The sequence below is a fragment of the Paeniglutamicibacter sp. NPDC012692 genome, assembly GCF_042901625.1.
In the GTDB taxonomy this organism is placed as follows: domain Bacteria; phylum Actinomycetota; class Actinomycetes; order Actinomycetales; family Micrococcaceae; genus Paeniglutamicibacter.
On the sequence record NZ_JBIBDE010000001.1, the window covers coordinates 115343 to 343338 of the forward strand.

At 65.5% G+C, this 227996-nt stretch carries 204 protein-coding genes, 4 tRNA genes, 1 other RNA gene, 2 pseudogenes and 1 riboswitch (2 of these 212 running past the window's edge); of the genes and pseudogenes, 108 read left to right on the plus strand and 103 right to left on the minus strand.

The window, feature by feature from the left end; all coding sequences use genetic code 11:
• Window positions 1–103 carry the 3' end of an amidohydrolase family protein gene (locus tag ACFY5D_RS00410; RefSeq protein ID WP_387523481.1) on the plus strand. It extends 1238 nt beyond the left edge of the window, so only the last 103 of its 1341 coding nucleotides appear in the window; its start codon lies off the left edge, out of view; its stop codon occupies window positions 101–103.
• Window positions 104–184: 81 nt separating this feature from the next.
• Here the strand turns inward: ACFY5D_RS00410 and ACFY5D_RS00415 are convergent, their stop codons facing one another.
• Complete coding sequence (locus tag ACFY5D_RS00415) at window positions 185–1624, minus strand: glucose-6-phosphate dehydrogenase (RefSeq protein ID WP_387523484.1); 1440 nt, start codon at window positions 1622–1624, stop codon at window positions 185–187.
• Window positions 1625–1738: 114 nt separating this feature from the next.
• Here ACFY5D_RS00415 and ffh point away from each other — a divergent pair, with 114 nt between their 5' ends.
• Both ffh and ACFY5D_RS00425 read left to right on the plus strand, forming a co-directional pair.
• A complete protein-coding gene (ffh, locus tag ACFY5D_RS00420) occupies window positions 1739–3292 on the plus strand; it encodes a signal recognition particle protein (protein WP_387523486.1) in 1554 nt (517 codons plus the stop codon).
• A gap of 34 nt (window positions 3293–3326) precedes the next feature.
• On the plus strand, window positions 3327–4499 hold the full coding sequence (locus tag ACFY5D_RS00425; protein ID WP_387523488.1) for a hypothetical protein: 1173 nt from the start codon (window positions 3327–3329) through the stop codon (window positions 4497–4499).
• A 500-nt stretch (window positions 4500–4999) separates the two neighbouring features.
• Here the strand turns inward: ACFY5D_RS00425 and ACFY5D_RS00430 are convergent, their stop codons facing one another.
• The 5 genes from ACFY5D_RS00430 to ACFY5D_RS00450 form a co-directional block, all read right to left on the minus strand.
• Window positions 5000–5965, minus strand: coding sequence for a hydroxymethylglutaryl-CoA lyase (locus ACFY5D_RS00430; protein WP_387523491.1), 966 nt, complete (start codon window positions 5963–5965; stop codon window positions 5000–5002).
• Complete coding sequence (locus ACFY5D_RS00435) at window positions 5962–7212, minus strand: CaiB/BaiF CoA transferase family protein (protein WP_387523494.1); 1251 nt, start codon at window positions 7210–7212, stop codon at window positions 5962–5964. Before ACFY5D_RS00435 ends, ACFY5D_RS00430 begins: the two co-directional genes overlap by 4 nt.
• Window positions 7213–7364: 152 nt before the next feature.
• The gene (locus tag ACFY5D_RS00440) at window positions 7365–8282 is read right to left on the minus strand and encodes a ketopantoate reductase family protein (protein ID WP_387523497.1); all 918 of its coding nucleotides are present in this window, start codon (window positions 8280–8282) and stop codon (window positions 7365–7367) included.
• 71 nt (window positions 8283–8353) lie between these two features.
• Window positions 8354–9685 carry a heparan-alpha-glucosaminide N-acetyltransferase domain-containing protein gene (locus ACFY5D_RS00445; protein ID WP_387523500.1) on the minus strand — a complete coding sequence of 444 codons (1332 nt, stop codon included), beginning with the start codon at window positions 9683–9685 and terminating at the stop codon, window positions 8354–8356.
• Between the two features lie 610 nt (window positions 9686–10295).
• Window positions 10296–10718: a YkvA family protein gene (locus ACFY5D_RS00450; protein WP_387523502.1), complete on the minus strand. Its 423-nt coding sequence runs from the start codon at window positions 10716–10718 to the stop codon at window positions 10296–10298.
• Between the two features lie 324 nt (window positions 10719–11042).
• Here ACFY5D_RS00450 and ACFY5D_RS00455 point away from each other — a divergent pair, with 324 nt between their 5' ends.
• Window positions 11043–11363, plus strand: a complete 321-nt coding sequence (locus tag ACFY5D_RS00455; RefSeq protein WP_387523505.1) for a GYD domain-containing protein — start codon at window positions 11043–11045, stop codon at window positions 11361–11363.
• An 84-nt stretch (window positions 11364–11447) separates the two neighbouring features.
• On the opposite strand, the gene speB is transcribed toward ACFY5D_RS00455, so the two are convergent.
• Together speB and ACFY5D_RS00465 are read right to left on the minus strand one after the other, a co-directional pair.
• Entirely contained in the window at window positions 11448–12446 is a 999-nt protein-coding gene (speB, locus tag ACFY5D_RS00460) for an agmatinase (protein ID WP_387523508.1), read from the minus strand.
• Window positions 12443–13846, minus strand: a complete 1404-nt coding sequence (locus ACFY5D_RS00465) for an MFS transporter (RefSeq protein WP_387523510.1) — start codon at window positions 13844–13846, stop codon at window positions 12443–12445. The genes speB and ACFY5D_RS00465 overlap by 4 nt, the downstream gene beginning before the upstream one ends.
• Window positions 13847–14027: 181 nt before the next feature.
• Between ACFY5D_RS00465 and ACFY5D_RS00470 the strand changes: the two genes are divergently transcribed.
• Both ACFY5D_RS00470 and ACFY5D_RS00475 read left to right on the plus strand, forming a co-directional pair.
• Window positions 14028–15542 (plus strand): PucR family transcriptional regulator, encoded by a 1515-nt coding sequence (locus ACFY5D_RS00470; RefSeq protein ID WP_387523513.1) that lies wholly within the window; start codon window positions 14028–14030, stop codon window positions 15540–15542.
• Window positions 15543–15634: 92 nt separating this feature from the next.
• A complete protein-coding gene (locus tag ACFY5D_RS00475; RefSeq protein WP_387523516.1) occupies window positions 15635–16501 on the plus strand; it encodes a VOC family protein in 867 nt (288 codons plus the stop codon).
• A gap of 294 nt (window positions 16502–16795) precedes the next feature.
• Here the strand turns inward: ACFY5D_RS00475 and ACFY5D_RS00480 are convergent, their stop codons facing one another.
• The 4 genes from ACFY5D_RS00480 to ACFY5D_RS00495 form a co-directional block, all read right to left on the minus strand.
• The gene (locus tag ACFY5D_RS00480) at window positions 16796–18301 is read right to left on the minus strand and encodes a DUF4389 domain-containing protein (RefSeq protein WP_387523519.1); all 1506 of its coding nucleotides are present in this window, start codon (window positions 18299–18301) and stop codon (window positions 16796–16798) included.
• Window positions 18302–18598: 297 nt separating this feature from the next.
• Complete coding sequence (locus tag ACFY5D_RS00485) at window positions 18599–19543, minus strand: diacylglycerol/lipid kinase family protein (RefSeq protein ID WP_387523522.1); 945 nt, start codon at window positions 19541–19543, stop codon at window positions 18599–18601.
• A complete protein-coding gene (locus ACFY5D_RS00490; protein WP_387523525.1) occupies window positions 19540–21180 on the minus strand; it encodes an FAD-dependent oxidoreductase in 1641 nt (546 codons plus the stop codon). The genes ACFY5D_RS00485 and ACFY5D_RS00490 overlap by 4 nt, the downstream gene beginning before the upstream one ends.
• Window positions 21177–21767: a TetR/AcrR family transcriptional regulator gene (locus ACFY5D_RS00495; RefSeq protein WP_387523528.1), complete on the minus strand. Its 591-nt coding sequence runs from the start codon at window positions 21765–21767 to the stop codon at window positions 21177–21179. The genes ACFY5D_RS00490 and ACFY5D_RS00495 overlap by 4 nt, the downstream gene beginning before the upstream one ends.
• A gap of 17 nt (window positions 21768–21784) precedes the next feature.
• Here ACFY5D_RS00495 and ACFY5D_RS00500 point away from each other — a divergent pair, with 17 nt between their 5' ends.
• Together ACFY5D_RS00500 and ACFY5D_RS00505 are read left to right on the plus strand one after the other, a co-directional pair.
• On the plus strand, window positions 21785–23461 hold the full coding sequence (locus ACFY5D_RS00500; RefSeq protein WP_387523531.1) for an FAD-binding oxidoreductase: 1677 nt from the start codon (window positions 21785–21787) through the stop codon (window positions 23459–23461).
• Complete coding sequence (locus ACFY5D_RS00505) at window positions 23458–24291, plus strand: SDR family oxidoreductase (RefSeq protein ID WP_387523534.1); 834 nt, start codon at window positions 23458–23460, stop codon at window positions 24289–24291. Before ACFY5D_RS00500 ends, ACFY5D_RS00505 begins: the two co-directional genes overlap by 4 nt.
• 707 nt (window positions 24292–24998) lie before the next feature.
• Here ACFY5D_RS00505 and ACFY5D_RS00510 read toward each other — a convergent pair.
• A complete protein-coding gene (locus ACFY5D_RS00510; RefSeq protein ID WP_387523536.1) occupies window positions 24999–26129 on the minus strand; it encodes an acyltransferase family protein in 1131 nt (376 codons plus the stop codon).
• Window positions 26120–26476 carry a hypothetical protein gene (locus ACFY5D_RS00515; RefSeq protein ID WP_387523539.1) on the minus strand — a complete coding sequence of 119 codons (357 nt, stop codon included), beginning with the start codon at window positions 26474–26476 and terminating at the stop codon, window positions 26120–26122. Before ACFY5D_RS00515 ends, ACFY5D_RS00510 begins: the two co-directional genes overlap by 10 nt.
• Window positions 26477–26563: 87 nt before the next feature.
• Between ACFY5D_RS00515 and ACFY5D_RS00520 the strand changes: the two genes are divergently transcribed.
• The 4 genes from ACFY5D_RS00520 to ACFY5D_RS00535 all read left to right on the plus strand — a co-directional run bounded on the left by ACFY5D_RS00520 (window position 26564) and on the right by ACFY5D_RS00535 (window position 29971).
• Window positions 26564–27361, plus strand: a complete 798-nt coding sequence (locus ACFY5D_RS00520; protein ID WP_387523542.1) for a hypothetical protein — start codon at window positions 26564–26566, stop codon at window positions 27359–27361.
• 122 nt (window positions 27362–27483) lie between these two features.
• On the plus strand, window positions 27484–28068 hold the full coding sequence (locus ACFY5D_RS00525; protein WP_387523545.1) for a hypothetical protein: 585 nt from the start codon (window positions 27484–27486) through the stop codon (window positions 28066–28068).
• Window positions 28069–28263: 195 nt separating this feature from the next.
• The gene (locus tag ACFY5D_RS00530; protein WP_387523548.1) at window positions 28264–29262 is read left to right on the plus strand and encodes a thermonuclease family protein; all 999 of its coding nucleotides are present in this window, start codon (window positions 28264–28266) and stop codon (window positions 29260–29262) included.
• 154 nt (window positions 29263–29416) lie between these two features.
• Window positions 29417–29971 carry an isochorismatase family protein gene (locus tag ACFY5D_RS00535; protein ID WP_387523551.1) on the plus strand — a complete coding sequence of 185 codons (555 nt, stop codon included), beginning with the start codon at window positions 29417–29419 and terminating at the stop codon, window positions 29969–29971.
• A gap of 33 nt (window positions 29972–30004) precedes the next feature.
• On the opposite strand, the gene ACFY5D_RS00540 is transcribed toward ACFY5D_RS00535, so the two are convergent.
• On the minus strand, window positions 30005–30928 hold the full coding sequence (locus tag ACFY5D_RS00540; RefSeq protein WP_387523554.1) for a class I SAM-dependent methyltransferase: 924 nt from the start codon (window positions 30926–30928) through the stop codon (window positions 30005–30007).
• 320 nt (window positions 30929–31248) lie between these two features.
• Here ACFY5D_RS00540 and ACFY5D_RS00545 point away from each other — a divergent pair, with 320 nt between their 5' ends.
• The 3 genes from ACFY5D_RS00545 to ACFY5D_RS00555 all read left to right on the plus strand — a co-directional run bounded on the left by ACFY5D_RS00545 (window position 31249) and on the right by ACFY5D_RS00555 (window position 35627).
• Window positions 31249–33564: an FdhF/YdeP family oxidoreductase gene (locus ACFY5D_RS00545; RefSeq protein WP_387523557.1), complete on the plus strand. Its 2316-nt coding sequence runs from the start codon at window positions 31249–31251 to the stop codon at window positions 33562–33564.
• A gap of 69 nt (window positions 33565–33633) precedes the next feature.
• Window positions 33634–35361: a thiamine pyrophosphate-dependent enzyme gene (locus tag ACFY5D_RS00550; protein WP_387523559.1), complete on the plus strand. Its 1728-nt coding sequence runs from the start codon at window positions 33634–33636 to the stop codon at window positions 35359–35361.
• Between the two features lie 134 nt (window positions 35362–35495).
• Window positions 35496–35627 (plus strand): hypothetical protein, encoded by a 132-nt coding sequence (locus tag ACFY5D_RS00555; protein ID WP_387523562.1) that lies wholly within the window; start codon window positions 35496–35498, stop codon window positions 35625–35627.
• 984 nt (window positions 35628–36611) lie between these two features.
• Here the strand turns inward: ACFY5D_RS00555 and ACFY5D_RS00560 are convergent.
• The 3 genes from ACFY5D_RS00560 to ACFY5D_RS00570 form a co-directional block, all read right to left on the minus strand.
• Entirely contained in the window at window positions 36612–37490 is an 879-nt protein-coding gene (locus ACFY5D_RS00560; protein ID WP_387523564.1) for a hypothetical protein, read from the minus strand.
• 133 nt (window positions 37491–37623) lie between these two features.
• On the minus strand, window positions 37624–38247 hold the full coding sequence (locus tag ACFY5D_RS00565; RefSeq protein ID WP_387523567.1) for a hypothetical protein: 624 nt from the start codon (window positions 38245–38247) through the stop codon (window positions 37624–37626).
• A 65-nt stretch (window positions 38248–38312) separates the two neighbouring features.
• A complete protein-coding gene (locus ACFY5D_RS00570) occupies window positions 38313–38990 on the minus strand; it encodes a TetR/AcrR family transcriptional regulator C-terminal domain-containing protein (RefSeq protein WP_387523569.1) in 678 nt (225 codons plus the stop codon).
• A gap of 111 nt (window positions 38991–39101) precedes the next feature.
• Between ACFY5D_RS00570 and ACFY5D_RS00575 the strand changes: the two genes are divergently transcribed.
• The 5 genes from ACFY5D_RS00575 to trmD all read left to right on the plus strand — a co-directional run bounded on the left by ACFY5D_RS00575 (window position 39102) and on the right by trmD (window position 42695).
• Window positions 39102–40139 carry an NAD(P)-dependent alcohol dehydrogenase gene (locus ACFY5D_RS00575; protein ID WP_387523572.1) on the plus strand — a complete coding sequence of 346 codons (1038 nt, stop codon included), beginning with the start codon at window positions 39102–39104 and terminating at the stop codon, window positions 40137–40139.
• A 300-nt stretch (window positions 40140–40439) separates the two neighbouring features.
• Window positions 40440–40850 carry a 30S ribosomal protein S16 gene (gene rpsP / locus ACFY5D_RS00580; RefSeq protein ID WP_387523575.1) on the plus strand — a complete coding sequence of 137 codons (411 nt, stop codon included), beginning with the start codon at window positions 40440–40442 and terminating at the stop codon, window positions 40848–40850.
• Between the two features lie 3 nt (window positions 40851–40853).
• Window positions 40854–41093 carry an RNA-binding protein gene (locus tag ACFY5D_RS00585; RefSeq protein ID WP_209996586.1) on the plus strand — a complete coding sequence of 80 codons (240 nt, stop codon included), beginning with the start codon at window positions 40854–40856 and terminating at the stop codon, window positions 41091–41093.
• Between the two features lie 238 nt (window positions 41094–41331).
• Window positions 41332–41877, plus strand: a complete 546-nt coding sequence (gene rimM, locus ACFY5D_RS00590) for a ribosome maturation factor RimM (protein ID WP_387523579.1) — start codon at window positions 41332–41334, stop codon at window positions 41875–41877.
• A 5-nt stretch (window positions 41878–41882) separates the two neighbouring features.
• Window positions 41883–42695 carry a tRNA (guanosine(37)-N1)-methyltransferase TrmD gene (gene trmD, locus ACFY5D_RS00595; RefSeq protein ID WP_387523582.1) on the plus strand — a complete coding sequence of 271 codons (813 nt, stop codon included), beginning with the start codon at window positions 41883–41885 and terminating at the stop codon, window positions 42693–42695.
• A gap of 17 nt (window positions 42696–42712) precedes the next feature.
• Here the strand turns inward: trmD and ACFY5D_RS00600 are convergent, their stop codons facing one another.
• The 4 genes from ACFY5D_RS00600 to thiC form a co-directional block, all read right to left on the minus strand.
• Window positions 42713–43465: an ankyrin repeat domain-containing protein gene (locus ACFY5D_RS00600; protein WP_387523585.1), complete on the minus strand. Its 753-nt coding sequence runs from the start codon at window positions 43463–43465 to the stop codon at window positions 42713–42715.
• 83 nt (window positions 43466–43548) lie between these two features.
• A complete protein-coding gene (locus ACFY5D_RS00605; RefSeq protein WP_387523587.1) occupies window positions 43549–43731 on the minus strand; it encodes an ankyrin repeat domain-containing protein in 183 nt (60 codons plus the stop codon).
• Window positions 43671–44282, minus strand: a complete 612-nt coding sequence (locus tag ACFY5D_RS00610) for an ankyrin repeat domain-containing protein (protein WP_387523589.1) — start codon at window positions 44280–44282, stop codon at window positions 43671–43673. Before ACFY5D_RS00610 ends, ACFY5D_RS00605 begins: the two co-directional genes overlap by 61 nt.
• Window positions 44283–44374: 92 nt before the next feature.
• Window positions 44375–46177 (minus strand): phosphomethylpyrimidine synthase ThiC, encoded by a 1803-nt coding sequence (gene thiC / locus ACFY5D_RS00615; protein ID WP_387523592.1) that lies wholly within the window; start codon window positions 46175–46177, stop codon window positions 44375–44377.
• A riboswitch (TPP riboswitch) is annotated at window positions 46172–46279 on the minus strand. (Overlaps the previous gene by 6 nt.)
• Window positions 46280–46641: 362 nt before the next feature.
• On the opposite strand from thiC, the gene rplS reads away from it, so the two are divergent.
• The 9 genes from rplS to ACFY5D_RS00660 all read left to right on the plus strand — a co-directional run bounded on the left by rplS (window position 46642) and on the right by ACFY5D_RS00660 (window position 55781).
• Entirely contained in the window at window positions 46642–47001 is a 360-nt protein-coding gene (gene rplS, locus ACFY5D_RS00620) for a 50S ribosomal protein L19 (RefSeq protein WP_387523594.1), read from the plus strand.
• Window positions 47002–47144: 143 nt separating this feature from the next.
• A complete protein-coding gene (lepB, locus tag ACFY5D_RS00625) occupies window positions 47145–47747 on the plus strand; it encodes a signal peptidase I (protein ID WP_387527507.1) in 603 nt (200 codons plus the stop codon).
• 214 nt (window positions 47748–47961) lie between these two features.
• Window positions 47962–50496: a S1 family peptidase gene (locus tag ACFY5D_RS00630; RefSeq protein ID WP_387523597.1), complete on the plus strand. Its 2535-nt coding sequence runs from the start codon at window positions 47962–47964 to the stop codon at window positions 50494–50496.
• A 225-nt stretch (window positions 50497–50721) separates the two neighbouring features.
• Window positions 50722–51450: a signal peptidase I gene (gene lepB, locus ACFY5D_RS00635; RefSeq protein ID WP_387523600.1), complete on the plus strand. Its 729-nt coding sequence runs from the start codon at window positions 50722–50724 to the stop codon at window positions 51448–51450.
• Window positions 51450–52142, plus strand: coding sequence for a ribonuclease HII (locus tag ACFY5D_RS00640; RefSeq protein ID WP_387523603.1), 693 nt, complete (start codon window positions 51450–51452; stop codon window positions 52140–52142). The genes lepB (ACFY5D_RS00635) and ACFY5D_RS00640 overlap by 1 nt, the downstream gene beginning before the upstream one ends.
• Before the next feature lie 30 nt (window positions 52143–52172).
• Window positions 52173–52499 (plus strand): DUF2469 domain-containing protein, encoded by a 327-nt coding sequence (locus ACFY5D_RS00645; RefSeq protein ID WP_387523605.1) that lies wholly within the window; start codon window positions 52173–52175, stop codon window positions 52497–52499.
• Window positions 52500–52739: 240 nt separating this feature from the next.
• On the plus strand, window positions 52740–53681 hold the full coding sequence (locus ACFY5D_RS00650) for a hypothetical protein (RefSeq protein ID WP_387523607.1): 942 nt from the start codon (window positions 52740–52742) through the stop codon (window positions 53679–53681).
• A gap of 193 nt (window positions 53682–53874) precedes the next feature.
• Window positions 53875–54234: a YraN family protein gene (locus ACFY5D_RS00655; RefSeq protein ID WP_387523609.1), complete on the plus strand. Its 360-nt coding sequence runs from the start codon at window positions 53875–53877 to the stop codon at window positions 54232–54234.
• Window positions 54231–55781, plus strand: a complete 1551-nt coding sequence (locus tag ACFY5D_RS00660) for a YifB family Mg chelatase-like AAA ATPase (RefSeq protein ID WP_387523612.1) — start codon at window positions 54231–54233, stop codon at window positions 55779–55781. The genes ACFY5D_RS00655 and ACFY5D_RS00660 overlap by 4 nt, the downstream gene beginning before the upstream one ends.
• Before the next feature lie 51 nt (window positions 55782–55832).
• Here ACFY5D_RS00660 and ACFY5D_RS00665 read toward each other — a convergent pair whose 3' ends face one another.
• The 5 genes from ACFY5D_RS00665 to ACFY5D_RS00685 all read right to left on the minus strand — a co-directional run bounded on the left by ACFY5D_RS00665 (window position 55833) and on the right by ACFY5D_RS00685 (window position 59685).
• Window positions 55833–56042, minus strand: coding sequence for a hypothetical protein (locus ACFY5D_RS00665; protein ID WP_387523615.1), 210 nt, complete (start codon window positions 56040–56042; stop codon window positions 55833–55835).
• 108 nt (window positions 56043–56150) lie between these two features.
• On the minus strand, window positions 56151–56813 hold the full coding sequence (locus tag ACFY5D_RS00670; RefSeq protein WP_387523618.1) for an ABC transporter permease: 663 nt from the start codon (window positions 56811–56813) through the stop codon (window positions 56151–56153).
• Window positions 56810–57541: an ABC transporter permease gene (locus ACFY5D_RS00675; protein ID WP_387523620.1), complete on the minus strand. Its 732-nt coding sequence runs from the start codon at window positions 57539–57541 to the stop codon at window positions 56810–56812. The genes ACFY5D_RS00670 and ACFY5D_RS00675 overlap by 4 nt, the downstream gene beginning before the upstream one ends.
• The gene (locus ACFY5D_RS00680) at window positions 57538–58623 is read right to left on the minus strand and encodes an ABC transporter ATP-binding protein (protein ID WP_387523623.1); all 1086 of its coding nucleotides are present in this window, start codon (window positions 58621–58623) and stop codon (window positions 57538–57540) included. The genes ACFY5D_RS00675 and ACFY5D_RS00680 overlap by 4 nt, the downstream gene beginning before the upstream one ends.
• 123 nt (window positions 58624–58746) lie before the next feature.
• Window positions 58747–59685 (minus strand): ABC transporter substrate-binding protein, encoded by a 939-nt coding sequence (locus ACFY5D_RS00685; protein WP_387523626.1) that lies wholly within the window; start codon window positions 59683–59685, stop codon window positions 58747–58749.
• 400 nt (window positions 59686–60085) lie between these two features.
• Here ACFY5D_RS00685 and dprA point away from each other — a divergent pair, with 400 nt between their 5' ends.
• From dprA to ACFY5D_RS00705, 4 genes are all read left to right on the plus strand, one after another.
• Window positions 60086–61348, plus strand: coding sequence for a DNA-processing protein DprA (dprA, locus tag ACFY5D_RS00690; protein WP_387523629.1), 1263 nt, complete (start codon window positions 60086–60088; stop codon window positions 61346–61348).
• 144 nt (window positions 61349–61492) lie between these two features.
• Window positions 61493–62476, plus strand: a complete 984-nt coding sequence (locus tag ACFY5D_RS00695) for a tyrosine recombinase XerC (protein ID WP_387523632.1) — start codon at window positions 61493–61495, stop codon at window positions 62474–62476.
• 132 nt (window positions 62477–62608) lie between these two features.
• Complete coding sequence (locus ACFY5D_RS00700; RefSeq protein ID WP_209996617.1) at window positions 62609–63112, plus strand: DUF3145 domain-containing protein; 504 nt, start codon at window positions 62609–62611, stop codon at window positions 63110–63112.
• 268 nt (window positions 63113–63380) lie between these two features.
• Window positions 63381–64019 carry a dihydrofolate reductase family protein gene (locus tag ACFY5D_RS00705; protein ID WP_387523634.1) on the plus strand — a complete coding sequence of 213 codons (639 nt, stop codon included), beginning with the start codon at window positions 63381–63383 and terminating at the stop codon, window positions 64017–64019.
• Between the two features lie 205 nt (window positions 64020–64224).
• Here the strand turns inward: ACFY5D_RS00705 and fabF are convergent, their stop codons facing one another.
• From fabF to aceE, 6 genes are all read right to left on the minus strand, one after another.
• Entirely contained in the window at window positions 64225–65463 is a 1239-nt protein-coding gene (gene fabF / locus ACFY5D_RS00710) for a beta-ketoacyl-ACP synthase II (protein WP_387523636.1), read from the minus strand.
• Between the two features lie 236 nt (window positions 65464–65699).
• On the minus strand, window positions 65700–65945 hold the full coding sequence (locus ACFY5D_RS00715; RefSeq protein ID WP_387523638.1) for an acyl carrier protein: 246 nt from the start codon (window positions 65943–65945) through the stop codon (window positions 65700–65702).
• A gap of 96 nt (window positions 65946–66041) precedes the next feature.
• Window positions 66042–67097, minus strand: coding sequence for a beta-ketoacyl-ACP synthase III (locus ACFY5D_RS00720; protein WP_387523641.1), 1056 nt, complete (start codon window positions 67095–67097; stop codon window positions 66042–66044).
• A gap of 15 nt (window positions 67098–67112) precedes the next feature.
• Entirely contained in the window at window positions 67113–68036 is a 924-nt protein-coding gene (locus tag ACFY5D_RS00725) for an ACP S-malonyltransferase (RefSeq protein ID WP_387523643.1), read from the minus strand.
• A gap of 86 nt (window positions 68037–68122) precedes the next feature.
• Window positions 68123–69379, minus strand: a complete 1257-nt coding sequence (locus tag ACFY5D_RS00730) for a PucR family transcriptional regulator (RefSeq protein ID WP_387523646.1) — start codon at window positions 69377–69379, stop codon at window positions 68123–68125.
• A gap of 189 nt (window positions 69380–69568) precedes the next feature.
• Window positions 69569–72316 (minus strand): pyruvate dehydrogenase (acetyl-transferring), homodimeric type, encoded by a 2748-nt coding sequence (gene aceE, locus ACFY5D_RS00735; protein ID WP_387523648.1) that lies wholly within the window; start codon window positions 72314–72316, stop codon window positions 69569–69571.
• Window positions 72317–72648: 332 nt separating this feature from the next.
• Here aceE and ACFY5D_RS00740 point away from each other — a divergent pair, with 332 nt between their 5' ends.
• The 11 genes from ACFY5D_RS00740 to ACFY5D_RS00790 all read left to right on the plus strand — a co-directional run bounded on the left by ACFY5D_RS00740 (window position 72649) and on the right by ACFY5D_RS00790 (window position 81785).
• Complete coding sequence (locus ACFY5D_RS00740) at window positions 72649–73065, plus strand: DUF3052 domain-containing protein (protein WP_387523650.1); 417 nt, start codon at window positions 72649–72651, stop codon at window positions 73063–73065.
• Window positions 73066–73069: 4 nt separating this feature from the next.
• Entirely contained in the window at window positions 73070–73561 is a 492-nt protein-coding gene (locus ACFY5D_RS00745; protein ID WP_387523653.1) for a redoxin domain-containing protein, read from the plus strand.
• Window positions 73562–73680: 119 nt separating this feature from the next.
• A tRNA-Val gene (locus ACFY5D_RS00750) sits at window positions 73681–73753 on the plus strand.
• Window positions 73754–73851: 98 nt separating this feature from the next.
• Entirely contained in the window at window positions 73852–74205 is a 354-nt protein-coding gene (locus ACFY5D_RS00755; protein ID WP_387523656.1) for a hypothetical protein, read from the plus strand.
• A gap of 367 nt (window positions 74206–74572) precedes the next feature.
• Window positions 74573–75745 (plus strand): acetylornithine deacetylase, encoded by a 1173-nt coding sequence (gene argE, locus ACFY5D_RS00760; protein ID WP_387523658.1) that lies wholly within the window; start codon window positions 74573–74575, stop codon window positions 75743–75745.
• A gap of 47 nt (window positions 75746–75792) precedes the next feature.
• Window positions 75793–77067: an MFS transporter gene (locus ACFY5D_RS00765; protein WP_387523660.1), complete on the plus strand. Its 1275-nt coding sequence runs from the start codon at window positions 75793–75795 to the stop codon at window positions 77065–77067.
• Between the two features lie 205 nt (window positions 77068–77272).
• Window positions 77273–77348 (plus strand) — tRNA-Val (locus tag ACFY5D_RS00770).
• 1081 nt (window positions 77349–78429) lie between these two features.
• The gene (locus ACFY5D_RS00775; protein ID WP_387523663.1) at window positions 78430–79359 is read left to right on the plus strand and encodes a BTAD domain-containing putative transcriptional regulator; all 930 of its coding nucleotides are present in this window, start codon (window positions 78430–78432) and stop codon (window positions 79357–79359) included.
• A 176-nt stretch (window positions 79360–79535) separates the two neighbouring features.
• On the plus strand, window positions 79536–80174 hold the full coding sequence (locus ACFY5D_RS00780; RefSeq protein WP_387523666.1) for a response regulator: 639 nt from the start codon (window positions 79536–79538) through the stop codon (window positions 80172–80174).
• Between the two features lie 59 nt (window positions 80175–80233).
• Complete coding sequence (locus ACFY5D_RS00785; RefSeq protein ID WP_387523669.1) at window positions 80234–81508, plus strand: sensor histidine kinase; 1275 nt, start codon at window positions 80234–80236, stop codon at window positions 81506–81508.
• A 201-nt stretch (window positions 81509–81709) separates the two neighbouring features.
• Window positions 81710–81785, plus strand: a tRNA-Val gene (locus ACFY5D_RS00790).
• 25 nt (window positions 81786–81810) lie between these two features.
• Here the strand turns inward: ACFY5D_RS00790 and ACFY5D_RS00795 are convergent.
• Window positions 81811–82056 (minus strand): hypothetical protein, encoded by a 246-nt coding sequence (locus ACFY5D_RS00795; RefSeq protein ID WP_387523671.1) that lies wholly within the window; start codon window positions 82054–82056, stop codon window positions 81811–81813.
• 302 nt (window positions 82057–82358) lie between these two features.
• On the opposite strand from ACFY5D_RS00795, the gene ACFY5D_RS00800 reads away from it, so the two are divergent.
• The 4 genes from ACFY5D_RS00800 to ACFY5D_RS00815 are packed head-to-tail and all read left to right on the plus strand — an operon-like array spanning window position 82359 to window position 86181.
• Window positions 82359–82931 carry a gluconokinase gene (locus ACFY5D_RS00800; protein ID WP_387523674.1) on the plus strand — a complete coding sequence of 191 codons (573 nt, stop codon included), beginning with the start codon at window positions 82359–82361 and terminating at the stop codon, window positions 82929–82931.
• Window positions 82932–82939: 8 nt separating this feature from the next.
• On the plus strand, window positions 82940–84346 hold the full coding sequence (locus ACFY5D_RS00805; RefSeq protein ID WP_387523677.1) for a GntP family permease: 1407 nt from the start codon (window positions 82940–82942) through the stop codon (window positions 84344–84346).
• A 31-nt stretch (window positions 84347–84377) separates the two neighbouring features.
• Window positions 84378–85151: an SDR family oxidoreductase gene (locus ACFY5D_RS00810; protein WP_387523680.1), complete on the plus strand. Its 774-nt coding sequence runs from the start codon at window positions 84378–84380 to the stop codon at window positions 85149–85151.
• Window positions 85141–86181: an L-idonate 5-dehydrogenase gene (locus ACFY5D_RS00815; protein WP_387523682.1), complete on the plus strand. Its 1041-nt coding sequence runs from the start codon at window positions 85141–85143 to the stop codon at window positions 86179–86181. Before ACFY5D_RS00810 ends, ACFY5D_RS00815 begins: the two co-directional genes overlap by 11 nt.
• A 138-nt stretch (window positions 86182–86319) precedes the next feature.
• Here the strand turns inward: ACFY5D_RS00815 and ACFY5D_RS00820 are convergent, their stop codons facing one another.
• From ACFY5D_RS00820 to ACFY5D_RS00840, 5 genes are all read right to left on the minus strand, one after another.
• Entirely contained in the window at window positions 86320–86883 is a 564-nt protein-coding gene (locus tag ACFY5D_RS00820) for a hypothetical protein (protein WP_387523685.1), read from the minus strand.
• Between the two features lie 136 nt (window positions 86884–87019).
• A complete protein-coding gene (locus ACFY5D_RS00825) occupies window positions 87020–87823 on the minus strand; it encodes a ferritin-like domain-containing protein (protein ID WP_387523688.1) in 804 nt (267 codons plus the stop codon).
• Window positions 87824–87975: 152 nt separating this feature from the next.
• Window positions 87976–88206 carry a helix-turn-helix domain-containing protein gene (locus ACFY5D_RS00830; protein WP_387523691.1) on the minus strand — a complete coding sequence of 77 codons (231 nt, stop codon included), beginning with the start codon at window positions 88204–88206 and terminating at the stop codon, window positions 87976–87978.
• Complete coding sequence (locus ACFY5D_RS00835) at window positions 88206–88685, minus strand: DUF2975 domain-containing protein (protein ID WP_387523693.1); 480 nt, start codon at window positions 88683–88685, stop codon at window positions 88206–88208. Before ACFY5D_RS00835 ends, ACFY5D_RS00830 begins: the two co-directional genes overlap by 1 nt.
• A 73-nt stretch (window positions 88686–88758) precedes the next feature.
• Window positions 88759–89484, minus strand: coding sequence for a FadR/GntR family transcriptional regulator (locus ACFY5D_RS00840; protein ID WP_387523696.1), 726 nt, complete (start codon window positions 89482–89484; stop codon window positions 88759–88761).
• Between the two features lie 212 nt (window positions 89485–89696).
• Here ACFY5D_RS00840 and gndA point away from each other — a divergent pair, with 212 nt between their 5' ends.
• The gene (gene gndA / locus ACFY5D_RS00845; protein ID WP_387523699.1) at window positions 89697–91136 is read left to right on the plus strand and encodes an NADP-dependent phosphogluconate dehydrogenase; all 1440 of its coding nucleotides are present in this window, start codon (window positions 89697–89699) and stop codon (window positions 91134–91136) included.
• A gap of 162 nt (window positions 91137–91298) precedes the next feature.
• Here gndA and ACFY5D_RS00850 read toward each other — a convergent pair whose 3' ends face one another.
• Window positions 91299–95858, minus strand: coding sequence for an ExeM/NucH family extracellular endonuclease (locus ACFY5D_RS00850; protein ID WP_387523702.1), 4560 nt, complete (start codon window positions 95856–95858; stop codon window positions 91299–91301).
• Window positions 95859–96615: 757 nt separating this feature from the next.
• Between ACFY5D_RS00850 and ACFY5D_RS00855 the strand changes: the two genes are divergently transcribed.
• Window positions 96616–97572 (plus strand): proline dehydrogenase family protein, encoded by a 957-nt coding sequence (locus ACFY5D_RS00855; protein WP_387523705.1) that lies wholly within the window; start codon window positions 96616–96618, stop codon window positions 97570–97572.
• Between the two features lie 144 nt (window positions 97573–97716).
• Window positions 97717–98820, plus strand: a complete 1104-nt coding sequence (locus tag ACFY5D_RS00860) for an ATP-binding protein (RefSeq protein WP_387523708.1) — start codon at window positions 97717–97719, stop codon at window positions 98818–98820.
• 91 nt (window positions 98821–98911) lie between these two features.
• Here the strand turns inward: ACFY5D_RS00860 and epsC are convergent, their stop codons facing one another.
• The 3 genes from epsC to msrA all read right to left on the minus strand — a co-directional run bounded on the left by epsC (window position 98912) and on the right by msrA (window position 101223).
• Window positions 98912–99496, minus strand: coding sequence for a serine O-acetyltransferase EpsC (epsC, locus tag ACFY5D_RS00865; protein WP_387523711.1), 585 nt, complete (start codon window positions 99494–99496; stop codon window positions 98912–98914).
• A gap of 155 nt (window positions 99497–99651) precedes the next feature.
• Window positions 99652–100587, minus strand: a complete 936-nt coding sequence (gene cysK, locus ACFY5D_RS00870) for a cysteine synthase A (RefSeq protein WP_387527510.1) — start codon at window positions 100585–100587, stop codon at window positions 99652–99654.
• 93 nt (window positions 100588–100680) lie between these two features.
• A complete protein-coding gene (gene msrA / locus ACFY5D_RS00875; RefSeq protein ID WP_387527512.1) occupies window positions 100681–101223 on the minus strand; it encodes a peptide-methionine (S)-S-oxide reductase MsrA in 543 nt (180 codons plus the stop codon).
• Between the two features lie 432 nt (window positions 101224–101655).
• Between msrA and ACFY5D_RS00880 the strand changes: the two genes are divergently transcribed.
• The 4 genes from ACFY5D_RS00880 to ACFY5D_RS00895 all read left to right on the plus strand — a co-directional run bounded on the left by ACFY5D_RS00880 (window position 101656) and on the right by ACFY5D_RS00895 (window position 105869).
• A complete protein-coding gene (locus ACFY5D_RS00880; RefSeq protein ID WP_387527515.1) occupies window positions 101656–102570 on the plus strand; it encodes a Nif3-like dinuclear metal center hexameric protein in 915 nt (304 codons plus the stop codon).
• A 129-nt stretch (window positions 102571–102699) separates the two neighbouring features.
• Window positions 102700–104445 (plus strand): HNH endonuclease signature motif containing protein, encoded by a 1746-nt coding sequence (locus ACFY5D_RS00885; protein WP_387523714.1) that lies wholly within the window; start codon window positions 102700–102702, stop codon window positions 104443–104445.
• A 168-nt stretch (window positions 104446–104613) separates the two neighbouring features.
• Window positions 104614–105354: a zinc ribbon domain-containing protein gene (locus ACFY5D_RS00890; RefSeq protein ID WP_387523716.1), complete on the plus strand. Its 741-nt coding sequence runs from the start codon at window positions 104614–104616 to the stop codon at window positions 105352–105354.
• Window positions 105351–105869, plus strand: coding sequence for a glyoxalase (locus tag ACFY5D_RS00895; protein WP_387523718.1), 519 nt, complete (start codon window positions 105351–105353; stop codon window positions 105867–105869). Before ACFY5D_RS00890 ends, ACFY5D_RS00895 begins: the two co-directional genes overlap by 4 nt.
• Here the strand turns inward: ACFY5D_RS00895 and ACFY5D_RS00900 are convergent.
• The gene (locus ACFY5D_RS00900) at window positions 105866–106651 is read right to left on the minus strand and encodes a YaaA family protein (RefSeq protein WP_387523721.1); all 786 of its coding nucleotides are present in this window, start codon (window positions 106649–106651) and stop codon (window positions 105866–105868) included. The genes ACFY5D_RS00895 and ACFY5D_RS00900 overlap by 4 nt on opposite strands.
• 148 nt (window positions 106652–106799) lie before the next feature.
• Here ACFY5D_RS00900 and rnpB point away from each other — a divergent pair.
• From rnpB to ACFY5D_RS00930, 6 genes are all read left to right on the plus strand, one after another.
• Window positions 106800–107165: RNase P RNA component class A (rnpB, locus tag ACFY5D_RS00905), an RNA gene on the plus strand.
• Between the two features lie 907 nt (window positions 107166–108072).
• Window positions 108073–108222 carry a hypothetical protein gene (locus ACFY5D_RS00910; RefSeq protein WP_387523724.1) on the plus strand — a complete coding sequence of 50 codons (150 nt, stop codon included), beginning with the start codon at window positions 108073–108075 and terminating at the stop codon, window positions 108220–108222.
• A gap of 494 nt (window positions 108223–108716) precedes the next feature.
• Window positions 108717–109043, plus strand: coding sequence for a hypothetical protein (locus ACFY5D_RS00915; RefSeq protein WP_387523727.1), 327 nt, complete (start codon window positions 108717–108719; stop codon window positions 109041–109043).
• A 55-nt stretch (window positions 109044–109098) separates the two neighbouring features.
• Complete coding sequence (locus ACFY5D_RS00920) at window positions 109099–110019, plus strand: alpha/beta fold hydrolase (RefSeq protein WP_387523730.1); 921 nt, start codon at window positions 109099–109101, stop codon at window positions 110017–110019.
• A 287-nt stretch (window positions 110020–110306) separates the two neighbouring features.
• Window positions 110307–111767, plus strand: a complete 1461-nt coding sequence (locus tag ACFY5D_RS00925) for a glyceraldehyde-3-phosphate dehydrogenase (RefSeq protein ID WP_387523733.1) — start codon at window positions 110307–110309, stop codon at window positions 111765–111767.
• Window positions 111768–111950: 183 nt separating this feature from the next.
• A complete protein-coding gene (locus ACFY5D_RS00930; RefSeq protein ID WP_387523736.1) occupies window positions 111951–112496 on the plus strand; it encodes a hypothetical protein in 546 nt (181 codons plus the stop codon).
• A gap of 24 nt (window positions 112497–112520) precedes the next feature.
• On the opposite strand, the gene ACFY5D_RS00935 is transcribed toward ACFY5D_RS00930, so the two are convergent.
• From ACFY5D_RS00935 to ACFY5D_RS00965, 7 genes are all read right to left on the minus strand, one after another.
• On the minus strand, window positions 112521–113360 hold the full coding sequence (locus ACFY5D_RS00935) for an acyltransferase domain-containing protein (protein ID WP_387523739.1): 840 nt from the start codon (window positions 113358–113360) through the stop codon (window positions 112521–112523).
• A 103-nt stretch (window positions 113361–113463) separates the two neighbouring features.
• Complete coding sequence (def, locus tag ACFY5D_RS00940; RefSeq protein ID WP_387523742.1) at window positions 113464–114036, minus strand: peptide deformylase; 573 nt, start codon at window positions 114034–114036, stop codon at window positions 113464–113466.
• Window positions 114037–114121: 85 nt separating this feature from the next.
• On the minus strand, window positions 114122–115282 hold the full coding sequence (locus tag ACFY5D_RS00945) for an acyl-CoA dehydrogenase family protein (protein ID WP_387523745.1): 1161 nt from the start codon (window positions 115280–115282) through the stop codon (window positions 114122–114124).
• A gap of 146 nt (window positions 115283–115428) precedes the next feature.
• Window positions 115429–115504: transfer RNA gene (locus tag ACFY5D_RS00950), tRNA-His, on the minus strand.
• A 140-nt stretch (window positions 115505–115644) separates the two neighbouring features.
• The gene (orn, locus tag ACFY5D_RS00955) at window positions 115645–116262 is read right to left on the minus strand and encodes an oligoribonuclease (protein ID WP_387523748.1); all 618 of its coding nucleotides are present in this window, start codon (window positions 116260–116262) and stop codon (window positions 115645–115647) included.
• A 10-nt stretch (window positions 116263–116272) separates the two neighbouring features.
• Window positions 116273–116548, minus strand: a complete 276-nt coding sequence (locus tag ACFY5D_RS00960) for a hypothetical protein (RefSeq protein WP_387523751.1) — start codon at window positions 116546–116548, stop codon at window positions 116273–116275.
• 699 nt (window positions 116549–117247) lie between these two features.
• Complete coding sequence (locus ACFY5D_RS00965; RefSeq protein ID WP_387523754.1) at window positions 117248–117472, minus strand: hypothetical protein; 225 nt, start codon at window positions 117470–117472, stop codon at window positions 117248–117250.
• A 371-nt stretch (window positions 117473–117843) separates the two neighbouring features.
• Between ACFY5D_RS00965 and mptB (ACFY5D_RS00970) the strand changes: the two genes are divergently transcribed.
• From mptB (ACFY5D_RS00970) to ACFY5D_RS00990, 5 genes are all read left to right on the plus strand, one after another.
• On the plus strand, window positions 117844–119709 hold the full coding sequence (mptB, locus tag ACFY5D_RS00970) for a polyprenol phosphomannose-dependent alpha 1,6 mannosyltransferase MptB (RefSeq protein WP_387523757.1): 1866 nt from the start codon (window positions 117844–117846) through the stop codon (window positions 119707–119709).
• A 71-nt stretch (window positions 119710–119780) separates the two neighbouring features.
• Window positions 119781–121418 carry a polyprenol phosphomannose-dependent alpha 1,6 mannosyltransferase MptB gene (gene mptB, locus ACFY5D_RS00975; RefSeq protein ID WP_387523759.1) on the plus strand — a complete coding sequence of 546 codons (1638 nt, stop codon included), beginning with the start codon at window positions 119781–119783 and terminating at the stop codon, window positions 121416–121418.
• Window positions 121418–122743, plus strand: coding sequence for a glycosyltransferase family 87 protein (locus ACFY5D_RS00980; protein ID WP_387527517.1), 1326 nt, complete (start codon window positions 121418–121420; stop codon window positions 122741–122743). Before mptB (ACFY5D_RS00975) ends, ACFY5D_RS00980 begins: the two co-directional genes overlap by 1 nt.
• A 752-nt stretch (window positions 122744–123495) precedes the next feature.
• Window positions 123496–124491, plus strand: coding sequence for an NADP-dependent oxidoreductase (locus ACFY5D_RS00985; RefSeq protein WP_387523762.1), 996 nt, complete (start codon window positions 123496–123498; stop codon window positions 124489–124491).
• A gap of 68 nt (window positions 124492–124559) precedes the next feature.
• Window positions 124560–125462: an alpha/beta fold hydrolase gene (locus tag ACFY5D_RS00990; protein WP_387523765.1), complete on the plus strand. Its 903-nt coding sequence runs from the start codon at window positions 124560–124562 to the stop codon at window positions 125460–125462.
• Between the two features lie 320 nt (window positions 125463–125782).
• Here ACFY5D_RS00990 and ACFY5D_RS00995 read toward each other — a convergent pair whose 3' ends face one another.
• Both ACFY5D_RS00995 and ACFY5D_RS01000 read right to left on the minus strand, forming a co-directional pair.
• The gene (locus ACFY5D_RS00995) at window positions 125783–126496 is read right to left on the minus strand and encodes an SDR family oxidoreductase (RefSeq protein ID WP_387523768.1); all 714 of its coding nucleotides are present in this window, start codon (window positions 126494–126496) and stop codon (window positions 125783–125785) included.
• Between the two features lie 39 nt (window positions 126497–126535).
• A complete protein-coding gene (locus tag ACFY5D_RS01000; RefSeq protein WP_387523771.1) occupies window positions 126536–127612 on the minus strand; it encodes an alkene reductase in 1077 nt (358 codons plus the stop codon).
• A 169-nt stretch (window positions 127613–127781) separates the two neighbouring features.
• On the opposite strand from ACFY5D_RS01000, the gene ACFY5D_RS01005 reads away from it, so the two are divergent.
• Entirely contained in the window at window positions 127782–128384 is a 603-nt protein-coding gene (locus tag ACFY5D_RS01005; RefSeq protein ID WP_387523774.1) for a TetR/AcrR family transcriptional regulator, read from the plus strand.
• Between the two features lie 408 nt (window positions 128385–128792).
• On the opposite strand, the gene ACFY5D_RS01010 is transcribed toward ACFY5D_RS01005, so the two are convergent.
• The 5 genes from ACFY5D_RS01010 to ACFY5D_RS01030 form a co-directional block, all read right to left on the minus strand.
• The gene (locus ACFY5D_RS01010; RefSeq protein ID WP_387523777.1) at window positions 128793–129359 is read right to left on the minus strand and encodes a hypothetical protein; all 567 of its coding nucleotides are present in this window, start codon (window positions 129357–129359) and stop codon (window positions 128793–128795) included.
• Entirely contained in the window at window positions 129356–129664 is a 309-nt protein-coding gene (locus ACFY5D_RS01015) for a hypothetical protein (RefSeq protein WP_387523780.1), read from the minus strand. The genes ACFY5D_RS01010 and ACFY5D_RS01015 overlap by 4 nt, the downstream gene beginning before the upstream one ends.
• A 162-nt stretch (window positions 129665–129826) precedes the next feature.
• Window positions 129827–130714, minus strand: a complete 888-nt coding sequence (locus ACFY5D_RS01020) for a hypothetical protein (protein WP_387523783.1) — start codon at window positions 130712–130714, stop codon at window positions 129827–129829.
• Window positions 130711–131235: a hypothetical protein gene (locus ACFY5D_RS01025; RefSeq protein ID WP_387523786.1), complete on the minus strand. Its 525-nt coding sequence runs from the start codon at window positions 131233–131235 to the stop codon at window positions 130711–130713. The genes ACFY5D_RS01020 and ACFY5D_RS01025 overlap by 4 nt, the downstream gene beginning before the upstream one ends.
• Window positions 131236–131322: 87 nt before the next feature.
• Window positions 131323–131940, minus strand: a complete 618-nt coding sequence (locus tag ACFY5D_RS01030; protein ID WP_387523789.1) for a hypothetical protein — start codon at window positions 131938–131940, stop codon at window positions 131323–131325.
• Between the two features lie 399 nt (window positions 131941–132339).
• Between ACFY5D_RS01030 and ACFY5D_RS01035 the strand changes: the two genes are divergently transcribed.
• Window positions 132340–132831, plus strand: coding sequence for a hypothetical protein (locus ACFY5D_RS01035; RefSeq protein WP_387523791.1), 492 nt, complete (start codon window positions 132340–132342; stop codon window positions 132829–132831).
• A gap of 25 nt (window positions 132832–132856) precedes the next feature.
• On the opposite strand, the gene ACFY5D_RS01040 is transcribed toward ACFY5D_RS01035, so the two are convergent.
• From ACFY5D_RS01040 to ACFY5D_RS01050, 3 genes are all read right to left on the minus strand, one after another.
• Window positions 132857–134161, minus strand: coding sequence for an LssY C-terminal domain-containing protein (locus ACFY5D_RS01040; RefSeq protein ID WP_387523794.1), 1305 nt, complete (start codon window positions 134159–134161; stop codon window positions 132857–132859).
• Between the two features lie 164 nt (window positions 134162–134325).
• Window positions 134326–135792 (minus strand): DUF2079 domain-containing protein, encoded by a 1467-nt coding sequence (locus tag ACFY5D_RS01045; protein ID WP_387523797.1) that lies wholly within the window; start codon window positions 135790–135792, stop codon window positions 134326–134328.
• 71 nt (window positions 135793–135863) lie between these two features.
• Window positions 135864–136496 carry a uracil-DNA glycosylase gene (locus ACFY5D_RS01050; protein ID WP_387523800.1) on the minus strand — a complete coding sequence of 211 codons (633 nt, stop codon included), beginning with the start codon at window positions 136494–136496 and terminating at the stop codon, window positions 135864–135866.
• A 283-nt stretch (window positions 136497–136779) separates the two neighbouring features.
• Between ACFY5D_RS01050 and ACFY5D_RS01055 the strand changes: the two genes are divergently transcribed.
• From ACFY5D_RS01055 to ACFY5D_RS01070, 4 genes are all read left to right on the plus strand, one after another.
• On the plus strand, window positions 136780–137934 hold the full coding sequence (locus ACFY5D_RS01055; protein WP_387523803.1) for a VanZ family protein: 1155 nt from the start codon (window positions 136780–136782) through the stop codon (window positions 137932–137934).
• A 159-nt stretch (window positions 137935–138093) separates the two neighbouring features.
• Window positions 138094–138927, plus strand: coding sequence for a DUF2637 domain-containing protein (locus tag ACFY5D_RS01060; RefSeq protein WP_387523806.1), 834 nt, complete (start codon window positions 138094–138096; stop codon window positions 138925–138927).
• Window positions 138928–139170: 243 nt separating this feature from the next.
• Window positions 139171–140325 carry a GTP pyrophosphokinase family protein gene (locus tag ACFY5D_RS01065; protein WP_387523809.1) on the plus strand — a complete coding sequence of 385 codons (1155 nt, stop codon included), beginning with the start codon at window positions 139171–139173 and terminating at the stop codon, window positions 140323–140325.
• Window positions 140326–140437: 112 nt separating this feature from the next.
• A complete protein-coding gene (locus tag ACFY5D_RS01070; RefSeq protein WP_387523812.1) occupies window positions 140438–142039 on the plus strand; it encodes an ABC-F family ATP-binding cassette domain-containing protein in 1602 nt (533 codons plus the stop codon).
• 146 nt (window positions 142040–142185) lie between these two features.
• Here the strand turns inward: ACFY5D_RS01070 and ACFY5D_RS01075 are convergent, their stop codons facing one another.
• The 4 genes from ACFY5D_RS01075 to ACFY5D_RS01090 all read right to left on the minus strand — a co-directional run bounded on the left by ACFY5D_RS01075 (window position 142186) and on the right by ACFY5D_RS01090 (window position 144402).
• The gene (locus tag ACFY5D_RS01075; protein WP_387523814.1) at window positions 142186–142449 is read right to left on the minus strand and encodes a hypothetical protein; all 264 of its coding nucleotides are present in this window, start codon (window positions 142447–142449) and stop codon (window positions 142186–142188) included.
• Between the two features lie 212 nt (window positions 142450–142661).
• Window positions 142662–143591, minus strand: coding sequence for an SURF1 family protein (locus ACFY5D_RS01080; protein ID WP_387523815.1), 930 nt, complete (start codon window positions 143589–143591; stop codon window positions 142662–142664).
• Window positions 143592–143596: 5 nt separating this feature from the next.
• Complete coding sequence (locus tag ACFY5D_RS01085) at window positions 143597–143887, minus strand: acetone carboxylase (protein WP_387523817.1); 291 nt, start codon at window positions 143885–143887, stop codon at window positions 143597–143599.
• Window positions 143884–144402, minus strand: coding sequence for a DUF3099 domain-containing protein (locus ACFY5D_RS01090; protein ID WP_387523819.1), 519 nt, complete (start codon window positions 144400–144402; stop codon window positions 143884–143886). Before ACFY5D_RS01090 ends, ACFY5D_RS01085 begins: the two co-directional genes overlap by 4 nt.
• Window positions 144403–144608: 206 nt before the next feature.
• Between ACFY5D_RS01090 and ACFY5D_RS01095 the strand changes: the two genes are divergently transcribed.
• The 3 genes from ACFY5D_RS01095 to ACFY5D_RS01105 all read left to right on the plus strand — a co-directional run bounded on the left by ACFY5D_RS01095 (window position 144609) and on the right by ACFY5D_RS01105 (window position 147760).
• Window positions 144609–145334 carry a beta-ketoacyl-ACP reductase gene (locus ACFY5D_RS01095; protein ID WP_387523822.1) on the plus strand — a complete coding sequence of 242 codons (726 nt, stop codon included), beginning with the start codon at window positions 144609–144611 and terminating at the stop codon, window positions 145332–145334.
• A 1033-nt stretch (window positions 145335–146367) separates the two neighbouring features.
• A complete protein-coding gene (locus ACFY5D_RS01100) occupies window positions 146368–146832 on the plus strand; it encodes a GatB/YqeY domain-containing protein (protein ID WP_387523825.1) in 465 nt (154 codons plus the stop codon).
• Window positions 146833–147013: 181 nt separating this feature from the next.
• The gene (locus ACFY5D_RS01105) at window positions 147014–147760 is read left to right on the plus strand and encodes an SDR family oxidoreductase (RefSeq protein ID WP_387523828.1); all 747 of its coding nucleotides are present in this window, start codon (window positions 147014–147016) and stop codon (window positions 147758–147760) included.
• A 99-nt stretch (window positions 147761–147859) separates the two neighbouring features.
• Here the strand turns inward: ACFY5D_RS01105 and ACFY5D_RS01110 are convergent, their stop codons facing one another.
• The 4 genes from ACFY5D_RS01110 to serB all read right to left on the minus strand — a co-directional run bounded on the left by ACFY5D_RS01110 (window position 147860) and on the right by serB (window position 152356).
• Entirely contained in the window at window positions 147860–148195 is a 336-nt protein-coding gene (locus tag ACFY5D_RS01110) for a hypothetical protein (protein ID WP_387523831.1), read from the minus strand.
• Between the two features lie 175 nt (window positions 148196–148370).
• Complete coding sequence (locus ACFY5D_RS01115) at window positions 148371–149432, minus strand: FUSC family protein (protein WP_387523833.1); 1062 nt, start codon at window positions 149430–149432, stop codon at window positions 148371–148373.
• 165 nt (window positions 149433–149597) lie between these two features.
• The gene (locus tag ACFY5D_RS01120; protein ID WP_387523836.1) at window positions 149598–151289 is read right to left on the minus strand and encodes a VanW family protein; all 1692 of its coding nucleotides are present in this window, start codon (window positions 151287–151289) and stop codon (window positions 149598–149600) included.
• 158 nt (window positions 151290–151447) lie between these two features.
• Window positions 151448–152356, minus strand: coding sequence for a phosphoserine phosphatase SerB (gene serB, locus ACFY5D_RS01125; RefSeq protein WP_387523839.1), 909 nt, complete (start codon window positions 152354–152356; stop codon window positions 151448–151450).
• A gap of 118 nt (window positions 152357–152474) precedes the next feature.
• On the opposite strand from serB, the gene ACFY5D_RS01130 reads away from it, so the two are divergent.
• The 3 genes from ACFY5D_RS01130 to ACFY5D_RS01140 are packed head-to-tail and all read left to right on the plus strand — an operon-like array spanning window position 152475 to window position 154937.
• Window positions 152475–153260: an ABC transporter ATP-binding protein gene (locus tag ACFY5D_RS01130; protein ID WP_387523841.1), complete on the plus strand. Its 786-nt coding sequence runs from the start codon at window positions 152475–152477 to the stop codon at window positions 153258–153260.
• A 15-nt stretch (window positions 153261–153275) separates the two neighbouring features.
• Complete coding sequence (locus tag ACFY5D_RS01135; protein WP_387523844.1) at window positions 153276–154079, plus strand: sulfite exporter TauE/SafE family protein; 804 nt, start codon at window positions 153276–153278, stop codon at window positions 154077–154079.
• The gene (locus ACFY5D_RS01140; RefSeq protein WP_387523847.1) at window positions 154080–154937 is read left to right on the plus strand and encodes a TrmH family RNA methyltransferase; all 858 of its coding nucleotides are present in this window, start codon (window positions 154080–154082) and stop codon (window positions 154935–154937) included.
• Between the two features lie 22 nt (window positions 154938–154959).
• Here ACFY5D_RS01140 and ACFY5D_RS01145 read toward each other — a convergent pair whose 3' ends face one another.
• Complete coding sequence (locus ACFY5D_RS01145) at window positions 154960–155811, minus strand: DNA/RNA non-specific endonuclease (protein WP_387523850.1); 852 nt, start codon at window positions 155809–155811, stop codon at window positions 154960–154962.
• A gap of 342 nt (window positions 155812–156153) precedes the next feature.
• Between ACFY5D_RS01145 and ACFY5D_RS01150 the strand changes: the two genes are divergently transcribed.
• The 7 genes from ACFY5D_RS01150 to ACFY5D_RS01180 all read left to right on the plus strand — a co-directional run bounded on the left by ACFY5D_RS01150 (window position 156154) and on the right by ACFY5D_RS01180 (window position 167345).
• A complete protein-coding gene (locus ACFY5D_RS01150; RefSeq protein WP_387523853.1) occupies window positions 156154–156411 on the plus strand; it encodes a type B 50S ribosomal protein L31 in 258 nt (85 codons plus the stop codon).
• A gap of 286 nt (window positions 156412–156697) precedes the next feature.
• Window positions 156698–159238, plus strand: a complete 2541-nt coding sequence (locus ACFY5D_RS01155; RefSeq protein ID WP_387523856.1) for a bifunctional lysylphosphatidylglycerol flippase/synthetase MprF — start codon at window positions 156698–156700, stop codon at window positions 159236–159238.
• A 32-nt stretch (window positions 159239–159270) separates the two neighbouring features.
• The gene (locus ACFY5D_RS01160; RefSeq protein WP_387523859.1) at window positions 159271–160578 is read left to right on the plus strand and encodes an alpha/beta hydrolase-fold protein; all 1308 of its coding nucleotides are present in this window, start codon (window positions 159271–159273) and stop codon (window positions 160576–160578) included.
• Between the two features lie 211 nt (window positions 160579–160789).
• Complete coding sequence (locus ACFY5D_RS01165) at window positions 160790–162025, plus strand: heparan-alpha-glucosaminide N-acetyltransferase domain-containing protein (RefSeq protein WP_387523862.1); 1236 nt, start codon at window positions 160790–160792, stop codon at window positions 162023–162025.
• Between the two features lie 58 nt (window positions 162026–162083).
• Entirely contained in the window at window positions 162084–163151 is a 1068-nt protein-coding gene (locus tag ACFY5D_RS01170; protein ID WP_387523865.1) for a lipoate--protein ligase family protein, read from the plus strand.
• 523 nt (window positions 163152–163674) lie between these two features.
• The gene (locus tag ACFY5D_RS01175; protein ID WP_387523868.1) at window positions 163675–164265 is read left to right on the plus strand and encodes a pyridoxal-phosphate dependent enzyme; all 591 of its coding nucleotides are present in this window, start codon (window positions 163675–163677) and stop codon (window positions 164263–164265) included.
• Window positions 164262–167345 carry a Pls/PosA family non-ribosomal peptide synthetase gene (locus ACFY5D_RS01180; RefSeq protein WP_387523870.1) on the plus strand — a complete coding sequence of 1028 codons (3084 nt, stop codon included), beginning with the start codon at window positions 164262–164264 and terminating at the stop codon, window positions 167343–167345. The genes ACFY5D_RS01175 and ACFY5D_RS01180 overlap by 4 nt, the downstream gene beginning before the upstream one ends.
• A gap of 23 nt (window positions 167346–167368) precedes the next feature.
• Here ACFY5D_RS01180 and ACFY5D_RS01185 read toward each other — a convergent pair.
• The 9 genes and pseudogenes from ACFY5D_RS01185 to ACFY5D_RS01225 form a co-directional block, all read right to left on the minus strand.
• Window positions 167369–167834 (minus strand): annotated as a pseudogene (locus ACFY5D_RS01185) (DUF4158 domain-containing protein); the annotation flags it as partial.
• 183 nt (window positions 167835–168017) lie between these two features.
• Complete coding sequence (gene mtnN, locus ACFY5D_RS01190) at window positions 168018–168788, minus strand: 5'-methylthioadenosine/S-adenosylhomocysteine nucleosidase (protein ID WP_387523873.1); 771 nt, start codon at window positions 168786–168788, stop codon at window positions 168018–168020.
• On the minus strand, window positions 168785–169237 hold the full coding sequence (locus ACFY5D_RS01195; protein ID WP_387523876.1) for an S-ribosylhomocysteine lyase: 453 nt from the start codon (window positions 169235–169237) through the stop codon (window positions 168785–168787). The genes mtnN and ACFY5D_RS01195 overlap by 4 nt, the downstream gene beginning before the upstream one ends.
• Window positions 169238–169442: 205 nt before the next feature.
• Complete coding sequence (gene xylB / locus ACFY5D_RS01200) at window positions 169443–170918, minus strand: xylulokinase (RefSeq protein WP_387523879.1); 1476 nt, start codon at window positions 170916–170918, stop codon at window positions 169443–169445.
• A 6-nt stretch (window positions 170919–170924) separates the two neighbouring features.
• The gene (gene xylA / locus ACFY5D_RS01205; protein WP_387523882.1) at window positions 170925–172115 is read right to left on the minus strand and encodes a xylose isomerase; all 1191 of its coding nucleotides are present in this window, start codon (window positions 172113–172115) and stop codon (window positions 170925–170927) included.
• Between the two features lie 412 nt (window positions 172116–172527).
• A complete protein-coding gene (locus tag ACFY5D_RS01210) occupies window positions 172528–173769 on the minus strand; it encodes an ROK family protein (RefSeq protein WP_387523885.1) in 1242 nt (413 codons plus the stop codon).
• A 115-nt stretch (window positions 173770–173884) separates the two neighbouring features.
• Window positions 173885–174886 carry a sugar phosphate isomerase/epimerase family protein gene (locus ACFY5D_RS01215; RefSeq protein ID WP_387523888.1) on the minus strand — a complete coding sequence of 334 codons (1002 nt, stop codon included), beginning with the start codon at window positions 174884–174886 and terminating at the stop codon, window positions 173885–173887.
• 59 nt (window positions 174887–174945) lie between these two features.
• Entirely contained in the window at window positions 174946–176139 is a 1194-nt protein-coding gene (locus ACFY5D_RS01220) for a Gfo/Idh/MocA family protein (RefSeq protein ID WP_387523891.1), read from the minus strand.
• Window positions 176140–176215: 76 nt separating this feature from the next.
• Window positions 176216–177277: a substrate-binding domain-containing protein gene (locus ACFY5D_RS01225; RefSeq protein ID WP_387523894.1), complete on the minus strand. Its 1062-nt coding sequence runs from the start codon at window positions 177275–177277 to the stop codon at window positions 176216–176218.
• A gap of 291 nt (window positions 177278–177568) precedes the next feature.
• On the opposite strand from ACFY5D_RS01225, the gene ACFY5D_RS01230 reads away from it, so the two are divergent.
• Entirely contained in the window at window positions 177569–179089 is a 1521-nt protein-coding gene (locus tag ACFY5D_RS01230) for a sugar ABC transporter ATP-binding protein (protein WP_387523897.1), read from the plus strand.
• Window positions 179086–180186: an ABC transporter permease gene (locus tag ACFY5D_RS01235; protein ID WP_387523900.1), complete on the plus strand. Its 1101-nt coding sequence runs from the start codon at window positions 179086–179088 to the stop codon at window positions 180184–180186. The genes ACFY5D_RS01230 and ACFY5D_RS01235 overlap by 4 nt, the downstream gene beginning before the upstream one ends.
• 97 nt (window positions 180187–180283) lie before the next feature.
• On the opposite strand, the gene ACFY5D_RS01240 is transcribed toward ACFY5D_RS01235, so the two are convergent.
• From ACFY5D_RS01240 to ACFY5D_RS01250, 3 genes are all read right to left on the minus strand, one after another.
• Entirely contained in the window at window positions 180284–180940 is a 657-nt protein-coding gene (locus tag ACFY5D_RS01240) for a dihydrofolate reductase family protein (RefSeq protein WP_387523903.1), read from the minus strand.
• A 230-nt stretch (window positions 180941–181170) separates the two neighbouring features.
• The gene (locus tag ACFY5D_RS01245) at window positions 181171–181386 is read right to left on the minus strand and encodes a ferredoxin (protein WP_387523906.1); all 216 of its coding nucleotides are present in this window, start codon (window positions 181384–181386) and stop codon (window positions 181171–181173) included.
• A gap of 67 nt (window positions 181387–181453) precedes the next feature.
• Window positions 181454–182497 (minus strand): fatty acid desaturase family protein, encoded by a 1044-nt coding sequence (locus ACFY5D_RS01250; protein ID WP_387523909.1) that lies wholly within the window; start codon window positions 182495–182497, stop codon window positions 181454–181456.
• A gap of 354 nt (window positions 182498–182851) precedes the next feature.
• On the opposite strand from ACFY5D_RS01250, the gene ACFY5D_RS01255 reads away from it, so the two are divergent.
• Window positions 182852–183286: a VOC family protein gene (locus tag ACFY5D_RS01255; protein ID WP_387523912.1), complete on the plus strand. Its 435-nt coding sequence runs from the start codon at window positions 182852–182854 to the stop codon at window positions 183284–183286.
• A 114-nt stretch (window positions 183287–183400) separates the two neighbouring features.
• Here the strand turns inward: ACFY5D_RS01255 and pepN are convergent, their stop codons facing one another.
• Window positions 183401–186079, minus strand: coding sequence for an aminopeptidase N (gene pepN, locus ACFY5D_RS01260; RefSeq protein ID WP_387523915.1), 2679 nt, complete (start codon window positions 186077–186079; stop codon window positions 183401–183403).
• A 566-nt stretch (window positions 186080–186645) separates the two neighbouring features.
• Between pepN and ACFY5D_RS01265 the strand changes: the two genes are divergently transcribed.
• Window positions 186646–187680 (plus strand): helix-turn-helix domain-containing protein, encoded by a 1035-nt coding sequence (locus ACFY5D_RS01265; protein WP_387523918.1) that lies wholly within the window; start codon window positions 186646–186648, stop codon window positions 187678–187680.
• A 1120-nt stretch (window positions 187681–188800) separates the two neighbouring features.
• Here the strand turns inward: ACFY5D_RS01265 and ACFY5D_RS01270 are convergent.
• The 3 genes from ACFY5D_RS01270 to ACFY5D_RS01280 form a co-directional block, all read right to left on the minus strand.
• Entirely contained in the window at window positions 188801–188986 is a 186-nt protein-coding gene (locus ACFY5D_RS01270; protein WP_387523921.1) for a CsbD family protein, read from the minus strand.
• 754 nt (window positions 188987–189740) lie between these two features.
• Window positions 189741–190397, minus strand: coding sequence for a DUF4240 domain-containing protein (locus ACFY5D_RS01275; RefSeq protein WP_387523923.1), 657 nt, complete (start codon window positions 190395–190397; stop codon window positions 189741–189743).
• 300 nt (window positions 190398–190697) lie between these two features.
• Window positions 190698–191213 carry a putative immunity protein gene (locus ACFY5D_RS01280; RefSeq protein WP_387523926.1) on the minus strand — a complete coding sequence of 172 codons (516 nt, stop codon included), beginning with the start codon at window positions 191211–191213 and terminating at the stop codon, window positions 190698–190700.
• Window positions 191214–191639: 426 nt separating this feature from the next.
• On the opposite strand from ACFY5D_RS01280, the gene ACFY5D_RS01285 reads away from it, so the two are divergent.
• From ACFY5D_RS01285 to ACFY5D_RS01295, 3 genes are all read left to right on the plus strand, one after another.
• Entirely contained in the window at window positions 191640–191813 is a 174-nt protein-coding gene (locus ACFY5D_RS01285; protein ID WP_387523929.1) for a hypothetical protein, read from the plus strand.
• A 60-nt stretch (window positions 191814–191873) separates the two neighbouring features.
• Window positions 191874–192239, plus strand: coding sequence for a hypothetical protein (locus ACFY5D_RS01290; RefSeq protein WP_387523932.1), 366 nt, complete (start codon window positions 191874–191876; stop codon window positions 192237–192239).
• Window positions 192240–192343: 104 nt separating this feature from the next.
• On the plus strand, window positions 192344–193195 hold the full coding sequence (locus ACFY5D_RS01295; RefSeq protein ID WP_387523935.1) for a class I SAM-dependent methyltransferase: 852 nt from the start codon (window positions 192344–192346) through the stop codon (window positions 193193–193195).
• Window positions 193196–193300: 105 nt separating this feature from the next.
• Here the strand turns inward: ACFY5D_RS01295 and ACFY5D_RS01300 are convergent, their stop codons facing one another.
• Both ACFY5D_RS01300 and ACFY5D_RS01305 read right to left on the minus strand, forming a co-directional pair.
• Entirely contained in the window at window positions 193301–193909 is a 609-nt protein-coding gene (locus tag ACFY5D_RS01300; protein WP_387523938.1) for a maleylpyruvate isomerase N-terminal domain-containing protein, read from the minus strand.
• A gap of 54 nt (window positions 193910–193963) precedes the next feature.
• Window positions 193964–194791, minus strand: coding sequence for a VOC family protein (locus ACFY5D_RS01305; RefSeq protein WP_387523941.1), 828 nt, complete (start codon window positions 194789–194791; stop codon window positions 193964–193966).
• 255 nt (window positions 194792–195046) lie between these two features.
• Here ACFY5D_RS01305 and ACFY5D_RS01310 point away from each other — a divergent pair, with 255 nt between their 5' ends.
• Window positions 195047–195748, plus strand: a complete 702-nt coding sequence (locus ACFY5D_RS01310) for a class I SAM-dependent methyltransferase (protein ID WP_387523944.1) — start codon at window positions 195047–195049, stop codon at window positions 195746–195748.
• A 127-nt stretch (window positions 195749–195875) separates the two neighbouring features.
• Here ACFY5D_RS01310 and ACFY5D_RS01315 read toward each other — a convergent pair whose 3' ends face one another.
• Window positions 195876–196322 carry a GNAT family N-acetyltransferase gene (locus tag ACFY5D_RS01315; protein WP_387523947.1) on the minus strand — a complete coding sequence of 149 codons (447 nt, stop codon included), beginning with the start codon at window positions 196320–196322 and terminating at the stop codon, window positions 195876–195878.
• An 892-nt stretch (window positions 196323–197214) separates the two neighbouring features.
• On the opposite strand from ACFY5D_RS01315, the gene ACFY5D_RS01320 reads away from it, so the two are divergent.
• Window positions 197215–197490 (plus strand): DUF1801 domain-containing protein, encoded by a 276-nt coding sequence (locus tag ACFY5D_RS01320; protein WP_387527520.1) that lies wholly within the window; start codon window positions 197215–197217, stop codon window positions 197488–197490.
• Window positions 197491–197666: 176 nt separating this feature from the next.
• Window positions 197667–198155: a hypothetical protein gene (locus tag ACFY5D_RS01325; protein WP_387527523.1), complete on the plus strand. Its 489-nt coding sequence runs from the start codon at window positions 197667–197669 to the stop codon at window positions 198153–198155.
• Window positions 198156–198421: 266 nt separating this feature from the next.
• On the opposite strand, the gene ACFY5D_RS01330 is transcribed toward ACFY5D_RS01325, so the two are convergent.
• A complete protein-coding gene (locus ACFY5D_RS01330) occupies window positions 198422–198859 on the minus strand; it encodes a VOC family protein (protein WP_387523950.1) in 438 nt (145 codons plus the stop codon).
• 505 nt (window positions 198860–199364) lie between these two features.
• On the opposite strand from ACFY5D_RS01330, the gene ACFY5D_RS01335 reads away from it, so the two are divergent.
• On the plus strand, window positions 199365–200435 hold the full coding sequence (locus ACFY5D_RS01335) for an endonuclease/exonuclease/phosphatase family protein (protein ID WP_387523953.1): 1071 nt from the start codon (window positions 199365–199367) through the stop codon (window positions 200433–200435).
• Window positions 200436–201330: 895 nt separating this feature from the next.
• On the plus strand, window positions 201331–201732 hold the full coding sequence (locus tag ACFY5D_RS01340; protein ID WP_387523956.1) for a VOC family protein: 402 nt from the start codon (window positions 201331–201333) through the stop codon (window positions 201730–201732).
• A 125-nt stretch (window positions 201733–201857) separates the two neighbouring features.
• On the opposite strand, the gene ACFY5D_RS01345 is transcribed toward ACFY5D_RS01340, so the two are convergent.
• The gene (locus ACFY5D_RS01345; protein WP_387523959.1) at window positions 201858–202133 is read right to left on the minus strand and encodes a hypothetical protein; all 276 of its coding nucleotides are present in this window, start codon (window positions 202131–202133) and stop codon (window positions 201858–201860) included.
• 411 nt (window positions 202134–202544) lie between these two features.
• On the opposite strand from ACFY5D_RS01345, the gene ACFY5D_RS01350 reads away from it, so the two are divergent.
• A complete protein-coding gene (locus ACFY5D_RS01350) occupies window positions 202545–203057 on the plus strand; it encodes a hypothetical protein (RefSeq protein ID WP_387523961.1) in 513 nt (170 codons plus the stop codon).
• Between the two features lie 809 nt (window positions 203058–203866).
• A complete protein-coding gene (locus tag ACFY5D_RS01355) occupies window positions 203867–204250 on the plus strand; it encodes a hypothetical protein (protein WP_387523964.1) in 384 nt (127 codons plus the stop codon).
• A gap of 482 nt (window positions 204251–204732) precedes the next feature.
• On the opposite strand, the gene ACFY5D_RS01360 is transcribed toward ACFY5D_RS01355, so the two are convergent.
• The gene (locus ACFY5D_RS01360) at window positions 204733–205683 is read right to left on the minus strand and encodes a DMT family transporter (RefSeq protein ID WP_387523967.1); all 951 of its coding nucleotides are present in this window, start codon (window positions 205681–205683) and stop codon (window positions 204733–204735) included.
• A 72-nt stretch (window positions 205684–205755) separates the two neighbouring features.
• Here ACFY5D_RS01360 and ACFY5D_RS01365 point away from each other — a divergent pair, with 72 nt between their 5' ends.
• On the plus strand, window positions 205756–206682 hold the full coding sequence (locus ACFY5D_RS01365; RefSeq protein WP_387523970.1) for a LysR substrate-binding domain-containing protein: 927 nt from the start codon (window positions 205756–205758) through the stop codon (window positions 206680–206682).
• Window positions 206683–206801: 119 nt separating this feature from the next.
• Here ACFY5D_RS01365 and ACFY5D_RS01370 read toward each other — a convergent pair whose 3' ends face one another.
• A complete protein-coding gene (locus tag ACFY5D_RS01370; protein ID WP_387523973.1) occupies window positions 206802–207233 on the minus strand; it encodes a hypothetical protein in 432 nt (143 codons plus the stop codon).
• 217 nt (window positions 207234–207450) lie between these two features.
• Between ACFY5D_RS01370 and ACFY5D_RS01375 the strand changes: the two are divergent.
• Window positions 207451–208533 (plus strand): annotated as a pseudogene (locus ACFY5D_RS01375) (PLP-dependent aminotransferase family protein); the annotation flags it as partial.
• Between the two features lie 149 nt (window positions 208534–208682).
• Here the strand turns inward: ACFY5D_RS01375 and ACFY5D_RS01380 are convergent.
• The 3 genes from ACFY5D_RS01380 to ACFY5D_RS01390 form a co-directional block, all read right to left on the minus strand.
• Window positions 208683–208907: a hypothetical protein gene (locus ACFY5D_RS01380; RefSeq protein ID WP_387523976.1), complete on the minus strand. Its 225-nt coding sequence runs from the start codon at window positions 208905–208907 to the stop codon at window positions 208683–208685.
• 223 nt (window positions 208908–209130) lie between these two features.
• Window positions 209131–209277 (minus strand): family 1 glycosylhydrolase, encoded by a 147-nt coding sequence (locus ACFY5D_RS01385; RefSeq protein WP_387523979.1) that lies wholly within the window; start codon window positions 209275–209277, stop codon window positions 209131–209133.
• A gap of 49 nt (window positions 209278–209326) precedes the next feature.
• Window positions 209327–210103, minus strand: coding sequence for an SDR family NAD(P)-dependent oxidoreductase (locus tag ACFY5D_RS01390; RefSeq protein ID WP_387523982.1), 777 nt, complete (start codon window positions 210101–210103; stop codon window positions 209327–209329).
• A 217-nt stretch (window positions 210104–210320) separates the two neighbouring features.
• Here ACFY5D_RS01390 and ACFY5D_RS01395 point away from each other — a divergent pair, with 217 nt between their 5' ends.
• A complete protein-coding gene (locus tag ACFY5D_RS01395) occupies window positions 210321–211934 on the plus strand; it encodes an FAD-binding oxidoreductase (protein WP_387523985.1) in 1614 nt (537 codons plus the stop codon).
• A gap of 27 nt (window positions 211935–211961) precedes the next feature.
• Here the strand turns inward: ACFY5D_RS01395 and ACFY5D_RS01400 are convergent, their stop codons facing one another.
• The gene (locus ACFY5D_RS01400; protein WP_387523987.1) at window positions 211962–212936 is read right to left on the minus strand and encodes a helix-turn-helix domain-containing protein; all 975 of its coding nucleotides are present in this window, start codon (window positions 212934–212936) and stop codon (window positions 211962–211964) included.
• Window positions 212937–213465: 529 nt separating this feature from the next.
• Between ACFY5D_RS01400 and ACFY5D_RS01405 the strand changes: the two genes are divergently transcribed.
• The 3 genes from ACFY5D_RS01405 to ACFY5D_RS01415 all read left to right on the plus strand — a co-directional run bounded on the left by ACFY5D_RS01405 (window position 213466) and on the right by ACFY5D_RS01415 (window position 216154).
• Window positions 213466–213996, plus strand: coding sequence for a TetR/AcrR family transcriptional regulator C-terminal ligand-binding domain-containing protein (locus ACFY5D_RS01405; protein ID WP_387523990.1), 531 nt, complete (start codon window positions 213466–213468; stop codon window positions 213994–213996).
• Window positions 213997–214523: 527 nt separating this feature from the next.
• Window positions 214524–215744 carry an acetyl-CoA C-acyltransferase gene (locus ACFY5D_RS01410; protein ID WP_387523993.1) on the plus strand — a complete coding sequence of 407 codons (1221 nt, stop codon included), beginning with the start codon at window positions 214524–214526 and terminating at the stop codon, window positions 215742–215744.
• Entirely contained in the window at window positions 215741–216154 is a 414-nt protein-coding gene (locus ACFY5D_RS01415) for a hotdog fold thioesterase (protein WP_387523996.1), read from the plus strand. The genes ACFY5D_RS01410 and ACFY5D_RS01415 overlap by 4 nt, the downstream gene beginning before the upstream one ends.
• Window positions 216155–216293: 139 nt before the next feature.
• On the opposite strand, the gene ACFY5D_RS01420 is transcribed toward ACFY5D_RS01415, so the two are convergent.
• The 4 genes from ACFY5D_RS01420 to ACFY5D_RS01435 all read right to left on the minus strand — a co-directional run bounded on the left by ACFY5D_RS01420 (window position 216294) and on the right by ACFY5D_RS01435 (window position 221283).
• Window positions 216294–217613, minus strand: coding sequence for an NADH:flavin oxidoreductase (locus ACFY5D_RS01420; protein ID WP_387523999.1), 1320 nt, complete (start codon window positions 217611–217613; stop codon window positions 216294–216296).
• Between the two features lie 180 nt (window positions 217614–217793).
• Complete coding sequence (locus tag ACFY5D_RS01425; protein ID WP_387524001.1) at window positions 217794–218822, minus strand: ABC transporter permease; 1029 nt, start codon at window positions 218820–218822, stop codon at window positions 217794–217796.
• Complete coding sequence (locus ACFY5D_RS01430; RefSeq protein ID WP_387524004.1) at window positions 218819–219778, minus strand: ABC transporter permease; 960 nt, start codon at window positions 219776–219778, stop codon at window positions 218819–218821. Before ACFY5D_RS01430 ends, ACFY5D_RS01425 begins: the two co-directional genes overlap by 4 nt.
• Window positions 219775–221283 carry a sugar ABC transporter ATP-binding protein gene (locus ACFY5D_RS01435; RefSeq protein WP_387524006.1) on the minus strand — a complete coding sequence of 503 codons (1509 nt, stop codon included), beginning with the start codon at window positions 221281–221283 and terminating at the stop codon, window positions 219775–219777. Before ACFY5D_RS01435 ends, ACFY5D_RS01430 begins: the two co-directional genes overlap by 4 nt.
• 123 nt (window positions 221284–221406) lie before the next feature.
• Between ACFY5D_RS01435 and ACFY5D_RS01440 the strand changes: the two genes are divergently transcribed.
• A complete protein-coding gene (locus ACFY5D_RS01440) occupies window positions 221407–222669 on the plus strand; it encodes a substrate-binding domain-containing protein (protein ID WP_387524008.1) in 1263 nt (420 codons plus the stop codon).
• 369 nt (window positions 222670–223038) lie between these two features.
• Here ACFY5D_RS01440 and ACFY5D_RS01445 read toward each other — a convergent pair whose 3' ends face one another.
• Both ACFY5D_RS01445 and ACFY5D_RS01450 read right to left on the minus strand, forming a co-directional pair.
• Window positions 223039–224058 (minus strand): dihydrodipicolinate synthase family protein, encoded by a 1020-nt coding sequence (locus tag ACFY5D_RS01445; RefSeq protein ID WP_387524011.1) that lies wholly within the window; start codon window positions 224056–224058, stop codon window positions 223039–223041.
• A 27-nt stretch (window positions 224059–224085) separates the two neighbouring features.
• Window positions 224086–225099 (minus strand): ornithine cyclodeaminase family protein, encoded by a 1014-nt coding sequence (locus tag ACFY5D_RS01450; protein ID WP_387524014.1) that lies wholly within the window; start codon window positions 225097–225099, stop codon window positions 224086–224088.
• 145 nt (window positions 225100–225244) lie between these two features.
• Here ACFY5D_RS01450 and ACFY5D_RS01455 point away from each other — a divergent pair, with 145 nt between their 5' ends.
• Window positions 225245–226621: an aldehyde dehydrogenase family protein gene (locus ACFY5D_RS01455; RefSeq protein WP_387524017.1), complete on the plus strand. Its 1377-nt coding sequence runs from the start codon at window positions 225245–225247 to the stop codon at window positions 226619–226621.
• A 93-nt stretch (window positions 226622–226714) separates the two neighbouring features.
• Window positions 226715–227996: the 5' portion of a bifunctional 3-(3-hydroxy-phenyl)propionate/3-hydroxycinnamic acid hydroxylase gene (locus ACFY5D_RS01460; RefSeq protein ID WP_387524020.1), read on the plus strand. It continues 224 nt past the right edge of the window; only the first 1282 of its 1506 coding nucleotides appear in the window; its start codon is at window positions 226715–226717; the stop codon falls past the right edge of the window.

The window sequence follows — 227996 nt, forward strand, 5'->3', positions numbered from 1 at the left end:
CGTGGTGGTGCTGGACCGCAACCCGCTGGAAACCTCCAAGGCCCTGAGCGAGGTGCGCGTGGTGGTCGCCCAGGGCGCGATCGTGCGCAACGACCTGGGCTAACCGAACACACGGCCGGCGCCGGCACGGATCTCGCCCTGGAACCTGTGCCCGTGCCCGCGCCGGCGCGGGCACGGGTCGCCGCTAGGCCCGCGCTTGCGCCGGGGGCAGGGTGCAGTTGGTCTCCCAGCCCTGCGGCCCGTTCCCGCCGGCGGCGTACTCCTCGATCGGGACCTCGTTCGCGGCCCACGCGGCCAGGATCGGGTCCACGATGCGCCAGCATTCCTCGGCGGTGTCCCCGCGCACCGACAGCGTCGGATCGCCCGAGAGCACCCCGAGCAGCACTTCGCCGTAGGGGAGCAGGTCGGGGGAGTTCAGCTCCGCGCCGAGAGTCACCCGGTCCAGCGTGTACAGGTCGCCGGGGCCGTTGACGTCCAGGTCCAGTTCCAGGGTGTCGGGCCCGAACCCGATGCGCAGCTTGGTCGGCTCGTCCGTTCCCTTGAAGCCGGTGGGCAGGTGTGACACCGGGCGGAACGTCACGATCGCCTCCTTGCGCACCCGTCCCAGCGCCTTGCCGGCCCTCAGGATGAACGGGACGCCGGCCCAGCGGGAGTTGTTGATGTTCAGCGTGACCTCGGCCAGGGTCTCGGTCCTGGCGTGGGCGTCGACCCCTGACTCGCCGGCGTAGTCGGGAACCGGCCGGCCCTTGGACGTGCCGGCGGTGTAGCGCGCCCGGCGCGTCGAGTCCTGCGGGGTCCCGGCCAGGGCCGTGGCGCGCAGCACCGAGCCCAGGTGGTCGCGCACGTCGCGCTCGTACAGGGTCGCGGGGGCATTCATGGTCAGCAGCCCCAGCACCTGCAGCAGGTGGGACTGGATCATGTCGCGCAGCGCGCCGGCGCGGTCGTAGTAGCCGGCGCGTCCCTCCAGGGCGAGTTCCTCGTCGTAGAAGATCTCGATCTTGGCCACGTGCTCGGCGGTGAACAGCGGCTCCAGCAGGCGGTTGGCAAATCGCAGGCCCAGGATGTTGAACACCGTGCCCTTGCCCAGGAAGTGGTCGACGCGGTGGATGTTCTGTTCGGGCACCAGGCGGATCAGCGTGCGGTTCAGCTCGCGGGCCGATTCCTCGTTGGACCCGAACGGCTTTTCCATGACCAGGAGCGTGGATTCGGGCAGCTCACCGGGCTCCAGCACCTCGCAGGCCTTCTGGCTGACGGCCGGAGGGAGCGCGAAGTACAGGGCCACGGGCCCCTCGAGGGTGCCGACCAGCCCGGCCAGCTCGCCGGGCGCCGTGACGTCCAGTTCGGCATATGAGGTCGTCTCGACGACCTGCCGCAGTTGGGCGGCCCCGGCCTCGGTCGCGTCCTTCATGGCCGCTTCACATACGGTTTTTACGCGCTCGGCCCACAGCTCGGGGGAGTACCCCGGGGCGCCGGCGCCGGCCAGCGTGATTCCGGGCGCCCGGCCGGAGGCGATAAGCCGTGCGAGGCCCGGCAACAGCAGCCTTCCGGTCAGGTCGCCGGAGGCTCCGAGGATCAACAACGTGCGTACATGGACCGCGTAAGAGGCGCCTGAATCAAGTTTCACACCCCTAGACTGCCATGTCCGGCACAATCCGGCTCGTGAACTTGGTAATCTTGGATGTTGAGTCCAGCGGGTTAGACCGCGCCTGAATCCCACAACGAAAGAAGTGCACGGCACGTGTTCAATTCACTCTCCGATCGCCTGACATCCACCTTCAAGAACCTTCGCGGCAAGGGCAGGCTGTCCGAGGCCGACATCGACGGCACAGTTCGCGAGATCCGCCGTGCCCTGCTCGACGCCGACGTGGCCGTTCCCGTGGTGCGCGCCTTCGTGGCCCAGGTCAAGGAACGCGCCCTGGGCGAAGAGGTTTCCGCCTCGCTGAACCCGGGCCAGCAGATCGTCAAGATCGTCAACGAGGAGCTCGTCGGCATCCTGGGCGGGGAGACCCGCCGCCTGAACCTGGCCAAGGTCCCGCCGACGGTCATCATGCTCGCGGGCCTGCAGGGCGCCGGCAAGACCACCCTGGCCGGCAAGCTGGCCAAGCACCTGAAGTCCCAGGGCCACACCCCGCTGCTGGTCGCCTGCGACCTCCAGCGCCCCAACGCCGTCAAGCAGCTCCAGGTCAACGGCGAACGCGCCGGCGTGCCGGTGTACGCACCGCACCCGGGCGTCTCCTCCGAGTTCGAGGCGGCAACCGGCGACCCGGTGGCCGTTGCGCGCGACGGCGTGGCCGAGGCCCGCACCAAGCTGCACGACGTGGTCATCGTCGACACCGCCGGCCGCCTGGGCATCGACGCCGAGATGATGCAGCAGGCGGCGGACATTCGCGCCGCCATCAACCCGGACGAAGTGCTCTTCGTCATCGACGCCATGATCGGCCAGGACGCGGTCAACACCGCCCAGGCCTTCAACGACGCCGTGGACCTCACCGGCGTGGTGCTGACCAAGCTCGACGGCGACGCCCGCGGCGGCGCCGCGCTGTCCGTCGCCTCGGTGACCGGCAAGCCCGTCATGTTCGCCTCCACCGGCGAAAACCTGGACGACTTCGAGATCTTCCACCCGGACCGCATGGCCAGCCGCATCCTCGACATGGGCGACATCCTCACCCTGATCGAGCAGGCCGAGGCCAACTGGGACAAGGGCGAAGCCGAGCGCATGGCGAAGAAGTTCGCCGACCGCGAGGACTTCACCCTCGACGACTTCCTGGCGCAGATGGCCCAGATCCGCAAGATGGGCTCGATGAAGAAGCTGCTGGGCATGATGCCCGGCGCGCAGATCTCCCGCCAGCAGCTCGAGCAGTTCGACGAGTCGCAGATGGACCGCATCGAGGCCATCGTGCGCTCGATGACCCCGCACGAGCGCGTGGCACCGAAGATCATCAACGGCTCGCGCCGCGCGCGCATCGCCAAGGGCTCGGGCGTGCACGTCTCCGAGGTCAACTCGATGCTCGAGCGCTTCGGCGAGGCCCAGAAGATGATGAAGAAGCTGGCCTCCGGCGGAGCCATCCCGGGCATGCCCGGCGGCAAGGGCGGTGCCCGCAAGGCCGCGGCCAAGGGCGCCAACAAGAAGAAGCAGAAGTTCGGCAACCCGGCCAAGGCCGCACAGCTGGAAGCTGCGGCCGCGGCCGCCAAGAAGGCCCCGAGCGGCGCGGCCTTCGGGGCGGGAAACAAGGAATTCAACCCGGCCGACATGAACCTGCCCAAGGGGTTTGAGAAGTTCCTTGGCAAGTAGTCCCGAAGGGAACCAGGGAGGCGATCGGCCCGAAATGCTGATCGCCTCCCTGGCGTTGATCTTCGAGGAGGAGGACGGGGCCGTCCCGCATGCGCGGGTCCGCGACCTGCTGGCGGCCCGCCGCAGCATTTCGCTGCTCGCCGCGCCGGTGGCCTGGGGGGAACTCAGCGTCGTCGAAATGGCGATCGCGGTGAACCCCGACGGGTACATAGTCATGGCCGACGAGGATGGAAACACCAGCCTGGGCCAGCAGATCGAGGGCTTTGCCATCGCGCTCAAGCGCGGCACCGGGGCGGTCCACGCAGACTTCGACGGTGCCGACGCCGAGGGCGGGGAACCCATCGAGGACCCCCGCCTGGAACACGTCCGCGGGGGCCGCTCGGTGCTGCTGGGCTCCTTCAGGGAGTCCGAGGTGGCCGTGTTTGCCGGGGTCACCAGGACCGCCTGGAAGTACTTCTCCACCGGGTCCTCGGACGTTGCGGTCCACGAGGGCTACATGCCCGAAATCATGCTTTCCAGGTCCGCGTTGCCGGCCATCATGCTCAGCCGCATGGGGCCGCGGTTCTCCATGGTCTTCTGGTTCGAGGGCCAGAGCAGGAAGCTGCACGGCTACCCGGGCTTCGGCCACGGGTGGTCGGTTCTCGTGGAACCCGTGATTGCCGCGGCGCCCGGGACCCCGGCGGCCGACGCCACCGCGTTCCTCCAGCGCGAATGGGCGGAACCGGATACCGAGGCCATCGCCGAGCTGCACGAGTTCGGCGTCTCGGAGGACCAAATCCGCCAGCTGGACCAGGCCTTGAGCGGCAGCGGAAGCATCGACGCGATCAAGCGCGTGCTGCAGATCTTCGGCAAGCCGCCCGAGTTGGCCGACTACCTGGAGCAGGCCCCGGTCCCGGACTCGGCCGTGGCCGTGGAACCGCGGGGGTTCACCGGCTCGATTGCGGCCGGCATGGCGGCCGATGCCCGCGAGGCCACGGGCATCAAGAAGTTCTTCAACCCCTTCTCATGGCGCCCGCAGACCCAGTTGGCGTGGGGTGTCGCGGAAGCCGCGTTCTTTGCCATGGTCATCCTGCTCACCGATTGGAACGATACCTGGATCGCACGGTGGCTGCTGGTAGTCATCGTTGCCGGTGGCATCGTGAACTCGGTGGGAAACCTCGCCATTGGCCTGGTGCGCTGGTCGCGCCAGACCCGTCGCTCCAAGTAGCGCCGCAGTACAAGGCAGGACAAGGTTGTGGCCCGGATGCACATGCATCCGGGCCACAACCTTAAGTACAGTGTCCCCGTCTTCGGCTCGGGAACCGGGTCCGAATCCTTCCGGAATCTTGCGGTCAGGCCCAGTCATCGATCGAAACCATATTGCGGGCATTTGGTGTTGCCGTCACATGGATAACCGGATCGACGATATTCCACGACCTTTCAGAGCGCTTCATCACGCGCACGGCTGGCACCGGCTCTGGTGCATTGGGGGACTAGAACAAATAGCCCCGGAGTTGAATCGGACATCCACGGCGTTCATGTGGATGCCAACGACCGATGATCGACCCCTAGGGTAACTAGGCCTACCCGCAAGATTCCTTTTTAGGCTAGACACGTTCGCGGTTCGTTGGCTAGTGGCCAAGAGACCAGAATTTCGGCACGTATCCCGTGGAGTTTCGTCCCGTGGATGCCGCCGGGCCAGCGTCGTTATGCCCGGCGGCCGCTTCCCTACGCCGACTGCCCGGAACCCCCGGGCGCAGGGCCGGAGCCAATGACCCATTCGAAGGCGGCGGCCCTGGAACGGGCTCCCTGGGCCGCCCTGGATCTGTTGGGTTCGCCGAGCTCCTCCAGCAGGTCCTCGGAAAGCCGCACCAGGCCGGCGAAGGTGTCCGGGGTCAGCCACCCGGGTCGGGTGGCGAAGAGGATGTCTTCCGTGGAGGTGTTGCCGCTGGCGCCCGGCGCGAACGGGCAGCCGCCGAGCCCGCCCAGCGCCCCGTCCACCAGGGTGGCTCCGGCGCCGATGGCGGCAAGCGTGTTTGCCACTCCCAGGCCCCAGGTGTCGTGTCCGTGGTAGGCGATCCGCCGCGCGGGCGACTCGTCGCGGACCCGGCCCACCAGGCTGGCCACCTGCGCCGGAACGGCCTGGCCCAGGGTGTCGCAGATGACAATGTCGCAGGTGCCCTCGGCCCGCGGATCGTTCGCGATGGACAGCACGCGTTCCTCGGGCACGGGGCCCTCGAAGGGGCAGGTGAAGGAGGTGGCGATGCACAGCTGGATCCGTCCGTCGACCTTCCGGGCGTGCTCCACGGCCTGTGGCAGCGCCTCGAGGCTGGCGTCCGTGCTGCGGCCGATGTTCGCCTGGTTGTGGGAATCGGACGCGGAGAGGCAGTACTGGAAGTTCCGTGCGCCCGCGGCGGCGGCCTTGGCCACGTGGCCGGGGGTCGCCACCCAGATCCAGCACTTTTCCAGTTCCGCCGCGGTCAGGGCACGGACGACCTCCAGGGTGTTGGCCATGGTCGGCACCAGGTCGGCACGGGCCATCGAGCCGAGCTCGATGGACGGCACGCCCAGGCGCAGCAGTTCCCGGACCGTCTCCGCCTTCCGCTCGGCGGAGAGCACCTTGCCGGTCAGCTGCAGCCCGTCGCGCAGGGTGACGTCGCGCAGTTCCGCGCGGGGTTCCAGGGTGTGGTTCACGCCTTCGTTCCTTCCCCGCGGCCGGTGGCGGCGTCGATCCGGTCCGCATCCATGCCCAGCAGCCCGCCCAGGACTTCCTCCGTGTTCTCGCCGAGGTCCGGCCCGAGGTTCCGGATCGGCAGCGACTGCCCGCCGATCACCGGGACGATGCCCGGGAATCCGATGTCCGTGAGCGTCTCCTCGCCGGTGGAGACATCGAATTTCTGGATCATGTTCCGTGCCGCGTACTGGTCGTCGGCGACGATGTCCGCGGCGGTGTAGATCGGCCCCGCCGGAACCCCGGCCGTGGCCAAGGCGTCAAGGGCCTCGGCCGCGGTGCGCCGCGCGGCCCATTGGCCGATGGCCGCATCCAGTTCCTCCCGCCGGTCCCAGCGGCCGGCGTTGGTCTGCAGCCCCGGGTCCGCGCCCAGCTCCGGCCGGCCGATGGTCTCCATGTAGCGCTGGTAGATGGAGTCGCCGTTGCCGGCCACCACGATGCTGGCGCCGTCGCCGCACAGGTAGGCATTCGAGGGGGCGATGCCCTCCATCCGCCCGCCGGTGCGCTCGCGCAGCACGCCGTACGCCTCGTAGTCCGGGACCAGGGATTCCATCATCGAAAACACCGCCTCGTTCAGCGCCACGTCGATGATCCGCTCCTGCAGCCCGACCGTCGAACCCGCCGTCCGCCGCCTGGCTTCGCGCTGGAAAAGGCCCATCATGGATCCGAAGGCCGCGTACAGGCCCGCGATGGAATCGCCGATCGAGACACCCACCCGCACCGGCGCGCGGTCCGGGTCACCGACCAGGTTGCGCAGGCCGCCGTAGGACTCCGCCACCGCGGCGAATCCGGGCCTCCCGGACATCGGTCCGGTCTGGCCGAACCCGGAGATCCGGGTGATGACCAGCTCCGGGTTCACCCCGTTGAGCACTTCCGGTCCCAGGCCCCACTTCTCCAGCGTGCCGGGGCGGAAGTTCTCCAGCAGGATGTCCGACTTCGCCGCCAATTCCAGCACCGCCTGGCGGCCCGCCTTCGTGCGCAGGTCCAGCACCACGGACTTCTTGTTGCGGTTGATCGTCCGGTACAACATGGACGTATTGCCCTTGTGCAGGCGCCAGTTCCGCAGCTCGTCGCCGGTGCCCGGCCGCTCCACCTTGATCACCTCGGCCCCGAAGTCCGCCAGCAGCCGGGCGGCCGTGGGTGCGGCAATGTAGTTGCCGAGTTCGAGGACGCGCACGCCTTCCAGCGGGGCGATGGGTGTCTGTGTCATGGCTCTTTCCTCAAGATTTCGGTATGTCTCGGGCGGGCAGTTGGCGTGGCGGGCCTCGCGGTTCGGCCGGTGCCCAGCGAAGGGCGCCGGAAAACCGCGGGGGACCGGGGGCCGACCAATGCTCCGGCCCGTGGTCCGGACCAGATTCTAGGCTACCGGCGTCTGGCCTGGTCGTGGACCCGCAGTTGGGTCAAGGCCAGCCGCGCCAGCGGGACCTTCACGCCGACCCTGTCAGCGACGGCCGCGAACTGGCCGAGCAGGTGTTCCCCCTCGTGGGAGGAACCCGCCAACACGTCCCGGTAGAGCGAGGACGTGAAGACCGAGCCCTCCTCGGTGAACATTTCCAGGCTAGCGGCGTGCGCGGCCGGCGTGACGGTGTACCCGGCCGCTTCGGCCACCCGCTCGGTTTCGGCGATGACGTCCATCACGAATTCCTTCCCGCCCGGGGCGGCCATGATATCGCCGATCGTGCCACGCATCAGGCAGGTGATGATCCCGCCCGCGGCGATGAACGACCATTTGTGCCACATGGAGGCCAGGATGTCCTCGGCGATGGACATGCGGAAGCCCGGCGCCGCCAGTTCCCGGCCGATGCGCGCCAGGCGTTCCGTCGGCTTCCCGTCCTGCTCGCCGAAGGTCATGGAGGCGTGTGGTTTCATCTGGAATACCGAGCCGTCCGGGGTCACCGTGCACACCACTCGGACGATTCCTCCCAGGACGGCGTCCCGGCCGTACCGTTCGTTGAGTGTTTCCAGGTGGGCCAGGCCGTTGAGAAGCGGCAGCACGGTGGTGCCCGGCCCGACGGCCGGAGCCATGTCCCGCAACGCCGATTCCAGGGACCATGCCTTGACCATCAGGAGCACCAGGTCGTAGGTGCCGTCCAGCTGCCCGGCGGTAACGGTGCGAACCGGAACCGTCTCGTCATATCCCGGTCCATAGACGTGCAATCCGTTGCGCAGCTGGTCGAACCGATGCTGGTGGACCAGGAAAGTTACGTCGCGGCCGGCCTGGGCCAGGCGTGTCCCGAAGTACCCGCCCGTCGCTCCGGCCCCGACTATCAGTGTTTTCATCGTCTACCCACCTCATATTTGCGGCTGGATCTGCCCGGCATTCCTTGCATCTTCGGCGTTCCGGTCGTTCGTCATGACGTTCCGTCCGGACGCCGTAGCGGTGCCGTCATCCGGATGTCCCCCGACGCGGCCCGATCCGCCGCGGGCTTCCCCCTCCGCGGCCGCTCCCGGGGTGTCCGAACCCGTTGGCGGACCCAGTCGCTGGCTTCGGAGATGATGGATTCAAGCGGGCCCTTGCCGATGGAACTGCGCCACACCATCGCGAACAACATGAAGGAGATGACCTGGACCCACAGCGATACCACCGGCCGTGTTTCGTCCAGGACCTCGAGCATGAATACGATGCAGTGCGCCGAATAGAGGGTCAGTGTCATCATCCCGATCGCCGCAAAGGGGGAGAAGACCTTGCCGCCGGAGTGGGTCAGGAGCAGGACGACGCCTATGGCGGCCACGGCCGTGCCAAGATTGTGCAGGACGTTCAGCGGGGAATCGGAGTATGGCGCAACCGTCGCCAGCCACCACCACGTCGTGTTCGGCATCAAGTTGGATTCCGGGCCGTATATCAGCAGATCGGTGATGTCCGCCGTGCTGAGTGACGGCGTTGCCTCGACCAGGCGCTGCATGCCCCCGGCGGGGCCCAGCAGGACCTTCGAGAGCACCCATGTGGAGATGGCCAGCGCCGCACCCCAACCGACAAACTTGAGCGCGACCTTCCTCGACGTGAGTACCTGGCGGCCGAGGACCATTCCCACACAGAGGTAGGCCATCCACAAGATCGTTGGATAGAAGCCGGTCACCAACATATCGAGGATGAACAGCACCGGCTGCCGCGCTGCGGTGACCAGGGTGTAGTCGGCCTCCGGATCGACTTGTTCGGGGATTTTGCCGTTGAGCAGGTGGCGGAGGACGGATCCGAAGATCGCAAAGATCGGTGCCGCGATCAGCAGGAACAGTGAGGAACGGCCATAGAACGGCACGGCCAGAATGAACAGGATGCCGAAGTAGGGAATGATCGTATCGATATCCGTTTCCAGGTGGCCCAGCAGCAGGCCGATCAACAAAATAAGCAGGCCCCGGACAACCAATGCCGCCCTGTCGGCGGCCAGCGTGCGGCCGTGGAGCTGGCCGCGGGACCTTTTCTCAACGAAGGCAATGGATACCCCGGCGAGTACGGCGAACAAGGCGGCGGCCCTTCCGCCGAAAACGGCAAAGGGCCAGCTCATGGCGCCGTCCACGTGCTGCACAGGGAAGGTATGGACGGCAACCATGCCAATCAACGCCACCGCCCTGGCAACGTCGACGCCCATGGCGCGGCGGGTCGGAGAATACGCCGCAGGCGGCCCCGCCGCTGGGGTTGCAGTGGTTTCAGTCGCCGACTCCGGATTCTGCGGTGCAGCGCTCATGATGGACCTCGTGGTTCAGCTCAGTTGCTATCTGGTCACCCCCCGAGAGCAGCATCGTTGCCATCAATCCGTCGCGGAGTAGCTGTCCCGCCCTTCGGAGACATCGGCGTGCTGGTGGCTGGCGGTTGCCGGTTCGGACGGGGACTCCGCGCCCGAGGTTCCGCTGCCATGCTGTGGGAAAATCGCTGCGTACGTAAACGGGGGGATGCTTGTGCCGAATCCGGACGCCCTGGCTCTGATCGTCCTGTCTGCCCTTCCGCCGCCGAACCATCTTCTTGCTTTCCCAAGCGCCGCTCCAGCGGCCCCGCTTTCCTCACCGGATGCGTTCCGCCGTGCCCCTGCAGTCTTCTTTCATGTTAGGCGGAACCTTGGGTGCAGAGTACCCCCAACAGGGCTGGAGGTCATAGTTTTCGCCGCTCTTCCCGTCGTCTCCGTGTGGCAATCACGGGTCGCGGTCCGGAATGCCGGGGGACCTGGCGTGAGCTCCCGGACGAACAACACGGAACGCTTGAATGCCCGGTGAGCGAGTACGAAATCGAGTGCCGTGGCACCGAGGAGTGGTCGGTTCCCTGACTGGGCGTGCCCGCCGGCCAGTGTGGTCATGTGCCGCTCATGACGGGGGAGGAGCCGTGCCTGCCAGCCGCCGAACGAGGGCCAGGCCGGCCGGGGTTCCGGGCCAATGCCGGCCCAGCGGGGCGTCGCCCGCCCTGCGAATGACGGAGCGCAGGACCAAAGCCACAATGATCGCGTCATCGGCATACCCGATGACCGGAAGGAAATCCGGGACCAGATCAATGGGCGAGGCGAGGTAGACAAGCAGCAGGAGAAGCCTGGCGCGGATCCCGAATGGCAGGCTCCGGTCGGCGGCCAGGCGCCGCAGCAAGACCAGCAGGTCCGGCAACAGGCGCAGGGCGTCCTTGAATCCCACCGTCTCAGGGTGGCGCCAGGCGTAAAGAGCCAGCAAGACCAGCAACGCGGCGTAGACCAGGACCACGCCGCCGACGACGGCAATCAGCACGTCCCACCAGTTCATGCCGCGACTCCTTCGGAGGTGTACCTGGATGCGTGGCGCGCTTCCCCGACGGCGCGGTTGAGGGTTGCCGGTCCCGGCAATGGGTCGGCCCACGACCATGCCATCATGGCCCTGCAAGGCCGCCAGACCAAGGGCTGCCCGGATGCTTGTTCGTCGGCGCGGGCGTAGGGCCCGGAGCCCGGTGAACCGTTGTCTGTGCGAAGCCGAGCGCCTACCATGTGCGTGAAGCCCCATTGCGGGGAACAGCTCCGGGACCTTCCCACCATGAGCGTCGTGCGCACCGTGGGATCCCCGCGTCCCGGACTTCACGGGACAGGAAAGACCATGACCAAGTATCTGTTCGAAGCGAACTACGTGGGCGAAGGCGTCAAGGGGCTCATGCGCGACGGCGGCACCAAGCGCCGCGATGCCGTCGACGCGGCCCTCAAGTCCGTGGGAGGCTCGCTCGAGAGCTTCTACTACGCGTTCGGGGAGACCGACGTCCTGGGGGTCTTTGACATCCCGGACCAGGCCAGCGCCGTGGCGCTGTCGCTGTTGATCAATTCGACGGGCACGGTGAACCTGCACCTGAAGCCGCTCATGACTCCCGAGGATATCGACGAAGCGGCCCAGAAGACGCCGTCATACCGGGCCCCCGGACAGTAGGACGCCGGCCCCGCCACCAGACGCAAAAGGTGTGCCGCCGATCCCGTCGGGGGATCGGCGGCACACCTTGCCGTGCGGGACGGGTTAGACCGCGGCGCCTTCCAGCTCGTCCTCGCCAGCCTCGGCGAAGGACTGCGGTCCGTTGACCATGAGGCCCATCATGTCGAAGACCAGGGTGGCGGCGGCCAGCGAGGTGATGTCCGCGTGGTCGTAGGCCGGTGCGACCTCGACGACGTCGGCACCCACGATGTTGATTCCGTTCAGGCCGCGGATGAGGCGGAGCAGCTCGCGGGAGTGCAGCCCGCCCATTTCCGGGGTTCCGGTTCCCGGGGCGAACGCCGGGTCCAGGACGTCGATGTCGACCGACAGGTAGACCGGGGTGTCGCCCAGACGGTCCCTGACCTTCTGGATCGCCGCGGCGACGCCGATCTCGTCGATGTCGGTGCTGCGGATGATCTGGAAGCCGAACTCGTGGTCGCGCAGGAAGTCGTCCTTGTCGTAGACCGGTCCGCGGATGCCCACGTGCATCGACTTGTCCTCGATCAGCAGGCCCTCCTCGAAGGCCCGGCGGAACATCGTTCCGTGCGTGACGGGCTCGTCGAAGTAGGTGTCCCAGGTGTCCAGGTGGGCGTCGAAGTGGAGCAGCGCCACCGGGCCGTGGACCTTGTTGACGGCCCGCAGCATGGGAAGGGCGATGGTGTGGTCGCCGCCGATGGCGATCACGCGCTTGTCCTTGGCCAGGAGCGGGAGCGCCTGTTCCTCGATCTGCTCGATCGCGCGGGTGATGTTGTACGGGGTGCAGGCCACGTCGCCGGCGTCGACGACCTGTGCCATTTCCACGGGGATGACGTCGAGCTCCACGTGGTAGCCGGGGCGCAGGAGCCGCGAGGCCTCGCGGACCGCGGAGGGGCCGAAGCGTGCGCCGGGCCGGAAGGACGTGCCTCCGTCGAAGGGGACGCCGAGGATGGCGATGTCGTAGTCCGGGACCGCGTCGATCTGGGGAAGGCGGGCGAAGGTTCCCAGGCCGGCGAAGCGGGGTACCTTGGTGGCGTCTACGGGGCCGATCGGCTTGTGGGTGCTCATGACAGTTTTCCTTCTAGTTCGACGTTGAGTGGTTCAAGGTTGGTGTGTTCCGCGTCCTCGGAGCGGCCGTCACGCGAGGTGGTCTCGGAGAGGCTGCGGTTGGCGGTTTCGGGCGCCAGCAGGAAGGTGGCGATCAGTCCGACCAGGGAGATGCCGGCGCCGATCATCAGCGCCCCGGCGGCACCGAAGGAGATGATGGCCACGGGCATGAGGTAGGTGCTGGCGGCGGAACCGACGCGGCTGATGGCCGTGCCGAATCCGACGGCGGTGGCGCGGATTTCCGTGGGGAAGAGCTCGTTGGGGTAGACGACCTCGAGGAAGCTCGAGGCGCCGGAGGCCAGTGCAAAGATGGCCAGGGCGGTGAAGAGCGTCTGGGGTGCGACGTTGGGGATGAACGCCGGTGCCGCGAGGGCCACCACGATGATGCCGAAGGACCAGAGCAGCAGCTTGCGCCGTCCGATGCGCTCGACCAGCCACAGTCCGGGGATGCCGCCGACGACGAAGATCAGCGAAATCAGCAGCGAGCCGCCGTAGAGGTTTGCGTCCCCGTCCATGCCGAAGGACGCCAGCAGGTCCGGTGCGAAGGTGTAGACCGCGAAGAGGGGGATGACCTGGGCGGTCCAGAAGATCGAAACGAACAGCGTCCGCCGCCAGAACTTCCGGTTGAAGATGTCAGTGAACTTGGCCTGCTTGCTGCCGTCTTCGGTGGTTTCGCCGAGGGACTCGATGTCGTACTTCTCGCCGTAGACCTTCTTGATGACGGCGCGGGCCTCGTCGACCCGGCCGCGGGAGAGCAGCCAGCGTGGGGACTCGGGTGTCCCGAGGCGGAAGAGCAGGGTGATGATGGCGAAGATCGCGGGGCTGGCGAGCATGTAGCGCCAGGCGTCGGGGCCCGCGTCGCGCAGGGCGTAGCCGACCGCGAAGGCCGCGGCGGCGCCGATGGCCCAGACCACGAACGTCGCCCCGAGCAGCCGGCCGCGGTGCTTCTTGGGAAGGAACTCGGCAAGCAGCGACGTGGCGATGGGGTAGTCGGCGCCGATGGCAACTCCCAGCAGGAAGCGCCAAAGCACCAGTTGCCAGATATCGGTGGAGAACGCGCTGAGGATGGAGAAGACGGCCAGGGCGATCAGGTCCAGGATGTACATGGTGTGGCGACCGACCTTGTCGGTCACCCAGCCAAAGACGCCGCCTCCGAAGAAGATTCCAACCAGGCTGGCTGCACCGACCATGCCGATTTCCGATGGCCCCAGGTCCAGCGCCGGGGTCATGGTGATGAGGGCGATCCCGATGATGGACAGCGCGTAGCCGTCGATGAACGGACCGCCGGAGGAAAAGGTGGTCAGCTTCTTGTGGAATCGGGTCAGCGGCGCGTCATCAATGAGATGAACGGAGGAGCTCATTGCGACCCTTCTTTCTCTAAGTGCCCAGGGGCTGGGCGGGAAGTTTGTATCTCAATGATTGGTGACGGGCGTCACTCGATCAATCAACGGGTGTCAACAATTGAAACACCGCTCTAGACATTTGTATGAATGCCGGGATTCAATGGGGTGGGCTTTGTATCCGAATGTGAAGGCGTGCCGAATGTCGATGACCGTGAAGGAGCTCCTCGCGGAGCCGCACCTGGGCCTGGGGATCCTGGCGGGCGAGGCAGGGCTGGAAAACTCCATCACCTGGTCGCATACCTCCGACCTTCCCAACCTCTGGGAATGGATCTCCGGCGGGGTGCTCTTGATGACCAACGGGCTTTCGATCCCCGCCGATGCGTCGAGCCAGGTTGAGATGGCACGCGCGCTGGTCGCCTCGGGCGCAAGCGGCCTGGCCGTCGGCGAAAAGATGCACGCCCCGGCCTTCACCGATGACTTCCTTGAGGCTTGCGACTCGCTGCCGCTGCCCCTGCTCAATGTGCCGTACCCCCTGCCGTTCATTGCGATATCCAGGTCCATTGCCGAGGCGGCGCTCCTGGAGGAATCCCGAAGGGTCAAGCAAACCGCGCGGGTCTACGACTTGCTGCGCAAGGCCACGACTCCTGGTGAAACGTGGAGCGAACTGTTGGCCGGCATCGGAGGGGAAATCTCCGCACGGCTGTTTGTGGTGGACCGCAGGTGCCTGCACCCCTGGCAACCCGGGGACCGGGGGCTGCCGAGGGAGGTTTTCCGGCAGGTGGCCGAGGCCAGCGAGAAGTCCGAGGTCGGATCCCGGCATTTTCACTGGAGCCAGGATGGCGGTCGGTCGGTGCTGCTCATGGACATTCCCACACACGGACACGCGATGCTGGTGGTGTTGCCGGATTCCGAGTCGACCCCGGACGGTGTGGTGCTTTTGCACGCTGCCACGGTGCTTGGCCTGGGGTTGTCCCGCTCGGCGCTGGCCATGGAAGGCAGGTATCGCACCGGGGGCGAATTCTTGCTCCAGGCCTTCGGCGGACGCCTGGGGGCCGCCGAGGCTGCCCGGCGACTCGCGGACTTTTCGCTCCCCGAGGAAGGTGTTCGGGTGCTTTCACTGGCTTCGCGACAGGGGTTCGACTTGCCCGAGGTGCATCGCGCGCTGTGGCGCCACGGGGTCAACAGTGTCTGCGTCGACGGCGGGGAGAGGCTCCACCTGGTCATTTCCGCAGACGCTTCGGTCGAAACGCTTCTGCATGTCATTGACGGGAATGATTCGCTGGGGCTGAGCACGCCGGTGGGCGCGGAGGGCCTCCAGCGGGCATTGCGCGAGTCGGTGTGGGCGCTTGGCATGGCCCGGTCCGGCGGGGAAAGGCATGTCCGGTATTCGGCGGAGACCTCCTGGTTCGGGCTCAACGGTTACCGCGACGGCGAGGCGCTGGTTCACCGGCTGTTGGGTCCGTTGCTGGAACACGACCGCGCCCACGGCGCCGAGCTGATGTCGACGCTGCGTGCCTATCTCAAGAACCAGCGGTCGGCGCAAAAGGCTGCGGCCGAACTCTTTACGCATCGACAAACCGTCATCTACAGGATCCGGAAGATCGCCGAACTCACGGGGCTGGACCTGGCTGAAACGTCCACGGTGGCGCAGTTGTGGCTGGCGGTCCAGGCCCGGGATTCCTTGGAAATGGCGGGTCTTGCGGGCGGCGACTGAGCCCGGCATAGCAAAAGGTTGTAGCTTCAACCAAATTGTGCCATACTTGGAGCAAGGACAATCCCACCTCCACGCAGAATGGATCGGCAGCCATGAGCACCACCCAAGACCAACTCTCCGCAGACCTCGCCATGGGCACCGTGATGCTCAAGGTCGGCGACATGAAGAACATGAGCGGCTACTACCAGAAGGCGCTCGGCCTCGAGGTCGTGTCCGAATCCGCGCAGGGAGTGGGACTGGGCCGCCAGGGCCTGGAACTCGTCCACCTCTCAGACGGGACGGGACTGAACCTGCCCGGCCGCGGCGAAGCCGGCCTCTTCCACACCGCGCTGCTCTTCGACACCCAGTCCGACCTGGCCGCAACCGTGCTGTCCGCAGCCCAGTTCGACGGCTCGCTGTTTGTCGGCAGCTCCGATCACCTGGTCTCCGAGGCCTTCTACTTCAACGACCCCGAGGGCAACGGCATCGAGCTGTACTTCGACCGCCCGCGCGACACCTGGAAGTGGGACGGCGACACCATTGCCATGGACACCATTCACCTAGATCCGAACGACTACCTAAACAAGCACCTGAACGAGCAGGCGGTCAGCGAGCTGCGCACGACCCGCGCCGGAATCGGCCACGTGCACCTGCAGGTCGGCGACGTGCCGACCGCCGAGAGGTTCTACGTCGACACCCTCGGCTTTGCCAAGACCACCAGCTTCCACGGCCAGGCGCTGTTCGTCTCTGCCGGCGGCTACCACCACCACATGGCCATGAACGTGTGGAACTCCCGCGGCGCAGGGCCGCGCAAGGACACCCTGGGCCTTGGCGAGGTGCTGATCACCGTTCCGAACGCCGACGAGGTGGGCGCGCTCGCCGACCGCCTGAAGGTCGCCGGCGTCGCCAGCCACCACACCGGTGCCGAGCTGCGCTTCGAGGATCCGTGGCGCAACCAGCTGCGCGTCGCCGTTGGCTGAGGCAACGCTGCGTTGACAAGGGCGCCGGAACACCCGTTTGCGATCAGGCGAATCGGGTAGGGGCGCCATCGATCGAATCTTGCCCCCGTCATGATTGACGGCGAATGCGGCTCCGGAGATCCGGGCCGCATTCGCCGTTTCCGGGTGCCCCGCTGGCAACGTGGACGGAAGCCGCTCCGGGGCGATGCCCGAATGCGCGTGTCGCCTCCACCCGGGCGGTTCGAGCATACGTGCCGGTCTTGGGACCCCGGGGAATCCCGCGCGGCATCTGGAACGGCGGGCTCATCGGAACCGCTACTCCGTAGGCGGCGGCGGGGTGCCGGTCGGCGAGGGAGCTGCCAATCCCGTGGGAAAGTCTGCCCTGGCCGGGTCGTCCGGCCCCTGGTCCAGCCGGAAGGGCGGATACTCGTCCCGCAAGAGGAAGGTGTAGGCAGTCACGCGGTAGATCCACCGGTTGATTCCCATGACCAGGTCAAAGAGCGGGCGCTGGTACCGGCCGGTGAACAGGAGCATGAGGGCCGCGATCAGAACCAGGATGCCCAGCAGGGAGAACCCGGCACCGCGCCCGACGTCGGATGCCCAGTTGCCGTTGGCGTCCCACGAGGCCCCGGCGTCGTTGCCGTTCCATGAAGCCCAGGCGGTTCCCGTGAAAATGGAGACGATGAGCAGGTGGGGGATGGCCAGCAACCACCATTTGACCAGGACGAGCCCGCGGGAGAGACGCTCGGGGTAGTCGACCTCGAAGTCGGCCGGGTAGTCGGTGGAAGCCAGGGTGAACGGAGGGTACTTGTCCGTGGCCAGGGCCGAGTAGGCGTAGAACGAGACACGCCAGCTCCAGCGCAGGACGCCGACGGCGAAGTCGAAGAGCGGGCGCGGGTAACGGCCGGTGAACAGGATGGCGAATCCCGAAATGACAGTGGTGAAGAAGACGGCGATCCACAGGAAGACCAGAATGATGAAGTGGGGAACGGCCAGAAGCCACTTGACCAGCCACAGCCAACGGGACTGCTGAGGATCAAGGCGCCCGGAAAGCCGCGCGGGGTACTCCTTCCCTGTGGCTGGGCCCGAGGCCGAGTGGCCGGGCGTCCCCCTGCCGAGGGCGACGGCGCCGAGCGCTATCAACCCGGCGCCGATGGCCAGGGCGATGATTCCCACGATCCACAGGACGGGGGAGAGCGCCCCGAAAAGCTCGAAACGGACCGCGGCCTGCACGTTGGCCGTGATCCCGGCGGATGCGTCGGCATTCATGATCACGACGACCCAGTCGCCGCTGCGCAGGTCAACGGTCACCTGCTGGGTGCCCGGCCCGGAAGCGGAGGCGACCCAGAAGCCCTGCCCGGCCGGCGGGGAAGGAACGGCGGTTCCCGGCATGTCCCGGTACTGGACCCGGAATGGCGAGGTATCCACGCCGGTGACCTCGGTGGCGTGGACGCCGCCGAGGTACCGGTCGACGTCGCTCTTGGGGCCAACACCGATGAAGACCTGGCCGCCGGGTGCCGTGGACTCGGCCGAGAGCCGCAGGCTGCCCAGGTTGGGGGAAATCGTGTCGGTGCCGATCCGGGCGGGGGGAGAAGTCAGTGCGTAGGACGTGGCGGAGAATCCACGCATCGGGGTGCTGAGATAGCCGTCCGGTCCTTGTTTGGACAGGACCGCGGCGGAGGCGGCGCCGCCGATGATCGCTCCGATGCCGACCAGCGCGAGCAGGAGGCCCAGCGCCAGGGCGATGACTCCGCCCACGGCTGTGTTGCGAGCAGCGCCCGGGCCGGGCGTCCCGCCCTCGGCCGTTGGATTGACCGTCATGTCATCACACCCCATTCGTTGTTTGCCACTCCCGCGGAACCCTCGACCCGCAACCAGATGCAAAGGTCATCGCCCGCCGAGGTGATCGTCCCGGTGCCGGGATGGGTTTCGGAGCGGCTCCGCGGGCCCCTGGCCTCGGGCCGCGGCCCGGGCTTGCCACGTGGCAGGGATTGGGCCGGGAATCGCCTGGCGGCGGAACCGCCGGTGCCGGATGCCGCAATCCTCCTCCCGGCAACGGCCGCTTTCAAGGCCCGCGGCGGCCCGTGCCGCGGCGGCGGCTTGGTTCCGGCCATGGGTCTAGGCCACGGCGGGATCGGCTTCGAAACCTGTTGTGCGGGTTCGGCCGAACGCGGGCGAGTCCGCGGGTGCCAGCACGCCGACCGCCCGGGTCCCGATCCGGATGGTTGCCGGAAGCGGGCCGGCCATCTCGCCGTCGGCGTAGATGTTCAGCGGCTTGTTGGCGCTGATTTCCACGGTGCGCCCCCGCAAGGATCCGATGTTGGCCTGCCGGAGGTGGCTGCCCCGGTAGGAGCGCAGGAACGTCAGCGCGACGCCGAGGGCCGTGGCGCGCCCCAGCGAGACGACGTCCAGCAGGCCGTCGTCCGCCTTCGCCTCGGGGCAGATCCGCAGCCCGCCGCCGTACTGGCCGACGTTTCCCACGGCGATGAACCACCCCGGGAAGGTCGAGGACCGCCCGTCCACGGTGAGTGTGAACCTCACGTTCCTCCAGAGCACCAGGGCCTTGAGCCCTCCGTAGAGGTAGGTGAACGGGCCCAGGTTCATCCGGGCGCTGTTGCCGTACTCGTTGGCCAGCCCGTCGAACCCGACGTTCGCCACGCCGAGGTAGGCCCGCCCGTCGACGAGCCCCAGGTCCAGCTCGCGCACGGCAAGGCCGTTGATCCTGCCGATGGCCTTGGCGGGGTCGAGGTCCAGCCCCAGCCGCCTGATGGTGTCGTTGCCGCGGCCGCCCGCCAGCGGCAGCAGGACCGCGCCGGATTCCGCGGCACCGGCCGCGGCGGCCCCGAGGAAGCCGTCCCCGCCGAGGACCGCCACCAGCGACCCCCTGGCCGCGGCCCGGGTCCGTTCGGTGGCCTGATCGAGGCTGTCGGTGACGGAAACCGTTGCCGTGAACCCGGCGGCTTCCAGAGCCCGGACGGCCCGCGGCAGCAGGCGCAGCCCGCGCCCACGCCCGGCCGTCGGGTTGACCAGGAGCAGCACCGGGCCGCCGGCGAATCCGCTCATTTCGCCGTTTCCTGACTGTGCGTGCCTTCGCTGCCCGCGGCTCCTTCGCTGCGTGCGTCGAAGCCGATCTCCAGGATGAGTCCGGCACGCTCGCGGGCCCGTTCCGCGTCCTGGGGCACCAGGGCCAGACGGGTGCGCCGGTCAAGAAGGTCGTCGATGCTCGAGGCGCCCTCCGCGCGCACCGCGAACAGCAGCTCGGCGCCGGTGATCTCGGTGCCGTCGAAGATCGGCTCCGCCATCAGCGGGTCCTCCAGCGCAATCCGGTGCACGGTCTCCGCCTCCGTCCCGTACTTCCGGACGAGTCGGGCCGGGGCGTTGAGTCCCCTGAGGACCCTCCTGCGGGCCGCACCCACCAGCGGCAGGTTCTTGGTGCGGCTGGGTGCCGTGGATCCGAGCCGCGCGGCCGCCGCGTCGACCGCGTCCTGGGCCATCCTCCGGTAGGTGGTGAGCTTGCCGCCCACCACCGTGAGAGGCTGCCCCGGGATGTCGGTGACTAGATGCCGCCGGGAAATGTCGGCGGTTCCTTCCTTGCTCCCGACGTGTTTGTCCCGCACCAGCGGGCGCAGCCCGGCGAAGGTGCCCACCACGTCCGCGCGGGTCAGCGGCACGGCCAGCGCGGTGTTGACGACCCCGAGCAGGAAGTCGATGTCGTGTTCCGGCACCTCCGGCCGGTGGCCGTCTGCATGGCGGTCCTCTTCGTCGGTCAGGCCGATGTACACGACACCCGTGGGTTGCGGCAGCACGATCACGTACCTGCCGAAGTGCCCGGGGACCTGGACGGTGTGCGCGGCATGGGGGTTGCCCAGCCGCGCGGAACGCACCACCAGGTGGGTCCCGCGGCTGGGGGTCAGCTCGAGGGTCTCGTTGAAGCCCGCGGCCCAGACGCCGGTGGCGTTCACGACCGCCCGCGCCGTGATGTTCACGGGCTCGCCGGTCCGCGTGTCTCTCGCCGTCACGGAGGTGGCGTCCATGGCCGTTGCCTTCACGTCGCGCATCACGTGGGCACCGAGCCCGGCGGCGGTGCGCAGCACGCCGAGCACCAGCCGGGCGTCGTCGAACACCTGTCCGTCCCAGTAGAGCAGCCCCCGGCGCAGGCTCTTGGCCTCCAGCGCCGGGACCATGGCGGAGACCGCCTGGCTGGAGAGCAGCTGCGGGCGGGGAAGCGTGGTGCCGCGCAGTCCCGAGGCCCGGCGCAGCAGGTCGTAGAGCACCACGCCGGCCCCGGCGACCACGGCCTCGTGGGCGGGGGAGCCCTTGGCGTCGGGGATGACGAAGCCCAGCGGGTGCACCAGGTGCGGGGCGATGTTCTGCATGAGCCAGCGGCGCTCCACCGCGGACTCCCACGCGACGGGGAAGTCGGCCTTGGTGAGGTAGCGCAACCCGCCGTGGACCAGCTTGGAGCTGTAGCCGCTGGTGCCGGAACCGAAGTCGTTGCTTTCGATGAGCGCCACGCTCAGCCCCCGGCTCACCGCGTCAAGGGCAACCCCGGCGCCGGTGATGCCGCCGCCCACCACGGCCACGTCGACGGTGTTGGCGGCCACGTGGCCCAGCGCGCGCGCACGAGTGGCGTCGTTGATCCATGTCCCGTCCGTGAACGGGCTGTTGGAGCCGGCCTTGCCGGTGTCCGTCGTTTTCATGATGCGCTCCCGGGGGTGAGGTACCGCTCAAGCATTTTCCGCAGTTCGGCCAGGGACTCCTCGAAGGCCCCGAGCTTCAGCAGGACCTTGGAGGACAGCGCCACGCCCTGCAGCGCCAGCAGCAGCGTGGTCGCGGTGCCGGGGCCGGCCTCGATGCTCCCGTCGGCCTCGCCGAGTTCGATCAGCGAGCGGACCTGGTCAAGGATCAGCTGCTGGCTGGAGCCGAACCTGTCCGTCACGTAGGGGATCAGGAACTCGGGATCGCGCTCGCCGATGGAGGCGAGCAGCGGCGAGGTGGCGAACACCTTCACGCTTTCGACGGCGAAGTGGACCAGCTGCTCGCGCCCGGTTCCCTCGGGGGTCCCGGTCCGCACGGAGGTCGAGTAGGAGCGGAACTCGCGGGTCAGGGTCTGCAGCACCGCGTTCTCCACCGAGCCCATGCGCCGGTAGAACGTCATGCGGGAAACACCCGCACGCTCGGCGATGTCATTGGCGGTGGTCCTCCGCACGCCATGGAGGATCACCGAGTCCCGGGTGGCGGTGAGCAACTTTTCGTCGCTTTGCATGATGGTACGTTGTGACGACATGTGTCACACTGTATCCCATGGTGACGCACATTACAGAGGAAATTCCCCGCTCGGTTTGGTACGGCTGGGGGGACCCCGCCAGGGCAAGGCCGTTGGCGGCCGGCGCCCTCGACTACCTGCGCAACACGCTGAAGCTCCCCGGGGTGGAGCCGGTCCACCCTCCGGTGGACTTCGCCGCCGTCCGCGTGGGCGAAAGCCAACTCGGCGACGAGGCGCTCGCCGAACTCCGGGACATCGCCGGAATCCAGCACGTCTCCACCGAGGCCTCCGAACGCATCCTGCACTCGGGCGGCAAAAGCACGCCGGACCTGATGCGCCTGCGCGCCGGCGACGCCCTGGCCGCCCCGGACGCGGTGGTCTTCCCCGGAAGCGCCGGGGAAATCCGGGAGATCCTGGCGCTGTGCGTCCGCCGCGGGATCGCGGTCGTGACCTTCGGCGGCGGCACCTCGGTGGTCGGCGGCGTCGACCCGGTCCGCGCGGGCTTCGCCGGGGTGATCACCCTTGACATGCGCCGCATGGACAAGCTGCTGCACATCGACCCGGTCTCCCGCACCGCCACCCTCGAGGCCGGGATGCGGGGTCCCGCGATCGAGACCGCGTTGCAGGCCCACGGGTTCACGCTCGGCCACTTCCCGCAGAGCCACCAGGAGGCCACGCTCGGCGGGTACGTGGCCACCCGCTCCGCCGGCCAGGCCTCCACCGGCTACGGCCGGCCGGAAGACCTGGTCAAGTCGGTCCGCCTGGAAACACCCGTCGGGCCCTGCGAGCTCGGCTCCTCCGCCCCGGGCAGCGCCGCCGGCCCCAGGCTGCTCGACGTCGTGGTGGGAAGCGAGGGCACCCTCGGGGTCATCACCTCCGCCACGCTGAAGATCTCCCCGGTGCCCAAGCACAAGTCCTACGGCGCCTGGTCGTTCCCCTCCTTCGAGGCCGGGGCCCGGGCCATGCGCCGGCTGGAGCAGGACGGCGTGCGCGGCGACATGCCCCACGTGTGCAGGCTCAGCGACACCGACGAGACCGCGGCGACCTTCAAGCTCGGCGGCTGGAAGACCGGCCTGCTTGCGCGCTATCTCCGCCTGCGCGGCCAGCGAACCCCCGCGCTTTCCCTCTTCGTCTGGGAGGGCGAGGCCAACGAGACCAGGGCGCGCAAGCGGCGAAGTGCGCGCATCATGCGCCGGGCCGGCGGCATGCCCCTGGGCCCGATGCCCGCCACCGCCTGGGAACACGGCCGCTTCAGCGCCCCGTACCTGCGCGACGAGCTGCTCACCCGCGGCGTCTACGTCGAGACCCTCGAAACCGCGGCAACCTGGAGTCAACTGGAGAAGACCTACGCGGCGGTGCGCTCCGCCATCCTCGAGGCGATCGAGGAAGGCGGCGGCCCCGGGTACGTCCAGACGCACATCTCGCATGTGTACCCGGACGGCGCCTCGCTCTACTACACCTTCCTGGGCGGGCTGGAGCGGGACGGGCTGGCCCAAAACGCCCGGATCAAGGATGCCGCATCCCGGGCCATCGTCGATGCCGGGGCAACCATCACCCACCACCACGCGGTGGGCAGCGAACACTCGCCGTACCTCGGCGCCGAGATCGGCGAACTCGGCATCAAGGTGCTTCGCGGCATCAAGGACACGCTGGATCCCCGCGGCATCATGAACCCCGGCAAACTCATCCCTGCAGCAACGGAGGAACACGCATGAGCAAGACCATCGAATCACTGGCCGGCTCCACCATCCTGATCACCGGCGCCGCCATGGGCATGGGCAAGATGTACGCCCGCCTCGCCGTGGAGGATCGCGCGAGCAGCGTCATCCTCTGGGACGTGAACGCCGAGCTGCTGGAGGAGACCGCCCGCGAGCTGGAGGGCAGGGGGTCAAAGATCCACACCCACGTGGTCGACGTCAGCCGGCTCGAGGACATCGAGCGCGCCGCCGAGGCGACGCGTGAGGAGGCCGGCTCGCCGGACATCCTGATCAACAATGCGGGGATCGTGCGCGGCAAGTACTTCTGGGAGCACGACCAGCGCTCGGACATCGCCGCCACCATGAACATCAACGCGCTGGCCCTGATGCACATCACCCGCGAGTTCCTGCCCGACATGATCGAGGGCGGGCGCCCCAGCCGGATCGTGAATGTCGCCTCCGCCGCCGGGCTGCTGGCCAACCCGCGGATGAGCATCTATTCGTCCTCCAAGTGGGCGGTCGTCGGCTGGAGCGATTCGCTGCGGCTCGAACTCGTCCAGGCCGGCCACAAACACGTCGCCGTGACGACCTTCTGCCCGTCCTACATCAAGACCGGTATGTTCGAGGGCGCCCGCGGGCCGTTGCTGACCCCGCTGCTGGAACCCGAGGCAGTGACCCGGCGGGTGTGGCGGGCCATGAAGGAGGGGACGCCCATGCTCATGATGCCGTGGACGGTGAAGCTGAGCACCGCGTTGCGCGGGGTCCTGCCGCTGGCGGCCTGGGACATGGTTGCCGGGCGCGTGTTCGGCGTCTACAAGTCGATGGAGCATTTCACGGGCCGCAAATAGGAAATGCGGGGTCAGTTCGGGTTTGGGCGTATCCGAGGGTCAATCGCGGGCGGCGGGACAAATGCCGAGGGGTTTTGGTTTTCCTCACAGGAAACGCGAACCTGCCAAACTTGGAGGTGGGGAGATCCCGGGAATCGACTCGGACGTTGGGTCGCTCGTCTGGGCGACCGCGCTAGCGCTTCCAGCGCCGCCTGCGGATACGGTTGATTCACTAGAAGCCCGTCCATGCCGGCTCCCAACTCAACTACGGCGGAGACCGTAGCCAGCAAGGTCGCGCAAGCCCGGGTGCTGGGATCGGTGCCCAGCATCGTGGTCGGTATGGCCGCCCCCGCCCCGGCATAAAGCCTCGCCGCAAGCCTCGGTTTCATCGTGGCTCGCAGCGAGGCTGTTCCGTCCGGAGCGAAGGCGCCGGGCATCGGATGGCACCCGGCGATTGCGGCGGCCGGGTGATCTGGCTGGCTCTGGTGGTGACACTCCTGCCATCGGGTTAGACAGTCCCGATCCTGAGTCAGCCGCTCGGTCTAGGGTCGATTCGTGGCGACCAGCCAGGTCGCAGTCGCTGTGGTGACTGGCAGAATGATCGGCACCGCTACGAGTGCCACCCACGGCGGAAGAGGACCATCGGTCATGGTCGCTTTCCTGGAGGAGTGTTAAGCAGCTCGGCCCCAGTTCCCGAAGAAACTCGGGCCGAGATACGTCTGTGAACCTTAGGCTGCGAGTCCAACCTCTTTGGGTTGGTCTGTCAGATTCTTCTTGAGTGTTCGATTCAATATCGGGTGCAATGGGCGCTCCACGAATCGTTCAATTACGACTGCCAGGGCCAAACTGAAAGCCACGGCCAGCAAGAGTGCCGACCACTGCCCCGCGATCGGGTTGACCCACTGGATAAGCCACCAACCCCAAGCCTCATGGACCAGATACAAAGGGTAGGTGAGCGCGCCGGCATACGTGAGCCAGCTGGGGCCAATGCTCTTTAGCGGAGTCACCGTTGCCAGGGCTACCAGTACGAAGAAGCCAAGAACAATGACGATCGCAACAGTCTGGGAGAGTTCCTGCTTGGTGACGCGTGCTATCGGGCCCGACACATAGGCGGTTGCCTGCTGGGCCGCGATGAGGGCGTTGAAGATAACCACCAGCCAGCGTGCAAGGTTGTGTCCGTACTTGTGGATTAGGTAGAGGCCCATTCCGCCTGCGAACAACGGTGCGTTCTGGGGTGACAAGAACATCTTGAGGAAACCGCTGTCGGCTTGTTGGCTGATCATTGCAACGATCGGCCACAGGATAGCGAACCCCATGATCTTCCGTTCAGTGGGCTTGATGCAGATCAGCCCGCAGACCAGGATGTAGAACAGCAGCTCAACCCAAAGCGTCCAGTACACGCCGTCGATGTGCTTTACCCCGAGCCCTTGCTGAACCATTGTGAGGTTCGCCAAGACTTGCCCGCCCGAAATGGTTGGGAACTTTCCGGGAGCAATTACCAAGTAGAGGAACACAGTTGATAGCACCGCGAACCAATAGGCGGGGAACAAACGCGAGATGCGGGATGCAGCAAATGCGCCCACTGATCGATTCTGCGCTGACATGAGGATGACAAATCCGCTGATGATGAAGAACAGGTCTACGCCAAGCGCGCCGTATGCGGCGATGGGCGAAAGCACTGGAAACAATTCGCTGGGCGGTTCGCCCCAGCGGACGTGAGAGTACCCAATGTAGTGGTATGCGAGGACTGCGAACGCGGCAAAGAATCGCAGCCCGTCCAGTAATTTGAATCGCTCTCGACCAGCGGGGGCGGGGGCCATTGTTCTCGCTTTCGTTGGGCGCGCAAATACTAGTGGCATCGCCTGAATGTTTCCTCCAAGAATATCTGCGCGCCCAGCTGACGCATAATGAAGCGACTGATCCGCAGTGATGTTTCCGACTTTGCAAGATGGGGCCCTGCGCAGAGGTGCGGGTGGGCGGTCAGCGCGCCGTCCGCCCGCGACTTGACCGCCCCCTCGAACGGCAGCGGCGCGATTTCCTGGGGCAGCTCTGGCGGCACATAGGGGACGCATCGGCTGCGCTGGATGTGGAATCGACGAAGTTCACGATCGCCGGGCTCATCGGTGACGTGCTCGTGCCAGATTGCCGAGAGCGCATTGACGCCGATCGACACCGTGCTGTCCGCCTTGCAGAATTCCGCCTCCATGCTTGCCTTGCGGACGGTCTTACCGACAATGGCCCGCCGCGTGCAATACTGGGGACATTCCGGTCCAGACACATCCCAGGTGGCAGCATGTTACCCAAGTCAGCACGCTCTTGGTGGGCGCTCGCCGCTGTCGTCGCAGCGGTGGCCGCCGTCGCGGCAGTGGCCGCCCAACGCGAGTTCCCGGCCGCCGCCGCCGACAGCTGGAACGGCCAGGGCCCCGGGTACTACTCAGCGGAAATGGTGGACACGGCCCCGGAGGATCTCCCGACGCCCGAGGAACTGCAAAAGGCCTGGGCGGAAACGGACAAGCTCCACAAGGAACTGATGGAGCAGATGCCCGATCCCGTCGTGGAGGACCAGCCGGGCTCCGGGGCCAAGAACGGCGGCATCGGCACCTACGAGGCCCGGGTCGAGTTGTCCACCCTGCTGGTTCAGTCCGCCCAAACCGGCGTCGCTGCAAAGGAAACCTCGGTCGGCGGGCTGCTGAATGCATACATTGACGGCGAAATCGTGGTGCAAACCGGGATCGAGGACGGTCCCGTCGACGTCGAGATCAGGGCCCTGGACCGAGCGCCCGCAAGCGTGGAACCCGGCTGGGAGGACGTTTCGGAAATGAGTTTCCGGGCCGGTGCCGACGCGCGCGTATCGATCCGGGGAATTGAGCCCTATGCGGAGAACGACCGGACGGATTGGGTGCAGCGCCTCGATGCACACGGCCAGGGGTGGTACCGGATCCGGGTGTACGCCAAGGGTCGTGACCTGGCAACGGGTGAGTGGGTAGACCGTCCGCTGGAGAAGTACCTCGTGATGGCCTGGCCTGCACCGCGTGCCGACCCCATCGTCCACCGTGCCGAATCCGAACTCTCGCGGTTCCTGGGCGAGTGAGCCCGGGATACGTGCCGTTGGCGCCGGCACAGACTGTACCATTGTCGCCCTAAAGACTACGGTGACCTGAACAAATGGAGTGCGGTAGCGCGCTCCCACCGCCACCTCGAGGGGACACCTAAATGAAGGAGCCGAAACCGGACGCGGCAACCGAGCGACCGCGCAGGCGGTGGCCGCTGGCCGTGGCGATCGGTGCGCTGGTTGCGGTGCTGGGAACGGCCGGCTGGGCTGCCTACCGGATGGTCGACCCGGTGGAGGACTACGCACGTGGCGATGCGATGTGCCACAGCACGGGTTCTCCCGATGCCCCGCCCGGAATCGTCACCGCGCCCCACATCAAGGTGAAACCCGGGCGCTGGCTGGACGTGAGGTCGATGAACCTGGTCGACGGCGAGAATTACCGACTGGCCGGGGCCGGCGTCCAGAACCTGGTTCCGACCATCGGGGCGATCTCCTACCCGGTGGTTGACGACGGGTCGCCTGAGGTGGAGGCCTGGCGCAAGCGCGTCGAACTGCCGACCAGACTTGGCGACGGCCCCAACGAATCACTGATCATGGCACTGGAGCCCGTCGACCCGGGGCAGGAGTCCTCGGTGCGCACGGTCCACGTCGAGTACCGCAACGAGTGGGGGCTTCCCTACGGCCTCGATATCGGCCCGACGTTTGCCGCCCGCCCCGACTGTTCGATAGATTCCGAACAAGGCTGAAGCGCCGTCGTCTGAGCGCGCCGCGGCAAAGTGCCGGATATCGGCGCGGTTAGGCTTGGGTTTTTCACTTCGCACTTTGACAAGGGGGTCCAAATGCCTGGGGGAACCAACAATGCTACGCCGGCCAAGCGCAGGCTTGCCGCGGCGGTCGCCACAATGCTGAGCATCGGAATTGTGGCCACAGGCTGCACATCAGTGCCAACATCTGAAGCAAGTAAGAAGGATTCACACGCAACGGTCGTGCGGATCGTGGACGGCGACACCATCGTCGCCGACGTGTCCGGCGCCGAGACCACCATCCGGTTGCTGAACATCGACACCCCGGAGACCAAGGATCCAAACGAGCCCGTTCAGTGCCTGGGGCCCGAGGCCACCGAGTACATGAAATCGCTGCTCGCGCCGGGGGACAAGATCGACCTTGAGTACGACGTGCAGCGCCTCGACCCGTACGGGCGCACGCTGGCCGGGGTGTACAAGAACGACAGCCTGGTCAATGCCGACATCGCTGCGGCAGGGCTGGGAGTCGCAGTCCTCTACCAGCCAAACGAACGCTTTTACGCCGAGGTGAAGGCAGCCGAGCAGGCTGCCCAAAACGCGGAAGAGGGGCTCTTCAGCCCGTCGATTGACTGCACGGTGCCGGCCTTGGTCGACCAGGCCAGCGCCGCCTTGGAAGCACTCGAGGAAACCGACCCGGAGTCGTCCGCGGAAGCAGGCACTGCGCTCGCCGTGGTCGCGGCCGCCGTGGTCGCTGGCAAGGCGAAGAAGACAGCGTTCAAGGCCTTGGGCGCGGTGGAAGGCGGGGTCGCCAGCGCCGTGTGGGCGGCCCGCAAGGCGAAGTACTTGCCTAGGTTTGACGCGGCGCTCGATCGGGCAGCTGCCATGGAGTCCAAGCTTGCCAAGACCGAGGCAGCCCTGACGAAATCCGAAAGGGAGGCACGGGCCGCCAAAAAGGCAGCGGCAGAGGCCAAGGAGAAGTCAGCGGCGGAACGGAAAGCGACGGCAAAGCGCCAGGCCGCGGCCAAGAAGGCTGCCCAGCACCAGCGCATGGTGAAGAAACCATACGTCGCGCCGAAGAAGACGTACCCGGCTCCGGTTCAAACCCGAAAGCCGAAGAGCAGCGGTGGCTCGTATTCCGGATACACCGGACCTCGCTGCTACGCGCCGGGCGGTAAGACTTGGAAGCCCTGCGGATAAAAAGGCACTGCAGCAAATGTCTGGTGTGTGGGGCCGACTGACGTAACGTTGGCCGGCCCCACATTTGCGCGCCGGAACTGGTTCCAAAAAGTCGGAACCCAGGCATAGGGTTTTGATGGCAACTTGCGGACCCCGACTCAGGAGGAACAGCGGCATGGCAACGTTTGAAGATCGAAGCAACACGGCACTGCTTGTAGTTGACGTGCAGGTCGACGTCATGGGGGAGGCCTATGAGCGCGAAGCGACCTTGGGCAGGATTGCCACGCTGGTTGACTCCGCCCGTGCGGCCGGGACCCCGGTCATCTGGGTGCAGCACTCCGATCAGGAACTCAAGCGGGAAACCCCCGGATGGGAAATCGTGCCGGAGCTCAAGCCCCGCGCGTCGGAGGCGGTGGTCCATAAGAACTACGGCGACTCGTTCGAGGCAACCGACCTCGAGTCAGTGCTGGACGCCGCGGGGGTCGGGCACCTGGTGGTCGCCGGCGCCGAGAGCGACGCCTGCATCAGGTCAACGATCCACGGCGCGTTCACCCGCGGCTACGACGTCACGCTCGTCGGCGACGCCCACACCGCGGGCGACCGCAGCGCATGGGGTGCGCCGCCTCCGGAGGCCGTCATCGCGCACATGAACCTGTATTGGCAATTCCAAGGTGCACCGGAGCGCACGGCCGCCGTCGTCAAGACGGACGACCTCGTTTTCGGCCGGTAGGGGCGGAGGACACCGCCGCCACCGGCGAAATTGCTAGCGGCGGCGGGCAGCCCACACGGTCCGGCTGCCGCGCAGCACCAGGTCCGTGCGGTGTCCGAGGCCCGCTGGGTTTTCCTTGTCCAGCAGCGCGTCCATCGATGCAAGGTCCTCGGGGGACAGCTTGTCTTCCAGCCCGGTGCGGGTCCTTCCCAGCCACAGCTGCGCGTAGTGTGCCATCGCCGACGGTTCCGGGGCCAGCTCGTAGCTGAAGTTCCGCTGCTCGACCTCGAATCCCGCGGCCTCCAGCTGCCCTTGCCAGTCCGGGTGGGCGTTCCAGCCCTGCGCGTCGATCAGCCGGTGGCAGCGATCCTCGAGCCCGGGCTCGCCGAAGCCGATGTCTTCGGGCAGGAAGCGCGGGAAGGAGTCCATCTCGACGACCGCGAACAACCCGCCGGGGTTCAGCGCCGCCAAGACCTCCGAGAACACCTTGTCCGGGTCTGCCACGTGGTGGATCGAGGAAGCAGCCCACACCAGGTCCGCGGTCCCGACCTCCGGCCACTGGACGTCCAGGTCGGCGTGGACCTTGATCACCCGGCCGTCCAGCCCGCGGGCTTCGGCCTTGGCCGCCAGGCGCCCAAGCATCTGCTCCGAGTTGTCCACGGCGAACACCGTGGCCTTCTCGAAGCGCTCGGCCAGCGCCAGAGTGCCGGTTCCCGTGCCCGAGCCGAGGTCAACGATGGCTTCCGGGGCGCCGGCGAGACCCGCAACCCAGTCCGTGATCTCCGCCAGGTGGACGGCCTGCAGGGCGGCGTCCATGTCGAGCATCTCTGCCATGCCCTGGTCGTCGGAATGCTCGTGAGAGCGGGCGTGGCCTTGGGATTCCCCGTGCGAATGGCCGTGTGAGTGCGAGTGCCCGTGCGAGGGTGTTTCGCCGTGTTCGTGAGGGTGCTGTCCGTGCAAGTGCTGGGAATGCGTCATGGACCAAGCGTATGCACACCCAGGGGAAAGCACCCCATGCTTTTGCCAAAACGGCAAAACCTGCCGGTCCCGTATCGGCGAGCGCCGCGGCCTGAGAGCGCATCAGGCGCCCGCCGGGTTCTCCGCGACGCGGGTTGTGCAGCCATGGGGGCGCCGGACCCTTGTTTGCCGCGTCCTGCGGTGCTAAACAGGTGGACATACGGTGCCCGCCAAAGGGTGCTCCGCTTCCCCCATGCTTGCTGCGTGACGGGACCGGAAGCCCCCCGGGCCTTGGATCACTAGCCGGTGCTCGGCGGCCCGGTGAAGGATGTGCGTGAACGATGGCAAGCAAACCACTGAAAGACGATCCATCCGACGAGTTCCTGGAAGTGGGCCCGCCGAAGACGAGCGCCGTGGGGATCCCCAGCCTGCTGGCATCCATTCCCCTTGCCCTCAACGAGATGGGGCCGCGGCGGGCGCTGAAGACCCTGTTGCACATGAACCACAAGGACGGGTTCGACTGCATGAGTTGCGCCTGGCCGGATCCGCCGCACCGCAAGGTGGCCGAGTTCTGCGAAAACGGCGCCAAGGCGGTGAGCTGGGAAGCCGACCCGCTGAAGGTCCCGCGCTCCTTCTGGGAGGAGCACTCGGTGACCGAGCTGCGCGGGCGCAGCGAGTACTGGCTGGGCCAGCAGGGGCGGCTGGTCGAGCCGATGTACAAGCCTGCCGGGCAGGACCACTACCGGCCCGTCTCGTGGGACAACGCGTTCGGCATCATCGCCCGCGAGCTCAACGCCCTGCCGTTCCCGAACGAGGCGACGTTCTACACCAGCGGGCGGGCCAGTAACGAGGCGGCCTTCACCTACCAGCTGTTCGTGCGGGCCTTCGGCACCAACAACCTCCCCGACTGCTCGAACATGTGCCACGAGTCGACCGGCACGGCCATGACGGAGAGCATCGGCGTGGGCAAGAGCGCCATCCACTACGAGGATTTCGAGAAATCGGACCTGATCATCATCATGGGCCAGAACCCCGGGACCAACCACCCGCGCATGCTCGCGGCCCTCGAGGACGCCAAGCGTGCCGGGGCGAGCATCGTTGCGGTGAACCCGCTGCCTGAGGCCGGGCTGTTGAACTTCAAGAACCCGCAACGTCCGCGCGGCATCATCGGCAAGGGGACGGACCTGGCCGACCAGTACCTGCAGATCAGGATCGCCGGCGACATGGCGCTGATGCAGGCGCTGGCCAAGCGCGTGTTCGAGGCCGAGGACGCGGCCCCCGGCTCCGTGCTGGACCACCGCTTCCTCGAGGAGCACTGCATCGGGCTGGACGAGTACCGCGAGCACCTGGAGTCCCTCACCGAGGCCCAGGTGCTTGCGGCCACGGGGCTCTCCAGCGCCGCGATCGACGAGCTGGCGGCCCGCTACCTCGCCGCCGAGAACGTCATCGTCACCTGGGCGATGGGCCTGACCCAGCACAAGAAGGCCGTTCCCACCATCAAGGAAATCATGAACGTGCTGCTGCTGCGCGGGAACATCGGCAAGCCGGGCGCCGGGCCGTGCCCGATCCGCGGGCACAGCAACGTGCAGGGGGACCGGACCATGGGCATCTGGGAGCAGATGCCCGAGGACTTCATGGACAAGCTCGCCGCCGAGTTCGACTTCGCGCCGCCCCGCGAGCACGGCCTCGATGCCGTGCAGAGCATCCAGGCCATGCGCGACGGGAAGATCAAGGTGCTCATCGCCCTCGGCGGGAACCTGGTCCACGCGATCTCCGACACCCGGGTCGCCGAGGAAGCCATCCAGAGGACAAGGCTCTCGGTGCAGATCTCCACCAAGCTCAACAGGTCCCACGCCTACACAGGGGAGCAGGCCCTGATCCTTCCCACGCTGGGCCGCAGCGACATCGACATCCAGGCCTCCGGCCCGCAATTCGTCACGGTGGAGGACACCGTGTGCGCGGTCCACGCATCCCAGGGCAGGGTCATGCCCGTCTCGGAGAAGATGCTGTCCGAGGTATCGATCGTTTCTCGCATGGCCCGCGCCGTGCTGGGGGCCGGGCACCCCTTCACCTGGGAGGCATTCGAGGAAAACTACGACTCGATCCGCGAGCACATTGCCCGCGTGGTCGATGGCTGCGCGGACTACAACAGGCGCGTGCGCGAACCGGGCGGATTCATCCTGGCCCACCCGCCCCGGGACGAACGCCGTTTCCCCACCCCCAGCGGCAAGGCGGTGATCACCGTCAACGAACTGGAGACCATCGACCTGCCGGCAAATAGGCTGATCCTTCAGTCGCTGCGCTCGCACGACCAGTTCAACACCACCACCTACAGCCTCAACGACCGCTACCGCGGGGTGCACAAGGGCCGCAACGTGCTCTTCGTGAATCCCGAGGACCTGCGCGAGCTCGGTTTCCAGGACGGCGGCTACGTGGACGTCCACTCGGAGGCCGGCGACGGGCGGGACCGGGTGCTGCGCCAGCTGCGGGTCATTGCCTATCCCACGGCACGCGGCTGCGCGGCCACCTACTTCCCGGAGGGCAACGTGCTGGTGCCGCTGGAGGCCACGGCCGAGGGCAGCAACACCCCGGTGTCGAAATCCACCATCATCCGGCTGGAACACGCCCCGGCGCCCGACTACGCCGGCTCGAGATAGGGCACGGCCGCTCCCCGTTTCCCGGGACGGCACCTGATTGCGGTATCGAACGAACGGAAGGACGTTGAAATGAGCACTGTTGCAACGATGGTCATCGAGGCCCTGGCAAACCTTGGCGTCAAGACCATCTGGGGCGTCGTGGGCGACGCACTGAATCCGCTGACCGATGCCATCCGCACCAACGACAGGGTGCAATGGGTTGGCGTTCGGCACGAAGAGGTCGCGGCATTCGCCGCCGGCGCACAGTCCCAGCTCACCGGGACCCTGGGCGTCTGCATGGGAACCGTCGGGCCGGGTTCGATCCACCTGCTCAACGGGCTCTACGATGCGAAGAAGTCGGGCACCCCGGTGCTGGCCATCTGCGGCCAGGTTCCCAGCGAGGAGATCGGCAGCGACTACTTCCAGGAGGTCAACAACGACCAGCTCTTCAGCGACGTGGCGGTCTTCGCGCGCACCGTGACGAGCCCCGCCCAGATGCCGTACCTGCTTGAGCAGGCCGTCAACACCGCGATGGCCCGCCGCGGCGTCGCGGTGCTGAGCATCCCCGGCGACATCGGCGGGGCAGAGCTGCCCAAGGGCGCCGTGCCGAACTTCATCGACGTGGAGCAGCCTGTCGCCGCGCACCCGGAGGCGCTGCAGGCTGCGGCCGACGCGCTGAACGCCTCGACCAAGGTGGCCATGCTGGTGGGAATGGGGGCCCGCGGAGCGAAGGACCTGGTCCTGGCCACGGCGGAGCGGCTCGCCGCGCCCATGGTGCTCACGCTCAAGGGCAAGGAAGTGTTGGAGGACGGGAACGATTTCCAGGTGGGCCAGGCCGGGCTGATCGGCAACCCGGGCGCCCAACACGCCCTTGAGGACTGCCAAACGCTCCTGATGGTCGGCGCCGACTTCCCCTACCGGGAGTCCTACCCGCACGGCAAGACAGTCATCCAGATCGACAACCGGGGCGAACACATCGGCCGGCGAACCGCAGTGGCCCACGGTGTGGTCGGGGATGCCGGGCTCTCCATGGAGGCGCTGCTTCCGCTGCTGAAGCACCATACCGATCATTCCTTCATTGTCAGCGCGCGCGACAGGTACCAGCAGTGGACGCAGCGGCATGCACGGCTTGCGGACCCTGGCCACGACGAGCACCTGGTGGGACGCGTGCGCACCGCCGTGGACAACCCCGAGCACGCCATCCGTCCCGAGGCCGTGGCAGCGGCGATCGACAAGTACGCTTCCGACTCCGCCATTTTCACCTCCGACACCGGGATGTCGACCGTGTGGCTGGCCCACTACGTCACGATGCGCGGGCAGCGCAGGCTGATCGGGTCCTACAACCTCGGGTCCATGGCGAACGCCATGCCCCAGGCCCTGGGCGCCTCGGCACTGGACCGCTCGCGACAGGTGGTCGCCTTCTGCGGAGACGGCGGCCTGACCATGTTGATGGGGGACCTGCTGACGGCGGTCGCGTACGACCTGCCGGTCAAGTTGGTGGTGTTCAACAACGGCAGGCTGGGCATGGTCAAGCTGGAGCAGGAACAGGGCGGGCTGCCTGAATTCGGCACCGTCTTGAAGAACCCGAACCTGGCCGAGGTGGGGCGAGCCTGCGGCCTGCACGGAATCAGGGTCGAGGATCCGCACCAGCTGGATGCCGCGGTCCAGGAGGCCTTGGCCCATGACGGTCCCGTGCTCCTGGACGTGGTGACGAACCCCGAGGAGGTGTCGGTGCCCCCGAACGCCAAGGCGGGGCAGGCGCTGGGATTTGGCATCGCCAAGATCAAGGAGACGCTGGCCTCCAGGGGGGATTCCTGACGGGTGTTTGTGGTGCTGTGAGTGGAATCCTGCGTTCCGGGCCGGGCGGCCGGCAATACAGCGTATGGTTCGGGTAGGGGTACTTTCCCCTAATACTTGGGAATATCCAACGTTCCCGGCTAGGACGGCACCACATGTCGAACAAATCACCGCGCAAGAGCGAAGCCAAGAAACCTTCCAAGTCCATCAAGGAAAAGCGCGCCGAGAAGCGCACCAAGGGCGCCGGCGACTCAATCGTCGATCCGGTGCGCAAGGTGTCCAAGTAGCCGCACCGCGGTGTGGCTGGCACTGCAAGCCACTCTGAAAGCACGTAGCGAATGCCGGTTCTCTGAAGGAAATTTCCTCTGGAGAACCGGCATTCCTTTTGGCCGAGGCCGGACTGCCTGCCGATCAAGGGCAAATGCTGAATCACGCGCCTACGTCGACCCATGCGGGCCCTGCCGTTCTTCCGATTGCCCGGTGAGCGAGCCTCCGGGCATCGCGGCGGCTTGAAGCCTCGGAACGGCAAACCTACGCCATGGGTGTCGGCTCATATGGATACTCATCGGGATGGGACAGAATGTGTTCCCACCGCCGTGCAATCTCGGTATCCGAAGGCCTGAGCAAGCGATTCACCACGTGGAATACCGGAATCAGGAGGAACACGAAGGTGAAAAACGAAAAAAGCCCGGCCGCAGCGGATCCCGGCCTCATGAATGCGAACATTTCGGCGGTCACAATGAATACAGCGACGCAGGAAATGACGACGTAGCAAACAACGCGGGCGATCTCCGTGGCGGTGAGAGGCCAAGACCTGCCTTCCAGGCCAAACGGCTGTACGTGGTATCTGCCCGGCGACTGATTTCGAATCCCCATGGCAAGCCTCCGCAGTGAGGACTGTTGGTTCCTTAAGTGTGATTCCAGCCGAAAAATCGGTCAAGGGGCCGAAGGCCGAGGAAAGCCAATTTCAAATCCGATGCTGGATGGCTTCCATCGAAGTCGCTGGAATCGACGATGTGGGACGAGCGCCAGACCGATGTCTTCCATCCAGACGGTCCCGAAGATATCGGAGTCCAGCAACGGCCAGCGTCAGATGCCGTATCTGTAGCCGTTGCACCTTAATCCTTGGCGGACTCTGCCATTCGTTTTCCGGTGTTGAAGTGGCGTGGCCGTCGTGCGGCGCGCCGTACTTGGGAGGGTGCAAACAAGGCCGGTGCCACCGGAGTTTCTACCGGCGGCACCGGCCTTGGGATGTGTTGGGCGGGCGGTGCCTAGCGTGCTCCGGTACCGCGGTAAATGCGAACCCAGGTATCCGGGGTGACGCCCAGCGAGCGGCGCTGGTTGGCTACGCTAACCGTCAGCGTCACGCGCCATTCCGGGCTCGGCTGGAATGCCTTGAGGAGTGGACCGTGCAGGGTCAGGTTGCCGTCGGACACTTCTACAACGCGGCCCAAGTGCTCCGGCCCCAGTTCGTCGGCGCGAACCAAGGTTTCGCGGCGGATGGCTGTGCGGCCGTGGGTCGGGCGAACCAGGGAGCGTGCCTCGCGCATTGCGGCTCCGCGACGTTCGATCCGTGCCTCGCGCTGTGCCTTGGAACCGGCGGCGGAAAGCGGCGCAGGGGAGAAGCTGGAAATGGCCGTGATCCTGGTAACTGCCTCCGGGTACTTCTTGACGAGCTTGGCCCAGAATTCCTCGGGACCCTTGCCCATCAGGACGACGGCGCGAAGGGTGGGGGCCAAACGCAGGAGGCGGCTCATGGGTTCGAGCCCGGCGTTCATCTGGGCGGCGTTGAGCCGGCCCGTCTCATCCTCGCTCCGGTACCAGGGGTATGCATTCCATACGAGGACTTCCTTGGCGTCGATTCCGGCCCAGGCCAGAAGCTCGGAGTAGGCCTCGGCCAGCGGATTGTCGTCTTCGGTGGAGAGCATGTCTACGCCGTCTTCCGGACGGTGGGCAGCTTCCGGGGAGGGCGCCAAGAACAGGATGGTTGCGTCGGTGCCGCCGTGCAGCGGAGCCGTGAACTGGACCGAGGCGCCCGCCTGGGCGGGGTTCTGCGCACGCAGGTCTTCGACCAGGGAATTGATTGGAGCAACATGCTCGGCCCACAACTCCGCTTCTTGGGAGATCTTGAAGTCGGGGTCGTTCATCATGCGCGGCATTTCGGTTCTCTCTTGGAGCGGTTTGGTGGGAACGTAGGTTACAAGCATGGCACGGTCGACATGCCCGACCTACTAAACGTGCTCCCGATCGTGGTGACGATTAGCGCACACTCCACAGCTCGGCTCAGGCCATGCCCTGTTTGATGCGGGTTGCAACGTTCGCCCAAACGGCCTTTTGCTCCAGCCGGTGAACGGTGCTCTTGGCGCCAAGCGGGTGCAGTGAGCGCACGACTTCAAGATGCGGATACGTCGCCGTCAGTTCCGGCAGGACGGCATCCGCGGCATCCCGGGCCTTGCGGCCAAGGAGCAGGAGCAGCCGAAGGTCCGTCATCAGCGACATCACCTCCAGCAGCGCCCGCCCGCCTTCGAAAGCTTCCTCGGGCGTCAGGTCTTTCTTGTTCTCCCGCGGCCAGGGGTAGCCGTTCCACGGGCAGAAGTCCGCCGGGTTGATGCCGAATTCCGTCATCAGGTGCCGTTGCCGGTCCGATGCCCGGTCGGGGTTTCGCAGGCACAGGAAGTCCGGGACGAGCGACTCCTCGCCGGGGTCGTTGAGGACGCTGAGGACCGGAGCGTGGATCCCGCCATGCCAGGGTGCCGCATGGGGGAGCCGGACCGCGCCCTTCGCGTGGCTCAATCGATCCACCAGTTCATTGATGGGCGCGACGTGGGGTTCCGTCAATCCCGCGAACTGCCCGGCCCAGAACGGATCGTCGAGTTGTGCGCGCTTCCAGTTGTCTGCCGGTGCCATTGATTCCTTACTGTTCTGTGTTCAACTCGGATGGATTCGTTCCCTGGGCGTGGGCGCCGGCAATCCTATGAGTCCAGCCAGGATTCGAGTCCGTGAAGGACCAGGTCCAACCCGTCTTCGAACTGGCTGCCAAAATCGTAGCCGGGTTTCATGACGACCCCGGTGGCAACCTCCAAGAGGTAAGGGTACTGGCCCGATTCAAATTGCCTGACCATGGATGCCGCGACCTCACCTACGGTCGCTGCGTCGCCAACGGGAATCGTCGACTCCTGCAACACGAAACCATAGATGTAGCTGTCGAGCAGGGCGTAGGCGCGGGACGCCAGTTCGACGGAGAAACCTGCGCGTCGCAGGATGCCGAGCGTTTCGTTGTGGTGTCGCAGGGTTGCCGGCCCCGGAGAAGTTCGTGATTCGATCAGGCCCAGGGCCCACCGATGTCTGCCCAGGACCGAGCGCATGGTGACGGCGCGGTCCCGCATTGCCCGTTGCCAGGAATCGTCCTGACGGGATCGAGCCGAGTCCGCTTCCGCGAAGACCCTGTCGACCAGCCCATCGAGGATCTCCGACTTGTTGGCAACGTAGTAGTAGACGGACATGGGCTTCACGCCCAACGCAGTGGCCAGGGAGCGCATGGTGAGCGACTCAAGCCCTGCGTGGTCGGCGAGGTCCAATGCGCGTTCGAGCACCAGCTCGCGGCTCAACTGCGGCTTGGGCGGGCCGGGCCCTGAAGTTTCTTTCAGCATGGTGAGTCCACCCTATCGCATTTTCGTACAATGTAAGGTAGCTTTCGTACATAGTACGAAACAAAGGTTCCGTCCCGACTTCACCCGCAGAGAACAGGGCAGGAAAAAGCTATGGAGAATCAACGCAAGATACGGACAACCGGATCCGAACCGGTGGCAAATGATCATGGGCCATCGACCATGCGCGCGGTGATGTACAGGCGCTACGGCGGCCCCGACGTGTTGGAATTTTTGGAGACCGCCAAGCCGGAGCCGGGACCGGGCAAGGTCTTGGTTCGCGTGGGTGCGGCTGGGCTTGATCGCGGCACGTGGCATCTGATGGCCGGTGAACCACGTGCCGTGCGGCTTGCCGTGGGCATGCGAGCCCCTCGCAATCCAGTCCCCGGCATCGATTTTGCCGGCGAAGTGGTGGCGGTCGGTGCCGGGGTCGTGGGATTTGCCGCGGGGGACCGCGTGCTGGGCGTGGCAGCGGGATCCTTTGCCGAGTGTGTCCTGGCGGATGCCCGCAAGGTGGTCCAGCTGCCGGAGGGCATCACGTGGGAGCAGGCTGCCGCATTGCCGACCTCCGGTGCCACCGCGTTGCAGGCCCTGCAGAAGGCCGGCGCATTGGGCACCGGCACCCGGATGCTGGTCACCGGAGCGTCGGGCGGAGTGGGGTCATTCGTCGTGCAACTGGCGAAGCTGCACGGGGCACACGTGAGCGCCGAATGTTCCGCGCACAAGACGGATTTCGTCGCATCGCTCGGGGCCGACGTTGTGTACGACCGCGCGGGTGGCGGTGCTTTTTCGGGAGACGCCGCCTATGACGTGGTCATTGACATTGCAGGCAACCCTTCAATCGCCACCCTTCGCCGGATCTTGGCGACGGATGGGCGCGCGGTGATCGTTGGGGCCGAAGTGCCGGGCCCAAGCCTGACCGGCATGAACCGGCAGATGCGGGCTGTTCTTGTGTCCCCGTTCCTAAGGCAATCCCTTTCCATGCTGGTCTCCGTCAACAAGAAGCAGGATCTGACGGGACTCGTGGAGCTGATGTCCGCGGGCAAGCTGGAGAGCAGGATCGACAAGACCTTCCGGCTGGGCGAGGCCCGTGAGGCGATGGAGTATCTCGTGGCGGGAAGCGTGTGCGGAAAAGTCGTGCTGGTTCCTTGAGCCTGCGGGCGCCCAAGAACCGAGGCCGCACGCGCTGGAAGCCCTGCGCGTGCTGCGGGTTCCGGGCCCTTGGGTCCGGCGGCAGGGCCGTCGGGTGTGGAATTCGACACGCTGCGGCCCGAAAGTGACGCTTGGTCTGTGCCCGGGAAAACTTTCTGGCATAATGGACAGGTACTCGATTTGATGTGGCCCCTCTCTCCGCGTCGAATCCTGTCCTTTTTGAGTCTCTACGGTATGGCCCGCCCCACGGGTGCAGAAATAGGGACTCGCCCATGTTGAGAAACAGGAGTGACCACTAAAGTGGCCGTTAAAATTCGTCTGAAGCGCTTCGGCAAGATGCGCGCACCGTTCTACCGTATCGTCGTCATGGATTCGCGTTCCAAGCGCGATGGCCGTGCGATCGAAGAAATCGGCAAGTACCACCCGACCGAAGAGCCTTCGTTCATCGAGGTCAACTCGGATCGTGCACAGTACTGGCTCTCCGTCGGCGCCCAGCCGACCGAGCAGGTTGCCGCGATCTTGAAGATCACCGGTGACTGGCAGAAGTTCAAGGGCATCGAGGGCCAGGAAGGCACCTTGAAGTTCAAGCAGCCGAAGCCTGCTTTCGTTGTTCCGGAGAAGGGCTCGGTCATCCTGCCCGAGGCCATCACCAAGAAGGCTGAAAAGCCTGCTGCTGAGGCCGTCGAGGCAGAAGCAACCGAGGCTGAGTAGCCAGTGCTCGTAGATGCGCTGGATCACCTGGTACGTGGCATCGTAGACACCCCCGACGACGTGCAGGTCGCGTTGAAGGGGAACCGTCGCGGTGACATCCTTGAGGTGCGCGTGCACCCCGAGGATCTCGGTCGGGTCATTGGACGTCAGGGTCGCACCGCGAAAGCGCTGCGCACCGTGATTGCCGCTCTGGCAGACGAACCAATTCGTGTTGACGTTGTCGACACGGATCGTCGCCGGTAGCCAGCCTCTGACACATTTTTTGTGTAGCTGTGGCCCCACATTCCCGCAAGGGAAGCGTGGGGCCACAGTGCGTTAAAGAACAAAGTGCGATGCAACGCTCGCGGGTGCCGGAGGATGGGCATCCCGCGGCCACGTAAGATTGAAGCAAGACTTAGTGGTTTTCCGGCCTTCCCGCCGCAAAGCCGCACAACCACCAGCACCGGATCCCCGGACCCCCACGTATTCAAGGAGAAAACGCATGCGCCTGCAGGTCGCCCGCATTGGCAAGCCACACGGTATCCGCGGCGAGGTGACGGTGCAGGTGTTGACCGATGCGCCGGAAGACCGTTTTGTCCCGGGAACAGTCTTCGAGGTGGAGCACCCCGGCATCAAGACCCTCACCGTCGAGGGGGCGCGCTGGAACAAGGAAATCCTTTTGCTGGCCTTCGAGGAAGTCCTTGACCGCAACTTTGCGGAGACCATCCGCGGGGCCAAGCTGTTCATCGAAACCGACGACGTCGAGGACGAGGGCGAGGGCTGGTACGAGCACGAGCTCGTTGACCTCGAAGCCCGCGTCGGAGAGAACGTGATCGGCAAGGTCACCGCGCTGCGCACCGGAAACGTCCAGGACCTCTTGGTGGTCAAGTCCAACGACGGCGACGAGGTCTACGTGCCCTTTGTGGAGAGCATCGTTCCCGAGGTCAACATCGAGGGTGGCTACATCCTGATGACCCCGCCGGCGGGACTCTTCGAGATCAACCGCGACGACGCCGAAGCCGACGAGAACCCGGGTCAGGAAGCCTAGTCCCGATGCGCATTGATGTCGTCTCCATTTTCCCCGAGTACCTGGCTGCGCTCGATCTTTCGCTGATCGGCAAGGCCCGCCGCGAAAACCTCCTGGACCTGAACGTCCACGACCTGCGCGACTACACCCACGACCGCCACCGCACGGTCGACGACACCCCGTACGGCGGCGGCGCCGGCATGGTGATGAAGCCCGAGCCGTGGGCCGCAGCGCTGGGCCGCATCGCCACCGAATCACCAGTTGCCAAGGGCTCGGGCAACAAGCCGATCCTGATCGTGCCGTCGCCCGCGGGCGCCGTGTTCAACCAGGAAATGGCCTACGAGCTGGCCGAGGCCGAACACCTGGCCTTCGCCTGCGGCCGCTACGAGGGCATCGACGAGCGAGTCATCGAATCCGCCGCCGAGGCCTTCGACGTCCGCCCGGTTTCCATCGGCGACTATGTGCTCAACGGGGGAGAGGTGGCGGTCCTGGCCATGGTCGAGGCGATCGGCCGGCTGATCCCGGGCGTCATCGGCAACCCGGAGTCCCTGGTAGAGGAGTCCCACTCCGACGGCCTCCTGGAGTACCCGGTGTACACCAAGCCGGCCACCTGGGAGGGCCGCGAGGTCCCCGAGGTGTTGCTCTCGGGCAACCACGGGAAGATCGCCCGCTTCCGCCGCAACAAGCAGCTGGAACGCACCGCGGCACGCCGCCCCGACCTGATCGTCCAGCTGGACGTCTCGACGCTGAACCGCCACGACCGCGACACGCTGTGGCACAGCGGCTTTGCCCTCGTCGACGGGCGCATCGTCGCCAAGGGCGAGGTCGAGCAGGGCTAGGCTCCCGCAACCGTCACCTAGCTCGGTGGTCCGGCGCTTTCGAGCAGCTTGACCACCGCGCTTTGCTTTTTCTCGCGGGCGTGGTCAAGCGCGGTCTTTCCCTTGGGATCCGCGATGGCAGGGTTCGCCCCGACGTCGAGTACCGTCTCCACCACCTCCTGGTACGGCTGCGAGCCGTCGCCCCGGATGACGGCCGCGAGCAGGCAGGTCAGTCCGAGGTCGTTCACGTGGTCCACATCGATGTCGGTGTCCGTAAGGATCTCCACCGTCGCGACGTAGGCATGCTCGCAGGCCGGGATCAGTGCGGTGTCGCCGTGGCGGTTCGTGGCGTGGACGTCGGCCCCGTGCTCGAGCGTCAGGCCCAGGATTTCCGTGAGCCCCTCCGCCCCCGCATAGAGGAATGCCGAGTCCTTCAGCGTATCTTTCGCGTTCACGTTGGCGCCGTGCACCATCAGTTCGCGTGCCGCCTCGATCGAGTTGGCCCTCGTCGCGGCGAGCAGCGCCGTTCGCGCGTCGTCTCCCCGGTATTCCAGGGGCGCGCCGGCCTCGAGCAACCTGCTCACCTCCGCCGTGTCGTTGACCGTTGCCGCATGGATCAGGGCCTCGCCCAGGACGGCGGCCGCGCCGGAATTCAATGCCGGCTTGGGCGGGGTCGCGGGGGCGACGGATCCCGGAACCCCCGAGTGGGGTATGCCGCAGGCGGAAAGGCCCAGGAGCGCGGCAAGGACCGAACACGCGACCAGCTTCCGTACCGCGGGCGACTTGGACATGCCCTCATCTTATTTCGCGGGCGGGAGCTGGTCGAGGCCAGCGGCCGGCCGATTCCGGTGCCTACGGCAACGGGTCCACGGGCCTAAGCATGCGCGCCGGCTTCCCGCAGCAGCCGGGCCACGGCGCCTTGTTGTTTCCGCAGCGCATGCCCGAGCGCCGTGGTGCCCCCGGAATCCCCGATGTCCAGGTCGGCGCCGGCCTCGATCAGCATCCGGACGACCTCCTGGCGGGCCCGTCCGCCGTCGCCCAGGATGACGGCCTCCAACAGGCAGGTCCAGCCCGGGTTGCCAGGAGCATTTCCACGGTTTCAACGTGGGCGCGTTCGCAGGCGGGGATCAGTGCGGTGCCGCCGTAGCGGTTGGTGCTGGCCACGTCGGCACCGTGTTCCAGGGTGAGCGCCAGGATCTCGTTCAGTCCCTCGGCCCCGGCATGGAGGAACGCCGAATCCGAGATCGCGTCCTTGGCGTTCACGTCGGCCCCCGCCAGGATCAGCTCGCTGGCGGCCTCCACCGCGTTGGCGCGGGTCGCTGCCACCAGCACCGGCCGGTCCAGGGCATCCCGGTGGTCGGGGCTCGCCCCGGCCCCGAGCAGCCTGCGCACCTCGGGGCCGTCGTTCGCCACGGCCGCGGCCAGCAGTGCCCGGCCCGGCGCCGCGGCGTCCTGGGGTGATGTTTCGGGTGCGGACCCTCGCGCGGGTGCCGGGTTTTCCGGCGTCCCGGCCCCGTTGGTGCTGCAGGCGCTCACGACCAGCAGAGCTGCAAGCAACGAGCCGGTGGTCAGGACGCGAACCGGGCGTGGTAGGGGCGTGGGCCCCATACTAGTTCCGGACCGCCGGCACGGTCGAGGACCGGCGCATCCGGTGTTCCCGCGCCGGACCCCTGCGCGGGAACACCGGATGACATGCCGCCCTAGGCCTTGGCGGGGACTTCGAGTTCGGGCAGGTAGACCTTGCCGCCGGCGGCAAGGAACTCCCTGCTCTTTTCACGCATCCCGTCGTACGCCTGCGCAATGGCGGCCTGCGAATCGGCCGACCCGTACTCGTCCCTGATGTCCTGGCTGATGCGCATGGAGCAGAACTTCGGGCCGCACATGGAACAGAAGTGCGCGGTCTTGGCAGGCTCGGCGGGCAGCGTCTCGTCGTGGAAGGACTCCGCGGTGACCGGATCCAGCGACAGGGCGAACTGGTCGCGCCAGCGGAACTCGAACCTCGCCTTGGACAGGGCGTCGTCCCGCTCGGAGACGCCCGGGTGCCCCTTGGCCAGGTCGGCGGCGTGGGCGGCGATCTTGTAGGTGATCACCCCGGTCTTCACGTCGTCCTTGTTCGGCAGCCCCAGGTGCTCCTTGGGCGTCACGTAGCAGAGCATCGCCGTGCCGTAGCGGGCGATCTCCGTGGCGCCGATGGCGCTGGTGATGTGGTCGTAGCCGGGCGCGATGTCGGTGACCAGCGGGCCGAGCGTGTAGAAGGGCGCGCCCTGGCACAGCTCCTGCTGGCGCTCGACGTTCTCGCGCACCAGGTGGAACGGGATGTGCCCGGGCCCCTCGACCATGACCTGGACGTCGTATTCCCAGGCCCGGGCCGTCAGCTCGGCCAGCGTGTCCAGCTCCGCGAACTGCGCGGCGTCGTTGGCATCGGCGATGGATCCGGGGCGCAGCCCGTCGCCCAGCGAGAACGCGACGTCGTACTGCGCGAAGATCTCGCACAGCTCGTCGAAGTGCGTGTAGAGGAAGTTCTCCTGGTGGTGGGCCAGGCACCAGCCGGCCATGATGGCCCCGCCGCGCGAGACGATTCCCGTGACCCGCTCGGCCGTCAGCGGCACGTAGCGCAACAGCACGCCCGCGTGGATGGTCATGTAGTCCACGCCCTGCTCGCACTGCTCGATCACCGTGTCGCGGAAGATCTCCCAGGTCAGTGCGTTTGCCTCGCCGTTGACCTTTTCCAGCGCCTGGTAGATCGGGACGGTGCCGATGGGAACCGGCGCGTTGCGGATCAGCCATTCGCGGGTGGTGTGGATGTCGTCGCCTGTGGACAGGTCCATCACGGTGTCGGCGCCCCACCGGGTGGCCCACTGCAGCTTGTCGACCTCCTCGGCAATGGAGCTGGTGACCGCGGAGTTGCCGATGTTGGCGTTGATCTTCACCAGGAACGCCTTGCCGATGATCATCGGCTCGGACTCGGGGTGGTTGATGTTGTTCGGGATGATCGCCCGGCCCGCCGCGACCTCGCTGCGCACCAACTCCACGTCGCAGTTCTCCCGCAGGGCAACGAAGCGCATTTCAGGGGTGACGATGCCCCGGCGTGCGTAGTGCATTTGCGTCACCCGCTTCCCGGGGTCCGCGCGCCGCGGTTGCGGCTTGGCGCCCTTCCACTCGGCCGAGGCGGCCCCCCGGCGCAGCGCCGACTTCCCGTCGTCGAGCAGGTTGCGTTCCCGACCGGCGTAGATCTCGGTGTCCGAGCGGTCCTCGATCCACTGTGCGCGGAACGGCGGCAGGCCCACGACCGGGTCGCTGCCCGGGCCCGCGGTGCGGTACACCCGCAGCGGGGCGTTGGGCCGGCCTCCGGGGGAGGGGTCCAACGCGATCTCGGTCACCGGCACCCGGATGCCGTGTTCGGCATCCTCGAGGTAGGCCAGCGAATGGGACCTCAGGGATTGCGTTTCGGTTGCCTCGGCGGCGTCTTGGGCAGGGGTGATCGTTGTTTCGATGGTGCTCAAGGAGTACTCACTTCCTTCGCCGGCATTACCCGGACAGGTTCGACGGTCGCAAGCTGCGTCAGCTCGATCTCAGCCCCTGCAAGGGCTCCCGTGTGGTCGTAAGTGAAGCTACAGTACATTCCGCCGAAGGGTCAAATGTAACGTCGGCCACGCCGGGGGTCGTGCCGGGCGCCGAAAACCGGACATGTCGGCGGCCCGATCGGCGTCGCGCGCGCCGATCGGGCCGTGCCGGACTTCGCCGCATGGCCGGGAGTGTGGCAAAATGGAATCTTGGGTCTACTGGGTTCTGCTCCTGCCGCAGGGGGAACGAGTCAACAGTTGATCCGCCGAGGATCCGCAAACGGGTCCCGGTACCAAGCTTCGGAACACCAAATCTTTCCGCCATCGCGTTTTGCGCGTCGCGGAAAATTAGTGTCCCGTGTCTAAGGTAGGTGACCTGCGGCGTCTGCCTAGGAGATGCATTCATGCATATTCTCGACTCTGTCGATGCAGCCTCGCTGCGCACCGATGTCCCGGCTTTCCGCCCGGGTGACACCGTCAAGGTTCACGTAAACATCATCGAAGGCAAGAACTCCCGTGTCCAGGTCTTCCAGGGCTTCGTCCTTGGTCGCCAGGGTGACGGCGTTCGCGAAACCTTCACCGTTCGCAAGGTCTCCTTCGGCGTCGGCGTAGAGCGTACCTTCCCGGTACACTCCCCGGTCCTCGAAAAGATCGAACTGGTAACCCGCGGCGACGTTCGCCGCGCGAAGCTGTTCTACATGCGCGATCGCCACGGCAAGGCTGCGAAGATCCGCGAAAAGCGCGACTTCCGCACTGCCAAGTAGTAAGAAAAGCGAGAACCTTCGTTTCCGCCTTTGCGCGGCAACGGGGATCCATCGTGGATCAACCTACAGAATCGGATAGTTTTTCCGCTTCAGCAAAGCGCCGGTCCCGTTCGCGGGGCTGGCGCTTTGCCGTTGGCGCCCTCATGGCGGCGGCGGTGATCACCTTGGTGATCCGCGCCACGGTCATTGATTTCTACTACATCGGCTCCGCCTCCATGGAGTCGACGTTGAACCCCGGCGACGGGCTCCTGGTAAACCGCCTTGCCTACAAGGACGAACCCATCCAGCGCGGCGACATCATCATCTTTGACGGCCGGGGATCCTTCCTGCCCTATCAAAGCCCCAATGCCGTGGATTCCCTTGCCTGGGCACTGCGCCTGGCGGGCAACGACTCGGTGTACGTCAAGCGGGTCATCGGCGTGGCAGGCGACACCGTCAGCTGCTGCGGGCCGGACGGCAAGCTCAGGGTCAACGGCCTTCCGCTGGATGAGCCCTACCTTTTTGCCGGCGACAAGCCCAGCGAGCAGACATTCACCGCCAAGGTTCCGCACGGCCGCCTCTGGGTCATGGGCGACCACCGCTCGGTCTCCGAAGACTCCCGGGCGCTGCTTGGCGCGCCCGGCGGCGGCATGATCCCTGTCGACAGGGTCCTGGGGCGGGTCAACGAGGTCATTTGGCCGCTTGACCGCAAGCGTCCCGTCGGCGACGGAAGCACGGACCCCGGTTCCACATCGGTGGCCGAGTAGCAGCGGTCTCCCTTGGACTCCCCGCCGCACCCGGCAGTGTGGCGGCCTCCATGCGGTCGTAGCAAAGTGGTGCGGGAACCTCGTTCCCGCACGGCCTCGGGTTAGAGTGGCACCCTGCGGTAAATCGTTGCTCGTTTTGTGCCCGGCGCGGATGTTCCCAACACGTCCGAGAATGACTCCTGCCGGTCACCACCTTGATCGGGGAAAACTCCACATGCCGGAATCATCACGGACCCTTCTGAGGCGTGCCGGTGTTGCCGCCGCAACCGCTGCGTTCGTGATGGGCAGCTGCCTCGTGGCTGGACCCTCGCCGGCTGCCGCCGAACAGGCCTCGAATCCCGTTGTCGCTGCGCCATCCGCCGTCGGCTCGACGTCGTCGGAAGCCCGGGATGCGACAGTGCCCCAAGGGCTCGCCGAGGCTGTGGAGCGCGACCTTGGCATGGGCGTCGAAGAGTTCCAGGCCCGAGGCGAACTTGTTGCCACTGCCGATCGGCTCCGGACGGACCTGCGGAAAGCAGGGCTCAGGGCATCTTTCGCCATCGCGGGGAACAAGATCGTGGTCAAGACGGATGTTGCCGACCGTGCCGCGGTCACCCAAAAGCTTGACGCGCTGACCCGGGGCACCGGGATCGAGCTCGCGATTTCCACCGCGGATTCGAACACCGCATCCGCTTCTGCGACAACGTCCGCGGTGACCAAGAAGAGCCCCGCGGACGTCGATGCGTTGTTCAAGGCGTATGCGGCTTCGGTCGATTCCGAGACGCTGCTCCATCTCCAGGCCGTCATGGAGACGGCAGACGGCTTCGTGATCCGCTCCGGCGGCGTTTCCAAAGACGCACCTGCCCGTCCCGCCGCGCTCACCCTGACCCCCGGCGGCAAGCTGACCCCGGAGGAATTCGCGAACCAGTACCCGGATGTCAGCATCCACGAAGCCGAGGGGCCCGCCACCGTAACCGCAACCAACGACGTGCTCGGCGGCATGGGTTACGGAGCAGAAATGGCCCCGGAATCGTACACCTTGTGTTCGGTGGGCTTCAACGGCTTCAATGCAGCCGGCTCCCGCGCCGCACTTTCGGCAGGCCACTGCACGCAGGACGGCAAGATACGCAGCGTCTCAATCGCCGAGCACAGTGCGCCGGATGTATTTGAGGAGCTCAATGTCGACCGATTCGGTTCCTTCGGCTTCTCCCAGTTCGGGGGTCCAGGAAACACCTCGCTGCTAACCGACGGCACGCATGTGCTCGGAAACGTCGGCACCGACGTATCCGTGCTGGACAACATCAACCCCGCACTCAGGCAGCAACCGATGGTCACCGACTGGAGGGGTGCCGATGAGCGCGATTCCGGAACAAGGGTCACGGGTGTGGCCCGCGCCATCGTCGGATCAAGCGTCTGCAAGTCCGGCCGGACCACGGGCTGGACCTGCGGCAGGGTTGATGAGGTCGGGTTCTTCATTGTCGGTGGTTTCAGGAACAACACCACGGATCTCCGCGGCGTCCGCGGTTTCGGAATGCCCAACCCCGGGCTGACCAAGGCCTTCCAAGGCGATTCCGGCGGATCGGTCATTTCAGGCGGAAACGCCGTGGGAATCACCAGCGCCATTTCCGATGAATCGGACGGTCAAGTGGGCCGCGCCTATTTCGCCGACATCAACCAGGCGCTCCAGCAGGCCAAAGGCTACTCCGTCAAGCTCTTTGTCAACGCACCCAAGATCACGGCGCCGGCCAAGGGCACGAGCCTGAAAGCCGGGGCGAAGATTTCGGGGACCGTTGCATCGGCTCCGTCGGGCACCGTGGTCGAGGTATCCTCCTCCGGCAAGAAGATCGCCACGGCCAAGATCTCCAAGGGTTCCTTCAGCTTCAGGACCCCCGAAAAGCTTGGCACGTTCAAGTTCACGGTTCAGGCGGTCAAGGGATTCAGCAAGTCCCGTCCCACCACGGGCTCGGTCAAGCTGGCGATGCCGACCCCGAAATTCACGGCACCCAAAAACGGGGCGACCACCGTGGGGCCCGTGACCAGGATTTCCGGTACGGGTTTTCCCGGCGCAACGGTCAAGCTTTCCGGTGACGTGAAGGGCAAAACGGTGGTCGCCACCAACGGCCGCTGGAGCAAAAAGACAAGCGCGCTGCGCTACGGCGGACACAAGATCACCGCCACCCAGTCCAAGGGATCCCACGTCTCGCGTTCGGCGGTCACGTCCTTCAAGGTTGCCGTTCGCGCACCGGTCATATCCTCACCGGCACGCGACAGGGTGTCGACCAAGGCGCCGCGTGCCATTTCGGGAACCGGCATTCCGGGAGCCACGCTCAAGCTCAGCGGGGCCGTCACCAAGAGCCTCGTCATCGGCGGGAACGGCAAATGGAGCGTCAAGCTGAAGCGCACCTGGACCTATGGCAGCCACGGAATCAAGGCAACGCAGAAGATCGGCAAGTACACCTCTGGTAGCGCCCGCACCAGTTTCAAGCTCATCCCGCGGGCGCCTTCGATCGAGACCCCGACCGCGGGCAGGGAATTCGCGTACGGCAAGGCGCCCGCCACGATCTCCGGCCGCGGCATCAGCGGGGCGACGGTAAGGGTCACGCTGGGCAATGCCAAAGCCAGCACCACGGTTGTCCGTGGAACCTGGAAGGTCCGGATTCCCGGAACCTTGAAGGCCGGTTCCCACACGGCCACGGCCGTGCAGGTTCTCAAGAAGACCTCATCGGCGCCCGAGAAGGTCAAGTTCACGGTGAACGGTCCGTCTTCGTAGCAGGCGTAGTCCCCGACCCGGCTGGGGCGGGGTCGACCGATGCCGAACGCGCGGTCCACGTGGGCGTCCTCTCCAAACCTTCGCGCCACGTAGGCAAATTGCCAGTGTCGCAACGTAGGCTAGGAGGCGGCGGAACGCACCAAACCGGAGGCACCCAACAGCGGTGCCAATTGATGCGTGTCCCGCCAAGACACAGTTAGACACCCCTGAAAGGGCCCCACGCACGTGACCCACGCCAGCGAGCCAGCAGCAGCATCGGAACGACCACGCCGGAAACGGAATCCCTTGTGGGCGGCGGTGCGGGAAATCCTCATCGTTGTCGTCGTCGCCCTGGTGATCTCCCTGGTGGTGAAGACCTTCTTCTTCAGGGCCTTCTACATCCCCTCGGGCTCGATGGAAGAAACCCTGCTGAAGAACGACCGCATCTTCGCGAACCTCATGGTCCCCGGTCCCTTCGAGCTCACCCGCGGCGACGTCGTGGTCTTCCGAGACGACCAGGGGTGGCTTCCGCCCATCGCCTCGACCGTGACAAACCCGATCGACGAGTTCTTCGCCTTTGTCGGCCTGGTTCCGGACGCATCCAACCAGCACCTGATCAAGCGCATCATCGGCATGCCGGGCGACACCGTCAAGTGCTGCGCCCCGGATGGAAGGCTGACCGTCAACGGCGTCGAGATCACCGAACCGTACATCTACCCCGGGGATGCCCCCTCGGAGCAGGAATTCACGAAGGTGGTCCCTGAGGGCAAGCTGTGGGTCATGGGAGACCACCGGGCCGAATCCGCCGATTCGCGCTACCACGAGGACGTGCAGGGCGGCTTCGTCGACATTTCCTCGGTCGAGGGCAAGGCCTCCGTCATCTCCTGGCCGCTCGACCGGATCGGGGGGATCTCCAACCACCCCGAGGTCTTCGCCAACGTGCCGGCCCCCAAGAGCACGGCGCCCAAGAACTAATGGCTTCACAACGACCCACCCTCGAACACGAGCGCGCCCTGGCCGCACGCGGCGGCCACAAGCTCATCGGCGCCGCCGACGAGGTGGGCCGCGGCGCCCTGGCGGGCCCGGTGTCCGTCGGCTACGTCGTCGTCGACCCGAACGGCGTCCCGGACCTGCCGGGCGTGCGCGATTCCAAGCTGCTGACCGCCGAGCAGCGTAACCTCCTGGTTCCGCTGATCAAGCAATGGGCGGCGGGCTGGGGCGTCGGACACGCAAGCGCCGCGGAGATCGACGAACTCGGCCTGGTGCCCGCGCTGCGGCTAGCCGGCCTGCGGGCCGTCACCGCCGCCGGCGTGGAAGCCGACGCGGTGCTGCTGGACGGGAACCTGGACTGGCTCTCGGCCACCAGGCAGCCCACGCTGCTGGATTCGCTGATGCCCGGATTCGGGGAACCCGACGACGTCGACGGCCTGCTCATCCCCGTGCAAACCCTGATCAAGGGCGACTTGCTGGCGCTGTCCATCGCCGCGGCGTCGATTTTGGCCAAAGTCGAGCGCGACGAGCTGCTCGATGGCTACGATAGTGAACACCCGGCGTACGGTTGGATACAGAACAAGGGGTACGGCACCACGGGACACCGGCAGGCAATCGTCGAGCACGGGGCCACCGGGTACCACCGCAAGACCTGGCAGCTCACACCCAAGGGCTAGGGAATCGCACAAGGAAGGCGAGGGAGCAACATGAGTGCCGAAGATCTTGAAAACTATGAAGCGGATTTGGAACTGCAGCTCTACCGCGAATACAAGGACGTTGCGAACCTCTTCAACTTCGTGGTGGAAACCGAACGGCGTTTCTACCTGGCCAACGGGGTGGACCTGAAGACCCGCTCGGCCGACGGTGAGGTCTTCTTCGACCTGACCCTGACCGACGCCTGGGTGTGGGACGTCTACCGCACGGGCCGCTTCGTGAAGTCGGTGCGCATCGTCACCTTCAAGGACGTGAACATCGAGGAACTGAACCGCGACACAGACCTGGCCATGCCCAAGGACGGTCTGGACCTGGACTGACCGGCACACGCCGCCGCACAACACCCTTTCCGCCCCGCATCCCACGGCCCACCGTCGCCGGATGCGGGGCGTTCCTGCTTTGTCCCGGCCGCATGAGGCAGTCCGGCCTGTGCCACGCGTAAAACCCGTACGGTCACCGGGGATTCGTTGGTACGCTCGTCGAAACGCCGCATCGGTGGACAGCGGCCCGTTTCAGTTTCCTGCCGAAGCCACCTGCACAAGCCACGAGGGGTAGCGCACATGGTCAGCAACGAATCGCCAGATAGGATCCAGGATCAGGACGAGGACGGGGACGACGACCTGGGAAGCATGTACTTCGGCTCCTTCGGCGAAGAGCGCCCGGAGGACCGCCTCAACCTGAAAGACCTCGGACTCGTGTTCGAGAACGGGCAACCCGATCGGGTGGTGGGGAAGCGTGCATTCGGCGCAGGTATCGCGGCACTGAACGAGGCGCTCGCCGGGTACTCCCGGGTACTCGAGGAACACGAAGAGAAACTGGCCGAGCTGCTCGTGGACTCCGACACGGATCCCGTGGTGCTTGATGCCTCGGACCGCGTGCACGAGGCGCTCTTCAGGCTCAAGGCGGGGCACCAGGCCTACACCGGGCACCCCTTTCTGGGGGATCCGCTCCTTCGCGCGAGCCGGCAGTACCCGGACCCGGACGAGTTCCCGGAGGACGACTTCGACTACCGCACCCGGGAATACGAGGAAGACGACAGTCACGGGCCGATCGGCCGTGAGCTCGGGGTCGTAGTTCCCTTGAACCTGCTGCTGCAGTCGGGATCGGGAACGATGGTCCAAGTGGCCGCCGCCCGCGTGTACGGCAATGGCGTCATGCTTGGCATCGAATGCGCACAGCTCCGCGGGCAGCACGAGGACCTTGCCGCCTGGCGGCTGCGGAGCGGGACCTTGGCAGAGTGCGAGCTCGAGGCAGACGATCCGGTGACCGGCTCGTTCTATGTCTGCAGCCTGATTCGCATGGACCCGCTCGACTTCAACCAGGTGAATCGTTGTGTCGTGGAACTCTGGATGCCGGGGATCCTGGGGGCGCGGCGGCTTCATTGCGTCCTCACGGTCGGGAACTTCCCCAACATCCACGGCGATGCGGAACCGCTCGGCCTGGAATTCGAACTTGATCCCGAGGCCCTGCGCCAGGCCGCGGCCGGGATCAACCGTCCCTGACAGGTCCGGCGCCCAGCGTGGGACCGCCCACCGACCGAGTTTTCTGGTCGGCGCGCGCCCCGGGCTTATCCACATTCCCCACGCTGCCCGTCCCGTGTTCGGCCTTAAGCGCCCACGCTTGGAGCAATGAAGCATTCAGGCCGGGCGCTCGCCGAGTCCCGGCCCGGGGATTGCCGAAGGGAGCGTGGGACAGGTGAACCACAACCAGGAACTTGGCGCCAAGGGCGAGGAGCTTGCAGCGGCCTACCTGGCAGGTGTCGGGTACACCGTGCTGGAACGGAATTGGCGGTGCAAGATCGGCGAGCTGGACATCATCGCCGACGACGCCGGCCAGGTCGTCGGGGTGGAGGTGAAGACCCGCAGCTCGCTGGGCTTCGGGCACCCCGCCGAGGCGGTGAACCCGGCGAAGCTGCGGCGGCTCTCCAGATTGGCCCGGCGCTGGTGCGTGGAGCACCGCAGGGATGCGCGCACGGTGCGGGTCGACGTGCTGGCGATCGTCATGGCGCCCGGGCGCGAAGCGAGCATCGAGCACCTGGTCGGGGTCGAGTCGTGAGCCTGGCGCGGACGCTGGGCATCGGGTTGACCGGACTGAACGGCCAGCTCATCGAAATCGAGGCCGACGTCGGCAACGGCATCCCCGGCTTCCTGCTGCTCGGGCTGCCCGATGCGTCGCTGAACGAGTCGCGCGAGCGGATCCGCTCCGCGGCACGGAACTCCGGCATCCCGCTGCCCAACCGCCGCATCACCGTGAACCTGACCCCGGCGACCCTGCACAAGCGCGGCTCCGGCTTCGACCTGGCGATCCTGCTGGCAACCCTCGCCGCGGACCGCAACATCACGCCCCGGCCCGAGGTGGTCTACCTCGCCGAGCTCGGACTCGACGGGTCCCTGCGCCCGGTTCCGGGCGTGCTGCCCTCCGTCATGGCCGCGGTCCGTGCGGGGTGCCCGGAGATCGTCGTTGCCGCCGGGAACCTCGCCGAGGCCGAACTGGTTTCCGGTGCCAAGGTGCGCTCCTACGACCACCTATCCCAGCTGCTCGCCGACTGCGGGGCGGACCCGTCCGGGCTGCGCTTCCGGGCGCGGCACCATTCCCCGCAGCGCAAGCCCGGGGCGTGGGCGGGAGCCGATGTGCGGGCGCTGGACCTGGCCGAGGTGGTCGGCCAGGCACAGGGACGCTACGCGTTGGAGGTCGCGGCGGCCGGCGGGCACCACCTGCTGCTCACCGGGCCCCCGGGCGCGGGCAAGACCATGCTGGCGCAGCGCCTGCCGGGCCTGCTCCCGGACCTGGACGACGTCCAGGCCATGGAAACCACGGCCGTGCATTCGCTCGCGGTAGGGGGCGGGCAGATCACCGCGTTGATCCGCCGCCCGCCGTTCGAGGCCCCGCACCACAGCGCCTCGATGGTGGCGCTGATCGGCGGGGGCGGCGGCGTCCCGCGGCCCGGCGCCGCATCCCGGGCCCACCGGGGCGTGCTGTTCCTGGACGAAAGTCCCGAGTTCAGCGCCACGGCGCTCGACGCGTTGCGCCAGCCGCTCGAGTCCGGGGTGCTGACCCTGCACCGGGCTGCGGGCACCGCGACCTACCCGGCGCGGTTCCAGCTGGTGATGGCGGCGAACCCGTGCCCGTGCGGGCGCAACCTCGGCAAGGGGACCGATTGCACGTGCACGCCCATGCAGCGCCGCCGCTACCTGGCCAGGCTCTCGGGCCCGCTGCTGGACCGGATCGACATGCAGCTCTTTGTCCCGCAGCTCTCGGCGCGCGAGATGGCGGCCCGGGGCCCCGTCGAGTCCTCCGCGCTAGTGGCCGCCCGCGTCCGCGAGGCCAGGGTGCAGCAAAGGGAAAGGCTCAAGCGCTGGGGCATCGGAACCAACGCAGAGGTTCCCGGCTCGATCCTGCGCAACGAGCTGCGCCTGGTGTCCGCGACCACCACGGGGTTGAACAATGCGGCCGAATCCCTGCGGCTCAGTGCCCGCGGCTACGACAGGGTGCTGCGCATCGCCTGGAGCATCGCGGACCTGAACTCGCATGCCTGCCCCACGGCGGAAGACGTGGACGTGGCGTTGCAGCTGCGCCAGCACGGCAAGGGGGACATCGGGTAGGAGCGGGCCCGGCACGAAGCGATGCTCGACGCATAGGGGACACTGCGTGGATCATTGACCCATGCGTACCTTCGTTTCCCGCACCGACATGGGCCACCATTCGTCGAACGGCCCGTCAGGCTCCCTGGCCTCCGTCTCCTCCGCCGGGTCGATCGCCTCACTTGCGTCCGCGGGCTGCATCGCCTCGGTCTCATCGGCGGGATCGATAGCCTCGGCCATGTCCGCCGGGTCGATCGCGTCCATCGCCTCGGTGGGATCCATTGGGTCCGTCGCCTCGATCGGTGCGATCGGAAAGGTTGGCTACATCGGTCCCGTACCCATCGCCACCCTGGTCGGGATGGTCCTGGCCGCAGTGCGGGCCAGACGGAGCTAGGCCGCGACGTACCTGCGCGCCGGCGAGAATCGCTTAACCAACAGCGCCATCAGGCCATCGACCAGCAGTGCGAGCCCGGTCACCAGCACCGCACCCACCAGCACCTGGCCGTAGTCGTACAGGGCAAGCCCGTCGAAGATGTAGCGGCCCAGCCCGCCGAGGTTCACGTAGGCGGCGATCGTCGCCGTGGCAATGACCTGCAGGATCGCCCCGCGCAGCCCGCCCAGGATCAGCGGCAGCGCCAGCGGGAGCTCGACCTGCAGGATGATGCGCGAATCCTTCATGCCGATGGCGCGCGCCGAATCCACGACCAGCGGGTCGACGTTTGCCACCCCCGAGTACACCCCGGCCAGGACCGGCGGAATGGCGATGAGGATCAGCGCCACCAGGGGCGGGAAAAGCCCCAGGCCCATCAGCAACACCAACAGCGTCATGATGCCCAGGGACGGCAGCGCCCGCAGGACGTTGGACAGGGACACCAGCACCACCTTGCCGCGCCCCGTGTGGCCGATGAACAAGCCCAGCGGGAAGGCAACCGCCAAGGCCGCCAGCACCGCCAGGAACGAGTACCAAAGGTGCTCTCCCAGCCGGGCGGCGATTCCGCCCTCGCCAGCCCAATTGGCTGCCGTGCCCAGGTAGGTCAGCATGTCGTTGATCATTTCTTGCCTCCAAGCGCCGGACCGCCGGTGGCCTGCGGCATGACAAGAGCCGCAGCAGTGCGCCTCGGCGCGGCGCTCGCCGAACCTCCGGTGTTCCTCGGCGAAAGCCACGGGGTCAACAGCTGGCCGATCACCGCAAGCACCCGGTCAAGGACCAAGGCCAGCAGCAGGATCATGATGATTCCCGCCAGGATCTGGTCGGGGTAGTCGCGCTGGTATCCGGAGGTGAACAACTGCCCCAGCCCGCCGATGCCGATCACCGCACCCACCGAGACCAGCGAAACGTTCGTCACGGCCGCCACGCGGGTTCCCGCTGCCAGCGGGCCCACCGCCAACGGGAGGTCAACCAGGAGGCGACGCCTTGCCGGGGAATACCCCATCGCCTCGGCGGAACTAAGCACCTCGGCGGGAACCGCATCCAGCGCATCAAAGACCGTGCGCACCAGCAGCGACGCGGAATACAGGCTTAGCGCGATCACCACGTTGACCGGATCCAGGATCTGCGTGCCAAGCAGCGTGGGAATCACCACGAACAATGCCAGCGACGGCACCGTAAAGACGGCACTGGCCAGGGTGGTGATCAAGGACCGCGCTCGCCGGCGGTTTCCGAAGACGAGCCCCAGCGCCAGCGCCAGCACCAGGCCGACCACGACGGGGACGACCGAGAGGTACAGGTGTTCGAGTGTCAGTTCCCGAACCTGTTCGAGGTTTTCCAGGAGCCATTTCATGCGCCGGCCACCACCCCGGGGCGCAGGTGCGGCGCCAAGTCGCCGAGCGTGATGTAGGCTGCCGGCTTCCCGTCCCCGTCCATCAGCAGTGCGGCGGCGACCGGCGAAGCCAGCACCGCGTCGAGGCCCGCGCGCAGGGAGTCCCCGGGGCGCAGCGCGCCGGCGACGGCAAAGCGGGCGCCCTCGATGTTGACCCATTGGGCCCCACCGTCCACACCGGCCGTCACATGGTCGCTGCCAGGCTCCAGGGCCCACCCGGGGGCGAACGGGGACAGGTCGATGCTCCCGTCGCCGCGCGGGGCCGGCAGCGGGGTGCTGGAGACGCGATCGAGCGTGTCGAAGGACAGCGCCCGGAAGCCCCTGTCCTTGGACACCAGCGAGGCCACGAACCCGTTGGCCGGGCGCGTGAGGATCTCCGCGGGCGGGGCGTACTGCTGCAGGCGGCCGCCCGGGGCCATGACGGCGATCTTGTCCCCGAGGGTCAGCGCCTCGTCGATGTCGTGGGTGACCATGACGATGGTCTTCTTGATTTCGGCCTGCAGGTGCCGGACCTCCTGCTGCAGCTCCTCGCGCACGATCGGGTCCACCGCGCTGAACGGCTCGTCCATCAACAGGATGGGCGGGTCGGCCGCCAGAGCGCGTGCCACGCCCACGCGCTGTTGCTGCCCGCCGGAGAGCTGCGCCGGATAGCGCTTGGCCACCGAGGCGTCCAGCCCGACTCGTTCCAGCGCCTCGTGGGCCTTGGCCCTGGCCGCCGACTTGGAGAGCCCCAGCAGTCGCTGGACGGTGGCGACGTTGTCGATCACCGTGCGGTGCGGAAACAGGCCGCCGTTCTGCAGGACGTAGCCGATGCCCAGGCGCAGGGACACCGGGCGGATTTCGGCCACGTCCTGCCCGTCGACGAGGACGCGCCCTCCGGTGGGGGTCACCATGCGGTTGATCATGCGCATGGAAGTGGTCTTGCCACAGCCGCTGGGGCCGACGAGGACCGTGAAGGAGCCCGTCTCGATGTGGAGGTCGAGGTTGTCCACCGCTCTGGTGCCTCCGGGGTAGGTCTTGGAGACGGATTCGAAGGTGATCATCGGGAAGGTTCCTTCTGGGAGGCGGTGTTGGCGCGTGATTCCGGGAAAAATATGGGGGTTGGCCACCGGCGGGTAACGGCAGCCAACCCCTGTTCGAACATGTGTTCGATTGCGGTTTCTATACTACTTGGAGAGCAAACCCTGCTCGGTCAGCCAGGCAATCGCCGCGGCCTTCGGCTCGGTCTTCGAGTCCCCGGAGACCTGCTCATTGAGCTTGATCAGCTCTTCGGTGCTCAGCTTCGCCGAAACCGCATCAATGGTCTCGATCGCCTTCATGTCCAGCTTGTCCTTGCCTGCCACGGGGATGACCTGCTGGGCCGGGAAGTTGTTCTTGGGATCCTCCAGGACCACCAAATCGTTGGCCGGTATCGCGGTACTGGTCGTGAAGATGTTCGCCGCGGTCACGGATCCATCCAGCAGGGCCTTCACGGTTGCCGGGCCGCCGCCATCGGCGATCGGGACGAACTTGGCGGGGACCAGCCCGTAGTTCTTCTCCAGCCCCGGCAAGCCGACCGGGCGTTCCTTGAACTCCGGCGGCCCGGCCATCGTCACCTCGGCATTGTGGGCGGCGAGATCGCCGATCGACTTCAGGTTCCACTTGTCGGCGGTCGCCTTGGTGACAACCACCGAGTCCTTGTCTTCCGCGGCGGCGGGGGTCAGCGCGGCAAGATTCTTTGCCAGCAGCGCTGCCGGAAGCCCGTTGAGGATGGCCGCAGGGGTGCTGACATCCGCGTTCTTGTCCAAGAAGAGCAACAGGTTGCCCGTGTAGTCGGGGATCAAGTCGATGGAGCCGTCGGCGAGGGCCGGAATGTAGGCCTCGCGGGAGCCGATGTTGAACTTCGTCGCCACGTCGTAGCCCTTGGCCTTGAGCGCCTCGGCGTAGAGATTGCCTATGATCTCGGACTCGGTGAAGTTGGCCGAGGACACCGTCAACTTCGAGGCTGCGGCCGAACCGCCGGAAGATGCCGGGGCTGCGGTGGGATCCGAGCAGCCGCTAAGGACCAATGATCCGGCGACCACCGAAAGGGCGACAAGGAGGGGAAGTCTTCTTTTGTTCGTCATTATTAGCCTGAATTCGTCTAGGGAGATTCTGCAGGAAGATCAATCTCGCTCCCGCCTCGAGGGCGAGAGCCACTTGTCCATCGTTGCCTACTATGCAGGCCACAAGCAATATTTGATTTTCCGACCGGCCAATTCGGATGCCCACAAGTCACCAAGCGTCATCAACGAACCCGGAACGCCGCGCCAGGCCGGCGATGCCCACCCGTGCCCGACCCGACGGGGAACACTTGCCCGCACAAGAGCCGGGAAACGGCGCCAACCCGCGACCCCGGCACAGTCCGGTAGCGCCCGCGCCAACCTGCCCCGGGCGCTACCCATGATGGATCCACCCCCGAACAAGGCAATGACAGGAACGGGGACAAGCAGGCAAATTGCCAAGGGAGCCAGGGAGCGCCAACGCATGGACCAGACCAACGACGAAACCACCGCCAGGGCAGGGCTCACACGCATCATCGAGCCCAACGACCAAACCGGCGCCGCACTCGTGACGATCCTGGGTGCAATCGAGGCCTACCGGCTGATCCGCGAACACACGGGCCCGGCGCCCGCCCGAGCCCAACAACAGGTAGCCGATCTCCTGGACGCCCACGGTGCCTCCCGCACGAGCCTGCGTCTCGACGCGGGACTCGACAGATGGCGTGCACGCGCAAGCATCGCAAACCCCCAAGCGGACCTGCAGCTGATGAACAACCTGGGAGGGGGAATCCTCCTGCCCGGCGACGAAAACTGGCCACGCGGATTCGACGCACTCGGACTCGCAGCACCCCACGCACTCTGGTACAGGGGCAAGGGAGCCATCGAGACCCTGCGCGAGCCAAACCGCTTGGTCGCAATTGTCGGCTCGCGAGACGCCACCGAGTACGGACGCACCATCACAGCCGAACTCGCCGGCGGACTGGTACGACATGGCATGTGCATCGTCTCCGGGGGAGCCTATGGAATCGACGCCAGGGCGCACGAGTCCGCGCTCGCCGAAGGACCCCCAGAGGAGGAAACCCCATTGCGACCCTCAACCATCGCCGTCATGGCCGGGGGACTAGACCGCTTCTACCCCGCAGGGAACGAAGACCTCCTCTACCGGGTGCACCGCGAGGGGCTGCTCATCTCCGAAGTCGCCCCGGGCGCCACCCCCACGCGCTGGCGGTTCCTGCAACGCAACCGGCTCATCGCCGCACTGTGCGCACTGACGATAGTCAGCGAAGCGCGCTGGCGCTCAGGGGCACTAAGCACCGCACACCACGCCGCCGAGATGGGCCGCGAGGTGGGGGCAGTCCCCGGATCCGTCTACTCGGCAAATTCCGCAGGCTGCCACCGACTCATCAGGGAAGGCGCTGCAACACTCATCACCGACGCCGCCGAAGCCCTCGAGCTACTCGGCACCTCCATTGCCGCCAACACCTCAAATGGCTCACCTCCCATGGGGGAAGCAAGCGCCACCAAAACGGAAGACGCTCGAGATTACGACGGACTGGCAGTGCAAGACCTCCTGCTCCTGGATGCACTGCCCATCCGCTCGCCACGCACCGTCGACGAACTCGCGATCCTCGCAGGCCTCGGAATCGGCTCAATCCTCGGCGGACTCAGCCGCCTCACCGCCAAGGGCCTCGCCCAATCCAAGCCAGAAGGCTGGATACGCAGATACCCCAATGGAAAGCCGCGGTAACGAGGCGTCCAAGACCGGGACACCCTCCCTCGACAGTGAGAGACACGACTCCCATGGGAGTGAGAGCGATACCCGCACCAGATCACCGTTGCCCTGCGGCGTGGCACCGTTGCCCGCACGCCGTCACTGGGAGACAGTAGAGGCGTGCCACAACGACCCGAACAAAAATCCGAACCCATCGCCATCCCCGCCGCGCTCCAAAGTGCCCACGATGGCTTCCTGCGGCACATGCGCCTCGAACGCTCACGCAGCGAACACACGCTACGCGCATACAGCTCGGACATCACCAACCTCCTCACCTACGCGACCCCGCGCGGCGCCCAAACCCTGGAAGGCATAGACCTCCCGCTGCTGCGCACCTGGCTCATGACCCTCCAGGAATCAGGCCTCGCCCGAACCACCCTCTCCCGCCGCTCCGCCTCGATACGAAGCTTCCTCGCCTGGGCGCTACGCGAAAACCTCATCGACACAAATCCGGCAAGCCGCCTCCAATCGCCCAAACGCGAACAACGACTCCCACACGTCCTGCAGAGCAACCAAATCCAACGCATGTTCGACGCCCCGCCACGGACAACAAAGCAAGGAAACACGGAGACGGGCGAACCCACCGCAGAAGAACGCGCGCTCGCCGACCGCAACACACTCATCCTCGAACTGCTATACGCCACGGCAATCCGCGTCGGCGAACTCGTATCCCTGGACGTAGACAGCCTCGACCTCGACCGACGCACCCTTCGCGTCATCGGCAAGGGGGACAAGGAACGCACGATCCCCTTCGGACAACCCGCACTCAACGCCTTGGACAACTGGCTCCGCCGCTCCAGACCCATACTCCGCAACGAACACTCAGGCCCCGCCCTGCTCCTCGGCAAACGAGGCAAACGCCTCGACGCCCGCCAAGCCCGCGAAGTCGTCTCAAAAGCGCTCGCCGACCTCGGGGACACCGCTGCCCGCGGCCCCCACGCCTTGCGCCACAGTGCGGCAACCCATTTGCTCGACCGCGGTGCCGACCTGAGGGCCGTGCAGGAAATTCTGGGTCACTCGTCGCTGGCCACCACCCAGCTTTATACGCACGTTTCGGTCGAACGGCTCAAGGAGAGCTACCAGAGAGCCCATCCGCGCGCATAACTTGAAGTCATGTGCCAAAGTCACTGGCCGAAAGACGTATAATCATGCAGAATACTTAAGTAGGATTTACTGTCCTTCGAACTGGGTTGTTGGCGTTGGGGAAGACGTTCCAACAGCAAATCGGAGGAAGGCATGTCTGAAGCAATGACCAGGGGCGTACTTTTCGTACACTCAGCCCCTTCAGCGTTGTGCCCGCATATTGAATGGGCGATCGGTTCAGTAGTCGAACAGCGTACCGATTTGCACTGGAGCGAGCAGAACGCCGCCCCGGGTATGTCACGTGCCGAGGTGAACTGGACCGGCAAGCCGGGCACCGGCGCGCTACTGGCCTCCGCGCTGCGCGGGTGGGCGCACCTGCGCTACGAGGTCACCGAGGAAGCCAGCCCGGGTGTCGATTCCAGTCGATGGTCTCACACCCCGGAGCTGGGTATCTTCCATGCCACGACGGACGCCGCCGGCAACATCATGGTCAGCGAGGAACGCATCCGTTGGGCCTACGAAAAGGGTGCGGGCGATCCGGCCGTCGTTTACCAGGAGCTCTCGATCGCCCTGGGCGAGGCTTGGGACGAGGAACTTGAGCCGTTCCGCTACGCAGCAGAGGGAGCGCCCGTGCGCTGGCTTCACCAGGTCATCTAACGACGCACCCCCGCCAAACAACGCCTTCCGTCCCCGGCCGCGCATCCACCAGGAAACTTTTCCTATAGGTGGAACCGCGGCCGGGGATTTTGCGTCCGGGTGATTACTCGCCCGAAGCGTCCGCTCCCCGGCCATGACCCGCGCCGGGATGCCGGCCGCCGTGCTGTGTGATCGCGTCCGGTGCTGGTTGTTTTGCCGGGAGCCGTGTGTCAACCTCGTAGTGTTTCCGTCGCCGGCGTGACGATGGGCGAGCAGGACGGAGCACGACATGGGACTCATCTACATCGACCTCTTTACGACGCTCGATGGCGTTGCGCAGGCGCCCGGAGGGCCGGATGAGGACCCCGACAGCGGGTTCAAGTTCGGCGGCTGGCAAGCGCCGCTGTGGGACGAAGTTGTCGATGAGCAGGTCAACTCCGGGATGGCCGGAATGGACGCACTGCTGCTCGGGCGCCGGACCTACGACATCTTCGCCGCGTATTGGCCCCGCCAACAGGAGGAGGGTGCGGACGGGAACATCGCCCGGCTTTTCAACCACCTTCCGAAATACGTCGCCTCCCGGCAACCGCGGACCCTCGAGTGGGCCAATTCCACGCTGCTTGGTCCGGATACCGCCGGCGCCGTCCGCGCCCTGCGCGACCGACACACGAACGTCCACGTCATCGGCAGCCTTGATTTCGTGCAGACCCTGTTGGCAGAACGGCTCTTCGACCGGCTCACGCTCTGGGTGTACCCGATCCTTCTCGGAAGCGGGAAGAAGGTGTTCGCCGGCGGGGTGGTTCCGACGAACCTCAGGCTCATCGAGCCGGTCGTTGCCACACCGAAGGGGGCCGTCATGCAGCGCTACGCCCTGGTCGACGGAACCCCCGGCGTGGGCGACATGTCGGCAGGGGCCCAGGAAGGCTAGGACTTGCCTCGTGGCGGGTCAGCGCGGGTTCGTCCGTACGGATCGCGATGGCCGGCCTTCGCTTGCGGGTGTCGGCCCGCTGTTCGACCGGCGTGAGGCTGCCCTGGCCATTCCGTGGCCGGCTTTAACGGGATCGGGGTCGGGTTCCACCAACACGGTGGAACCCGACCCCGATCTCATGCGGCCCTGTGGGCCAACGAAACGGCTAGACGCTGCGGATAGCGACGACGGCGTTGTGCCCGCCGAAACCGAACGAGTTGTTCAGGACCACGATGGATCCCTCCGGCAATTCGCGCGGGGTGCCGACAACGACGTCCAACGGGATTTCCGGATCCTGGTTCTCCAGGTTGATGGTGACGGGTGCCTTGCGGTGGTAGACGGCCAGCACCGAGAGGACCGACTCGACTGCACCGGAGGCGCCGAGCAGGTGGCCCATCTGCGACTTGGTGGCCGAGACGCAGACCTTGTCCAGGTGGCTGCCCAGTGCGGCGCGCAGCGCGGTGTACTCCGGCTTGTCGCCGACCGGGGTGGAGGTTGCGTGAGCGTTCACGTGCACGACGTCCTCCGGCTGGATGCGGCCGTCGAACATCGCGGCCTTCAGCGCGCGGGTGGCGCCCAGTCCTTCCGGGTCCGGTGCCGTGATGTGGTACGCGTCGGCGGTCACCGAGGTGCCAGCGAGCTCGGCGTAGATCGTGGCGCCGCGGGCAATGGCGTGCTCCTCGGCCTCGAGGACCAACGCGCCTGCTCCTTCGCCCATGACAAAGCCGTCGCGGTCGATGTCGTACGGGCGCGATGCGTGCTCCGGGTCGTCGTTGCGCTTGGACAGCGCCTGCATGGCCGCGAACGAGGCCATCGGCATCGGGTGGATGGCCGCCTCGGCGCCACCGCACACAACGACGTCGGCCTTGCCCGAGCGGATCAGTTCCAGGCCGATGTGCATGGCCTCGGTGCCCGAGGCGCAAGCGGAAACCGGGGTGTGGGCGCCGGCGCGTGCGCCGAGGTCCAACGAGACGGCCGCGGCCGGGCCGTTTGGCATCAGCATGGGGACGGTCATGGGTAGCACGCGGCGCGGACCCTTTTCCTTCAGCGTGTCCCATGCGTCGAGCAGGGTCCACACGCCGCCGATGCCGGTGGCGAAGGCAACTGCCAGGCGATCGTGGTCGATCTCCTCGATGCCGGAGTCCTTCCAGGCCTCGCGCGCCGCAACGACGGCGAACTGGGTGGACGGGTCCATGCGCTTCATCTCGACGCGGGAGAGCACCTCGGAGGCCGGGGTGGAGGCCTTGGCGGCGAACTTCACCGGCAGGTTGTAGGTTTCAACCCACTCATCGGTCAGGGTGTGGGCGCCCGAGACACCCTTGAGCGCGTTGGCCCACAGGGTGGGGACATCGCCGCCGATGGGGGTGGTGGCACCGAGGCCGGTGATTACAACTTTGCGAGCCATGAGGAAACTCTCTACTGGTTGGGGTCGAAACGACTAGCGAGGCTAGTGCGCGATCCAAGCGTCGGAACCTCGCGCGGGGTGGTGCGCAGGGATCCGGATTGGATCGAAAAAGTCTGGGAATCGGTTGCGAAACCGGTAAGCAAGTTGAGGTGGCACAGCAAGTGCCGAAACCCGGTCCCGCCCCCGGTCCCGCTCCGCTGGACGGAACGGGACCGGGGGAAGGGCCGGAAAGCCACTTAGACCTGTGCGCCCGCGATGAAGTTCACTGCGTCGGCAACGGTCTTGAGGTTCTTGACCTCTTCGTCCGGGATCTTCACGTCGAACTTCTCTTCGGCGTTGACCACGATGGTCATCATCGAGATGGAGTCGATGTCCAGGTCCTCGGTGAAGGACTTGTCCAGCTCGACTGCCTCGGTGGCCAGGCCGGTCTCTTCGTTGACGATCTCGGCCAAGCCGGCCAGAATCTCTTCGTTGCTAGCCATGATGGCTCCTTTTCTGTTTTTGCCGGGCAAAGCCCGACGACTGTTCAAACCGCTTGGTGCGGTCCGGATTGTGGGTTGTATCCCTGGGTGTTAACCCTAGGGCAGGACAACTACCTGTGCGCCAAAGACAAGCCCGGCGCCAAACCCGATCTGCAGTGCCAGTCCGCCGGAGAGCTCCGGGTTTTCCTTGAGCATGCGGTCCATGGCCATCGGGATGGAGGCCGCGGAGGTGTTGCCGGCGTCGGCGATGTCGCGGGCGACGACCACCGATTCGGGAAGCTTCAGCTGCTTGACCATCTCGTCGATGATGCGCATGTTCGCCTGGTGGGGGATGAAGGCGGAGAGGTCGGCGGAGGTGATGCCGGCCTTCTCGAGGGCCAGCTTGGCCATCTTTGCCATTTCCCAGACGGCCCAGCGGAAGACGGTCTGGCCGTCCTGGCGCAGCGTCGGCCACAGCTGGGCCTCGGTGCTTGCCACCAGTGCGGTGCCCTCGGGGGAGGACTCGGCGGCCAGGACCGCGTCGCGCAGGTCAAGCTGCGAGTGGGTCATGCCGATGGCCGACCACTTGGATCCGTCCGAGCCCCACACCGACGGGGAGATGCCCGTGGTGTCCGAGGGGCCGATGACAACGGCGCCGGCACCGTCGCCCAGCAGGAAGGAGATGGTGCGCTCGTGGTTGTCGATGTAGTCGGACAGCTTTTCGGCGCCGACGACCAGCACGTACTCGGCCATGCCCGAGCGGACCAGGGCGTCGCCCTGGGCCACGCCGTAGCAGTAGCCGGCGCAGGCGGCGGAGATGTCGAAGGCCGGGGCCGGGGTGGCGCCGATGCGGTCGGCCAGTGCGGCGGCCGCCGATGGGGTGGCGTGCGGGAAGGTCACCGTGGAGACGATGACGGCGCCCAGCTGGCTTGCCTCGATGCCCGCCGAGGCGAGCGCGGCAAGGGCCGCGCCCTCGGCCATGTCCAGCAGCGAGGTGTTTTCGTCGGCGCGGGCGCGCGTCACGATGCCGGTGCGCTGCTGGATCCACTCGTCGGAGGAATCGATCCACTGGCAGACGTCTTCGTTGGAAACGATGACATCCGGGCGGAAGGAGCCTACGCCGTGGATCCGGCTGAACTCGCGCGTGGGCGTCTGGTTCATCACTGCGGTCATGTTTGGTGCTCTTCCTTAGGCTTGGGTGTGTTCGGCGACGAAGGCGCGTGCGGCCTCGAGGTCTTCGGGGGACTTCAGCGCGAGGGTGGGAACGCCCTTCAGGCCGCGGCGGGCCAACCCCACGAGTGTTCCCGCCGGCGGCAGTTCCAGGATGCCGGTGACGCCCATGGCGGCAAGTTGCTCCATGCACAGGTCCCAGCGGACCGGGCGGGACACCTGGGCGACCAGGGATGCCAGGTTGTCCCGGCCGCCGGCCACGGCGTTGCCGTCGAAGTTGGACAGCAGCGTGGTGGCCGGGTCGCTGGCGGTGAGCGATCCGGAAAGTTCCTCGAGGACGGCAACGGCCGGGGCCATGTGGTGCGTGTGGAACGCGCCGGCGACCTTCAGCGGGATGACGCGGGCCTTGGCCGGGGGATTGGCCGCGAAGGCCTCGATCTGTTCGATCGTGCCGGCGGCAACGATCTGGCCGCCGCCGTTGGCGTTGGCCGGGGTGAGTCCGGCGTCGACGATGGCTGCGTTGACTTCCTCGGCGTCGCCGCCGAGGACGGCTGCCATGCCGGTGGGCGTTGCCGCGGCGGCAAGGGCCATGGCGTTGGCGCGTTCGCGCACGAAGACCATCGCGTCGTTTTCGCTCAGTGCGCCGGCAAGCGCCGTTGCCGTGATCTCTCCGACGGAGTGGCCGGCAAGCACGGTGTTGGCCGGAAAGGCCTCGCCGAACAGCGCGCGGGCCGCAATGAGTCCGGCGGCCACGATCAGCGGCTGGGCCACGGCGGTGTCCTTGATGGTTTCCTCGTCGGAGACCGTTCCGTGGGCCGTGAGGTCACGACCGGTGATGGCGGAAAGTCCTGCGAGGTGTTCGGAGACACCCGCAACTTCCAGCCATGGGGAAAGGAATCCGGGGGTCTGAGAGCCCTGTCCTGGGCACACGATTGCTAGCACTACTCCAGCTTTCCAAAGAAGTCATTCACTGCGGCTGTTTTCGCACACCGACTTGGCGGCGTGCTTTTGTAGGAATCCTACAGGATTCAGTGGCCGGTCCGCGGCATGGTTTGCCGCGTTTCGGGCGGGTGTTCGATCGTTTCGGCGTCCAGCCGGCCGACCACCAGCGCGGTCTGGAGCACGAATGCCTCGCGCGGAACCAGCGGATCCCAGCCGGTCACGTCGCACACGCGCTTGAGCCGGTAGCGCACGGTGTTCGCGTGGACGAACAGCTCTCGGGCCGTGCCCTCGAGCGAATGCCCCAGCGAAAGATAGCTCGAAAGGGTCTCGACCAGGCCGTTGCCGGCCTTCAGCAACGGGTCGTAGATCCCCGTGACCAGTGCGTGGCGCGCCTCGGTGTCGTTGTTCATCACGCGCTCGGGCCACAGGTCGTCGGCGGCCACGGGGCGCGGGGCCAGCGGCCAGGCCTTGGCCGCGGCGATCGCCGCGAAGGCGGCCTGGGCGCAGGAGGGGGCTTCCTTGAGGGTGGGCGCCAGCGGGCTGTAGACCACGTGGCCCTCGCCGAAGAAGGAGGCCAGTCGGTCAAGCCCTGCACGGTCGGCGTCGACCCCGCCAAGCATCAGGATTGCCCGTTCGCCGTGCACGCCGACCAGCGAATCACGGGAATAGCGGGCCGCGGCGCGGCGCAGCTCGCTGACAAAGCCCACCTGAGAGGAGGCCGGCGTGGCGCCGATCATGATCATGATGTTCTCGTTGGACTTCCACCCCACCGCGGCAATGCGGGAGCGCAGCGAGTCCTGGCTTTCGCCGCGCATCACCGCATCGACGACCAGGGCCTCGAGCCGTGAGTCCCACGCTCCGCGGGTTTCCGCGGCGCGGGCGTAGACGTCGGCCGCGGCGAAGGCCACCTCGCGCGAGTAGCGCAGGACCGCCTCGCGCAGCTGGGTGTGCTCGGCTTCCGGGGCGATGTCCGGCACCTGGGATTCGACGACCTCGACGATGGTGCGGATCAGCTGCAGCGCCTTTTGCAGGCTGATGGAGCGGGTCAGTTCGGTCGGTGCGGCGCCGAAGACGTCGTTGATGACCCACTGGGGGGACGTGGTGGGGCGCTCGTACCAGGAGACGAACGAGGCGATGCCCTTTTGTGCGACGAGTCCGAGTGCCGCGCGTTCCTCGGGGCGCAGCCCGCGGTACCAGGGCAACGACTGGTCCAGGTGTTTGAGGGCGACCGTGGAAAGCACCCCCAGGTGCTGCTTGAGGCGTTTGAGGGTTTCGGGGCTGGCCTTGGCTTGGCGGAACGGCCTGATCCGCTGGCCCAGATTTGCCGCTTGCTCGTCACTCATGAATACGAGCATACGCACCACATGGCCGCAGGGACTATTTTGTAGTGTTCACACAAAGACCGCGGGACTCCAATGGCGGGCAGGCGGCCGCCGGCAAGAACGCGGGACCAGGAACGAGGGCCAAAAAAGACGGTGGCGCCGATCCCCCCGGGGGGGAATCGGCGCCACCGTCTGACGTGGTGCTATGCCTTAGGCTTCGCCGCCCGCGTTTCCGCTGGTGCCGGCGTTGACGTCGTTGAGCTGGTACTTGGCGAACGCGGCGGCCGGTGCCGAGGCGTCGACCTCCCCGCGCTTGGCCAGCATCTGCAGCGTGCGAACAACCACCGAGTGTGCGTCGATCTTGAAGAAGCGGCGCGCGGCGGCGCGGGTGTCGGAGAAACCGAACCCGTCGGCACCGAGGGTCGCGAACTCGTTCGGGACGAACTGGCGGATCTGGTCCGGCACGGCCTTCATGTAGTCGGTCACGGCAACAACCGGGCCGGTGGCGCCGGCCAGTTGCCGGGCGACGAACGGAACGCGCGGCTCGGCGGTCGGATCGAGGAAGGACGCTTCCTCGCACTCCAGGCCGTCGCGGCGCAGCTCGTTCCACGAGGTCACCGACCAGACATCGGCGGACACGCCCCAGTCCTCGGCCAGCAGGCGCTGGGCCTCGATGGTCCACGGCACAGCCACACCGGAGGCGAGGAGCTGGGCGCGCGGGCCGTCGATCTTGGCCGGGGAGGCCAGGTAGATGCCGCGCTTGATGCCCTCGATGTCCAGGTCCTCGGGTTCCTTGGGCTGCTGGTACGGCTCGTTGTAGAGCGTGATGTAGTACATCACGTTCGGGTCCTCGTGCTTGCCGCCGTACATGCGCTCCAGGCCGGCGCGCATGATGTGGCCGATCTCGTACCCGTAGGCCGGGTCGTAGGTGATCACTGCGGGGTTGGTGGAGGCCAGGATCGGGGAGTGCCCGTCCGCGTGCTGCAGGCCCTCGCCGGTCAGCGTCGTGCGGCCGGCGGTGGCGCCCATGATGAACCCGCGGGTCATCTGGTCGGCGGCGGCCCAGAAGGAGTCGCCGGTGCGCTGGAAGCCGAACATCGAGTAGAACACGTAGATTGGGATCAACGGCTCGTCGTGGGTCGCGTATGCGGTGCCGGCCGCGGTGAACGCCGCGACGGCGCCGGCCTCGTTGATGCCCGGGTGGATCAGCTGCCCGGCCGGGGATTCCTTGTAGGCCAGGACCAGTTCGCGGTCCACGGACAGGTAGTTCTGGCCGGCCGGGTTGTAGATCTTGGCGGTCGGGAAGAACGAGTCCATGCCGAAGGTGCGCGACTCGTCGGGCACGATCGGGACCACGCGCTTGCCGAATTCCTTGTCGCGCATCAGGTCCTTGAGCAGGCGGACGAAGGCCATGGTGGTGGCCGCCTGCTGCTTGCCCGAGCCGCGGGCCGCGACCTCGTAGGCCTTGTCCTCGGGGAGGTGGATCTCCTTGGACTTGGTGCGGCGTTCCGGAACTGCTCCGCCGAGGGCGGCGCGTCGTTCCATCATGTACTTGAACTCGGCCGAGTCGTCCGCCGGGCGGTAGTACGGCGGCAGGTACGGGTCCGCCTCCAGCTGCTCGTCGGTGATCGGGATGCGCAGGTGGTCGCGGAAGCCCTTGAGGTCCTCGAGGGTCATCTTCTTCATCTGGTGCGTCGCGTTGCGCGCCTCGAAGTGCGGACCCAGGCCGTAGCCCTTGACCGTCTTGGTCAGGATGACCGTCGGCTTGCCCTTGAACTCCATGGCTGCCTTGTAGGCGGCGTAGACCTTGTGGTAGTCGTGGCCGCCGCGCTTGAGGTTCCAGATGTCCTCGTCGGTGAGGTCGGCAACCATTTCCTTGGTTTCCGGGGACTTGCCGAAGAAGTGCTCGCGCACGAAGGCGCCGTTTTCGGCCTTGTAGGTCTGGTAGTCGCCGTCCGGGGTCTGGTTCATGATGTCAACCAGGGCGCTGCCGGAGTCCTTTTCGAGCAGGGCATCCCACTCGCGGCCCCAGACGACCTTGATGACGTTCCAGCCCGCACCGCGGAAGAACGCCTCGAGTTCCTGCATGATCTTGCCGTTGCCGCGCACCGGGCCGTCGAGGCGCTGCAGGTTGCAGTTGACCACGAAGGTGAGGTTATCGAGCTTCTCGTTGGCTGCCAGCTGCAGCAGGCCGCGGGATTCCGGCTCGTCCATTTCGCCGTCGCCCAGGAACGCCCAGACGTGCTGGTCGGAGGTGTCCTTGATGCCGCGGTTCTGCAGGTAGCGGTTGGACTGCGCCTGGTAGATCGCATTCATCGGGCCGATGCCCATGGACACGGTCGGGAATTCCCAGAAGTCGGGCAGCGAGCGCGGGTGCGGGTAGGAGGGCAGCGCGTGGCCCTGGCGCGACTTTTCCTGGCGGAAGCCGTCCATGTCCTCCTCGGACAGGCGGCCTTCCATGAAGGCGCGGGCGTACATGCCCGGGGAGGCGTGGCCCTGGAAGAACACCTGGTCGCCGCCGCCGGGGTGGTTCTTGCCGCGGAAGAAGTGGTTGAAGCCCACTTCGTACAGGGTTGCCGCGCCGGCGTAGGTGGAAATGTGTCCGCCGACGCCTACTCCGGGGCGCTGGCCGCGGTGCACCATGACGGCCGCGTTCCAGCGCATGTAGGCGCGGTAGCGGCGTTCGACCTGTTCGTCGCCCGGGAACTCGGGCTCCTGGTCCACGGGAATGGTGTTCACGTAGTCCGTGGTGGTGACCATGGGAACGCCCACGGACTTTGCACCGGCGCGCTGCAGCAGCGAACGAACAATGTACTGGGCACGTTCGGTGCCCTGCGTCTCAACCAGATCGTCGAAGGACTCAAGCCATTCGGCGGTCTCCTCCGGATCCCGATCAGGCAACTGGCTAGTCAAGCCGCTACGGATGTGAGAGATATGTTCCTCTACAGCCACGTCCATCTTCTCCTCGTTATGGGGTACAGCGGGGGCTGTGTGTTGAACGAAAGTTTCGTGTTCAACACACAGTGGCGTTGCAAACGCCAAAGTTTGTGGCCCGTTCCCCAAGGGTGGTTGGTCGCGGACCTTCGATAACACTCTAGTGCTCGACGGTGCTCAACCTGTACCTGCGGCGCTTCCGAGAAGTTCGTTAACGGTGCTCAGATGGGGTCTCGGACCGTGAAAGTGGGTCGAAGTCGTCACTATTTCGGCGTGTTGGAGGCTCTGCGCTTGATGGGAGCGCAAAAAGGGTGTTTGGTTGTACCAGACGCTTGAACACCAGCAGGAGGAGTGACGTGAGCGACGCCGCACCGGCAAAGCACGAAGCCGCACAGAAAATGGGCTTCAAAGATGGGGACCTGATTCAGGAACTCGGATACGACGACGATGTGGACTTTGACCTCCGCGATTCCCTAGAGGAAACGGTGGGCTCCGAGCTACTTACTGAAGATGATCACGAGGTGGTAGACGGAATTGTCTACTGGTGGCGTGCCGACGACGGGGATCTTGTTGATGCCCTGGTCGATTCGCTGGTCAGCCTGGATGAGAAGGGCGTTGTGTGGCTGTTGACCCCAAAGTCGGGGCGCGACGGCTATGTGACACCTGCATCAATCCAAGAGGATGCACCAACCGCGGGACTTCATGTGACAAACACCGAGGGTGTTTCCGAGGACTGGTCGGCAACCCGACTTGTTGCGCGCCGCAAGAACTAGGGCGTTGGAAACATCACAATCGGTTTCCGGGAATGACTTCCCGGTGCCAGGAGCCGGTGATGCGGCTCCGGGCTTTGCCTTGCCCAATCAGCACGGGGAACTCATCGAGTCCCGTGCCTTGGGGGAGCAAGCCTACTTTTTAGTCTTTTACCCGTTCGCGTTTTCCGCGGTATGTGGGTCGGAGCTTGAAGAGCTCGAAAAAGTACGACACGAATTCGGTTCTCGGGATACCCGTATCCTGGGCGTTTCCGTGGATCACAAGTTCGCTTTGCGAACCTACGCAGACCAATCCCGTTTTGGGTTTGACCTGCTGGCCGATTTTTGGCCGCACGGCGCCGTCGCAACAAGCTACGGAGCCTTTAATTTCGAGTCAGGCGCGGCAACGCGCCACACGTTCCTCATCCGTGGGGAACACGTGGTTGATTCCTTTAGTTCACCCATCCATCAGGCGCGCGCCATCGCGCGCTACAGAGAGGCGATGGACCTGCTCACCTAAACGTTGTCGAAGAACTTTCTGCGTCTATTCGACAGCACGGGGCGGTAGATCGCCACATTCAAAATCTTGTCACGAACACTTCCGACGGAATAGCAACCAAACGAATTCAGTAGTGCCAAGGGCCTTTAGCTCAGCTGGTAGAGCGTCACGTTTACACCGTGAATGTCATCGGTTCGATCCCGGTAGGGCCCACCGTCAGGTCGTTGTACAAACCAACGACATCGTCGGTTCAAGTACTGCAATCCGCGGTCCGTCTTCAATGACGGGCCGCGGTTTTTTGCATCTGGACGATGGATGATCTGGCAGTGCGGAACCGGCTGGTCCCGGAAGCGCTGGATCCAACGTGCCATGTCATCGTTGTTGGAATTTCCCGCAACGACCATCAATGCGGCAGTGAAATGCGCGGGCCAGCGGCATTGCCCGTTCCGCACGTGCTCCGGTGTCGGGCTGCAACCGTTCCAATTTCCACGGCCATTGACGGGCATTTCAATGTGAAGCGGCACCGCCAGACCGATCAGCAGGCACATCGCCACTGCGCCAGCGCACCAAGCCTCGGAGCCATCGGCGCTCCGGACGGGCTCGGCGCGCCCGGTGGCTCGACAGATGCTGCTGACGCACTGTTCTCTTGTCGATGCATTCGTTAGCTTCAAGGAATGGAGCTTTTAGCCGCATCCGGCCAACCCGCGGTTGGTTCCTTCCCGGCGCCTGATCGGACCCGGCGCCTGGACTCATGGGTGGGCGACCCTGCTTCGGCACACCAGAGTTCTTCCACAAAGGCTCGGGCCGATGGACCTTCACGAGGCCGCGCAACGCGGCAGCCACCTCACCTCTGGCGCAAAATGGTGATGTTCACTACGTTGAGCAAGGGAAAGTGGGGTAAATCGCTGTGCGTGTTACGTCATGCATTCATCGTTGACAACCCTTTGTCCAAGCAATGAGACACTCTTGGCGGCCCGGAACGGTTTCGACCGACAACAAACGGGCCTGCACCAACGAACACGAGGAGTAGCAATGTCACCCGCACCCAGCGAAGCGACCATGGCTGAAATCACGAAGCTGATCGGCTTCGACACCACGAGCCGGGACAGCAACCTTCCCCTGATCGACTACGTCGTGGAACGGCTTGAGGCCCTGGGCATCGACTCGACCCTGGTGCACAACAATGAAGGCAACAAAGCCAACCTGCTGGCGACCATTCCGGCCGCGGACGGCACCCGAACCGGCGGCATCGTGCTTTCGGGCCATACCGACGTGGTTCCAGTCGACGGACAGGTCTGGAGCAGCGATCCGTTCACCCCCGAGATCCGCGACGGCAAGCTCTACGCCCGCGGCACCAGCGACATGAAGTCCTTTGTGGCCGTCATCATGGCCAAGCTGGAGGCGATCGCGGCGGCGAAACTGAACGAGCCGATCCACCTGGCCTTCTCCTACGACGAGGAAGTCGGCTGCCTCGGTGCAGTCGACCTGGTCGCCGCCATCACCGAAGCCGGGCTGAACCCGCGCGGCTGCATCGTGGGGGAGCCCACCAGCATGCGCGTGGTCCGCGGACACAAGTCGGTCAACGTCATCCGCGTGGACTTCCATGGCGTGGCCGCCCACTCCTCGCTGACCACCCAGGGGGTCAACGCCATCTCGGCGGCGGCGGAATTCACCCGGGTCGTGGATTCGATGGCTCACGGCTTCAAACAGGACGGCCCGTTCGACGGGGCCTTCATCGTCCCCTACACCACCACCACGGTGAACAAGATCGACGGCGGGATCGCCGTCAACACCATCCCGGCCGAATGCACCCTGCACTTCGAGTTCCGCTCGATTGCCGCCGACGACCCGACCGACGTCATCGAACGCTTCCGGGCCGAGGCGCTGCGCATCGAGGAATCCATGCGGGAGCGGAGCCAGGACGTCCGAGTCGAGTTCACCGTGCTGGCCCAGACCCCGGGCCTGGACACCCCCGAGGACGCGGGGGTCGTCGCGCTGGCCGCCGAACTCGGTGGCACCCCCAGCCCCGACAAGGCCACCTACGGGACCGAGGCCGGCCTGTTCTTCAACGCCGGAATCCCGACCGTCGTGTGCGGCCCCGGCGACATCGCCCAGGCCCATGCCCCGGACGAATTCATCGAACTCGAGCAGATCGCCGCATGCGAGGCGTTCATCGAGAACCTGCTGGCCAAGCTGAGCTCCTGAGAAGCAGCACCACATTCATCGCACCTAATACACCCAAGGAGAACAACATGGCTGACGCAATGACCGTCACCCCGCAGCAGCTGGCCGCTGCAAAGAAGGCGGTGATCAGCAGTTCCATTGGTGCCGCCCTGGAATGGTTCGACATCATTGTCTTCGCGACCTTCGCCGTGGTCATCGCCGAGAACTTCTATCCCGAGTCCGACGGCACGTTTGCGCTGATCCTGACCTTTGCGACCTTCGCGATTTCTTACCTGATTCGCCCGCTCGGTGGAGTGGTGCTGGGCAGCTACGCGGACCGCAAGGGCCGGAAGAACGCGCTGACGCTGACCCTCATGCTGATGATGCTCGGCACGTTGATCATGGCCTTGGCGCCAACCTACGCCCAGGTCGGCGTGTGGGGCGCAGTGATCATCCTGATCTCCCGACTGATCCAGGGCTTCTCCGCCGGTGGCGAGTTCGGCACCGCCACCGCGTTCCTGATCGAGACGGCACCGCACCGGAAGGCTTTCTACTCCTCCTGGCAGGTCGCAGCCCAGGGCGCTTCGATGCTGCTGGCCGCGGCCTTCGGCTATGTGCTGACCCAATGGCTCTCGGAGGAGGCGTTGTACAGCTGGGGCTGGCGCGTGCCGTTCTTCGTCGGCCTGTTGATCGGTCCGGTGGGCCTCTACATCCGTGCGAAGCTTGATGAAACCGAGGAATTCACCAAGGGCGAGAAGGAACACGCGCCCTTGAAGGTGCTGCTGGTCCACCACTATGGCCGCCTTCTGGCGGGATCCGCCGTCATCGGCGTGGCCACCATCTCCGTCTACATGATCCTCTACATGCCGACTTTCGCGGTGAAGAACCTTCATATTCCGGCCACCGCCGCATTCCTCGGCGGCGTGGTTGCCGGGTTGATCGCGCTGGTCGGCGTTCCGTTTGTGGGCCACCTGGCCGACCGCGTGGGCCCAGCCAAGGTCATGACCTACGCGGCGATCGCCGCGCTCTTGCTGGCATGGCCGCTGTTCCAGCTCATGATCACCAACCCGACGGTGCCGACGCTGATCATCGTCATTGCCCTGTTGGGTGTGCTCATGGCGTTCTACTTCGGCCCGCTACCGGCCCTACTCTCATCGATGTTCCCGGCGGCCATTCGCGGCACGGGCCTGGCCGTGACCTACAACGTCGGGGTGACCCTGCTCGGCGGCATCGCGCCGCTGGTGCTGACCTGGCTTTTGAGCGTCACCGGATCACTGAATGCCCCGAGCCTCTACTACATGGCGATCGCCGTGATTTCGCTTGTGGGCCTGTACTTCGTTCGCACGCGGTACAACCAGCGCTAGGCGCGGGGAAGTGGGGGCCCGGGCATGGACCTTGGGAAAGTGCCGGCCCCCGCCTTCCGGATCGGCAATGTTGGCCACCACCTGGCGGCGTGAGCTGCATCATCATTCACACCAGGATTTGCCAAGCCCGGCAAACCTGTAATAGATTACCTTCTTGTTGCAACGCAAATGAACGGAAATGAATCCGGTCGCAGCGCATGTTTCGGGGCCTTTAGCTCAGCTGGTAGAGCGTCACGTTTACACCGTGAATGTCATCGGTTCGATCCCGGTAGGGCCCACCAAACAAAACCCGTAGTCCCCATGGAAACCCAATGGGAACTGCGGGTTTTTTGCTTGCCGCGGCAAGGATGGCCGGCCCCGGGTGCCGAAGACGTCGGCCGCGAGCCACATGGAATGGCGTATCCGGTCGCGGGAAGCTGCCCGCGATCGCTTGGCGGGCCCGGCGGAGACTTCCGCGGAGTTCCTTCGACAGGGGAGCGGGACCACTCGGAAAGCCCTGGCATGTGATCGGCAGAACGGCTGTCGCCGACTTGCATGGAACGGAGCGATGCCGAAGCGAGAGGTCGTTGCCCCAAGGCGAGGCTTCGAGAGCCCGATGATGCTGCGCACTCCGGTGCGGATCTGCACGAGCCCGAATTGATGGACCCCACAGCAGGAGAAGCCGTTCAGGTCCGGATCACGCAAGCACCCGGAGGCCTCCGCACGTATGGACCTCGGGAATCGTCGCTGTCACGCTCGTGCCGTTGCCGTCCTTGAGGCGCTCATGGGAATTATCGCCAGGTGGCAAGCCCGCGTGAACATAAGGCACTCCAAAGCTTTTCACAACCTTTGGGCTAGATGATCTATCTACGGTTTAGCCACGGACAAAGGCCTATGCAGACGTCCATCAGGCTTCGAGGTGAACCGTTTGCTCGGAGCACCGGTTGTCCCAATCGGGTCCTCGAGCCTGTACCGCACCAAGAGTTGCGGTGCCGTCGAGGGTCCCGCTTCCCCCAGGCCGGACCCTCGATGCATTTGTGGCGGTGCCTGAATTCCCCGGCACCGCTGCAAACGGTGGTCGTTTGCAGCCCTAGTGCCGTCAAGAGACGGGGTACGAGGGCCGCGGAAATCTCATTCTTGGTGGGCTTGCGCGGCAAGGGGCGAGCAATGACGTGAATCGGGTCCGTGTGAACCAATCGTGACCCCTTTGTTGTTGCTCCCCCTTCCTGAGGGGGTCGTGGAACCCCTTCTTCGCGGCTTATGCCAGCTGGCCAAACACTGAAATATGGGGTTTGTCAGTAGTTTGGGGAAAAGGCATTTGGGGAGCACAAAGTGAATGGCGACACTGATCTAAATGGGGTAGAAGACTGTGCCGATGGGCGTGTGAGCGCCAAGGTACTTGGAACGTTGCAAATCCGCCGCGGTGATGAGGTGATTAGCGCTCAGAATCTGGGTGGGCCGAAGTCGCGGCAGATCCTGGAGATCCTCTTGCTTCATCTCGGCTCGGCGGTATCAAAAGGAACTCTCATCGACATGCTGTGGATGGAATCGGCGCCCACGACCGCCGTTTCAACCCTTGAGTCATACGTTTCGGTCCTGAGGCGTTGTCTGCAACCGGGACAGGGCAAACGCGGGGTGCTGAAAACCACCACCGGAGGGTACCTTCTCGATCCGGATCTCATTGATCTTGACTTGGCTCGCTTTGACTCATTGTTGACCCGGGCAGAACAGTCCACTGGCCTGCAGGCTGCGGCCCTGTTGCGGCAGGCGCTGGCTCTGTCCGATGAACCGTTGTTGGGGAACGAGCTCCTGCCCGAATGGGCCGAAACCGAGCGATCCCTGCATGCTTCCAGGGTCATGGCTGCCAAGGTTCTGGCCGCGGAAACGGCACTGGAGCTGGGGCAATTGAGTGAGGCAATCGGCCTGGCCCAGCAGGTGGTTGACGTTGATCCGCTCAACGAACCCGCGTGGTCGGTGATGATCCTTGGCATGGAGCGGGTCAGGCAACCGCTGCGAGGTTTGCAGGCATTCGAGCAGTGCCGTCGAATCATGGACCGCGAGCTGGGATGCCAGCCGGGGGAGGTCCTGCAGCAGGCGCAGCGTCGAATGTTGCACGAGACATCGTCGTCGAACGACGACTTTTCCCTGGTGGTCCGGGCGCTGCTGGCGCTTGAGGGATCCAGCGGCGGCGCGGCAGGTTCGTCGGCGGCTGAGCGATTCGCCTCACGCGCGGACGGCGAAATCACGCTGTTCGAGGCGGGCACCATCGTGCGTGGTTACGTGGAACGCATGATGGCCGGAGCCGCTGTCTAGACGGCAACCAGCAAGACCGTTGAAGGCAACGAGCCACGTTGCGAACCTTGCCAACGCCCAGGATCATCAGGATACTGGCCCTAGGTGCCGCACCTGGTGCCCATCATTTGGAAACGTTTTCTGGGGAAGCGTCGGTGTAAAACATGAATTCCGTGGTTGGGGACAATGGAATCACGGTGTCTCGGATTGTGGTGATTGACGATCACGCTACTTTTGCGGATCTGCTGTCGGGGGCACTGAATCGAGAGATGGACCTGCAGTGCATAGGCACGGCCAACACCCTTGAGACGGGGATTGCGCTCTGCATCGATACAGAACCGGATCTGGTGGTGATCGACTATCGGCTGCCTGACGGCGACGGGTTGCAGGGATCGGAACGGATCCTCAGGGCGCTACCGTTGTCGCGTATCGTGATGCTCACCGGCGACCCGACATCCCAGGCAATGCAAAGGGCGGCATCTCTCGGGATATGTGGTTTCCTGCCGAAGGATGGTGCCTTGTCCATACTTCTGCAAGTCTTGCGCACGGTGCGCCACGGGGAGTTCATTGTCGGACCGGCACTCATTTCCGAGATGTTGAAGCCCCGACTACCAGAAGTATCCATGAGCCCCGGCTTGACGGCCAGGGAGCTGGAGGTCTTGCAGCTGATGGGCCAGGGCTTCGATGTGGTTACCAACGCGCGCACCCTCGGAATTAGCGCCCATACCTGTCGCGGGTACGTGAAATCCATTTTGAGCAAGCTTGACGCCCATTCTCAGCTTGAAGCCGTCGCGACGGCCAACAAGTTGGGGCTGCTGGGCGGAGGCAGCAATTGAAGGGCCGGTGGCGACGTAGCCGCCCGGGCACTGCCATTTTGGTCGAAGAAGGCTCGGCCGTGCGTTCGGCAATCCTCAAGTTCCTGCTCACTGGCCTCGTTGTGCTCCTGACCGTCTCCATTCCGGCGACCTTTTGGGTCCGCAGCGTTGCGCAGAACGTGGCCATGCAACAGGTCCTGGAACTCACGCAACGATTGGCGGACTATGCGATCGGGGCCGATCTCGGCACGAAACTCGCCGCCGGGGACATGTCTGCCGTGGAACAGATCAACGCCCGGATGACCCCTTGGATGTCCGATGAAATGATCCTGCGGATCAAGGTCTGGGATTCCACGGGAACGATTCTCTACTCGGATGTGGGCGAGCTGATTGGAGCGTCGTTCCCGCTTGAAACGTGGGCCGAGGAACTGTTGGCGGGCGGTCCCGGCGTGATCAGTCTGGGGCCACAGGAAGAAGGGGAGAATATCTACGAGGCGGGTACCGAGGACCTCGTGGAAGTCTACGTATTGTCGGGGGCGGGCACTGACACGCCGCTGCTCTTTGAGATGTACTTTCACGCCGCCGTGGTGCGTGTGCCTGAACATGAGATGCTCCTTGGCATGATCCCGGTGTTCCTGGTGGCGCTGGGCGTCTTGCAGGCCGCGCAGCTGATACCAGGCATCGCTCTGGCAAAGCGTGTGCAGCGGTATCAGCGTGCCCGCCGGGCATTGCTGCAGCAGGCCATCGAGGCCGGCGAACAGGAGCGGGCCAGACTTGCCAGGGATTTGCACGACGACATCATCCAGGATCTGGCCGGGCTGGCCTACATTTTGGATCCGTCGCCATCCACCAACGGATCGGATGCGCCCAGTGCGATCCTGCAGGGGAGTATCAGAAAGCTGCGTGAGGTCACCAGCGAACTGTATTCCACGCCGGTGAGCGCAGCCGAGCTGCCAGCGGCTCTTTCGGTACTGGTGGAACGCACCCGCAGCAAGGGAATCCGGACCCGAGTCGATATTTCCGAGCCGGTCGACTTGGAAAGCCGGCAGGCGACAATGCTCTACAGGGTCGGGCGCGAGGCTTTGGTAAACATCATGAAGCACTCTGAGGCAAAAAATGTGCATCTTAACCTGAAGCCCCATGGAGGGTTGTGGACCCTGCGCATCACCGATGACGGTCAAGGGTTCGACGTGCTGGACGGCAGCCGAGAGTCGCATTTTGGACTGCGCATGATGTCGGACGCCGCTGAATTGGTTGGCGCCCGGCTGGAACTTGTCAGCACCACGGATGGTGGAACCAGTATGGCTGTCACCACCGGTGGACGCCAACAGCAACGGGGGAGTCAGGCAGATTGATCGGTGCGGCAGCAGCTTCCGGCAAAATCTTCACGCCTGACCCGGGCACATTGACCTGAGAAGCATGCCGTAAAAGGTTGGTGGGCAAACGGAACAGCCGACGAATGGGCGCCGATTTGCCAAGTCAGTGTTGTGTGTACTAAATTATCTACTTGTCGCAACGAACCGATTCGAAAGTGTTTCGAAGAAATAGTTGTTTCAGGGCCTTTAGCTCAGCTGGTAGAGCGTCACGTTTACACCGTGAATGTCATCGGTTCGATCCCGGTAGGGCCCACCAAATAGAAAACCCCGCGGTTTGGATTTCATCCGAACCGCGGGGTTTTTGCTTTGTTCGGCCGACGATGCCCGGCCGCGGAAATCCATGTGAATCCAGCGATTGCGATGAGGTACTTCAGCGCATCGTTCGGGTGTTCGTCAGTCCGCTCGGCCCGAGCTGCGGCCTGGTTGCCTGCACCTTTGGCCGCGCGTTTCCGTTCACGGCGGCTACGCCAGTTTCTCCCACCGCTGACCCCGGCTTTTCCATGCTGCCTGCCGTCTTGTTCGCCCATGGGGTCCGGTCTCCGCTGTCCATTGCTCCCTCTGTTGGTCACTCGTGGCATTAAGGTTGTCGGCAACCTCGGGGTTCGCTGGGCGGTGAGGCAGGGCGCCTACACGGAGTGACTTCGATGCACGATCCGGGCAAGGGCGCGGCGGTGTGTTGGTCGGCGTGGAGCACCGGAATCCTGCGATTTGGAAGGTGCAAGGAATCCGGTTGACACCTCACGGATCGAGTTCTAGGCTGTATAAATCTGACTTATAACGACGAATTTCGTCTTATGTCTGATATTTCTTTCAAAGCCACGATGGAGTGATGATGACCAACCCTGCCTACCCACCCATGATCGTTATGGGTGTTTCCGGTTGCGGAAAGTCGACTGTCGGACAGAAGCTTGCGTCCGAACTCGGCTTGGCATTCATCGACGGCGACGACCTGCACCCGAGGTCCAACAAGGACAAGATGGCTGCCGGCCAACCCCTCAACGACGACGATCGCCGCCCCTGGCTCGAGACGATCGGCGCGGCCCTGGCCGCCAGCGTCAGCGCCGGAACCCCGGCCGTCATTGCCTGCTCGGCCCTCAAGCGCAGCTACCGCGACCTTCTTCGTTCCCGCGAACCCGGCACCGTTTTCGTGCACCTGAGTGGATCTCCCGAGCTGATCCAGAACCGTCTTGACGAGCGCAGCCACGAATACATGCCCCCGACGCTCCTTGCCTCGCAGCTCAACACCCTTGAGGCGATCGGACCCGACGAGGCGGCCGTGGAAGTGGATGTCTCGCTCTCGCCGGACGAAATAGTCGCCGTCGTGGCGCTTCGCCTGGGCTCCCTGTATCCCGATTCTTTTGAGGGCATTCCCGCCCGAACATCACCACATCACATCTCATGAGGACGACGATGACCGACGAGTTAGTCATGAACTGGACGCTGGGTGCCCCCGCGCTCCTGACAATCGCCGCGGGTGCAATCCTGCTGCTCCTATTGCTGATCATCAAATGGCGGATCCATGCCTTCGTGGCATTGGTCGTCATTTCGCTGCTCACCGCGGTCGCCACCGGCATCCCGGTCGGCTCTATCGTGCCCACGCTCACCGGAGGCTTCGGCGGCACGTTGGCGTCCGTCGCGTTGCTGGTGGGCCTTGGCGCGATGCTGGGCCGCATGCTTGAAACCAGTGGCGGCGCCGAGATCCTCACCAACGCGCTGATCAGCAGGTTCGGTGAAAAACGTGCGCCGTTGGCGCTCTCCGTCGCCTCGCTGCTCTTCGGCTTCCCGATCTTCTTCGACGCCGGCCTGGTGGTCATGCTGCCGATCATCTTCACCGTGGCACGCCGCCTGGGCGGCTCGTTCCTGGGCTACGCCTTCCCGGCCGCCACAGCATTCTCCGTCATGCACATCTTCGTGCCGCCGCACCCGGGCCCGGTTGCCGCCTCCGGCCTGCTTGAGGCAAACGTCGGTCTGGTGCTGTTGCTCGGCCTGGTCGTGGCGCTCCCGACCTGGTACTTCGTCGGGCACCTCTTCGGCAAGTACGTGGGACGCAAGTACAATATCGCCATCCCGGACATCCTGGACGGCAGCGAGAAGGAACAGCACGACTTCGCCTCCACGCCGTCGCTGCGCACCGTGGTGACCCTGCTGCTGCTGCCGCTGATCCTGATCTTCATGAACACCGGCCTGAATGCGCTGGCCACCGCCGGCATCGTCGACAAGACCGAAACCTGGGTGCAGATCCTGCGCCTGCTGGGCGAAACCCCGATCGCACTGCTGATCACCGTGCTGCTGGCCATGTACCTGCTGGGCTACAAGCAGAACAAGGACAAGACGCTCATCGAGACCGTCACCGATTCCGCACTCGGCCCGGTGTGCTCGATCATCCTGATCACCGGCGCCGGCGGCATGTTCGGTGCCGTGCTGCGCGCCAGCGGCATCGGAGACGCCGTGGCGTCCTCGCTCGAGGCGGTCGGCCTGCCGATCATCATCGCCGGCTTCATCATCGCCGCGGTGGTCCGCGTGGCCCAGGGCTCGGCGACCGTCGCCCTGACCACGGCCGCCGCGATCGTCCAGCCGGTGGTCGTTGGCAACCCGGACTTCAACTCGATCGAGGTCGTCGCCATCGTGCTGGCACTGGCAGCGGGCTCGGTGTTCGCCGGCCACGTCAACGACTCCGGCTTCTGGCTGGTCTCGCGCTTCTTCGGCATGGACGTGAAGACCACCCTGAAGGTGTGGACCGTGGGCCAGGCCCTGGTCGGCATCTGCGGCTTCGCCATCGCCTACGGCATCTTCGCCGTCGCCGGCGCCGTCGCCTAACCACCCAAACCGAGAGCACAGGAGAAAGTCCGTGGGTAGCAACCTCTTTGACCTGACCGGCCGCATCGCGCTGGTCACCGGATCCTCGCGCGGCATCGGCCGCGAACTGGCTGCGGCGTTGGCCGACGCCGGCGCCACCGTGGTGCTGCACGGCCGCGACGAGGCACGCCTCGCCGAAACCGCCGCGGAGTTCACCGCGCGCTACGGGGCGGGGCGAATCTTCTCCTGTGCCTTCGATGTCACCGACGCCGAGGCCGTGGCCCTGAACATCGCCAGGATCGAGGCCGCGGTCGGCCCGCTGCGCATCCTGGTGAACAACGCCGGGATCCAGCACCGCGTGCCGCTGCTGGACCTCGACGTCGCCGACTGGCAGCGGGTGCTGGACACCAACCTGACCAGCGCGTTCCTGGTGGGACGCGAGGCCGCCCGGGGCATGCTGGAACGCGGAGCGGGCAAGATCATCAACATCTGCTCCGTGCAGACCGACCTGGCCCGCCCGACCATCTCCGCGTACACCGCGGCCAAGGGCGGGTTGCGCAACCTGACCCGAGCGATGACCGCCGAATGGGCCGCCTCCGGCCTGCAGATCAACGGGATCGCCCCCGGCTACATCCACACGGAAATGACGCAGAAGCTCGTCGACGATCCGGACTTCAACTCCTGGATCCTGGGCCGCACCCCGGCCGGGCGCTGGGGCACGGTCGCCGACCTCGCCGGACCCGCCGTCTGGCTGGCCTCGGACGGCTCGAACTACGTCAACGGCCAGACCATCTTCATCGACGGGGGAATGACAGTTGTCGTCTAACACCAGCACCGCCACCGCGGTCGTCGCCCACGCGGCGGGCGACCTGCGCGTCGAGGCCATCGAGGTACCGGCACCCGCTGCCCACGAGGCCCGGATCGCCATCGCCTACGGCGGCATCTGCGGATCCGACCTGCACTACTGGAGCCACGGTGCGGCGGGGGAGTCGATCCTCAAGGCGCCGATGATCCTGGGCCACGAGATCGTCGGCACCGTCATCGCCGCCGCGGCCGACGGCACCGGACCCGCCGCCGGTACCCGCGTCGCCGTGCACCCCGCCACCCCGGGCGGCACCGGCGCACGCTATCCGGAGGACCGGCCGAACCTGTCCCCGGGCTGCACCTACCTGGGCTCCGCCGCGCGCTACCCGCACACCGAGGGGGCGTTCGCGACCGTCGTGAACCTTCCCTCGCGCATGCTGCGTGCGCTGCCCGAAGGCCTGTCCCTGCGGGATGCCGCGCTGGCCGAACCGGCCGCCGTCGCCTGGCACGCCGTCTCGCGTGCGGGCGATGTGGCCGGCAAGCGCGTGATGGTGATCGGCGCGGGCCCCATCGGGGCCTTGTCCGTTGCCGTGCTCAAGCGCGCCGGGGCGGCCGCGATCATCGCAGTCGACATGTTCGACAAGCCGCTGGAAATCGCGACGTCCGCCGGGGCGACCGCCACCTTGAAAGCCACGGACGCGGAGGCCATCGCCGCGGTCGAGGCCGACGTGGTCATCGAGGCCAGCGGGAACCCGCGTGGACTCGCGTCCGCCGTGCGTGGTAGCGTTCGAGGCGGCCGGATTGTCATGGTTGGCCTGCTTCCCTCCGGTGAGCAGCCAGCCTTGATTTCCCTGGCGATTACGCGCGAGCTTGAACTGGTTGGCTCCTTCCGGTTCAATGACGAGATTGACGAGGTTCTTGAAGCCTTGGCCGACGGCACGCTGGACGCCTCGGCCATCGTCACTCACGAATTCGACGTCAACGATGCCTTGGGGGCATTCGAGACGGCGAGGAACTCGGCGGAATCCGGAAAGGTCCTGCTGAAGTTCTGACGGCAGGGTTCGCACCGGCCACACTCGCAACACCTAAGACTGTTGCAAAGCAAAGACGAAGCACCCTCCCGGTCTCCCGTTAGAGAACCGGGCGGGTGCTTCGTTGTTTAACCCGATCGTCGATTCCGCGAACCGGTCCTAGGAATCGAATTCCCTGTCGAATCCCCGCAACAGCGGCAGCGTGCGCACGTTGGTGGTGGTGAAATGCTTCCCCTGGAACTGCATCTCCATGGCCACGCCCAGTGCAAGGTCGATGACCGCGTAGCCGCGCGATCCCGGACTAAACGGATCGTCCTTGTGTCCAAACTCGACGCGCATGTACCCGGGTTGCCCGGGCCGGACGGAGGTCACGGTGTTCCCGTCCGCGCTCCCGCCCCAGATGGGCAGGTCCAGCGGGCTGAACATGCCAAGCGCCGGGGCAAACATCGGAAAATGCGGGTGACCGAACAATCTTGAAGGGGGCTCTCCGTCGTACACGACAACGAGCGACGCCTCGGAAGGGTTGTAGACCACCGAGTGCCCCGTGCCCACCTCGTCGTATTCGTAGGTCCCCTCGTTGGTCCTGGCGCGCACGAAAAAGGTTGCGCCGCATGCCGACTCGCTATCCTCCTGGACGACGGTGCCAAAGATGCTGTCCTCGGTCCGCGCCGCACGCAGCGCACCGATCAGGGTGACCAGGTGCGGCAGTTCGTTTTCATCCAAGGTGAACGCTCCGGCATCGCAGGGAAGGCAGTGCATCCTGCCTTGTTGCCAGCATAGCGTTCACGTTCGCCGTACCCGCGGGTTGGCGTTTCGCCATGCTTCCCGTTGCCACACGCAATCCGGAAAGCGCGCGGCGCTAGTGGACGCCCTTCCCCAACGGACCCAACGGTTCCGCGCCGGGGTTCGCCAGCACCGAGTGCGCGGCGCGGCGGAATCCCACCATCGCCTGCCGCCAGTACCGCGCCGGGGAAAGCCCGCACGCGCGCAGTGCCGGACCGTGGTCCACCGCCAGGACTGCCGCCGCGCCGCCGGCGATGACCGTCCAGGCCATCCCGATCAGCACGCGTCCGGCGCGGGGCGTGTTTCGGAACCCCTGGCGCAGGCGGTCGATCTGGAAGCGGATGTGGTCCTGCTCGTCGGTGGCGATCCGGAGCCCGATGCCCCGCAGCACCGGGTCGGGAGCCCGCTCGGCCAGCGCCGTGAAATAGCCCATGGCCACCGATTCGACGATCAGGAACAGGCCCAGTTCCGTGCGCAGGCCGAGCGCCCGGCGCAGCACGGTGAATGCAGCGTCCGACCAGTGCGCCTCGAGGCTGGGTGCCTCCAAGTGGTCCAAGCCGCGGCGGAAGAGCGCCGAGTGCTTCTGCTCCTCGCGGACCAGCAGCTCCAGCGCTGCCAGATAGGTGGGGTCGCCTTCGAGGGCGGCCTTGGAAAGAAGGCGTTTTCCGTCGCCGCTTTCACCGAGCTCGAAGCGCTGGAACGAGTTGATGAACGCCTGCCTCGTCGGCTCGTCCAGCATCGAGCGTCCGTTCCAGTCGATGTCCGCTTCGATGAGCCGGTGGTACGCCGGGTTGCCGCGGAAGTGTTCAAGCCAGCGGTCGAATGCAAGGGGCTTTGTCCCCGTGGCGGCACCTGCGTCCATGTTCGGTTGTTCAGTCATGATGTCTCCGATCCGGGGTACTCCAAAAGGCAGGAGTGTTCCCCTGTGAGTTTTCGTTCTTGAAGTTGGTTGGATTTCCTACGGCATCCAAATCGGGATGAGGACTGCGATCGGCAAACCGGCAACGGCGACCTTTCGCGGCGCGGCGCCCATCAGGAGCCGCCCGGATCCTCCGGTCCGTCGGGAACCCAGCGCAGGATGTCCCCGGGCTGGCATTCCAGGACCTTGCAGATCGCGTCGAGGGTGCTGAACCGCACGGCCTTGGCCCGTCCGTTCTTGAGCACCGCGATGTTTGCGGGGGAGATCCCCACGGCGTCGGCGAACTCATTCACCGACATTTTCCGTTTGGAGAGCTCGACGTCGATGTCCACGATGATGGCCACTAGACGACCTCTGCCAGCTCGTTTTCGAGGGTCGTCGCGCTGCGGAGCAACCCGCGCATGACAAACATGAGCAGCACGATGGATGCTCCCGCGATTCCCGCCGCGCTGACGGCCAGCACCACCCCGGGGCCCCCTACCCGGACAACGGCCAACAGATGAATGCCGGCAAACAAGGTGAGGACGGTCAGGGCAATGGCGGCGCCGATGATGACATTGACCCAGCGGAACGCATGCTCGGTGAAGATGGCATTGCGTTCCACCATGGAAAGCAGCACCCAGGTGGCGAACAGGCCGACCTGGACACAGGCCATTCCCGCGATGGCAATGACCGTGTAGGGTGCGGCAAGGAATGCCACTTCGGGGAACGCAGTTGCGCTTTCCGCGGCAAAGGTCGGAACGACCACTGTCTGGCCCAGGAGCAAGACCAGGAACACCAGGACGAGCAGCACGCGTAGAGCGAGGATCACGGATCGTTTCATGTATCGAGTATCGATAGTTATCTATCGAAAGTCAATCGATCACGAAAATGAACCGGGGCCTTTCCCCGGCCGTCTAGTTCTTGGGACGGGGGAAGATCCTCGGCTTATCGGCCCAGACGCCGCAAATCTCCTGGTTGGTCCGCCGCATGATCTTCTCCATCGATGCCCGTGCGTCCTGCGGCACGTGGGCGGAGATCGCGTCGGCGACGGCCTGGTGCCAGGTGAGCGCCTCCTCGTGCGGGCGTTCGGGCATGAGCCCGAGTTCGGTGCGTCCGCGCAGGGTTTCACCGATCGGGTTGGCGAGGTTTGCGAACATTTCGTTGCCCGAGGCGGCCAGCACCAACGCGTGGAAGCGGATGTCCAGTTCCAGGAACGCGTGGAGGTCGCCGGACCGGCCGGCATGCCGCATCTGCGCCGCCAGGTTCAACAGCTCTCCGCAGAATTCATCGGGGGCGTGTTCGGCAGCGAGCTCCGCAGCCATGGGTTCCACCGCGACGCGAAGCTCGGTGAGCGAGCGCAATTGGGCGCCCAAGCCGCCGCTGGCCAAGCGCCACCTGATGACCAACGGATCGAAGGGGTTCCAGTCCTCGGGTGGCAAGACCCGGATGCCGACACGCTTGGTGGAGACCACCAGGCCGGCCGAGGCAAGCACCCGGACCGCCTCGCGAACCACCGAGCGGGAGACCCCAAGCTCGGTTTCGATCTCCGAAGCCAGGACGACCGCGCCGGTGGGTATGGAACCGTCGACAATGCGGCTTCCGACGTGTTCCACCGCGCGGTGGTGCAAGCTATTGGGCATGACTCAACCTTATAGGTTACTTCGCACACAAACCGACCAGCCAACACCCGGAATTGTGCGAATACTCGGGGCAATTTCTTGCAACGAAGCGTGTTTGTTTGGCCTTGTGCACACCGGACAAACTAAGCTGGTGGGTAGTCACGAAGCCGTGCCCGGCGCATGTCGTGCCGGTATCTTGCCCGGCTTCGATATTCGCAACCGATGGAGACTTCATGCCTGCACAGATTGGCGTCACCGGCCTAGCCGTCATGGGCGCAAACCTTGCCCGTAACTTCGCCCGCAACGGCTACACCGTTGCCCTGCACAACCGCTCGGTCGCCAAGACCGATGCCCTGTTGGCCGCACACGGCGATGAAGGCGACTTCATCCGCACCGAAACCATGGAAGAGCTCGTCGCGAGCCTCGAGACTCCCCGCCGCGTCATGATCATGGTCAAGGCGGGCGGCCCGGTCGACTCCGTCATCGACGCCCTGGTTCCGCTGCTCGAAGAGGGCGACATCATCATCGACGGCGGCAACTCCAACTTCCAGGACACCCGCCGCCGCGAGGCCGACCTGGCAACCAAGGGCCTGCACTTCGTGGGCGTCGGCGTCTCCGGCGGCGAAGAGGGCGCCCTGCTGGGCCCGTCGATCATGCCGGGCGGTTCCAGGGAGTCCTACGACGCCCTGGGCCCGATGCTCGAGAAGATCTCCGCCAAGGCCATCGACGGGGCTCCGTGCTGCGCATGGATCTCCACCGACGGTGCCGGCCACTTCGTGAAGATGGTCCACAACGGCATCGAGTACGCCGACATGCAGGTCATTGGCGAGGCCTACGACCTTCTGCGCACCGGTGCCGGCCTCGAGCCTGCCGCCCAGGCCGCGATCTTCGAGGAATGGAACAAGGGCGAGCTCGCCTCCTTCCTCATCGAGATCACCGCCGAGGTGCTGGCCCACGTCGACGCCAAGACCGGCAAGCCGCTGGTCGACGTCATCGTCGACTCCGCCGGCCAGAAGGGCACCGGCCGCTGGACCGTGCAGTCCGGCCTGGACCTGGGATCCCCGATCTCCGCCATCGCCGAATCCGTCTTCGCCCGAGGCCTGTCCTCGCAGCGCGACCAGCGTGCCATCGGCCAGGAGGTCCTGGCCGGCCACGAGATCGCCGTCGAGCTGGACGAGAACTTCGTCGAGGACGTGCGCCAGGCGCTGTTCGCCTCCAAGCTGGTCTCCTACGCCCAGGGCCTGGACATGCTCACGTCCGCGGGCAAGGAATACAACTGGGACCTGAAGCTCGACGAGATCGCCTCGCTGTGGCGCGAGGGCTGCATCATCCGCGCCGCCCTGCTGGCCGACATCACCAAGGCCTACGCCGCGGACCAGAAGCCGGCAAACCTGCTCTTCGCCCCGGCGTTCGCCGAAGCCATCGCAGCGGCCCTTCCGGCCTGGCGCCGCGTGGTTGCCACCGCCGTCCAGATGGGCGTGCCGGTTCCGGTGTTCTCCTCCTCGCTGGCCTACTACGACGGCCTGCGCCGCAAGCGCCTGCCGGCCGCGCTGACCCAGGGCCTGCGCGACCTCTTCGGTGCGCACACCTACAACCGCATCGACGTCGAGGGCTCGTTCCACACCCAGTGGAGCGGCGACAAGACCGAAATCGAAGCCGAAGACACCCACTAGTCTTCACGTTTCACCCGTGAGGGGCTGTGCGCCGATTGAACCGGAGTGCCGCCCCTCTCGGGCGTCCGGAGCAATCCGGCGGTGCGTTCCGCGCATGCAATGGCGCCCCCGGCTTCCGCTTTCACGGAAGCCGGGGGCGCCATCTTGCCTATGTCAAACGAATCAGGCGCAGGCCTTTGCATCCTGCTTGGGCTTGCACTTTTCGTTCGGGTTGGTGATGAGCAACGGCAGCTTCACCGTGGTGCCGCTCGGGGCGGCCTTGACGGTGATGACGCCACCGGTGCGGGCATCGGCAGGCAGCCGGAAGGAAACCTTTGCCGATCCATCCCTCACGCCCACCGTGTCAACCACGGTGCGCTTGCCCTTGCTGTCGGTGAATTCCACCGTGACGGCGGCGTTCTTCGGGCTGCCCAGCGACGTCAGGTCAAGCTTGTTGAGCTGGAAGCTGACGGCGCCCTTGGCATCCACCCTCGCCGGGTTGCCGATGACCTCCACGCCGCGTCGGGCGAAGTCGGGGGCGATCGGCGCCGTTTCCGACTTTTGGCCGAGGTACTTGATCCAGGCATCCCGGTCGATGAGCCCGGAGTCCTTGGTGTTGGTGCCTTCGGTGAAGACCCGGAAGTTGTCGCCTCCGGTGGCCAGGAAGCTGAACGTGCCCACCCGGTAGGAACGTTTCGGGTCCAACGGTTCGCCGTTGATGGTGACCGAGGTGATGTGGTCTCCCAGTGTACGGGTTGAATCGTAGGTGTATTCCATGTTGGATGACAGCCCCAGGTTCAGGAACGGTCGGCTCGGGATGGAACCGTCGGCGTTTGTCTGCCACTGCTGCTCCAACATCGTCTTGACCTGTGCTCCGGTCAGGGAGGTGGTCCACAGGTTGTTCACGAACGGCAGCACCGCGTTGGCGTTGGCATATGTCACCACGCCGTCCGCGAAGCCGGCATTCTTGTGAAGCAGGTCCGCACGGAGCCCGCCGGGATTGACCACGGCAATTTCGGCTCCGCCGGTCTGCTCCGACTTGAGCGTCTCCAGGAGCGCATCGCCCACAAGGTTGCCCAACGTCGATTCGCTGGAGCGGTCATCACGGGTGTACTTTCCGGTGGCCGGGTCGAAGGTCTGCGCCGTGGTGATGTCGGCGGAGATCTTTCCGACGGGAACGCTGCCCGCCACCTTCGCGTCGGCCAGCGCCTTGTCCGTGATGGCCTTGACCGCAGCAACGCGCGGGAACTTGGCTACGAGCGCCGCGTCGTCGGTCTTCGTGCGCGGCACGTTGCCCTGCGAATAGGAAACAACCTCCTCGGAGGCGGTGTCCACCTTCAGGGTGATTTGGCCGATGAACTCGCCGTAGCTTCCGGTCTGGAGCACCGGGCGGGTCTTCAGCGCCGCATCGGCGGGGACTCCCGGGATCGGTGCATCCCACGCATACTGCTTGTGAGTGTGTCCGGTGAAGATGGCATCGACCGCTGGACTGGTCTTGGTCGCGATGTCCCGGAAGGTGCCCTCGGCAGCGATTTCCTCCTCCATGGTTGCGCCCTCGGGAGTGCCCGCGCCCGCACCGTCGTGGTACTCGGCCACGATCACATCGGCCAGCTTGCCGTCCGTGATCTTCTTGGCGACGCGGTTGACCGCCTCAATCGGGTCACCGAATTCCAGCATGGAAATGCCCGAAGGTGTCACCAGCGTGGGGGTCTCCTGCGTGATGGCGCCGATCACTGCAACATCCACGCCGTTGAGGTTGATGATCTTGTACTCGTCAAGCACGGGGGTAGTGGTGCCCTTCGCGTACACGTTGGCACCGAGGTAGTCCCAGTCGGCTGCATCGGTGATCCGGCCATCGAGGTCGGCGTAGCCCTTGTCGAACTCGTGGTTTCCAACGGCGGAGGCCCGCAGATCCAGTGCATTCAGGACATCGATGGTGGGCTTGTCGTCCTGGGAAGCGGAGGCAAACAAGCTGGCGCCAAGGTTGTCACCCGCGGAGAGGAAAGCCGTACCGGCGTCCCCGGACGCGGCGCGCAGCTGCTCCACGGTGCCGGCAAACTTCACCGTGTTGGCATCAATGCGCCCGTGGAAGTCATTGATGTTCAAGAGGTTGATTTCCTTGGTGGCTGCCGGTGCATTCCCCAAGTCCAGGCCGACGACGACGGGGTCGTGGTCGGATGCGGCAAAGGCCGACGAATCGTAGAAATCGGTGGCGTTGTACCGGTAGCGGCTGTATCCCATGGCGACGGACTCGGCGGAGTTGATGTTCCAGATGTCCGCACCCGTGACCACCGCTTCAGCGGCAGGCGAGGCAAGGACGTGGTCAAGCGAGCCGACCATTCCGCCGAAGCTGTAGGAGTGCTTGCCGGTCTTGGGATCCTGGTCCACGTAACCGGCATCGGTCATGACCTTGATGGGATCCTCGAACCCATAGGCGTTGAAGTCACCCATCAGCAGTACCTTGTCGGTGTCCTGCTCGGCCTGCAGCTTGGTGGAAAACGCCACGAGGGCCTCGGCCTGGGCCGTGCGCGCCAAATTGGAGTTGCCCTGGCCCTGATCGGTGTCATTGCCGATCGCCGAACCCTTGGACTTGAAGTGGTTGACGATCAGCAGCACCTTGGCGGAATCCTCGGTGCCAACGGGCTTGAAGGACTGGGCCAGCGGCTGCCGGGCGATGCCGGTGAATGCCTTGTCGTCCAGGATCAGTGAGTCGCCCACGGGCTCCGCGGTGTTCTTCTTGTAGATGAAGGCAGTGCGAATCACGTCCTCGATCTCGACGGCCGGCCGCTGGTCCGCGGCGGGGGAGCGGACGTAGTCCCAGACTCCCGGTGCGGCAACATTGAGGGCATCGACCAACGCGGCAAGGGCGCTGTCGCGGTCCTTCCCAAACTTCGCGGAATTCTCGACTTCTTCCAGTGAGAGCACATCGGCTCCGGATGCATTGATGCCGGCCACGATCTTGTCCTGCTGGCGCTTCAGATTCGCCGCATCGGCAGCACCCCGCTGGAGGCACCCGCCCTTGACGCTGATCTTGTTGCCGTTGTAGTCGGTGTAGAACTCGCACGAGGCGTTCTTGTCACCGGTCTCGGTGAAGTAGTTCTGCACGTTGAACGAGGCAACCTTGAGGTTGCCGCCCACGGGCTTCGGCGCCTCCGCGCGGTTGTTACCGAAGGTGATGGGCTGCACGGTGCCGGCGTTCGCCGGGGTGAGGGTCTGCAGCGGCTGGAACTTGTAGGAGTTGTTGCGGTTGTCAAAGATGACAGGGGCCATGAACTCGGAGGTCGAACCAACGCGCATCGGCGTTTCCCGGCTCAACCACGGCAGCGGAACCACGGAGCCGCCGGAGCCCAGGAAGTTGGTGCTGGCGCCGTCGTCGAGCTTGATGGCGCGGGCGGCGTTTTCGGCGACCTTGGCCGTGTACGCGGCGGAGCCGTAGGGCGCCACAGCCGTGGGCTGGACCAGGGGAGTCGTCCCCGTGGCCAAGCCGATCTCGCCGTAGTTGTTCAGCGAGTAATTGTCGGTGATGGTGAAGTCGCCCTGCGGGTCCACCAGCATGCCCTCCAGCGATTCGCGCTGCGTCACCGAGGCAGGGACCGTGATGACGGCCGCCTTGACCTCGGTGGCGGGCTCGGCGAGCTGGGTCATTCCGCCGGCGGCGACATCGATCTCCGTGGTGGTGGCGGTGTCCGAGGCGCCGCCGAACTCCTTGACGAGGCCTGTCACCTGGACGTGGTCGCCGATCTTGACGTTGGCGACGGTCGCCGGGGAATACACGAAGACACCATTGGAGGCGTTGTGGGTTCCCAAGTCAAGGTCGCCGCCGGTGCCGGGGGTCTGGACGAAGTAGCCATTGAAACCACCGGTGGGGTAGGCCGCGGTGACCTTGCCCCTGGTCGTCACGGTGGTGCCGACCAGGGGACTCTTGGTGCCCGTTCCCTGGATTTCGGCGATTGTCTTGGCCCCTGAATCAACAGGAGGCGTTGGCGGTTCGTCGCCGCCACCAGTGCCCACAGGCGAGGGAGCAGCCGTGGAGAAGTCCTTGGCGTTGCTGTCCGTGTCGACAGAGAGCGTGCGGTTCAGCGACGTAGAAGCACTCGCCGCCGATGATGCCGCGGTCTCAAAGGTGTTGGACGAGCCGTAGCCGAGGAGATCCACCACTCCGGATGTTCCCACCAGGGAACCGGTGGGAAGGTTGGCCGGCAATTTGGAGTTCGTGTCGGAGAGGATCAGCGTGCCGCCTCCGCCGGCAAAGGAGAATCCACTCGCGTCCGCATCGCTGGCGGGGAGGTCGCTGCCCACTACTCCGTTGGAATTGCCTTTGATCAGGTAGTGGTCATTGGCCTTGATGATGCCGGAAAGCGGGGCAAAACCGGTGGGAGCCACCTGCCCCGTGGCCGAGCGATACTGCAACGACCAGCCAGACAGGTCTACATCGGCATTCGTCGGGTTGAAGAGCTCCACGAATTTGTTTTTGTAGGCGGCGTTCGCGCTGCCGCCGTTGAGGTAGGCCTCGTTGATGATCACATGCGGTGCATCCAGCGAACCGGCCATCGTGACGGCGGCCGAGAGGGACCCGCCTGACGGTGACTCGGCCTCGGGGCTTTCAGGGAGCGCCGTAGCCCTGGCTTCCGGCGGTGGTGTCTCGGTGGTGGCCATTGCCGGCGGGATCGCCAACGGGGCCACGGCCAGGCCGAAAGCCAGAACGGCTCCCAGCCCAGCCCTCATGAACGTATTGCTCGTCATTTTTCCAACTCTCAAGAGTGCGGCACGCGCTGTGCCGTGGGTGATGAACGTCTGCATTTTGGTAGCTGGCTAGTAACGAAGGGAAACGTGCGATTTAGCCAGCAAGGCTTTCACGTTTCAGAGCCAACCACACAGAAGTGAATCATTCATGAACGCATGAGGGTGGTCAAGCAAATAGCTCTTTTTGTCTTCCCAAGTGGCATTTTCTGGACGAAATGGCGAACCTGACATAGCATTACCCGTTTAACTGCGCGAACAAACACTGATTTGAAGGCCTGAAAAGCGCGGTCCAGGTAGGTTGGAATGAGGTCGCTTGTGACCGGACTTGTGACCGGGCTTGTGACCAACGCGTGATTGGCGCAACGCCCGAACGCACCTCGTTGGGTGCCATGACCGTGCATGGATGCGGGACCGTGGACTATCGATTCCTCGGGCCCGAGGGCTCAAGGCCACCGAAATCGCCGGAGGAAACCGGCTGAGCCAAGGCGCCCCGAGGGAAGTTGATGTTGCGGCCGATTGCCTCAGGCCCGCACTGGATGCGGGCACCACGACCTTTGGCGCCGGCGACGCCTGGGCAATCGGCCAGGTGGTGGAGTGCGACGCTGCCTGGCCATGAACCCTGGACGGAGCCCGGCATCGGAAACTCACCGAACTCTCGCGACCGCGCTGCCCCGTTCCTTGGCCGCCTCCGGTTTGCCTCCCGGCAGGTGCGTAACCGACACCCACTTGCGATCCGCGGTGGGCTACGTTTAGGCCTATGACAAGTGCCTATGAGTTGGAACGCGCAGCCGACACGCTGCGAACGTTTGCCCTGGATGAGGGCATGAAAGCGCGAGTCATGTCCTCGCCGGTGCTGGCAGAAATGGCAACGCGGGTTTCGCGGAGGTACACCGCGGGGGACACCGTCGCGGATGCGATCGAAGTCGCACGGAAGGCCGCCGACAAGGGCCACCGAGTCAGCATCGAGTACGCGGGCGAATCGGTACGCACCCGCGAGCTGGCCGTTTCCGAGGCCGGGATTTTCCTGGAGGTGGCCGGCGCGCTGTCCGAATCCGGACTGCCGGGCACCATCTCCTTCGACCTCTCGCACCTTGGCGCGCTCGTTGACCGCGAGCTTGCCCTCGACCATGTCCGGGCGCTTGCCCGAGCAACCGAGACGCAGGGAACCGCCCTCATGATTTCCGCCGAGGGATCGGACCGGACCGATCTGGTCCTGGATCTGTACGATCAGCTGTCTGACGAGATCCCGCGGATCGGCATCACGCTGCAGGCAAGGCTGCACCGCACGCCGACTGACCTCGAGCGCGTCCTGAAACGCCCCGGAACGATCCGGTTGGTCAAGGGGGCCTTCCTCGAACCGGAATCCGTAGCGTACCCGCGCAACAGCGAGGAGCTCCTCGCGGCGTACCGCTCGCTGGCTGCCCGGCTGGTGGAGTCGGGGCACGGCGCGGCTTTTGCCACGCATGATGGGGAACTGGTCGATGCCCTTATCGCCGAGCACGGCGATACCCTGAAGGTCGGCCAGATCGAATTCGAAATGCTGATGGGCCTCGGCACGCAGCTGATGGATCGACTGGGTGCGGAGGGGTATGCCACGCGCGAGTACATCGTCTTTGGCGGGGAATGGTGGCTGTACGTGCTCAACCGCATGGCCGAACATCCCGAGCGCGCCCTGGCGGCCTTGGCCGACATGAACCCGCTTCCCGGGGCGTAGATCCGTCGCCCGGCGGGCATCCTGCTGCGCTGCGGTCTTCGCACGTGCGGGCGCCAACGATCGGGACCTTGCCGCTTGTGAACACTGGATTACACTAATTACACAAGTATTCACAGATGACACAACTATTCACCGGAGTTGCCCGTGATCAACCCATTCCGCCCGACGGCCGGGGCGACCCCGCCGGACATCATCGGCCGCACAGGCGTCCTGGACGAATTCGACTACGGCCTCGACATCCGCTCCGGCGCACCCGGGCTGCTCTCGATCATCACCGGAGCCCGCGGCATCGGAAAAACCGTGATGCTCGGCGTCGCCGAGGACATGGCACGCGCCAAGGGCTGGGTTGTCATCTCCGAAACGGCGACGGCGGGCTTCCTCGGCAGGCTGGGCAAGGCCATGGAACACGCGGCCGACGAACTCGGCGACGGGCCCCCGCGGCGGCGCATCACCGGGATCTCCGCGGGCGGGTTCAGCATTTCCACCAGCCTCCCGCCCGAACAGCAGCTCGACTGGAGGCAGCTCGGCGAAGAGTTGCTGGGCTACCTCGAAGCGCAGAAAACCGGGTTGCTGATCACCGTCGACGAGATCCATGCGGCGGACCGCAGCGAGCTGGCGCAACTGGCCGCCAGCGTCCAGCACTTCATCCGCGACGGCCTGCCCGTGGCGCTGGTGTTTGCCGGGCTGCCCGCCGCCGTCTCCGACCTGCTGAACGAGGGTGTCGCCACCTTCCTGCGCCGGGCGGACAGGATCGACCTGCACGCCGCTGCCGTCGGCGAGGTCAAGGCCTCCTACCTGGAAACCTTCAACGGCGCCGGCTTCAACCTTTCCCCGGCACTGGCCAAGCAGGCCGCCGAGGCCACCGACGGATACCCGTTCCTGATCCAGCTGGTCGGCTACCACCTGTGGCAGCTGGCCGAGGTCGGATCCGGGACGATCGACGCCGGGGACATCGAGAAGGCGACGCGGGTCGCGCGGCGGCGCAACACCCGGGTGGTCATCGAGGCGGCGCTCTCCGAGGCCTCGTCGAAGGACCTGGATTTCCTGCTGGCCATGGCGGTGGACGACGGGCCCTCCTCGATTGCCGAGGTCGGTGCCCGCATGGGGGACAGGCGCAACACCTCGGGCAACTACCGTTCCCGCCTGATCGCGGCGGGGCTGGCCGAGCCGGCAGGCCGGGGCAACATCAGGTTCGCCATCCCGGGGCTGCGGGATTACCTGCTGGCCAAGTACCCGGACGGGGCCTGAGCGCGAGCCTGCACAGAAAAGCGGCGTCGAAACCGCCCCGGAAAGGACGGTTTCGACGCCGCGTTGCTTGGTGCCACAGGTTGCCGACCGGCTAGATCCACATGGCCGGGTCGATGTACTCGGCCGGATCCACCGCCGGCTTGCGCTCCTCCGGGGTGCGCGGGCGGTTCTTCGCCGGGATCCCGGTGATGATGGAGCCCTCCGGGGCGTCCTTGACCACCACGGAGTTGGCGCCGATGGCCGAGTCCGCACCGATCACGATGGGACCCAGGACCTTGGCGCCGGCACCGATGACCACGCGGTCGCCGATGGTCGGGTGGCGCTTGACCTTCGCCAGCGACCGCCCGCCGAGCGTGACCCCGTGGTAGATCATCACGTCGTCGCCGATCTCCGCGGTCTCGCCGATCACCACGCCCATGCCGTGGTCGATGAAGAAGCGACGGCCGATCGTTGCGCCCGGGTGGATTTCGATTCCGGTGATGAACCGTCCGGCCTGGGAGATCAGCCGCGCCGGGAAGCGCGTCCTGGGGTTCTGCCACAGCCGGTGGGTCAGCCTGTAGATCCAGATGGCATGCAGCCCGGAGTACGCCAGGAAGTTCTCGGCATTGCCGCGGGCGGCAGGATCATGGGCGCTCGCGCTGACTAGATCCTCGCGCAATCGGGAAAAGAAACTCACAACGTGACCTTTGTTCCAGGGGTTTGTTCGGGAGGTTCCCCGGCATGCGGCGCGGGAAACCAAAAGCGGCGGACTCGCACCTTCCGCCCGACGAGCTCCGGGAATCGGGGCACGCCGGGCGGAGGGTCGGTCCACCGGAAAGCTGCTGCTGAAGCCTAGCCGCGGATGTCGTCGAAGAGCAGCGTGGAGATGTAGCGCTCACCGAAGTCGGGGATCACGGCCACGATCAGCTTGCCCCTGTTCTCCTCGCGGGCGGCGACCTGCAGGGCGCCCCAGACGGCGGCGCCGCCGGAGATGCCGCCGAGGATGCCTTCCTGGGTGCCGAGCGCGCGGGCCACGGACACGGAGTCGTCGATCGCGGCGTCAAGCACCTCGTCGTACAGCTCGGTGTCCAGCACCTCGGGAATGAAGTTCGCGCCCAGGCCCTGGATCTTGTGCGGGCCCGGCTTGCCGCCGTTGAGGATCGCCGAATCCTTCGGCTCCACGGCGATGACCTGCAGGCCCGGCTTCTGCGACTTCAGGAAGCGGCCGGCGCCGGTGATGGTGCCGCCGGTGCCGATGCCCGCAACAAGGATGTCGATCTCGCCGTCGGTGTCTTCCCAGATCTCCGGGCCGGTGGTGGCCTCGTGGATGTTCGGGTTGGCGACGTTGGCGAACTGCTGGGCCCAGATGGCGTTCTCGGTGGTGGCCACGATCTCCTTGGCCTTCTCCACGGCGCCGCGCATGCCCTCGGAACCCGGGGTCAGCACGATCTCGGCGCCGAAGGCGCGCAGCATGACGCGGCGTTCGGTGCTCATGGTCTCCGGCATGGTCAGGACAACCTTGTAGCCGCGTGCCGCGCCCACCATGGCCAGGGCGATGCCGGTGTTGCCGGAGGTGCCCTCGACGATGGTTCCACCCGGCCTCAGCGCGCCCGATGCCTCGGCGGCGTTCACGATGGCCACGCCAATGCGGTCCTTGACCGAGTTGGCCGGGTTGTAGAACTCCAGCTTCACCGCGATGTTGCCCGGGAGGCCCTCGGCCAGGCGGTTCAGGCGCACCAACGGGGTGCGGCCGACGATTTCGGTGACGTCGTTGTAGATCTTCGACATGGTTGATGTTTCCTTAGCCATGGTGGATGTGTCCTTACATGCAAGCGGTCCCGCAGTGTTGAACCGTGGTCAAGTGGTTGACTACAAGCCTAGTCAGCCTCGCGGTGCGGCGGGTTCATCGAGCCACGCGGCGTAATATTTCCTGGCCTTCGCCAGTTTCGGGTCGATAATGACGCGGCAGTAGCCCTCGGACGGGAACCGGTTGTAGTAGTCCTGGTGGATTCCCTCGGCGACAAAGAAGTCGGCGGGTTCCTCGAAGGCCGTCACGATCGGATCGGGGTACAGCCCCGCGAACTTCCGCGCGGATTCGCGGAAAAGCTCGTCCTGCGCGGCATCCAGCGGGTACATCGCCGAGCGGTATTGCGTGCCCGTGTCGTAGCCCTGCCGGTTCAGCGTGGTGGGATCGTGCATGGTGAAGAACATGTCAAGAATGACTTCCTCGGGCACGACCGCCGGGTCGAATGTTACGGCGACGGCTTCCGCGTGACCCGTGTTTCCCGTGCAGACCGACCTGTAGGTGGGCGCCGGCTCGTGTCCGCCGGTGTAGCCGGAAACCACCGAGGTCACGCCCCGGGTCCGCTGGTACACGGCGTCCAGACACCAAAAACAGCCGCCTGCTAGGACAAAGGTGCGCAGCTGCTGTCCGTCGCGGCCCTCGCTGGTCGGCGAAAAGCGGATCGGGACCGCGGAGATTGAAAAATCGTTCACATGGATATTCAAGCACCGGGCACGCCATTTCATTCCCGGACATGCGGCCAAAGCGCTCCCTGCCATGCGTCCAAAGCGCCCCGATCCGGTTACGGTAGATGCATGCAAAGCAACAAGGGACAGCCACACGGCATGCGTATCGTCTCCGACCTGACGGACTCGGACGGGGTCGACCAGACCTCCGCAACCATGCCCGGATCCGATCACGGGGCCATGGCCGCAGCACCGGGCAACGTTTCTACGCTGCACGGGGTGGCCGGACATGCCCGCGCCGCGACGCCCGCCGCGACGCCCGCCGCGGGGCTGCCAGTTGCCGAATCGCACGACGTCGCCGGCCCCGGATCCTCGCCCGCCGAGGCCGTGTCCGACGATGGAGCGGAAGCCGGATCGGACGATCGGGACCACGACGAGGATTCCGCCCTCGAGCCGGCACCCGTGTTGACCACCCCCACCCTGGGCGAGGTGCTGCTGGCCATCGAGGAACTCTGGCCCTCCTCGCTGGCCGAGAGCTGGGATGCCGTGGGACCCGTCGTGGGGCGCCCCGAACGCCCGGTGCGCCGCATCATGTTTGCCGTGGACCCCACGCTCGAGGTGATTGCCGACGCCGTCTCGCGCGGCACCGACCTGCTGGTCACCCACCACCCGCTGCTGCTCAAGTCCGTGAACTCCGTTGCCGCGACGGGCTTCAAGGGCGAGGCCGTGCACCTCCTGATCGAATCCGGATGCGCCCTTGTCACCGCGCACACCAACGCCGACTCGGCGCTCGGCGGCGTCTCCGACGTGCTGGCCGACATCCTGGGCGTCACGGACACCAAGCCGCTGGCGCCCTCCAGCGCCGGCCTGCCCGAGGAAGGCATCGGCCGCGTCGGCATGCTGCCCGAACCGATGCTGCTGCAGGAATTCGCCAGCCGCGTCTTCTCCGCCCTGCCCTCGGTTGCCGGGGGAGTGCGCGTTGCGGGCGAGCGCGCCGGAATCGTCCAGAAGGTCGCCGTCTGCGGAGGCGCCGGCGATTCGCTCTTCGACGCGGTGCGCGACTCCGAGGCCGACGTCTACGTCACGGCCGACCTGCGCCACCACCCCGCCTCGGAGGCCCGCGAGGCCTCGCTGAACGGCAAGCCGTACCTGATCGACGTCTCACACTTCGCCAGCGAATGGCTGTGGCTGCCCTCGGCGGCCGACGCCCTGGTCAACGTGCTGCACGACCTGGGCCACGAGGTCGAGGCCGAGGTTTCCAAGATCAACTCCGATCCCTGGGACTTCATCCTCACCCCGTAGGACCGCGGCCCCCGCGGGCCAGCCGTCACCCACACCGACGGCACCCCCGTCACCAGGCGGGACGATCGTTGTCCACATTCCTGCGGTCCGCGGCACCGGGTGCGGCCCGCCGCGCCCATAGTGGATCCCATGTCCACAACGACAGCAGGCGACGGCGGCGAAACGCCGGGCAGCGAAGTAACGTCGGCGGTGCTGGCTGCCATCCGCGGGGTCTTGAATGCGGGAAATCCGTCAGGCCCGGTCGACGACCTGCGCATCCTGGCCGTGCTCGGCCCCGTGCTCAACCGGACGGCGGAGCGGGCCATGCACGGCATCGGCCGTTCCCCGGTGCGGGCGGCGGCCTTCGCCCGCCTTGCCGAGCAGACCTACCGCGTCGCCGGCTACGCGCAGATCCTGGCTGCGGGCGCCTGCCGCGAGACCGACGCCCACACCTGCGCCGAGGAACCGCTGGCCGAACTGAACAACCTGCTTGGGAGCGGCGACGAATTCGCCGCGGGCGCCCTACCTCTGCCCCAGGACAAGACCGTGCCGGCGGGCCGGAAGCCGCTGCACCGCGACACGGCCGACCTGCTCAAGAACCTGCTCAGGCTCACGTACTTCCAGGCCAAGCACCGCGTGGACAGCTACGAAAGACTGCTGCCGCACCGCGGGCCCGGCGGCGCCGTCCGGGAACCCGGCTTCCCCAGGCTCGGGGAAATCCTCCGGGACGCGGTGGCCGACCCGCGGCTCATCGCCAACACAGCCGGCAAGCTCGGTGCGATGGCGCCCGCCCTGGAGGCCCAGCCCGACCCCGCCGGGTCCGCCGCTGAACTCGAGGCCGTCGCCGCGCGGGCCGTCACCGACCACGACGCCGGCACCGTGGGCCGGATGCTCAGGGAGGCGACCGTCGTGCTCGACGAGACGGCGATCGAACGCGACGAGGAAGCCATCCGTCCCTACCTCGGCCTGCGTTTCCGCGGCAAGAAGCCCACCGGCTACCAGTGGGAGCTGACCACCGATGCCGAAGGGAACGAGCTGCTCACCACGCTGGCCGACGACCTGAACAATCCGCGCACGTCCTCCGGCGATCGCCCGGTCCCGAAATCCGGCTCGCCGTCAAGCCCATCGTCAGGCCCGTCGTTAAGTCCTGCCACCGGGCGGCCGCCGCGCGCGATCCCCGAATGGGCCGTGGACCCGAACCTCCCGCCCGGGGAACGCCCGCGCGAAGGGTTCACCGACGTCGGCCGGCCGGCCGCCGCGCCGGACCGGGACCAGCTGCCGGGAGAGACGTCCGCGGAGGCCAACGCCAGGGTGCGCGCCCAGCGGCTCCTGCAGGCGGTGCTTGATTCGATCCGGACCGGCTCCACCGCCGGCGGCACGGCGGATCCCGCAATGCCCATGAATTCCCGTGTCGACATGCTGGTCATGATCGACTACGACTCCCTCACCGGCGCCTCGGAGGCGCCGGGGCTCACCGGCCACGGCGACTACCTGGCCGCGGCCACCGCGCGGCGGCTGGCCTGCAACGCCGGCATCCTTCCGCTGGTCATGGGCGGCAACAGCCAGCCGCTGGACCTGGGCCGCAAACGACGATTCTTCACCAAGGGCCAGAAGCGGGCGATCGCGGCGCGGGACCGCGGCTGCATCAACCCCGGCTGCTCCATGGCCGTGAACCGGACCGAGGCCCACCACGTCGACCCGTGGTCGCAGGGCGGCCAAACCCGCGTCGACAAGGGCGTGTTGCTCTGCGTCGGCTGCCATTCCGCCCACCACGCCGGCCACTTCGGGATCGAGTTCATCGACGGCATCCCGTACGTCGTGCCTCCGGCATCGCGGGACCCGCTGCGAAGGCCCGTGCGGAACTGGGTCTTCCATCCGGGATCCGCCGCCGCCTGAAAACCCGCGCGATTGCCCGAACCGCCAGGGCGCAACGCCGCTGTCCGCCACCCCGGCGGGTCGGGCACCGTGCGCCCGCCCCCGGCACACTAATGTTGTGGCTAGGCGATCACCGATCGCCTAGTGCCCGCGGCATAGGCGGGCGCAGAGCGTATTGCGGAGGACACCATGGCAAAGGCAGCACCGGCGGAACAACTTCGACTCCTGGACCTGGCCCGGCTCGATTCGGAGATCACGAAGCTCAAGCGCACCATCGCCGAGGCCTCCAACGATGCCGAGGTCGACGCCGCGCAGGTGCAGCTCGCCGAGTCCGGCGCCGCACTGGCAGGGGTGCTCGCCCGATTGACCGCGCAGCAGGCCGCGCTGAAGGATTCCGAGGCAGCCGTCGAGAAGGTCACCGCGCACATCAACAAGGACCAGAAGCGGATCGACACCAACGCCGGCTCCGCCAGCGACATGATGGCGCTCTCCCACGAGGTCGAGTCGCTGACCAAGCGCCGCAGCGACCTCGAGGATGCCGAACTGGAGATCATGGGCGAACTGGAGGAGATCCAGGCCGAGCACGACGCCGCGGCGGCACTCAACACCCAACGCTCCGCGGAGCTCGACGCCCACACGGCCCGCCGCGATGCTGCCGTTGCCGCGCTGAAGGAAGAGCTGGCGGCCGTCGAGGCCCGGCGCAAGGAATCGGCAGCCAGCTTCGACGAGGGCCTGTTCACCATCTACGAGCGCATCCGCACGCGCTCCGGCATCGGTGCTGCCCGTCTGTTCCATGGAACCTCCGAGGCCAGCGGCATCGCCCTGGCAGCCGGAGACCTCGCGGAAATCAAGGCGGCCCCCGCCGACGAAATCGTCTTCTGCCCCGACTCCGGCGCCATCCTGGTTCGCAGCAGCGAATGGGGCGCGTGAGCCAGCCGGGCACAACCCCCGGCCACGCTGCAACCGAATCCCCGGGATCGACGCCCGTGCCGGAAGCCGCCGTCGTGGCACGCAGCGGCCGCCTGCACCACACGGAAATCTGGGTCCGCGACGTCGAGGCGTCCCGCGCCACCATCGGTTGGCTGCTGGAGCAGGTCGGCTACGTTCCGGGGGAGCCCTGGGCCAACGGCACGAGCTACCAGGGGGCGCACGACTACATCGTGCTCGAATCGGGACCCGACGTTCTGCCCGTTGCACACCGGCGCTGCGCCCCGGGGGTCAACCATCTGGCGTTCGCGGCGGGCAGCCGGAAGCGTGTCGACGGGATCGCGTCCGCTGCCATGGAGCGCGGGTTCCGGCTGCTGTTTGCCGACGCCCATCCGTTCGCCGGCGGGCCGCGGCACTACGCCGCGTACCTTGCCGATCCGGACGGATTCGAGTTCGAGCTGGTCGCCGACGAGTCGAACGGATTGCCGGCAACGGGTCGAGATTCCGTGGGCTGCTAGCCCACGGCCCTGAACGCGTGGTCTTCGGGCAGGATGATGTTCAGCTGGTGCGCCTTGCGTGCGGTCCCGGGCACGAGCTCCGCCTCCCAGCGTTCCCGTGCAGCTGCCAGCAGCTCCTCGGGCGTTGCCACCTCGGTGCCGCGCGTGAGCAGGTGCGCGGCCAGTTCGCCGCGCGTGTGCTTGGCGAAGTGCGAGACGACCTTGCGCACACCGCCGCGCAGCTGGAACACCGAAACGCCGACGGTCTGCCCGGGCGCCGGAACCCATGCCGCGGCATAGGTGCTGGAACGGCAATCGACCACCAGGTCGCCGGCGGCCCGATCGTTGAGCACCGGGGTCAGCTTCGGCTTCCACCAGCTGGCCAGCTTGCCGATCTCCGGCAGCTTCACGGACATGGACAACCTGTACGCCGGGATCCGGTCCGCGAAGCCGACGGCGCCCCACAGCGCGGAGATCACCAGGATGCTCCGGTCGGCCAGTTCCTGTTGTGCGGCTGTGAGCCGTTCGTAGCCGAGCGCCTCGAAGAGCACCCCGGTGTAGACGGCATGGGCCGCCGCGGCTGGCTCCCGGTGCAGCTCGATGTTGCGGGTGACCTCCTCGACCAGCGACTTGCCCACGCCGAGCACCTCAAGGGCATCCTCGCCGCGCGAAACCCCGGCCAGCACGTCCAGGAGTTGGTGGCGGTGCGGGTTCAGTTCGGGGAACTGCAGGGCATCGGCGTCGAACGGTTCGCCGCTTGAAGCGGGTTGTTTGCCCTCGGAGGGCGGAAGCAAAATCAGCACCCATCGATACTAATCGCCCGGCCATTCAAACCCGCTTTCGTGAATACGGCACGGCTTCATTGACAGGTCCCGTCCATTTCAGAAGGTCAGGTTGTCCGCCTCGAATGGCCAAACCTCGATCCAAAAGGGACTAGACTTGAACGCTGGACGGGATGGCCGGACGATCGCGTGCCACGCAAGTGGCCCGAGGAACGTCCGGGCTCCACAGAACAGGGTGGTGGGTAACGCCCACTCGGGGAAACCCGCAGGCCAGTGCCACAGAGAATAGACCGCCCGCATTCGTGCGGGTAAGGGTGAAACGGTGGTGTAAGAGACCACCAGCGCCCCAGGTGACTGGGGCGGCTAGGTAAACCCCACTCGGAGCAAGGTCAGACAGACTACTGGGTTGTTCGCTCAATGTAGTCGGGTGGACTGCTTGAGGGTGTCGGCAACGGCACTCCTAGATAGATGATCGTCACCGCGATTCGGGTAACCGACCGCGGCACAAAACCCGGCGTACAGGCCATCCCGTCCAATCAAAACCCCTTGCATCCCTTTTTATTACTGGGAAGCATGGGGTTTTTGTGTTGCCCTTGATTGTGGTCATCAGGGGTCGAATCAAAGGGCTTGCCGGATCTAAAGTGCGTCCAAAGTGCCAGGCACGTGACTTCCATTCTGGTAGCCCTGGTATTAGGGGCAGCCAATAGCTTCTGAAACATGGAGTCTGTTGCGGTGCGATTCACTGCGTCCGGCCAAGCGCTTTGGGTGCGCAGGCAAGTGCGCGTGTGAAGCGTGGTTGCCGAACCCGTCCGTCGGTTCGAGCGGGTGAAGCGGTGGCGGACGGAGCAGCGGGCGCCGAAGGGCGAGCCGTTCCGGGTCGACGCGCTGGTGTGGCGGTGCAAGTCTGCTTCGGTGCGAATACTTCGGAACCGGTGGCGTGGAAGGTTGGTGCATTACCAACCAGTTGGCGGGTTCGGGAGGCGAATGCTTGACGATGAATGAGTCCCGTCCGATATGAAACGAAATGGGCGGTGTGCCCAAATTTTCAAACCGACCTGTTAGCGTCAAATTCTGATTACAGAAAGGGGTGCGGATGTCACAATATTGGGAACTTCTAGACGGGATAACCGGAGTGATCAAATCCCCGACACTACTCGTCGGAGCATACGCCCAACTGGTCAAAGCCAAACAGCCAGACCGGAAGCGAAAGCAAAAAAGAACATAGAGCCACTTCCCGCCTAATCGAAGTAGGTGGGAACTAGCCCACCCCATAACTATGACACCAACATCATCTTGAAGATCAACAAAACAACAGCCCTCATCGTAGTGCTGGCACTAGTGGTATTTATCCTTCCGCTGCCAACCATTCCCCGATTCATCGTCGCCTGCGTGGCGCTCGGGATTGCCATTCGGTCCGTGACTAAAGCGCGCAAGGAGTCGCAATGACCGTCCGCTATCTGGCCATGGTGGGCATCACCACTCGCCTGGGCATCTCGCCCAACACGATCAAGAAGTATGCCGACGACGGGCCCAAGAGCGTCCTCGGCTGGTTGTCCGAAACTATCGGCACCTGGAACGCCAACCGCCCATGACGAGGGCGGAGGGCGACGAGCATTGGTGGTGATACTCAAAGCGGGTAGTGCTTAGTGCGAAGATGGGCCCCGCTGCTCACGGCGGGGCCCATCCGTTTCGTAGATGCCGCTTGGGGGTTGGCATCTACATTCGCAAACACAGGCACTTGGGGAACGCCTGCTCCGCCGAAACCCTGCCGACATCTTCAGGAACTGATTATTGGGCTCTGAAAATGGGGTTCCACCAGAACGGGGGAATGGCGGCGACCTTTCCTGAGGCCCGTTGGCGGGATTGGGTTTCGCAACTATATCTAGTTGTCAGAGTGACGTTACGCCCGAAACCGAACGTTGTCTATTGTTCGTTTGGCCACTATTTGTGACCAGGAAATCCCCGGATCCATGTTCCCGATTGACGACAGTCTCCTCCTGAAACGCAAAACAGCCTCACCCACTCAAGAGTGCCCCCGTTGGTGTAGATCCACTTTCCGTCGCCCGCGCGCAGCTAGACTCGGGCCATGGAATGGTTGCTCTGGCTCGTTGGCGTCCCGGTGGCGTTGTTGCTGCTGCTGTGGGCCGCATCGAAATTCTCATTCCCCGAAAGGCCCGCCGGCACCAACGGTTCCTCCGGCTTTTTCGACGCCTTGAACGATGTGTACAACCCGTCGTCAACCGCCGCGCGCATCGAACGAGACGAACAAAAGCGCAGGATCGTTGAGTCGGCCCGGGGACAGGACAGGGATCCCCTGACCGGCTTCCACCTGATCGAACCGTCCGATCCCGAGGATGGATCGGACGGCGGATCGGACGACACGCCGTCGGGCGACACCCGGACCCCGCGATGATGTCCGATCAGCACCACGTGCCCGGCACCGGATCGGCACCGGGAAAGGTGAACTGATGAGAGCAATCGACATCGGCTGCAACGACGGATACCGCCTGCACGGGCACCTATTCGAACCGACCGTCTGGGGCATACCAGCCATGGGAGTCGTCGTCATCGCCGGCGCCACCGGGGTGCTGTCCACCTACTACCATCGCTACGCGGCGTTCCTCGCCGAACATGGATTCGCCGCCATCACCTTTGACTACCGCGGCATCGGCGCCTCCGCGCCCGAGACCCTCAGGGGATTCGAGGCCCGCTGGCACGACTGGGGCTACAAAGACATCGATGCACTGCTCCGTTGGGCCCGCACAAACCACCCCGGCCTGCCCCTGCATCTTGTCGGCCACAGCTTCGGCGGCTTCGGCGTGGGCCTCGCCGGGGAATCCAGGCACCTGGCCCGGATCCTCACGGTCGGGGCGCAGCACGCCCATTGGCGCGACTACGCACCCGGCCACCGCACCGGATTCCTGCGCCGCTGGCACGTGGCCATGCCCTTCGCCACCCTGCGCCACGGGTACTTTCCCGGCAGGAAGCGCGGCTGGCTGGAGGACCTGCCCAGGGGCGTGGCCCTGGACTGGGCGCGCAGCCGCAAGGATTTCACCGCGGTGCGCCGGGGACCGGCGGGCGCCGACATGCGCCGGAACCTGCAGGAACTGCGTGCGCCGATCCTCGCCGTGGCCGCCACCGACGATCCCTTCGCCACGCCGCAAGCCATGCGGCGGGCCCTGGCCTATACCCCGAATGCGCGGCACCTGGTGGTCAGGATCTCCCCGCGGGAACTGAACCAGCAGGATCTTGGGCACTTCGCGTTGTTCCACGCGCGCTTTGCCGACACCTTCTGGGCCGACACGCTCACGTGGCTGGGTGACGGCGCGAATCCGTGGGCCATGCCGCGTGAACCGGCGCAGTCGTTGCCGATCCAGGGCCCGCAATAGCTGCAAGCGAACGACCGCCCACCAGCACCGGTGCTTTGGGCCCTGCCTGATCCGCGGGTGCCCTTCGACGGCGCCTGCCGCGCCGCCGGAAACCGGCGGCGCGGCCCTCCTGTGATCGACCTCACCGGCCGGTTACGCCCAGCGCGCCGCGCACCGACTAGAATGGTTAGCGGGCCACGGCCCACGGGGAAAGATCCTGATACCCCACACAACCGTTTCTGCAAAGGTGCTTTTACGGTAGCAACCGGCTCGAGGATCACCAGCCGGCTGAATTGGAAGGATTTTCAGTGACCCAGCAGTCTGTCGCAGCCCTACAGGAATGGAGCGGGCGCGAAGAGCTCGCCGAGGCCATGATCCCGTTGATCGGTCGTCTGTACCGCAACAACAACGTGGTGACCTCGATCTACGGCCGCAAGCTGATCAACCAGTCGGCCATCAACATCCTCAAGGCACACCGCGTGGTCCGCCGCATCGAGGGCGAAGAGCTCTCGATCGAGCAGACGATGCCGTTGCTCCAGGCCATCGACTCCCTGAACGTCGGCGCCGTCTCGATCGACCTGGGCCGCATGAACAAGAAGTTCGTCGAATCCGGCTCCTCGGACCTGGTTGCCTTCCTCACCGAGGAACTCGGCGAGAAGGTCGGCCAGGCTGGCGCCACCGACGCCGAACCGACCGACGTCGTGCTCTACGGCTTCGGCCGCATCGGCCGCCTGCTGGCCCGCATCCTCATCGAACGCGGTGGCTACGGCCTGCGCCTGCGCGCCATCGTCGTGCGCAAGGGCTCGGACGACGACATCGTCAAGCGCGCCTCGCTGCTGCGCCGCGACTCGGTCCACGGCCCGTTCGACGGATCGATCACCGTCGACGAGGAAAACAACACCATCCTCGCCAACGGCACGCTGATCCAGGTCATCTACTCGAACGACCCGGCCACCGTCGACTACACCCAATTCGGCATCAACAACGCCATCGTGGTGGACAACACCGGCCGCTGGCGCGACGAGGCCGGCCTGTCCCAGCACCTGCAGGCCAAGGGCGTTGCCCGCGTCCTGCTCACCGCACCGGGCAAGGGCAACCTCAAGAACATCGTCCACGGCATCAACCACACGGACATCACGGCCGACGACAAGATCGTCACCGCCGCATCCTGCACCACCAACGCCATCACCCCGGTGCTCAAGGCGCTGAACGACCGCTTCGGCGTCGTGCACGGCCACGTCGAGACGGTCCACTCGTTCACCAACGACCAGAACCTGATCGACAACTTCCACAAGGGCGAGCGCCGCGGCCGTTCGGCTGCGCTGAACATGGTCATCACCGAGACCGGTGCCGCCAAGGCAGTTGCCAAGGCCCTGCCGGAGCTCGAAGGCAAGCTCACCGGCAACGCCATCCGCGTCCCAACCCCGGACGTTTCCATGGCGATCCTGAACCTGAACCTGGAAACGGCCACGGACAAGGACGAGCTGAACAACTACCTGCGCGAGACCTCGCTGGGCGCCGAGCTGCACAAGCAGATCGACTACATCGATTCGCCAGAGGTCGTCTCGAGCGACTTCGTCGGCTCGCGCCGCGCCGGCATCGTTGACGGCCTGGCCACCATCGCCAACGGCAAGAACGCCGTCGTCTACGTCTGGTACGACAACGAATTCGGCTACTCCTGCCAGGTGGTCCGCGTCATCGAAACGATGGCCGGCACCCACCCGGTGGCGGTTCCCGCCATCGCCGCGACCCAGGCCCTCGGCGTCTAGGTTTAGGCGCCGCAGCGAGGCGGGCCGCACCCTTCGAGTTTTCGATGGGCGCGGCCCGCTTCCCCATTTAACGGGCGTGGGCCGGCCACGACTGCGCCGGGGACGACTGCGCGGTGGTGAAGGAGTGGCCGTGGTGGCGCGGCCGGGGCTGCGGCCTCGGGTTTTTGCGGCTAGGGTCTTTCCATGGATTCCCAACGACAGGCCGGACTCGCCGGTGCGCGGCGCGCCGGCGTAAGGCACCCCGGCGCACCCCGGATCCGCATGTGGCCGGCATTGGCGGCGGCCGGCGTGTGCCTCGGGTTGCCGTTGCTGGCCTCCTGCAGCACCAATCCCGGCGCGAACCCCTCGGCCGAACCGGGCGGCGGCAGCGTTCGGCCGTTGGAGCTGACGCTCTCCGAGAGCGACCCGCGGCTGATCCGCACCAACGCGGCCATCGGCGGCGCATCGATGCAGGCGCTGTTGACCGGGACGCTGAGCGTGGGGAGAGGCAATTGCCTGGGCGTCGCCACCGACAAGGGGATCGCCATCCCGGCATTCCCGCAAACGGCGGTGCTGCTGGACGGCGGACGCATCGGGATCGACATCCAGGGCCGTCAGTTCCGGGTGGGCGACCAGGTGTCCTTCGGCGGGGGACTGACGGTGCTGGGCGAGGACGAGAAACCCGCACTGGCGCCCTGCCTCGGCGAGGGGGACACGGACGTCTTCCTCATCGAGTCCTTCGGGCCCTGAGCGGGCGCCGGGGGAGGGGAGGCGTCAGGCCCGGGGCTCCGGCCACGCGCAAACGCCCTTGGCGATCTGCCAGGTGCCGCCGGCGTCGATGCGCTCGAGCACCAGGCGCTGCAGCGACGAATCGCGCGGCAACGTCGCCGGGTCGGTGCCCTTCGGCACGCGGAACGTGAAGTACAGCGCGTCGTGGGGCTGGTCGCGCGGCTCCACGTTGGAGAAGCGCGCGGCGAACTTCGCCATGTTCGATGCCGGCAGGCCCGCCGACAGGTAGGGGTCAAGCAACCAGGAGTCGCAGGAAGCGTGGTCGATCCGGGCGTCGGGGAAGTGGCGCGCGACGAACGCCGCGGCCAGTGCCAGGGACTCGTCCACCGCGCCCGGGTCCAGCGGCCCGTCCTCGGGAATGTGCAGGCCGATGATCCACGGGCCCTTCGGCGACTCGCGGTGCAGGTGGTGTTGCAGGCGCCCGAGCCGGAACAGCAGCCCGGAGAGGTGCAGCAGCACCCACGACCAGGCGTCCATGCCGAAGCCGCCGTGGGTCCGCCGGTGCAGCTCCATCTGCTTGCCGATGTCGGCGAACGTCGCCTCGATCACCGCGGGGGAGACGCCGGAGCGTTCCAGCCGTTCGGCCGCCACCGGGGCGAAGCGCAGGATGGCCTCGATCCACTGGTTCTCCCCGACGCCGTCGAGCTGCGTGAGCGCGGGCGCCGCGGCGTCGCGCCAGCGGGCGTCGAGCGTTTCCAGGGCACGCTGCGTCCCGGGGTCGGCCGGGGTGCCCAGCATCCGGGTGCAGGCCTGCCGGTCGACGTCCGGGATCGCGCACAGGTCGAGGATGGCGGCTGCCGTTTCTGGGCCGTGGGTGACGGTCATCGGATCGGGGTTCCTGGTTCTGTGCACAAGCGCGGATGGGTTTTTGCCGGTCCCCGGGGCGGTTCCGGCAATGCTCGGAACCGGCGGAGGGGACCGGAGAGTCCTAGTGGCCGAACGGGTCCTCGTCGGTGCCCGGCAGCCAGGTCAGCCCGGGGACGCCCCATTCGAGGGACTTCTTGGCCTTCTTCCAACGCTTGGCCCACTTCTCGTTGAGCTTGTCCACGTAGAGGTAGCCGTCCAGGTGGTCGTACTCGTGCTGCATGATGCGCGCGAACCAGCCGGTGGCGTCGAAGGAAACCGGGTTGCCGTCGCCGTCGAAACCTTCCACGCGGGCGAACTCGGCGCGCTTGAGCGGGAAGTTCAGCGCCGGGGCCGACAGGCAGCCCTCGACGTCGTCATCCGGGTCCGGGTTGGCCTGCGAGACCTTCGAGAGCGTCAGGCGCGGGTTGACCACGACGCCGCGGGTCGGCGCGTCGTCCTCGTGCTCGTACTCGTAGGTGAAGAGGCGCAGTCCGACGCCGACCTGCGGTGCGGCAAGGCCCACGGCGTTGGCGGCGTCCATCGTCTCGTACATGTCCGCGATCAGCTGGCGCAGTTCGTCGTTGAACTCGGTGACCTCCCGGGCGCGGGTGTGCAGCACGGGTTCGCCGTAGATGGTGACTGGACGGATGCTCAAGACTTGCTCCTTGTGATGACGTGCCGGCCGGGCAGTGGTGCGGCCGAAGGTGTTGATTCCCGATCCCGCGCGGTGCGGGAGCCGGCTAGGACCCGGCGCCCAGCGAACGGCCGATGCTTTCGCGCATGATCTCGCTGGTGCCGCCGAAGATCGTCAGCAGGCGGGCGGCGAGGAACGACTGGGCGATCGGGTACTCGAGGATGTAGCCGTAGCCGCCGTGGATCTGCAGGGCGCGGTCGCTGATCGACTTGGCCCGCTCGGACGCCCACAATTTTACCTGTGCGGCCGCGATCTCATCGAGTTGACCCTCGTTGAACGCGAGGACCGCGCGGTCGACGTATCCCTCGGTGACCTCGACCTCGGTCAACAGGTCGGCCAGGACGAATCGGGTGTTCTGGAACTGCAGCAGGTTGTCGCCGAACGCGTGGCGGTCCGTGGCGTACTGCAGGGCCTGGTTGTAGGAGGCGCGGGCCACGGCGGAGGCCGCGACGGCGATGGCCAGGCGCGCCTGGGGCAGCTGTTCCTTCACGTAGCGCAGGCCCGCCCCGAGCTCGCCGATCAGGTCGGTACCGGGCACGCGCACCTCGTCGAAGAAGAGCTCGGCGGTGTCCGAGGCCCGCACGCCCATCTTGTCCAGCTGGTTGCCCGGGGTGTAGCCCTCGGTCTTGCCCACCATGAAGAGGGAGTAGGAGTCGGCGTTGCCGCGGCCGGTGCCGCCGTCGGTGCGGGCCAGCACCACCGAGGCGTCGCCGGTGACGCCGTTGCCGATGAACGTCTTCTGGCCGGTGACCAGCCAGTCGTCGCCGTCGCGCACCGCCTTGGTGCGCACGCCGCGCAGGTCGGATCCGCAGCCGGGTTCGGTCAGGGCGCAGGAGGTGACGATCGAGCCGTCGGCCATCCCGGGCAGCCACTTGGCCTTCAGCTCGTCCGAGCCGTAGTTCAACAGGTAGGGGAGCACCAGGTCGTCGTGCAGGTGGAAGGCCAGGGCGACACCCAGGTGGCCGGCTGCGACGAATTCCTCGTCCATGACCGTGCGGAAACGGTAGTCGTCGATCCCCATGCCGCCGAATTCCTCGGGAATGGCCAGGCCCAGCAGGCCGGCCTCGCCGGCGGCTGTCCACATGCTGCGCGGCATCTGGTGTGCTTCGTCCCACTGTGCGTAGTGCGGGGAGAGCTCGCGGACGTTGAACTCGGTGGCAAGTTCGCGGAACTGCTCGTGGTCTTCTTCGAAGAGTGAACGCTTCATCTGTGACTACCCTCTCTGCCGTGGGCCGGGGATCGGATTCCCGTCCACATTCAATTGTCCGTTGGTCCCGCCCGCATGCGCGGTGCGATTCGTGCACCGCCCGGGTATGGGAAAAGCCGCTCCGGATAAATCCGGAGCGGCTTCATTGGGGTGAGTAACGGGGATTGAACCCGCGACCTTCTGGACCACAACCAGACGCTCTGCCAACTGAGCTATACCCACCAAGTTCGCCGTGAGGCTAGTTGCTTCGCTCTTCGTTCTTTCGTCCGAACCGCTTGGCAACGAGAACTATCTTACACACACTTTGGGGTGGAGTGCCAACTCGGATTGCCCCCTTTTTGGTGTGTTCTGCGCCACAGTGCCTAATCAGCCTGTTTTTCGGCGACGATGCGCTCCGCGATGGCCTTGGCTTCGGCCGAGTCCGGGCCTGGCGCAGGGACCATGACGGCGGCCCGGTAGTACTTCAGTTCGTCGATGGAATCCTTGATGTCGCCCAGGGCGCGGTGGTTGCCGGTCTTGGCCGGCGCCTGGAAGAAGGCGCGCGGGTACCAGCGGCGGGCGAGTTCCTTGATGGTGGAGACATCGAGGATGCGGTAGTGCAGGTGGTCGATGACCTCTGGCATGTCGCGCACCAGGAAGGTCTTGTCGGTTCCGACCGAGTTGCCGGCCAGCAGGGCCTTGTTGGCCTCGGGGGCGTGGGAGCGGATGTAGTCCATGACGACCTTCGTGGCCTCCTCCATGGAGAGGCCGGCGTCGAGCTCGTCGATCAGGCCGCTGGTGACGTGCATGTTGCGCACGAAGTCGTTCATCTGGTCCATGGCCTCGGCCGAGGGCTTGATCACCACGCTGACACCGTCGCCGAGGACGTTCAGTTCCGCATCGGTCACCAGGACCGCAACTTCGATCAAGGCGTCGTGTTCCAGGCTCAGGCCCGTCATCTCGCAGTCGATCCATACAATTTTTTCAGCTGAAATAGGCACAGGCCCCAATTTACCCGATGGGTGAGGCAATCCCCGGCTGCGGATCGGGGCGGAACACGTAGGTGCGAGTGGGGGCAAGCTGGGCCATTGGGGGTGTGTTTGCCCGCTGGTACCTGTGTGCCGCGTCGGCGCTCCGTGCCCGTTTGATGGTTTCGGCCCGGCGGGTGACCACGCGCTGTCGGGCGTTGGTGGTGTGGTGGTTCCACCAAGCGATGCAGCGGTGGATCGTGCGGGCCCATGCGCGGCGGCCGGGATGGTCGCTGACGTTCGGGGCGAAATGCCGCATGGCGGTGAACCGGGGTTCGATCCGGTTGGGCCGTGGAGAAGGGCGCCTGGCCGGTTCCCGGGAAGGATGCGCCTTCGTTGTGCAACAGTATGCGCAGGGCCTCGTGGGTGGTGCCGCCAGCAACCCCTGCACGACCAGGTGGTTGGCCGGGACCGGCAGAACGCAAGCGGAAAGCGGAAAGCGGGAGGTCATGGTCGGCCGGGTGCCCCAGGGAGATCCTGCGGTTCTAGTCGCGCTGCGCATCGGTGAATTTCACGGGCCGCCCGCCGATGTAATAGTGGTTCAGCGAGTCGAATCCGTCGGTGTCGAAGTTGTGTCGCATGTCGCGGACCTGGCCCGGGCTGGTGAATGCGTCCTGTGCGCTCCCAGCCAGGTCGCCGCGAGGCCCGAACCGCGACGCACGGTCTGCCGCAACCGGCCCTCTCCGTCATGGTCGGTTTCCCGCACCGTCTCACTGTGTGAGTTTGGTGCCCCGGGAAACGCGCATCCAGTTGCGGCCAGTACACCGGGTGCACATCGGGAAACGATTCTGTTTGTCACACCAGGCAAGCAATCCTTGCGCGCCGTGGTGGTCAGTCCTGGTTTGCGAGTTGGACCGTGCCGTCGAAGACGAGAAGAGCGGCCCCCGGGAGGCTTGCTTCCGGAGACCGCTCAATCCTGCATGGCGAGGAACGACCCTATATAGGTGCGTCCGATGTGTCAGGAGCGCTTGGAGCCCGACGAACCCGCGGAACCCGATGCGCCGAGGTACCAAATCAGGAAGAACACCGCCAGGCAGGTGCCGGCCAGTGCGATCGCCGCGTTGGTGGCCATTCCCAATGCGGGGGCGGAGAAACCGAGCAACACCGCCAGGAATGCACCCCACCCCATCAGGCCGTGGTTGCGCGTGGTTGGTGAAGCTGGAGCCTTGGCTCGTCGGCCCATGGAGGGAATCCCCGTTTCTGCTGTGCGTGTTTGGTGTTTGGCGATTGGCGTTTCCGGCGTCGACCGCACGCCGGGATCGACCGAAATCCGCCACCGGCGCACGGATGCGGTGTCCATGCGCGTGGGTCGGGCCGATTCGGTCGAATCCAAGCCTATGCGCCGTGGCTGACGGAAACCCGGGAGCCACGCGAGGCGCACGTGAAGCGCATGTGAGCTGCGGCGCAACCGCCGGGGGCATCCGGGGGTTTGGGGGTTTGCGATGCTAGGATCGGACTTGATTTTTCGCAGGATTGGGCGATCTTGCGCGCCCCGGCGCCGGTTGCGCCGGCGAGCGGATGGCGCACCACGGCGGATGTAAGGAGAGGGGCCAGATGGAGTCGAAGCACCCCGCGGATACAGGCGGCGGCCTTTCCCCACACCCCACGGGCAAGCAGCGGGCCGAGTCCGGTTCCGCCGGCACGACGCACCCGCGAGCCCGGCACGGGATCCACCTTTCTCCGCTGATCCAGGGCGTGGTCGGGTCGTTCATGATCATGCTCGGATCCCTTGGCGTCGGCTGGCTTGCCAGCGTGTCCCCGATGAACCGCAACCCGCTGCTGATCGCGATCCGGACCGAGGAGTCCGGCGTGATCGCCAGCACCGTGGTGATGACCCTGGGCTGCTGGGTGCTTTTCCGCGCCTGGCTGCGCATGGGCCAGCAGCTGACCGGGTGGCCGGAGGGGTCGCTGGCGACCGTGCGGAAGGCAGTCTGGGCCTGGAGCATCCCGATGCTCTTTGCGCTGCCGATCTTCAGCCGCGACGTCTTCGCGTACATCGGCCAGGGCCGCCTGGTGGCAGCCGGGCAGGACCCGTACGTCGAGGGCATCTCCACGCTCAACAACTGGTTCCAGCTGGGCACCGACATCACCTGGGCCGAGGACGGCACCCCCTACGGACCGCTCTACCTGAACGTCGAGTACTGGGTGAACCGCCTGGTGGGGACGAGCCCGGACCTGTCGGTGTTCCTCTTCCGGCTGGTGGCCTTCGCCGGGGTCATCCTGTGCCTCGCCTACGTGCCGAAGCTCGCCGCCCTGCACAAGGTCTCCGGGGCCAAGGCCGCCTGGATCTCGGTGGCGAACCCGCTGTTCCTGATCAGCTTCGTGGCCAGTGCGCACAACGACGCCGTGATGGTGGGCCTGGCGCTGGCCGGCACCTACTACGCGGCGACGCGCCGCGGCGTGCTGGGCGTGGTGCTGGTGGCCGGTTCCATCGGCATCAAGCCGATCACGCTGGTGTTGCTGCCGTTCATCGGCCTGCTGTGGGCCGGGCCGGGCGCCAGCTGGGCCCGGATCATCCGCTACTGGTTCTACACCGCCGGCCTGGTGCTGGGCATCATGGCGTTGATCGGCTGGGCCAATGGCTACGGCTTCGGGTGGCTTTCGGTCATGCTGGGCACCGGCACCGGTGCCGTGATGTTCGCCCCGATGGGCGCGCTGAACGCCTTGCTGTCCGGGGCGCTGTCCACGATCGGCCTGCCCGTCGACTGGATCCTGCCGCTGCTCAAGCTCATCGGCCGGCTGGTCTCCGTGGGACTGGTGTTCCTGCTGATCTTCAAGGGCAAGTCGACGCACCTGATCCAGCGCATGGCCCTGGCCTTCTCCGCGCTGGTGATCCTCTCGCCGATCATCCAGCCCTGGTACATCCTCTGGCTGCTGCCGTTCTTCGCCGTCACCGGCATCCGCGACGACTGGCAGACGCTCTGGGTCTACTTCACCACCGCGTTCTTCATCGCCTTCGGCGCCGCGGACCAGATCTTTATCTGGCAGTTCCTGGGGGACCTGGACCCTTGGGTCAAGCACCTCTCCACCGGCATTTCCTGGGCCGCGATGTTCTACCTGGCGTTCCTTGACCCGCGCACGCGCGTGCTGTTCAGGAGCCTGGTTCCGGTGCGGTTCGGCGGACGGCACCCGGGCAAGGCGTTGGCCGTGCCCGGTGCATCGGCGACCGGCACGGTTGTCCCGGGCGCGCCGAATCCGCTGGCCGCGACTAATCCGGGTGCCGGTGCCCCCGCGGAACCGGAATCCGGCGTCCCGGGGGAGAGCGCGGGATCGGAAGCCGTGGGATCGGACGCCACGGGAAGCAACCCGACGGGAAAGAACCCCGCCGACGCACGCGCGATCGAAACGAAGCCCGCCGGCAAGAACGCCGGCAGGAAGGCCCCGGGGAACGCCGGGGACCGCGAGGTGCCCCGATCGTAGGCCCCGTCGATCCTCCACGCCAGGGGCCGCAACCCGCCGACGCACCGCCGCAAGGCACAGCCCGGCGGTTCGTGGCGACCACCCGTGCCCTGGAGTCCTTGCGCGAACGCAGCGCACGCGTACCCCTGCTGCGCCACCTCACCGGCGGCGGGGAAAACAGCCCCAACGTCGCGATCTGGCAGGGCCTGCTGGCCTCGCTGATGGTGATGGTCGGGTCCTGGGGCGTGGGCTGGATCCCGAGTTCCCAGGAGTCGATCCTGTCGCGCTCCAGGTTCCTGCTGCCGCTGCGTGTGGAAACCCTCGGCGTGGTCATCTGCACGTTGCTGCTCGCGCTGGGCTCGATGCTGCTCTTCCGCGCCTGGTTGCGGCTGCGCCAGCGGCTCCGGGCCGCCGACGCCCAGCCGCTGCGCGTGCTACGCCGGGCCATCTGGACCTGGTCGGCACCGCTCCTCCTGTCCTTCCCGATCCTCTCCCAGGACGTGTACTCCTACCTGGGGCAGGGCCGGCTCATGCACGCGGGCCGCTCCCCGTACGAGAACTGGGTGTCCCAACTCCCGGGCTGGTTCGCGCAGGGGGCCGACTCGCTCTGGGCCGAATCCTCCTCCCCGTACGGCCCGCTCTTCCTGATGTACGCGCGGTTCACCTACTTCGTCTCCGGCGGCGTTCCCGAGTACGGCGTCGCGATGATGCGCCTGGTGGCCGTCGCCGGGGTCGCCCTGTGCCTGTATGCGATCCCGCGGCTGGCCGAACACACCGGCGGCGACGGCGCCTGGGCCCTGTGGATCTCCGTGGCCAACCCGCTGTTCCTGCTGAACATGGTCGGCGGCGTGCACAACGACGGGCTGATGGTCGGCGGGGTACTGCTCGGCTTCCTGCTGGTCTTCCGCAAGAAGCACGTGCTGGGGGTGCTTGTCGCCGCGCTGGCCGTGGCCATCAAGCCGATCGTGGTGCTGGTGCTACCGTTCCTGGGCCTGGCCATGCTGCCGCGCGACGCCGGGCTGGGCGCGAAGGTCCGCGCCTGGGCGCTGACCGGAGCCGTGACCGGGGCCGTGCTGGGGCTGCTGGGCTGGGCCTCGGGTCTCTGGTTCGGCTGGATCGCGGCGATGGCGAACGCCGGGGGAGCGGCGTTCCCCTATGCCCCGGTCGGCCTGCTGGGCATGCTCGTCGGGTGGATCGGCTCGCTCTTCGGTGGGGACCTGCGGGCGATCGCCGGGGTGGTCTTCGCGATCTTCATGCTGCTCTCGCTGGTGCTGGTGTTCTGCCTGGCCATCCGGCGTCCGGCCGGCGAGCCGCTGCTCTACGCCGGTTACGCGCTCGGCGCGGCCGTGGTGCTGGCCCCGATCATCCAGCCCTGGTACCTGCTCTGGCTGATCCCGTTCTTCTCCCTCGGCCGCCGCTACCCGGTGGCCTGGGAACGCGCGCTGTACGTGCTGTGCCTGTTCCTGGTGCTGGCGGGCGTGGTCGACCAGCTGTCGGTCGGGCAGTGGATCTCGCTGATGTGGGTCCGCATCCTCGCCGCCATCGTCGGACTCGCCTACATGGGCTACCTGGTCTTCATCGACCCGAAGACCGCCGGCATGTTCGGCGCCGACCCGCGACGGCCGCGCGGCGCGCCGCCCGCGCTCCCCAAGATTTCCGCACTGCTTAAGTCCAAACGACTTAAATCCAAACGACCAAAACCCAGAAGAAACGAGGCAACCGGATCGTGATGCAACCGGTCAAGAACCTGTTCAACGCCCGGGAGGCCACCCGTCCGGTGATCATCGGGCTGCTGCTGCTCACCGCGCTCGGCGCCGCCATCGCCGTGCTGACCAAGCAGTGGTGCCGGGTCAACGGCTGGCCCGACGCCGAACAGCACCTGCACATGTGCTATTCGGACTTCACCCAGCTCTTCGGCACCCGCGGCATGGCCGACAAGCTCTTCCCGTACTTCACCGGGCTGCCGGCCGAGCAGGCGCTCGAGTACCCCGTGCTGCTGGCGATCATCGCAGGCCTGACGGCCATGGTGATCCCCGGGATCGGCTTCTCGCCCGAGCGCCAGCTCGCGTACTTCGACCTGAACTCGGCACTGTCCTTCATCTGCTGGGGCGTGATCGTGGTCGCCGTCGCGTACGCCGCACGGCACCGCAGCCGCGACGCCATCATGGTGGCGCTGGCCCCCGGCATCATCCTCACCAGCCAGCTGAACTGGGACCTGTGGGCCGTGATGCTCGCGATCCTGGGCCTGCTGGCCTTCTCCCGCAAGCACATCGTGCTGGCCGGCGTGCTGCTGGGCCTGGGCGCGGCAGCCAAGCTGTACCCGTTCTTCCTCTTCGGGGCGATCCTGGTGCTGTGCCTGCGCACCGGGCGCATGCGCCACTTCTGGGTGTCGCTGGCCTCCGGCGCCGGCGCCTGGCTGGTCATCAACGTGCCCTTCATGCTCACCGCGTTCGACGAGTGGAGCCGTTTCTACACCTTCTCCGGCGACCGCCCGGCGGGCAACTCCTCCATGTGGCTGGCCTTCGTCTGGACCGGCATGGACGGATCGACCATGTCCTACCTGTCCAACGGGCTCTTCGGCCTGGCCTGCCTGGGCATCGCGTACCTGGGGCTGACCGCCAAGCGCCGCCCGCGCATGGCACAGCTGGCGTTCCTGATCGTCGCCGCGTTCCTGCTGCTGGGCAAGGTCTACTCGCCGCAGTTTGTCATGTGGCTGATCCCGCTCTACGTGCTGGCGCGGCCCAAGTGGCGCGAATTCATCGTCTGGCAGGCGATCGAGGTGTTCCACTGGGTGTTCGTCTGGCTCTGGAGCGCCAAGTGGGTTTCCGGGCTGAAGTACTTCGGCGACAGCTGGGCGATCGAGATCCTCTACGGGATCGGCATCGTCGCGCACATGGCCATGCTCACCTACATCTGCGTGAAGATCATCGGGGACATCCGGAACCCGGAGCGCGACGTGGTGCGCGCCGACGGCACCGACGACCCGCTGGCCGGGCCGCTGGAGGGCCTCGAGGACAAATTCGTGCTGGGGCGCAAGGCAGGGAACCAGGCCTGACCCCCGCAACGCACGATTAGCGGCCGACCTTGATGAGGGCCGGTCAATGAACACGGGCTGAGCGGCTTCCGGAAGTTTTTCGGGGGCCGCTTTTTCCTTGCCCGCTCGAAGCCGGAGCTTGGCAAGGGCGGCAGCGCCACTACAAGCGACCGAACAACATCCTCCCAACCCTCGGACGCAACCAGGAAAGCACCGTGGAACAGTTGCCGGCAGCAAGGCCGGGACCATTCCCATGCCCTAAAACGAATCCGCCTCCGACTGCCCAAAGTAGACGGCAGTCGGAGGCGGGTTGGCGGCTTCAGGCTTAGCGGCCACGAATTCAACATCACCACAGTTGATTCCCAGCTCGTGAACAGCGTTCCCTTGCGAGTTCCCCACACGGTCAGAACATTCTCGGCTATGTGGACTTCAGCAGAGTCCGGGACTTGGCGGTGCGACATTCTGTGTTGAATGCCACGCCCTATGGCAATCAACACGGGCGCAGGGCCTCCTTTGATCCTATTTATGAGTACAATCAAATATGAGTTCGCTCGGAAATTTGCCAATGTAGGAATCGGAAGGCGGACGTGCCGAAACGAAATTTGGTCACGAGCAACTCGGTAACGCTGGCATGAACGAGCAGGTCCGCGCTCCACTCAAGAGGACGTCCTGCAACGCCATCAGCAACCTGCCGCAACGCCCGAGGCTCACCGCCCATGGTTCGGGCGTCCGCGGCAGTGAATCCATCATCGAACAAACAGAAGGGGCGCACCATGAAGGCGTTCGTTATCAGTCGGCACAAGGGTCCGTTGGAGCCAGCGGAAGTACCCGAGCCCGTGGTCGGGGAGCGCGACGTCCTCATCCAGGTGCGGGCTGCAGGACTCAATCAACTGGATGAGAAGATCCGGATCGGCGAGTTCAAGCAGATACTGCCCTACAAATTCCCGCTGATCCTCGGCCACGACGTTGCCGGTGTCGTACTCAAGGCTGGTGCGAAGGCGCAGGCTTTCAAGGTCGGCGACGAGGTCTACGGGAGGCCGCGTACGGAGAGCATTGGGTCGTTTGCCGAGCGAATTGCCGTGCCCGAGGCGGACCTGGCGCTGAAGCCTGCATCGATCGGCTTCGAGGAGGCAGGCTCGTTGCCGCTGGTGGCCTTGACCGCCTGGCAGGCCCTCGTTGAGCGGGGCAATGTCCAGCCCGGGCAAAAAGTCCTCATCCACGCCGGGGCCGGCGGGGTGGGCTCGATCGCCATCCAGCTGGCCAGGCACCTCGGAGCGAGCGTCGCGACCACGGTTGGCGCATCCAACATGGACTTCGTTCGCGAGCTTGGCGCCGACACCGTCATTGACTACCGAAACGAGGACTTCGAGCAGCGCCTCTCCGGTTATGACTTGGTGCTGGACAGCCTCGGTGGGGAGAACCTCAAGAAGTCCCTGCGTGTCCTGAAGCCGGGTGGCAAGGCCATCGGCATCTCCGGGCCCCCGGACCCCGCCTTTGCCCGCGAGGCGGGCCTGAACCCCGTGATGCGCCTGGCCATCGCCGGACTCAGTGCCGGCATCAGGCGCCAGGCCAGGACGCTTGGAGTGGGCTACGAGTTCTTGTTCATGCGCGCCAGCGGGGAACAGCTGGGCCGGATCGCCTCCCTCATTGATGGGGGAACGGTGCGCCCGATCATCGGCCGGGTTGTCCCCTTCGAGCAGACCGTCCAGGCCATCCAGGACATCGACAAGGGCGGCATCCGCGGCAAAACCGTGATCAGCGTGCCTTGATCGCGCGCACCTGCCGGGCCCCGTCCAGGCTCCTGAAACCACTCAAAGCCACCAAGCAGGAAGGCACCATGAACACGAACGACCATGCCCGGAATGGCACAGGCGCCTCCTACAAGGCCGCGCCCAACCTCACTCGTACCGTCGACGGCGTCACCTACGCCTACCGCGAGTTGGGTCCCAAGGGTGGCATCCCTGTCCTCTTTCTTGTCCACCTGGCCGCAACCCTGGACAACTGGGATCCGCGGGTCATTGACCCCATCGCCCAGAACCACCACGTCATCGCTTTCGACAACCGCGGTGTGGGCGCTTCCACCGGAGAAGTGCCGGGCAGCATCGAGGAAATGGCCGACGACGCGTGCGCCTTCATCAGGGCCCTCGGTTTCGACTTGGTCGACGTCTTCGCGCTATCCCTCGGCGGAATGGTTGCCCAAGGCCTGGCGACCAGGCATCCTGAGCTGGTTCGCAAACTGGTCCTCATTGGGACCGGCCCCCAGGGCGGCAAAAGCACGGACAGGGTTGCCGCAACCACCTACCTCGATATGGTGCGGGCGACTTTGAGCAGGTCGGATCCCAAGGAGTTTCTGTTCTTCAACCGCGACGCCGAGGGCAAGCAGGCCGCGAAGGCGTTTGTGAAACGCCTGGAGGAGCGGACGGTGGACCGGGATGCCCCCATCTCGTTCAGGGCGTTTTGGTCGCAGCTGAAGGCCATTAAGGACTGGGGGCGGGCAGCCCCTATGGACCTGGCCCGCATCACCCAGCCCACCCTGATCGTCAACGGCGACAACGACCGCATGGTGCCGACCAAGTTCTCCAACGACCTGCACTGCCGCATCAACGGCTCCGAGCTGATCATCTACCAGGGCGCAGGACACGGCAGTATTTTCCAGTTCCACGAGCAATTCGCTCTCGCCGCCGTCGAATTTCTCGACCGGCAGGCCGTCGCGCAAAGTCCTGACGGTGGCGCCCGCTGACCAAGTCCGTTTCCCTCGAGGACCCGGTCCGCACTCCAATCCAACACCACGAACCGGTGGCCGGCCCCGCATGTGCGGGGCCGGCCACCAGTTCGTTGACGCCTGCGCCGACTCCGCGGCCTGGGGTTAGCCGACTCCCGGCGGAGCGACCTCGCGGCGGGAGCCGCGACAGATGTGGCTCCCGCCGCGATGACGTCGAAACCAGCAATCCCGCGGGCCCCGAACTGACGGGTCCACCGGGGTGAGCCCGTCATCGGCATTCTCCCCGGGATTGCCGACGTTGGGTGATAATCCGGCCGACGGTGATCCCGGGGTGCCTATTATGCGGTCGTGTGGCCCAGCTGGGGGTAGATTGCTTCGAGCGGGGCGCTGAGCCCGGCCTTCAGCTGTGCCGAGGCTGCATCGGCAAGAACCTCATGGTCTCCGGCGGCGAGGGCGTCGAAAACCATGGCCACCAGGTCCGCCGGGTCGGTCTTCGGATCCGTGGAGTGCGCGGCCATGGGTGTATCGACGTAGGCCACGTGCACCCCGAGGACGTGCACGCCGGAGGGTGCCAGCTCCAGGCGCAGCGAGTTCGTTGCCGACCACAGGGCCGCCTTGGTGGCGCTGTAGATTCCGGCGACGGCATACCAACTCAGTGCCGAGTGCATGTCGATAAGCACCGAATTGTCGTTTGCCGACAACACGGGTGCAAACGCCCTGGCAACAAACAAGGGTCCGAGGAAGTTGGTTTCCACGTTCGCACGGATTTCCTCGTCCGTCTGGGTGAGGATCCCGGCGCTGGCCACCGAGGCGCCGGCATTGTTGATCAACACCGTCACGTCCCCGGCCGCCTCAACCGCAGCCCGGATCGATGCCTGGTCGGTGACGTCGAGGGCCAATGGAACGATCCGCTCGTCATCCCAGGCGCGGGGATTGCGGGCGGTGGCATAGACCTTGCTTGCGCCACGGGCCAGGGCCTCGTGGACGAAGTGGGTTCCGATGCCACCGTTTGCGCCGGTGACAAGGACAACTGCACCGTTAAGTGAGGACATGTTCTTGATTCCTTCTTCTGGTTAACTCGGGCCGCCTGCTTAGGCGTGTGCCATGGTGGGGTAGTCGACGTATCCGGCTTCGCCGCCGCCGTAGAGGGTTGCCGGGTCCAGCTCGTTCAGCGGTACGTCGGTGCGCAGGCGTTCGACGATGTCCGGGTTGGCCAAGGCCATCCGGCCCAGTGGAGCGATGTCGGCAAGGCCCGCGTCGATGTCGTCGGCAATCTGCTCGCGGGTGCGGCCATAGCGGACCACCAGGACCGCGGTGGGCCATGCATCCCGGAGGGAGCGCAGCAGTTCGTCGTCCCCGACGTGGTGCAGGTGCAGGTAGGCAAGGTTCAGGTGGGCCAGTTCGCCGACCAGGTGCCGGTACTGTGCGCGCACGGCCTCGGTGTCGCCCTCGTTGATTCCGCCCAGAGGCATGGCCGGGGAGAGCCGGATGCCGACGCGGTCGGCCCCGATCTCCTCGGAGAGGGCCCGGGCGACCTCGAGGACGAACCTGGACCGGTTCTCCACCGAGCCGCCGTAGGAGTCGGTGCGGTGGTTGGCATTCGGGGAGAGGAACTGGTGCGGCAGGTAGCCGTTGGCGCCGTGGATTTCCACCCCGTCGGCGCCCGCGGCGATCGCGGAGGCTGCCGCATGGCGGAACTCGGCGATCACGGTGACGATGTCCACGGGACTGAGTTCGCGGGGAACCGGCGTCTTCTGCGGCCCGGACGGGGTGCTGATGTCCTGGTCGGCGGAGATCGCCGACGGCGCCACCGGTGGACGGTGGTGCGGCGTGTTGTCCGGGTGCGCTACCCGGCCGGCATGCATCAGCTGGACGAACAGGGAACCTCCGCCGTCATGCACCGCATCGGCGACCTTTCGCCAGCCTTCGATGTGCTCCGGCGTGTAGATTCCGGGGGTGTTCGGATATCCCTGCCCGTCGGCCGAGGGCTGGACGCCCTCGGTGATGACAAGACCGAGGGACGCGCGCTGCCTGTAATACGTCGCCGCAAGGTCGCCGGGGGTGCCGTCCGGGTTGGCGCGGTTGCGGGTCATGGGCGCCAGCGCGAGGCGGTGGGAGAGTTCCAGGCGGCCGAGGGTGAACGGTTGCCAGAGGGAGGTCAAAGCCATGGGGAAAGAAGTCCTTTACGTGGGTCGATCATGGACGTCGGTACCGCAAGCCGCCAGGCTGAATGCCCGGGGCCCCGTGGGAGAATGAGTGGAGACATATCCGAGCCCACATAGTACCGACTGCACTCATAACTGAGTGAAGTCATGTTTTATTCCCGGAAGGACCCTTATGCCAGTCGACTCCCAGCCGATGGGCCGGCGCGAGCGAAACAAGCAGGCCAAGCTCGACCGGATCGTGGCGGCCGCCCGCGAGCTTTTCGCCGAGCATGGCGTGGATGAGGTCACCACCCAGCAAATCGCCGACAAGGCGGACATCGGCACCGGCACCCTCTTCCTGTATGTGAAGTCAAAAGGCGACCTGCTCTTGCTCGTGCAAAACTCCGGCTACGCCGCGGCCCTCACCAAGGGCAGGAACGCCGCCGAGTCGATCACCGACACCTTTGAGTCGGTCATGGCGATCGTCCGTCCCGTGGTGGAATGCAACCGCACTCAGGTCGACAACGGTCGCACCTACCTGCGGGAAATGGTCTTTGGCGACCACGAGGAACCACACCACCGCGACGCCCTCGTCCTTTCGGCCCAGACAGAGGAAGCCATTGCCGACGTGTTGCGGCGGGGCGGACGCGTCCGTCCCGAAAACGCTGTTGCACTCGCGCACATCATCTCCGCGGTGATGTTCCTGGGCATGGCAGCCAGCATCAACGCAACCAAGACCGTGGATGAGCTCGTGCAGGATCTGGGAACCCAAATCCGGGTCCTGCTGCAGGGGTGACGCCACCTGGTGCATGGTGTGAACGAGCGCTCCGGCGCCCAGAAGATGGGCGAAAATGGCACCGAGGCCACTTCGTTCAACCGCATGTTGCAGTCCGACTCATGGGGCAACCGTCGAAGGGCAGACTGATTCCTGTTGCCGGACCGGTCCGACCCGGGCTCGGACCGGTCCGATCCTTCGTCGTGGTTGCCTGCTGATCGAGGTTCGCCCCTCATGGCGAGCGGGTTGGCCTATTCCTGGCCGAGGTGACACCCGATCAAGTTGCTCTTCAGTTCTGGTGGCAACAATCATGCGCGATGATCAATCGTCCATAGAGACGCAGCCGTACCGCCAAACAAACCTGTGAAAATCTCGGCAAGTATTCTACGCAGATCAACTCCACTTACTTCTGTGACTAACAGTCCCTGCTCAGCGGCGTCCGGCGCTGCCGAGCAATTCGAGCACGACAAGTTCCGTCTCTGCTGTGGATTCTTCCTCCGTCCGGTGGGAGGTGTCCACGATGGCGCATCCCATCTGCTGCGCAATCGCCCGGTACCGGTCGATGTAGTGGCGGTGCCAGGCGACCGTTTCCCCGGGCTCGTCGCGCAGCGCCAGTCGTTCGAGCGTGGCGGGAAGGTCCGCCCAGCACAGGACGGTGGGGATCCACAGGGTCCACCGGTCGCGGAAGTCGTCGTCGCCAACCAGCGAGGCGACGGTCATCCACGACCTGTCCAGGATGAGGGGCCGGCCCTCGCCGGAGGTCTCCATGGCCCGGGCCAGGGCGCCGGCGCCGATTTTAATCACCGCCTCCGGGTCGCCGGACACGGCGGCACGCGACAGCGCCAACCCGGTCTCGCCGCCAAAGGGCCGCCGGTAGGAATAGCCCAGCCGCGCCGCGATGTTTTTCGCGATCGTGGTCTTCCCGGTGCCGTCGTGTCCGTCGATGCCGACGACGACCGGCATCGACGACCCGGGCGGCGGCCACTGCGCCCTCATTCCCACGGATGCAGGGCGACGGTCTGCCGCTCGTCGTCCAGTTCAAGGTAGAAGTGCCGCTCCTTGCCACCTTCGAGCACACGCAGGGCATCCCCGCGCACCTCCATCTGCCCCCGGGGAGACACCCGGAAACCGCCGTCGGCGGCCGCGGGCGCGAGCAGCACGGTGTTCCCCTTGACGGCCACCGTGACGCGGGCGCCGGTCTTGGGCTTCATGCCGAGGGCCATGCGTGCGGACACCGGCAGGGTGATGACACCGCCGGGGGATACCTTGGCGCGGGTGTTCTTGACGGTCAGCGTGCTCATGGCTGGATCTCCCTCTGTGCTCGAGTTGGTGGGGTTTGAAGTGTTCGGGTTTGAAGCGGTGCGGATGGATATGGATCGAACAGCGTCGAATAGAGCCGGGCGTAGCGTTCGAGGACCTGCTCCGGGTCGCCGCCGCTGCGCCATTGGTCCTTGTCGAGCGCCTCAGCGTCGTCGGAGGCGTGTGTCCTCACTCGCATGCAGTCCGGGCTGATTTCCCCGTAGATGGTTCCGCCGCTTTGGTCGATGAAGAAGCAGATGTCGATCAGCCTCAGCCCGCCGGCCGTGAAGAATTCCTCCAGCCAGCCGAAGGTCTCGCGCGCCAGGAACTTGGCCCGCTGCACGTCTCCGATCCACAACGCGGCGTAGTCGTCGGGCAGGGGCTCGTCCGCCAGGCGGTTCCCCTCGCGGTCGGTGAGCGGATGCCGCCAGTCGAAACAAACGAGGGGATCCGTGAACCTGTCCCAGCGCCGCAGCGCCGGTCCGGCCGCCGTGGGGTGTTCCTCGGTGAAAAGGTAGCGGTGGATGGGGGGGCCCGATGTGGTAGCGCTTGACCCTGGTTTCCAGGTTGCACACCTCGACGCGGCGCTCGGCCAGCAGCGGCCCTTCGGGCGACTCGACCAGGGCCAGGAACGCCGAGGAGAGCCGGTACGGTCCCGGGGACAGGGCCATCTTGCGGAAGATCTCCGCGGAGAACCGGGCCCGGATGTCCTCCGTCCCGCTGACCTCCCCGTACCTGTTGAAGGTGAAGGAGTACAGGGTGGGAAGCAGCCTGGCCTGGGCGATCTTCGGCGTCAGCAGGCGGATCTCCTTGCTGTCGCCCATGACCAGCAGCGGCAGCTTCTTGAATTCGAACTTGACCTGGCGCAAGACCTGCTCCACGAAGGAATGCCGGTGGTGGTCGAGGTCCACGCCGATCTCCTCCCCGCCGGGACCCGTCAGGACCACGTGCCTTGGGCCGGAGGAAACCAGCCGCACCTCGAGTTCCAGGTCGAGGCACTGGTCGAGAATCATGCTGGCTTCGGCACCGGGCCGGAGCGCTGGCGTGGTCATATCAAACCTCCTGGTTGGACTTCTTGATTCGACTTCCCGGTTGGGTGCCCCTGCGGGCGGACCACCTTGAACTTGTCGTTGAGCGCACGCAGTACGGCACCCGTTGCAACGGCGGATTCGGCCAGGGCGAGTCCGGGATCGCCGTCGGTGGCCAGCTGTTGCATGTGGGCGGTCCGGAATCCGCAGAGGGACTCGATCCATTCGTGGACCTCCTCCTTGGTGAGGCGCTGGTTCATGGCCCCGAACGTCCCCTTGGCGATGTTGGCCGGGATCTTGGTGAAGTACCCGTAGAGGTTTTGGCGGTCGTCGCCGGGGCGTGGTAGGTCCGCCAACGCCGCCCCGATCATCCCCAGTTGCTGCCGCTGGCGCACGATCCCGAAGCTCAGGTTGCGCATGAGCAGATCGGTCGGCGTCTTGGCGGGAACGCGGGTTTCCCCGTAGATGCACAGCCTGTAGTCGGCCAGATTGTCTCCCGACAGGCACTGCATGCGCCACAGTTCGTCGGCTGAATACACGCCCACGTTAAGTTCCTTGCCGGCGAACCGCGGAGAGGTGGCATAGAGTTTCCGCAGAACAATTTCGGGGTCTTGGACCACCAACACCAGGTCCTAGTCGGCGAAGTCCTTGCTGTTCACGCTGGAGCCGTAGACGATGACGCACTCCAGCTGGGCGCCGAGCTCGTGTTGCAGTTCCTCGAGGAAACCGAACCGCGGACGAAGTGCCGCGGAAACTTCACTCCGGAGGAGACTGGCTTCGGTCACGGATTCCGGACCTCGGAGGTGGGAAATGACTTCTTCGAACCGGCTGCGGATGGCCAGCAGCCGATCGAGGTCGGAAACTTCGTTGTCATGGGCCATGGCAACCACGTCGTCCATCAGCGTCTGGCCCCGCAGCCCGGGAACCAGGCCCGTCGACATGAACCTGCCGGCCTGCCAAAGCCTGTCGTACTTGCTGGCGAGGGTTCCGCTGCTGAAGCGGGATTGGACGATCGCAGCGGACAGCGTCACGGATGCAAGGAAGACCACCAACTCGAACCACAAGCGCTGTGGCGAGGAATCGGTGCCATTGGCCTCAACGGGTTCCAGGGAGGGAACGGTTGAGGCGCCGGTGCCTGTGGCGGCGCGGTAAAAGCGCGGATGGAACACCGAGGACCACTCCAAGGTGAAGGGCGAGATCACACGCGGGTTTTCCAGGTGATGCTCCGCCGCCCAGCGATAGATGCCCAAGAGTTCCGCCCCGGAAACTTCCCGGTCGAGGTGGACGTACGAGAGATGGAATGGTGTTCCCCGCCAAGAGGGTGGTCGTTCAACGACGACCACTTCGCGGACCGTATCCGGCTCCGAATCCGCAAGGCGCGGCGACATCGTAGACCCCCCCGTCCCGCCGAGTGGCCCGCCGCGGCGAGGCGCCGCCGGGCAGCTCAGTTCTCCCAAGTTTCCGCCTGCCGCGTATTGGCTGTCAACGATTGGGGTCACCACCTAAGAGCCGAGTGGTCTGGCCTCCTTGGCGGCCTTTTGATTTGGAGCCGGAACCTCGAGGGGCCCTGTGTCCACGCGATCGAGCCAAACTCGCCGGCGTCCATCCTCAGGGCCGGAAACCCGTGCTGAACTGCCAGGATGGGACACATGAAAGATTTGAGAGCCATCCTGCCTTCACGTTCGCGGACGCACACCATCGCGTTGGCTGTCGGTGCCGGCACGTGGGTGGCCGGATTCTTTTCGGTGTATTTGGTTGTACCGCTCAACACCGGGCTGAATCTATGGCAGTCATACGCGGCGTTCCAGACCGGATCCCATGCGGGAAACGTGCTGGCCGTGGTGGTTTACGCTGCATGGGGTGCCGGCGTGCTCTTTGTCGTCCGTGGTTCGATCCTCAGCGCGCCCACCGCGGTGCTGGCGGCCCATGGGCTGATGGGCGTGGGTATTTTCTATCCGGCGGCGGTGATGAGTTTCGCCGTCGCGCATCTGACGGGCTACGGGGATGACAGTGACTACCAAAGTGGCGTCGCAATGCCACTGGTGCTCAGCGGCGGATATGCGCTTGTGGCACTGCTGGCCTGGGTTGTGGTCGGCAACATCGTGCGAGGCCTCATGAAGCGGAGTGGCAAGAGCGCCTAGCAATAGCGTGCACGCCGGTGCCGCATCAGGAAACATGCTGGGTGCGCCGCGGCCTGGTGCGCCGCGGCGCACTTCGGGCGTAGGTCCTGGCGCGGCCGCTCGACAGGGCAAGGAGGATCAGCACATCGCAGGCCAGACCCGCAAGGCCCGCCTCGAGGGTGATCCGCGAGACGCCGGTGGAGACATCGATCGCCTGGGTGACGATTGACACGGTGCTGAGCCACATGGCCGCGACGCGCGCCCAGTTCCTGCCGGCAAGGATGCGCCACGCCAGCACCAGCTCGCCCACGCCGAACAGCAGGACGACGGCGGCGATGACGGCCAAGGCCGTCCTGGCAACGTCCGGATCCGCCGGCGCCCCGTCGATCACCACGTGGGTGAACTGCGCCGAGGAGCCGAGCAGCTTCGGGACCAGAAGCAGCGCAACGGCCGCCCTGGCAACGACCAGCAGGCCGCCGACCACCGTGGGCGCGGAGATCCCGGTGCCGGTGTGCGGGGAAGGGCCCGGAAGGCCGGGTCCGGCCGGGATCCGCCGGACATCGATGATCGGCAGGTCGCCGTCGGTGGAAATGGTGTCCCCACCGCCGTTGCGCGAGTGGTACCCCGTGGAGAAGTCCTTGATCACGCCGACCGAGGCCAGCGGTTCGGCCACGGACACGCAGTGGACGATGTGGTCCCGTTCGACGTCGGTGTTCCGTTCGATCTTGTGGGTGACCTGCAGGGTGAACAGCGAGAAGCCGACGCTGCGGTCGTAGGTCCCGGCGGCAAGCCAGTCGACCGCTCGGCCGCCGGGCAACAACCATCCCTCGGGGCACCGCCAGAAGCGCACATGGTGCCGCTTGCCGGGGCTGTTGTCCACCTCCTGCTGGTAGGCGAAGTCCTGCTGCCGGCCAAAGAGATACAGCGGGCTGACGGGTGCCTGCCGGTAGCTTTGCCGCAGGATCGTCGACCTCGCGATGCGCAGGCCGCTGGAGAACGTCACGGCGTCGGCCATGGTCCAGCCGGCGGAGCGCATGGCCGCATGGACCTGCCCCTCGGTGCCCAGCAGGGCGAGGTTCACGGGGTCGCCCAGCAATCCGTCGCTGGTGCGTGCGCGGCCGATGAAGTAGCCGGGGACGTAGATCTGCGTCAGGATCCGGTGCAGGCGCGGCAGCAGCAGGTAGGCGACGAACGCCCAGTAGGCCAGGGGGAACCAGAGCTGGCCCCAGCCCAGCTGGAAGCTCTCGCCGACCAGGAGGAAGGCAAGCCACACCGTTGCGGTGCCGCCCAGCACAAAGAAGACACGGTCCAGCGCGCCGTCGGTGATCTTCCGCTTTGCCCTTCCGGCCATGTGGTGCCCCGTTCCGCCGCTGCCAACTGGTTAGAGCATACGTTCCGGACCGGCCGCGGGGCACCGGAGGGCCCGGAATGCGCCGAAGGCCCCGCCGCGAACTGGACGTCGGTGGGGCCTTCATGTGGGGTTGCCGCGCGGGATGTTCCCGGTCGACGGTGCGGCTACCGCTTGAGGTAGTCAGAGCAGATCGGGTTCACCGGGATGTCGCGGTGCAGCACCATGATGCCGTGGTCGATCGGGGCGACCTGCGTGAACCCCAGGGCCTCGGCGCGGCGCAGCGCCTGCGGCGGCAGCAGCGGGTCCCAGCCGCCGAGCTCCTGCTCGTTGAAGTCGATGATCATCCAGCTGGACAGGTCGGTGCCGATGTCGCCCATCATGCCCACGTAGGTGCGGTCGGTCAGGTGCGGGACCAGGGTGTCCGCCGATTCGACGCAGACGCCGTCGGGGATCATGTCCACCGCGCGCTCCTTGGCGGCGACCAGCTCGCTGGTGCCCCAGTTGGCGCCGGTGAGCGTGCGGCCCAGCGGGAAGATCGAATGGAAGAAGAGCGTGCCGACCAGCGCGAAGGTGAGCAGGTAGGCCGGGCCGATCACCTTGATCCTCGTCCAGCCGTAGCGGTCGATCAGCTTGCCCAGCACGTGCACGGCGGAGAGGATCAGGATCGGCGCCATGATCGCGTCGTACTGGTAGACCGGGGCCCAGGTGTTCAGCCGGTCATTGAACAGCCGGGACAGCAGCAGCGGGGCGCCGAGGATGACGTACGGGGAGGCCAGTGGAAGCAAGGCCAGCGGCAGGAAGCTCAGCAGCCAGAGCAGCACCTTGAGCTGGTGGTTGAACAGGATGCCGATGGACTGGAAGGGGTGGGTGATCAGGAAGACGATCGCCGCGCCCGCGCTGGCGCCCAGGGCCGTGTACTGCCAGTAGCTGAAGGTGCCGGCGGGGGAGAAGAGCGGGATCAGGTAGCTGGTGACGGCCAGGTAGCCGGCCAGACCGATCGCCATGGTCAGCCCCGCCTTGACCCACTGCCTGTGGAAGAGCAGCACGATGCCCACCGCGACCATGGTGATGCCCATGTCCTCGCGGACCAGCAGCAGGGAGCTGGCGAGGCCGACGACCAGCCAGTAGCGGCCGCGGTCGAACGCCCAGATGATCCACGCCATGATCGGCACGCCGAAGGCGACCTCGTGGAACTCCCAGTTGACGATCGACTGGAAGGGCCACCACAGCAGCATGGCCGCGGCGGTGAGCACGGCGCCGAGGTGCCCGAAGCGCGGCCGGGTGAACAGGTAGACCGGGATCGCGGCGGAGACCAGCAGGGCCGCCAGTGCGATGCCGAGCATGCGCGGGTCCGCCCAGATCCAGTACAGCGGTGCCAGCAGGGCATTGATCGGGTGGAAGTGGTCGCCCAGCAGGTTGAAGTCCACGCCCTTGATCGGGACGATCGGCGCCTTGAACAGCGAGTACTGGCGCACCGCCTGGTCGAAGATGCCCAGGTCGTAGCCGCGGGACTCGTAGTTCTTGAACTTCAGGAACGCGTGGGCAACGTACAAGACCCCCGCGAGGACCATGGCCAGCCCGAGATGGAGTTTCTGCGGGCGGGTCATTTTCGCGGGGGTCTTGGTAGGCATAACCTCGAGTTTATCCAGTCGTCAGGCGTGGATTGCCGCATCGGGGACGCGGCGGGTCACGTAGGGTGCGGCTACTTGGCCGAGGACAGGCCGGTGCGCGCCATGGCGTCGGCGTAGGCCGCGTAGATCTCTTCCAGGTGCGCCTGCTGGCGCTCCGGGGAGCCGGCGAACGCGCGGCCGTCCAGCGACTTGACCTTGTAGGTCTTGAAGCCGCGGCGCCACAGCAGCGGGTTCTGGGTCTTGAGCAGCTGCTCGGAGAGGCGGTGCGCCTCGGTGCCGTGGGCGATCAGGACGGAGGCGCGCGGCACGACCTTGAGCAGGCGCAGCAGCGGCTTCAGGCCCGAGGTGATCTCCGGCGGCTGGAACTTGCCGTTCGGCTCGCCCGGGATGTGCCACGGGGAAACGTTCCACGGCAGGATGTACTCGGGGCGCAGGCCCAGCTGCCACTGCATGCCCAGCATGCGGGTGGCCGCCTCCTGGGAGCCGGCGTCGATGAAGCCGTTCTCGTTGGCGACGCCGATGTTGGAGTACAGCGAAATGATGCGTGCTTCCTCGATGTTGTGCACCGGGTCCACGTAGGAAACCGAGGAGGCGGGTCGCAGCAAGCGAGTCTCGTCCAGAAGGCGGTTGACTGGTTCGATCTGCTCTTCGTAACGGCGTTCCATGAGGGAGTTCTCGACGTGGTCCGGGGCAATTGCTGTCATTGAGGTGCGCTTCTCCTGCTGGGGTCGAACGAGGCGGCATGGGGAGGTTTGGGCGCGCGGGAAGACGGTTCCCGCGCGCCTCGAACACGCCGATGCTACATAAGTGGTGGGGGTGGGACCTTGTGCGGTCCGGTGGCTGGAATGCCACGGGACGAACGGGATGAAGATCCACTTTCAACAATAGCCGCTGCGGCCGGAATTTGGCACACGGGGCGTCGGGCAATGCGTGGTGATGATTCGCACAAAATGTCCGCCGCGGGCCCAAGTTCGGTAGTTTTGTCCGATGAACACGATGCTATGGCCCGGCTGGATCGCCATCCTTTTTGCCACGCTCTTCACGGCCGCCGCCGGGGTGTTTCTCCTAGCCATGCAGTACCACCGGCACGGCCGCCTGTCCTGGCGCCGGACCCTGGCGAGCGTCACGGCGATCCTCTACCTGTTCGGCCTGCTGAGCTACACCATGCTTCCGCTGCCGGCCACGCGCGGCGAGTTTTGTGACGTCCCGGGCATGGGCGGGGTCCAGAAAACGCCGCTGGCCTTCCTGCCGCAGCTCAAGGACGCGCTGCTGGATTCGCCGGGTGCGATCCTGCACGACGCGCTGCTGCTCCAGGTGGCGCTGAACGTGGTGCTCTTCCTGCCGCTGGGCGTGCTGGCCGTGCGCTGGGCCCGCGTCGGATTCATCGGCGCCGTGCTGCTGGGCGGGCTGGCCTCGGTGCTGATCGAGACCACCCAGTACACCGGCGTCTTCGGGATCTACGACTGCGCGTACCGGGTGACGGACATCGACGACGTCATCGCCAACACCTCCGGCGCGGCGATCGGGGCGCTGCTGGCGTACCTGCCGGTGTTCGCCTGGATCTCGGGCCCCGGCGAGCGGGCCGCTGCCCTCGAGTACCGCCGGCCGCGGCCGGTGACCCGCGCGCGGCGCATGCTGGGCATGGTCTTCGACCTGGCGCTGGTGGCCGTGTTCGCGTTCATCCTGGGCACCGGCGGCGCCCTGGTCAACAACGTGGTCGGGGACCCGCTGGACACCAACGTGCTCGACGTCGCGGCGGCGCTGCTGCCTCCGCTGCTGGTGGTCGTCCTTCCGTCGCTGGCGCCGGGGCGCGCCTCGCTGGGCCAGCGCTGCATCTGGGTCTTCGCCGCGGACGCGTCCGGCTACCCGGCCACCGTCGGCAGCCAACTGCTGCGCACGCTGCTAGGCGGCGGCGGGTTCACGCTGCTGCTCGGCGCCGCGGAGCTGGCGGGGGACACCGGTCCGGGGCTCGGGCTGCGTGCGGCCGCGGTCCTGCTGGGCGCCGCCTGCCTGCTGGCCATCGTCTTCGACGCCTCCGGCCGCGGCTTCTCCGCCCGCATCACCGGCCTGCACTTTGCCGACCGCCGCGCCGATCCGGCCGCGGTCCGGGGTGCCGGCCGGGACCGCCAACGGGCCGCCTGACCGCGGCCGGGGAGCCGGCTGCAGATCCAGCGTTTTGCCCTGTGGGCACGCACTCCGCGTAGGATTGAGGCTGGTTTGCCATGGGGGCGTGTCACTTGCACGAAGGTCCAGACCACACGAACACCGCGAAAAACCGACGAAGATTGAGGCAGCAACACGATGATTGAGAAGATCCCGAACGAACCGCACAAGGCGGTCCTGCGGACCGCCGTCGCGGCAACGGTCCTGATCGCGGTGGGCGCCTTCGTGCTGTCCTTCGACGCGCTGACCGACCTGGCCGGGCGCTCGGGCATCAACGCCAACCTCGCTTGGATCTGGCCGATCATCGTCGACGGCATGATCGTCGCCTCCACCGTGGCGATCGTCGCCCTGAACGGCCACAACCGCCGCGCCATGATCTACCCGTGGTCGCTGCTCTTCTTCGGTGCGATCGTCTCCACCGCGGCGAACTCGGTCCACGCGATCCTGACCGTGAGCGCCCAGCACTCGGACATCCCGCCGGTGGTTTCGGCGCTCGTCGCGGCCATGCCGCCGGTGGTCCTGCTGGCCATCACCCACCTGACCGTGCACATGTACCAGAAGAAGGCAGAGGCCGCCGAGATGCGCGCCATCGCCGAGCACGACGAGGAAGCCGTCGAGGCGGAGAAGTACGGGCTCGCGTACGACGACGGATTCCAGGCCGCGATGGCCGACGCCCAGGCCGCGGAGTCCGAGCGCCTGGAGGCCGCCCGCCAGAAGGCCGCCGACGACGTGGCCCGTGCCCGCGTCGAGGGCAAGCTGGAGGGCTCCAAGGTCGCAGCACAGGCATCCGTCCAGGTCCCGGCCACGGCCGGCGCTCCCGCCGCGGATGCGGCCGCGAACGCCAACGGCGCCCCGGCCAAGAATGCCGGCCAGGGCGCGAAGAACGGCAAGGTCCAGGTCCTGACCCCGGCCAAGACCGGCGCATCCCCGCTGTACGACGAGGTCGCCCAGTCGATCGACAGCAAGAACTAGCAACAGCAAGAACCAGGGCCGGTTCCCCGGCCGCGGCGGATCCGCCGCCGCGCCGCGGTTCCGCACCACGATGCCCCGCCGGGCCCCGGAGAGCACTCCCGGGCCAGGCGGGGTTCTTGTTTTCCGGGGGATTCCCTGCGGATTGCCAGCCTTGTGCCGTGCGGCGAAACGCGGCGCGGCAAATCGGCTGTTGATAGGGTGGGAAGCAGATTCCCCAAGAGCAGTTTGATGTAGGAGGCACGTGTGGGCACCCCCTGGGAAACCCTCGATGATTCATTGCGCGCAGAGGTCGCGGCCAGCGTCGAACGCTACGCCAAGGCCCGCCCGATGCTCGAACACGTCGCCGAGGCCATGCGCTCCCGCATCTCCTCGCTCTTCGAGGAGACGGAAACCTCGCCGCTCTTCGTGGTCAGCCGCGTCAAGGCCGTCGACTCCTTCCGCGACAAGGCCTCGCGCATGCTCGCCGCCGAGGAGGATGGCGGCGCCCCGACGCTGGAGTTCCCCAACCCGCTGCGCGAGATCCACGACCTGGTCGGCGTGCGCGTGATCGTGAAGCTGCCCTACGAGATCCGCGACGCCGCGAACCTCATCAAGCGCCGGCGCTCGGATTTCGACTGCCGGTCCGACCGCGAGAAGGACATCGGCTCCGTCGAGTCGGGAACCTACGGCTACTCCAGCCGCCACCTGATCCTCAAGACCCGCGGCGAGGAGGTCGTGCGCGACTTCCAGGCGGTGCTCGGCGGGGACATCAAGATCACCGGCAACTTCATCTTCGAGGTGCAGATCCGCACCATCCTGTCGCACGCGTGGAGCGAGATCGAGCACGACATCCGCTTCAAGAACGCCGAGCCGCGCGCCTGGAGCCCGCACATCGACAGGCAATTCACCGCCACGGCGGCCATGCTGGAGGCGGCCGAGGACCAGTTCTCCGAGCTCCACGAGCGTTTCGAGACGGTGACCGGGTTCTGGGACGCCGAGGGCGAGGGCGCCGTGCCGCTGTCGGCCGAGCGCATCCAGCTGATCTGGCGCACGCTGCTGCCCCACGTGGACAGGAAGTCGGACGACGACTGGGGCTGGGCGGCCGAGCTTGTCGCGGCCCACGGGCTGACCAACACCCGGCAGTTCGCCGAGCTGTTGCAGCCCGGCGTGATCACCTCGGTACGGGCGGCCCTTGACCACCGCTACTCCCCGGGCCCGGACCGCTTGCTCGACGACGTCCTGCTCTGGCATTTCGGCGCCGGGCACATCGAGGCGACCAGCGGGGGAGACGCCCACCGGGCCGACTCGCTGCGCCGCCGACTGGCCCAGATGGACGTTTACCGGCACAAGCGTGCACCCAAGTCGGCGCCCAAAACGGCCCCCGCTGCGGAAGCCTTCGACGAACCGCTCAAGGGCTAGCGCAAGCCGCCGGAGTGAGCTTCGCCGCATCGGAGCCGGAACCCGCCTCCGACCCCGGTAGACTGGATAGGTTGCCCGTCAGGGCTCCTTAAACTCCACCGAAAGGGTCACCGTGATTTCCGTTGCCGATTTGGAGCTGCGCGCCGGCGCACGCCTTCTCATGGAGGGCGTCTCGTTCCGCATCGACAAGGGCGATAAGATCGGCCTCGTCGGGCGAAATGGTGCAGGCAAGACCACCATGACCCGCGTGTTGGCCGGCGAATCGCTGCCCGCCGGTGGCTCCGTCACCACCTCCGGAACCATCGGCTACCTGCCGCAGGATCCGCGCACGCCAAACATGGAGCAGCTGGCCCGCGACCGCATCCTCTCGGCCCGCGGCCTGGACATCATCGTCGGCAAGCTCAAGAAGTGCCAGGACGACATGTCCTCGGAGGACCCCGCGGTGGCGGCCAAGGCGATGCGCCAGTACGACCGCATCGAGGCCGAGTTCATCGCCGGCGGCGGCTACGCCGCCGAGTCCGAGGCCGCGGCGATTTCCAACAACCTGTCGCTGCCCGAACGCCTGCTCAACCAGCCGCTCTCCACCCTTTCCGGTGGCCAGCGCCGCCGCGTCGAGCTCGCCCGCATCCTGTACGCGGACGCCGAGACGCTGCTGCTCGATGAGCCCACCAACCACCTCGACGCCGACTCGATCACCTGGCTGCGCGGCTTCCTGGCCAACCACCAGGGCGGGCTGTTGGTCATCTCGCACGACACCTCGCTGCTTGAGGCCACCGTGAACAAGGTCATCCACCTTGACGCCAACCGCGCCACGATGGACGTCTACAACCTCGGCTGGAAGCGCTACCTGCAGCAGCGCGAGACCGACGAGCGCGCCCGCAAGCGCGAGCGCGCCAACACCGAGAAGAAGGCAACCACCCTGTTGGCCCAGGCCAACAAGATGAAGGCCCGCGCCTCGGGCGCCTCCGCCGCACAGTCGATGCTCAAGCGCGTCGACCGCCTGATGGGCGGCCTGGACGACGTCCGCGTCGCCGACCGCGTGGCGAACCTGCGTTTCCCGGATCCGGCCCCGTGCGGCAAGACCCCGCTGATGGCCGAGGGCCTGTCCAAGTCCTACGGCTCGCTGGAGATCTTCACCGACGTGTCCCTGGCGATCGACCGGGGCTCCAAGGTCGTCATCCTGGGCCTCAACGGCGCGGGCAAGACCACGCTGCTGCGCATGCTCGCGGGCGTGTCCGCCCCGGACACCGGCGACCTGGTCCCGGGCCACGGCCTGAAGATCGGCTACTTCGCCCAGGAGCACGACACCCTGGACGTCGACCGCTCGGTGCTCGAGAACATGCGCTCGGCCGCCCCCAGCCACATGGGCGACAAGGAGGTGCGCGGCATCCTCGGTTCGTTCATGTTCTCCGGCGACGACGTCGACAAGCCCGCCGGCGTGCTCTCCGGCGGCGAGAAGACCCGTCTGGCACTGGCGACCATCGTGGCTTCCAGCGCCAACGTGCTGCTGCTCGATGAGCCCACCAACAACCTGGACCCGGCCTCGCGCGCCGAGATCCTCTCCGCGCTGTCCAACTTCAGCGGCGCCGTGGTCATGGTGTCCCACGATGAGGGCGCGGTCTCCGCGTTGAACCCCGACCGCGTGGTGCTGCTGCCGGACGGCGACGAGGACCTCTGGAACGATTCCTACCTCGAGCTGGTCACCCTGGCCTAGCGCCGCATGGACTCGGAGGGGGCTGCACCAACATGGTGCAGCCCTCCCGTGCTTAACGCCCGGGCGTCCAGTCGGATGGCCGTTTCCCGGCACCGGAGCACCAGGCCCGGGGCAAGGCCCGGTTCGGCCTGCCCGGGGGATGAAATCTACACTTCGACCAGGAGCACCAAGGTCTCGCGCAGCACCCCGTCGTGGGCCATGGCTTCCTCAAACGCCTCGGTTTGCAGCGCGATCAAGAAGGCGTCCATATCGGGAACGTCCATCTCCACCGCGACTTGCGTCGGGTTCAACGGGTCCACGAAGGTGCGGACGTTGGTGATGCCCAGGGGCCCGAAGAGCTCTGCGCGCTTCCGCGAGGCAAGCCAATGTTCCATGTCCTTGACATCGTGGCGGGCGATCACGGTTGGCATGGCGTGTCCTCTCTACGGGGGCCGGCGGTTCGCGGGCCCTCTGTTCATCACGCTACGGGCCGTTCGCCGCCCAAACAAGATTTCAAAGGGTGCTCCGGCCCGGCCCGGCAAGCAAAAGCGGCCCTGTTCATCCGGAAGGCAATTCGGGATGAACAGGGCCGCGTCGTCGTGAGGGTGCCGTCGTGAGGGCGTCGACTTGACCGGGTGCGGGATCAGCCGGCGTCGGGGCGCCCGGAATGCTCGCGCTGCGCCGCCCGGCGCTCGAGCTCGTCGAGGTAGGCGTCTTCTTCGGCCTCGTCGGTGGGGGTTCCGTCGCGGCGAACCAGCTTCTTGGGGCGCTTGCGCATCCGGTGTGCCTGGTGCAGCACGGGCTCCTCGCCGCGCAGGGCCGCCTCGGCGGCTTCCTCCCGGTCCTCGCGGTTGATGCGGGCCTGCTGCTTGGCCGCGTAGCCGAAGCCGATGAAGACCAGCACGCCGAAGGCGAACCACTGGAACGAGTAGGACAGGTGCGGCCCCTCGTCCTCTTCGGGGCGCTGCAGCTGGGTGGGCGCGTTGGCCGGGGCCGGGTCCTCCAGGAACATCAGGCCGTAGCTTCCGGTGGCGATCGGGTAGTCGAGCTTGGCCGCGAAGGCGGGCAGGTCGATCGACGCCAGCTGGCCCTCGGGGGCGCCGCGGTCCAGCTTCGGCTCGCTGGCCTTCAGGCGCACCTGGACCTTCACGGTGCCGGCCGGGGGAGCGGGGATGCTGTCCGGCTGCCCGGCGTTTTCGTTGCCGATCGGCAGGAAGCCGCGGTTGACGACGACGGTGGTGCCGTCGGTGGTCCGGAACGGCACCAGCACTTCGTAGCCGGGGCGGGAACCGGAGATCCGGTTGCGCACGATGGTTTGGTCCTCGGTGAGGTAGCTGCCCTCAAGGGTGACGGGCATCCACTTGGCATCTGCGGGAAAATTCTCGAAGAGCGGCTTGGCCTGCGCGAAGGGGACGGGGGCCGCGTCGAAGTTGCGCTGCACATGGGAGATCTCGGTCAGCGCCTGTTCCCGCCTGTCCATCTGCCAGTTGCCCAGGAAGGCGAAGGCGGCGGCGAAAAGGCAGACCAGCAGGAGCCAGCCGATCCAGCGGGTGCTGGCCAGGAATCGATACACGCTAGTTAGTTCTCCTTGGAAATGGTGCCGTCGGGCTGCGCCGGTGGCTGGCCCGTTTGGGCGGGAAGCGGCAGCCGTTGCTTGAACAGCAGGCGTTCGGAAAGGTAGTTTTCCAGCCAGTCGGCGTGCTCGTCGCAGGCCAGCCAGATCTTGCGGCGTTCCGGGGTGTGGATTTTCGGGTTGTTCCACAGCAACTGGATGCTGGCGTCATTGCGGCAACCCTTGCGGGAGCACTTGGCCGGGCCCGCGGGTTCCGCGGAAGCTCCGGAGCCGGAGAGGCTGTCGAGCAGGTTCACTTGTCGTCCTCGGTTTTCGGTTCGCCGGGCCCTTGGGGGCTTCGTCCGTGCCGCGTGGAATCCGCCGCGCCGGCGTCCGGCTCCTCGACGAACGACCCGTCGATCGTGTCGGGGGCATCCTGCGGGTAGTGGTCGGGTTCGGTTTCGGATGTCCATCGGCCGTGGTTGGCCGGGTCGGACTGCTCCGAGCCGGACTCGGGGGAAGCCGTGATGGAACGGGGTTCGTCGCCGGCGAAGAATTCCGCGGGCGGTTCGCGCTTGGTCAGGTCGGCGCCGCCGTTGGCGATCACCACGGCCACGTAGGGAAGGACGATCGCTCCGGCGAAGCACACCCACTGGATCCAACCGTGGGTGAAAAAGGCCGCAAGGAAGCAGGCCATGCGCACCGACATGGAGATGGTGTATTTGAGCACGCGTGAATTCTGCTCCACGGTGTGGGATTCACGTGCCTCGGTGATTCGATGCACCTGGGGCCCGTGCTCGTGATGATGGTGAGTGGGATGTGGCTCGCTCATAGTTCTTCCGTCGATCCGTCCTTGTCATTGTCTCACCGACCAGTCGCGGGGTACGAATCGGGAACAGCTCCGACCCTACTCCTCTGCCGGAAACGGCGTTCCCGAACCGTGTGACCGAGATCCCGAGGACCCAACCCCGAACCGCTGCGCGCTAGGATTGAATCAGTAGAAACCACAAGCCCCTGATTACGTCTTTTGGAGGATCCATGTCCGAAATCCCATCCGCTCCCGCCCGCAGTGTCCTGGTCACCGGCGGCAACCGCGGCATCGGCCTGGCCATCGCCCGCGCGTTCGAGGCCAACGGCGACAAGGTTGCCATCACCTACCGCAGCGGCGAGGTCCCGGAGGGACTGCTGGGCGTGAAGGCCGACGTCACCGACGCGGCCTCCATCGATGCCGCCTTCACCGAGGTCGAGGCCGCACACGGTCCGGTCGAGGTGCTGATCGCCAACGCCGGAGTCACCCGCGACACCCTGCTGATGCGCATGAGCGAGGACGACTTCACCTCGGTCATCGACACCAACCTCACCGGCGCCTTCCGTGTGATCAAGCGCGCCTCCAAGGGCATGATCAAGATGCGCAAGGGCCGCGTTGTGCTGATTTCCTCCGTGGTCGGCCTCTACGGTTCGCCGGGCCAGATCAACTACGCAGCATCCAAGGCCGGCCTGGTGGGCATTGCCCGCTCGCTGACCCGCGAGCTCGGCTCCCGTGGCATCACCGCCAACGTCGTGGCCCCCGGCTTCATCAACACCGACATGACCGCCGAGCTGCCCGAGGCCACCCAGAAGAGCTACCTGGCCTCGATTCCGGCCAACCGTTTCGCCGAGCCCGAAGAGGTAGCCAACGTCGTGCGCTGGGTAGCCAGCGACGAAGCAGCCTACATCTCCGGCGCCGTGATCCCGGTCGACGGTGGATTGGGCATGGGCCACTAAGGCTTTCCCCTATTGCTGATTGCCGGGCTTCCGCGGCCGCAAAGCGCGGAAGCCCGGCAATCTGGCATTGAACACGCTGGACCCAGCGGGTTTTCCTCGGATACACACCGACCGCCAAAGCACCGGGACGCTTCCCATGAATGCGAACGCGAATCCCGCTACTTGCACGCCGAGCGGCCCCCAAATCGGGCCCCATGGGCAGTTGTTGTCCGCCGTGCTGCCATTGCCGAGATCGCAAAGAGGAAGTGGCCCTGCATGGGCCGACCCCAGCTGGGGTGACGACGATTTCGTGCTTCCGGTCAGATGTCCCTCGGCTCTGCCGGCTAGCTCCACCCCATAATTTCGACGTTTTCCGTGACGTACCTGACAACGTCTCCAGCGATCCTCGCGGCCAACGGGGTTGAATGTCCTTTGGCTGCGGAGCCGTGCTGCCGCCTGAGCGTGCTCGAGGCAGGTCCGTGTCTTGTGCCCTGTTGTGCGGGCGCAAGCGGACTGCAGCGCTGTGCCTAGGTCCACGGCGAATATCCTTCGTGCCAGAACGCGGGGGAGGGCTTATGGCCGTTGGCCTGGTCGACCTTGCTTGTAGGCCACTCCGGGCGACGGGCGCCCGATTCCGGCGATGTAGACCGGGGCCAATTTCGCACGAATCAGTGTCACCTCGGATGAAAAGCCCAAGGCATCGCGTGTCCAAGGGCGAATCAAGACCGGAATTTCATGGTGTGCATATCCATATACTCATATTATATCTAGGTAAATTTTTGACTTAGTTCGAAAAATCCCACACCGCTCAGGCGCAAAGCTCACCACCAAAGATTTCCAGGACCGACCAGCCCGGCATGACCAGCGGGGGAGTCGGGCGTTCTGCGCAGGCCGACGCTTTTCATTTCCGCGTGCCCATGTGAAGTGCCACTATCGGGACCGGTCGGGTGCGGCGGAAATCTGACCGAGGCAATAAACTGGATCGGATACCGGCATGGAATGAGTGCGGCCGCACTGCGTACTTGCCGGATAAGCAGCGAAAGAAGACCACACCATGGAAAACCTGAAAACCCGCCTGCGCGAAGACATGAAGAACCATCTGAAGGCTGGAAACCGTGTTGAGCTGATGACCGTGCGGAACCTGCTTGGTGAAATCAACACACGCGAAAAGGGCGGCAAGACCCCCGTTGAGCTCGACGACGCCGCGGTAACCGCATTGCTCCAGAAGGAAGCAGCGCGTCGACGCGAAACCGCTCAGACCTATACCGAGGCCGGGGCGCTGGACCGCGCCGCGTCCGAGAACGCCGAGGCCGAGATCATCGAGGCCTACCTGCCGGCACCGCTGGATGAGGCTGCCGTGAAGGGCATCATCGATTCGGCCATCGCCTCCTTGCGTGCCGACGGTGTCGAGCTGTCAATGCGCTCGATGGGTTCGGTCATGAAGCTGGTGAGCGCCGAGGTCGCGGGCCGCTTCGACGGCAAGGCCATCAGCGAAATGGTGCGCGCAGCACTCGCCTAGGCGCCAGGACTTCGCCGTACGGCAAATTTGGAGGTTTCCTACAAGCCTCCACGTGGGCGCCTGCTGGCAGGATTGAACCAGCAGAACGCATCTTTGTAAGAATTACCCAAACTTTCGGTGACCGGGTGGTTCCGATTGCGCCAAGCGCAGGAATCCCGACTCACCTCTTTTAGGAGCAGAATTGACCGATCTTTCAGCCAAGGGCGCCATCGTTACTGGTTCCTCGCGCGGCATTGGCGCAGAAGTTGCCAAGATCCTTGCGGCCCAGGGTGCCGGCGTTGTCATCAACTACCGCCAGAAGGCTCCGCGCGCCAACAAGATTGTTGCCGCCATCACGGAGGCAGGCGGCCGCGCAGTCGCTGTTGGTGCCGACCTCACCACTCCTGAAGGACCCGTGGCGCTGGTTGACGCTGCCATCGAGAACTTTGGTTCGCTTGATGTGCTGGTGCTCAACGCTTCCGGCGGCATGGAGTCCGGCCTCGGCGAGGACTACGCCCTTCGCCTGAACCGCGACGCCCAGGTTGCCATGTTGCAGGCGGCCACCGAGAAGATGGCCCCAGGTTCCCGCGTGGTCTTCGTGACCAGCCACCAGGCGCACTTCATCGACCAGGTTGAAACCATGGACGCCTACGAGCCGGTTGCCCGCTCCAAGCGTGCCGGCGAGCTGGCATTGCGCGAATTCATCCCGGCACTCGAGGCCAAGGGCATCACCTTCGTGGTCGTTTCCGGCGACATGATCGAGGGCACCATCACCGCGACGCTTTTGGACCGTGCGGAGCCGGGCGCCATTGAGGCCCGCCGCGCCGCCGCAGGCAAGCTGTACTCCGTTGAGGAGTTCGGCGCCGAGGTTGCAGCCATGGTCACGGCCGATGTTGCGACCGGACACACCGAATACGTCGGCGGCGCAGGCGACTTCCTGAAGAAGTAGCCTTCCCGCCAAAACGCGTGGGTTCCGCTTCCGGACTTGGAAGCGGAACCCACACGTTTTTAAGGCAGCTGTTGAGCACTCTCCTGGAGCCCAAGGCCGCTAGCCGCAGGCTCGGGGGACTTCAGTGCTGGATGCATTGGACGGGTAGCCCCGGCCGCCCGGCTGCGATTCGCACCACTCCTCGACAACGGCCCCGGTGGTAGCCCACACCGCTGGTGTCGATGCGGCGCCGACAACGACGATGAACAGCGTTGCCCACAGCCACGTCTTGCGAAACGTCCTGCACCGCAGCATCTTGTAAAACATCACTGCCGCTGCGGAATAGACGAGGGGGAGCATCAGGAACGGCAGTGCATTGCCCCACTGCTCGTGCGGCCCATTGAACATCGATGCCACGGCGAGCATGACCATCATCAGGGTGGCGATGGTCGGCAATACCGCAAGCGCGCAGACGGTCGAAGCCAGGACAACGGCCGGGTGCGATCGACGGTCGGATCGGCGCCTTGGGGCTGGATACGTTTCATGCTTTGTGGAGGTCATTGGACACCCAAGCTATCAAGGCTGCAGGCCCGTGGCCGGATGAGCCACCGGTGTCGCGGATTCTTGACGTTCAAGCCGTGCCGGTGGCCTTGACCGTCGCCGCGCGGGGCCGCCGCATGAAGGCGAGGAGCACAATCATTCCGATGACTGCGCCGATGGTGGTCTCGGCGGCGCGGTCCAGGACCAGCCCGCGGAGCGACCCCGGGTTCGCCAGGTAGCCCATCGCCAGGATGAGCGGCGTGAAGAACACCAGCGAGAGCCCGTAGTGGCGCACGATGTACAGCTCGGTGGGAAACTGGAACGCTATGACCAGCAGCACCAGGAAGACGGGGTGGGTGAATGCGCCGAGGGCCAGCGCGGCAACCGCCAGGCCTGCATAAGTCCCGATGACCCGGTGGAACCCGCGTGCCATCCCCGCGGAAAGGCCGGCCGCAGACAGCGGAATGGCGGCGGACGCCATGGCCCAGTACGGGTGGCCCCAGCCCATCGCCGTGGCGAGGGCGCCGGCAAACCCGACGGCAACCACGTACATCGCCCCCGTGGCCAAGTGCTCGGGCAGCGGAGGCATGAGGTGCGGTCCGGGTGTGCGGCGTTTGCCCGGGTGCCACGTGCGGATCCGGAACCAGCCGGCAAACCCGACGGCGATCGCGCAGGCGGCGGAGAGGACCGCCACGAGCGCCGGCACCCAGGGGCTCGTGCCCAGCGGAGTGGCGGCACAGGCGCCGAAGGCGAAGATGCCGAAGAACGGCCCCACCGGACGCAGGCGCAGCCGGTCGGTGACCACCGAGCCGATTCCCGCAACCAGCGTCTCCAATGCGACGAACCCCCACGCGCCCACGTTCGAGGCAGAGGTCAGAACGCCTGCAATCACGCAGGCGCACAGGAACGCCGCGGCGGAAACCTGGTGGAACAACCTCAGCTGGTGCGGTTCGCCGCGCCCGTACATGCCGGTGAAGCAGCCGAACACCGCATACATGACCAGGCTGGGGTGCCCGGTCGCCAGCAGGACCAGGGAAGGTATCGCCAAGCCGACGAACATCCGCAACGCGCCGCCGTGCTCGCCGCTGGAAGGCGGGATGTAGAAGAACGCCTTGGCCGCCGTGCCCCACTGCCTTGCATTCTTCCCGATCACGAAAAAACCCTATATCGCCGGCGCCGCTCGCGGGGAATCAGATGACGGCAGTGGTCACGGGGCCCGGATCCGGCCGGTCCGGCCAACGAAAAAGCGCCCCGGGCCGCCCCCGAAGGGGTGGACCGGGACGCTTCGGCGAACCGCTTCGGGCTCGTTGCGTTGCGGCTACTTTTCGCAGACGACCTTGTTCCACGGGGAGTAGGTCCACGACTTCGTCTCGGCCGGCAGTGTCTTCTCCGCGGAGGTGCGCGTGCGCGTCACGTTGATGGAGAAGCCCTGCTTGCCGCCGCTTTCCGGCTTGCAGTTGGAGGCCGAGTTGCGCTCGGTGCCCGGGTTGGTGAAGTTGTACTTCGCCGAAGAGCTGGACGTGACGGTCCAGTACGGGGTGCTCCACAGGCGCGTGTGGACGCGGCCGCCGCCGACCCAGGCCTCGACCAGGACGGCGTAGGGGGTGTTGTTCTTCCACTGCATGTCCACCTGGCCCTCCCAGAGGGTGGCCTCGCGGCCGGCCGGGTAGCGGTCGAACCAGCGGCTGTGCGGCTTGTGGGTGATGTCGTCGTAGCCGGCCAGGAAGCCCACGTTGTACATCTGGGTGGAGATCTGCGACAGGCCGCCGCCGACGGCCTCGGTGGCGAATCCGTTGACCACGACGCCGGAACCGTAGTACCCGTTGGCGGCGGTGATCGGGCCCAGGGCCTTCTCCAGGGAGAAGGTCTCGCCCGGCTTGACGATGACGCCGCTAAGCCGGCGCGTGCCGGCGTACAGGTTCTTGGTACGAACGGTGTCCGCTGCCGGGTAGGGGGTGGAGAAGTGGACGATTTCCTGCTTCACGCCCAGGGCCTTGGCCTTCGCGGTGGTCAGCTCGGGCTCCACGGTGGTGAGTGCGACCTTTGCCGTGCGGTCCGGATCCTGGCTGGCGGCCAGGACCTTCTCCGCGAGGCCCTCGGGGTCGATCGACTTGCCCGTCTGCGACGCGATCACCTTCGGGGCTCCTCCGGACAGCACGATCTGCGCGTCCTTGGCCGTGGACTTGAACCCGTCGGCGCCCGCGGCCGCGGCCTCGATGAGCTTGTCGGTGTCCAGCGACATGGTGACCTTGTCGCCCTCGTTCTTGAAGGACGCGGCGGAGGCCAGCTGGGCGGGGGAGAGGCTTGCCGTCGAGGTGCCGTCGGTCAGCTTGACCGGTCCGGAGACCAGCGGCTCGACCGTGTCGGTGAGCAGCTTTTCGAAGGTCTTCGTCGAGACCTTCGGTTCCTGCTTGGTGACGGGCAGTTCAACGGCGTTCGCCGGGGCGAACCAGCCGGCGCCCACGGTCTTGACGGCTGCGTCGAGGTCGACCTCGATGCCGGTCACTGGCTTGGTCAGCTTGGGCTTGGCGCCGTCGAAGGCGAGCTTGCCCTCGGCCGTCTCGGTGGCGAACTTCGGTGCGAGCTTCGCCAGCGCCTCGCGGAGCTTGGCCTCGTCGACGGTCGACACGGGCTCCACGGACTGGGAGCCGGTGAGTCGTTCGACGATCGTGGCCGGGTTCAGGTTGAACCCCGTCAGGCCGTCGAGCGTGGCGTCGACGTCGATGCCCAGGCCCGCCTTGGAGGGCTTGAGGGTTTCGGTCTTCTCGCCGACGGCCAGTGTGACCGGTTCGCTCGCCATCGGCTTCAGCTTGGTCTCCAGGAGCTGGCGCGCGGCCTCCGGCGACAGCGAACCGACGTTGACGCCGTGGACGGAGGTGTTGACGGGAATCTGCGATCCGGCATACGCCGCGGCGCCGCCGTACAGCCCGCAGGCCAGCAGGACGGAGGCCCCGGCAATGTACCAACCGCGTCGGGACTTGGGCTGGCTACCGCGCTTCACGTTGTCCATATCTTCACTGAGCAAAACGTCTGTTTCTCTTCCATCGATGGCACGGCCTGGCGCCGTATGTCGGGGTGCGGAGGCACAACAAAGTGGTCAACCGCCGAATGAATCCTACCGGTGTACTCCATTCGCCGGAGTAAATATCCGGCGTTCGGGGCAAATCGTTATGCGATTCCCACGAGATTCACAATGACGTCAAGGCGGGGGAGGTCGATCCGGGCGTCGGCGGCATCGCGCAGCGCCGGCTTTGCGTTGAACGCCACACCGAGCCCCGCGGCGGTAACCATGTCCAGGTCGTTGGCACCGTCGCCCACGGCGATGGTGTGCCCGACGTCGATGCCGAGCTCCCCGGCCCAGTCGCGCAACTTGGTCTCCTTGTAGGCGCGGTCGACCACCTGGCCGATGACGGTGCCGGTCAGCTTGCCGTCCTCGACGCCCAGCTCGTTGGCGCAGGCGAAGTCGAGGCCGAGCTCGGCGGCCAGCGGGTCCAGGATCTGGGCGAAGCCGCCGGACACAACCGCAACGTAGTGGCCGGCCGCCTTGAAGGCGGCGATGAGTTCGCTGGCGCCGTCGCTGAGGTGGACCGTCGAATGCACCTGCTCGATCACCGCGACGTCCAGCCCGGCCAGGGTCTTCACGCGGGCGTGCAGGGACTGAGCGAAATCGATTTCGCCGCGCATGGCGGCCTCCGTCACCTCCGTGACCTCGGCCTCGCAGCCCGCGTACGCGGCGAGAAGCTCGATGACCTCCTGCTTGATCAGCGTGGAGTCAACGTCCAAGACCAGCAGTAACTTTGGTGCGCGCACCAGTTCGGACGGCACCACGGCGATGCTCAGGGCGCGCACGGCCGGATCCTCCGAGCGCGCGTTGTTTCCGTCGAGCGGGTTGACCAAGGCGCGCAGCTGGCGAACGCTGCCGGTGACTTCCCAGCGGGCGCCGCTGCGCCCGGGGCCTTCGAACGATTCTTCGCTGATCACGCGGTGGCCCGCGGCGGCCAGGGTGGAGCGGAGCTTGACCGGTTCAATCGGGTGCGGGGCAGCGGAATGGAAGACAATGAAGGCTGTGGGATGCATGTTCTCCATTCTCCCGCGACGGGGCATCCAGCCCAAAACGGGGCGGCAAATGTTGCAGCACGTGTACAACCGTGCGCCGGTTGGGTCAAAACCGGGTCGCTGGCCTAGTGTTTTACCCATGAATGAAGTGCTGGGCCTGGCCGACGTCTGCGTTGTACGCGGACGCAAAGACTTATTGACGGACATCAACTGGCAGGTTAAAGAGGGTGAGCGGTGGGTCGTACTCGGACCCAACGGCGCCGGAAAAACCACGCTGCTGCAGATCGCCGGTGCGCGCATGCACCCCACGCGCGGTGTTGCCGGCGTGCTGGGCGAGGTGTTGGGCGCCGTCGACGTCTTCGAGCTGCGCCCGCGCATCGGCCTGTCCTCCGCTGCCCTTGCCAACCACATCCCGGAGCACGAGACGGTGCTCAATGTGGTGCTGACCGCGTCCTATGGCATGACCGGACGCTGGCGCGAGGCGTACGAGAAGCTCGACGAGCGCCGTGCGTTCCGGTTGCTGCACGACTGGGGCATGTCCACCATGATCAACCGCCCGTTTGTCACACTCTCCGAGGGCGAACGCAAGCGCGTGCAGATCGCCCGCGCCCTGATGACCGACCCGGAACTGCTGCTGCTCGACGAGCCGGGGGCCGGACTGGACCTCGCCGGCCGCGAGGACCTGGTGGCCCGCCTGAGCGAGCTGGCCAACGACGAGGAGGCCCCGGCCATGGTGTTGGTCACCCACCACCTCGAGGAGGTCCCCCCGGGATTCACCCACGCGATGTTGCTGCGCGAGGGCAAGCTGGTTGCCGCCGGCCCGATCACCGAAACCCTCACCGAGGAAAACCTCTCCGAGACCTTTGCCGTGCCGCTGAGCCTGCGCGCCGAAAACGGCCGCTACAGCGCCGTCGCCAAGCACTAGGACACGGGGGCCGCGATGGAGTTCTGGCGTGAGATAGTCATCTTCTTCGCCGGCCTGTGGGCCGGCACCATCAACACCATCGTCGGTTCCGGCACCCTGGTCACCTTCCCGGTGCTGGTGGCCCTCGGGTTCGCCCCGGTGAACGCGGTGGTCTCCAACGCCATGGGCCTGGTGGCCGGCGGCTTCTCCGGGGCCTGGGGCTACCGGCGCGAGGCCGCCAGCGTGGGCGGCACGCTGCTCAAGCTCATGCCGGTCTCGCTGGCCGGCGGGTTGATCGGCGCGTACCTGCTGCTGCACCTGCCGGAGTCGGTCTTCGGCTACGTCGCACCGGTGCTGATCGTGGTGGCGCTGCTGCTTGTCATCTTCCAGCCGCGGCTCTCCGCGTGGGCCAAGAAGCGGCAGGCCGCCAGCGTCGGGGTGAACCCCGCCGAGGCGGACCGCGCGAAGGTGACGCCGCTGCTCTATGTGCTGGTGTTCCTGATCGGCATCTACGGCGGCTACTTCACCGCGGCGCAGGGCATCTTGCTGATGGCCGTGTTCGGCGTCTTCCTGCACGCCTCGCTGCAGCAGTCCAATGCGATCAAGGTCATCCTGACCCTGGTGGTCAACATGGTCGCCGCGGTCTCCTACCTGATCTTCGCGCCCGAACGCATCCACTGGCCGGTGGTCATCCTCATCGCGGTGGGTTCGCTGATCGGCGGATTCATCGGGGCCAAGGTGGGGCGCAGGCTTTCCCCGGGCTGGCTGCGGGCCGTGATCGTCATGCTGGGCCTGGTGGCGCTGGCCAACATGGTCGCCAAACTCTTCTCGGGAGCGTAAATGAGCCAGAAGCCACCCGCCGACATCTCCGCCCTGCGTGCGCAGCTGGGGGACAGGCTTGTCATCGTGGAAGACGCCGCCGATCCGCGCGTGTCGGACTACGTGGCCCTGTCCGACGCGGCGCTGCGCCAGCGCACCGACCCGGAGCACGGGCGCTACATCGCCGAAAGTTCCAAGGTGCTGCGCCGGGCGCTGGCCGCCGGGCACAAGCCGCGCTCGTTCTTCATGGCCACCAAGTGGCTGGAATCGCTTGCCGACGTGTTCGCCGAACACCCCGGGGTGCCGATCTTCGCCGGCGAGGACGCGGTGCTCGAATCCATCACCGGTTTCCACCTGCACCGCGGGGCGCTGGCCGCCATGGACAGGCCAGAGCCGCTGACCCTTGACGACGTGCTGCCGACCGCCAGGCGGGTGGCGATTCTCGAGGACATCGTCGACCACACCAACCTGGGTGCGATCTTCCGCTCCGCCGCGGCGCTGGGCATCGACGCGGTGCTGATCACCCCGCGCTGCGCCGACCCGCTCTACCGCCGCGCCATCCGGGTGAGCATGGGGGCGGTCTTCCAGGTTCCCTGGGTGCGCCTGGAGTCCTGGCCGGACGACGTTGCGGAGCTGCGTGCCGCGGGCTTCGACATCGCCGCCATGGAGCTGACGGCGCATTCGCAGGGCATCGACGAGGTCGCCGAAATGCACAGCGAGAAGCTCGCGCTGATCCTCGGCACCGAGGGCGCCGGGGTGAGTTCCGCGGCGCTGGAGATGGCCGACCGCACGGTGATGATCCCGATGCGCCCGGGCGTCGATTCGCTGAATGTCGCCGCGGCCTCTGCCGTCGCCTTCTGGGAGCTGCGCGCCCGCTAACGGCCGCGGCCGGACCCGGGGCTCACCAGTGGATGTCGGCGGTGCGGGCCAACGGTTTCCGCTGCCCGGGGAGGGCGATCGCGGGAGCCGGCACCGGATCGGCATCGTGCAGGGCCCGGGGGAAGCGGAGCTGCGTGCGGTCCTCGAGCTCCGCCAGGGTGATCTCGTAGACCCTGAACTCGTCCAGGGCCAGGACCGCCCTGAGCTGGTCGAGGTCCTGGGTCAGCAGGAACGCCCTGGCCTTCAACACCCCGTTTTCACGGAACGCCAGGAGCTTCCAGTATTCCGAGGGCAGCGCCGTGCCGCGGTAGATGCGGTCGTCGTCGCGGAAGACCGGCCCGCCAAAGACGCTGACCCTGAGCCCTTCAACCTCGACGTCCGCGTAGAGGGCGTTTTCCAGCCTGCCCCAAACACCCTGCTGGCTGCTCTGGTTGAAGTCGTCCATCTGCGGGGTGATGTTGCTGTAGTAGAACGAGTCCTTGTTGGCCTGGAGCGCCTCCGCGGTGTCTCCCCAGAGCAGGTCGGCGCGGCGGGCGATGTGGCCGCGATCCAGGCGGTTGCCGGCGTAGAGTTCGCTGCCGGTCTGGGTCTCCGCCGGCAACCGGGGATCCTTGGTGAAGTCGAGGTTGCTCCGGCTGAGCAGCTTGATGCCGGCCCCGTCGATGTTCCAGGCGACCCAGCGGGCGAATCGCCGCGTCCTGCTCAGCGCCAGCGAGAAGTGGGTGTAGGGGATGGTTTCCGAGCCCTCCCACCGGACCGCGTCGTCCTCGATGCTGGGGTCCAGGGCAGGAACGTCGATCCGGTTGCCCAGGAAATCTGGTGCGTACCCGGTGCGCGGGATCGTTTCCCCGGATACCTGCGAGTTTGCGGACATGTCGGCCAGAGCCCCTCTCGATGGTGTGCCGTGCTTGGCCGGCATCCGGGCACCTCCTGCGGATTGCGACCAGCATACCCATGGCCGCGGCGCCTTCACGTCGGAAGGGCCGCCGGAGGCACGTGTTTCCCCGGAACGTAGCCGCAACCGGGCAGCGTTCAGGAGGGATTGTCCGGGCACGAAGGTTCAGTGGTTGCCCGTGCGTTTCCAACGCTTGTGGTCGGGTGGAAAATTCGTGTCCCGCTCCGGTATACTGGAATGTCGGCTTCGTGACCTCACGGGCCGGTTTGACGCAAATTTTGGTCGCTGGCAAAATCCAGTGACGTGAACAAAGGTTTTAGCATGAAGGCTGATATTCACCCGCAGTACAACACCATGGTGTTCCACGACCTCGCCTCGGGCGAGAAGTTCCTGACCCGTTCGACGGCCACGAGCAAGAAGACCATCGAGTGGGAAGACGGCAACACCTACCCGGTCATCGACGTCGAAATCTCCGCCGCTTCGCACCCGTTCTACACGGGCAAGCAGCGCATCATGGACTCGGCCGGACGCGTCGAGCGCTTCAACGCTCGCTTCAAGGGCTTCGGCGCCAAGAAGTAATTCTTCGCCTTCACGCCTGCAACGGGATCTTCCTTCGGGAAGGTCCCGTTGCTTTTTAACGATCATTCCCGTCCGGATTGAGCCACGCGTACCCGGGATCCCGGACGATGGAGAAAAATACAAACCGGTGTACACCCGTGAGACACACTAATGGGCAGGGCGCGAGACTTGAAGCGGTCGGCGTCGGCAGCTACGCCAAGAGTCTTTGGGGCTCAGCGGACAAAAAGCGCAAGGTGGTCAACGCGGAGGCGTGGACATGAGCCTGCGGACGTGCATAATGTGCACCATGGAAGGCTTCGAACTTCCGGGCACCCGCCTGCGTATGCTTCGCGGCCTGTGGTTCCGGTTGGTGCGCCGGGCCGCCGGTGCGCCGCTGACGCTTGCCTACCTGTCGGTGCTGTGGGTGGCCGGGATCGCCGACAGCCGGAGGCTGACCGGGGCACCGTTGCGGTTCCGCGAGGTGGCCGCCGCGTCCGTGGACACTTTCCCGGACACCTGGTGGACCATCTTCACCTCCATGCTGTGGGCCCCCAGCCTGGTCTCCTGCATCATTGGCAGCATCCTGTTCCTGGCCGTGGGCCTGGCGTTCGAACAGCGCATGGGCAGCCTGCGCTTCGGTGTCGCGGCCTTGGTGGGTCATTTGTGCGGCACGGCCGCGGTCGTGCTGCTGGCGGTTGCCGTCGAGGATATGCCGCCCAGCTGGACCGAGGCCCTGGCGGAGGGGGACTACCTGGGACCGACGGCGCCGGCATGCGCGGTGCTGGCCGCGGGGTCGGCCTGGATGGGCGTCCTGTGGCGGCGACGGATCCGCACCGGACTGCTGGCAGTGCTGGTCACCTTGGTGCTCTACGTCGGCTTTTTCGCCGACGCGGTGCGCCTCGTGGCGGCCCTGGCCGGGCTGCTGCTCGGGCCGAGGCTGGCCGGCCGGGCCACACGGACCCGAACCGCCGCCTCGGTCCGGGAACTGCGCGTACTGGTCTCGATCATTGTGGCGGCCTCGGCCATCGGCCCGGTGGTGGCGGCACTGAATCCGGCGGCCCTGGGCCCGTTGTCCTACCTGCAGTACGTGTTCACGGGGCTGGAACCGCGGGACCCTGCCGAATTGATCGATCTATGCTCCGGCGACGATCCCGGGGACTGCCTGCTTGCCCGGGCACAACAGCTCACCGGCATCGGGGGCCTGTTCATGGCGGTGGTGCCTTCCTACCTGTTGCTGTTGTGCGCCGCCGGACTGCGCCGAGGCCGGCGCGCCGCCTGGTTGGGCGTCGCAGCCGTATACGCGGCCATGTCCGTGGTAGCCGGCGCCCAATTGGTCTCGCTGGCCGCCGATGAAGAGGAAGCGACCTTCTTCCGGGCCTTGGCCGTCTTGGATCCCGGCGACGCCGTGGACGAAGTGGTCCCGCTGATCGTCCCGATGCTGCTTCTCGCGGCTCTGCTGCCCGCACGCCGGTGGTTCACGGTTCGGGCGCCGGCGGGCACCTACCGGAGGGCCGCCGTCCGGGCGGTGGCCGCCGCCGCCATCCTGGCCGCCGGCTACGTTGCCGCCGCCTGGGCAGTGGCCGGACAGTTCGCGCCGCAGCCGGATCCCGGCCGGATCCTGGCAGATGTTCCGGACCGTTTCCTGCCGCTGGGGTCGGCACTCGGCCTGGTGCCGGCATTCATCCCCACGGGAGTGGTCGCGGCCCTGCTGTACGTGGGTCCGGGCATGGTGTTGTGGCTGCTGGTCGGGGCGTTGCTGCTGCAGTCATTCCGCCGTCCGGCCCTGCCGCAGGACCAGGCGGATGCCCGGCATGCCCGGGCGATCCTTGAAGCCGCCGGCGGCAGCAATCTGGCATGGATGACCACGTGGCCGGACAACGAGTACTGGTTCTCACCCAGCGGCCGCAGCGTCGTGGCCTACCGGGTGCACGCATCGGTGGCGTTGACGCTTGGCGACCCGGTGGGCCCGCAGGACGAACACCGCGAGACCGTGGACGGGTTCGCGGACTTCTGCAACCACGTGGGTTGGACCCCCTGCTTTTACTCGGCCACCGGAATTGTCCGTGCCCACACCGAACGGCGTGGTTGGGGGCACCTGCAGGTGGCCGAGGAGACCGTGGTGTCTCTGAAGACGTTGGCCTTCGAGGGCAAGAAGTTCCAAGACGTGCGCACCGCCCTGAACCGCGCGGGGCGAGAGGGGATCCGGGCCCAGTGGTACCGCTACCGGAGCGCCCCGTTGGCCATCACCGAACAGATCCGGGCGATCGACGCGGATTGGGTGGCGGAGCGGAGCCTGCCCGAGATGGGCTTCACCCTCGGCGGCTTGGCGGAGCTGGCAGACCCGGAGGTGCGAATCCTGGTCGCCGTGGATGACCAGGGAAGGGTTCACGGGGTCGTGTCCTGGCTGCCGGTGCACCGCGGGGGCATGATCGCCGGCTGGACGCTGGACTACATGCGCCGCCCGGACGGAGGTTTTCGACCGGCCATGGAATTCCTCATCGCCTCGGCAGCGCTGTCCCTCAAGGCCGAGGGCTATGGCTTCCTCAGCCTCTCCGGCGCTCCGCTGGCCCGTTCCCGGAACGGTGAACCGCTCGACGGCGGCACGGCCGGAAACCTGGATGCCTTCCTGGACTGGCTGGGCGCCGCGATGGAACCGGTCTACGGATTCCGGTCCCTGCATTCCTTCAAGGAAAAGTTCCAGCCAAGCCACCTGCCCTTGTTCCTGCTCTACCCGGATGCCGTGGCCCTTCCTCGGATCGGCCGCGCCGTGGCCCGTGCCTACCTGCCGGACGTCTCGGTCCGGCAGACGGCGGAACTGCTGCACAAGGTCCTCGACCGCAAACCCTGAAGGCCGGCCCGCCGGCGGCGAAAGGAGCGCCCATGTCCGATCTGTCGCTGGTGGACGGCCCGGTGCCGTTGCTGTTCAACGTGCTTGCCGTGCTCGGGGGCCTGTGGCTGATGGCGGGCGGCCGGCGGTTGTGGCTGCGTGCGGTGGCGCCGGCGTTGCTCGGCGGCATCGCGGGCATGGCGCTGCTCTGGTACCTGGCAGAAGAGGCCTACGGCTGGTGGGACGAATCCTTCCCCCGCCTGCTCTACTTCTGGGCCGGGGGCGCGGTGGCTGCAGCGATCCTGCTGGTGCCCCGCCTGCTGGCCGGGCGCAGAATCCTGGGGCGGGTGGCCACGGTGATGGCGGTCCTGTGCGTGTTACTGGCCGCAGTGGCGCAGGCGAACGTGCAATATGCACTTTTCCCCACCGTGGCCAGCGTGTTCACCGTCGAGGGCCTGTCCGCGGGATCCATCACCGCGGTGGTCGGCTCCCGGCCGCCGGATTTCCCCGCGCCCCCGGCCACCACCGAATCGAACTGGATGCCGCCGCCGGACATGCCCGCCCACGGCAGCGTGTACAGGGCGGCGATCCCCGGCACGGTCTCCGGCTACCGGGGAAACGACGCCTACGTCTACCTGCCACCTGCCTATCTGGCCGATCCGGAAGGCAGCAACCTGCCGGTGCTGGTCCTGATCCACGGAAGGCCCGGCGGGTCGGATTCGTGGACCTCCTCCGGCAAGTTGGCCGCGGCGATGGACAGCTACGCCGCAGCCCACCGCGGTCTCGCCCCCGTGGTCGTGATGCCGGACCTGTCCATGGGCGGGGCCTCCAGATGGCCGCTGTGCCTGGACTCGGGGGTGGCCCGATCCGCCACCTACCTGGGCGTGGACGTGCCGGCGTGGGTGCGCGGAACGCTGGGTGCCGGAACCGCCAGCAAGCGGCAGTGGGCCATCGGTGGACTATCCTCCGGCGGGACCTGCGCCCTGCAGCTCGCCGTCAACTTCCCGCAGGCCTACCCCACCTTCCTGGACCTGTCCGGCGAGTCCGAGCCATCGGTCCACGGCGGCCGCGATCGGCTGGTTCGGGAGTACTTCGACGGCGACCCGGACGCCTTCGCCGCCCAGAACGCCCAGGACGTGCTGGCCCGGCGGACGTTCCCCGGCACGGCCGGCAGGTTCGTCGCCGGCATCGAGGACAACAAGTACGGAAACGAGCTGGACCCGCTCTACGCAGCGGCCCGAAAGGCCGGCATGCAGGTACGGTTCGACAAGGTGCCCGGCACCCACAGCTGGCACATGTGGGCCGCCGAGCTGCCCCGGCAAATGCCGTGGCTGATGCAGCGGACCGGCCTCGTTCGCTGACCCGCCGAACAGGTGTGCCGCATCGTGCCGGATCCGGTCGTGGTTCATTTCGCGACCCCGGGACGGGGATTCCGGGCACACTGCCGTGAGCCGGCGCAAAGCGTTGCCGCGGGCCCCGCCCGGCAGTACGATGGCGGGAGCAACTCCGGCACCGGGTCCAGTTCCCTTCCGCAGTCGTTCCCGCGCCGGCGGAGGATCGAAGAGGCCCACCATGTTCGACGCCGCAAATGCCCCCGTACCCGAGACCGCTGAAAAGCCGGTGAAGCCCGCTGCCAAGAAGCGCGTCACCGCCGTTGACGCGGCACGTTGCCTGGCCTTGATCGGCATGATAGGCGTCCACGTACTGCCGGAGGAGAGTACCGGGGGAGACGCCTCCCTGACGTGGGTTCTCTTTGCAGGCCGGGCATCCGCGCTGTTCGCCCTGCTGGCCGGGGTCTCGCTGGCCTTCAGCTCCGGCGGATCGCGACCCTTGCGCGGGCGTCCGCTGAAGGCGGCCATGGCCGGGGTCGCCGCCCGCGCCGTGGTGATCATGGTCATCGGAATGGCGCTGGCCTACGCGGAGCCCTCGGCGGAGATCATCCTGGTCTACTACGGCGTCATGTTCCTGCTGGCCGTGCCGCTGCTCGGATTGACATCGCGGATGCTGGCGATCCTGTCGGTGGTCTTCGCCATTGGCGGCCCGATCCTGCTGCAGGCCTTGCGCGGGGTGATACCCGCCCCGGAGGAGGACAACAACCTCACCTTCGGCATGTTGTTCACCGACCCGCTTGTGAGCGCCGGACAACTGCTTTTCACCGGCTTCTACCCGGCTGTGCCCTGGATGGCCTACATGTGCGCCGGCTTGGCCATCGGCAAGCTGGACTTGAGCTCACGGAAAATTGCGGCCTGGCTGGCCGCGGGTGGCGCCTGTCTTGCCGCGGCGGCCTGGGCGATATCGGGGATGCTCATGGTCGGCGTCCTGCACCTGACACCGGGCGAGTCCGCCGATCTGCTGGCGGCGGGCGACGACCCTCCGGTGAAAGTGGACTCTTGGGCCTGGCTGGTGGCGGCCTCCCCATACTCCCAAATGCCGCTGGAACTGCTGCACACCATCGGAACCGGCATGGTCGTCCTCGGCCTCCTGATCCTGGCCAGCAAGTCCCTGCACCAGGTCATCGACGTGCTGGCCCCTGCCGGCAGCATGACGCTGACGCTGTACTCCGGGCATCTGCTGTTCCTGGCCGCTGGACTCTTGGGCGAGCGCCCCTTCGCGTCCTTCGGGCTCCAGATCGTAGCCGCGCTGCTCTTTGGCGTCCTCTGGCGCAACCTCGTGGGCCGCGGACCGCTGGAGGCCGCCGTCACCGCGATTTCCACGAGGGTCAAGAATGCGGTGCTGCGCAAGGAATCCGATCAGAAGGATCAACCGGGACCAGTGAAGCCGGGGGCGGCCGGGCCTTCCGGACCGTAGGCCGCGGGCGCCGGATGCGAAGCGGGGAACCGTGCCCCGTGGACATAGGATGGAAACCATGGATTTTGGCTACACGCATCACGGTGAATACAAGGTTGTCGGCGGCAAGTTGGTCGTCGCAGACCTGCGGGTCCAGGACGGGGTCATCACCGCCGCCTCCGTCAACGGGGACTTCTTCCTAGAGCCCGACGAGGCCCTGGAAGACCTGAACGCTGCCCTCATCGGGTTGCCGGACACCGTGGAACACTCGGTGGTCCGCGACGCGGTGGCCAACGGCCTGCGGAGCGACGCCGTGATGTTCGGATTCGATGCCGACGCCGTGGCACGCGTGGTCCGCCGCGCCCTGGGCCACGCCACCGCCTGGGTCGACCACAAGTGGGAGGTCATCGCGCCCTCGGTGCTGCCGATCGCGCAGAACGTCGCCCTCGACGAGATCATCGCCCGGCAGGTAGCTGCCGGCACCCGCGGGCCGACCCTGCGGTTCTGGGACTGGGACGACTCGGGCGTCGTCATCGGTTCCTTCCAGTCGCTGCGCAACGAGGTCGACGCCGAGGCCGCCGCGGCGCACGGCATCCAGGTGGTCCGCAGGATCAGCGGCGGCGGGGCCATGTTCATGGAGGCCGGGAACTGCATCACCTACTCGCTCTACCTGCCCGGCTCGCTGGTCGACGGGATGAGCTTCGCCGATTCCTACCCGTTCCTCGACGTCTGGGTCATGGAGGCGCTGGCATCGATCGGCGTCGAGGCCCACTACAAGCCCCTCAACGACATCGCCACGGACGCGGGCAAGATCGGCGGGGCGGCGCAGAAGCGCCTGGCCGGCGGCGTCGTGCTGCACCACGTGACCATGAGCTACGACATCGACGCGGAAAAGATGATGAGCGTGCTGCGCATCGGCCGCGAGAAAATCTCCGACAAGGGCATCGCCTCGGCGGCCAAGCGCGTGGATCCGCTCAAGCGCCAGGCCGACATGGGCCGCATGGAACTCATAGAGGTGATGCGCCGGACCTTTGCGGCCAAGTATGCGGCGGTGCCCGGCACGCTCGACGAGGAGACGCTGGCAGCCGCCAAGGAGCTCGCCGAAACGAAGTTCACCACCGAGGAATGGACGGCGCGCGTTCCGTAGGGGCGGGTTCCCCGATATCCCGCAAGTAAGTGTCTTGGTAGTAGCGGCGGGAAAATGAACGCTACGCTCACGCCGTCAGGTTGAGGTCGGGCCGCTGGCGGCGCGGTGGTCTGCAATGACGGTGTAGACGGGGCCTGATCTGCAGGGGAACAGTGGTTGGCGCCAATCAGGCATGTCTGTTTATCCGCAGGTCTGGCCAGTTCTGGCAGAAAGCCGGATTCACGCCAGCAGATACGAAAGATCCTGCGATTGCCCTTGCATCGACACGCCATGTTCAACTATCTACTGAAGCTGGCCAGCTCGGACGCGAAGTCGCTTGGAACCGACAACTCTGAGACAACGCGTCATCTTGACATGAGGCAAAGCGGGGGTCACTGTAAGGGCATCGCAAGCTTGCAGCTTCATGGGGTTTTTTGGGGGAAAAACCTAGATGGGGGTCCTGGGGAAAAGCAATGTTCACTGATCCAACCCACCATTCCCTGGCGACCCTGGCCAAGCTCATGGCAGGAGAACGAGGGAGATCATGACGATAATCAAGGATCCGCACCTGTTCAACGAGCAGCGTCTATTCGTCGATCTGGAAGGGGTGCTGGGCCGCCGCCTCTACCTGAATGTCGAGGGGTTCAACTTTGCCGGTTCGGTCAAGCTCGAGCCCGCGCGGGAAATGGTCGAGCGCGCCGAGCGGGAGGGGCTGATCGGGCCCGGCTCCACGCTCGTGGAGTCCTCGTCGGGCAACCTCGGTGTCGCGCTCGGCATGATCGCGGCCAGCAAGGGATACCGCTTTGTGTGCGTGGTCGATCCGCGCTGCAATCCGACGACCGTGCAGCTGCTCGGCGAGCCCGCCGGGACCGTGGTCCACGGCGCCATGCCGTGGCTCTCCGACCACGACGAAACCGCGGTGGACATCTCGCTCGACCGGGGCCGCCCATACCTGGATTCCATCTACCAGCCCGGCTGGGTGCTCGACAACTTCGGGGCTGAAACGATCGCCGGCGCGGGCTCCACGGCAGGTCCCGGCCCGCAGTCCGGCCCGGTGCCGGGGCCACAACTTCCGGCAGCCGCTCCGATGACTGATTCCGTGGCAACTTCCTCACTTAGGAGGGTCGCACAGTGAACAGGTCTGTCGACACGGCGCCAACGTCACCGGGTCCCGCGGCTCCGGCCGGGAACGACTCTCCAACACCGCGGGCCACGGGTGCGGGCGTTTCCCTGGAGCGCCGGCTGGCGGAGGTGCTGGCCGGCGTGCTGGGCCTTGAGCACGTCCCGGTGGACAACGACTTTTTCCAGGACCTGGGCGCGGACTCGCTGGTGATGGCCAAGTTCTGCGCAAGGGCGCGCAAGCAGCCGGACCTGCCGGCGGTGTCCATCAAGGACATCTACCAGCACCCGTCAATCGCGGCCTTGGCCGCGGCCCTGGCACCGGCGGAAGAAGCGACGGCTCAAGTGCAGGTGCAGGGCGGGCTGGCGGAGGTGCTGGCCGGCGTGCTGGGCCTTGACCATGTCGCGGCGGACAGCGACTTTTTCGAGGACCTGGGTGCGGACTCGCTGGTGATGGCCAAGTTCTGCGCAAGGGTGCGCAAGCAGCCGGACCTACCGGCGGTATCCATGAAAGACATCTACCAGCACCGGACGATCGCGGCACTGGCCGCGGCCCTGGCGCCGGCGGAAGAAGCGACGGCTCAGGTGCAGTGCCGGTTGGCGGAGGTGCTGGCCGGCGTGCTCGGCATCGAGCAGGTCGCGGTGGACGCTGATTTCTTCCAGGAGCTGGGTGCGGACTCGCTGGTGATGGCCAAGTTCTGCGCAAGGGTGCGCAAGCAGCCGGACCTGCCGGTGGTGTCCATGAAGGACATCTACGGCAGCCCGACGATCGCCGCCCTGGCCGCGGCCCTGAATGGCCCCTCGCAGCATGACCAGCCACAGGTGCTCTCACCAGTCCTGGCGTCAATGCCGGAGACGCCGCGGCCCATGGACGCGCGGACCTGGGAGTACGTCACCTGTGGCGCCCTGCAGGTGCTCGTCTACATCGGCTACTGCTTGCTCGCCGGCTTGACCGTGGTCGTGGGGTATCACTGGCTGTTCCCGGAGGCGAGGCCGGGCCACTACTACTGGCCGAGCTACGGGACGAGCTTCTGGGTGATCTACCTGCGGTCAATCGTCTACGCCGCGGTGGTGTTCGTGCTCATGTGCATCCTGCCGGTGGCCGCCAAGTGGATATTCGTCGGGCGCTTCCGGCCCCGGGAGATCCGCATCTGGAGCCTGGCCTACTTCCGGTTCTGGCTGGTCAAGACCCTGATGCGAACCTCGCCCCTCTCACTGATGACCGGTTCCCCGCTGACGACCTTCTACCTTCGCGCCATGGGCGCCAAGGTGGGCCGCAACGTGACGATCCTGACCAATCGGCTGCCGATCTGCACCGACCTGCTCACGATTGGGGAGGGGACGGTGATCCGCAAGGACGTGGTCGCCAACGGTTACCGCGCCCATGGCGGCGTCATCCAACTGGGTGCGGTGACGCTGGGCCGGAACGTGCTCGTCGGCGAGGGCAGCGTCCTTGACATCAACACGACGATGGGAGACGGCTCGCAATTGGGCCACCGGTCCACTCTGTATACCGGTCAGGCCGTGCCCGACGGCGAGCGGTGGCACGGCTCGCCGGGCAGGTGCACGGATGTGGACTTCAGCACGGTCGAGTCGACGCCCTACCGGCCGTGGCGCCGGGGAATTTTCGCCGTGTTCCAGCTCCTTGCAACGCTTAGTCTGGGTCGCACCATGCTGGGCCTGGTGGTCATGCTTTTCGTTCTGGCATTCCCACCCGTGGCGGCGCTTCTGGAGGGGCAGCCGTTCGCGTTCACGAACTGGGTCATCTACGCCGACGCCGCCGCCTTCGCCGACCTGGGCGTCCTCGGTGGAACGGTCCTGGCGTTGGCCGTCATCATTACCCTGCCGCGGGTGCTCCAAATCGTCGTGAAGCCCGACACGGTGTATCCGCTATTCGGGATGCGGGACGCGGCCGCGCGGACGATGGCGCGGTTGACCAACAATCCCATGCTTGGGAAGGTGTTCGGCGACAGCTCGTACGTCGTGAACTACGTGCGGGCCATCGGGTACCGCCAGCCGAAGGTCCAGCAGACCGGCTCGAATCTAGGCTTGGCGTTCAAGCACGGCAACCCGTTCCTGTCGACCATCGGCACCGGCACGATGATCGCCGACGGGGTGTCGTTCATGAATGCCGACTACTCGGCGACGTCGTTCAAGGTCAGCCGGGCGGCCATCGGGGCGCACAATTTCCTGGGCAACGCCGTTTTGTACCCGGCCGGGGCCAGGACCGGGGACAACTGCCTGCTCGCGACCATGGTTGCGGTCCCCATCGACGGGCCCGTGCGCCACGACGTGGGCCTGCTTGGATCGCCGGCGTTCGAGATCCCCCGCTCGGTCCTTCGGGACGCGCTTCCCGATGAGCATGTGGGCCGTGCCCAATTCCGCCGCGACCTGGCGGCCAAGAACAGGCACAATCTGCGCACCATGGCCCTCTTGATGCTGGCACGGTGTCTCAACGCGTCGCTGGCCATGCTGGCCCTGTTCATAGGCCTTGAAATGTCCGAGCAATTCGGTTTCCTTGCCCTCAGCGCTTCGTTTGCCGTGATGCTCCTAGTCGGATTGCTGGTCGGCGTCGGCATCGAGCACGCCGTGACGGGGTTCCGGCAGCTCCGGCCCCAGCTTTGCTCCATCTACAACCCCTACTTCTGGTGGCACGAGCGGTACTGGAAGCTGATGGCCGAGAGCCGCTACTACGCCCTCTTCAACGGGACGCCGTTCAAGCCGCTGGTCTGGCGCCTGCTGGGCGTACGGATCGGTAGCCGGGTCTTCGACGACGGCTGTGCGTTGCACGAGCGGAGCATGGTGACGATCGGCTCCCGCTGCACGCTGAACGTCGGCTCCGACATTCAGTCCCATTCCCAGGAGGACGGGATGTTCAAGTCCGACGTCAACGTCCTGGGCGACGACGTCACGCTCGGCGTCGGTTCCCTTGTCCACTACGGCGTGACCATAGAAGACGGTGCCGTCGTCGCCGCCGGCTCCTTCGTGATGAAGGGGGCGACACTCACCCGGGGATCCGTGTGGGGTGGCAACCCGGCCGACGAGGCCCGTGCCCCCGTCACGTCCAACGGCGCCCTGGAAGGGCCCGTGTCATGACCGCCACTCCGGCACTCACCTGCCGCCACGGCGCCGTTCGCTCCGGACTGCGCCGCCTCGTGCGCTGACTGAACCACCCGCACGGGCGTCGTCACCCCGGGAAGAAGCACACGCTCCCGGCGAAGCCACGCCGTCGCAAGGTCGAAGGGCTCAGTCGGACCCTCCCCGTGCGTCCACGCCCCCGAGTAGACGTATGCGACAGGTTTTCACGGACAGGCCCGACCAGGTCGCGGTAGCCGTATACAGAGCGGCTCTCCCGGGCGTGCTCGTGAACCGTCGGTCGCCGCCGCATGTATTTCTTCACGATCGAGGGGTCCGCGACGCCGACCCGGGCCGAAGGAAAATCGACAATACGCCACGGAACATCAAGCGGATCCGCAAGCAACACACCAGGAAGCGGATCGTCCCAAGCGGCACGGCAAACCCAAGCCGACTATGTGCTTCGCGCCGCTTGGCCATCAGCTCCCGGTCGGCATCATCAAGGTAAAAAACCGCTCACGAACTCCACCGGCCTGTGTTAAGGACTACCCACCGGCGGCGAAACCCTGCACCGCGTGGCGCGCCATTTCACGCCATTACTACCGAAACTCCAAGTACGAGTGAACGCGTGTGGCCCTCAGGCATCTGCCGGAGGGCCACACGCGTTCAACTGCGGGATTTGTTGCGCCCGGGTTATGCGAACGCCGGCTCTAACTCGGGTCGCGGCGCCCCGGCGGCAACCCACGCCCCGATGACCGCCGTGGCGATCTCGGCCGAGCGCTCGGCGGCGTCGTCGACATGGGTCAGGAAGTCCGCATCGGAGGCCGGACCGCAGAGGTCCGAGATGCCGCGGATGGCAATGAACGGTGCGTTGAATGATCGGCAGGTCTGTGCGATGGCCGAGGATTCCATGTCCGTCGCCAGGACCTGGTCGAACTGGCCCTTGATGATTTCGGCGCGTTCGTTGCCGACGAAGGAGTAGCTGGACACGATGAGTCCGTGGTGCACAGTGGCGACGATGCCGAATCCGGGCGCCCCGATCTCGCTGACCTCCACCAGGGACTGCGGCGCCGGGTAGGAAGCCGGCATGCCTGGAACCTGTCCGAGTTCGTAGCCGAAGGCGCGCGCGTCCGCGTCCGCGTTGATGTTCACGCTGCCGATGACGACGTCGCCGACCCGCACGGAATCGCCGAGCCCGCCCGCGCTGCCGGCGCTGATGACCAGGGGTGCCGGTGCGTCCGTGTTTTCCCTTTTCGCGCGCAGCAGCGCGGCCGTGGCCGCACCGGCGGCATTGACCAGGCCGATGCCGCCCTGGACGAAGATCGCGTTCAGGCCGTTGAGGAGGCCGCTGCGGTGGATCGCGTTGCCGACCCGAACCGGCTCGCCGACGGACGTGGCGCGCTGGAGGAACGGGGTGATTTCCTCCTCCATGGCCGCGATGATGATGACCTCTACCGCGCTCATGCGGAAACCTGCTCCCAGACGGCACGCTGCGCCAGGAACGCCCGGGCCGCTTCCTTGGCGTCTTCGAGGGAGTGGTTCTCTCCCCATCCGCACTGGACCTCGTTGGCAGCGGGGACCTCGGTGGCCTCCAGCACGTCGGTCAGGGTGGCCTCGATCAGGTCCACGACGGCGGCGACGTCGGGTTCGCCCTGCAGGATGAGGTAGTAGCCGGTCTGGCAGCCCATCGGGGAGAAGTCGATGACGGAGGACGAGTGGTTGCGCGACTTTTCGGCGAAGAGGTGCTCCAGGGAGTGGATCGCCTTCATCTCCAGGTGGGCAACATTTGGCTGGGTGAACCGCACGTCATATTTGGTAATAACGTCTCCGTGCGGGAGTTCCTTGCGGTCGGCCACGCGCACATACGGTGCGGAAACCGTGCGGTGGTCAAGGTTGAAGGACTCTACGTTCATGCGTGAAGGGTTCATGATTGCGCTTTCATGCGTGGGTATCGAAGCCGGGCGAACTCGTGGCAGGTTCTTTGCCACCTTAATCGTAGCTGGCGGCGCCCGCGAGACGGGTGTGCGAGTGACCGGGCAGGTTCGCACGGGCGGCCGCGGAGTGCGCCGCCGGCGAGTCTCATGGTCCATGTGTGACCATGCGTTGTTCGTCCAGAATTCAGTGCCGAATGCCTGCGGCCGCGGTGTCGTACTGCGTTCGGATGGCCGGGCGATGGTCGGGCTCGGGTGCGGCCAAGCCGGGATGCTGCCATTCTGGCCGGGTGCCGGCCTGTGCCCAGGCTGCCTGCGCCGCTGCGCCCCGGGCAACGTATTCACCGGGTGCCGGGACATGGACCGGAATGTCGAAGACCTGCGCCGCGACCTCCTGCACCGCCGGGCTCTGGGCTGCGCCGCCAATGAGCAGTAGCCGATTTGCCGACACCCCTTGGCGGAGGATCGCGTCGAGTCCGGCGGCAAGTGAGCACAGCATGCCTTCGACGGCGGCCCGGGCAACGTTTTCCCGGGTGGTCGAGGCCAGCGAGAGGCCGCGGAAGCTTGCGGTCGCGTCGGGCAGGTTCGGCGTCCGCTCGCCCTCGAAGTAGGGCACCAGCACGACGCCGCCGCTGCCGGGCTCCGCGGACAGCGCGAGTTCGGAAAAACGCTCCAGATCGATCCCCAGCAGGGACGCGGTGGTTCCGAGCACGCGTGCGGCATTCAGCGTCACGGCGATGGGCATGTAGGCGCCCGAGGCGTCGGCGAAGCCGGCAACCGTTCCCGTCTGGTCGGTACCCGGTGATCCGGTCACGGCGTAGACGGTGCCGCTGGTTCCGAGCGACACCACCAGGTCGCCGGGCACGGCACCCAAGCCCAGCGCTCCGGCGGCGTTGTCGCCGGCTCCCGCGCCGATCCGGATGCCGTTGATGCCGCCGGCGAGGACAGGGTGGACGGTGCCCGCGGTTTCCGCCGGGCCCACGACCCGGGGCAGGATGACGTGCCCGTCGCCCCGAGCCAAGCGCCCGGGCGAAGCCTCGCGCGCATCACGGCCGAATGCATGGGTGAACAGTTCCGCGTCGTAGTCCTCGAGCAGCGGCGACCAGTACCCCGTGCCGCTGGCATCGGAGCGGTCGGTGGTGAGCTCCTCCAGATCCGGGCCCAACGGGCTGCGGCCGGCGGGGCCGTAGCCGCGCAGTCGCCAGGTCAGCCAGTCGTGGGGGAGCGCCACCGCCGCAACATGCCGGGCGATGCCCGGTTCATTGTCCCTGACCCAGCGGAGCTTGGTGATGGTGAACGAGGCAACGGGCACGGAACCGCAGCGGGCCGCGAGGCCGGCGGCGCCGAGCTCGGCGACAAGGTCGTTCGCGGCCTGAGCGGAGCGGGTGTCGTTCCAGAGCAGGGCCGGCCGCAACACGTTTCCGGAGCCGTCCAGCAACACCATGCCGTGCTGTTGCCCGGCCACGGAAATCGCCGAAACGCCGTCCAGTCCGCCGGCATCCCCCACGGCCGCCAGCAGGGCGTCCCACCACAGGGCCGGGTCGATTTCCGTCCCGTCCGGGTGAGCCGCCCTGCCGGAGTGGACCAGGGTGCCGTTGCCGGAATCCAGCACCACGACCTTGCAACTTTGGGTCGAGGAATCGATCCCGGCCACAAGCCCCACGGCTACCTACCTGGCACCGAGCAGATGTTCGATGAACAGCTGCTGCAGCTTCACGAAACCGAAGCCCTTGCCGCCCATGTAGGCGTCGGAGTCGAAATCCTCGTACGACGACGTGTCTGCGATCAGCTCGGCGTGGCCCTCGCCCGGGTTCAGGGTGGGCAGGTTGATCTCGTCGACCTTGGAATATGCCAGGGCGGCCTGGACCTCCGGGTCGGCCCGGAATGCCGCGGCGCGTTCCTTCAGGAGCAGGTAGGTGCGCATGTTGGCGGCCGCGGAATCCCAGACACCGTCGAAGTCCTCGGTGCGGGAGGGCTTGTAGTCGAAATGGCGCGGGCCGGTGTAGGCCTGGGTGCCGCCGGGGCCGCCGTTCTCCAGCAGATCCACCAGGGAGAACGCGTTTTGCAGGTCGCCGTGGCCAAAGACGAGGTCCTGGTCGAACTTGACTCCGCGCTGGCCGTTGAGGTCGATATGGAACAACTTGCCGCGGTCAAGCGCTTGGGCGATTCCGTGGGTGAAGTTCAGGCCAGCCATTTGCTCGTGCCCGGTTTCCGGGTTGACCCCGAACAGCTCGGGGCGGTCCAGGGTCTCGATGAAGGCCAAGGCGTGCCCGACCGTCGGAAGCAGGATGTCGCCGCGTGGTTCGTTGGGCTTCGGCTCGATCGCAAAACGGATCTCGTAGCCCCTGTCCGTGACGTACCCGGCGAGCAGGTTCACCGCTTCGCGGTAGCGCGAGAGCGCGCCGCGGACATCCTTGGCCGCGTCGTATTCGCTGCCTTCTCGCCCGCCCCACATGACAAAGGTTTCGGCACCCAGCTCGGCAGCAAGGTCGATATTTTCCAGCACCTTGCGCAGGGCAAACCGGCGGACGTCGCGGTCGTTGCTGGTGAATCCGCCGTCCTTGAAGACGGGGTGGCTGAACAGGTTTGTGGTGACCATCGGAACCACCATGCCTGTGGATTCGAGGGCACCCTTGAGGCGCTTCACCTGGGTGCGGCGTGCGGTGGGGAAGGAACCGAACGGGAACAGGTCGTCGTCGTGGAACGTGATTCCGTAGGCGCCGAGCTCGGAGAGCTTGTTCACGGCCTCGACCACGTCCAGGGGCGGGCGCGTCGCGGAGCCGAACTGGTCCTGCGCTTCCCAGCCGATGGTCCAGAGCCCGAAGGAGAACTTGTCGTCGCGGGTGGGTTCAAGCGCCATGGTGATGCTCCTTGTGTGTTCGTGTGTTCGTGTGTTCACTTTCAGATAAGTTCCGTGTCTAAACATATTTTATAATCCGCTGATGTCAACCCCCTTTGCGTGACGTCAGCGGGATCGAAAATATCCATTGTCAGGGGTAGTCGGGCGAGCTGGATGATTTATGATTTTGTTGTGCCATGCGTGAAAATGGTGAAATGGGCGCGCAAAAGCATCGGCCGCCAGGTTCCCGCGGCGCGCGGAGGCTGGGGGTATCGGTGCACCCTGCGGTTGTGGGCGGAGAATCCGCAACCCTCACCACGGCGCCGGCCGTCGCGCGGAATGCCATGCGGCGGCGGGAAACACGGTCGGCGAAGCGCCGCGGGACCAGCTGCCAGCGACAGCCTTGCCGATCAGGAACTTGGACGGACTTTTTCTAAGCAGATGCTCCCGCGCCGGCCAGGATGATGCTCGCCGGGTCCGCCAGGAACGGCGCGAAGGCCAGCTGGGCCGCACCCACCAGGAGGAGATCGGCGCCCAGCTCGGCCCTGGCGAAGCGGACGTCCTCGCTCGGACCCTTCAGCGCCCGGGACCGCACCAACTGGGCCATCCGGTGCGGATCCGCAGAGTAGAGGGTGCCCAGGAACCCGCCGAAAATGATGAGTTCCGGGTTGAAGATGTTGACGGTCCCGCGCAGTGCGTCGGCGAGGAAATCCATCTGCCGGTGTACCACCTCGAGGACTCCGGTATCGGGGCCCTCCGGACGGGAAACCTGCGCACGAAGCGCGCTGTCCAGCTCCTCGAGCCCGGACTTGCCCAGTCCCAAGGCCTCCAGCAACTCTTCCTGGCGCACCTCCGTTTCCAGACAGCCTTGCGCGCCGCAGTGGCAAAGCTTGCCCGCGGAATTGACGAGGGCGTGGCCGAACTCGCCGGCGAAACCGCTGGCGCCCTTGAGGATCCTGCCCTCGACGGCGATGCCGCCGCCGATGCCGCTGGCACCACCGTTGAGGTAGACGTGTTCGAGGACTCCACGGCCTGCCCCGAATAGTGATTCAGCCATGAGCCCCGTCGAGGCGTCGTTCGCCGCCGCCACGGGGAGCCCCAGTGCCGTGCCGAGCATGCCGGCAAGCGGCACGTTGTGCCAGTCCAGGTGCGGGGCCAGGACCACGACGCCGTCCTGTTCGCGGACCAGTCCGGGAACTGCCAACCCGACGCCGACGGTACGGAAGGAACTTTGCAATTCCCCGGCCATCCCCGCGACAACCGCGGCGACGATGTTGACGACCTCCTCGGGGGTCGGGACCCTGGCGGTGTCGTAGCGGATCCGCTTGAGGACCTTGCCGGAGAGCGAGACCAGGCCGATGGTCACGGCGTCGACCTCGGGGTTGACCGCGATGGCAACGACGTCTTCGCGCGGGACGATGATGGGGCTGGGCCGTCCCGCGTGGTGGGTGGACCCGGGTTCGCGCTCCTCGACGAGCCCGAGCTCCACGAGCTCGGCCACGAGGCCGCCCACGGTGGAACGGTTCAAGCCCGTCGCACGGGTGATTTCGGCACGGGATACCCTGCGTTGTGCATGCGCCATGCCCAGCACCGCGGCCAGGTTGCTTCGACGGACGTTGTCGAAATTGCTGCCGGTTCGCGCGGGGGCGACGACGGCGGATTCCGGAGCTACCACTCAGATCACCTCTCTGGACTTGCCTGGAACAACGCTTGCACTGTGTGGGCCAAAGGCTGCAGCGTTCACACGTGCAGGCGCGGCGGAGAATCTTAACGGCATAGGGTGCCTAATTTTATTGCGCTTTGAAGGCCGAGTCGAACGCGGCCACCGGTGCGGCGAAGGCATTACGTTTTACGAAGGCCAGCGCCTCGGGGGCGCCGAGCAGCCGGTCCATGCCCGCGTCCTCCCACTCGACGGAGATCGGCCCGTCGTAGCCGATCGAATTGAGCGCGCGGAAGCTTGCTTCCCAGGGAACGTCTCCGCGGCCCGTGGAGACGAAGTCCCAGCCCCGGTTCAGGTCCGCCCAGGCCAGGTGGGAACCCAGCACGCCGTTGCGGCCATTGCCGAGGCGCAGCTTCACGTCCTTGCAATCGACGTGGATGATGCGGTCTGCGAACTCCAGGATGAAGTCCACCGGATCCAGCTGCTGCCACATGAAGTGGCTGGGATCCCAGTTCAGGCAAAACGCCTTGCGGTGCCCGATGGCCTCCAGCGTGCGCTTGGTGGTCCAGTAGTCGTAAGCGATTTCGCTCGGGTGCACCTCGTGGGCGAAGCGAACGCCCACCTCGTCGAACACATCGAGGATGGGGTTCCAGCGGTCTGCGAAGTCCTGGTAGCCGGCGTCGATGGCGTCCTGGGAAACCGGCGGGAACATGGCCACGTACTTCCAGATGCTGGAGCCGGTGAATCCGATGACGGTCTCCACGCCGAGCTTCGCCGCCAGGCGCGCCGTGTTCTTCATTTCCTCCGCAGCCCGGCGGCGCACGCCCTCCGGGTCCCCGTCGCCCCACACCGTGTCAGAGAGGATCTCCCAGTGGCGTTGGTCGATGGGGTCGTCGCAGACTGCCTGGCCCTTGAGGTGGTTGGAGATCGCGTAGACCTTTAGGTTGTACCCGGCGAGCAGGGCGAGCTTGTCGGCCACGTACTGGTCGTCTTCCCAGCGCCAGGGGTCGAGGTGGTCTCCCCAGCAGGCGATTTCCAGGCCGTCGTAGCCCCACCCGGAGGCGAGCGCGGCGACTTCCTCCAGCGGCAGGTCGGCCCACTGGCCCGTGAACAAGGTGATAGGGCGAGTCATATCGGTCTCCTTGGTGGTGTTGGATGCTTGTTGTGTTGCTTTGGATGGTGCAGGCGGGGTCAGTTGTTGACGGGGGTCCACACGCTGTTTGCCGTGGCGCTTCGTTCGACGGCGTCAAGCACCTGCTGGACCTGCAGTCCGTCGGCGAACGACGGTGTCGGCTGGGTTCCGGCGGCGATTGCCTGGATGAAGTCCCGGGCCTGGTGGGAAAAACCATGCTCGTAGCCCAGCATGTGCCCGGCCGGCCACCAGGCATCCACATAGGGGTGCCCGGGTTCGGTGACAAGGATGGTACTGAACCCCTGGGTGTGCCCCGCCGCCGTGGCGTCGAAGAACTGGAGTTCGTTGAGCCTTTCGAGGTCGAAGCCCAGAGCGCCCTTGGAGCCAGAGACCTCGATGCGCAGGGCGTTCTTGCGCCCTGTGCTGAATCTGGTGGCCTCGAACGATCCGAGGAAGCCGCGGGCGGTGCCCGCTGCGCCGAATCGGCCGGTGAACAGCGACAGGTCATCGACGGTCACCGCGCCGCGCTCCAGCCCGGCGGTGCCCGAGAGCCCGCTGGATTCGGCCAGGACCGGGCGTTCGGCGACGATCGTCTCCAAGGTTCCGCTGACCGAGGACAGGCTGGAACCTGTGATGTATTGGGCGAGATCCACCGCGTGGGCCCCGATGTCTCCCAACGCACCGGAACCCGCGCGGTCCTTCTGCAGGCGCCAGCTCAGAGGTCCGTTCTCGTCCACGAGCCAGTCCTGCAGGTAGCTGGCGCGGACCTGACGGATCTCGCCCAGCCGGCCCTGGGCCACCAGGTCGCGGGCCAGCGTGGCAGCGGGCACGCGGCGGTAGGTGAAGCCCACCATGGCGTAGATTCCCCGAGCTGCGGCCCGAGCTGCGGCCACTGCCATGGCCTTGGCTTCCTCCACGGTGTTGGCCAGCGGCTTTTCGCACAGGACGTGTTTGCCGGCCGCGAGTGCGGCGATGGCGATCTCCGCGTGGGAATCCCCGGGGGTCACGATGTCGACGATGTCGATGTCGTCCCGCTGGATCGCCTCCCGCCAGTCTGTCGAGATTTCTCCCCAGCCCCATTTTTGCGCGGCGGCCGCGGTGCGGTTCTGGTTCCGGCCGACCAGCAGGGCCATTTCCGGGTGCGCATGAAGCTCAAAGAACCGGGGAGCCACACGCCAGCCCTGCGAATGGGCGGCACCCATGAATCCGGCGCCGATCATTGCCACCCGGAGCCGGGGGGAGCTGTCAGTCATGTCTAGCCTCTCTTGAAGATGACGGGGGAGGGGATGGTGCGGTGCCCGCAGGATCGCGGGCACCGCGCGGTTCGGGTCAGGAATCGAATGCGGCACCGATGTAGGTGTCGACGTTTTCCTTGGTGACAACCGGGGCGTCAAGCACCACGCGGTTCGGCACGCCCTGGGTGACGAAGTCGGTCGCGGGCAGGCCCAGTGCAATCAAGCGTGCCATGGCGATGCCGTCGGCGGCCTGGGTGGACGGGTAGATGACGGTTGCGCGCAGCACGCTGTCGCCGGCCTTGATCGATTCCATCGCGTTCTTGGAACCGGCGCCTCCGACCATGAAGAACTCGCTGCGGTTTGCCGCGGTGATCGCGGCCAGGACGCCGATGCCCTGGTCGTCGTCGTGATTCCACACGGCATCCAGCTTTGGGGCCGACGCGAGCAGCTGCGAGGTTGCGGCCTCGCCGCCCTGAACGGTGAAGTCGGCGGCAACACGGTTGTTGACCGTCAGCCCGCAGTCGGCGAGGGCCTCCTTGAAGCCGCGGCTGCGGTCCTGGGTCAGCGGCAGGCTGTCGATGCCGGCGATCTCCGCAACGACTGCATCCTTCTTGCCGTCGAGCTCGTTGCAGATGTAGGTGCCGGCGCTGACGCCCATCCCGTAGTTGTCGCCCAGGACCGTGGTGCGGGCGGCAAAGGTGCTGCTGAATTCGCGGTCAACGTTGACCACCGGGATGCCGGCCTGCATGGCCTTGACTGCCACGTCTGTCAGCGCCGCGCCGTCGGTGGGCAGCATGACGATGGCGTCGACCTTGTTGTTGATGAAGGTTTCGATCTGGCTGATCTGCAGGCTGGCGTCGTTGGTTCCCTCGGCAACCACGAGCTCAACGTCGCTGAACCCCTTGGCGGACTTGAGTGCCGCGCTGTTGATGGCGCCCATCCAGCCGTGGTCGGCTGCGGGACCGGAGAATCCGATCGTGACCTTTTCGCCGGGCTTGGCCGCTTCCGTACTTGCCGGCGATCCGGCGTCGGTGTTGGTGCCGCCGCCGGCGGGGTCCGTCTCTCCGGGCGTACATGCGGTGAGAATCCCTGCGACGGCCAGCATCGCGCCCGAGGCGAGCAGCATCCGGTGGCGTCGTGTTCGTGTTTGGCGCATTGTGTTTCCTCCAAGTTGATAAAACGCAAGTGTTCCGTGCAAGTGCTTACGAGTCGCCGCGGCGGAGGTCTTCATCCGGCTGAGACCTACCTAGAGGGTCTCGGTGTCCACTTTGACGTGTGAAGCAACATATCAGGCAGAATTTCAATTTGCTAGGACTTCGGGTGGAAAGTATTGCGGAGATTTTTGCTAAAGTTCGACAGAAGAAACAAACCATAATGTGCGTGTTTACGTGGATTTTTCTGAAAAACAACTGGTGCAAATTGAAGACTTTGCTGTTATGTTGCCTTCATGACCAATGTAGTCAATAGCGAACCTTTGCTGACTGTTCGCTCACTCACCAAGGGATTTTCCGGCGTCCAGGCGCTCAAGAGCGTGGACCTCGAGGTGCTGCCCGGGGAAGTGCACTGCGTGCTCGGCCAGAATGGGGCGGGCAAGTCCACCCTCATCAAGACGCTCTCCGGGACGCACCAGCCCGACAGCGGGGCGATCCACTGGCATGGCGAGCCGATCACGATCGCCACCCCGGTGGCGGCCCTCGGTATGGGCATCGCCACGATGTACCAGGAGCTCGACGTTGTCGACGGGCTCAGCGTCGCGGAGAACATCTTTCTGGGACACGAACATGCCAAGGGCGGCGTCATCGACAGACGAACCACCAATAGGCGCGCCAGGGAGCTGATGGCCAGGCTTGGCCACGGCAACATTTCCGCCACGGCCGAGGTCGGCACGCTCTCCGCGGCCAACAAGCAGATCGTCAGCATGGCCCGCGCGCTGTCGCACGACACCAAGCTGATCATCATGGACGAACCGTCGGCAGTCCTGGACAGCGACGAAGTCAAGAACCTGTTCCGGGTGGTCGCAGACCTCAGCGCGGCGGGCATCGCGGTGATCTACATTTCGCACAGGCTTGAAGAGATCCACCAGATCGGCGACCGCATCACGGTGCTCAAGGACGGTCGCACCGTTGCCACGAACCTTCCGGTCGACGCCACCCCCACCGCCGAGCTGATCAAGCTGATGACAGGCCGGGAAGTGGCAAACGTGTTCCCCGTGGCTGCGCCGCTCGAGGACGGGGCGCCCGTTGTCCTGGACGTGAGGGACCTGGCCCTGCCGGGGGTCTTCGAGGACGTCAACCTGCAGGTCCACGCCGGGGAGATCGTGGGCCTTGCCGGCCTGGTGGGATCCGGACGGTCGGAAATCCTCGAGACCATATACGGGGCCCGGAAGTCCTCCCGGGGCTCCGTCACGGTTTCCGGGATCGCGGTGAAGCCGGGTTCGGTCGGCTCCGCCGTCGAGGCGGGCATGGGGCTCTCGCCCGAGGAACGCAAGAGCCAGGGGCTGATTCTCGAGGAACCCATCTACCGCAACGTCACGCTCGCCAGCTTCGTCCGCTGGGCCAAAGGCGGAAGGCTCAACGAGAAGGCGGAACGGGCGGTCGCCCGCGAGCAGCTCGAGTCGCTGGAACTGCGCCCCGCGGACCCCGACCGGGTCACGCGGACGCTTTCCGGCGGCAACCAACAGAAGATCCTGCTGGCGCGCTGGCTGGTCCACGGCACCAAGGTGCTCCTGCTGGACGAGCCGACCCGCGGCGTCGACGTCGGTGCACGAGCCGAAATCTACGCCCTGGTACGCCAGCTTGCCGACGACGGAACGGCCGTCGTGGTGGTCTCCAGCGAAATCGACGAGGTGCTCGGTCTCTCCGACCGGGTGCTCGTGATAGCAGGGGGCCGCGTCCTCCATACCTCACCCGCAGACGCCATCGACGAGCACGGGGTGCTCGACATGGTCATGAAAGGATCCGCAGCATGAGCGAGAACGACAGCGCCGTCGACACGGTCGACGCACCCCCCTCCGCAGCGGCCGCGGCAGCCGGCGGCCCCGGAGGTCCGACGAAGCCCGGCAGCTTGGTCAACCGCCTTTCCGGAGGGGCGACCACGCGCTCCATCGGCCTGGTCATTGCCCTGCTGGGCCTGGTGCTCATTGGTTTCCTCACCGCGGGTGACCGCTTTGTCAGCGTGGGCAACCTGCTGGTGATCCTGCGCCTGGCCTCGGTGATCGGCGTGATCAGCATCGGCATGACCTTCGTGATCACCGGCGGCGGCATCGACCTGTCTGTCGGCTCGATCATGGGCCTGACCACCGTGGTGGCCACGCTGTCCTGGGTGCAGGCCTTCGCGAAGGACTCCCACTGGATCGTCATGGTGCTGCTGGCGCTGCTGGTGGGGGTCGGGGCGGGGTTCATCAACGGTATCGTGGTGGCCTACGGCGGCGTCGTGGCGTTTATTGCCACGGTGGCCATGCTGGTGGGTGCCCGGGGCCTGGCCGAGTTGCTGGCCAACCGCACCACCCAGATCGTCAACGTCAACGGGTTCAAGGCGGTGTTTTCCGGCAACCTGCTGGGCATCCCGGTGCTGATCTGGATCTTTGCGCTGGTGGTGGCCGGCGGTTGGTTCCTGCTGAACCGCACCACCTTTGGCCGCCGCACCGTGGCCATCGGCGGCAACATCGACGCCTCCCGCCTGGCGGGCATCAACGTCAAGCGCCACACCATGTACCTGTACGCGCTGTCCGGGCTGACCGCGGGCATCGCCGGGGTCATGATGCTCGGGCGCACCACCGCCGGCACCTCCACCCACGGCGGGCTCTACGAACTCGACGCGATCGCCGCCGTCGTGGTCGGTGGGACCTTGCTGGCGGGCGGACGCGGCAGCATCATGGGCACCGTGCTGGGCGTACTGATCTTCTCGACGCTGAGCAACGTGTTCACGCAGAACGACATGTCCACCTCGGTGCAGGCCATTGCCAAGGGCGCGATCATCGTCGGGGCCGTCATGCTGCAGCAGCGCTTCGCCAACCGCCCGTCCAAGAAGGCGGTGCCCCCGGCGCCGGTGCCCGCGGGGGCCTGACTCCCCGGCCAAACGGTTCCAGTCCGAGGTGGTTCGGGCGCCACGTGGCAACGGCCATCATTCCCTTGGGGAGCGCCGGCCGTTGCCATGAACAGGACTAGCGTTGGCGCACCAGCTGCACGTGGATGACCTCGTCGCTGGCCTCGAACTCCGTGCACTGGTAGCCGGCTGCGCGCCAGTCGTTCTCGAAGAGGCGTTCCCCCGAGCCCAGGAGCACGGGGACGACCGCCAGGTGCAGGGTGTCGACGAGGCCGCGCTCGATGTAGTCCCGGACGGTGCCGACGCCCCCGCCCAACCGGATGTCCGCCCCGGCCGCCGCCTCCCTGGCACGTTCGAGCGCGGCCAGCGGTCCGTCGGTCACGAAGTGGAACGTGGTGCCGCCGTCCATGGCCAGCGGTTCCCTGGCGTGGTGGGTCAGCACGAAAACGTCGTGGTGGTACGGGGGAGTCTCGCCCCACCAGCCCCGCCACGCGCGCGCCGCGTCGTCGGAATCCCAGGGGCCGCGGATGGGGCCGAACATGTTCCGGCCCATGATCGTCGCCCCGATGTTTTCGTCGCCGTCGCGCAGCATCCCGTCGTCCAGTCCGGCGCTGCCGCTGCTTTTCCCGATCATCGACCGGCCGTAGGAGGTGTCGAAGATCCATCCGTGCAGGGCGTGGCCGCCCACTCCGATGGGGTGCTCGAGGTCCTGCCGGGGACCTGCCCCGAAGCCGTCGAGTGAGATGCAGAAATTGTGGACGCGTAGCTTGCTCATTGCGGGGCTCGATCGGTCATGCTGGATGGGTCTGGACGACCACAGCATAAGCCCGCGGGCACCGAGACCGGTAGTGCCTACCGCGTACGCGATGACGCCCCAGTGCCTTTAGCACACCGTGGTGGAGCCCGGCCGATAGTCGCCGGCGAGGGCACCAACGAAATCCCGCCGAACATCATCGCTACGCGGCATGTCGAGCGCATCGGGATCCAGTCCGGCACGTCGCCTGGTTACCGAGGCGGAATCGGGTGTTCCTCGATTTGGATCGTCCCTGATGGGCATAGAATCTCTGCCTCCCGGGTGGCGTCCCATTCGGTCTGCGGCGGGTTCGGGGCCAGGAGTTCCACAAATCCACCGTTTTCCTCTCGGTTCCGGAAAACCTTGGGAGCAACGAAACCGCAGTTGCCGGAGGCTACGCACATGGCACCGTGTACGGTGACTTTCATGGGGCGGGTTCCTCTCTCGATGTCCTGTGGACCCAATCATGGTTTGGTGTCGTCATCGGTTGCTTTGTCACCCGCGGTATCGCTGCACCAGTGGACAGGCATACGGGTCCCGGTTCTTCGCCCCGACCTGGTTCAGGTATGCCACCACCGTGGCGGAGGCGTCGCGCAGGGTCTTTTCGGTGTACGGAATGTCGTATCGGGAGCAGTACTCGCGGACGAGCTTCTGCATTGCCGGCAGGCTGGGCCGTGGAGCCACCGGGAAAAGATGGTGCTCGATCTGGTATTGCAGGCCGCCCATGAGGAATCGCACCAGCGGGCCGTCTTTGATGTTTCGGGACAGGTTGACCTGCCGGCGCAGAAAATCAATATGTACTCCGGACGGTACGGTGGGCATCCCGATGTGATTCAGTGCAAACACGCCACCCAGCATGAGCCCGAAGACGGCGACCTGGACGCCGACAAATGCGAGGACCATTCCCGCAGGCAGCACGGCGCAAAGAAGCGTCAGGTATGCGGCGTGCCGAACGGCGATCAGCGCGATCTCACTGAACCGGTGAACCACGCCCGGCGCGGCAAGGAGCGTCCTCAACGAGACGATGTGGAGGTGCAGCCCTTCGAGGCATAGCAGTGGAATGAAGTACATCCCTTGGTGCCTGGCCAGCCTGGCGCCAAGGCCGGTCCGCCGGTCGCTGGCGTCGGGAGTAAAGACCAGCACGGTGGAGTCGACATCCGGGTCCTCGCCTTCATGGTTCGGATGGGCGTGGTGGCTGTTGTGCTTGGCCATCCACCAGCCGTAGCTGAGGCCCATCAACAATCCGGAGAGTATTCGCGCCGTCCACTCATTCCAGGCCCGCGAGGCAAAGACCTCCCGGTGTGCGGCCTCGTGCGCCAGAAAGCCAAGTTGCGCCATCGCCACCCCCATCAGCACGGCAATGACGATCTGGTACCAGGTTTCGCCCAGCAGGACCACGGCCACCGACAATCCTGCCAAGGTCAGCACCCAACCGATGATCATGGCCCAGTAGAACCCGTAGCGGCGACGTATCAGCCCCGCTTCGTGCACCGCCCTACTCAGCTGGAGATACGCCTCCACGTACTTGCTGGCGGCCATGGCACCTCCCCGCGTCCAACTTTCATCCCCGAGGCACGTCGACACCCACGTTGCGCGTGGACGAAATGCAGTTCATGTCACGACTTTAGGCAGGACCCGCCTCCTGTTCAATAAGTGGCCGTGGGCAGGTACCCAACCGGCCGTGATTGGGGAGCTCCCAGAGTGTCGCAGTCATGCAGGAGCCCTTTCAGCTGGTCGAACTCGAGGCGGTACGAGCGTGCACCGGTGATGCCGTCACCACGAGAGGGAGCGGGATGCGGGACAACGTCGTAGTCTGGCCCGCCGGTCGGCCTCCCGTCGCATCGTAGGTACCCATACCTTGAATCCCCGCCGGTGGCGCAATAGCGTGGGCCCATGGATTTATCGATACAGGTCACCCTCGATTGCACCGATCCGCACACGCAGGCCGCTTGGTGGGCGCAGACGCTCGGCTGGACGGTCGAGCCGATCGAGCCGGGCTTCATCAGGAAAATGGTCGACGAAGGCCACGCCGCCGAGGCCGACACCATGGACTTCCACGGGGAGCTGGTCTGGCGGATCGGCGCCGGGATCTGCCCGGCCGACCAAGTGGGTAAGCTGCCGCGGCAGCGCATGGTCTTCCAACGGGTGCCCGAACCCAAGACCGTGAAGAACCGCATGCACCTGGACCTGCACCCCGGCACCGACAAGGACGTGCTGCGCGACGATCTGGTCGCGCGCGGGGCCAGCTTCCTGTACGCGGGGAACCAGGGACCCTTCACCTGGTACACCCTGGCCGACCCCGAGGGCAACGAGTTCTGCATTTCCTGAGTCCGCCGGCCCCATGCGCTTGCCGGGACAATACTGGGTCGGGGGTGGCGGAACGAATCCCGCCACCCCCGACCCACGGTGCCATTTTCTAGAAGCTGCGTCTAGACGTCGTATCTAGCGCGCGGCGCCCAGTTCGTGCAGGGCGTGGCCCACGCAGAGACGTTGGCCCGCCAGCGATCGCACCAGCGAGTCGCGCTCTTCCAGCAGGATCCGGCGCAGCGCACGCGGGGCGTCCAGGTGTTCCTTGAGCCAGGCGTCGACCTCCACCACCACGGGGTGGACCTCCGCATCGCCAAGGTCCTGCGAGGCGGGGAAGAGCCCGCGGATGACGCGCGTGGCCAGGCCCATGGTCAGCGCGCCCCAGATGTCCTCGAGGGACGGCCAGTAGGCGACGTAGTGTGCATCGAGCAGTTCGTGGCTGCCGAGCTGGAAGCCCGCCGCGGTCGCGCTGATCGCCTCGTTGGACAGGACCGCGCCGTTTGCGTCGCGGCCGGAGAGTGCGGCGCGGAAAGCCGCGGCCTTCACGGCGGCGTCGGGGCGTGCGGCCAGCGCGAGCAGCCGGCCGGAGGTTGCCACGGCGGACGGATGCGCCGCCGCGTCGGCTTCCATCGCGGCAAGCGCGGCCTCGTCGAGGAGCCCGGTGGCGGCCTTCGCCTGCCACAGGGCCCAACGCAGGTCCTCGTCGACGACCAGGGAATCCCAGCGCTGTTCGCCGGCCAGCAGCGAATCCACGACGTCGGCGGCCACGTTGCCGCGGGCCAGCTTGGCCAGCGCGCGGGCCATGGCGATCTGCGCGTCGCTGCCCGGCGTTGCCCGGTCCAGCCAGGCGACAATCGCGTCCGCCAGTGCCTGGCGTTCACCGGTCCGCATTTCCGGCGGCAGGTACTGGCCGATTGCGGTGTTGGCCTGTTCAAGCAGGAAGGCGAAGACCGAGACCTCGGCGACCGATTCGGCGTGGGTGCGCACCGCGGCCAGGAAATCCGTGGCCGCAAGCTTGGCATCGCGGACCATGTTCCACAGAGCGGCCCAGCAGCTGGCGCGGGCCAGCGGATCCCCGAGGGTGCCCAGGTGGCCCAGGAGCGTTGCCAGGGAGCGGTCGTCGAACGCGACCATGGCGTAGGTGGCATCGCCGTCGTTGGGCAGGATGAGGTCCGGGCGCTGTTCGCCGGCAAGGAAGTCCAGGTCGACCCCGGTTCCGGTGAGTTCCACCGCGTGGCTGGCGGTGCGGGTCAGCTCGCCGTGCACCAGGTCGAAGAGCCCGACGTTCAGCACGTGCGGGTGGAGGATCGGGTTTCCGGTCAGCGGGTCGATGCCCGACTGGGTGAGCCGTGCCGCGGTGACCAGGCCCTCGGATTCGGTGAGTTCGATGCCCAGCACCGGGACGCCCGCCGTCTTGAGCCAGGCGTCGGCCCAGGAATCCATGTTGCGCCCCGAGGCGTCCTCCAGGACCGCGAGGAAGTCCTGCAGCGAGGTGTTGGAGAATTCGTGGGCTCGGAAGTACCTGCGCGAGGCGTCGCGGAACGCGTCTGCGCCGACGTAGGCGGCGAGCTGCTTGAGCACCGAGGCGCCCTTGGCGTAGGTGATGCCGTCGAAGTTCTGCTTGGCGGCCTCCAGGTCCGTGATGTCGGCGACGATCGGGTGCGTGGTGGGCAGCTGGTCCGCGACGTAGGCCCAGCCCTTGCGGCGGTTGGCGAAGGTGATCCAGGCGGTTGTGAACTCGGTGGCCTCGTCGTTGGCCAGGGTGCCGATGTAGTCGGCGAAGGACTCCTTGAGCCAGAGGTCGTCCCACCAGCTCATGGTGACCAGGTCGCCGAACCACATGTGGGCCATCTCGTGCATGATGGTGTTCGCACGGGTCTCGTGCTGGCCCTCGGTGGCGCGCGAGGTAAAGACGTAGCCCTCGGTGAAGGTGACCAGGCCCGGGTTTTCCATGGCGCCGAGGTTGTATTCGGGCACGAACGCCGAGTCGTACTTGCCCCACGGGTAGGGGTAGTCGAAGAGCTCGTGGAAGAAGTCGAGTCCGGTCTTGGTGAGATCCAGGATGTTCTGCGCGTCGAAGTGCTCGGCGATCGAGGCGCGGCAGGTGGCGTTCAGCGGGATGACCAGTTCGCTGCCGTCGTCCAGCGTGCGCGAGTAGCTGTCGGTTGCCACGAAGTACGGGCCGGCGAGCACCGCGGTGATGTAGGTGGAGATCGGCAGGGTCGGTGCGAAGTGCGTGGTTGCGGTGCCGTCGCCGTGATCCTCCATGCCGGAGGCCGACTGGTTGGAGGCTACGTGCCATTCTTGGGGCGCGCGCACCGTGAAGGTGAATGGCGCCTTCAGGTCGGGCTGCTCGAAGTTGGCGTAGACGCGGCGGGCGTCGGAGGGCTCGAACTGCGTGTAGCAGTAAGTTTGGCCATCGGCCGGGTCGACATAGCGGTGCAGGCCCTCGCCGCTGCGCGAGTAGTGGGCCATGCCGTCGACGACAAGCATGTTGGGGGAGTCCTCGCCCTGGAGCAGGTTTTCGAGGTAGATCCGGGAGCCGGTCACCGCGGAGGCGGGGTCGATGGCCGCGCCGTTGAGCGTGATGGAACCGATGGATTCGTGGATGAAGTCGACGAAGGTTTCGGTCGTGCCCTTGGCCGTGAACACCAGCGTGGTGGTGGACCGGTAACCGGTCACGGAGGCGTCACGGGCCTCCGATAGGTCAAGTTTGACCTCGTAGGAGCGCACATCGAGGGTTCGCGCGCGCCATGCCGCTTCGTCGCGGGAGAGGTTTTCGTTCGGGCCGGAGATTCTCTGTAACTGATCCACCAGATTATTCAAACATGAAACGAGCGCTTGACAATGTTGTCGGGCGAAATTGTCGCAAACACGCCACTATGTTGCGCGCTGGCAAAGTATTGTTGACATGCTTCTGGTCATGACGTCACGTATTCTCGGGAAATCGACAGACGACCTCGGCCGCGGAAAGGGAGAACCGCCGCCACAGGGTTTTGACCTCCTTGGGGCGTTCGCAAGAAGAATCCGCTCGGAAGAGCATCCAGGGATCTGGAGTCCGAGTTGCGGAGATCGAAACTGCCTGCAGGGTCCGACGGTACCGACCACCGTCATACAGTACCCGCGATCCCTCCAAGCGGGGGATGTAGCACCGCTTGCCAGGGGAGGGGGCGGGGAAAACGGTGCATCAGTTTGGTGTCCGTTGGGAAGATGCCGAGAAGGAACGGTTGAAACAGCCTAGTTTCCGTCGTGCAAATCGTGATCCAGATCTTAGTCCATGTGCTTGCCTGGCAGGCGGCCTGCAAATAGGCATTGCTTAAGATGCAACGATTGGCGGAAGCTGGAAAAGACAGCCTTGGATGTGGGAAACGTCTACACACATGGAAGATGAGGACCCTTTGGATGAGATCCGGTTACGTGTGCATGATGCGATGCATTCGAGTCCGCGCGGGTTGAATCAGTCGACGGTTGCGCGAGAGACCGGCATGAGCACCGACGCCCTAAGTCGTTCACTCAATGGCCAACGGAATTTCAGCGCGAGTGAACTTGCCCGGCTTGCCAATGTTTTCGAGGTTTCCCTTGGCTGGTTAATAACGGGCGATCCACGTCCCGACAGCTTCGTTGACGAATCGAAGGATCCTCTTCCGTGGCGTCGAGACCAAATCGCGGAGACGGTCGCTTTTCCTGCCGGAGCATATCGGGAGGTCGGCCTTGACACTGGTTCGGTGCCGCTGCTTGATCCCGATACGACGCCAGAATCGGCGGCAGGGCTCGTCGCCGAAAACCTTGGCAGGAATCTGGATCGTCCATTCATTCACGATCTTCCCGCAGCCATTGAAGAAAGTTATGGCATTGGTGTTTTCGTCTCGGCCGAAGGGCCGGATTTCGATGCCCGTGCCATGCGTGTCAGAGGTCTGACCTACATCGTGGTGCGAGCTACCGGTGCCTGGTACCAAGCAAATTTGGTGCTGGCTCGTGAACTTGGAGAGTTGCTAAGCGGTGGCCACTTGGCCATTGGCCTTCGAAGTCAGCATCCGGACAATTGGTCAAACGACTTTGCGCTGGCCCTATTGATGCCAGCGCCACGGTTGCGCAGTATCGACTGGAACCGGCAGACTCCGCGAGAACTTGCCGAATTCCTTTGGGAATCGGGAGTTTCGGCCAAGGCCCTAATGAGAAGGCTGGATGGTCTTGGCATACCCAGGGGCCCGGCATGGGTTCACGCCGATGAGGGAACTTTGCAGCTTTTGGTTTGGCAAGATCCCGACTGCTTGAGCCATGACAGGGCACGAGCCTATCGTTCCCCGCGGATTCCATTCGACCTATTTAGTGCACATCTAAAGGGAATGCGCGAAGGGCGAGTCGATGGAACTTCCTTGGCCTGGATGCTGGATACCCCCCTTGCGGAGCTGTGATCCTCTGACGACGGCTCGCGCTAGATAAGACCGGTGATTCCGCCCGGTGAACTACATGGCGTCGACACAGGCATGAAGGCGTGATCTGCAAGCCACTTTCTGGGGCCTGGGATTCTTTCACTGCACCGCAGCTGCGTAAATGCGAACTGAGGTGTGCAAGAAATCGATTGTCCTGGAACCGCTTGTTCGAAGGAACGCGCATTTCAACCTTGGGATTGCCGACGTGCTTATGGCAGTCGATCACTGTGGTTTCCGCGGCTCCGGTACTCTCGGCCGTGCAGAAGACGCCCTCGATGCCCCGGTATGGCGACTAGTCACCATACCCATGGTGTCATTTGGAAAGCCTTGTGGGCTTGGCAATTTACGCGATGGTGACTCCAGACGCGTAAATGGTGATCGTGTATACGCTGCCTATGAAGCGATAGTCATCATCAACTCCCGTTGGGGCAGAATGGCTCGGAATACAGGGAGTCCTTGTAATCCGAGCCATTCCTGAAGTACCCACTCCAGCTTTGGCTAGGACCTTTCGAAACCATTCGAAGAAGACGTCCTATATTGCCGAAGCGATCCAGATCACCAGTGCTACGGCCAGAAGAACACCCACGATTGTCCATACAAGGCTGCTTCCGCGCATTTTGTTTACTTCCGTTCTCTTCGTTGTTGCTTTTCATTACCGTCCTGCGAGAACTCCAAATCACCTGGATAGTTGGCAGGTACTTGTGTGACATCGACGCACACATTTTCATGCTGGGTGTTGCGTTGTCGACGTTCAAGAGTGACCTCGGCAATGGGGCTGGGTTTGGAAAATAGTGCGCACGCAGTGTTGGTAAAACCGCTATGAATCCGTTTCATGGGAACGTGCATTGCCCGCTGGTGTGACCGGTATGCAGCCAAAGTGCCGATGCGCTAGTTCCGAAAGCGCAGGGGGCAACGGGAGTCCTCTCCGATGATTTCCGTGACAAATGTGGCGAATTTGCTGGTAATCAAGCTGGCCCGTTTTGCAGTAGGCCGAAGAGATGGAGTCGCAAATGTATGTTGCATCCGATGCAGGGACGCGGACCCCACTATGACGGTGGGGTCCACTTCCCTGCATCGGCCCGCGATGCCGATAAACGTTCATCTAACGACCAGTGACATCTTTGGCCGCGTCCTTGAGATGCTCGGCGGCTTGCTTGGCTTTCGCCACGGCCTGATCCGCGGCACCTTCGGCCTGTAAACGCTCATTGTCGGTGGCATCACCGATCTTTTCCTTCGCCTTGCCGGTGGCTTCTTTGGCTTTGTTGCTGATCTTGTCTCCGAGTCCCATGGGAGTACTCCTTCAATCGGTTGCAGGAAAAAGTTTGACGATCCATGAACCGCCATAGTGACCTCGCGCTGCGTGGCGGTCGCGCTCACCGATATCAGCAACGGAATTGCTAACGTCGTGGAGCGGAATCGTGTAGTGCCTGGCGAGGACTAATCCACCTGTCAAGGTGGGGCTTACACATCAATCGGACCACCGGGTCGGTCTGCAGACAAGTAGAATCCTGCTGTTTGGAGGGATGCCAATCAATTGTGGAATTCCGCATCGAGATTTTCCCAACTTTGCGGGGAACTAGGACTGCTGGGAGGTCAGTTCAGCGCAAGTATTGCTCAACCAAGGGCCAACGAGCTGTAAATCGAATCTTGCTGTGGTGGTGGCGATCCCGGGCGGATTCCTGACGCAGAATCCTTCGTAGTTTATTGTTTGGGGTGTCGCACTCCACCGAAGGACCAACCAATGCCGGCGAGATTCAACCGTCAGTATTGAGCGATCCCTACGACCTCGCGTCTGGCGGGAATGCTCTGTTCATCCGCGGCTCACCAGCGAGGGAAGGTACACGGGACGCCTACTTCGTTAACGGATGCATAACCATGAAAGCAACGAGCGAGGAAGCCGAGACGGAGGAATCAGGGAACTGGTCCGACGCTGTCCGGTCGCCGGCTCATCGGGTGGTGGACAGCCCGTTTATTGTCTCGGGAGGCTGAGCCAACTCATCAACTGCTCAGGCGCCACCGAGTCAGCTCTACATTCCTCCTGCCTAATCCGCAGAAAGTGGCGTAAGGCCAGGATAGAGGCTCTCCACTTCTTCCTCGTCCCATGCCTTCCCCGAGGGTTCTCCGTCCGCAATCGTCGAGGGGCTGTCTGGGTAATCCTCGTACAGGTCCCGGCCGCTGCTGCTTCGCAGGTACGCGTCTTCGCCGGCGTAGGCAAGCAACTCCGCCTCGCCGATTTGTTCGTCGCTGACCAACCTGCCGTCGGCCAACACCTGTGTATCCCGCTGAAGGGCCTTGAAGTAGTCGCGTCCCTGGCCGACCACCCAGTTGCGGAAGTACTCGAAACAGTCGTCGGAGCAACCGCCGCCGAGGACTACGTATGCCGCGCCCCACAAATCCCACGTGTAGAGCTCGAGGTTTTTCGAGACGAAGGTGGCCTTGAAGGAAGCGATCTGGGCCGGCGGCATGGCCGCAAGTATTTCCTCCAGCTCGGCCGCTTGGCGCTCTGTGCTTCCGCCCGACGCTGCCAGGGAGCGGTCAATGATGTCCCAGAATCTTCGGTCGTTCATGTACTGCAACCGCGTGTTGACGGCCGCCGGGGGCGTGGAAACAGCGCTTGGTTCGATCGGGCGCGGGGCCGCGACCTCAGGTGAAGGCTGGACGCCGCAGGCGCCCAGCACCATGCTGAGTGCGGCGAGCATCAGAAACGTGCCGGATTTGGAGTTTGGTGAGCGTCGGCATGCGTCGCCCGGGGGAGCGTGGAGACCGTCTTTGCTACACGCGTGGCAGAGTGCTTTCAAGGTCCCCCCCGGGGTTCGTTCGTTTTCAGGCGACCAGGTCGCACCATTGGGCACTCTACCGGCACGTGGTGTAGCCGGTCGACATGTTGAGCCGGTGTCATCCATCCCAAGACGCAGGCTTCGCGCCGAAATGATGTAGTCCGGCATTCCAGCCATCCCGATTCGGGAACTTATGCCGTGCTAAGTCATTGGTCCGAGGTTTCAGTCGCCGAATACAGCCCAGCAGATCTTGTTGCGGCGGGCTTGGTCTTCGAGAACGAGGCTGTAGAGACTGTCAGGAAGCTGCTGGCGCTGCCAGTCCCGCTCGGCCCGGCCCGCCTCCTTTTCCTTTCCGCTGGGTGCTGCGGCCCGAGCCGCCTTGATGGCGTAGGCGGCGGCGCCAAGGTCGTGCTCTGGAACGTGGGCAACGCAGGCTGCTTGGCCGGCGGCGTACGCCGCAAAGCGCGCGGCACCGTGCAGAAGGCGTGCGGCTCCCATGGCGTGCCCGCCGATCGCACGGGTATCCATCATCCTTGCCTGGCCGCGAGCCCATGCCCGTGCCGCTTCAATTGCGTCACGGGGTCGAGTGTCCTCGCTATTTGATTCCTCAAACAAGGACAGCACGTGTTCGGCGCATAGAGCCGCCCATACAGCCAGAAGCCGGTGGTCGGTTTCGGTGAGCGTCCCGCCACGGCGGATGCTCACGAGCCGAGGGTCTCGAACAGCGGGAAGGATCATGCGGCTACCTTACGCCGACTGCACGTTTCGGCTGCAACTGCCCGGACGGAGTGGGATTTTGCAGCCAAATTCGGCACTGGACATGGGCACCCCATCAATCAGGCCTCGCTTTGGCGCGCGGCCAGAACGCTCTACCTGTTCAACCTGCACCACCTTTAAGAGCGGCACCGGGCCCATTCAAGTATCAAGAGAGGGAACCTTGATCGGACGGGACAAAGATGACGCTGAAGCAATGGTTGCACCGCTCGCGCCTAAACCCCATGGCAGCAGTGCGGGCCTCTCCATCCCGCCGCGCGTGCAGGGAAGTTCCACATCCATGGCAGACGTCGGACAGTCTGCGTTATCGCCGTGGCCTATGTCGTAACTGGCCACTCGTCCGCCTGTCGGCATAGGCTCAGTAGTAAACCCATCAAAGGTAGGAACCGCATGAAGAAAATTGCGCTCACCGCGTCCTTGCTGGTCGGCACACTTGGGTTAGCCGGCTGCAACGGCTCCCCAGATGCACCACCTGAGGAGGTCAAACCCGTTCCGGCCATCGCTCCGAGCAAGCCCGCGCCGCTGAAAGCCGTGAAGGTCAAAAGCGTGGAGGAAGTGAAGTAGTCGGCTCTGGAAGCGGGCTGTCCCGAAGCAGCATGGGATAAAGGCTGTGTTGCATGGACAGTGTCGGCATCGAACACCGAAGCCGAAGACGGGGCCAAGGAGCTCGGGGCGGAGTTCTTCGAATCCCAATCTGTAGAATGCCCGGACGCAATCACGTACCCCTTCTACTTCATCGAATCCTTTGCACCCGGAGCCGAAGGTGAACTAATTGTGGGAATCGAACAAGACATGAACCGGACCCTGCATGGTCCGGAACGCGGCGAATACCTGGATCTGTACGACGTCGCATGGGGTGTTACGAGGGAGCTCAAGGCCGATAACCCGGCCCTGAAAAAGGTCACAGCGAAACTCCCCAACGGGGACCGCTACGGCACCACGATCCGCGGCGAGGATCGACGGGTGTCCAATGTCGACGGCCTGCTGTAGACGACGTCCGGACATTGAACGCCGAGCCTCCCGAAAGCGGACTTGAATTGATCGGATGGACACAGAAAGCGATGGCTCCTGACTTGGGCATAGACTCGACGAGCATGGATGACAATCGAGTTTCAGTCGACTGGGAATCTGCTCGAGCGAGCAATCGAGACAATTGGGAAGACCGAGTTCCCCTGCACGAAGCGGCGTACGCGATCAGCGACTTGGACGATCCCGACCACCTGACCGGCGTCATCCGAACCGACATCGCTGCACTCGCGCCCTTCCTTCGGGACGGCACGGTCTCGGGTTTGGATGTGTGCCATCTCCAGTGCCACATCGGCACCGACACGCTGTCCTTGGCCCGGGCAGGGGCACGCGTGACCGGCGTCGATTTCTCCCCATCCGCCCTGGAATCTGCCGCCGGGCTGGCTGACCGTCTGGGCCTCGAAGTGAAGTGGGTGGAGACCGATGTTCTCGATGCCCGTGCCGCCGTGGATGGCGACTTCGACCTCGTGTACACCAGCATAGGAACCATTACGTGGCTTCCCGATCTGGACCGTTGGGCAGCACAAGTCGCGGGGCTCCTGCGGGCCGGAGGGACGTTTTACATGCGTGACGGGCATCCTTCCCTCTACGCCATTGATGAGCATGCCGACGGACTGCAGCTTCGCTACCCCTACTTTGGCAACGGGCAGGCGCAGGTTTGGGATGACGAATCCACCTACGCCGGAGACGGCAAGGTGGCTCACCCCCGAACGTTCCAGTGGGCCCATTCCCTCTCCGAAATCCTCAACTCGCTCATCGGGGCGGGACTACAGATTCTTCGTCTCGACGAGGGCACTACGCTTCCGTGGAAGTTCAGCCCTCGCATGGTCGAAGTACCGGACGGTTTCGCGTGGCCGGAAGCCGAGCGTGATCTTGTGCCTTGCACCTACACGATCATCGCCCGCAAACCGGGCCATTAGGTAGGCCAGACCGAAAGCGGCCGGGCGCATGGCCGGGTAGGTCGCATCCACGATCGTCGCCACTTACCTCGGTCACAATGGAACGGCCCGGGCTGACGCCGCGTGTCAAAGAACCGTGAAGCCCGGCGGAAGACCCGGTCGGCCGGTGGCGGCGAGCAGGAGCGGGGAGGCGTGCCCTCCGTCAACGGCAAGGTCGACCACTATGCCGAGAGCCTGCGCCGCGGCCGTGTCCGGGACGTACTCCGGTAATTCGAGTGCCCTGGCAAGGTCCGCCGTGTGGATGGCCAGCTCGAACGTGCGCGTGGGCAGATAGTCCCGAAGCCTCATGCCGCCCGCGATCGTCGTCACCAATTCGGACCCATCCCTGGCATCGATGAGGGGGATCACGCGTGCGGCGATCTCGGCCACGGCGCCCCCGGGATCGGCGCCCAAAGCGCTCCCGGCGTCGCGGCCGCGGGCCTCGACCGATGAGTCGGCGACGTTCGCCGCACGGAAGTAGTCCGCGGCCGAGGCGACCTCTGCGGCCAGGGCGGGGCGGGAAAGGTACGTCTCGACGGTCAGAAGTGCGCGGCTCGTGTGGCCGACGAGGGCACGAATGTCCCACCCACCCAGACCTGGCTGGTCCCACCGTTCACCGACAAGTGCGGAGGTGCGTACAAACCATTCCGCGGCGTCGGTGAACGCACGTTGTGAGTCGTCCCATGTGAAGTCCATGCGCCGAAGTCTAATCCCTTTCTCCCAACCTTGACCGTGCGATGCGGAATCGGCTCAGGCAGATGGGGGCGTGAACTGGCTGGCGGTGAACTCCGCTCCCTGTGGGTCTCGGATCAAGGCCGTGCGCGTCCAATAGGTGTCGCTCTGGCCCAGGACGCGGGCACCGAGTCGCTCGGCGTCAGCCGCCGTCTGGTCGCGGTCTGCCACGGTGAATGAGACGTGCCAGTGGGCCGGTTCGTGGGGGGGCGCGTCCGCGATCCAGGCGATCGCATCCTCGAAGCCGGAGGGCGTGGCCACCCCGGCTTGCCGCGCCCTGATACCGGGATCGGTTGTCGCCTCAAGATGGTCCCCGTAGCCGGGTCTGCGGATGAGCAGCGAGAAGCCGAGGTCGTCGAACTTCCAGCCGAACGTGTCCCCGTAGAATGACATCGCCGCTCCGGGGTCGGCGGTGTGGAGGTCGCTGAAGTTCCAGGCCCCGGGAAGGTTGGCCACCTGTGACCCCGGACGCCGCTTGGCCTGCCAGATGCGGAACTCTGCGCCCTCCGGATCGGTCAGCACAGCACCGCGGCCGCCCTCTCCCGCATCGGCGGGAGACGATTGCATTGTGGCACCGGCGGACACCAGTCGCCGCGCGGAGGCGTCGGCGTCCTCGACGGCAATGTAGGTGTTCCACGTCGCCGCATCATTCCGGGTGCCGGCCATCCCGCCGACATCCTTGCCGTCGAGCTTGGCTATCAGGTACCGGCCCGGCGTACCCGGCGGCATGGCATCCTCGAACGTCCAGCCGAAGAGTCCGCCGTAGAACTCAATGGCCGCCTCGACGTCGGGCTGTTCGGTGTCGATCCAACACGGCACGCCCTGTGGGTAGGTCCGTTGGTTCATGTCTCGCTCCCGTCCATGGGCAAAGCCTAGCGAGCAAGGGCTCGGCCGGGTACCCCCTGAGATCATTCACGACCAGGGGAAGAGGGGGCGTTAGGGGAGCGTTCTGCGTGAGAAGAGTTTTCAGGTCTTCACGTGAAGTCATCCAGTAGGGCATATTTCGGGTGAAAGTATCGATTTCTGCCTGTGACAAGGATCTATGACTGCTAGTCTCATGAAAATACCTGCTCCCTTTCTGGCATACGGAGGAAACAATTCATGTCTCAGGACACCAATTACGACACCTTCGCCGAAGCGTACTCGGCCGAGAACGAAACCAGTCTGGTCAACGCATTCTACGAACGGCCGGCGATGCTAAAGCTCGCGGGTGATGTCCGCAATCATCGGATTCTCGACGCCGGTTGCGGCTCCGGACCCCTATCGGAAGCGCTTGTCGATCGTGGTACAGAAGTTACAGGATTCGACTCCAGCGAAGCGATGATCGGTTTGGCCAGGAAGAGACTGGGCGCGCAGGCAGAATTGCTCGTGGCCGACCTTGGCCAGCCCCTCCCGTTTGCCGACGACGCGTTTGACGATGCAGTTGCATCGTTGGTCTTCCACTACTTGGAAGACTGGGCGCAGCCTCTGACAGAGATACGGCGCGTGCTGCGGCCCGGTGGCAGACTCATCATGTCCGTAAACCATCCGATCCTCTACCCCTGGACAAACCCCGGCACTGACTACTTCAAGCCCACGAAGTACTCGGATGAACATACCTTCAATGGCCAGCCGGGTACCCTGACATACTGGCACCGGCCATTGCACGCCATGACGGATGCGTTTACCAAAGCCGGATTCCAGATCGAGGTAGTCAGCGAACCTCCGTACTCGCCCGACGCGCCCGAGGAAATCATCCCGCCACAGTTCAAGGACAGGGAATCGTTCTTGAGCTTTATCTTCTTCGTCCTGCGCGCGAAATGACGATTAAGCTCTCAAGCTTCGACAGCTAAGAGCCGGGATGTCCATTCGAAGGTGGGGCATCGGAATGCAAAAACCGGCATCAAATCGTGGGGCCGCCCGACGCATGGCCGACCCGATTGAGAAAGGACTATCGGGCGGTCGCTAGTGGCCAGGCTCTGAGGTAGACGTCCACAGGATCCTCGTGATCCAGAATGAATCCGTGGCGCTCGTACAGGCGGCGGGCCCGGCTGCCTTGGAGGACGTTTAGGAGGAAGGGTTTTGAGAGATCGCCTTCCGCCATGACTCGGGTGAGGACTTCGCGGCCGATACCCTGTCCCTGACACTGCGGGGCGAGATAGAAGTGTTCAATCCACACTGCTTCAGGCTCAGGGCGGAGTGCCACAAGCCCAACGTCGTGGCCGGCGGCCACTATGACGCGCGTGTGTGCGGGAACGAAGGCATCGAGGAAGCGCTTACGAACACGTACCGGGTCGTAACGATCAAGTCGTTCGAGATCGGGCCGCATGGCTTCGGCCCGCAATTCCGCCATCCAGTGCGCGTCAGATGAATCGCTTGCCCTGAAGTCCCATGCCATAGCCATAACTCTCATCTAACCGCCCACTTCCCACCGACACAAAATGCAGTGGACCATACAGGGGGGATGTCCGTAAGGTAGACCCCGAATGGACACTGTGTTGCCGAGACCTTCACAGCGCTGACTGGGGTCTTGAAGCCTTCCGGTTGGAACTCCAAGCGGCCGCCTTGGGCAACTTCACCCGGGGGAAGCCATTCCTGGTCGAAGGATGACAACCTAGCTGTAGGGGTCTCGATCCCGCCGGCATGCTGGACCTCATCCCAAGGCTTCCGGTACGCGGCGTCCGCTATGGATTTCATGGTCGTGAGAACGAGCAGGGCATTGAACACAGAAGGGGCCTTCACGGCTGCTTTCGGCATCCGATCGGTTGATGTCCCGGAGAAGCACAACAATGCTGTCGACACCGCTATGAGGTGGCAACGAGAAGAGTGCTCGCGATGCACTCACAGCTGGTCGAAACCGCCGCGCGCTTCGCCGCGGCGGGTCGGACACGTCTTGCCGGCGCGGAGTGCGAAGCGGGGGAGGGCCACCACAGCGGGACAATGCGCGTGCACCAACACGGTGAAGTGCCTCGAACCTTCGATAGCCTGGCCGCCGAATCCCAATTCTCGCATTCGGTCGCTGCGGTCGAATTGCCAGCACCTTCTTGTGCGGCGCAAGGAATCATGCTGTCCATGACCAGCAGGGAGATCGGTAGGAGGAAAGTCCGAAAACCGGCACCGCGCACTGCGGCGCAAGCCGACATCGCCACCACGCTGCCGGAAGCCATGACCGGCAGGGCAAGCCCGCGAAGGCGGCGGTCGGCGACAAGCCGGTCTTCGCATACATTGCCACCCTGCCGCCGCCGCAGCGCGGCATCGCCGATGCGGTCGATGCGCTGGCGGCCAGGACGCTGCCCGAGCTCCGGCGCTCCGTGAAGTGGGGCATGTCGTACTACGGCGTCGGCGACGGATGGTGCTTCAGCTGTGGAGCCTTTGCCGGCCATGTGAAGCTCATGTTTGTGAATGGCATTGCGCTCGATCCGGTACCGCCAATCACACCGGTGGGGATGGGCAAATCGACGCGAGGTGTGGAGCTCGAATCAACGGACGACATCGACGAAGGCCAGATCGCGTCGTGGATGACGCAAGTCGCGTCCGTGCCGGGTATTGGGGGCAAGAAGCGATAAACCCGAGGCAAGCGGCCGCGGAAATCCTCTGCCGCGGCCTACGTGTTTACGGAATTCTCGAAATGCCGCCGGCTGCAGTCGCTCAGGAGTATGGCGAATCACTTCCAAGTCAGTTCGGTTTTGTTCTAGTCATCCGGCAATACTGGGCGTCCAGTGCAGACTGCTACGCTTTCATGATGCGGATAGTGCTCACCCTTCTCGGAATCGTTGCGATCGTCATCTACTCCGTCTTCGGAATGATGCTGATGAACGACTGGGCAGTAGTTGCCGCGAGCGGAGTGCCGCTGGACACGACGATCGCTGACATGGATGCAGCGAGCCAGCAGTACAGTGCCATTCCAGGCTTTGTCTTCGCCGCGCCGGGCATCTTGCTCGCACTTGCATGGGGCGTGACTACGCTATACCGCCGGACCGCACTACCGAACTGGGCAACCGTGTCGATATGGGCTGGAATCATTGCCCTGGGTGCGCCAGCATACGTCTTTACGGCGTTCGGTAACTTGAACTCAGTGGGCGACACCTATTACGACTGGAACGCCGAGGCAGCATTCGCGCTGGAGGCGCCGCTGTACATGGTCAGCGGGATCGCGTTCCTTGTCGCCGTATCAGCGTTGATGGCGGCGCTGATCAGAATGACCATGCGGAAGAAGTCGTCGCCGGTTTAGTGGCAGAGTAACAAGCAAGCCCTTTAGACTTACCGCCATCGCTGTCTACGTTGGCTGAAAGGCGAGGATCGCCTGGCGAGACAGGCATGCGCTTGATCGCGGTGCTGCTGCGCGAATGCGGCTTTCCCCGCGATCGAAACTACTGAGCGAATACATAGAACAACCTGGTTCGCCATTGTCGTAAATGCCCAGACAAGTATCCCCTTACCGCACAATCTTTCTGCCCTCAGGCCCGGCAATTCGAGCTAATTAGGTCAATTCGCGTGTCAGACTTTCTTCAGTTCTTGGGCGAGCATCACGAGGATTCCACTGGGGCCACGGAGGTACGTGAGTTTGTAGGCGTCGGCGTAGGTCGCCACGCCGCGTAGTGGATAACATCCGTGCTTTGCGGCTACCTCGAGGGCCACGTCTATGTCGTCTACCGAAAAAGCCACGCGGTGCATGCCGATGTCGTTGGGACGAGTTGGGTTCGTCTCGATCGCCTGGGGATGGATGTATTCGAAAAGCTCAAGTCGACCGTGGCCGTCTGGGGTCTGGAGCATCGCGATGTTCGCGTGGTTTCCATCAAGTCCGACGGCAGTGTCTGTCCACTCGCCGCTGACCGTATCGCGGCCAATCACTGTGAGACCGAGGTCGGTGAAAAAGGCGATTGCTGCTTCGAGGTCGCGAACGGCGATGCCGACGTTCTCAAGTTTGATGGCCATGGATTGAAAGCTACCAAGGCGGAGCGAACAACTCCAGTGGCGAGGCGGCCCTACTGCCCGTCAGACGGTGGTCGCCGGCACGTGGTCCCTGCATCAAGATGTTTGGATTCCCAAAGCGTTCTAGTTCGGATGGGGGACTCCCTCGGGACAACATCAGATTCGGCTGTGATCGAAACCAGCACGATTTGATTCTGAGGGAAGGTGTGGCACACGGGGCATTCCGATGTCGCGGAAAACCAAGGCTTCTTGTGCCGCTGCCCCGGTCTTCATTCATTGATCACCCGCACCACAGCACAACGATCCACACAAATGTGGCGAATGCGTCGGCAGCCAATGCAGCCTACCCTGCAGCAACCGCATGGACAGCCGCAACTCAAGTTGGAATGACGCCGGCGGCGAAGCTGTCCGTTCGTGTGGCGTTTACCGGATTCCTACTGTCAGTAGGGATCTTGTTCAAGCAAGCACCCTAGCGTGTGAGGGCAAACCCATGCGAGGAAGGAAATCGATGACACAGGTGTCACGTCGAGGCGTTATTCAAGGAATTACCGGAGTTGCGGCTTTAGGGGCGTTGTCGATTGCGGGAGCGGCCTCCGCCGCGGCGTCGCCGTCGAAGACCACGCTAAAGGTGCTGGTTCTTAATGCCTGGCACGGCGGCAAGCAGATCCCTGGCGGCGTTGGCATGATCGCGGATATCATCAAGAAATCCGGCGCCACCCTGGTCTTTATCCCGGAGGCCAACGAGACTACACCGGATATCGTGGCCAAGCTCAACGCCTCAGGGGTGAACTTTCAGCAGAAGAGGACCGGAGACAACGCGATCATTTCGGCCTACCCGATCAGTGAGGCGACCACGTTGCCGTACATGACCAAGGCGGTAGTGACGGTAGGTTCTGTTGAAATCGCTGCTTACGCAGCTCACCTGCAATACCGGTGGTACGCAACGTACTTGCCTCGCGGTTACGGTGCGGGCGTGCCCAGCGGCGAGTATTCCGAGTACGGATGGAACAAGATTCCCAGCGGTCCAGTGACCGATGAGGGTGCTGTTGCCCAGGTCAATGAGGATTCCGGACGGCCAAAGGTGATCGCGCAGTTCATCGAGGATGCGCGCAATGAACGACGACTTGGACGCGCGGTCATCATCGGCGGCGACTTCAATGAGCCTTCGACGCTGGACTGGACCAACCGGACTGCGCAGCTATTCGACCACAACGGTGTAGTTCATCGATGGCGTTCGACGCAATTGCTCAAGGATGCCGGGTACGTGGACGCTTATCGGCGCCAGTACCCCAACCCCGTCACTCATGCTGGATTCACATGGCCCGCGAGCAATCCCAATGCCCCGGTAGGTGTGTTGACGTGGGCACCGGAGGCTGATGAGCGAGACCGGATTGACTACGTCTTCCACCACCCGGATGCTCGTCTAAAGCTGACAGATGCCAGTGTCGTGGGCCCTCGCGAATCGATTGTGCGGAATCAGCGGGTTGCGGAATCAGGAAAAGATCCGTTCGTGCTGGCAGATGCGCCGTGGCCGACGGACCACAAGGGCGTTTTGGCGAGTTACACAGTGCGAGGGTAAGGCCATGCAGCTGAACCAGTAGTCCGTCGATTGAAGCTCGCATCAAACCAACCTCGCCACTGTGCTCAGCTGGTTTGATGCGAGCCTCAATGGATGGTTCAAATGGCCGGAACAGCCAGGGTTTCCAGCTTCGCCTTGCGTGGGCCGCGACTGCGATTTTACTGTGTCCCACAGGTTTGTGAAGCGGTTGCGCATTCGACCCAGCCAGAGCCTCGCTTCCGGTGTCGTCCGGTGCAACCCGGCGCGAGCGATGAACCACTCCGTGTCGGCCAGCGCGACGTCGCAATCCGCACGGTTGAAAACCAGCATCTGTGGCAGGAATGAAGTCGGAGCATCGGCTTCGGGCGCAATATCGGCTTCGTAGTCTCCGGCCCAGTGTGGTCGGCTCCAGGCGACGGTGTTGGCTTCGACGTCGACTGCAAGAATCCTGCAACCCGGATCGCCTGCGATTTCTGCTTCTCGTTCCGAGAGCCTCTCGTCACGCTAGTCGAACATCCCTCGATACTCAGCCAACCACCCTCGAGTGGCTACACGCGTGAACCGGCGTGCAAACGGAGAAACAAGCCATTTTTTGTTGGGATCGACGATGTCGATGACCGCGTGCCCATCGATGTGAAGATCAAAGGCTTGATCTGCGCGGCTCCAGCGCGCCACGATCGATGGCGTGGGGGCGTTCCCGTTTCGCCACTTTGCCACGCGTCCAGTGAGTTTACTCGGTGGACGCGGGCCCCGAGCCTTGGATGGTGGGGCATGACCGTCATTCGATAGCCGGAGGACACTGAAGTTTCCAGGCGTTTCAATCCCGATAACGAACGGCTTACGGCCAATTACGAGGGGAGCGAAATTGATCCGAGATACTGGACCGACTTCCGGGGATCGAACTACGCTGGTTGCCATGACGGCTTTGATCTCTCACACGACTTTTGACAGCCTTGACGCCTTCGCCCAGTCGGTGTTTTGGGGCGCTGTCCTCGGTTACCGCGAAGACCCTAAGGACCCGAACGAAGTCGGTGACGAAGAATGCATGATCTTCTCGGAGGACGGTACCAGCCGACTGTTGTTCATCGAGGTTCCGGACGCCAAGCAGATTAAGAACCGCGTTCACTTGGACTTGAAACCGGCTGAGGGCACCCGTGACCAGGAACTAGATCGACTGCTGGCGTTGGGAGCCCTCGAAGTCGCCGACCGCCGCCGGGCGGACGGGTCGGGATGGGTGGTCTTGGCCGATCCAGAGGGCAACGAATTCTGCATTTTGCGCAGTGACGCCGAGCGCCAGGTCGGAGTAGGAACCGCCTGAAACCAACTTTCGGCGGCCAGTTCAATTACGAGACATCTCCCACAAGTTTTTTGATAGTCGCTTCTACCGATTGCATCGAATGTTGATCTAGCGAAACGCTATTTGTCGCCGGGAGATTTTCTAGATCACTCTGGTACCTTCTTCGGAGATATGAGCGTCACGTCCTGGTAGTCAGTTTCGTTAATCCCTGCTGCCTCACAAACCGCCTGGATCTTCGATTCAAGCCGCCCCATGGTCGTACCTATCAACTCCATCTGACCTCGCTGGTGCTTGAGTATGATGTCGATCAGCTCCCCGAGCGGGCGAGAGGTCCGTACCTCTTCGATAAACGCATCGTCTCGGGCCTGGGCGGACTCGAGAAACGCCTGGGAAAGTGGGAATTTTTCTGAGTTTGAGTTCATATGGCCAAGACTACGATCACTTCACACTTTTCTGAATGCCCTTGTCCGATCTGTTATCTGACGGCCTTCGTGAGATTGTTTGGCACCAACAGCGCCTTCTATTGCTAAGACGTTCCCGTAGATGCAGTCGCCGGCATCAAGAGGTAGCCTGATTGCACCGAGGCGCCAAGCGTGTCGAATATTTCCAGGGGGAGGGGAACCTAGGTTCAGCGGTTTGCGGGCGGAAACCCGGGCATAACCGATATGTTGGGGTCCAAGATCATCTGCACTGCACTGCACTGCACTGCGCTGACTGTAAGTGGAACGGCATACGGGACACCTCTGTCTTCGAGTAACAGAAACCGCTATAGAGCCCCAGATGGCTCTCCTTGCGCCTGCTAAGTTCAAAGAATCAACGAGGGGAACGGTTCCATGAAGAATCGCATGAGTTTGCCGCTGATGTTGATGTTTGCCCTGGTCCTCGCAGGTTGTGGAGATGTCTCCGCCCAGCAATCCGTGTCCAGCTCGGTTTCCCCGACACAATCCCCATCAGGCTGTCTCGCATCCACGTACAGCGAGAGTGTTGTCACTGAGCGATTCGAGTGCAAGGCCTTTACCTCCACTGAGGGCAGCGCTTCTGGCCAGGATTTGTCCTGGGTTGCATCTGCGCCGGTTCAGGTGGAATTTGGCCGAATGGATGAGTCACTAACCATGACGATTCGGATGCCCTGCGGTGTTCTTAACGTTCCGGTGTCCATTGATGCCGATGTTATTAATCCAGATTCTGCGGCCATGATCCAATCTGCCGATGGTTGCATTGGTTCGACAGTCGAGTACCGCATGTGGACGACTGCCTTCGTCAAGATGCCCACGACGTACTTCCTGGATAACCAATCACTTGTACTCACCAACGACGTGGGCCAAATCAAATTCAAAAGTTCTTGAGGCTGGTGGCACGAGAACACACTGAACCAAAATAGGAGCAGAGCTAAGCACCAGGAACTAAGCACTACGTTTCACATGGACTGCAATCCGAACCAGGTAATCGTTCCAGACGGTTCCCATTGGGGAACGGTATCCGAACAACAGGCGGTCGGCTGCTGAGGTGCGTCGGGTTGGCCCTTCTGGATTCCGTGGCGCAATGAGTTGGCGTCGGCTTCCATCCGGCCCGAAGGCGATGCACCGGAGTCCAGTCCCCAAACTGATCCGCAAGTAAGTCGATCCATTTCTGCCAAGGCAGCATCGCGACAATGCTCGGCGGCGTGAAATCCCTGAGTGTACGCAACCCCAACCCAGTCCCTGAATTAGCCGACTAAAGCAGGTGTGGAAGGATGATCAGGAACAGCGCCCACTACGTACAAGGAAAAGCATTCTTGAAACCAGGACAAAGCACAGCCCGGTGTCTGCCTCATCTTCTTGTGGTTGGCGTTGTTCTTGGACTGTTCGTGTCCGGTTGTTCCACGGCGCCCGAACCCCCATTGGCCCCAACTAGTGCCGAGAGTGCGTCTTCGACGACAGACTCGCCAGAAACCCCCATGGCCCGAACTACGCCGCCGGGTGCAGCTCCAAACGCCACTGTCAGTCCAACCGATCCACCGTTTCCCGCGCCCGGTGGGACCCCGGAAAAGCGGCCGCGCCCGGTCACGACTGATCCAGAGACGGGACAGAGGAATGAACTCGATGGCAACGGGAACATCATCAAGGAACTGGGGGAGACCGGTTCCCTGATCCAAAGGGATGCCGAAAAGCCGCACATGACCCTCACGGTGAAGTCGGTAAAGGTCATGGATTCATGCTCGATGCTGGGCGACGGAACGTCCGTCAACCCGAGCCACAAATGTTTCCTGGCGGTGAAGATCCGCTCGGAACTCACCAAGGCCGCCGATGAAGTTGCCGGCGTGGAAGACACCTCAATCGACACGAGCCCGTACTCATTCACGATTGAACCGGCCGGTTCCACCGAGTCCATCGAACAGGGAACGAGCGAGGCAATGAGCTGCGACCACCAACCGGTGGCCGCCATCGGCGTCATAAGCGGTTCAGTGAATGAGGGGTACATCATTCTTGATTCCCCCACCAAGCACGGTCGGATCATTTACGACAACGACGGCCATGGCGGATGGGCTTGGAATTTCTAGTCCATCGCTTGCAGCCGAAGCCCGCTTCCGTTCAAATAGGGAGCGAAACGCAGATTCCCGGAGTTTCATCCCGTGGCTTGAACCATGCACGGTTCAGAAGTCTGCTGAACAGCTGTTCTGCGTCTGTTTCCATATGGGGAAAGGATTAGCGGGACAGTGTGACAGCAAGCGTAAAATGGAGCTACGCATCGTCAAGGCAGGTTTGTGACAGGGTCTTCGCACGGTTGCTGCTGCATTCTGATCAGAGAAGGATGCAGAAAGCGGCCGGCTTGGAGGCGCCCGAGTGAGTGTCTTGGCGTGCCAAATCTCGGCCCGATGCGGAACCCAGAGCACAGAGTATCCCCACTGGCCCGGGAACCTGACATATCGAGGTGCCGTGAGCCTCGCCCCTCCGTCCGCGACAGAAAGAACTAGGGGATGCGTGAGTCGGGGTATCGCACCGGAACGCCATTGACCATCGCGCGCCCGTGCCAATCGAGGGTTCAGTCGTCGGCCGTGTCTCTCAACACGGGTACTGCGAGGTTCTGGCGGGCCAGGCCGCTCCCGCGCCAGCGCTGTTCGGCATGTGCACCCCACCAGGTCGCAACCAGGAGCACCGCGGCACCCACGTATCCGAGCGTTCCAATTCGATCTCCGCCAAGAAGCACTCCCACGACGAGAGCCCACCCGGGTTCTGTGCCGAGGAGCATACCTGCACGTGAAGCCGAGGTGTGCTTCGTTGCCCATAGCTGCCCCAGAAACGCGAAGATGGTGCAGCCTAGGCACAGGTAAGCAATGGCGAGCCAATTTGCGACAGTAAATCCTGGGATATGCTCCAGCAGCGAGTTTCCGCCCCAGACCGCGAATATGACCGCCCCAAACAGGATCTCGACCGTAGTCAATCCCAGTACATCGGAGTTTCGACCGACGGTAAACCGTGCCTCGGCAACACCGAGTAGCGCCCGTGTTGCTGCCGCTACGAGCATCAGTCCGTCGCCAATGTTGAATCCGGCGAATCCGTGCCCGCCTACGAGCAACGCGATGCCGAGGAGGGCAAGCAGGATGCTTGTGATCAAGGAAGAGGGCATCCGTCTTTTGGTGAGCGCGGATTCCAGTATCGGGGTGAAAAGAACGGACAGGGCGATGATGAGTCCTGCGTTCGTGGCACTCGTGAGCGTGACGCCGATCGTTTCCAGCGCGATGGTCGCCGCCCGGAGAGTTCCAAGCAGAATGCCTGGAAAAGCTGAATCCCCGAGCCGAACTTTTGGTCGGCCGAAATTCACACAAACCAAGATCATCGCGGCGGGCACAAAGCGAGCACACATCACCGCCGCGGCAGACGAGGCTGTCGCCAGATCTTGAGTTGCCAGATAGCTGCCTCCCCAAATAATCGCGACGATCAAGAGCAGAAAATCGGGGAGCAAACGGCGAACGGAAGGGGAAGAAGACGACATGTTTTTACTGTAGAGAGCGCATCGGATTCAGAACAACGGGCAGTATCTTCAATATCCAGTAAGCTGTGCTTCATGGAAGTCCATCACCTTCGAACGCTGCGCGAGCTCCGGGACCGTGGATCGGTCACCGCAGTGGCACAGGCACTGCATCTTTCTCCGTCTGCGGTGTCCCAGCAACTTGCCTCATTGCAGCGTGGAATGCCAATCCCCCTCACCGAGCAGCGAGGCCGAGTGCTGGTGCTCACTCCCGCGGGCGAGCGGTTGGCAGATGCTGGCGGTGACGTGCTGGAATCCCTTGCTCGCGCGGAGAATTCCGTCGCCGAATATCTTCAGGCGCGTCGAGAACCAGTTGCAGTCACTGCTTTTCACAGCGCCGGCCTAGCCTGGTTTCCGGCGCTCATTGCGAGCAGCCTCAACGATCCCGATGGTCCCTTGGTGCGTTGCCGAGACGAGGACGTATCGGTCAACGAGTTCGTCGATCTAGTCAGTGACCACGATGTCGTGATCGCTCACCGTCCACTGACATCAGATCCCTGGCCTACACGCAGAGTGCATGTCACGCCGGTGCTGCAAGAGCCGATCGACTTGGCGATCCACCGTGAACATCCACTGGCGAAACAAGCGACGGTGAGCCTGGCTGATCTGGCGGACGAAACCTGGGTGGCAGCGCATGAGGGATTCGCTCTCGAACCACTGATCGTCCAAGCGCTTTTTGCAAGCGCGGGCACCCCGATTCAGATTACACATCGAGTGAATGAGTTCAATATGGTGGCAGCCATTATCGCCGAAACCCGTAGCGTGGGTCTGCTACCTCGCTACACCGGGCTGATTCCATACTTTCGAGACCAAGTGGTTCTGCGCCCGATCGAGGGCCTCGTCCTTGGCCGACACATCGACATCCTGACGAGGCCGGAAGCGCGAACCCGAGTAAGTACGCGCACCGTGATCGACCGAGTGATCAAGATAGCCGAGGAGACACGGCGAACCGCAGAAGGATAACTCGGGAAGCGTCTCCTCAAATTGCCTCTATTCCAATGAGCGGGTCCCGTTTGAGGGAGCGGCTACCGGGTCACTTGGGAACAAACTCTTTGAACGCCGACGGGGTGCGTTCTTGGTGCTTAATCCGCTCCGCGGCCGAGGGCGCCACGGAGTAGGTTCCTACCGGCAAGGCCGAGCAACAGCGCAAGAAGGGCGGCCATCGCGACTGCCGAGATGCCCATGGAGATCCAAAGTGAACTCGAACTCGGGACGACATCGCCCAGCAAAAGTGTCCAAACAAAAGCAGGAATGATCCCCGACGACAGCGACAACAACGATAGAAGCGCGATGACTGTCCGCGACTTCGTCGAAAATCCAATCGCCACAGCCAGGGCTGTGCAGGCAAGCCATGGGATCAAGGGGATGGCCAGAGCGACCCCAAAACCTTCTTCATCTATTTGCCACAACGGCGCCCCCGCAACGACTGGATCCACCACAGAAATAACGAGCAGCATCAAGGCCGCGCACGCCAGTGGTACAAACCGCCAACCTTTGTTCATCACCGATTGCATGTCCGTGTTGCCGCCTTGGAGTAATTTTCATAGTGGGTGTGATGGCTTCGGGGGTTCTCGCGGAACTCCTTCGTCGCGATTGTGAACCAGCCAACTAATCTACCCTGACCTGAAAATATGCGGGCATGTCCAATGCCTGACGTCGAAATGCAGATGTTTATCACGGGCCGGAGGTTGCCCAGGCGAGATCCTATACTCGTTTGCGTCCCGAAGTAGGAAGGCGGACCGGGAGCTGCTGCCCGAGCGGCTGGTGCACGCCGCGCTCAACCGTGCGGCCCGCACCGATATCGCGTTGACCCGTTCCCCTGTCCGGGGATTGCCGGAACTGCAGGCCTGGTTCGCCGCGGAACTGGGCGCCGCCGCTCCGGTGGACGTCTCCCCGCCGACCGCCCGCGACGTGCTGGTCCTCTCCGGCAGCCAGAGCGGACTCAGCTCGATCTTCCACGCCGTCGTCGGTCCGGGCGAACCGCTACTGATCGAATCACCGACCTACTGGGGGGCGATCCTTGCCGCGGCCCAGGCCGGCGTGAGCCTCGTGCCGGTTCCCTGCGGCCCCGACGGGCCGGATCCGGAGGACGTGTGGACCGGGCCTTCCGGCAGAGCGGGGCCCGGGCGTTCTATGCCCAGCCCACCTACGCCAACCCGACGGGCATCCAATGGTCGCCGCAGCGGGGGAAGGACATCCTCGGTCTGGTCCGCAACCACGGGGCCTTCCTGATCGAGGACGACTGGGCGCACGTCCTGGCCATAGACACGGATCCCCGCCCGCTTGCCGCCCACGACGACGGCGGCCACGCATCTACCTGCGGTCGCTGACCAAGAGCGTCTCGCCGGCGCTGCGCGTTGCCGCCGTGATCGCCCGCGGCCCGGTCCTTGAGCGCATCGTGGCCGACAGGGGAGCGGAGGCGATGTAGGTCAGCGGGCTTCTGCAGGCCGCAGCCCTGGACGTCGTGACCCAGCCGGCGTGGAAGGCCCACCAGCGCGGGCTGCGCCACCAGCTGCGCGACCGCGCGACCTGCTCGTCGAGAGCCTGCGGATCCACGCGCCCGACGCGAACCTCGAGCGCGTTCCCGCCGGCGGGCTCAACCTTTGGCTCCGCCTGGCCGACGGCATCGACCTCGACCGGCTGGTGCGGGACTGCGAATCGAGCGGGCTCATCATCGCCGCCGGCGACGACTAGTTCCCCGCGGAACCCGCGGGCCCGTTCGTCCGGCTCAACTACTCCGGCAGCGCCCCGGACAGGTTCCCCGAGGCGGCCCGGCTGCTGCAGGCCGCCATCGACCGGCAACACGCAGGCTGACGCCGGATAGAAATCCAGCCCATGTGCCGCCGCGATCCACCTGCCGACGGTAGTTGGCTTGTTGTCGTCGACGGGGGAATCGGGTGCATTGCCGCGGTTCGGTGATTGGCGTTGGAAGGCCTGATAGAACCCGGTTTTTCGTCAGGCCATCAGCGGCGGGCGTGCGCCCGGCGCCTCGGGGGAACCCGGGCAATCAGGTAGGTGCCTCCGAATGAGCCGGCCACGACCGTGGCGAACAGGCCCTCGCCCTTCCAGTCAAGACCTGCCACGTCGGACAGAGCCAGCATGAATCCCAGCAACACCGATTCCTCCAGTCGCCGTGCACAGGCAGGCTTGATCCGCCGCCACAGCACCTGGCGGAACCACCACGACATCGACCCCAAGCCGCGCTGGGCAATTCATCGCGCCGAACTCTTCAGACGGGCCAAGGTTGCCTGACGCGCTACTCGAATGCGCTTGCTGGCATCGCTTCATGGAAAACAGGTCGATTGACCGGGACAAGCCGGCTGCGTCGAGCCACGCTGCGGAGGACTTGGGCGTGCGCACGAAGGTCTATCCGTCGACGGCTATCAACCCGAATGTCGGAACAAGACTGCCTCATTCGTGCTTGTCCAACGCGTTCCAGTGGTCGTAGCCGCGGATGTCGATGCCGTCGTCCAACGCATCGCGCAGTCCCGTGAGGGCACCTGATGCGTAGGCGACCCTGCGTGTGTCATCGCTTTCGGGGATGACTTTCTCGGTCACGATGAAGGGAATTCCCGCGGAAGCATCCTCTTGTTGATCGCGCCAAGAACTACATCACGGCGTGGGCTCCGCCGTCGACGACGAGATGGGAGCCGGTGACCCATTTAGCCTCGTCGGAGGCCAGGTACAGCCCGGCGTACGCTACGGCAAGCGGATCGCCCGGCTTGCCGTCGATCGTGCGCTCGAGGATCGGCGCGACCGGTGCGTTCTCGCCGAACTCCTCGAACATCGCCAGCACGGGCGGGGTTCCCATGACCCCGGGGCTCACGCAGTTGACCCGAACCCCCGCAGCCACGCCCTCGGCGGCCAGCTGCCGGGTCAGGGCGATGACCGCGCCCTTCGCCGCAGCATGGGCGGCCTGCGGCAGCGCACGTGCGCCCTGGATTCCCGCCACGGATCCGATGTTCACGATGGCTCCGCCGACCTTGGCCAAATGCGGCCAGGCTGCCTGGCAGGCATCCCAGACCAAATCCAGCTCGTTCTGGATGGTGAACCGGTAATCGTCACCGCTCATCTGCGCGAACGGCGCGAATTTCGGCTTGCTGGCGTTGTTGTAGAGCACATCGATGCGGCCGTGGCGCTCGAACGCGCCGGCTACCCAGGCATCGATCTCTTCCCGGTTGCCCAGATCCACCGGGGCGCTTGACTCGATCGATCCGCCCCCGGCCTCGATGAGCCTCACCGTCTCCGCGGCCCCGTCGGCATCGAGGTCGCAACCGACAAGTATGGCGCCCTCGGCCACGAACAGCCGGGCGGTCTCCCGGCCCATGCCGCCCCCGATGCCGGTCAACAGGACTACTTTTCCTTCCAGACGGCCACCAGCCATGGTTCCTTCTCCATTCATCTCGCCATATTTAGTGAGCCCCATGCAACCACGGCGGACAGGGGCGCGGAGGCTTCGGCGGGGCGATGGTGCAGTTTGTGCACACTTCTGTGCACGGACTGCACCATCGCCCCACGGACTCACCGCTCGGAGCCAGGTTGGCGCACCATGGACAACACACACCACCACCCACACCGCAGCAATCAGGAGACCAGAAAAGATGAGCAACACTTCCGCGACATCGACCCGCCCGCTCCCTCCCGGCGTCACCGAGGACGACCTCGAGGCCGCGTTCGCCGCCTTCGTCGAGGCCATCGGAGCCGAGAACGTCGCAACCGATGCCGAATCCCTGCAGGGCTTCCGGGATCCCTTCCAGGTGCCGGGCTCCGCCACGAATCTTCCCTCCGCCGTCGTGAGTCCCGCGAGCACCGAGGATGTTCAGGCCATCGTGCGGATCGCCAATAAATACCGCGTCCCGCTCTGGCCCATCGGCCGTGGCAAGAACAACGGCTACGGCGGGGCGGCGCCCCAGGTGCGCGGAAGCGTGATGCTCTCCTTCCGGGAGATGAACCGCGTCTTGGAGATCAACGAGGAGCTCGGTTACGCGATCGTCGAGCCCGGCGTGAGCTGGTACGACCTTCACGATGCCATCAAGGCCGGCGGGCACGACCTCGTTGCATCCATCGTGGACATCGGCTGGGGAGGCGTCGTCTCAAACACGCTCGAGCACGGGCTCACCTACATGCCGTACTCGATCGACCAAGCCTCGCACTGCGGCTTCGAGGTCGTGCTCCCCAACGGCGACCTCATGCGCACCGGCTCGGGCGCCATGGACAACAACCCGACCTGGCCGCTGTACAAGCGCGGACTCGGGCCGACATCGACCGAGATGTTCATGCAGTCCAACTACGGCATCGTCACCAAGATGGGCTACTGGCTGATGCCCAAGCCCGAGGTATACATGCCGCTCTGGCTGCGCGTCTGGGACGAGGCGCAGATGCCCGCCGTGGTCGATGCGCTGCGCGAGCTCATGCTGGCCGGCACCATCGACATGCGCCCGCAGCTGTCGAACACGCTGTGCATGGCCTCGATGCTCACCACCCGCGCCGAGTGGTACACCGGAGAGGGGCCGATGCCGGAGGAAGTCATCGACAAGATCGCCAAGGAGATGGGACTGGGCCGCTGGATGATGCGGTTCGCGCTCTACGGCGACGAGGCGGTGGTCGACCACAATTTCGCCAAGCTTGAGGCGCGCTTCCTGCAGATCCCCAGCGTGGACCTCGTGGGCCAGAAGCATGGGGCGGATGCGTGGGAAACACTGCCCAACCCGCACGAGCGGGTGCAGATCGGCGTGCCTAGCCAGGACCTGTACAAGATGGCGGGCTGGTCGGGCGGCGAGGAGGGTGGCCACGTCGACTTCTCGCCGGTCATCCCGCTCACGTCCCAGCACGCGATCGCCGCGCAGAAGCTGATGGCCGAGATGTGCGCCGAAGTGGGCCTGGACTTCCTAGGCGGCATGCTCCCGATCAACGCGCGTGCGACCACGTTCATCAACGTGATCCCCTTCGACACGAAGAACCCGGAGCAGGTCGCCAAGGCCTACGCCCTGGCCAAGCGCATGGTCGCCGAGGCGGGCAAGCGCGGCTACGGCGAATACCGGGCGCATTTGTCCTTCATGGACCTGGCGGCCGACCAGTTCGGCTTCAACGACCACGCGCTGCGGCGCTTCAACGAGTCGATCAAGGACACGCTTGACCCGAACGGGATCATCGCCCCGGGCAAGTCGGGGATCTGGGGCGCCCGTCTGCGCGAGGCGGGCTTCCCGCGGACCTGATCGCGCACGTTGGGGGGAGCCCCCGCCCTACCCGGCGGGCGGGGGCTTTCCCGTCCGTAAGGGCAGCTGTCTGGCATCCCTTGGTGCACAGCCGTGGACCTCGCGGAAGGCCCGGCTGAAGCTCGCCGGATGGCTGTATCCCCACCTCGCCGCGACGGCCGCGATCGTTGTTTCCGGGGACCGGCGCAGTTCGCCCACGGCACCCTCGAGCCGGCGTTCTCGGATCCAGGACGATACCCCGGTGCCGGAGGACGCAAAGATCTTGTGCACGTAGCGCGTGGATACGTAGTGGGCCTGGGCGATTCGCTCGGGTCCGAGTTCAGGGTCATGCAGGTGCTCCATCACATACCGCTGCATCCGGGCGAGGAGTGCCTCGGGACGCGACCGCGGATCGGAAGCCTCCTGCGATCCGTACATGCTGCGCAGCAGGGGGAGCAGCATTTCTGCCGCGCCTTCCGCGTCAGGTCTAGAGAGTCCGCCGCCGCTCGTGGTGGTTCGGGCGAGTTGCGCGAGGAACGGCGTTGCCGGCCCGGCGATTCGTCCCTGGCCCGAATCCACCCGCGTTGCGGAACGCCGCGCGATGCCTTCCGCCCGCGCCCCGATGAACCATTTGGGAATGCTGAAGACGAGCACCTCGAAACTCTCGCGACCCTCAAAGGCAGAAGGCAGAGAGGTGTCTTGGCACGCAATGTCGCCGGGGCGTAGGGTGCAGCTGCGATCGTCCTGCTCGATATGGATCGAACCCTTGGTCATCAGATACAGCAGGACGCATTCCGGGTCGGCGGTTGCGATCATCCGTTGTGTTCTGGCCACCCGGTGCGCTAGCCCTTGGATGGACTGGACCCCGACGGGTCCCATCTGGCCGCCGGCCAGGCGCGCCTCGAAGGAGGCCGCCCCGACGGATTCGACCTGCATAGGGAAGAATTGTTCGGCGATCCCTGCGGACCAATAGTCCCGGCGCTCAGCCGGAGGAACCGACCGGGTGTCCAGTATGGAAGTCATCGAACCACCTCGAATGTAGCTGCTTGATGGGGTTGCAGCGCCGGCAAACTCATGGTGACCGGGGAGTGGCGGTCGTTGCCGTCGACCCAGGGTTGGGTCGACGTCGAAGATGGCGGGTCGATTGCGGGCATCGCCGATGCACCCGACGAATGCATGCCTCGACGGCTCCCGGCGGCCAAGCCACCGGCCCGCGAAGAGCCTCCGGCTTCCATGAACTTCGGGGTAAAAGGTCCCGTCACGGCGCCTCCTTAGAAGATTCGATCCGTTGCGTACCGAGTGTAAGGTGCGGCACAATCCAACGCAAAGGCGCAGTGTCATCTCGCAGGCGTCCCACTTGGCGCGCGGGAATTCCGTTGCACGCAAGCCGACGCGCCTTGGTCGGCCCGCCAACGGAAATCGCTTCGGGATGCCTTGGCGTCAAATCGCCCGAAAATGATTGTGTACGTTTCGTATTGCATGCCCTAGCACGTATTGTTGACGCATGGCAATTAGAAGCGAAGAAAGTCGTCGGGCGGTTTTGGAAGCAACCATGAAGTTGCTCGAAGATTCCGGGCCGACCGGGTTCACTGTGCAAAAGCTCTCGATCGAGCGCATTGCCCGCGAAGCCGGCGTCAGCAAGACCACGATCTACAGGTGGTGGTCGAGCAAGGTGGCCGTGGTTATCGATACGTTCCTGGACAACCACGTCGCGCGAACCCCGGTGCGCGAAGACGTGCCTGCGATCGACGCGCTCCGCGAGCACTTGGCCTCGCTTGCGGAGGTCTACGGGGGCAATGAGGGCCGCCTCGTGGCGCAACTCATTGGCGAGTGCCAGCAGGACGAAGCGACGATGGAGGAGTTCAAGAAACTTTTCTGGATCCCGCGCGCTCTGGCCGTTACGTCCCTGGTTGAGCGGGCCATCAGCGAGGGGTCGATACGCAAGGATCTTGATGCCCAGGTCGTCACGGAGCTACTCTATGCCCCCGTGTACTTCCGCCTGTTGTTCCAATCGGGCCCCCTTGACGCCAAGGCTGCCGATGCCATCATGCAGACGGCGCTCGAAGGGCTCGCCGCAGTCTAACGGCTCTGATGAGCCGAGGAACCCCCTTCGCGTCCTATCGGCACCCATGGATGCCGATAGGACGCGAGGCGGCGGGGCCGATCCGACAGCCCGCGAGGTCCGCAGGTCGGATTGGGGCGGCGCTGCTGCTCGAGTCGTCGGTGAGTGGCTTTCCGCCCCCGTCGAGCGGCGTCCACCCCTGTTGGGACGCGCAAGAATCCTTTGGCGTCCGCGGCGGCGCACGGACGGACCTTGAGTGGTGGCCTGTTCGGGTTGACATCCAACGTCTTTGAGATGCGTGCGGCGGATTTCGCGCCTCCCCAACACACTTTGATCCCGCGTTTCCGGCACTCGTGGGCAAGTCCATGAAGAGACTTGCGCCTTGTGCAATACGATACGGTTCGTATATATTCGGCTGAGCGATGGATAAGGAACTTGGCCGTCGTGCCTGTTAAGACGTGGACCATGCTTCCCTGCCCATATCGTCCTTCCCGGCCCGTGTGGCCGGCCCGTCGTGCAGCCGGGCCGCAATGAAAGGAAACATCATCGTGAACACCGCCATCACGCCGAATGACGCGGTCATCGTCGCTTACAGGAGGACGCCGATCGGGCGGGCCCGCAAGGGATCGCTGGCCGGCGAGCGACCCGAAGACCTCGCGCTGGCGGCCATCCGGGGCGCGCTTTCGGTGGTTCCTCAGCTTGAACCTGCCGAGTTTGCGGACGCCTATATGGGTTGCGCGGTCCCTCAGGGGCCCCAGGGTGACAACATCGGACGCCGTGTCATGGTGCTTGGGGGAATGGACAGTGTCCCTGCGGTCACCGTGAATCGTTTCTGTGCCTCCTCGCTGCAGGCCACCGCGATGGCGGCCCAGGCGGTGCGGGCCGGTGACGGGGAAGCGTTCCTGGTCGCGGGCGTCGAGTCGACCAGCTCGACACCGCCGGTGGTCGAGTCCCCGTATCCTGCCTTCGCGGACGCGGCGCGCAGCGCCGACAGCGTCTTCGAATCCGGCCAGCAGTGGGTCGATCCCCGCGAACGCGGGCAGCTTCCCGACGTATATCTCTCCATGGGCAAGACCGCCGAGTTCGTGGCACGCCAAAGCGGCACCACGCGCCGGGACCAGGACGAGTGGGCCCTGGAGTCCCAGCTCCGGGCGGAACGGGCGATCGGGTCCGGGTACTTCGTGCGCGAGATCGTGCCTGTGACCACCGCCGCCGGCGCGGTGGTGCACGCCGATGACGGTCCGCGCCCGGGCACCACCCTCGAGGCACTCTCCAGCCTCAATCCGGCGTTCCATGAATCAGGTAGCGTCACCGCGGGCAACGCCAGCCCGCTCAACGACGGTGCCTCCGCATTGGTGGTGATGAGCGCCCGGCGCGCGGGCGAACTGGGATTGACGCCGCTGGCCCGCATCCTGGGCAGTGCCGCAAGTGGCCTCTCACCGGAAATCATGGGGCTCGGTCCGGTCGACGCGTCCAGCCGCTTGCTGGCGCGTTTGGGTCTGTCGATCGGCGACATCGACATCGTCGAGCTGAACGAGGCTTTCGCCGCACAGGTGGTTCCAGTGGTGCGGAAGCTCGGTGCCGATCCGGAGCGGGTCAACCCGTTTGGCGGCGCGATCGCCCTGGGCCACCCCTTCGGTGCGACCGGCGCGCGGCTGGTCGGAACGCTCATCAACGGACTGCAAACCACCGACGGTTCCCTCGGCCTGGCCACGCTCTGCGTGGGCGGCGGCCAGGGCATGGCGATGGTAGTGGAGAGGCTCTCATGAACCCGTCAACGCTCATTGCCGACCCTGCCCGATCGATGCTGGCGGCGGACAAAAGCCTGGGAGGCCTCGGCATCCAGGTGCTGTGCGCCAGCGAGGGTCGCGCCACGGCAACCCTGACGGTCACGCCCGAGATGGCCAACGGGCATGGGATTGCCCACGGCGGGTTGGTCTTCGCGCTGGCGGACACCGCTTTCGCCATGGCCGCCAACACTTTCGGCGCCGGGATCGCGACCGCCGAGGCTTCGATCTCCTACATTTCCCCGGCGCACATCGCCGACGAATTGGTGGCCTCCGCCGAGGTGAGCTTCCACGAGGGTCGCCGGATGATTGTGGATGTCATGGTGCGGGCGGGGGAGAAGACCGTGGCCATCTACCGCGGAACCGGCAGGGCCCTGCGTCCGGCGGGCTGAGGCTTCCCAAGAGGCAACCGATCTAAAGGTCAAAACACGTGTGTGCCCGGACTCCTCGGAGTCCGGGCACACACGTGTTTACAGCAAGCATTGCCGCGCCGGACCCCGTCACGGGTGGGGATCCGGTGCGGCGCAGGTGTCAGCCCTTTGATGCCTTCGAGCCGGCGGTGGCCAGCTTGTCGGCGATGCCCATGAGGACCGGGGAGCCGGTCGCGGCGATCAGCAGGCTCTCCACCGGACGCTTGAGCATGATCGATACGGGTTCCTTTGCCCCCGCGAGAATTGCTTCGCGTCCCATGGCCGGGTTCTTGTGGCACCTCACCGGCACGTTGAAGATCAGGCGGCGCAGGCAGGAATTGTCGTGGTCGCACCACACGATCTCATCCTGTCGTCCCTGTATCACCTTGTTGGGGAATTCCGGGTCGGCCAGCATCTGCCTGGCCAGCATGATTCCGTCGGCGAACCCGTCGCTGATGGCCTCCGCACACTGTTGCGGGTCGTAGGTGCTGCTCAGGAGCAGGGGGACGTTGGGCATTGCGGCGCGGAAGGCCTGTGGCTCGCCGTGCTCCAGGATTGCACCCGAAAAGGAGGTGACGTTGTGGTCCATCGACTCGTAGTTCGCATCGCTCAGGGCGATGTATCCGAGCCCTTCAGCGGCAATGATTGCCGCGACCTCCGCGAACCCTTCGGGTCCCTGGCCGTCGGGAAGGTGGTCGTTGGTGGTCATCCGCAGGCCCACCGGATAGTCGGTTCCGACCTCGGCGCGAATCGCCCGCATTGTGTCGACGAGGATGCGGGAGCGGTTTTCGGCGCTGCCGCCGTATTCGTCCGTCCTCCAGTTGGTGCGCGGCGAGAGGAAGGATGAATAGAGGTAGCGCATGTGCGCGCCCAGCTCGATGCCGTCGAAACCGGCCGCCTTGGCACGCCGGACAGCGGCAATGGCCTGTTTCTGGACCTCGAGGATTTCCTTCTTGGTGATTTCGTCCGGAGTCGGGTTGGTGCGTCCGCCGGGAATGTAGAAACCGTGCGGCAGGCGGGGCGCTGCCATGCGGACTGGCTTCGGGCTTGCGGCCCGTGTGGGTCGGCCCTCGCCCGGGACGCCCATGGCGCCGAAACTCGGGAATATCTGGGCGAAGATCGGTACGTCGTGCTCGTGCACGGCATCGACCATGCGCTTGAGTCCCGGAATGAAGTCGTCGCTGTCGAAGCGCATCAGGGGTTGGAACGGCGCTTCCTGGTTCCCGCGCTCGGTGGCCACGCCGCCACCGATGATCAGCAGCCCTGCGCCGCCGCGTGCCCTGGTGGTCAGGAACGCGATCGTCTGGTCGCTGGGGTGCCCGTCCTTCGTGGGTTGGAGCACGGCCATGGGGCTGAGCACATAGCGGTTCTTGATGGTCAGGCCGTCGATTTTCCAGGGGCTCGAGAGGATCTCGGCAACAGTGGCGGTCTCGTGGGACATTCTTCTCCTTGGGAGTTGGGAAAATGATTCATTTCAATTCAGATTCGATTTTGTATCGAATGGTTTTGATCCGATGGTGCAAATGGACTATCGGATCAAGTCGGGGCCGAGATCGGGCCCGCGAAACTTTCGAGGCGCTCGGCCGGCCCAGCAATGGACGGTGTGGCCCCGGGCAGGCCTTCAGAACCTGTCGCGCACGTGGCGTTCCCGGCCGTAGAGCGAGACCACTGCAAGGATGATGAGCCCGAAGATGATCCGGCTCTGCGCCTCGGACAGCCCGTTGCTCACGATGATCGTGGACAGCAGGGTGAGGGTGAGCGCTCCGAGCAGTGTCCGGGTGTAGCTGCCGCGGATCGAACCGAAGATGGTGCCACCGACCAGGACTGCGGCCAGGCCCGAGAACAAATACGGCTCCCCGATGGTTTGCGACCATCCCGAGCCGTAGGAAGCAATGAAGATGCCGGCGATCCCGGCCAGGGCGCCGGAGGAGGCAAAGACCAGGGTCCACACGGCGGAGGTGCGGATCCGTGTCAGCCGGGCGGCCCGGAAATTGACTCCAGTCGCATGGAAGCGGCGTCCGGCCGCCGTGCGGTTGAGGAAAATCCACATGCCCACTCCGCAGGAAAGCACGATCAGGATGATCGGCGGGAACGGCAAGCCGAAGGTGGTTCCCCGCAGGCTGGCCAGGGATCGTAGCGCCGTCGGCGGGGCAGAGGAATAGTCGCCGCCAGCCAGAAACAGCGTCGCGCCCGTCAGGGCCGCGCCGGTGCCCAGCGTGACGACCAGCGGCTGGACCGCGAAGCGGTGGCAAATCCAGCCGATCAGGGCACCGATGCCGGCGCAGACCAGGACCGTGACCAGCACGGCGACAAGCGGCGGGACCGCGAGCTCGCCCGCGACGTTCGCCGCCATGAAGGCGCCGAAGAGGATGTAGCCGGGTGCCGCCAGGTCCAGCCCGCCCAGAATCACCACGAGCGTCTGACCCATGGCCGCCAAGGCCAGCAGGGAGGCGATGACCAGGATCGAGGTGACGGACCTGGGGTTTGCGATGGCGGGAATAGTGATGACGAGCCAGGCTGCCAGGGCCAGGACGACCAGGACCTGCAGGGTGGGCGCCTCGAAGACCCAGGCCTTGAACCTGGTCCAGGAATGCGCCCGGGCCTTGGGTGCAAGGGGTGCCGGTGCGGGGGACAGGGCGTCATTGGTCATGATACGTTCCTCTTCAAACGGGGGGCCAGCAGCGTCGCGCCCAGCACTACGCCAAGAACCAGGACTGAGCCGTAGGCGAATTGGATGAGGCTGGGTGCCACACCCGAGGCCGTGAGCAATTGCTGGAGCAGGTAGATGGAGACCGCTCCGAAAAGCGCGCCCAACAGGCCGCCGCGGCCGCCGGCCAGGGAGGTTCCGCCCAGCACCGCGGCAGCGAGCCCCAGCAGGGCGTAGGTGGAGGCGAGTGATGACTGCGAGGACTGCACAATGGCGGTCAGCGCGATTCCGGCGATTCCGGCGAACAGGCCGCCGAGGGTGTAGGCCAGGATCCGGACCACCTTGATGTTGACCCCGGAGCCGTAGGCGGAGACATCGCTCTCGCCGGTGGCCAGGAGATTGCTGACAAAGGCAGTGCGGCGCAGGGCGAACCAGATGAGCCCGGCGGCGCCGATCGTCACCAGCGCCCCGGGGAGAATGCCGATGCCTCCGGCGAAGACCTCGGTCCAGTTGTCCGGGGCTGCCACGGGATTCTGGGCGATGGTCAGCGACAAGCCCACAAGCAGGAACAACATCCCGGTGGTGGCGACCACCGGGTGCAGGCGCACCACGGCGACCAGGATTCCATTCAGGGCGCCGATCCCGGCGGCAACGGCCAGGATGATGGGCGCCGCCAGCTGCCAGTTACCCAGTCCCGCGGGAATGAGGATGGCGACAAAGAAGCAGTTGATGAACGTGGCCAGGGGGCCGACCGAAATGTCGATGCCGCCAGCCAGGATCGAGGGCGTGGAAGCGAATCCCACCAGCACGAACGGTGCCAGCGTGGCCAGGGTTCCGGGCAGGCGCGCGGGGGAGAGGAATGACGGTGAGACGAAAAGGTTCAGCACCAGCAGTACCAGCGCAAGCAGCAAGGCAAAGGCGAAGGGCCAGCGCTGGAACAGGGTCAGGACGCGGTTCATGTGAGGACCTCTGATTTCTGGCCGAAGTAGGCGGCGACGATGGACTCGGTGGAAAGCTCCGAGTGGGGGATCCGGGCAAATACCGCTTGGTCGCGGAAGACCAGGACGCGGTCCGCGAGGTCGACGAGCTCGTCGACCTCGCTGGAAAGGACCACGATGCACATGCCCGTGGCGCTGAGTCGGTCAAGGATCGCGTAGATCTCGCGCTTGGTCCCGATGTCGACCCCTCGCGTGGGGTCGTTGAGCAGCAGTACCTTGGGGTCGGTGGCAAGCCACCGCGCCAGCAGCACCTTCTGCTGGTTGCCGCCCGACAGGGTGGAAATGGCATCGTGTGCGGTGCCGAAGCGCAGGGACAGCAAGTGGGCGAAGGCGTCGAACTTCCGGGCGATGCTTCGGGTGTCCAGCAGCCCGCCGCGGCGGTGCATCCCCAGGGTCGGGAGCGCGAAGTTCTCCCGGATCGACATGGACTCGAACAGCGACTCGCCGCGACGTTCGCGCGGCAGGTAGGCGACGCCCAGGGCATCCCCGTTCCGCGCGGTCAGCACCGCGGTGCCCTCGGAGAGGACACGCTCGACGCTGCCGGACCCAGCTGCAACGCCGGCCAGGCGCTTGATGAACTGGTCCTGTCCGTGGCCCTCGAGCCCCGCGAGTCCCACGATTTCGCCGGCGCGCAGCTCGAAGTCGGTGGGTGCCGAGCCCGGCCCCAGGCGGACGGCGGCTCCCTTGAGGATCAGGTCCCCTGGTTCGTGCGGTTGCCGCAGGGTCTCGGTGTGGCCGGAGTTTCCGGTCATGTCCGAGATCAACCGATTGATGGAAAGCCCAGAACGCTCCACTGTGGAAACTGTGCATCCGGAGCGCAGGACGGTGACCCGGTCCGAGATCTCCGCGACCTCATCCATGCGGTGGGAAATGAACAGGATGGCCGTCCCCGCGGCCGCGAGTCGGCGCATCTCAATGAAGAGCCGATCGCGGGAGCTGACGTCCAGGGAGGCCGTCGATTCGTCGAGGATGAGCACCTTGGGCTTGCGCACGAGTGCGCGTGCAATGCACAGCGACTGCCGCTCGGAGAGTGAGAGTTGCCCGGCGGGAAGATCCAGCGGGATCCCGCCGGTGATGCGTGTCAGCACATCCTGGGCGATGGAGCGTTGCTCGGCGCGGCCCAGTCGACGACGGAATGTCCCGTGGGACCCGAGCCAGACATTCTCGAGGACCGATTGGCTCCCCGCGGTGAGGACTTCCTGGAACACCGTCGCAATTCCCAGGTCCATGGCGTCTCGGGGCGATCGGCTGGTGACGGGAACGCCGTCCAATGTGATGGCGCCGGAGTCCGGGCGGTGGACGCCTCCCATGATCTTAACCAGAGTGCTCTTCCCTGAGCCGTTTTCGCCCAGCAGTGTGTGGATTTCGCCCGGCCTCAGATGCAGGTCGCCGTCGATGAGGGCACGGGTGGCACCGAAGCGCTTGCTCACCCCGGCGAGCACCAGGCCGAGTGGTTGGTTGTTCACGGCGGATCTCCTTACGTGACAGAAATGTGTCGTGGGTCATATGTGAAACTAGACGAATCGTACCGCATGTGGCACTCTCATTCCATACGATACGAATCGTTTCACTCGGCAAGGAGATAGACCATGAAGAAGACGTCATCTTTCCCCCGTTTCACCACGTTCGGCGCCGCGATCCTGGGGGTCGGCGCCCTCGTATTGACCGGATGCTCGGCCTCGGCACCGGCTGCCCCGGTCTCCTCCGGCGGAGCCACGGCCGCGCAAGAGCCTTCGGCGGCGGCAGCGGGGACCTGCGGGTCGGTGCCCACCGGCGCTGCAAAGGACCCCAGCGGCCTGCTCGCGGATTTCCCCAAGGAAATTGCGGCGGGCTACGACCTCTACCCCTACGAAATCCGGAAGTCGGCATGGGCCGACTACAAGTCGAAGAAGACTGGCGGATTCACTGCGGCGATCGTGGGCATGCCGCCTGCCAGCCCCTTCATCGCCTCCATGTCGGAGTCGATCCGCAAGAGCCTGAAGGCCGAGGGCGTCGAGATCGTCGGCGAATTCGCCCCGGACGACCCCTCGAACGTGCCCCTGCAGCTCCAGCAGTTCAACGAGGCTCTCTCGCTCAAGCCCGACGTGATCATCTACACAGCCATCGCCCCGGAACCTTCAGTGGACCTGGCCAAGGCTGCCCATGAGGCCGGCATCCCACTGGTCGCCGCCCAGGTGCCGATTGATTCCGAATACGCGGTGAGCGTCACGCGGAACACCCCGCTCGCCATCGCCAAGGTCACCGCCGGAACGGTGGGAGCAATCGGCGGCAAGGGCAACGTCCTGCGCGTCGAGGGCATCCCGGGCATCCCGGTCTCGACCTTCGCGAACATGGGCATTGACGCAGTCCTGAAAAATTGTCCGGACATCAAGATCGCAGGGTCGGTCACCGGATTCTTCCAGCCGGCAACCGCCCAGGCCGAGGTCCAGAAGTTCCTGGCAACCAACCCCGCCGGGGTTGACGCAGTGCTTCAGGCCGGAACCATGGGCGTGGGCATCCGCAACGCCTTTGAGGAATCGGCAATGGACGTGCCGCCGATCGCGGACGACGGGTCCAGCCACGGATTCTCCTCCTGGGCACTGGCAAACGCCGAGTACCCCTACTTCGGCACCACGACCCCGTCGGTGCGCACCGGTGAGGCAGTGGTGGATGTGGCCCTGCGTATCCTGAAGGGCGAAGGGCCGAAGATCAACCAGATCGTTGAACCTTCGGTGATCGTCTCCCGAGAGAACCTCGCCGCCATCGCGGACCCTTCGTGGGACGTCAACGACCTGACCGACCTGGCCGGCGAACCCGAGGACTACCTGCCCACCGAGCGCCTCAATGAGTTCTTCGCAAACCCGGGCGCATAATTCCCGTCCGGGAACCCGAACCCCTGGATATTGATCCGGACTCGAAGGGTCTCTTCCACGGGTCGGATGTCGAATCGACATCCGACCCTGGAGGGGGCCCTTTCCCTTTGCCCGTTGTCGGGTGGCTTGGGGGAAGTGCGAGCGGCACTGATGTCCCATGCGGAATGAGTACGAAATTGCCAGGGGTTTCCCCGCAACCGCATGCGGGGGCGCCGAGGGAAGCCGTGGTTGTTGGCGCCGACAGCGGTGCGTGTGCCGCGTCCTTCCCCTGCGCAGTCTGTCACACGCAAAAGCCCCTTGGAGCGCCGAACCAGCAATTGGCTCGGTGCTCCAAGGGGCCTCCCGATGCCGGCACCAGGCCGGCTGCGATTAGGCGCTGACGCGTCCGCGCAGGAACTCGGAGTCTGGGGAGTCGGTGACGGGCAGTCCGGAGGCTTCCAGGCTTGCGCGCAACTGCTTCATGAAGCGGTCCGGAAGCCTGACTGCCGGCGGGCGCAGGGCGCCGCCGTTGAATCCGGAGAGCCATTCCTGGTACTTCCACTGGGTGCGGTTGATGGAGCTGGTGCCCGGGGTCGACGTTGACGACACGGCCATGTTGGCCGCACGTGCAGGCTGGACCTCCCAGTAACGCTTCATGGCTTCCTCCCACTTGCCCGTGCGCGCCATCTCGAAGGCCTTGGGGTAGTAGTCGCCCATCCAGTTCGTGTTTGCCGTGCCGGAGAACTGGACGTCCAAGACCGACATGAGGGGGAGCAGCTCGGCCTCGATGGGGCAGGAGATCACCACTTCGTCGCGGAAGTGGTGGTACATTTCCATGACTCCGGGGATGCCCGGGTAGCCCTGTTCGGCCTTGATGGCGACGATGCTCGGCATCGCGTCAAGAACGCGGCGCACGAAGTCAACGCTCATGCCTGCGGGGTGGATGCGTTCGAAGCCCCAAGCGGGCAGCGGGAACAACATGGTCGCCAGATCGGTTTCGTCGGTGAAGCGCTTGGTGTAGTCGAATACCTCGTCGTACGAGGTCGGCCAGAACGAAGAAGGGTAGGCAAGCAGCGCGCGGTCGGCGCCGGCCTTGGTGGCCAGGTTTGCCGCGTGGATGTTCTCTTCCAGGGTGCCAAAGATGGCGTGGAAGAAGAGGCCGAAGTCCGGGCCGGCAGCTTCGCGGGCCACTGCGGTGATCCGGGCGTTCTCCTCCGGGGTGATATTCGCTTCGGCGATCAGCAGCGAACCCTTGTAGCCACGTTCCTTGAGCAGGAGGATGTCGTGGCGGATCGCGTTTTCGTTGATGCCGGAGAAATCCGGCGTGAAGGACGGGTGCGTCACGGCGACGGTGCCGACGAAGTTCTCCCGCGCCCAGGAGCGGGCTTCGGATTTGGTGTATTCCACCATGGTGTTCTCCTTTGTGTCTGTGTGGTGTTATTTGCGGCTGGTGACGATGCCGACGGGCAGGACGGTGCCGATGCCCTCGGCGCGGGCGCGGTCCACGAGCATCTCTGCAACCACGATGTCCTGCAGTCCGGAACCGGTCGATTTGTAGATCCTGATCCCGTTCTCAGGGTCGATTTCGGTCTCTCCGGTCAGGACGGAGTTGAGGGTGACTACGAGTGAGTCGACGTCGACGCCGTGTGCCCGGGCTGCGATCATGTCGCCGCTGCCGTGGACGACCTCGTCGCGCGTATCGACCACTACGACCGAGGCGCGGGCTATCAACTCCGGGGGCAGCTCTCGCTGGGCCGGGGTCGTGGAGCCGATCGATACCACCGCGGTGTTGGGGCCGACCCATTCTGCCTGAAGCGTCGGGGATTCGTCGCGGGAGCGCGCGGCGCACAGGATGAGATCCGCACCTTCCGCTGCCTCGCGGGGCGAGCCGACGGCGCGGGTGGGTGCACCGAACGCACCGTCGAACTCGGCCGCAAAGGATTCGCGGTTGGCAGGGGTCGGGCTGAATACGCGGATCTCGGCGAACTCCAGCAGGTGGGAAAAGGCCGTCAGGTGGGAACGGGCCTCGAAGCCGGAGCCGATCACGCCGACGCTCAGCGGCCGCTGCGGCACGATCGTGGAGGTGCCCACCGCCGTGGTCGCGGCGGTGCGCAGGCCGGTGACGCGATTTCCGTCAACCAGCGCCACCAAATCCGCGGTGTCCTTGTCGAAGAGCGAAATCAAGTAGCTGACGCGCAGGCCGTCCGCGAAGGAGCCGGCGATCGATTTGGCGCCGAACAGCTGGCCGCTGGGCGGCACCGAGGGCATGATCCGCAACCATTCCCGAGGTGTCTGGGCGAAGATCCGCCCCGGGGTGCCAGCCTCGTCGGCGGGGGCCTTGTATGCGGTGCGAATGGCCTCGATCGCCCCGGACCAGTCCGAAAGGCTGGCCACATCGGCGTCGGTGAGGAAGAGCGGAAGGCTGGTCGGCAACTCGCCATTGGTGCTCACGGGGGCACTCCTAGGATGTCGGGCAGCCGGTCCATGGGCTGCGGGCGTGGGTGGATCCATCTGGCAAGCCCGAATGGTGTCCGATACGAATCGTATCCTATATAGTCGTGACCGAGAACACGTTTCGAGGAAAAGGATCCCACCCATGGCAATCGCAACCGTCAACCCGACCACCGGTTCGACCGAAATGATCATCGAGCCCCACTCTGCCCAGGAGGTCCTGGATCGCATCGCGGAAGCCGCCGAAGCCGCGCGCCTGCTGCGCGGCACCACCTTTGCCCAGCGCGCGCAGTGGATGCTCGCCGCGGCGGACGTCCTGGAGGACCAGGCCGATGGCCTGGGTGAATTGATCACCGTCGAGATGGGAAAGCCGATTGCGCAATCGGTCGCCGAGGTGCACAAGTGCGTCAAGGCCATGCGCTTCTACGCCATGCGGGCCGAGGAATTCCTGGCCGATGCCCCGCTGTCCGACCCGTCGTCGGTCGGCGCAAGCCGCGCGTGGACCCGCTACGAACCGCTGGGGACGGTCCTGGCGGTCATGCCGTGGAACTACCCGCTCTGGCAGGTCATCCGCTTTGCCGCCCCGGCGCTCATGGCGGGCAACTCCGGCCTGCTGAAGCATGCCTCGAACGTGCCCCAGGCGGCACTCTTCCTTGACGCGCTCTTTGAGCGGGCAGGGTTCCCGCGGGGGTCCTTCCGCACCCTGCTGATTGGCGGCTCGGAGGTTGGCGCCGTCCTGGCCGATGCGCGGGTCAAGGCGGTGACGTTGACGGGTTCCGAGCCCGCGGGGCGCTCGGTGGCCTCCATTGCCGCCGACCACGTGAAGAAGTCGGTGCTGGAACTGGGTGGGTCCGATCCATTCATTGTCATGCCGTCGGCGGACATCGCCGCCGCTGCCGCGACGGCCGTGCGTGCACGGATCGGCAACAATGGCCAGTCCTGCATCGCCGGCAAGCGCTTCATTGTGCACGCCGAGGTCTACGATGCGTTCGCCGCCGAATTCGTGAAAATGATGTCGGAACTTGTCGTCGGGGATCCGCTGGATCCGGCAACCCAGGTGGGACCGCTGGCCACCGAGTCCGGGCGCGACGAGCTTGCCGAGCTTGTCGAGGATGCCCGCGCCCTGGGTGCCCAGGTGCTGACGGGCGGGACGATTCCCGAGGCCCCCGGCTTCTTCTACGCGCCCACGGTGCTCGCCGGCCTTAGCGACGACATGCGGATCATCCAAGAGGAGACCTTCGGGCCCGTGGCATCGCTTTACCGCGCCGAAGATCGTGAAGACGCCCTGCGCATCGCCAACCAGACCACCTTTGGTCTTTCCAGTTCGGTCTGGACCAACGAGGCCGAGGAGGAGGCATGGTTCACGGGCAACCTTGACGCCGGTGCGGTGTTCATCAACGGCATGACCGTCTCGCACCAGGAGCTGCCGTTCGGCGGGATCAAGCGTTCCGGCTTCGGGCGAGAGCTTGCCGCGGACGGCATCCGGGAGTTCTGCAACCTCAAGACCGTATGGAAGGCCTGAAGCGCTTTTGCGCCCGTCCGGACCCCTTGTGCGGCAATGGTGACGGGTGTTACATTTATTCGAAACGGTACGTACTGAATGCTAAGGAGTGAGATGGCAAACATCGTTGATGTTGACGTAGTGGTGGTCGGCGGAGGGCCCGTGGGGGTTACTGCCCTGGCGCTGCTGGGCCGTGCCGGCCTGAGCGCCGTCGGCGTGGAACGCGAGGTCCAGGCCTGGCCCACCGCGCGTGCCGTGCACTTCGATGGCGAGATCTTCCGCACGCTCCAGTCCCTGGGGGTGGCCGAGCGCTTCGCCGAGGCAACGTTGCCCATGGCCTCGTTCCACATCGAGAACGAGGAGCGCGAAGTCCTCGTTTCCGTGCCGACCGGCCAGCTTGGCAACCAGGGTTGGCACGACGACCTCACCTTCCACCAGCCGGACATCGAGGTCCTGCTTCAGGAGGTCGTCCAGGAGCTTCCCGGCATCGAGTTGCGCCGCGGCATGACAGTGCTCTCGGTGCGCAACGTCGGGCAGGGAGTCGAGGTCGAGGTACGTAACGCGGACGGCGAGGAATCCCTCATCCGTGCCCGATGGGCCATCGCCGCGGACGGGGCCCGCTCGCAGAGCCGCAAGGCACTGAACATCGAGACCGAAAAACTGGGCGAGGATGCGCAGTGGCTGGTCGCGGACGGGATTCTTGATGGGGACTCGGGCCTGACTTCGGACATGATCTTCCTGGGCCACCATACGCGGCCTGCCCTGTGGATCCGCCTCCCCGGCAAGCGGGTGCGGATGGAGTTCATGTTGATGCCCGGGGACGACCCCGAGGAAATTGCGACTCCCGAGGCCGTTGAACGGATCAGCCATGGCGTGCTGCCGGCAGGCAAATTCACCGCGGACCGGCTGGCCATATATACGTTCCGGGGGCGAATTTCCCAGCAGTGGCGGGCCGGGAACATTTTCCTGGCCGGCGACGCGGCCCACCAGGCCCCGCCGCTCTTCGGGCAGGGCCTGTGCGCCGGCATCCGAGACGTGGCCAACCTGGTGTGGAAGCTCGACGCCGTCAAGCGCGGTGCGGCCGACGACAGCCTCCTTGACACCTACGAGTCCGAGCGCCTGCCGCACGCGCGGTTCTGGGTCGAGCAGGCAACCAAAGCCGCGGGCTTCATGCAAACCACCGACGCCAACGTCGCGAAGCAGCGTGACGCCTTCATCAGGGCGAACCCCGCCGCGTCGGCGCCCGTCGCTCCCGCGCTGGGCCCGGGCCTGCACGAAGGCGACACCGACGAACGCGCAGGCCGTCTCGGCATGCAGCCGATCCTGGCCGACGGCGTGCGCCTGGACGACATGGTGGGAAGCCGATTCCTGTTGGCAACAACCCCCGAGCTCTACG

Excerpts from the sequence above, each read along its gene's own strand:
- ACFY5D_RS00425 (WP_387523488.1), top strand. The coding sequence starts at position 3,327 with ATGCTGATCGCCTCCCTGGCGTTGATCTTCGAGGAGGAGGACGGGGCC.
- ACFY5D_RS00435 (WP_387523494.1), bottom strand. The coding sequence starts at position 7,212 with ATGACACAGACACCCATCGCCCCGCTGGAAGGCGTGCGCGTCCTCGAA.
- ACFY5D_RS00440 (WP_387523497.1), bottom strand. The coding sequence starts at position 8,282 with ATGAAAACACTGATAGTCGGGGCCGGAGCGACGGGCGGGTACTTCGGG.
- ACFY5D_RS00445 (WP_387523500.1), bottom strand. The coding sequence starts at position 9,685 with ATGAGCGCTGCACCGCAGAATCCGGAGTCGGCGACTGAAACCACTGCA.
- ACFY5D_RS00450 (WP_387523502.1), bottom strand. The coding sequence starts at position 10,718 with ATGAACTGGTGGGACGTGCTGATTGCCGTCGTCGGCGGCGTGGTCCTG.
- ACFY5D_RS00455 (WP_387523505.1), top strand. The coding sequence starts at position 11,043 with ATGACCAAGTATCTGTTCGAAGCGAACTACGTGGGCGAAGGCGTCAAG.
- speB (WP_387523508.1), bottom strand. The coding sequence starts at position 12,446 with ATGAGCACCCACAAGCCGATCGGCCCCGTAGACGCCACCAAGGTACCC.
- ACFY5D_RS00465 (WP_387523510.1), bottom strand. The coding sequence starts at position 13,846 with ATGAGCTCCTCCGTTCATCTCATTGATGACGCGCCGCTGACCCGATTC.
- ACFY5D_RS00470 (WP_387523513.1), top strand. The coding sequence starts at position 14,028 with ATGTCGATGACCGTGAAGGAGCTCCTCGCGGAGCCGCACCTGGGCCTG.
- ACFY5D_RS00475 (WP_387523516.1), top strand. The coding sequence starts at position 15,635 with ATGAGCACCACCCAAGACCAACTCTCCGCAGACCTCGCCATGGGCACC.
- ACFY5D_RS00480 (WP_387523519.1), bottom strand. The coding sequence starts at position 18,301 with ATGACGGTCAATCCAACGGCCGAGGGCGGGACGCCCGGCCCGGGCGCT.
- ACFY5D_RS00485 (WP_387523522.1), bottom strand. The coding sequence starts at position 19,543 with ATGAGCGGATTCGCCGGCGGCCCGGTGCTGCTCCTGGTCAACCCGACG.
- ACFY5D_RS00490 (WP_387523525.1), bottom strand. The coding sequence starts at position 21,180 with ATGAAAACGACGGACACCGGCAAGGCCGGCTCCAACAGCCCGTTCACG.
- ACFY5D_RS00495 (WP_387523528.1), bottom strand. The coding sequence starts at position 21,767 with ATGTCGTCACAACGTACCATCATGCAAAGCGACGAAAAGTTGCTCACC.
- ACFY5D_RS00500 (WP_387523531.1), top strand. The coding sequence starts at position 21,785 with ATGGTGACGCACATTACAGAGGAAATTCCCCGCTCGGTTTGGTACGGC.
- ACFY5D_RS00505 (WP_387523534.1), top strand. The coding sequence starts at position 23,458 with ATGAGCAAGACCATCGAATCACTGGCCGGCTCCACCATCCTGATCACC.
- ACFY5D_RS00510 (WP_387523536.1), bottom strand. The coding sequence starts at position 26,129 with ATGCCACTAGTATTTGCGCGCCCAACGAAAGCGAGAACAATGGCCCCC.
- ACFY5D_RS00515 (WP_387523539.1), bottom strand. The coding sequence starts at position 26,476 with ATGGAGGCGGAATTCTGCAAGGCGGACAGCACGGTGTCGATCGGCGTC.
- ACFY5D_RS00520 (WP_387523542.1), top strand. The coding sequence starts at position 26,564 with ATGTTACCCAAGTCAGCACGCTCTTGGTGGGCGCTCGCCGCTGTCGTC.
- ACFY5D_RS00525 (WP_387523545.1), top strand. The coding sequence starts at position 27,484 with ATGAAGGAGCCGAAACCGGACGCGGCAACCGAGCGACCGCGCAGGCGG.
- ACFY5D_RS00535 (WP_387523551.1), top strand. The coding sequence starts at position 29,417 with ATGGCAACGTTTGAAGATCGAAGCAACACGGCACTGCTTGTAGTTGAC.
- ACFY5D_RS00540 (WP_387523554.1), bottom strand. The coding sequence starts at position 30,928 with ATGACGCATTCCCAGCACTTGCACGGACAGCACCCTCACGAACACGGC.
- ACFY5D_RS00545 (WP_387523557.1), top strand. The coding sequence starts at position 31,249 with ATGGCAAGCAAACCACTGAAAGACGATCCATCCGACGAGTTCCTGGAA.
- ACFY5D_RS00550 (WP_387523559.1), top strand. The coding sequence starts at position 33,634 with ATGAGCACTGTTGCAACGATGGTCATCGAGGCCCTGGCAAACCTTGGC.
- ACFY5D_RS00555 (WP_387523562.1), top strand. The coding sequence starts at position 35,496 with ATGTCGAACAAATCACCGCGCAAGAGCGAAGCCAAGAAACCTTCCAAG.
- ACFY5D_RS00560 (WP_387523564.1), bottom strand. The coding sequence starts at position 37,490 with ATGATGAACGACCCCGACTTCAAGATCTCCCAAGAAGCGGAGTTGTGG.
- ACFY5D_RS00565 (WP_387523567.1), bottom strand. The coding sequence starts at position 38,247 with ATGGCACCGGCAGACAACTGGAAGCGCGCACAACTCGACGATCCGTTC.
- ACFY5D_RS00570 (WP_387523569.1), bottom strand. The coding sequence starts at position 38,990 with ATGCTGAAAGAAACTTCAGGGCCCGGCCCGCCCAAGCCGCAGTTGAGC.
- ACFY5D_RS00575 (WP_387523572.1), top strand. The coding sequence starts at position 39,102 with ATGGAGAATCAACGCAAGATACGGACAACCGGATCCGAACCGGTGGCA.
- rimM (WP_387523579.1), top strand. The coding sequence starts at position 41,332 with ATGCGCCTGCAGGTCGCCCGCATTGGCAAGCCACACGGTATCCGCGGC.
- trmD (WP_387523582.1), top strand. The coding sequence starts at position 41,883 with ATGCGCATTGATGTCGTCTCCATTTTCCCCGAGTACCTGGCTGCGCTC.
- ACFY5D_RS00600 (WP_387523585.1), bottom strand. The coding sequence starts at position 43,465 with ATGTCCAAGTCGCCCGCGGTACGGAAGCTGGTCGCGTGTTCGGTCCTT.
- ACFY5D_RS00610 (WP_387523589.1), bottom strand. The coding sequence starts at position 44,282 with ATGGGGCCCACGCCCCTACCACGCCCGGTTCGCGTCCTGACCACCGGC.
- rplS (WP_387523594.1), top strand. The coding sequence starts at position 46,642 with ATGCATATTCTCGACTCTGTCGATGCAGCCTCGCTGCGCACCGATGTC.
- lepB (WP_387527507.1), top strand. The coding sequence starts at position 47,145 with ATGGCGGCGGCGGTGATCACCTTGGTGATCCGCGCCACGGTCATTGAT.
- ACFY5D_RS00630 (WP_387523597.1), top strand. The coding sequence starts at position 47,962 with ATGCCGGAATCATCACGGACCCTTCTGAGGCGTGCCGGTGTTGCCGCC.
- ACFY5D_RS00640 (WP_387523603.1), top strand. The coding sequence starts at position 51,450 with ATGGCTTCACAACGACCCACCCTCGAACACGAGCGCGCCCTGGCCGCA.
- ACFY5D_RS00645 (WP_387523605.1), top strand. The coding sequence starts at position 52,173 with ATGAGTGCCGAAGATCTTGAAAACTATGAAGCGGATTTGGAACTGCAG.
- ACFY5D_RS00650 (WP_387523607.1), top strand. The coding sequence starts at position 52,740 with ATGGTCAGCAACGAATCGCCAGATAGGATCCAGGATCAGGACGAGGAC.
- ACFY5D_RS00665 (WP_387523615.1), bottom strand. The coding sequence starts at position 56,042 with ATGGATCCCACCGAGGCGATGGACGCGATCGACCCGGCGGACATGGCC.
- ACFY5D_RS00670 (WP_387523618.1), bottom strand. The coding sequence starts at position 56,813 with ATGATCAACGACATGCTGACCTACCTGGGCACGGCAGCCAATTGGGCT.
- ACFY5D_RS00675 (WP_387523620.1), bottom strand. The coding sequence starts at position 57,541 with ATGAAATGGCTCCTGGAAAACCTCGAACAGGTTCGGGAACTGACACTC.
- ACFY5D_RS00680 (WP_387523623.1), bottom strand. The coding sequence starts at position 58,623 with ATGATCACCTTCGAATCCGTCTCCAAGACCTACCCCGGAGGCACCAGA.
- ACFY5D_RS00685 (WP_387523626.1), bottom strand. The coding sequence starts at position 59,685 with ATGACGAACAAAAGAAGACTTCCCCTCCTTGTCGCCCTTTCGGTGGTC.
- dprA (WP_387523629.1), top strand. The coding sequence starts at position 60,086 with ATGGACCAGACCAACGACGAAACCACCGCCAGGGCAGGGCTCACACGC.
- ACFY5D_RS00700 (WP_209996617.1), top strand. The coding sequence starts at position 62,609 with ATGTCTGAAGCAATGACCAGGGGCGTACTTTTCGTACACTCAGCCCCT.
- ACFY5D_RS00705 (WP_387523634.1), top strand. The coding sequence starts at position 63,381 with ATGGGACTCATCTACATCGACCTCTTTACGACGCTCGATGGCGTTGCG.
- fabF (WP_387523636.1), bottom strand. The coding sequence starts at position 65,463 with ATGGCTCGCAAAGTTGTAATCACCGGCCTCGGTGCCACCACCCCCATC.
- ACFY5D_RS00715 (WP_387523638.1), bottom strand. The coding sequence starts at position 65,945 with ATGGCTAGCAACGAAGAGATTCTGGCCGGCTTGGCCGAGATCGTCAAC.
- ACFY5D_RS00720 (WP_387523641.1), bottom strand. The coding sequence starts at position 67,097 with ATGACCGCAGTGATGAACCAGACGCCCACGCGCGAGTTCAGCCGGATC.
- ACFY5D_RS00730 (WP_387523646.1), bottom strand. The coding sequence starts at position 69,379 with ATGAGTGACGAGCAAGCGGCAAATCTGGGCCAGCGGATCAGGCCGTTC.
- aceE (WP_387523648.1), bottom strand. The coding sequence starts at position 72,316 with ATGGACGTGGCTGTAGAGGAACATATCTCTCACATCCGTAGCGGCTTG.
- ACFY5D_RS00755 (WP_387523656.1), top strand. The coding sequence starts at position 73,852 with ATGGATGATCTGGCAGTGCGGAACCGGCTGGTCCCGGAAGCGCTGGAT.
- argE (WP_387523658.1), top strand. The coding sequence starts at position 74,573 with ATGTCACCCGCACCCAGCGAAGCGACCATGGCTGAAATCACGAAGCTG.
- ACFY5D_RS00765 (WP_387523660.1), top strand. The coding sequence starts at position 75,793 with ATGGCTGACGCAATGACCGTCACCCCGCAGCAGCTGGCCGCTGCAAAG.
- ACFY5D_RS00795 (WP_387523671.1), bottom strand. The coding sequence starts at position 82,056 with ATGGGCGAACAAGACGGCAGGCAGCATGGAAAAGCCGGGGTCAGCGGT.
- ACFY5D_RS00800 (WP_387523674.1), top strand. The coding sequence starts at position 82,359 with ATGATGACCAACCCTGCCTACCCACCCATGATCGTTATGGGTGTTTCC.
- ACFY5D_RS00805 (WP_387523677.1), top strand. The coding sequence starts at position 82,940 with ATGACCGACGAGTTAGTCATGAACTGGACGCTGGGTGCCCCCGCGCTC.
- ACFY5D_RS00825 (WP_387523688.1), bottom strand. The coding sequence starts at position 87,823 with ATGACTGAACAACCGAACATGGACGCAGGTGCCGCCACGGGGACAAAG.
- ACFY5D_RS00835 (WP_387523693.1), bottom strand. The coding sequence starts at position 88,685 with ATGAAACGATCCGTGATCCTCGCTCTACGCGTGCTGCTCGTCCTGGTG.
- ACFY5D_RS00840 (WP_387523696.1), bottom strand. The coding sequence starts at position 89,484 with ATGCCCAATAGCTTGCACCACCGCGCGGTGGAACACGTCGGAAGCCGC.
- gndA (WP_387523699.1), top strand. The coding sequence starts at position 89,697 with ATGCCTGCACAGATTGGCGTCACCGGCCTAGCCGTCATGGGCGCAAAC.
- ACFY5D_RS00850 (WP_387523702.1), bottom strand. The coding sequence starts at position 95,858 with ATGACGAGCAATACGTTCATGAGGGCTGGGCTGGGAGCCGTTCTGGCT.
- ACFY5D_RS00855 (WP_387523705.1), top strand. The coding sequence starts at position 96,616 with ATGACAAGTGCCTATGAGTTGGAACGCGCAGCCGACACGCTGCGAACG.
- cysK (WP_387527510.1), bottom strand. The coding sequence starts at position 100,587 with ATGTCGAAGATCTACAACGACGTCACCGAAATCGTCGGCCGCACCCCG.
- ACFY5D_RS00885 (WP_387523714.1), top strand. The coding sequence starts at position 102,700 with ATGTCCACAACGACAGCAGGCGACGGCGGCGAAACGCCGGGCAGCGAA.
- ACFY5D_RS00890 (WP_387523716.1), top strand. The coding sequence starts at position 104,614 with ATGGCAAAGGCAGCACCGGCGGAACAACTTCGACTCCTGGACCTGGCC.
- ACFY5D_RS00910 (WP_387523724.1), top strand. The coding sequence starts at position 108,073 with ATGACCGTCCGCTATCTGGCCATGGTGGGCATCACCACTCGCCTGGGC.
- ACFY5D_RS00915 (WP_387523727.1), top strand. The coding sequence starts at position 108,717 with ATGGAATGGTTGCTCTGGCTCGTTGGCGTCCCGGTGGCGTTGTTGCTG.
- ACFY5D_RS00920 (WP_387523730.1), top strand. The coding sequence starts at position 109,099 with ATGAGAGCAATCGACATCGGCTGCAACGACGGATACCGCCTGCACGGG.
- ACFY5D_RS00930 (WP_387523736.1), top strand. The coding sequence starts at position 111,951 with ATGGATTCCCAACGACAGGCCGGACTCGCCGGTGCGCGGCGCGCCGGC.
- ACFY5D_RS00935 (WP_387523739.1), bottom strand. The coding sequence starts at position 113,360 with ATGACCGTCACCCACGGCCCAGAAACGGCAGCCGCCATCCTCGACCTG.
- ACFY5D_RS00945 (WP_387523745.1), bottom strand. The coding sequence starts at position 115,282 with ATGAAGCGTTCACTCTTCGAAGAAGACCACGAGCAGTTCCGCGAACTT.
- ACFY5D_RS00960 (WP_387523751.1), bottom strand. The coding sequence starts at position 116,548 with ATGCGGCATTTCGCCCCGAACGTCAGCGACCATCCCGGCCGCCGCGCA.
- ACFY5D_RS00965 (WP_387523754.1), bottom strand. The coding sequence starts at position 117,472 with ATGGGCCGACGAGCCAAGGCTCCAGCTTCACCAACCACGCGCAACCAC.
- mptB (WP_387523757.1), top strand. The coding sequence starts at position 117,844 with ATGGAGTCGAAGCACCCCGCGGATACAGGCGGCGGCCTTTCCCCACAC.
- ACFY5D_RS00980 (WP_387527517.1), top strand. The coding sequence starts at position 121,418 with ATGCAACCGGTCAAGAACCTGTTCAACGCCCGGGAGGCCACCCGTCCG.
- ACFY5D_RS00985 (WP_387523762.1), top strand. The coding sequence starts at position 123,496 with ATGAAGGCGTTCGTTATCAGTCGGCACAAGGGTCCGTTGGAGCCAGCG.
- ACFY5D_RS00990 (WP_387523765.1), top strand. The coding sequence starts at position 124,560 with ATGAACACGAACGACCATGCCCGGAATGGCACAGGCGCCTCCTACAAG.
- ACFY5D_RS00995 (WP_387523768.1), bottom strand. The coding sequence starts at position 126,496 with ATGTCCTCACTTAACGGTGCAGTTGTCCTTGTCACCGGCGCAAACGGT.
- ACFY5D_RS01000 (WP_387523771.1), bottom strand. The coding sequence starts at position 127,612 with ATGGCTTTGACCTCCCTCTGGCAACCGTTCACCCTCGGCCGCCTGGAA.
- ACFY5D_RS01005 (WP_387523774.1), top strand. The coding sequence starts at position 127,782 with ATGCCAGTCGACTCCCAGCCGATGGGCCGGCGCGAGCGAAACAAGCAG.
- ACFY5D_RS01010 (WP_387523777.1), bottom strand. The coding sequence starts at position 129,359 with ATGAGGGCGCAGTGGCCGCCGCCCGGGTCGTCGATGCCGGTCGTCGTC.
- ACFY5D_RS01015 (WP_387523780.1), bottom strand. The coding sequence starts at position 129,664 with ATGAGCACGCTGACCGTCAAGAACACCCGCGCCAAGGTATCCCCCGGC.
- ACFY5D_RS01020 (WP_387523783.1), bottom strand. The coding sequence starts at position 130,714 with ATGACCACGCCAGCGCTCCGGCCCGGTGCCGAAGCCAGCATGATTCTC.
- ACFY5D_RS01035 (WP_387523791.1), top strand. The coding sequence starts at position 132,340 with ATGAAAGATTTGAGAGCCATCCTGCCTTCACGTTCGCGGACGCACACC.
- ACFY5D_RS01040 (WP_387523794.1), bottom strand. The coding sequence starts at position 134,161 with ATGGCCGGAAGGGCAAAGCGGAAGATCACCGACGGCGCGCTGGACCGT.
- ACFY5D_RS01045 (WP_387523797.1), bottom strand. The coding sequence starts at position 135,792 with ATGCCTACCAAGACCCCCGCGAAAATGACCCGCCCGCAGAAACTCCAT.
- ACFY5D_RS01050 (WP_387523800.1), bottom strand. The coding sequence starts at position 136,496 with ATGACAGCAATTGCCCCGGACCACGTCGAGAACTCCCTCATGGAACGC.
- ACFY5D_RS01055 (WP_387523803.1), top strand. The coding sequence starts at position 136,780 with ATGAACACGATGCTATGGCCCGGCTGGATCGCCATCCTTTTTGCCACG.
- ACFY5D_RS01060 (WP_387523806.1), top strand. The coding sequence starts at position 138,094 with ATGATTGAGAAGATCCCGAACGAACCGCACAAGGCGGTCCTGCGGACC.
- ACFY5D_RS01075 (WP_387523814.1), bottom strand. The coding sequence starts at position 142,449 with ATGCCAACCGTGATCGCCCGCCACGATGTCAAGGACATGGAACATTGG.
- ACFY5D_RS01090 (WP_387523819.1), bottom strand. The coding sequence starts at position 144,402 with ATGAGCGAGCCACATCCCACTCACCATCATCACGAGCACGGGCCCCAG.
- ACFY5D_RS01095 (WP_387523822.1), top strand. The coding sequence starts at position 144,609 with ATGTCCGAAATCCCATCCGCTCCCGCCCGCAGTGTCCTGGTCACCGGC.
- ACFY5D_RS01100 (WP_387523825.1), top strand. The coding sequence starts at position 146,368 with ATGGAAAACCTGAAAACCCGCCTGCGCGAAGACATGAAGAACCATCTG.
- ACFY5D_RS01120 (WP_387523836.1), bottom strand. The coding sequence starts at position 151,289 with ATGGACAACGTGAAGCGCGGTAGCCAGCCCAAGTCCCGACGCGGTTGG.
- serB (WP_387523839.1), bottom strand. The coding sequence starts at position 152,356 with ATGCATCCCACAGCCTTCATTGTCTTCCATTCCGCTGCCCCGCACCCG.
- ACFY5D_RS01130 (WP_387523841.1), top strand. The coding sequence starts at position 152,475 with ATGAATGAAGTGCTGGGCCTGGCCGACGTCTGCGTTGTACGCGGACGC.
- ACFY5D_RS01135 (WP_387523844.1), top strand. The coding sequence starts at position 153,276 with ATGGAGTTCTGGCGTGAGATAGTCATCTTCTTCGCCGGCCTGTGGGCC.
- ACFY5D_RS01140 (WP_387523847.1), top strand. The coding sequence starts at position 154,080 with ATGAGCCAGAAGCCACCCGCCGACATCTCCGCCCTGCGTGCGCAGCTG.
- ACFY5D_RS01145 (WP_387523850.1), bottom strand. The coding sequence starts at position 155,811 with ATGTCCGCAAACTCGCAGGTATCCGGGGAAACGATCCCGCGCACCGGG.
- ACFY5D_RS01150 (WP_387523853.1), top strand. The coding sequence starts at position 156,154 with ATGAAGGCTGATATTCACCCGCAGTACAACACCATGGTGTTCCACGAC.
- ACFY5D_RS01155 (WP_387523856.1), top strand. The coding sequence starts at position 156,698 with ATGGAAGGCTTCGAACTTCCGGGCACCCGCCTGCGTATGCTTCGCGGC.
- ACFY5D_RS01160 (WP_387523859.1), top strand. The coding sequence starts at position 159,271 with ATGTCCGATCTGTCGCTGGTGGACGGCCCGGTGCCGTTGCTGTTCAAC.
- ACFY5D_RS01165 (WP_387523862.1), top strand. The coding sequence starts at position 160,790 with ATGTTCGACGCCGCAAATGCCCCCGTACCCGAGACCGCTGAAAAGCCG.
- ACFY5D_RS01170 (WP_387523865.1), top strand. The coding sequence starts at position 162,084 with ATGGATTTTGGCTACACGCATCACGGTGAATACAAGGTTGTCGGCGGC.
- ACFY5D_RS01175 (WP_387523868.1), top strand. The coding sequence starts at position 163,675 with ATGACGATAATCAAGGATCCGCACCTGTTCAACGAGCAGCGTCTATTC.
- mtnN (WP_387523873.1), bottom strand. The coding sequence starts at position 168,788 with ATGAGCGCGGTAGAGGTCATCATCATCGCGGCCATGGAGGAGGAAATC.
- ACFY5D_RS01195 (WP_387523876.1), bottom strand. The coding sequence starts at position 169,237 with ATGAACGTAGAGTCCTTCAACCTTGACCACCGCACGGTTTCCGCACCG.
- xylA (WP_387523882.1), bottom strand. The coding sequence starts at position 172,115 with ATGGCGCTTGAACCCACCCGCGACGACAAGTTCTCCTTCGGGCTCTGG.
- ACFY5D_RS01215 (WP_387523888.1), bottom strand. The coding sequence starts at position 174,886 with ATGACTCGCCCTATCACCTTGTTCACGGGCCAGTGGGCCGACCTGCCG.
- ACFY5D_RS01220 (WP_387523891.1), bottom strand. The coding sequence starts at position 176,139 with ATGACTGACAGCTCCCCCCGGCTCCGGGTGGCAATGATCGGCGCCGGA.
- ACFY5D_RS01225 (WP_387523894.1), bottom strand. The coding sequence starts at position 177,277 with ATGCGCCAAACACGAACACGACGCCACCGGATGCTGCTCGCCTCGGGC.
- ACFY5D_RS01230 (WP_387523897.1), top strand. The coding sequence starts at position 177,569 with ATGACCAATGTAGTCAATAGCGAACCTTTGCTGACTGTTCGCTCACTC.
- ACFY5D_RS01235 (WP_387523900.1), top strand. The coding sequence starts at position 179,086 with ATGAGCGAGAACGACAGCGCCGTCGACACGGTCGACGCACCCCCCTCC.
- ACFY5D_RS01240 (WP_387523903.1), bottom strand. The coding sequence starts at position 180,940 with ATGAGCAAGCTACGCGTCCACAATTTCTGCATCTCACTCGACGGCTTC.
- ACFY5D_RS01245 (WP_387523906.1), bottom strand. The coding sequence starts at position 181,386 with ATGAAAGTCACCGTACACGGTGCCATGTGCGTAGCCTCCGGCAACTGC.
- ACFY5D_RS01250 (WP_387523909.1), bottom strand. The coding sequence starts at position 182,497 with ATGGCCGCCAGCAAGTACGTGGAGGCGTATCTCCAGCTGAGTAGGGCG.
- ACFY5D_RS01255 (WP_387523912.1), top strand. The coding sequence starts at position 182,852 with ATGGATTTATCGATACAGGTCACCCTCGATTGCACCGATCCGCACACG.
- ACFY5D_RS01265 (WP_387523918.1), top strand. The coding sequence starts at position 186,646 with ATGGAAGATGAGGACCCTTTGGATGAGATCCGGTTACGTGTGCATGAT.
- ACFY5D_RS01270 (WP_387523921.1), bottom strand. The coding sequence starts at position 188,986 with ATGGGACTCGGAGACAAGATCAGCAACAAAGCCAAAGAAGCCACCGGC.
- ACFY5D_RS01275 (WP_387523923.1), bottom strand. The coding sequence starts at position 190,397 with ATGCTCGCCGCACTCAGCATGGTGCTGGGCGCCTGCGGCGTCCAGCCT.
- ACFY5D_RS01280 (WP_387523926.1), bottom strand. The coding sequence starts at position 191,213 with ATGATCCTTCCCGCTGTTCGAGACCCTCGGCTCGTGAGCATCCGCCGT.
- ACFY5D_RS01285 (WP_387523929.1), top strand. The coding sequence starts at position 191,640 with ATGAAGAAAATTGCGCTCACCGCGTCCTTGCTGGTCGGCACACTTGGG.
- ACFY5D_RS01295 (WP_387523935.1), top strand. The coding sequence starts at position 192,344 with ATGGATGACAATCGAGTTTCAGTCGACTGGGAATCTGCTCGAGCGAGC.
- ACFY5D_RS01300 (WP_387523938.1), bottom strand. The coding sequence starts at position 193,909 with ATGGACTTCACATGGGACGACTCACAACGTGCGTTCACCGACGCCGCG.
- ACFY5D_RS01305 (WP_387523941.1), bottom strand. The coding sequence starts at position 194,791 with ATGAACCAACGGACCTACCCACAGGGCGTGCCGTGTTGGATCGACACC.
- ACFY5D_RS01310 (WP_387523944.1), top strand. The coding sequence starts at position 195,047 with ATGTCTCAGGACACCAATTACGACACCTTCGCCGAAGCGTACTCGGCC.
- ACFY5D_RS01315 (WP_387523947.1), bottom strand. The coding sequence starts at position 196,322 with ATGGCATGGGACTTCAGGGCAAGCGATTCATCTGACGCGCACTGGATG.
- ACFY5D_RS01325 (WP_387527523.1), top strand. The coding sequence starts at position 197,667 with ATGCGGATAGTGCTCACCCTTCTCGGAATCGTTGCGATCGTCATCTAC.
- ACFY5D_RS01330 (WP_387523950.1), bottom strand. The coding sequence starts at position 198,859 with ATGGCCATCAAACTTGAGAACGTCGGCATCGCCGTTCGCGACCTCGAA.
- ACFY5D_RS01335 (WP_387523953.1), top strand. The coding sequence starts at position 199,365 with ATGACACAGGTGTCACGTCGAGGCGTTATTCAAGGAATTACCGGAGTT.
- ACFY5D_RS01340 (WP_387523956.1), top strand. The coding sequence starts at position 201,331 with ATGACGGCTTTGATCTCTCACACGACTTTTGACAGCCTTGACGCCTTC.
- ACFY5D_RS01345 (WP_387523959.1), bottom strand. The coding sequence starts at position 202,133 with ATGAACTCAAACTCAGAAAAATTCCCACTTTCCCAGGCGTTTCTCGAG.
- ACFY5D_RS01350 (WP_387523961.1), top strand. The coding sequence starts at position 202,545 with ATGAAGAATCGCATGAGTTTGCCGCTGATGTTGATGTTTGCCCTGGTC.
- ACFY5D_RS01355 (WP_387523964.1), top strand. The coding sequence starts at position 203,867 with ATGACCCTCACGGTGAAGTCGGTAAAGGTCATGGATTCATGCTCGATG.
- ACFY5D_RS01360 (WP_387523967.1), bottom strand. The coding sequence starts at position 205,683 with ATGTCGTCTTCTTCCCCTTCCGTTCGCCGTTTGCTCCCCGATTTTCTG.
- ACFY5D_RS01365 (WP_387523970.1), top strand. The coding sequence starts at position 205,756 with ATGGAAGTCCATCACCTTCGAACGCTGCGCGAGCTCCGGGACCGTGGA.
- ACFY5D_RS01370 (WP_387523973.1), bottom strand. The coding sequence starts at position 207,233 with ATGCAATCGGTGATGAACAAAGGTTGGCGGTTTGTACCACTGGCGTGC.
- ACFY5D_RS01380 (WP_387523976.1), bottom strand. The coding sequence starts at position 208,907 with ATGTCGTGGTGGTTCCGCCAGGTGCTGTGGCGGCGGATCAAGCCTGCC.
- ACFY5D_RS01390 (WP_387523982.1), bottom strand. The coding sequence starts at position 210,103 with ATGGCTGGTGGCCGTCTGGAAGGAAAAGTAGTCCTGTTGACCGGCATC.
- ACFY5D_RS01395 (WP_387523985.1), top strand. The coding sequence starts at position 210,321 with ATGAGCAACACTTCCGCGACATCGACCCGCCCGCTCCCTCCCGGCGTC.
- ACFY5D_RS01400 (WP_387523987.1), bottom strand. The coding sequence starts at position 212,936 with ATGACTTCCATACTGGACACCCGGTCGGTTCCTCCGGCTGAGCGCCGG.
- ACFY5D_RS01405 (WP_387523990.1), top strand. The coding sequence starts at position 213,466 with ATGAAGTTGCTCGAAGATTCCGGGCCGACCGGGTTCACTGTGCAAAAG.
- ACFY5D_RS01415 (WP_387523996.1), top strand. The coding sequence starts at position 215,741 with ATGAACCCGTCAACGCTCATTGCCGACCCTGCCCGATCGATGCTGGCG.
- ACFY5D_RS01420 (WP_387523999.1), bottom strand. The coding sequence starts at position 217,613 with ATGTCCCACGAGACCGCCACTGTTGCCGAGATCCTCTCGAGCCCCTGG.
- ACFY5D_RS01425 (WP_387524001.1), bottom strand. The coding sequence starts at position 218,822 with ATGACCAATGACGCCCTGTCCCCCGCACCGGCACCCCTTGCACCCAAG.
- ACFY5D_RS01430 (WP_387524004.1), bottom strand. The coding sequence starts at position 219,778 with ATGAACCGCGTCCTGACCCTGTTCCAGCGCTGGCCCTTCGCCTTTGCC.
- ACFY5D_RS01440 (WP_387524008.1), top strand. The coding sequence starts at position 221,407 with ATGAAGAAGACGTCATCTTTCCCCCGTTTCACCACGTTCGGCGCCGCG.
- ACFY5D_RS01445 (WP_387524011.1), bottom strand. The coding sequence starts at position 224,058 with ATGGTGGAATACACCAAATCCGAAGCCCGCTCCTGGGCGCGGGAGAAC.
- ACFY5D_RS01455 (WP_387524017.1), top strand. The coding sequence starts at position 225,245 with ATGGCAATCGCAACCGTCAACCCGACCACCGGTTCGACCGAAATGATC.